We start from the raw sequence: 222,254 nt of genomic DNA, 5'->3' as shown, positions 1-222,254 counted from the left end.
CGAGCGCCGTGTCACCGGATGATACGATGATTGCGACTATAGGAATCGCAGCCATCGATGCGATCAACCGGATGGTCTTGTGAAAGGCCTTGGCCGTGACGGAGGAAGGGTCACGACGTCCCACGCACGATCGGGCGGGCACTTCAGGCCGGCGCAGCTTCATGATCATTCCTCCTTTGTCCAAACTGGATGAGCGCGACCGGTGACGGCGGATCGCGGCAGTGGCCCGAAATACCGCCCGTCCAGCGAGTCCGCCGATCGCGAATTCATCAGGAAGAGCGCGTCCTGGGCGACGACGCGGCAGCCCTGCCAGATGGGTAGAAGGCGGCCTCTTCGATCACGCTCACGCGCCATTCCTGCAGCTACCTTATCGATGGTTATAACGAGACCATCTCGACAAACGGTCTGGCCGGGAAGCGCCAGCACATGCTTCAGCATGGGAACGCCACGCGGCAGGTAGTTGCCAGCTTCGAGGTAACTGGCGAGCGGCTCCGGCGGCAGCACGGCAACCAGTTCGGAAACATACCGCGTGTCGGTGGTCTCGATTAAGTAGACCCCGACAGGAACGCTGGCCGACGCATTCCACAGAAGCATGCGATGCGGCTGCAAGAAGGCCGGCGTCACAAGACTGACCACGCCCAGTGCAATCAGCAGACCGTACACGCGGCGCCTCACGGCTCCAGTCTCTGCCGCAGCAGCCAGGCCTTGTGGCGTGCCATTGTGTAGGGCCTCAGCGCTTCCCCAACCGCCAAGCGACTGTGGACGTGGCGCCAGTAGTCCGGTGCTGCGTCGCAGGGATCCACGCCAAGCGCTTCGACGATGTCGATCATCTGCAACACATGCTTGACCTTCGGCCAGCCGGAAGCGCGCAACAGGATGTCAGCACCTGGCCGCACGTAGGGGATGGTGGCGCAGGCTTCGCTCGAGCGCACGGCACGCAGGATGTCGATGCGGGAGGCGATCGTTCCGTAGTCGTTGGCAGCCCAACGGACAAAGCCGAAGACGCTGCCGGGCCTGAAAGAGAGGACCCGCCGTCGTCGATCGTGGATCTGTTCGTTTGCCGGCCGGCCGAAGCGTATCCATCGCTCGATATGCTTCTCGAGCCACAGCAGTTCGACATGCGTGAGATCGGTCATGCGCGGCCTCGTAGCCGGATCGAACCCACGCCCTTTGGCCTTTCCCTTCCCGGCAAGGCTGCGATCCCCAGCGGTGGACAGATCTGATGCGTTAGACAGATTCTGAAAGAATCTGGGTTAGGAAAGTTAAGGAGGCGCCAAGCCGTTGTAGGCCAAAGGGAATCCAGCGATTCTGGTCCCCGATAGCACGATGTTCCGGTCCCCGATGGCACGAGGGTCGACGTCCCCGTTAGCATGAGGCGAGTCACAGCTTGTCCCCAGACGGGGCTACCGGCCGGTGGACGCACGGATCACGCGGGATTGCCACGAACTCAAGCCGCTCGACGCCGCGGAAGCCGCGTTCGATACAAAGCCGATAGCCCGGAAGGGCCTGTCGGCGGACGATCTCGCGCACATCGTAGGCGAAGTGCTTGAGCGGCGAGAGGCTGCCGGACTTGGCGTGGAGATGCGAAAAATCGAAGCTCCAGCCGCCGGCCTGACGGCCGCCGTGCTTGCGGACGATGCGATAAAGCCAGCGCTCCAGGCCGCCCGTCAGATCGAAATACGCACGGTCGATCGTGAGTACGAGCGCGTCATCCAGAACGCCGGCATAGAACCAGTCCGGGAGGATGAGCTCGAGGCCGAGCGGGCGACCGTGGACGTCGGCCGTTTCCTTCCATTCGTTGATCCAGGAGAAGCGATGGCGCCGCCGCTCTGCAGGTTGGCGGATGGACGTCAGCACGGTCGTTGACTGGAGACGGTCGAACGCCGCCTTCAGCCGATCGTAGTCCCGTGCGCCGGTGCCACGGCCAACGAACGTCAAGATCTCGTACGGTGTGGCCGCCATCAGACGCGAGGTCTTCAAGCCAGCGTCTCTCGCCTCGACGATCTGCGAGGCGGCCCAGATCAGCACATCGGCATCCCAGATGGTCGCCATGCCGTGGTCGGGCACGGCCTCGACCCGTATTGCGACCGTGCGGGTTCGGTAGTCGATCGGCCGCACACGCTTGGATTTGGCCAGAGAGAAAAACGGATAGGCCATGAGGTCCTGGGCGTCACGCGGTGCGAGATCGCCGGGCAACGCCCTGAACAAGTCGAGTTGATCCCGCTCGCTGACGCGCTTGTGCTTGAAGGTCACGTTTGGCCTCCAATCAGCGCCGAGCACGAGGCGCATGGGCGAGCGGGTTCATGTGCGGCTTTGCGGGCAGCACGGTCCCTGCGCCGGGATCGGAGGTCGACGTCTTGGCCCCGCGGTCGGCCCAAGCCTTGAGGTCGTCGACGGCGTAAACGACGCGACCGCCGATCTTCCGGTAGGTGGGGCCCGTGCCGTAGGTCCGGTGTTTCTCAAGGGTCCGTCCGGAGAGACTGAGAAAACGTGCGGCTTCCGGCGTTCGCAAAAAGCGCGGCGGCAGGCCGGCGGCAGGATCGGGCATGCGGATGGCTCCGTGGTTGTGACGAGAGCCGTCGAGAGGCGACGGCGTAACGACGGTCACGGTGGCGGAGATTCGCGGCCCGGGCGGATGACGAACTGGACCCTCCGGTTGGCGACACCCCCTGCCCTGGCAAGCGTCGGGGGAGGCTAGCGGCTGGCGCGCAGCAGCTTTCGATAGCCCCCCTCCATCATGACCACGGCATCGGAGACCAATCGGATCGTCTGGCCCCGGACGGATGAGGTCTTCCAGGGGAATCGCGCAACCGCTTCCGGACCGTAGAGCGCCACCGCCACCTGGCGATAGCTTGCCCCCTCCGCGCGACCGTCCAACGCCCGGATCATGTCGAGAAGGCGCTTGCGGAGACGCGCCGTAATTTGCCAGGCGGACGGAAGCGGGCCTGCCGGGTGACGATCGAGCCGGCGCTTGAGGCGCATCAGACCGGCGAGACGAAGCAGAACGGTCTCATCCAAGGGGACGAGCGCCGCCATCGGCAGTGCCGGGCGCTCACCCTTGAGCCACAGGGACATTGGGCCATCGGCATCATTCACGATGCATTGCCACTCGCCACCGTGCTGTGGATCCATAGACGGACGCAGTCGACCAAGCACTTCAAAGCGATAGGCGCCTTCGAAGTTCTCGGGGGCGGGAACGAGCATCACGGCATGGGGAAGCAGCTCAGGCCGCCATGAGACCTGCGCGGCGGTCGCATCGAGCGAGGGATCGCAGGCGAAAGGAAAGCCCCCAGTTCCCTCCCACCGTCTTCGGGCTCAATGCCGGTTCCTCCGGATCTTCGTCAATCCGGTCGTAGTCATCTCGGTATGCCGGGTTGCGTCGCAGGAACTCCCACGCGAATCCGGCACGATCGAGGTCCTTCAGCGCATCGACATACTCGTGCGACCTCCAATCGGGTCTCTTCGTCATCAAAGACTCCGTTACACGAACTCAGGGCTAACGGACCTGAGCCTTTCATGCGACCAACGGTTGTTGAAGAGCCCGAACGCCGAACGCGCGATGTCATGCGAAGACGCCCCCCAAGGGGCTATCTCAAAGTCTTTTCCTGGAGGCTCGCCCATCAGTTGCGCGATGCGCGCAACAGATCACGGAAGCCCATCTGGGTCATCCACTGCGCCCGGGCCAAATGAGTGTCGTGGACCAAGCGTGCGCGGTCGGCGTTCACCTCCGGATCGAGCCCGAAGACAATGCGCACGACTTCTTGCCAGTCTGCCGCGTCGGCTGTGGCGTCCAGCAAGCGCAGGTAGGTCACGAAGTGCCGCTCGTCATACGGCGTGACCACGTCGCTTTCAGGAGGGCAGTCGTCAAAAGGAGGTATCGTCATCTCAAGGACTGCAGCGAGAGAAGAACATCCGTCGGAACTCCAACCACTGCATAGTCACAGCCCATCGGACCGTGGCGATGCAAGGCACGCATCACATCCATCAATTTCCATGCTCACCAGGCGGACTTGTGAAGGCACTCGAAGCCTGATCTGCATAAAAGCATAGAGACGCCATCGCGCCAGTAGATTGCGCCGCGTATTATAGTACGTAGCGTCAGAATACGCGATTGCCTCCTATCCTGCGGATGGACATTCGCAAGGTGTTCGGCGCCAACGTCCGTGTCTATCGACTGGCAGCGGGCCTCAGCCAGGAGGCGGTCGCCGTTCGCATGGGTGTGGACCGGGCCTACGTCAGTGCGATCGAGCGAGGGCTGCAGAACGTCACTCTCCTGACGATCTGGCAACTGGCAGAGTCCCTGCACGTGCGTCCGGCTGACCTGCTTGCGGAGCCGGTTCAAAAATCACGGTGGTAACCGCAAGGGATCGTAACCGTCAGGCGAAGACGCCCTTCCCTCGCTTCAACCGAAGGGTGGCTTCGTGCGGCCGCCACTCTCCCAATCGGCCGCATAGAGCCCGGTCCGGCGAAGCCGGATGCGCCCAATCCCTTCAGTCCTTGAAATCCGAGCGAATGTACAATCGAAAGCTGGCAAGGGCCAAGGTCATCGCTGGCATTCCATAAAAACACAGCCGCCCAAGCAAAGAAAAAGCCCCGCCCGGCGAACCGGGCGGGGCCTCGGGGGCGTCGGCTTACTCGCCGTTCTTCTTGCGGCTGCGCGACCAGATCAGGGAAGAACCCTCGCCGTCCTCGTCGTCGAACAGGTTGGCGAAGATCGGCGCGTTGAAGCTCGGATCGTCGAGCTTGAGCGAGAGGTAATCTCGGCCCTCGTTGGAGCGCTTCGACCAGGCGGCCCCGATCTCGGCGCGGCCGACGAAGACCCGGTGGCTGGGGGCATTGTCATTCGAGCGGTTGGCCTCGGGGACGATGCGCACGCCCTTGGTCTGGACGCTCAGGGTGACGATCTCGCCCTGGTACTCGTTGCCGGACTTCTTGAAGGAACCGATGTTAGCCATGTCACTTCTCCTTGCTGTTTCGAGCCCCGCGACCATCGCGGCCTCGATGGCGATCGTTTGCCGGAGGCGATCGACGCTGCACCCGCTCGCGGGCCGGAGCACAGCGGAGGACGGCGGCGGGGCGACTTTCTTGCCTCGCGAGGAATGGGCGAAGCCCAGGGGAGGAAAGTCGAACCGACGCCGTTGCGGCTCAGGCGATCGAGGCGCAGCCGTCCTACGGCTAGATCAAGCCAAGGAGAGGCTGTGGGTCGCACGCCGAACAGCATCCTCACGAGAAGTCGTGGCTAACCTGAAGGGTCCTGCACAAGAGGGCTGGCATGCCGGGCGAAGAGACGGCAGCCGTGGCGTAGAAAAAGGACGGCGTCGTCCCCAACCGATCGCCGCTTCCAGCCGCGGACCCATTGAAATGGCTGTCGCCTTGCTTGCCTGATCGATGATGTATGCGGCAAGCGCGCAGCCGATGCCCTGCGCCGGCCGCATTAGGCAGTGCGCACGGCCTGTTGCAGGTCGGCGCGTGCGTGGCCGATGATGGACCACGCCGAATGCAGGAAGAGCGCAGCAATGACGGCAGCGACCACGAGGTCGGGCCACGACGTCCCTGTCCACCAGACAAGTGCTGCCGCGACGACGACGGCCGCATTGCCGATTGCGTCGTTGCGCGAGAACAGCCAGACCGCCCGGACGTTCGCGTCTCCGGTGCGATGGGGAATGAGGACGAGCGCCGCGGCGACATTGATTGCAAGCGCAACCGCGCCAAATATGCCCATCAATTCGGCATTGGGTTGGTTAAGGACCAGCACGCGGTAGCCCGTGAATGCGATCACGCCCATGCCCAGGACAGCAAGAAAGATGCCTTGCAGCAGTGCCGCACTCGCCCTGGCCCTCAGCCCCCATCCAATGGCGATCAGTCCAAGAAACGAAATCAGCCCGTCGCCCAGGAAATCGAGGGCGTCGGCCTTGAGCGATTGCGAGCCGGCAAGGAAGCCGCCGACGATCTCGATCGCGCCGTAGCCGACATTGAGGAGAATGACGATCGAGAGGGCACGCTTGTAGGCCGGCGTCACATGGGAAAGGTCCGGAATCTTGTCGTCGGCGTCATCGGCGCCAAGCTTCGTGAGCTGATAACCCATTTCTGTGATCGTACGTTCAAGCTGCGGTAGGGACGCGACTTTGTCAGCGAGCTTCAACGTCATTTCTTGTGAGGCGATCGAAACCCTGACGTCGTCGATCCCCGGCAACTTGCGCGCCGCGCCTTCGATCTTCGCCGCGCACGAGGAGCAATCCATGCCGGTTACGCGGTATCGCACCGGGCGTTCGAGGGTTGTTGCATCCATATCTCTTGTCCTTTGTCCTGCGTCGCGCAATCATACATCCTGTAGTTACTACAGGAACAAGGGTCATCCGCCATGATGCCTATCGGTACATTGTCCAAGCAAAGCGGCGTGCATATCGAGACGATCCGCTACTACGAGCGTGCCGGCGTGTTGCCTAAGGCCCGCCGTGCCGCCAATGGTCGGCGCGTTTTTGACCAACAGGATGTGAGACGGCTCGCTTTCATCCGTCATGCGCGCGAACTAGGATTCGAGCTCGCGTCGGTGCGGGCTTTGCTCGCCTTGCAGGAAAAGCCTGAATTGTCGTGCAAGTCGGCATCGGACTTGGCGTCTGCCCAGCTTTCGGCTGTCGAAGGCCGGATAAACCGGCTGACCGTGCTGCGCGAAGAACTGAAGCGCATGATTCGCGCGTGCAAGAACAAACGTGTGTTCGATTGTCGAGTGATCGATGCGCTTACCAAGATGCCGTGATCCTTCGGCCGCCTGCCTGCTTCAGTTGTCGTCTGGCGGCGGTGGTAGCTCGATGGAAATTGTCGTGTCTACCGGCGGAGCCGGCGGCCGAGTCACGATCTGCGGCAGGGCAATGAGAAGCCCCACCATCAGCAGCTGAATGACCAGGAAGGGCACCGCTCCCCAGTAAATCTCGGACGTGCGAATCGAGGAAGGCGTCACGCTGCGCAGATTGTAGAGCGCGATGCCGAACGGCGGATGCATGAACGAGGTCTGAAGATTGACGGCGAGCAGCACCGTGAACCAGACCATGTCGATGCCAAGCTGCCGGGCAATGGGGGCAATCAGCGGCAGGACGATGAAGGCGATCTCGAAGAAGTCGAGGAAGAACGCCAGGAGAAATACCGCTAGGTTGATGAATATGATGAAGCCGATCTGTCCGGCGGGCAGATAGCCAAACAGCGATTCGATCCAAAGGTGACCTCCAAGGCCTCGAAACACCAGCATGAAGAACGACGCCCCGAGCAGCAGGAAGATGATGCCGGAGCAGAGTATGCCGGTGACTTCCATTGCTTGCCGGAGATTGCGACCGCCCAACTTTCGCGTCGCCAGCGCCAGCAGCAGAATGGCGCAAACGCCGATGGCGCCGCCCTCAGTGGGCGTCGCCACGCCAAAATAGATCGCGGCCAGAACGGTCGACACGATGACCAAAGGCGCGCCCGCCGAGCGTCCAACCTCGAGGAGGATCTGCCAGTCCGACCCGATATGGTCCTCCTGTGCCGATGGCGCGCGCATCGGCGAGCGGTGTGTGACAATAAAAATGTACAGCAAGTAGAACGCGATGAGGAGCCCGGCCGGCAGGAGCGCGCCTCGATAGATCTCGAGGAGGGACACTTCGAGCTACTCGGCCAGGATGATGAGAACGAGGCTTGGCGGAATGACCTGCGCCAGCGTGCCCGCCGCGGCGATCACGCCGGTGGCGAGTTTTGGATCGTACTTCGCCCGAAGCATCACGGGCAATGAGATGAGCCCGATGGCGACAACCGACGCCGATACGAACCCGGTGATTGCCGAAAGAGCAGCGCCGACGATGATGGTGACATAGGCAAGCCCGCCGGACAGTCTGCCAAACAGGCGATTGAGCGCGACGAACATGTCCTCGGCGATTCCGGTACGCTCGAGCAGCATGCCCATGAAGATTAGAAGCGGCAGCGCCAGCAGATTGTCGTTGTTGAAAGTGCCCTGGATGCGGAAGGGCATGTTGAACAGGAAGGCGGGCTTGAAGTGCTCCGTCGCGACGCCGATGATTCCAAATGCGCCACCGACTGCTGCCAGGGTGAAGGCGACCGGGAAGCCGAGGAAAAGCACCAACACGAGAGGCATAAAAACATCGCCGGCGCGAGAACCTCGCTCATGTCAACGCTTCTCGATCAACTGGTGGCGGTGCGCCCGCCGTGCCTGCTGGTCCTGATTCCCTTTTGCCTGATCCTCATTGTGCATGGCGGCCAGTTCGTACTGAACTCCTTCGCCACGGCGGAGGGCGCGCGCGCGGCGCTCGGCCTGCCGATGCGCTGGATCATCAAGTCGGCGCTGCCGGTGGGCGGCCTCCTTTTGCTGCTGGCTGGCCTCTCGGCCGCCGTCCGCAACGCGATGTTCCTAGCTGGACGAGCGACAGGACCGGCACTGGCCAACGGCGCGGTGCAACGCGGCTAACCGGCGCGCGAGCATCGCGGGGGAAGCGCAGGGGGCGCAATGGATTTCCTGATCGACAATCTTGCCCTGTTCATGATCCTGGCACTGGCGTTGCTGCTGTTCAGCGGCTATCCCGTGGCACTGGTTCTCATCGGAGTCGGATTGAGCTTCGCCCTGATCGGCCACGCGCTCGGCGAGTTCCCGCTCATCGCCTTTTTCAACATTCCGCTGCGCATCTACTCGACGCTGGCCGAGAACCTGATCTATCCCGCTGTGCCGATGCTGCTGTTCATGGGCATAGCATTGGAACGGAGCGGCATCGGGCGCGAACTGTTGCTGTGCCTGCAGGTGCTGTTGCGCCGCGTGCCCGCCAGCCAGGCCGTCGCGGTGACGCTGATCGGCATCGTCCTTGCACCTTCCGCAGGCCTGGTCGGCGCTTCGGTGGCGACGCTCGCCTATCTCGCCCTGCCGACCATGCTCGAGCGCGGCTACAGGACGTCTTTTGCCACTATCTCGATTGCGGCCGCGGGCACGCTGGGCCTGATCCTGCCGCCGGCGATCATGCTGTACTTCCTTGCCGACGAAATCGGCGTGATGATTTCGCAGATGTTCCTGTCGACGATCGTGCCGGCCCTCGTCCTGATAGCGCTGTACCTTGCCTACTATATCAGCGCCGCCCTGCTCGATCCGCGAATCGCGCCGCCGCTCGCGGTATTGCCGACTCGGGGCGCGCTGCAGCTCACAATCTATGTGGTCCGCAGCCTGGCGCTTCCGGTGCCGCTGATCGCCCTGGTGCTGGGCTCGGTCATTGCCGGCCTGGCGACGCCGACGCAGTCGGCGTGCGTCGGCGCAGCCGGTGCGATCCTGCTGATGCTGCTCAACCGCAGCTTCTCGCTGCGCACCCTGCACGAGATCGTCCAGGGTACCGCGCTGATGACCGCGATGGTCTTCTTCATCGCCCTCGCCGCCACTGTGTTCTCCTACGTGTTCCGCTACTTCGGCGGCGACGTGCTGATGCTCGGGCTGCTGCAAGACCTCGGTTTCGGCGACTGGGGCATGTTGCTGACCATGCTCGCCATCATCTTCGTGCTAGGCTTCTTCATCGACTGGATCGAGATTGCGTTGATCACCCTGCCGATCTTCGAGCCGATACTGAAAGCGCTCGATTTTTCGGCCTATGTCGGTTCGTCGGAGTTTGCCTCGCTGTGGATCGCGGCGCTGATCGCGCTCACCCTGCAGACCTCGTTCCTGACGCCGCCCTTTGGTTTCGCGCTGTTCTTCCTCAAGGGCGCGGCACCGCCCACCGTCGCGCTGCGCGACATCTACCGGGGCATCGTGCCGATCGTAGCGCTCCAATTGCTGGGCATCGCGCTGGTTCTGGCCCTGCCCGGACTGGCGACCTGGCTTCCGATCTATGCGGCGGGTCACTAACCCGGCCGCCGCCATGGAGGCACATACATGTCCAAGACCCGGTAACTGGAAGCTGTGCTTTGTCAGCATGGGGAAATCGACGGCGCAGCTTCCGTTCTTTGCACGCTGCTCACTGGCGAATGCCCACCGGACACGATGTCGAGTATTTGCGGGTCTAGGCGACGGATAAGCGGTGCATTCTCGCAAGCAATTCGAAGTTTTGAGGTGAAGCTTTCACCATTGTCGGCGCCACTGCTTCAGGGCGCATGATGGCCAAAGAAAAAGCCCCGCCCGGCGAACCGGGCGGGGCCTCGGGGGCGTCGGCTTACTCGCCGTTCTTCTTGCGGCTGCGCGACCAGATCAGGGAAGAACCCTCGCCGTCCTCGTCGTCGAACAGGTTGGCGAAGATCGGCGCGTTGAAGCTCGGATCGTCGAGCTTGAGCGAGAGGTAATCTCGGCCCTCGTTGGAGCGCTTCGACCAGGCGGCCCCGATCTCGGCGCGGCCGACGAAGACCCGGTGGCTGGGGGCATTGTCATTCGAGCGGTTGGCCTCGGGGACGATGCGCACGCCCTTGGTCTGGACGCTCAGGGTGACGATCTCGCCCTGGTACTCGTTGCCGGACTTCTTGAAGGAACCGATGTTGGCCATGTCACTTCTCCTTGCTGTTTCGAGCCCCGCGACCATCGCGGCCTCGATGGCGATCGTTTGCCGGAGGCGATCGACGCTGCACCCGCTCGCGGGCCGGAGCACAGCGGAGGACGGCGGCGGGGCGACTTTCTTGCCTCGCGAGGAATGGGCGAAGCCCAGGGGAGGAAAGTCGAACCGACGCCGTTGCGGCTCAGGCGATCGAGGCACCGCCGTCCTACGGCTAGATCAAGCCAAGGAGAGGCCGTGGGTCGCACGCCGAACAGCATCCTCGGGAGAAGTCGTGGCTAACCTGAAGGGTCCTGCACAAGAGGTCCGGCAGGCCAGGCGAAGTGAAGGCGGCCGTAGCGTAGAAATGGGATGGCTGCCGTCTGCGGCCAACCCGGCGTAGACGGCGACCACAACCCAGCATCTTGTCGGCTGTGCAGAAAACACGGGCTCATCGAAGCGCTATCCGGTGGCCGCGTTCACGCTCGCGCATCGCAACGAGCGCTCGCCACCCATCTTCACCAATCTCGACGATGAGGACGCAGAAAGCGTCAGCGTCTCTGGTCGTGCGGCTGCCAGCTAACCGGCGAGTGAGTTCTCCCGATGCCCCGCTCGTCCGACGGTGGAAGAAACAGCGTCATGCGCGAGAAGGCCGTGACACCAGCGAGAACGGCGCCGACAACGGCAAATGCCATCTGCCAGTTGCCGGTGGACATGCCGATGCCGGCTAGCGCCAGCGACACCTGATAGCCGGCGACGGTCGCCGGCACGGCGTAGAGCAGGCCGATGATGGCGCGGATCAGCGGCGTACGGGTGGTGGCGAAGCCAATCTGCCCGAGCGCAAGGGTCGCACCGCCGGCAAGAAAGCCGACGATGAGCGCTCCGACGACTCCTCCCCCGCTGTCAAAGGCAGCGAGGCCCGCGGTCAATCCGGCAAGGAAGGGAAGCGCATAGATGGCGAGCGTGAACAGGAGCCAGCAGCAGAAGCCGAGGCCGAAAACGCCGAGAACGATGGCAAGCATGGTGGATCTCCGTGACAAGAGTCGAACGGCTGCGCCTTCCACCACCACCATGGCGCGACCTAGTAACTGTCGACTGTGAAGTTGGCCAAAAGGCGGCGCTTACCAGGCTGTGTGAAACGGCGGGAGCCTCGATAGGCGGGTCAGTCAAGCTGATGCCAATACCTCTAAGAGCGGGCATGTCGGCATTGTGCCATTGGCACAGGCCTTGACCATCGTGGCGAGGATGCCTTCCATCCGTCGCAGATCCCGGATCTTGGCGCGAACTTCCGTCAGGTGCGTGAGGCCGATGTCATGCACTCGCCGGCAGGACCGGAATTTCTGATCGGCAAGGTCGAGCAGATGGCGGATCTCGTCGAGCGAGAAGCCGAGGTCCCTCGCGCGACGGATGAAGGAAAGACGCGTGACATCGACGGTCCGATAGAGCCGATAGCCGCCGGGACTTCGGGCCGGTTTCTGCAGCAGGCCGGCGCGTTCGTAGTAACGGATGGTTTCGATGTTCACGCCTGAGCGCTCGGACAGAACGCCGATCAAGAAGATGTCTGGGGCCGACATGGCATCACATTCCTTTGATGTTTCTTGGGTATTGAGTCTGGAGTTCCTACAGGGTGTACATCATTGCGAATGACCGAGAGCAAGACCACGGGATCGGCGCCGAGAGGACCAACCGTCGCTGACACTGCAAAGACGGTCCTGGCCGCTGGCGGTCTGCTTGCGGCCTTCGGGGTGGCCTCGTGCTGTGCCCTGCCCGTCGCCCTGTCACTCCTGGGAATAAGTGCCGCCTCCCTTGTCGGCGTCGGCTACCTCGCGGCGCAGTATCAGCAGGAGTTGCTCTACGGCGCCGTGATTTGCCTGGGCGCCGCCGGCTTCATCATGTGGCGTCAGGGGCGGGCGCGACTTTGCGCCCCCGGTGCAACGTGCAATCGCCCGACAGTCGACTGGGGTAACAAGATCGCTCTGGTATTGGCCGTCGGCTTGTTGGCCCTTACCTTCTGGATCGAGCCCCCGATATGACCGTCCTTCTCCAATCGACCCTGACCTGCCCGAGCTGCGGCGTCGCGAAGGTCGAGACGATGCCAACCAACGCGTGCCAGTATTTCTACGAGTGCACGGCCTGCAACACGCTACTCAAGCCCAAGCAGGGTGATTGCTGCGTGTTCTGTTCCTATGGGTCGGTGCCTTGCCCGCCAATTCAAGGGGACAAAGGTGACGACTGCTGCGCCAGCTAGCGCGGGAGCCACCGATCATTAAAGCCAGCCCACTTGCACCGAATGACCCTGCGACTGAGACCAGGCTTAGAGTTTTTCTTCCCGATAGGTCTGTCGTCATGACGACGCGGGCCCGCGAGGCACTCACCGGGCGTTGGCGGCACTCGCGCTCAAGGCGGCGCGACCAGCGGGCTTCATTCAGTTAGTCATAGATGTAGGGATTCAGAAGGTCGCGCGGGCATTTCCAGGCCTGCCTGTAGATGCTGGCGCTGCGCGCTCAAATCCGAGCGCGGCAAAGTCGATACCGTCGACGAATTCATCGACGACGCGAACAGGCGCGGCATTGTCGGCATTCTCGTCCAAGACGGGCGGCAACAATGTCGCCTGATGCCGATCATCTCCAGCGACACAGCGCATAACCGCTCCAGTTAGCGACTTCTGTGCGGCGTCCGGACGCCTCAGAACTTGCTACCTTCGGCCCCTCATATAGGGTAGGGCTCTACCCTATGGGGCATACTAAATCCAACAAAGACCACCTTCTCGCGCGGGTCCGGCGCATCTCCGGGCAGATGGCTGCAATCGAGAAGGCGATCGGCCATGAGGCAGGTTGCTCGGCGATTCTGCATCAGGTCGCGGGCGTCCGCGGCGCAATAGGCGGCCTCATGGACGAGCTGATCGAAGATCATGTGCGTGAGCATGTCGCCCGTGCCGATCTCGACAACAAAGCGCGCGCGGCCGGCGCCGAAGAGCTGATCGCGGTCGTGCGCCGCTACGCGAAGTAAGGAACACTCAATGTCGCAGTATCCTCACGGGGACGCACTGAGGCACGACCACGTCTTCTTGGGCCAGCGCCACGACGAGAACGCCCGGCGCACATTGTGGGTTGTGATCCTCACTGCCCTGATGATGGTCGGCGAGATTGTCGCCGGCGCGCTGTTCAACTCAATGGCGTTGCTGGCCGACGGCTTTCACATGGCGACGCATGCCGGCGCACTCGGTGTCACGGCAGGTGCCTACGCTTACGCGAAGCGGCATGCCACAAGCCGACGCTTCAGCTTCGGGACGGGGAAGGTCGGTGATCTCGCCGGCTTCGCTTCCGCTTTAGTGCTTGGTCTCGTGGCGTTCGGCATCGCTATCGAGTCGGTCGGCCGAGTGTTCGACCCACGTCCGGTCGCGTTTGGCGGAGCAACGATTATTGCCATCGTGGGCCTATTTGTAAATATCGCCTGCGCCGCTCTCCTTGGTGGCGGCCATCACCACCGTGGCCACGATCACCCTCACGACCACGGCCACGCCGGCCATCAGCATCACGACAACAATCTGCGCTCGGCCTACGTCCACGTGCTCGCGGATGCGCTCACCTCGGTGCTCGCCATCGTGGCACTCCTCGGCGGTCGCCACCTCGGCTGGGTCTGGCTCGACCCAGTGGTGGGCATCGTCGGCGCGGTCGTCATCGCCACCTGGTCGTGGACGCTGATGCGGGACACGGCCGCCGTGCTCCTCGACGCCTCCGATCCACACCTTGAGGACGAGGTTCGCCAGCAGGTCGAAGGGCCGGGCGACGCACGGATCATCGACCTCCACGTATGGCGGGTCGGACCCAGCGCGCACGCCGCGATCGTAAGCGTCATGGGTGCGGACCTCGAGACGGTGCGTGAGAGGCTCGCCCCAGTCCACGAGATTGCGCACCTCACAGTCGAGACAAGGTAGCGCGTTGGAGACCCACGCACCGACCATGTCGCCGAAGCCCGATCAGCGGCGCGGCGTTTTCGCACAGCCTGTTACGCGCCGCCCGCACCGAAGCGCCAGACCGGGATGCCGAGTTTGCGGGCCTTGTCCGCGAGGTTCTCCTGGATGCCCGAACCCGGGAAGACGATGACGCCGATCGGCAGGACTTCCAGGATCTGGTCGTTGCGCTTGAACGGCGCGGCCTTGGCGTGGCGGGTCCAGTCGGGCTTGAAGGGGATGTGAGCCACCTTGCGGTCGTCGGCCCAGCGGGCGGCGATGCGCTCGGCCCCGGTCGGCGAGCCGCCGTGCAGCAGCACCATGTTGGGATGCTTGACGCGGACCTTGTCGAGCATGCTCCAGATCAGCTGATGGTCGTTGAAGTCCATCCCGCCGGTGAATGCGATCTTGGGGCCCGCAGGCGCCAGCAGCTCGGTCTCGGCCCGACGGCGGGCGGCGAGAAAATCCCGGCTGTCGATCATTGCCGCGGTGAGCGCTCGGTGATTGACCATCGACCCGGTGCGCGGCCGCCAGGACGAGCCGGTGTGAACCTCGAAGCGATCGGCGGCCTGTTCGCGAAAGAGTTCCATGGCATTGCGGCGTTCGATCAGGGTCAGGCCCTCGGCGACGAGACGCTCCAGCTCGACCGAGCGCACCTCCGAGCCGTTCTGCTCCTTCTGGCTGCGGCGTTGCGCCTGCTCGTTGCCGTCGAGTTCACGCTCGATGCGTTGGGTGGCGCGATGGAACAGGTTGACGGTCGACCACAGAAGCTCCTCGAGGTCGGGCTCGAGACGGGTGTCGGTGAGGGTCGCGACAAGCGCATCGAAGATATCGACGACGGCGCCAGTGATGGTCTGGGCTTCCGGCAACGGCCGGGGATCGGGCTCGTCCTGGAAGGGACGATGACCGTAGAGCTGCAGTTCGGTGAGGACGTGATCGGTCGGGGATGAGACGTGTACGGGCTCGAATTCGGGATCGTCGCGGTCGGTCGCCATGATGATGTCCTTTGTCGGATCGGCCGCGCCCATCGCGGCCTTCGTGGGCGTCGACTGACGGCGGGCGGAACGGTCCCGCACCGCGCTTGCGGCCGGAGCAGAGCGGAGGACGGCGGGCCGAGGCTTTCTTGCCTCGCGAGGAATGCCGGCGTCAGCCGGCAGGGGAAGAAAGCCGAAGGACCGCTGTTGCGGGGCTGGGCGGCTTGCCGTCCGATCGCCCTCTTAGAAGGCCGGGGCGCGCCCTGGTCCGATCCGAAGGGCAACAGAGCGACCGGCGACGAAGCGAACCGCCGTGCCCCTGCTCATCCCGTCACGCCGTAGCCAAGGCCAGGAAGCGAACAATGTCCTGCGGAGCGAGTTGGGGGCGCACGGATGCTCGGAGACTTTCCGCTCCCAGGCGGCGGAGATCCTCGTTGAAGTCGTCGAAGCAGGGCAACAGGCTACCCACCTCGATTCCGGCGGCCTCGGCACGGTTGCACAGGCTGGCCATCGCGGCATCTCCGGCCGGATCGGCATCGCGTGCGACATAGAGACGGCGCAAGGTCGGTGGAAGCAGCAGTGCCGCGAGATGGGTGGCCGAGAGCGCGGCGACCATCGGCAGGGTCGGTAGCACGCTGCGCAGCGACAGCATGGTCTCGATCCCCTCCCCGGCGGCCATCACCTCGTCGGCCACACCGAAGCGGACACCATGCCCGAGAAGATGACCCATGGCCCGTCGCGGCGAGTCGATGGGCGCCTTGTCTTGGCCAGACCGGTCGAGCCAGGTGCGGTGCACTCCGGTGATCCTGCCGCCAAGGTCGGTCACTGCGGCGATCATGGCCGGCCAGGTCTCGGTCGGGCTGTGCTCGTCGGGGCGATAGTAGCAGCGCGGATGGAAGCGCAGCGGATCGCGCGCTGAGACGGTTACGATACCCCGGCTGTGCAGGTATCTTTGCACCAGCGTGCCTGCGATCGGCTTGGACATGGCGTAGAGACGCCGTGCGGACTGAGGCGAACCGCGCGGCGCGGGAAAACGATTCTGCCGTGGCGCAAGCGGGTCTGGCGGCAAGGCGAGGAACGCGCGTGCCTCGTCCAGGATATCGCGCAGGCGATCGAGACCGCGATTGAGGGCGATGAGGTCTAAAAGGTCGCCATGTTCGCCGGTGGCGGCGTCGGTCCATTTACCGGCGGCACCCTTGCCGTGGTCGGGTCCGCTCAAGCGGACGAACAGGCTGCGGCCCCGGGTGTTGGCGACATCGCCGACCAGCCAGTAACGACCCTCGCGATGGCCGTTGGAGAGATAGTGACGGCACACCGCCTCGGCATTGCGCGCGAGGCGGCGGGCGAGGTCGGCGGCGGGCAACGACATGACGGCGGCCTCACGCCGCGACCCGATCGGCGATACGCACGATCGGGTGGCGTTCCATCAGCCCGGCGAGTATCGCGGGACCGGCGGCGCCGGTCGGCACGAACAGGCGCAGCTTCCAGGCGATGATTTCGGAGATGAGGCCCATCGCCTTCAGGCGATCGACCATCCCGTCGGTGAAGCCGCAGAGTTCGACCCGGAACAGGCCCATCACCCTGGCGCGGCGCAGGCTGAGCCCGTCCTGCAGCTCGAGGATGGTTCGACCGTCGAGGACGGCGGTCCAGGCATCCGCCGGTGCAATGCTCACGCCATCGCCGCTGACGGCCTGCGCCACCCAGGCCGGCGAAACCAGCCGGCCGATCACGCGCTCTCCGGCATCCGTCTGCAGGCGGTAAACCCGCATGGAATCATCCGGCAGGCGCTTCCAGATCGGCAGCAGCAATCCCGTGACGACGTGGAGATCGCTGTCGGTAAAGGCAGGAATCTCGACGAGTTCCCGCTTCCAGGCTTCGGTGAACGCGACGCGATCGGCCTGCTCCCAGTGCGTCTGCGCCAGCGCTGCCGACGGCATCGCCGTCCGCTCCATTGGCCGCAGCAGGCGGACACGGCGTTCGACCTCGCCATCGTCGAGCATGACGCTGGCTGCCGGGACTTGCACGGCTGCGCGGCCGGACTGCGCATTGACCAGCAACATGGCGCGCGGATCGTCCGCGCGATCCAACGCTTCGGTGAGCGAGAACGGCCGATTGCGCTCCCGCCGACGGATGGTGGACACTTGGGTCTCCGCGCCGGTCTGCGGATGGACATAGAGCGAGCGCCGGTCGGTCACGACCAGGCTCTCGGCGGTCAGCGTCTCGACGCCGACGTCGTAGGTGCCGGAGGCCTGCGCCCCTTCGATCTTCGCCTGCAGCAAACCCTCAAAGACGCCGAACAGCGTGTTCTGCAACTGGATAGTGAGCGCCAGCAGCCGGTTGAGGAAGGTCGTGATCGGCGGCAACTCCTCGCGCAGGCTGCCGTCCTGGTCGGTCAGATGCAGGCCGGTGACCTCCTCGAAGGCCATGAGCGAACAGCCCTCGACCTGGCCGGCGAACAGCAGGAGGTAGAGCTGCCGCAAGGCGGCACGGCCATAGGGCGATTCGAGATTGTCGTCTGCCCGGAACAGTCCCTGGCCGCCGGTCTGGCGCTGGCCCTTGGTGATGGCGCCGAGCGTGTCGAGCCGGCGGGCGATGGTCGACAGGAACCGCTTCTCCGCCTTAACGTCGGTGGCGATTGGCCGGAACAGCGGCGGCTGTGCCTGGTTCGTCCGATTGCTGCGGCCCAGGCCCTGGATGGCGGTGTCGGCCTTCCAGCCCGCCTCCAGCAGGTAGTGGACGCGCAGCCGCTGGTTCCGGGCTGAAAGGTCGGCGTGATAGGAGCGGCCGGTGCCTCCGGCGTCGGAGAACACCAGGATCCGCTTGCAGTCGTCCATGAACGCCTGCGCTTCGGCCAAGTTGGCAGACCCAGGACGGTTCTCGACGCAGAGCCGGTCCCCCTTGCGCACGATCCGCCGAGACCGGCCGGTGACCTCGGCGACCAGGTCGGTGCCGAAACGCTGCACGATCTGGTCGAGCGCGCCTTGCACGGGGGCCAGCGCGGCCAGCCGCTCGATCAGTCTGTCGCGGCGCTCGACGGCATCCCGGCACTGCACGGGCTGGCCATCGCGGTAGACCGGTCGCGAGGAGAGATTGCCCTCGCTGTCCGTGAAGGGCTCGAAGAGCTGGGTCGGGAAGCTATGCGCCAGGTAGTCGAGCACATACTCGCGCGGCGTGATGTCGACCTGGACATCGCCCCAGTCCTCGGTCGGGATGTCGGCCAGCCGGCGTTCCATCAAGGCCTCGCCGGTGGAGACGATCTGGATGACGGCGGCATGGCCGGCTAAAAGGTCGCGCTCGATCGCCCCGATCAGCGTCGGCGTCTTCATCGAGGTGATGAGGTGCGAGAAGAACCGCTGCTTGGCAGACTCGAAGGCCGAGCGCGCCGCCGACTTCGCCTGCGCATTGAGGGTGCCGCGCTCGCCGGTGACGTTGGCAGCCTGCAGGGCGGCGTCGAGGTTGTTGTGAATGATCTGGAAACCGCCGGCATAGGCGTCGTAGATGCGGACCTGCTCGGGCGTGAGCGCGTGCTCGACCAACTCGTATTCGACGCCCTCGTATGACAGCGACCGGGCGGCATAGAGACCGAGCGCCTTGAGATCGCGGGCCAGCACCTCCATGGCGGCGACGCCGCCGGCCTCGATCGCCTGGACGAACTCGGCGCGCGTGGCGAAGGGGAAGTCCTCGCCGCCCCAGAGACCGAGCCGCTGGGCATAAGCGAGATTGTGCACCGTGGTGGCGCCCGTGGCCGAGACGTAGACCACGCGGGCATTCGGCAGCGCATGCTGCAGGCGCAGTCCGGCACGGCCCTGCTGCGATGGCGCCTGGTCGCCGCGCTCGCCTTTGCCGCCGGCGGCATTGGCCATGGCATGGCTCTCGTCGAACACGATCACTCCGTCGAAGTCCGCCCCCAGCCAATCGACGATCTGGCGGACCCGCGAAACCCTTTCCTCGCGCGCGTCGGTCCGTAGCGTGGCGTAGGTGGCAAAAAGGATGCCCTGCTCGAGCCGGATCGGCGTTCCCTGTCGGAAGCGGGCGAGTGGCGTCACCAGCAGCCGCTCCATACCGAGCGCCGACCAGTCGCGCTGGGCATCCTCGATCAGCTTGTCGGACTTCGAGATCCACACCGCACGACGGCGGCCTTTTAGCCAGTTGTCCAAAAGGATGCCGGCGACCTGGCGGCCTTTGCCGGCGCCGGTGCCGTCGCCCAGCATCCAGCCGCGCCGGAAGCGGACGGCGCTCTCGGCATCGTCGGGCGCAGCCGAGACGAGGTCGAAGGTCTCGTCCACCACCCACGATCCGGCGAGGTGGCCGCTGTGCGCCTCGCCGGCATAGATGACACTCTCGAGCTGGGCATCGGACAGCAGTCCGACGCTGACGGCGTCGGCCGGCAGGTGCGGCCCGTAAGAGGGCTTGGGCGGCGCGACCGAGGCCATTGCCGCGGATTGCACGAGCCGGGTCGGATGCGGACGGGCGCCGGCGATCCGGATCGACTGCAGGTCGTAGCCTTCATACAGCGCCTCGGTGAGGCCGCCGCGCTCAGCCGGCTTCCAGTCGACGGTCTCGTACGCGAGTTCGGTGCCCGCTCGTGCGAGTGAACTGCTCGCAACGGCGAGCGGCTTTCGTGCGGGCCTGCGGCTCGGTCCGACCGCGACGGGATGGATGAGTGCCGGAAGCACGACCGCGCCGTCAACATGCAAGCGCGCCGGTACGCAGGTGGTCACCCACTCAAGCAGCGTGGCAGCGTCGGGCGCCATGCCTGGCGATGCCGGAAAACAACTCGGATCGTAGGCGGGCACACGATCGATGACCGTCAGCCGAGTCTCGACCATGGTGCCGTGACGGGCATAGACGCGCCCATCGACGGCGGCGGTAAACACAACGCGTCCGCGCTCCTGGAGACGGATGAAGGCATCGCGCCATGACGGATGGTCCGGCGAAAGACTGGCACCGGTGATCGCGACCAGCCGCCCGCCCTCAGCGAGGCGGGCAAGTGCGGAGGCTACATGGCGCAGCGCGGCGTCCGCGACAGTACCGTCGACATGCGCCGCGGCCGAGAACGGCGGATTCATCAGCACGACGCTCGGGCGCACGGCATCGTCGAGATGATCGTGGATGTGCGCCGCGTCGTGGTGAGTCGTCGCAGCGCTGGGGAAGAGCCGCCCGAGCAACGCCGCGCGGGTTTCGGCCAGCTCATTCAGGGCCAGCCGGCTGCCCGCGAGTTCAGCAAAGATAGCGAGCAAGCCCGTACCGGCCGAGGGCTCGAGCACGACATCGGCCGGGGTGATCGCAGCCGCGGTGGCGGCGGCGAATGCGAGCTCGATCGGCGTCGAGAACTGCTGCAGCGCCTGGCTCTCCTCGGAGCGCCTCGTATGGGTGGGCAGAAGCGCCGCGATCTTGCCGAGCAATGACAGTTCGGCAGCCGGCGACCCAGCCCGCGTCCGAATGACCAGGCCGAACTTGCGGAGGAACAGCACGGTCGCCGCTTCACAGGCGTCGTAGGCGGTCTTCCAGTCCCAGGCGCCGGCCGCATCGGAGCCGCCGAAGGCCTGCTCCATGGCGGCACGCAGGATGACCGCATCGATGTGACGGCCGCGTTCGACGTGAGGGAGAAGAAGGTGCGCCGCCGCGCCAATACCGGCGGGCAGATCGGCAGAAGCGCAGGCGAGTGAGTGCAGCGGCACCTGCGTGGCCGCTGAGATGGAAAGATTCGACATGAGGAGACCTCGAGAGAGCGGGAACGGTCCGAACCAAGGGGCGCTCTCTCGACCCCGCCGGCTCAAACCCGTCCCGGCCGTCCTCTCCCTCTCCCCTTGGGCATCGGAAGTGACGAAGCTCTCAACGAAAAAAGCCCGGCACAGCGGCCGGGCTTCTCCAACGATTGGCGGCGAGAACGCGGGCGGCCGAAGCCGCCCCGCGGGTCGCGGCTATTCGGCGGCGATGGGATGCGGCTCCGATTCGTCCGTGGCGGCATCCTGGCCATCGCAGTCGGCGAGGAAAGCGGGAAGCTCCTCCACCGTGTCGGTGGGCGTGTTGGACACGTCCTCGCTGTCGGAGGGCCGCAGCGGTTCGGGCAGCCAGCCCGTGCCGTCCAGCAGCCGCTCGGCCTCCTTCGCCATCTCGGTCTTCTTCAGGTGGTCGATGAGCTGCGCGGCCTGCTCACCCTTGGCCTCCCGCACCGCGTCGAGAATACGGGGCTTGGTGACGCGGCCGAGGTAGTTGTCGACGCTGGGCCGCCAGCCGGCTTCCACCATGTCGAGGCCGACGGCGCGGGCGAGCCGGTCGGCCTGGGCGGTACGCTGCTGGACACCGTGCGCCGAGACGCCCGGACCGCCATGGCGGTCGCCCTTCTCGTAGAGGGCGTTCACCCCGAACGAGACGCAATGCGCGAGCAATGCGACGCGACGGGTGTCGTCGAGGGCAGCGAGCCAGTCCCAAAGTGCGTCGTCATCCTTGGGCAACTCGGCCTTCCAGGTCTCGTGCCGCGCGGCGACCGCCTTGGCGGAGGGGCTGTCCTTCAGGTCGGCCGCCTGGACGGGGAAAAACACATGCCGCACCGAGGCTTCCAGGCATGCGCCGGGCGCGCTGTGCTGGAAGGTGTCGAGGCAGAGCTTGTGCAGCAGCGCAGTCAGGGCGACGCGCGGGTTGTTCGCCACCGCATCGCGCAGGGCCAGCGTGCGGTGGGCCGTCAGTTCACCCACGAGCCGCTCGGGCAGCGGCCTGATGGCGTCGTCGCTGCCGTCGTCGTCATCATCGGGCTCGCCGCCGCCAATGGTGATGACGGTGCGTTGCACGTCGGAAGCGGCAGCAACTGTCCCGCCGGCCTCATGGGTCTCCCCTTCCATCGGCCCTTCGCCGCCGGTTTGCATCGACGGCTCATCCTCCGGCCGGACAAAGCCTCGATCGACTGTAAGCTTTCCGTCGGCGTCGATGCTGACAAACGCGCCGGCGCGCGCGATCTCGGCCGGCTCATAGCGCACGGGCCGGTTCTCGAGGGCCGTAAGCGCTGTCTCGATCTCGCCGAGCCGGGCGTCGACCTCGTCCGGCAGCTCGTCGGCACCTTCGTATTCGCCTTCGAGCTTGGCGTACTCAGCGGTCAGCGCATCGAAGGTCATCTGCTCCTCTGGCGTGAGCTCGAGTGTCACGCCGTCGAGTTGCCGAAGATGGCTCGTGTGGCCATAGCGGAAATCGACGGCCACCTCGATCCACTTCCAGCCTTCGGTGGCGATCGCCTGGGCCTCCGCTGCCAGCTTCTCGGTCGCCAACCGGTCGAGCAAGGCGATATCCTCAAGCCAGCCACCGTTGTCGTCCTCGAACAGGTCCCGCAGGATCACGCCACCAGCAGCTTCGTAAGCCTCGGCACCGACGAACCGCGCCCGCCGATCCGAGCCGCGGACGGTGCTCTCGGTGAGCCGGCGCCGGATCAGGTACGGCTCCTTGTCGTAGGATTGCTGAAGCGCCTCCCAGACCTGCTCCTGGCGGGCATGATCGGTGGTGACGGTGAACGCCATGAGTTGCTCCAGGGTCATGCCGTCCTCGGCGTAAACGTCAAGGAGCTTCTCCGACACGGCGGCCAGACGCAGCCGCTGCTTGACCACGACCGGTGCGACGAAGAAGCGGGCGGCGATCTCCTCCTGGCTGGCACCCTTGGCGTACAAAGCCTTGAAGGCACGGAACTGATCCAGCGGATGCAGGGCAACGCGCTGGACATTCTCCGCCAGCGAGTCCTCCTCCGCCGACACCTCGACGTTGGGATCGCGCACGATGCAGGGGATGAGCGCCGTCTTCGACAGGCGCTTCTGCCTGACCAGGCGTTCGAGGGCCCGGTAGCGGCGGCCACCGGCCGGGATCTCGAACTGGCCGGTCTCGGCGCCTTCGGCGTCGACCACCGGCCGGACGTTGAGACTCTGCAGGAGCCCGCGCCGGGCGATGTCCTCGACCAGGTCCTCGACCGAGATGCCCGCCTTCAGACGCCGGACGTTCGACTGGCTGAGCACCAACTTGTTGAAGGGAATGTCGCGCGAGGCGCTGAGGATGATCTTCTGAACGGCTTTTGCCATGTCGGGATACTCCGCGACGGACGGCCGGGAGACTCTCTCTCGACCTGAAAATCCGTCACGGAGGCCGGCGCAGCCCCCTCCCTCTCGATTGCCGGCAGTGCGGGAACGGAAGGCGTGCCAGCCCGATTTCTCTTTGCGAGGGGCCGTCACCGAAGCGATGACCCCCTTCCCTCCGGCAACCGAAGGGCGGCTTCGGGAGGCATCTAACCCCCGTAAGGGGCCGACTAGGGAGTCGTTGCGGCAAAGCCGGATGCGCCCATAGCAACCACTGCTCTTTGCTTTCAGTGTGGCACCGTGTTTCAGCGTTTGTTGAAATAAGGGAAATCACTGAAATCCGATTGACAGGATTTCACCACACCATGTATTTTCAGCGAATGCTGAAAGTGTCCAATTCAGTGAAAGTCCTGGAGCAGCAGGCCGTAAGAGCGCTGACCTCGCTTCTGGAGGAAGTGCCCGCGATCAAAATTCGCGACGTGAGCATCGAGCCAGACGGGCCGGATCGCGGCATCGACATTCTCGCGAGGATCAACGTCTCCGGCCAGCGCTACTCCATCGTTTGCGAACTTAAATCGAGCGGGCAGCCTCGACATGTCCGCACGGGTCTGCTGCAGTTGCGCAACTACGTGGCCCATCACGAGCCGGGCTCTTTGCCGATCTTCATCGCGCCCTACCTCTCGGCCGAAGCGCAAGCCCTCTGCCGGAACGAGAAGGTGGGATTTCTCGATCTCGAGGGCAATGCCCGGCTGGTGTTCGATGGCGTGTTCATCGAACGGCTGGTGCCCAACAAGCCGGTGGCGGCGCATCGCGAACTCAAATCCCTCTTCAAGCCGAAATCAGCTCGCATCCTGCGCGTGCTGTTGCGCAAGCCGGCTCGGCCATGGCGCGTCGCCGAACTTGCCGGCGCAGCCCAGGTCAGCCTCGGCCATGTGAGCAATGTGCGGTCGGCACTGATCGACAATGAATGGGCGAAGCTTTCTGAGGGAGGACTTGTTCTCAGTAAGCCCGACGCCCTGCTCGACGCGTGGCGAGAGGACTACGAATCACCAGTCGCGAGGCGCGAGGGATTCTATACGACGCTGCATGGCCGGCCGTTCGACGAGGCAGCACGCCAGGCGTTAGGCAGCAACTCCGGGAGCGGGCAGATCGCGCTCGCATCGTTTTCAGCCGCGCAGTGGCTGGCGCCTTATGGCCGGACCTCTACGCACTATTTCTACGCCGAGACGGATGCGATAGACCGATTGAAGAGGGACCTGAAGCTGGCTTCCGCTCAAAAGGGCGAGAATGTCGTGGTCATGGTGCCGAAGGACAGTGGCCTCTTCCTCGACGTTGTCGAACCGGCGCCGGGCGCAGTGTGCACCAGTCCTGTCCAGACCTACCTCGACCTCGCGCAGGCGGGAGAGCGGGGCCGGGAAGCGGCCGATCATTTGAGACAAGAGAAACTGTCATGGAAATGACGCCCGGCGAACCGCAATCGGCGACAGACTATGACGATCGGACCACGGCTGCGGTGAAGTCCGTCCTGGTGGAGATCGGCCAGATCCTCGGCGCCTTCAAAGGCAGGTTCGCCGTGATCGGCGGCGCCGTCCCGTGGCTGCTGCTCGAGAATGACGACATGCCCCATGTCGGTACACTCGACGTTGATCTCGGCCTCGATGCGGAAGCTTTGGGTGACGGGGAGTACGCGACGCTTGTGGGGGCCCTCCAGGAACACGGCTACCGGCAACGCGAGGGCCTGCGCCGATTCCAGCTTGCGCGTACCGTTCAGCCCCCCGACGGTGGGCCCGCCATTGAGATCATTGTCGACTTCCTGATGCCGCGTGACGCAGAGATCGTGAAGAACAAGCCGCCCTTGATCAGCAACTTCGCGGTACAGCGCGCAGACGGCGCTGATCTGGTGACGACCTTCTACAAGATGGTGGCGATCGAAGGCCCGATGCCCGAAGGCGGCACCAATCGCGTGGAGGTGGCCGTCTGCTCCATCCCGGCGTTACTCGCCATGAAAGGCCATGCTCTGAACGGCCGGTACAAGCAAAAGGACGCCTACGACATCTACTTCTGCATCCGGAACTACCCGGGAGGTCCCGAGGTGCTGGCTGAGGAATGCAGGGTGATTCTCGCCGAGGGCAGCGGCGAGGCTGGATATCGCTTCATTGACGCAAAGTTCACGACCGTGGATGACTTCGGTCCTACCTGCGTAAAGCAATTCGTTCAGGCGAGTCAGATCCTGGGAGATCGAACGCCGGAACAGTGGCAGCAGGATGCGTTTGGCCAGGTCGACGCTTGGCTGCGCCGCCTCGGGCTTCGTGGCTAGATAGCCTCGATACTACCCTCGTTGCCAACAGCAATCGCTGTCGGGCGATTTCGCTCTATGGCGACAACTCCCGCGGCGCCCTAGGATCAAGCTCTTCCTGTTCAAGCGCCTTTGCCTCATCTGTACAAAGCCAGCGAGCGAGCTCGCCGACATCACCGGTTCTAGTGGCAAGTCGTTGTAGGCCTTGGCGCGATTGCAACGACGCCCCCAACTCCATGGCAAGTAGTGGCTGCATTTGATGCAATAACACTGGAATGCTGAACGCGTCCTCGAGATGTGCGGCAATCCGAACACCACCCGCATCAATGTCGCCCCAATGATAGATGGGCGCATCGGTGATGCTCCGCGCCGCTTTTACCAAATGCATCATGCTGGAAAGAACGTCTCGTGCTGGAAAGCCGTCACTCAGAAGGGCGAGGTAGCATCCTCCAATCTCCGTGCAGTAGCGCCAGAAGCTGGTCGGGTTCTCGATGGTGATGATGTAGTCGACCGGTTTCATCAACGTCGCTTGCTGGGCCGCGGCCCAGGGCAAGCCAATGAACATCTCACCTGTCCCCTCGATCGTAAGGGCGTCGGACGACAAGCGCAGAGGGCCCTTCACCTGAAGGAGGTGCGCCCGCCGGACAATGCCGGAGGCCTCCAGAATTTCCCTCGACTCGTCACCAGCCAGTCCCGCGTTCCGCCGCTTGAGCAGTTGAGCGATACGGCCTTCGAAGCGCTCCAAAGCCTTGCTGTCTTTCACGGTACGACGCGAAAACGTTCGATGATCGACGTCTCGGCCCGCGAGATGGACGATCCCATGCGCCAACCGCATCACTATGATGAAAGTATCCGCTTGGGTAGGCGAAAGGCCAAGATAGTTCTTATTGCTTCGCCAGGCTGCAATTGCGTCGCGCACGACCTCTGCAAAGAACGGCTCATTCAGAATATCGGGAATCGCCGCGTCGATCTTCTGGCGTGCCGCGTCGGCAATCGTTCCGGCCGGTGAACGCACAAGGAATTGGTACAACTTGTCTGCATCGAGAAGCTGACCTGCCCTGATTTTTCGGACCACGGCTATGTTGGAAGAACCGGCGTCTCCTGGTCGTTCGATTGTCCCTTCAAGGACGGTGATGCAACGGGCCGGGGCGCGAAGTCCCCATGTCGCGCAGCGTCCCGGCCCGTTGCGGAAGCGGGAGCTGCGTTGGTCTGTTGAAGCTTTGCGGCGAACTCGGCCGGCGTCAAATATCCGAGACTCGAATGTGGACGCACCTCATTGAAGTGCTTGCGCCAGGCTTCGATGACGACCTTGGCTTCGCCACGAGACCGGAACCACTCCATGCTCAGGCACTCGTCGCGGAACTTGCCATTGAAGCTTTCCAGCGCGCCGTTCTGCCACGGCTTGCCGGGATCGATCAGGGCGGTCTCGATGCCCTGCTCGACGATCCACTTCAGCAGCGCCCGCGACACGAACTCCGGGCCGTTGTCCGAGCGCAGGTGAAGCGGCGTGCCTCGCTCGCTGATCAATCGCGACAGCACTTCGATCACACGGCCCGAGCGGATGCGGCCGTCGACCTCGATCGCCAGGCCCTCTCTGGTCCACTCGTCGGTGACGGTCAGGCACTTGAGCTGCTGGCCGTTGGCGCACCAGTCGAACACGAAGTCGTACGACCATACCTGGTTCGCCCCAGTCGGGGCCTGCGGACGCGGCCGTCCGGTAGCGATCCGCTTGCGCGGGCGCCGACGCGGCACCTGCAGCTTCGCGCGCCGCCACAGACGATGTGCCCGGCCGGGACTCATCGGGTGGCCATCACGGCCAAGGAAGATCCGGATGCGTCGGTAGCCGTAGCGCGGATACTGTGCCGAGAGCACAGACATCCGCGCCACTACCGGCTCATCCTCGATCGCCTTGGTCGATTGGTAACCGAGCGCCGAACGGGCAACCTTCAGCAGCGTGCAAGACCGTCGTTGCGACAGGCCGCGGCGTTGTGCATCCGCCACCTGCTCGCGACGGGCCGGCACGCCTACCATTTTTTTGCAGCGATCTCCTTCATCACCTCGATCTCGAGGTCACGTTCCGCCACCAGCTTCTTCAGCCGCGCGTTCTCCTGCTCGAGCTGCTTCAGACGCCGAACGTCATCCGGCTGGAAAGAACCGAACCGCTTCTTCCAGGTGTAGATCGCCTGCTCGCTCACACCGTGGCGCTTGGCCACCGTCGCGACAGGATCGCGATCCGTCTCCCGCAAGATCCCCACGATCTGCTCTTCCGTGAACTTCGACTTCTTCATCCTGCCTCCTCGTGGAGGCCAGTCTCTCAACTAACCGATGGCACGAAAACCCTGGGGCAGGTCATGCCCGGCGGTCGAAGTCGAACTCATACGCGTGCGGTTGCGGCACGAATCCACGCGAGGAACTCGTGCCCACCTAAACATCGGCCGCTATGGCACTTCATCTTGCAGGGTTTTGAGGTTGGCACCGATCCGGCGTCCAACCTCGGCGGCTCCCAAACCATGCAGGCTCGCCAAGCCTTCGACCGCTTGCCAGACATCAATGGGCTCAGAAGGGCGACCAGCGGTTCGGGTGAATGGGCCATCGGTCTCTGTCAGGACACGACCTAACGGGAAAGTGCGGTTCGCGACGGCCCGATTTTCATTCGTGAGCATTTCGGCGTTGACCGAAAAGTAGCAACCGAGGTCGACGGCGCGTCGGATTTCGGCCGCCGTCCCGGTGAACCAATGCAACACCACCCGGCCGCGAGGCGGCGGCAAATACTTCTCGATCATGTCGAGCACGATCTTCGTCGCGCGAACGCTGTGCACGGTCAGGATCTTGTCGGACGCCGCGGCGCAGGAGGTAAGTACCTCTGCGAAAACCTCCTTCTGCCGGTCGAACGAGCGGTAAAATCTGGGCCCTGCGTCGAGCCCGACCTCTCCGACGTAGCGTGTCCGCGGCAGCAGCTCCCTCCAGAGCGCAATCTCGTGGCCACGCTCGGCGACGAGCTGCGGATGAAGGCCCAAAGCAGCGCGGACGTGGCGCGTCGCTGCGGCGAGTTCCTGATTGCGGGGCCAAGCCTTCGGCGTCGTTGTCACGGCGAGCGTGAAGACACCTTCGCGCTCGCACCGTGCCACCGCTTCGGCATGGTCGGGATAAAGGTCGAGGTGGCAATGGAAGTCTACGAGTGGGCACACTTTATCCGAAGTCACGTTGGAGCCGTCTGAACACCGGTCAAAAGCCGGGCGACCTCCTCGAGCCCCCGACGATACACACCGGCCAGACCGTCGTGTCGGTCCGCATCGTCGTAGAGTGGCCCGGGCTTATGGATCAGCACCTTGGCAAGATCAGGACGGGCGGCGAGACGCGCGATCGCTATCTGAAACGAGCGGACCTGCTGACCTGCCGCCTGCTTCGTGTCGAGGGTACCGGCGCGGAGATTCGGAAGCGTATACGCCGTCGAGTCGTTCGGCTGGAGAGCGGCGCGCCGGATCAAACAGGGCAGACAGAAGCCACAATGGCCTTGCGGTTGCTTTGTCCAGCGTCCCTTGCTCGGCGACGAACACGACAAGGACGACGGCGCGAGCTTCGACAGCACGGCCGGGTTCGCACAGGCGGCCACCATTTCACCCTTGGTCTTGTCCCAGTACGGATTGTCGATGCGACCACCGATCCCGAGTGCAGTCAGCATGTCGTTCCAGCGCGCGATATAAAAGGGGTGCGTCGTCCGCGTGCTGAGCGCCCCGAGCCTCAGGCGGTCGAGCGGCACATTGAGCGCGATCAAACCATTCTCCGGCACCTTCAGCACGAACGGACTCGCCAAGGATGTTCCGGCCGTCACCCCAAGAGAGAAAAACAGGAAGGATCGGCCGCGTGTCGTATCCTCGGACGCCACATCACCAAACAGACCAGCGTCGAAGCTCATCCAGACCCGGAGCCGATTGAAGGCGGACCCGGGGTATGCGGCCTTGAGGCCGTCGAAGCAGCGCTCTTGCGATTTGCTCACCAACCCTTCGCCTGCATGGCTCACGAGTAGCGGCGTTCCCTTACCTTCAAGGGTATCGATCGCTCCGATCAGGCTGTCGAGACCGCCTGAAAACAGGCTGACACCGTCAAACGGGGGCGGCAGCAGAGTTGGCGCGACGGCTGGCACGATCGTCTTAAATGCCTTCGGTCGTTTCCGGAACCCAACCTCCCACCGATCACCGGTGAGAAAGTTCAGCGCCCGCACGAGTATCGGGGCCACGGCCGTCCATCGGCCGATATCGCTGACCGGGATGACCAATCGAATCTCACGTGTCCAGGCGTCCTGCGACTCGCTGGAACGGGATAGCCGGGTGTCCGCCGCGTGGACATGTGCAGCGACGACAAGCAGGTCCGCGCCCATCTCGCTCGGCGACAGAGACAGCGCCTTTAGGTCGTCCAAGGCCCGCCCAATCCCATGGTCTAAGCGCTTGCCGGTGATCAGCTGAAGGGCCGAAGCGACCTCATCACGCGCTTTGGGCACGCGGGCTTTATCGTCGGCGCCGAAGCGCCCGATCAAGACGTGCCGCCTCATTCACCCGCCTCCGTATCGCCCATCGTCTGAAGGACCTCGAACGCGGACTGGTAGACTGTCGTGACGAAGCCCGTGACCGCATCGGGCGACAGTGCCTGGATGTTGACGCCGGCCGCGTTGATGGCGTCGCTGACACCGCGTTGGATGAAGTCCCGAAGCTGCGCTTCGACGCGCGCCGCCGCACTGGGGTCCGCCGGCAAGGTGACGACCTTGGTCCCTATGTCGTTACACAGACGAGCTTCGATCGCATGGGTCGCGTAGAGCTCGAACACCGTCTGGATCTGCGCCGGAGTCAGGGCATCGATGTCGGTGATACCTGCGCCAGCGAGGTCGGCGATCGTCTCGATGAACGCGTCACGGGCGATACCTTCATCAATCGACCCGCCTTCTGGACAGATATAATCCGCGAGCCCGGCGAACACCTCTTCGATCGGCCGTCCGGCCAGGCTTTCAAGGTTCAACGCCCTCAGGGCCTCGCGGGCACCGTTGACGCTCGCGTCGTTCAGGAAGCGGACCAATCCAGCCCCTGCGCCTCGCGACGAACCCATGCGCTGGGCGGCGCGACGGGATCCGCCCGCCGAGGTCGACACATAGCGCGAGACTGCGCGCCCCAGGCTACGGCGATCGGTCGCCCCCGAACTGGCGAACCGCGAGAAACTGGTGCGCGCACTAGTGAAACGGTCAGACGCCCCAGCTACCGGGATGACAGGTCGCGGCACCGGCGCCAGCGGGACCGCGGGCGGCGCACCGATCGCGGGAGTCGGCGTGACCGCAGGTAGCGCACTCGCGGGAGTCGACGTCGACCCATCGCTGGGCGGCGTGGCGCCGCCTCCCGCACCGCCGCCGTCGTCCCGCAACCAACTCGGGATCAAGGGCGTCCCACCGGCGGCACCGCCATATGCATTCGAGGTTCCCATCAGCGGCGATTCCCGCGCGTGCGCAGCGCCGCCGCCGCCGTTGTCTTCAGGAACGAGCCCTTGGATGTGGACCAGGTCTTCAGAAGCCGCTCGAAGCGGGCCACCGATTCCCCCTCCTTGATCACGCCCTCCCAGCCGGACGCCGGCCACGGACCGCAGCGGTCTGCCGGGAGAGCCTCCAGGAGATCGAGGAGATTCGGCTGCAAGGTCGGATGGGCGCGCACCAGAACGGCGACACCATCCACGCCCGGCGGCGCCGTCTCGAAGGCGTCGCTGCCCATGACACGGCCGCGGAGTTCTTCGAACACCTGCGCCGCTTCCGCGGGCACGAGCTGCTTCAGCTCCCCTTCGAAGGCCTGCACGGCAAGCTTCGACCCGAGCAGCTTTTCGACCACAGCGGCCAGGCGACCCAGCACCGACGCCGCCCCGAAATAGTCCTTCCGGTCCTTGGTCACGAAGAGGTACGGGCGGAGATCGACCTCGGCCAAGGAAGGCGTGAGGCGCGCCCAGGCCCGGATAGCTTCTGCCGCCTTCCATTCCGCCAATACGGCGCTGTCCTTCGCCACGGCGTCCGATTCGGCGGCGTCGTCGTCGACCGCCACCTTCGAACCGCTGCGCTTGCGCTTCGACGTATCGGCCCCGTCGGCGGCTGCCGTCTCAAGCGCCGTGAGGTCCGCGCATCGTCCATCGGAGCTGCGAGCGGCGGAGCTCGCGATCTGGTCGAACAACCGCGACATGAAACGCTCGGCCAACATGAGCTTCGCCAGGACCGGGAGCTTGACCTCGTCGCCGAACCCACGTGCCAGCGCCGTCTGGTGCCGCAGCATGAGCGTGTTCAAAAACCTCTTTATCTGCCGCGGATTGCCCTGGGTGCCGCTGGCGAGGATGGGGCCGATCTGATCGCTCAGCGTGAGCGCGTTCTGAACGTCGCTGGCCTTGTCGCCGAGGGCGGTCCTGACGGTCTGCGCATCGAGGCCCGCCGTCGTCCACGGCCTCTTGAGCAAACTGCGCGCCGCATCGATCAGTTTCGCATAGTCGACGTCATCGTCGGCGAGTTCCGCCCCGATCAGGAGGAGCGTGACGTAGATACGTGTCTCGGTCTCCCCGAGCGCCGGGATGCGGAACGGTATCTGGATCAACTTCTCAAGGTAGTTCCGCGCGTAGTCGCGGGGTCCGGTCGTGTCCGGCAGCTCGGGGAAATGCTTGCGAACCGAATATTCGATCATCGCCTCGTCGGCGGCCACGACGAAAGCGGTGCGGTCGGTGAATACGAACAGGCGGACCGCTTCGAGCGTTTCGATGGCGGTGTCGGGAAGGCAGCGATCGAGATCGTCGATCAACACGATCAGTTGGTCGATACCGGCCGCCTTCAGCAGGCCTGTGAAAGCCTTTCGGAAGGCCTCGATCTCTTCCGGAACGTTCTTCGACTCGGCGGGTTTCAACAGCCCCTGCACGCCGTCAACGGCCTTGTCGTAGTTCTCCTTGGTCGCGAGCTTGGCGGGATCGGCGAAGACCCCCTTAACGGTGTCGACGACGGCGCCGATTTGGTCGGCCGTTGGAATGCCCGTCATGGCGGTGAACGCCAGACCCCCGCCGTGGCGTGCGATCTTGAGCCAATCGATCCGGCGGAAGATATCTGTAACCGCCGCCCCCGCCTTCGACAGCAGCGGACGCTTCTCAAGCAAGCCGGTGACGATGCCCTCGATCAACGCGATCTTGGCGTCCTCGAAACCCTGGAACCGCCATCCGTTGAACTTGAGGCAGAGGACGCCGTTCTGGTCCGCGAGGCCACTCTCGATCATCTCAAGGATGCTGGACTTCCCCGCGCCCCAATCGCCGTGAACGCCAATCGTCACCGGGCGCTCCGGTTTCTCCCGCAGCAACGCGATGATGGTCTTGGCGATCGCTTCGTTGTTAAGGAGATCGACCTTCGTTTCGTTGTCGGTCAGTATCACTCTGTTTCCCCCAGCCGACGCTCACGCAGTCTCGCGACGACTAATATTTCTTTACAACTGACGCTGCCGTAACGCAGGGCTTTTCGCCAGGCATGCTCTCGCAATGCTACCTGTTCCGAATAGACTCCGCGCCTTATCAGACCTTGAGGTCGAGCCCACAATCTCCAACCTATGAAAGCGCGCTGCGGAGCGATTGCAACAACGCTTCCGCTTCGGCGATCTTCTTCAGGATATCCGCATCCCCTTTGAGTTCCTGCAGGGCCGAGAAAGGGACCTTTTTCATCGCGTCGACTGCAGCTTCAAGATCGCCGGAAAGTCCGCCCTTGACTGGCTTGGGCGCGGGTCCAAGGCGCAACATTGCCGACTCCAAATCTCCGGCATCGCTCAGAAACTGCGAACGCGCGACGGGGTCGGGCAAGATCGTGCGGAGCTTCCGAAGGTCTTTGGAATTGGTAATGCGCTTCTGGTTGACCTTCTTGACCACCGCCTCAATGACACTCGGCGTCAGTAGTTTCTTGCTCACCCCCATCAACTCACGTGACCAGGTGATTGCGGCGCTGGGGTCACGGAGACTAGTAAATTTTTCCGAGAGTTCGAACACGTCGACTAACTTGTCGAGCTCACGCACTGTGATGCCGAGGATGTTGGCCGCGCTCGACCGGCCCATCAAGTCGACCAGGCGATAGGCCACCATTTCCTTTTCCTTGGCGTCCCATTCTTTCCGCTGGCGATGGATGTAAATCCAGACCCGAAGTCGGTCCTCGTCGCTCAATGTCCGGTCGGTAACCTCGATTGGGATCTGCCGATAATCTTCCTTCCCTTGATCCACTAGCACCCGTGAGTTGGTCCACCGGCGATCGCCGTCGATGATCCGGAACTTTCCGGGTAGGTCAGGATGGGGCTCGACAAGTAGGGGTTCGAAGAGGCCGCCATTCGCTTCGATCTGCCGCTGCAGCTCTTCATCGATCTTCGGACCCATGCGGGGCTGCTTTTCGTTCGGCACGATGTCCCCTATATCGGCCTTGGTCCGGTATGTGCGCAGGACGGTACGGTCGAGCCGACGCTCCTGAAGATTGATGACATTGTTGCGGTCGGGAATGACCTGCGGGTTCGTCATTGAGGGCTCTCCGGCGAGGTCGCCGTACCGATGATCGAGTCGATCTGATTGCGCAATTCAGCCTGCACTTTCATGGCCGCGCGTATGGCAACACCTTGCTGTTTCCAGACGTTTTCGTGGGCTTTAACCTCCTTCGTCTGAATATCCAGCAGCGACTCCGCCAATTCGTCGAGCCGCGCAAACGAGTCGGCGCACTGCTGAGAATTGATGAAGCTGTACAGGGCTGCGGTCTTCTGGGTCCGTTCGGCGTTGCTCATGCGCAGGGTGTGAGATTGAACCAGATGGGCGCGAATCAGTTGGATGAGGGCGACAACCCGCGCCGGGCTAGCGATCACGACGCCGTCCTGTATATGCAATTGCCGGGCGCCGGCCGGGAACTTGCTGGACGACAACACGGCATGGTCGGCCTGGGCACTCAACTGGTCTGACCGCAATTTGGTCACGAAATCTTTCCGCCATGCGTTGTGGTTCTTCGAATCGTAGATGATCGTGCCGCACTCCTGTCCGTTGTGCATGACGGTGTGCAGGATGTCTGCGCCTTGCTGCCCCTTGGTCACGCGCACGATGCGATCACCGTCGAACTCAGCCTTCAGCGCTTCAAAAAGATTGATTTCGGCGCCTTCGCCGAGCTCCTCAGCGGTCTTCTTCTCAAGCGCGCGCTGCAGTTCTTCGACCTTGTTGGCCAACTTCTGGCGCTCTTCAAACGTGGCCGACTTCTCGGCGTTGATAGCGGCTGTCTTGTCGGCCTCCAGGGCCTCGCGCTGTTCTTGCAGTCGCTCATTGAGCTGGGCTTCGTGAGATTCCTGGAGGCTTTTCGCTATCGCCTCCGCAGCGACCGCCTTGGCTTCGGCGTCGGCTTTGGCCTGTTCGGCGGCGCCAATCTGCACCTTGGCCGCGGCCTCGGCGGCCGCGCTGACTTCGGCACGAATCTCCACTTCACGGGCGGTCGCCTTTGCCTGGGCCTCTGCCAGGGCCTGTTCGCTGGTCAGTCTGGTTTGCGCCAGTTCCGCTTTCAGCGCCTCGCCAGCGTTTTCGGCCGTCACTTTCTGGGCCTCGACTTCCGCCAGCAGGCTCGCGGCCGCTTCCGTGGCGATGCGCGCCGCCTCTGAGCGGATCATGTCTTCCTGCGCCGCCGCGTCCGCCTTTAGTTTCTCGATCGCGTCGGTCGATTCGCGCTGAACCTGTTCGAGTTGGCCCTGAAGCGCAGCCTTCGCCGCCTCAGCGTTTGCCTTCTCGGTAGTGACCTCTTCGGTCTTGGTCTGGAGCGCCTCTTGGGCTGCGATACGGGCCGCTTCCGCCGCCTCGACTTGTGCCTTCGACTGGAGTTCAGCAGCCAGACGGGCCTGTTCTCGGGCCTCAGCGATTTTTTGGTCGGCCTCTAGCCGTGCACGCTCGAGGGCCTCTGTCTTTTCGGCGTTGAACTTCTCCTGCAGTTGCGCGGTGATCGTGGCAGACTGCGCCTGCTCTCGCGCCTGCAACCGTTCGGCGATCTCGTCGGCACGGTCGTGCGGGATAGGCTGCTCGCAAACCGGACAGGCGTCGTCGACAGGATGAAGGTGATGGATGGGATTGGAACGCACGGTCGACGCTGTTGAGGTTTGCGGACTCGCCATGATGGCCTCCATATTTTTCTAGGTCCCATTTTATCCTAATTGAACCTGAAGTCAACTTCCGCATTGGTCCCATGGTCGGGCGGGATGATCCGCGAGCCGACATTGGAGGTGTAAAAGTGAGCAAGACCTACAAGCCGGGGGAGCAGGCCCCGATCTCGGGCGAGTTCGGTATCGTTGGGCCTCGCGGCGGCGAGACCGGTCAGGAACGGACCGCCATTCGAGGGCGCCCTCTCCCGCCAAAGCCCAAGCCCGGCCAGCGCTACGTCATTGATCGCCCTGCTCACAACGGGGCGGGCAAGCCGAAGTGAACGAGGAACGGAGCCGGCGCCAATGCCCTAGGTACCGGCTCCAATCACCTTACGGAATTGCCCAAGGGCTCTAACCGCTGCGAAGGATGGTCTGGGCAGGAGTCGCCGCATGAAGGTGTTCCGCTGGAAGAACTGCTATGCCGATGTGGCGGCATCGAAGCACGGGGTCACCGTGCGATCATTTTTTGACGATGTGATCGCCCCCGCGATCCGGGCCCTTGAGGAAAAGATCGCCGCGCTGGGCCGCAGTGACAGTCCAGGCGACGCCTTCGCCCAGGCCGACACGGGGGATGTGCTCAAAGAGACGAAAATGGCTTTCGGCCTTGCAATCCAGTCCATCTGGGAGCGGCAGCTCCGCAGCTATCTGCGCGGATGCGTGGAGGAGTTGGCGCCCGGCGAGGGCATGGTCGCGCAGGTGACGAAGGGGCACTGGGCAAGGCTCTACGAACTCTTCTTGGAACTGCGCGGCATCCGTCTAGACGCCTTTCCAAGCTTCGCCGAGTTGGACACGTTCCAACTCCTCGGCAACGCCTGCCGGCATGGCGACGGGCCGTCGGCGGTTGCGCTGGCCGCGCGCTGTCCCGAGCTGTGGCGGGTTTACCCGCCAGGACCGTTCGAGGATCAGCCGCCCGATCCCGAGCCGCCACCCGTCGCGCTGATGGACGTGCCCGTCGAACGGCTCCGGGCGTTCGTCGAGGCGATCGCCACCTTCTGGGACGATGCGGAGTACATCTACAACGAGAGCATTGAGCGAAAGCATCCGAGCCTCGAAACCAAGCTCGCGCGAGAACGTACAGAGCGGAGCTGGCGGCCACAGGCGACCCCCAATGGCTGCGCGTAACGATGGCGGCGGATCAGCAGCTCCTCGACGCCTTGGCCGCCCTATGGCGCATTCCGCGGCCGGGCCCGACCAACCTGCTGTCGGCGCCGGCCTTCGTCGCACTAAGCGAGCTCTGCGACCGCCGCTATAGTCGGGGCAAGGCCACGTTCGCGCTGAGCAGCGCGCTCAGGTCACTCGGCCTGCCATGCGGCCTGCCGCTCGACCAAGCGGGGCTCGCGCTCGATTTGCCGACGGCCGCGGCGGCACTCGACGCAGCCTACTCACGCAGGATTACGGTGCGCCGGCACATCTGTCCGCTCGATCTAGCCGACGATCTGCCACCAATGAGCTTTGGCAATACGCGAGTCGCTCAATTCACAGCCGAGGAATTGGGGAAGCTATTCGATGCGCCGAGGCTCGCGCGCAACTTCCCGGCGTTGCCGTTGGAAGCCAAGCGCCTCGCACAGTTTCATTGGCTGGTGGTCGAGGAGGAAATCGAGGTCGATCCGAGGCCGGAGTCACGTGCCGCCCCGTTTATGTTCACGGATATGCGCCAGGACTTCGGCGAGATCGAACCCCATCATGGCCGATTCCCGCCGGCGGTCGAAGGCGCACTCTTTTTCCTACTATTGGCCCGGTGGGAGGAGTGGTCGACAATGCTGGAGGTCGATTGGCGCGGCTTCCTCGTACCGTGGATCTACACGCTAGACGAAGACCTTTTCGTCCGGCCGGCGCGGCCACCCAGCCCCGACGACCTCACGCTCGAGCCCAGGATCGTCGAGGACCGTTGGGGTGAAGAGATCGAGCTGGAGCGGCCGAGCGCGTTGCCGCTCGACGACAGTGCCAAAACGGAGTTGCAGCTTTTTACTGACGCAGCCTGGACCGAGCTACAGGCGGCGCGCGCGACGCCACTCTTTGAGGCACCGGTGGTGCATTTCCTTGTCCGGGCTTTCCTTGCCGACGGCATCGACGAGGTGATGGCTCACATGACCGCGATCGAGGCGGCGCTCGGCCTGGAAATCGATCACATGCGTAAGCTGCGGCCCAAGCCTGACCCGCATCCGAAACTATCGGCGACCGAACGGGTCTCCGCCCGGATCGGCGCGGCGCTCACAGATGCCAAGGCAGCAGAGAACTATAAGGACCTGTTCGAGCTGCGTAGCGCGTTCGTCCACGGCCGGGCCGGACTACCGAAGATCTCGACGACGCAACGTGTCCTAGCCCGCAACCTCGCGCGGCGTGTGGCGCGTGCGTTGGTCGCGCTGGCTGTGCATCGGACGCGCTCGCGGGCCGATGTGTTGGACGACCTTCTTCGTCAAGGCATCGCGTATCTGTAGAAAACACTACCCTGTACCTGACCTTTCAATAGGACTTTCTCGTGTCTGGATCCGCCGCTCCAAATGCCCTCGAAGCGTTTGCTCGCACCATCAGCCGCGAACCACTTGGTCTTGCGCTTCATCAACCAGAAGCTTGGGCGACACCGACCCGATGTTTTGAAAATGCTATCCATCAAGCGGTGCAGCAGGGCGGCCGAGTTCTGTTCGGCTGGATGTTCCATTATCGCGTGGTGGGAGATATTCCCGGGCCTGGCTACCTCATCGCGGTGCACCATGCAGTCTGGCACGCGCCGACGGGTCAATTGGTCGACGTTACCCCACTGCATGATGACCCGAAGCACCGGCCGATTTCACCAGGCGGCGACGTTCTGTTCCTTGTAGATTCGAACGCGCAGCCGATTGCGGTGAACTCGACGGTCGGGCCCAGGCCCTCAAGATTCTATCCGCTCGACGCCGACGAGCGCCTCGTCGCCTACGTCCAGCGGCTGCAGGAGGCCGAAAACGAGGCTTGCCGCAGGCTTTACGCGAGCGGCCGCTAAGCTTACCCGAGGGCACGTCCACATTGCGCCGCGCCGCCAGTCATCCCTCCAGGGTGATGAACCATTCAACGAAGCAATTCGTTGGGGATGGTGCGGGCGGTCGGAATCGAACCGACACTCTGTCACCAGAACAGGATTTTGAATCCAGCGCGTCTACCAGTTCCGCCACGCCCGCCGATCGCCGCCGCGAGTTCCCTCGCGCTCTGCACCCATTTTGCACCTAGCGCGGTTGTCACCGCCACGATGTGCCTTGCCGTACCCGCTCAACCCTCGAAAATCAAACGTCTTTTCGGACCACCGCGCTAAACGTCGCAGGGTAAACAAACCACTTTTTGAGTCAGGCGCGTCTACCAATTCCGCCACGGGGGCACGTTTCGGTGCGGCCGGAATAAAGCCGACTGGCGCGCGGGGGTCAATGACGGCCGGGGCCCATCGTCGCTTCGCCGCGAATGGCCGGCAGAACCTTCCTGCACGCGGAACGGCGCGCCCTTGCGACGGCGCGGTGCGTCCGGTCATATGCCGGCGCCATGCACCCCTGCCACCACGCCCAGACCATGCCCGACAAGCCAGCCTACATCATGGCCGGGTCGGGCGAGACCGTGACCTACCACCAGCTCGACGAGCGGTCGAACCGCGCGGCGCGGCTCTTCCGCGCGGCCGGACTCGCGCCCGGCGACCACATCGCGCTGTTCATGGAGAACAATGCGCGGTTCTTCGAGATCTGCTGGGGCGCCCAGCGGTCGGGCCTCATCTATACCGCGATCAGCTCGCGGCTGACCGCCGAGGAGGTCGAGTACATCGTCCGCGATTGCGGCGCCAGGCTGTTCGTCACCTCGGCCGCGCTCGGCGAGCGCGCCGCCGAGCTCGCGCCGCGCCTGCAGGGCCTCGCGCGCCTCTACATGGTGGACGGCACGATCCCGAGCTACGCGTCGTGGGAGGAGGCGGTCGCGCGCCAGCCGGCGACGCCGATCGCCGACCAGGCGGCGGGCCACGACATGCTCTATTCGTCGGGCACGACCGGGCGGCCCAAGGGCGTGCTGCCGGTCGTCGAGCCGCAACCCATCGACGCGATGAATCCGCTGCTGGCGATCACGTCCAAGCTCTACGGCATGGACACCGACACGATCTATCTCTCGCCGGCGCCGCTCTATCATGCCGCGCCGCTGCGCTTCAACATGAGCGTGATGCGGCTCGGCGGCACCTCCGTGATCATGGAGCATTTCGACGCCGAGGAGTTCCTGAAGCTCGTACCGAAGTTCCGAATCACGCACAGCCAGCTCGTGCCGACCATGTTCGTGCGCTTCCTCAAGCTGCCCGACGAGGTGCGCCTCGCGTACGACATGTCGACCCTGCGCTGCGCCATCCACGCCGCCGCGCCCTGTCCCATTCCGGTCAAGGAGAAGATGATCGAGTGGTGGGGCCCGATCGTGTGGGAGTACTACGGCGGCACGGAAGGCAACGGCCTCACCATGTGCGATTCGGCCGAATGGCTCGCCCACAAGGGCACCGTCGGCAAGGCCGTGGTCGGCAAGCTCAAGATCTGCGACGAGGAGGGCAACGAGCTGCCGGCCGGCGAGTCGGGCACCGTCTATTTCGCCGAGGGACGGCCGTTCGAGTATCACAACGACCCGAGGAAGACCGCCGAATCGCGCCATCCCAGGGGTTGGACGACGCTGGGCGACGTCGGCTACGTCGACGCCGACGGCTTCCTGCATCTCACCGACCGCAAGGCCTTCATGATCATCTCGGGCGGCGTGAACATCTATCCGCAGGAGGCCGAGAACCTGCTTATCAACCATCCCAGGGTGATGGATTGCGCCGTCTTCGGCGTGCCCAACGAGGAGTTCGGCGAGGAGGTGAAGGCGGTCGTGCAGCCGCGCGACATGGCCGACGCCGGCCCCGCCTTCGCCGAGGAGCTGATCGCCTATTGCAGGAAGCATCTGTCGCCCATCAAGTGCCCGCGCAGCATCGACTTCGAGGCCGAGCTGCCGCGCCACCCGACGGGCAAGCTCTACAAGCGCCTGCTGCGCGATCGCTATTGGCCAACCCAGGTTCCTCTCCCTCGATAGGGGGAGAGGAGGAAGAACGGAGGAAGCGATGAAAGCCTGCGTGGTCGGAGAAACAGGTGTCGAGGTGCGCGACGCGCCCAAGCCCGTACCCAAGTCCAACGAGATATTGATCAAGGTGCGGGCGGCGTCGCTCAACCGCGCCGACCTCGCCGTCGCCGCCGGCAACCGTCACGGCACGGTCGGCGGTCCGGGCACCGTCGTCGGGCTGGAATGCGCCGGCGAGGTCGAGGCGGTCGGCGCCGAGGTCAAGGACTTCAAGCCGGGCGACCGCGTGATGAGCTCGGCGGCCGGCGGCTTCGCCGAGTATGCCGTCGCCGATTCCGGCCGGGCCCACAGGATTCCGGCCAACAACATGACCTGGGAGCAGGCCGCCTGCATGCCGGTCGCCGTTCAGACCATGCACAATGCACTGGTCGGGGCGGGCCGCCTCGCGAAGGGCGAGACGGTGCTGATCCAGGGCGCCAGCTCGGGCGTCGGCCTGCTCGGCATGCAGATCGCCAGGCACATGGGGGCCGCGATCGTGATGGGCACGTCGACCAACGACGGCCGCCGCGCGCGATTGAAGGAATTCGGCTGCGACATCGCCCTCGACACGGGCGACGCCAAGTGGCCGGACAAGGTCAAGGAGGCGACGGGCGGCAAGGGCGTCGACCTGATCGTCGATCAGGTGTCGGGCGGCGTGATGAACCAGAACATGCAGGCCGCCGCCATTCTCGGCCGCATCGTCAACGTCGGCCGGTTGGGCGGCATGAAGGGCGAATTCGACTTCGACCTGCATGCGCTGAAGCGCATCGACTATATCGGCGTCACATTCCGCACGCGTTCCCCGCAAGAGGTGCGCGACATCGTCAAGGCGGCGCGCGCCGACCTGTGGCCGGCGATCGAAGCGGGCAAGCTCCACCTGCCGATCGACAGAACCTTCCCGCTGGCCGAAGCCGCCGCCGCGCTTGCGCACATGCGGGCCAATGCCCATTTTGGCAAGATCGTCCTCGTGATGTAGCGAGAAGGACTCCTCCCCTTGCCGGAGCCCGGCAAGGGGAGGTGCCCTCATCTTACGAGGGCGGAGGGATCATGAGGCGCGTGCGCCATGACCCCTCCGTCGCCGTAAGACGGCGACACCTCCCCCGAGACGGGGGAGGGAATGACTCTCAGTGAAAGGCGTTCTTGATGCCCAAAGCCATCAACCATCTCGCGACCGCGGACGGCCTCTTTTTCGGCAAAGGTGCGCTCGACCAGAAGCGCACGTCCAAGATGGTCGACGAAGCCCTGGCCGGCTGCGACGACGGCGAGCTGTTCCTTGAATACGTGCAGAGCGAGTCGCTCTCCTTCGACGACGGTAAGCTGAAGAGCGCCGCCTACGACACCACGCAGGGCTTCGGGTTGCGCTCGGTCGCGGGCGAGGCGACCGGCTTTGCGCACGCCTCGGCGCTCGACGAGCAGGCGTTGAAGCGCGCGGTTTCGACCGTGAAGGCGGTGCGCGCCGGCCATTCGGGCAAGCTCGACGAGGCGCCGCGCGGCACCAACCGGCTGCTCTATGCCGACGACAACCCGATCGACGGCGAGGGCTTCGCGAGGAAGGTGAAGCTCCTGCAGGACATCGATTCCTATGTCCGCGGCAAGGAGCCGAAGGCACGGCAGGTGTCGATCTCCCTCGCCGCCTCGTGGCAGGTCGTGGAGATCATCAAGGCGGGCGGCTGGCGCGCCGCCGACGTGCGGCCGCTGGTGCGGCTGAACGTCAGCGTGGTCTGCGCCGACGGTCAGCGCATGGAGACGGGTGGCACCGGCAGCGGACGGCGCGCCGCCTACGGCGACATCTTCAGGCCGGAGTACTGGCAGAGGGAAGCCGACGAGGCGATCCGCCAGGCGCTGGTCAATCTCGACTCGATCGACGCGCCGGCCGGCGAGATGCCGGTGGTTCTGGGTTCGGGCTGGTCGGGCGTGCTGTGGCACGAGGCGGTCGGCCACGGCCTGGAAGGCGACTTCCACCGCAAGAAGACCTCGATGTTCACCCACCTGATGGGCCAGATGGTGGCTTCGCCCGGCGTCACCGTGATCGACGACGGCACGCTCAGCGACCGGCGCGGCTCGCTCACCATCGACGACGAGGGCACGCCGACGCAGCGCAACGTGCTGATCGAGAACGGCAAGCTCGTCGGGCTGATGCAGGACCGCATGAACGCGCGCCTGATGGGGGTGCGGCCGACCGGCAACGGCCGGCGCCAGAGCCACGCCCATGCGCCGATGCCGCGCATGACCAACACCCTCATGCTGGGCGGCGACAAGGCTCCCGAGGAGATCCTCGCCTCGGTGAAGAAGGGCCTCTACGCCAAGAATTTCGGCGGCGGCCAGGTCGACATCGTCTCGGGCAAGTTCGTGTTCAGCGTGACCGAGGGCTACCTGATCGAGAACGGCAGGCTCACGCGGCCGGTGAAGGGCGCTACCCTGATCGGCTCGGGCTCCGAGGCGCTCACCAGGGTCGGCATGGTCGGCAACGACATGTCGCTCGATCCGGGCATCGGCACCTGCGGCAAGGACGGCCAGGGCGTGCCGGTCGGGGTAGGCCAGCCCACCCTGCGCATCGACGCCCTCACCGTGGGCGGCACCGCGACCTGAGGCCGGCTAGTCCCCTGCCGGCGGTTTCCCATAGTCGGCGTCGCTGACCGGCTCGAACCAACTCGTCGCCTCACCCTTGTCGTTGGTTTCCGACATCGCGAGATGCACCATCAGCGTGTCCGGGGCGGCGCCGTGCCAGTGCCGCGAATTGGGCGGGATCACCACGGTGTCGCCCGGCCTGATCTCCTGCACCGGCTGGCCCTCGAGCTGGTAGCGGCCGACCCCCGACAGCACGTAGAGGATCTGGCCGACGGCGTGCTTGTGCCAGTTGGTGCGCGCGCCCGGCGTGAAGGAGACACGTGAGGCGCGCAGTCGCGACGGCTGCTCCGGCGCGTAGACCGGATCGTTCAGCACCGTGCCGACGAAGTTCTCGGCCGCTCCCCTGCCCGTCGGGCGGGATGCGGCGCGCATGATCCTGGGCTTCATGCCGTGTTCCTCCTCATGACCCGTAGAGACCTTTGGACTCGGCCATACTGACGCACAACGATTCAAGCGCGTCGAGGGTCGGCGTGTCGAGGCCCGCCTTGCGCGCGAAAGCGAGCGGCGCGCGCACGATCGCCTCGACCTCCATCGGACGGCCGAGCTCGTAGTCCTGCAGGATCGACGGCCGGTGGTCGGGATAGACACGGTCCGGCCCGTAACGCTTGTCCGGGCTGTCATCGAGCACGACGCCGTGCGCGGCGGCGACCGCCAGCGCCTCGGCGTGGGCGCGGCGTACCAGGCGATTCACCATCGGCGTCCTTTGGATGGTGTTGGGCTGGGCGAGGATCAGGCAGACCGTCGAGCCGGTCAGGTTGGCCATCAGCTTGTGCCAGATGTCGTAGCGGATGTCGGTGCCGGCGGGCGAGGCGATGCCGGCGGCGACCAGGGTCGCGCGCAACGCCTGGACGCGCGGCGTCTGTCGGTCGTCGATCTCGCCAATCCACAGCACGTTGCGCTCGGGCGAAATGTTGCGCACCACGCCCGGCTCGATCACATGGTTCGAGGTCGTGATGACGCCACCCAGCGTACGCTGGAAGCCGACGGCCTTGGCGAGCGCGCCGCCCGGATCGAGGCGCGACAGGTCGGGCGCCGGCGGCCGCTTGCCGAGACCATGGCCATACCACCACGGGATGCCGTTCTGGGCGAAGACGACGGACGTCTCGGCGCCGAGCAGCGGCGTGACGCTCGCCGCAAGATCGCCGAGACTGCAGGCCTTGAGCGTCGAGATCACCACGTCCTGCGGCCCGAGATCGGCCGGCCTGTCGCTCGCCTTTACCCGGGCGACGATCTTCCTGTCGCCGCTCAGCAGCGTCAGCCCCTTGGCGCGAATCGCCTCGAGATGCGCACCGCGCGCCACCACCGAGACTTCGTTGCCGGCGTCGGCGAGGCGCGCTGCGAAATTGCCGCCGATGGCCCCCGCCCCGAATACGCAAATACGCATGAACCGATCTCCCCTCCTCCGCTATCGTAAGACAAAGACTGGGAGGAAGCACAATGACCACTGGCGAGTATCGCGGGTTGATGCACCGCAACACCTCCGACCTCGCGACCTGGCTCGCCAAGCGGCCGCCCGAGCCGGCACTCGAACCAGATCTGCCGATCGTCGACCCGCATCACCACTTCTGGCACACCGAGGCGCGCGGGCTGTACTTTCTCCCCGAGTTGCTGACCGACACCAATTCCGGCCACAACATCGTCTCGACCGTCTTTCTCGAGTGCCAGGCGATGTTCCGCGCCTCCGGATCGGAGGAGATGAAGCCGGTCGGCGAGATCGAGTTCGTGCGCGGGCTCGCCGCGCAGGCGGCATCGGGCCAGTACGGCAAGACGCGCGTCGCCGAAGCCATCATCGGCTGGGCCGACCTGATGCTGGGCGCGCGGGTGCGCGAAGTGCTGGAGGCCGAGATCGCCGCAGGCGGAGGACGCTTCCGCGGCATCCGCTACGGCGTGTCATGGGACGGCAGCGAGATCGGCCGCTTCGTGTCGCGGGCCATGACGGCGCACCGTGCGCGCGATCCCAAGTTCCGCGAGGGCTTCGCCGAGCTCGGCAAGCTCGACCTCAGCTTCGAATCCTGGCAGTACCATCCGCAGCTGCCCGACGCGATCGACCTCGCCCGCGCCTTCCCCGGCACCACCATCATCGTCAACCACGTCGGCGGCGTGCTGGGCGTCGGCCCCTACGCCGGCAAGCGGGCCGAGATCCTGGTATCCTGGAAGAAGGACATCGCCGAGCTGGCGAAGTGCCCGAACGTCAACATGAAGCTCGGCGGGCTCGGCATGACCTCGTTCGGGTTCGGCTTCCACTTCCGCGACGCGCCGCCCTCCTCGCAGGAACTGGCCGATGCCTGGCGGCCCTACATCGAGGCCTGCATCGAGGCATTCGGGCCGGAGCGCTGCATGTTCGAGAGCAACTTCCCGCCCGACAAGCAGAGCTGCGGCTACGCCGAGCTGTGGAACGCCTTCAAGATCATCACCAGGGGCGCATCGGCGGCCGAGAAGAAGGCGCTGTATGCCGGCACGGCGGCACGGGTCTACAGGCTGACGCCGCCTTAACCGATTCGCCTACGGCCGCGTCTCCGCGAGCCGCAGCGACGACAGGAACCGGTTGGCGTCGGCGCGGCTCTCGACGTCGCCCCTCGCGGTGACAAGCATGCGGTAGAGCCGATCGCGCACGATGTAGGTGCGCATCATGACCAATGCGCCGCTGCCGTCCTCGATGTCGAGCGCATAGCCGTCCCAGCCCTGCAGCACGATCGGCTCGTCGCGCACGTACTTGTACTTCGCGGGCGGGAAGGCCTTCTCGGCGTCGCCTCGGCCGAGCTGCCGCGCCATCTCTTTCGTGTCGCGCGTGCTGAACCATTCCGGATCGTAGTCGACGAAGTCGAAGTCGAACATGTCGCCGCCGCGCTTGGCCGACCAGGCCTGCCGCGCGCCGACGTGACCCTTCTCCTTCTCGTCGGCAGTGGTGCGCGCGACCGGCGTCGGCATATCGAGCCGGAACCGGAGATTCGGCGCGACGACGATCTGCCAGTCGTTGCCCTGCGCGGCAGCGCGCGACGGCGCGAGCGCCGCCAGGCCGAGCAGCAGTGGACGACGCCTCATGCCGGCGGCACCAGATCCTCGCGCCCGGACCACTCCCAGGCGAGTCCGGTACGCGAGATGCCGAGCAGCAGTCCGTGCAGCTCCCTGGGGTGTACCCAGCCACCGTCGGGGTCGGTCACGGGGTCGGCGCCGCGCGGTGTGTAGCGCGCATTGGCCTCGAGCAGGCGACGGCGCACATCGGGCCAGTCGTGCACCTCGACGTAGCACATATAGAGCGAATCGCCGTGCTTCCTGGTGAAGCGGCCCATCGCATGCACATCGTCGGTGGTCTGGCTGAGTTCGATGCGATCGAGCCGGTTGGGTGGATCGAACAACGTGAGCGTGCCGACATAGCCGAAACGCTCGCTGCCGATCTCGCTGAAGCGCGACGGATCGAGGCCGAACAGGCCGGCATAGACGGCGGCGACGCGGCGCCAGTCGCTGACCAGCGTGTTGGTCGTCTCGTAGAGGAACGACACGGGGCCGACACGCCGCCGGTAGGTGCTCTGCGAGATCACCATGGGCAGACCGTAGGTGACGTCGGCGCCCAGGTAGAGCTGCTCGCCGTCGCGCTCATAGGGCACGCCGAGCCCCTCCCAGCGCCTGACCATGCCGTCGAGATCGCGCGTGCAGTAGCCGGCGGTCATCAGTCCCTCGCCCCTTCCGGCGAGGAAGTCCTGGGTCGATCCCGCGCCGTCCGGCTCGCAAAGCTCGAATTCACTTTCGCCGACCGCCAGGATCGTGCGCCGGGCCGCGAGGCGCCGGCTATGATCGTGGTGCGAAACCTCGCTGCCGAGAAGCTGGTGGAAGCGCTGCGCCGCCTTGGCGGCGTCACGCACGGCGATCTGGACACGGTCGCAACGGTCGAGCATGGCCCGACCGTATAGCTCAGTAGGCGAGGTCGTGGAACAGGTGGGCGAAGGAGCCCTTCCATTCACCCTGCCATTTGGCGAGCAGTTCGTCGGCTGGCGCCAGCCCGCTCGCCACGGCACGGTCGAGCGGCGCGAGATAGACGGTCTCATCCTCTCCGGCGGCATTCAAGCGGCGGCGCGCGCGCAGACCGGCATGCGCTATCTCGACCACCTCGCGGGCGAGATCCGACAACGGCAGGCCCTGGAACTTGGTCGCGAGACCGGTGCGCGGCGTGTGGCTGCGCAGGTAGTCGTGGTCCTCGACGCTCCAGTCCTTCACCAGGTCCCAGGCGGCATCGAGCGTGCTTTGCTCGTAGAGCAATCCGACCCACAGCGCCGGCAGCGCGGTGAGCGCCGGCAGCGGTCCCGAATCGGCCCCGCGCATCTCGAGGTAGCGTTTGAGCCGCACCTCGGGGAAGGCCGTGGTGACGTGATCGGTCCAGTCGTTGACGGTCGGCAGCTCTCCCGGACGGGCGGGCAGCCGGCCCTTCATGAAATCACGGAAACTCTGGCCCGAGGCGTCGATGTACTTGCCGTCGCGATAGACGAAGTACATGGGCACATCGAGCATGTAGTCGACATAGCGCTCGAAGCCGAAGCCCGGCTCGAACACGAACGGCAACATGCCGCAACGGTCCGGATCGGTGTCGGTCCAGATGTGACTGCGGTAACTCTTGAAGCCCGACGGCTTGCCTTCGACGAACGGCGAATTGGCGAACAGCGCCGTCGCCAGCGGCTGCAACGCCAGCGAGACGCGGAATTTCTTCACCATGTCGGCTTCGGCGGCAAAGTCGAGATTGGTTTGCACCGTGCAGGTGCGCAGCATCATGTCGAGGCCGAGCCTGCCCTTCTTGGGCATGTAGTCGCGCATGATCTTGTAGCGGCCCTTGGGCATCCAGTGCATGTCCTCGCGCCGCCACTCCGGCGCGAAGCCCAGGCCGACGAAACCGGCGCCGATCTCTCCGGACACCGCCTTGACCTCGTCGATGTGCTGGGCGTTTTCCGCCGCCGTCTCGTGCAGGGTGGCGAGCGGTGCGCCGGAGAGCTCGAACTGGCCTCCCGGCTCGAGGGTGATGTTGGCCATGCCGCGCTTGAGCGCGATGATGTTGTTGCCCTCGGTCATCGGTTCCCAGCCGAAACGGGTCATGCCGTCGAGCACGGCACGGATGCCGTTCGGCCCGTCATAGCCAAGTGGCTTCAACGTCGATCTGTCGAATCCGAACTTCTCGTGCTCGGTGCCCATGCGCCACTCGGCGGGTGGCTTGTTGCCGGCGGCGAAATACTCGATCAGCTGCTGCCGACTTTCGATCAGCGCGCCGCCACCAGACGGAGGTGCGGACATCCAAAGAGCTCCCTGTGCGCCCGCACCCTCTTAAGGCCGCGAGTGGCACGCGCTGCATGAGCATTTCTCACGCGAACGCGCGGCTGGTTCATGTTGTTCAGGTTCCCTGTTCCCACATCGCCGGGGCCGCGCGCAAGCACTCAAGCGGACATGTGGGATGTGCGATAATCGACATTGAGACGCGGTGTCGCCTGCCGCCAGTCGCCGACCAACGCCTGCCAGCAGGCGAGCGCCGCCAGCGCCGCGGTGTCGGCCCGGAGGATGCGCGGACCGAGGCCTACCGACGTCACTTCTCTTATGCGACGCACGGCGGCCAGTTCGGTCGCCGCGAAACCGCCCTCGGGGCCGATCAGGATGGCCCAAGGCGCCGTACGCGCCGCATCGTCGAGCCGCGACAGAGCGTCTGCAATGGGCGGGCCGCCGCCGGTCTCGTCACACATCAGCAGGTGCCGGCCGACGGGCCATGCGGCCAAGAGCTGCATCAGGTCGATCGGCGCGCGCACCTCGGGCACGCTCAACCGCTCGGTTTGTTCCGCCGCCTCGACGGCGTTGGCGCGCAGGCGCTCGACATTCACGCGCTCCACGGCCGTGTGCTGCGTCAGCGCGGGTTGCAACACGGACACGCCGAGCTCGGTGGCCTTCTCGGCCACGAGGTCGATACGGGACCGCTTGATGGGCGCGAAGCAGAGCCAGACGTCGGGCTCGGGCCGCTGCTCGCGCGTGCGTGCCTCGAGGCGCGCCGTAGCGCCTTTCTTGCCCGACGTCGCGAGGCGCGCCCGCCATTCGCCGTCGCGGCCGTTGAACAGACGCAGCTCCGCCCCGTCACTCCGTCGCAGCACATGGCGCAGGTAGTGCGCCTGCGCTTCGGCCAAGGGCAGATCGGTGTCCGGCGCAAGAGCGTGGTCCACGAATAGACGCGTCACCTTCATGTCTCCATGATGCCGACATGGCCGCGGCTCGAACAGGGTTTACCGACATCAACCTGCAGCACTGGTCGCTGCGCTATTTGCCGCCGTGGGCCCGCCCCTATGCCCGGCTCGCACGCTGGGACCGCCCGATCGGCATCTGGTTGCTCATGCTGCCCTGCTGGTGGGGTGCTGCCCTCGCGGCGGCACCCGACTGGTTCCGGCTCGCCGGCTGGATGGCGCTGTTCACCCTGGGTGCGCTCGCCATGCGCGGTGCCGGCTGCACCTGGAACGACATCGTCGACCGCAAGATCGATGCCCAGGTCGAGCGCACGCGCGGCCGCCCCCTGCCCTCGGGCGAGCTCAAGCTCAAGGACGCGCTGATCTGGATGACGCTTCAGTGCCTGGTCGGCGTGGCCATCCTGTTCAAGCTCAATAAATTCGCCGGCGCCGTCGCCCTCGCCTCGCTGCTGCTGGTGGCGATCTATCCGACCATGAAGCGCCTCACCTCGTGGCCGCAGTTCGTGCTGGGGCTTGCCTTCAACTGGGGGGCGCTGGTGGGCTATGCCGCGCTCACCGGCACATTGTCGTGGGCCGCCATCGCACTCTATGCCGGCGGTGTCGCCTGGACACTGGTCTACGACACGATCTACGCCATGCAGGACCAGCGCGACGACGCCGTGATCGGCGTGCGCTCGACGGCACGGCGGTTCGCCGACGCGCCGCGCCGCTGGCTGACGCTATTTGCCCTCCTGGCGCTCGCCGCGTGGACGCTCGCGGGCCATCTCGCGGCCCTCGGTCCGCTCTATTTTGCATTGCTCCTCGCGGTTGCCCTGCACCTGGTCTGGCAGATCGCCTGCCTCAAGCCGCACGATCCGGCCGACTGCCTCGGCAAGTTCAAGGCCAACGCGCATCTCGGCTTGTTGCTGACGCTTGCCATCGCGCTCGGCCGCATCGGCTGATGGCACGTCTGCCGGCCGACCCTGAAGGTTTCATCCGCGCCAACACCGCGCTGGAGCGTCCGGCCATGGTGCCGGAGTTCCGGCTCTGGCTGGCGACGGAATACGTGCCGATCTGGCAGGCCACCGAGGCGTGGATGGACGAGCAGAACATCGATCCGCCGTACTGGGCCTTCTGCTGGCCCGGCGGACAGGCCATCGCACGCTACCTGCTCGACCATCCGCACGCAGTGCACGGCAAGAGCGTCATCGACTTCGCGGCCGGTTCGGGCGTGTCGGCGATGGCAGCAGCACGAGCGGGGGCGAAATCGGTGGTTGCCAACGACATCGATGCGCTGTCGCTCGTCGCGGCGCGACTCAATGCACAGGCCAACGGCCTCGCCATCCGGGCCGACGGCTCCGACTGGCTGGCGGGCGACGGCGGTAACCCCGCGGCCGACGTGGTGATCGCGGGAGACGTCTGCTACGAGCGCGAGATGTCGGTGCGCGCGCTGGCATGGCTGCGCAGCCATGCAATTCTGGGGCGGCTGGTGCTGCTCGGAGATCCCGGTCGCAACTACTTCCAGGCACAGGGCCTCGAGGAGCTGGCCCGTTACGACATTCCGACCTCTCTGCAGCTCGAGAATCGCGGCATGCGGGAAACCGTCGTGTGGCGTGTCCTGCCGCATCCCTGAAGCGTAAGATTTCCTTCACTGTTCTTTCATATGCGGATCGGCTACACGGGCGACCGCATGGCAAAGCCCACGATCAAAGCCTCCGACTTCGAGACCCTCTACGAAGGCTTCACTGCGCCCGTGTCCCGCTTCGATTGCGGTCGCAAGTGTGCGCCGCTGAACGGCGGCGAGCCGGTCTGCTGCTCCACCCAGAACGCCGTGCCGGTGGTGCACAAGGTCGAGTTCGAATTGCTCAAGAGCCGAACCGAGCTGTGGTCGAGGTTCAAGCCCTACGACTACGCCACGCGTCAGATCGTCGAGGAGCTGACGCCGGACTGCATGGCGATCCATTGCAAGGGGGCCCGCTTCTGCGAGCGCGACAATCGCACCATCGCCTGTCGCGGTTTTCCCTTCTATCCCTACATCACGCGTGAGCAGCAGTTCGTCGGCATCGGAACATACTGGGTCTTCGAGGACCGCTGCTGGATGATGTCCAACCTCGAAATCGTCGATCGCAAATTCGTCGAGCAGTTCATCGCGACCTACGAGGCGCTTTTCGTCAAGGACCGCAGCGAATTCACGACCTACGTCGACTTCTCGGCCTCGGCGCGTCGCGTCTACTCACGCTGGAAGCGCGAGATTCCATTGCTGGGCCGCCACGGCGAATTGCTGGTGGTCGCGCCGTCGACCGGCGAGATCCGCCCCGGCCGCCGGAAGGATTTCCCCAAGGTCGCGCCCTTCCGCTCGGGAAAGGAGTACCGTGCAGCGGTGAAGGAAGCCGGCGGCGAAGTCCCCAGGGAAGGACTGCACGCCGCCTGAAAGAGTGCCGCGTTGCCCGTCGATCGTCGCCGTCTCGCCTGGATACTGCTGTTCCTGTCGCCGGCCTTCTTCGGCGTGAACATTCTGATGGCGCGATATGCCGTCTTCGTGCCGCCGAATGCGCTGGCGCTCGGGCGCTGGCTCCTGGTTGCCCTCATCCTGCTGCCGCTGGTCTGGCCGAACCTGCGTCGCCACCCCGACGCCATCGCCCGCGAATGGCCCGATCTCCTGCTGTTCGGCGCGCTCGGCATGTGGGTGTGCGGTGCCTTCGTCTATATCGGCGGCCACACGACCCAGGCGCTCAACATCGGGCTGATTTACGCGACGGCGCCCATCCTCGTCGTCGTGTTGGGCCGCGTCATCGACCAGGAGAAGCTGACCGCGACCCGCATCACGGGCATCGCCCTCTGCCTCGCCGGCACGCTGACGGTGATCGTCAAGGGCGATGTCGGCAATCTTCTCGCCGTGCGCTTCACCGTCGGCGATCTCTGGGCGGCCATCGCCGCTGCCTGCTGGGGACTTTACTCGATCCTGCTCAAGCACCGGCCCAGCCGGCTCGATCCCCTCCCGCGCCTCTGCCTCATCGCCTTCGCCGGCTCGTTGGTGCTGATCCCGTTCACGATCGGCGAGGCCCTGCTGTGGGGCGGTCCCGACCTCGGAGACTGGAACACATGGGCCGCATGGCTGCTGCTCGCGCTGGTGCCCGGCGTGCTCGCCTACGGCAGCTATTCCTTCTGCGTGAAGGAGCTCGGCCCTTCGGCCACCAGCATCTCGCTCTATCTCGGCCCGCTCTATGTCGGGCTGATGGCCTGGGCAACCCTCGGCGAAGCGCCCCACTGGTATCATCTCCTCGGCCTGTTGCTGGTACTGCCCGGCCTGTTCCTCGCCACACGCCTGCCGCCCTAGGGATGTAGGGAGGGTCCTCGGCGAAGCCCAGCGCGCCCGTGAGGCCACCGCGCCCAGGTGGTCCGCTTCCGGGATGCCAAGCGCCCGGCGCTGGTTATCTCAGCCACACCGATCGCATCATCGAAGGCAGCCCGCAGAATTCGATCAGCGTCGTCCCGGTCGGTGCCCGCTGAACAGGAAAGTCCCGAGCAGGACCCAGCGCGCGGCCGTGCGGCCGCCGACGAGCGGCGTGGTGTAGTGCCAGAACGGCAGGCGATAGGCCGTGACGGTCGCCGCTCCCGCCACCGAGACGATCTCGCTGAAATGTCCGGCCCGCCCGTAGACCAGCCATTGGTGCTCGACTCCGGGCGAGCAGAGGCTGACATGCAGATCGATGTAACCCTGCCGCGCGCGTTCGTTCTCGGGGTGATGGTCGTTGTGCGGGCCGGCATAGTCGCCCGGCCCGTAGCGCAATACCTGCAGGCCCCGGCCGGACGCGAGCGGACGGCCGGCCAGGGCCACGGCAAAGGCTCGAAAGGATTCCGAGCGCATCATCCGCGCCAGGCCGAGGAGCTCCGCCGCCTTTGCGCCAGCCTCGCGCTGGCTCTCGAAGTAGACGGTCTTGGCCCGCATTGTCTTGGGCAGCAGTTCGCCGTAGTCCCGGCGCATCCGCCAGATGGTTTCGGGCGGAATGGGCCGCTCGATCGGCTCGAGCGTGTCGGCCAACTCGGCCTCGAGCACACGGCAAAGTCTCGCCGCCTTGGCGCGGTCGATCAGCCCGTCGCTCGACACGAAACGTCGCCGCGGATCGGCCAGAGCGCCGCACAGCGGATGCGTTCCCGCCAGCACCCTGCGACCGGTGGCGCTCAGCAGATCCTCGAATTCCGACGGCACGCCGTTTGATCTCATGGGCGGGCCACTCTAAAGGACATCCTCAGAATGCCCTACGCCTCGCTGCGCGATTTCATGGCACGTCTCGAGAAGGCCGGACGCCTGGTGCGTGTGAGCGCGCCGGTATCGCCGGTGCTGGAGATGACGGAAATCCAGACGCGCCTGCTCGCCGAGCAGGGACCGGCGGTGTTGTTCGAGAACGTCACCGGCTTCGACGTGCCCGTGCTGGCGAACCTGTTCGGCACGGTGGAACGCGTGGCCTGGGGCATGGACCGTGAGCCACACGAATTGCGCCAGGTCGGCGAAACGCTCGCCTTCCTGCGTCAGCCGGAGCCTCCGGGCGGCTGGCGCGAGGCGCTCGACATGCTGCCGATGCTGCGCACCGTCATGGCCATGAAGCCGCGCACGATCGGCGGATTGGGCGGCGGCGCCGCGCCATGTCAGGAAGTTGTGCTGACCGGCAACGACATCGACCTCGCACGCCTGCCGATCCAGACCTGCTGGCCGGGCGAGCCCGCGCCGCTGATCACCTGGCCACTGATCGTGACCCAGGGTCCCGACCCGAAGGGGGAACGGCAAGACAGCTTCAATCTCGGCATCTACCGACTGCAGGTGACCGGCAGGAACACCACGCTGATGCGCTGGCTCAAGCATCGTGGCGGCGCCCAGCATCATCAGCGCTGGAAGGGTGCGGGCAGGCGCGAGCCGCTGCCGGCAGCGGCGGTGATCGGGGCCGACCCCGGCACGATCCTCGCGGCAGTGACGCCGGTGCCCGACACGCTTTCCGAATACCAGTTCGCGGGCCTGCTGCGCGGCAAGAAGGTCGAGTTGGTCGACTGCAGGACCGTGCCGCTCAAGGTGCCAGCCGAGGCCGAGATCGTGCTCGAGGGCCATGTCAGTCTCGATGATCAGGGCGACGAGGGTCCCTATGGCGACCACACCGGCTACTACAACAGCGTGGAGAAATTCCCGGTGTTCACGTTGAGCGCCATTACCATGCGACGCCAGCCGATCTATCTCTCCACCTTCACCGGCCGGCCACCCGACGAGCCGTCGGTGCTGGGCGAGGCGTTGAACGAGGTGTTCATTCCCCTGTTCCGACAGCAGTTCCCCGAGATCGTGGATTTCTGGTTGCCGCCCGAAGGTTGTTCCTACCGTATCGCCGTCGTTTCGATGAAGAAGGCCTATGCCGGCCATGCCAAGCGCGTCATGATGGGTGTCTGGAGCTATCTGCGCCAGTTCATGTACACCAAATGGGTGATCGTGGTGGACGACGACATCGATGCGCGCGACTGGAAGGACGTGATGTGGGCGGTATCGACCCGCATGGATCCCGCGCGCGACATCACGGTGATCGAGAACACGCCGATCGACTACCTCGATTTCGCCAGCCCCGTATCGGGCCTCGGTTCGAAGATCGGGCTCGACGCCACGACCAAGCTGCCCGGCGAGACGAACCGCGATTGGGGTCGCAAGATCCGCATGGACCAGGCGGTGATCGACAGGGTCGATGCGATGTGGGTCGACCTCGGATTGCCGGGGAGCGGCAGGAGCATCTGGAGATGACCGGTTCGGCGGATTCGACGTCCGAACGCAAGTGGTGGATGCCGCTGGTCGTGATCTTCGTCACGGCGGTCGGCCTGTGGGTGTTTCAGCGGGTGATGTTCCCGGGCAGCTTCGGCTGGATCGGGCTGATCGTCGGCTATTTTCTCGGCGTCGGCCTCACCGTCCTGCTCGAGGACTACGTCGATCACCATCGAAGCTGATCAGGCGCGCATCGCCGGCAGCACCTCGGCGTTGACGAGCTTGCGACCGAGATCGATGTCCCTGGGCTCCGCGCCGCGCGAAGCGCCGCTGATCGCTACCTTGTCGAGGCCGAGCGCGGCCAGGGATCGCAGTCGTTCGATGCAGCGCTGCGGGGTGCCGACGATGGCGAAGCGATCGATGAAATCGTCGGTGAGCGTGCCGGCCTGGCGCGAGTCGCTGCGCGTATGGGCCTTCATGTCGTAGTTGCTGCGCAATGCCTCGAGCACCGCACGATCGCCCGCCGCGACTGGCCCGTTGGCCTTGCCATGCATCACCGAGAAACGGGCGAAGGTGGTGAGACCGCCACGCACCAGGCTTCGCGCCGCCTCGGCGTCGACATGGCAGCCCATGTTGACGTAGGCGCCGAAGGCGACGCCGTCGGGATCGAGGCCGGCCTCGCGGCGCGTCTTGCGGGCGAGATCGATGCCCCACTTCAGCCGCTCGACATCGGCACCGAGCGTGAACATCACGCGATCGCCATGGAGCGCCGATATCGCGATCACTTTCGGGCCGCTCGCGGCGATCTCGACGGGGACCTTCGTTCCGTCGCGCTTCAGGCCCTCCGCGATCCAGCCGATGCGGCTCGACGGCGGCGCGTCGTGAAGGTGCAGCTCCGACAGAGGCGGCGCCGCTTCGTGTGGAATGTCGATGTCATCGAAGCCCACCGCCTCGCCCTTCAGGTAGGTCTGCAATTGTCGCAAATAGCGCTCGAACTGGGCCAGGCGCGCCGGGGCGCGGCCGAGATGGGCGAGCGCCGAATCGCCCCGCCCGATCCCCAGCACGGCGCGGCCGTTGGACACGCGGTGGACGCTGGTGATCGCCGCGGCCGTCGCTGCGGCGTGGCGGGTCACGGAATTGGTGACGCCGGTGCCGAGGCCGAGCCGGCGCGTCGCGGTGGCGGCAAGCGCCAGCGATACGTAGGGATCGCCCGACAGGTTCTGCGAATCCACGACCAGCATGCCGTGCCAGCCTGCCGCTTCGATCTCCTGCGCCTGGCGCGCCGCGCCGCGCGCCGCCGCGACGGTCGTCGTCCAGAGCTGCACGCTTCTTCTCCCGCGCTCAATAGCGCATCGTCACCCTGTTACCGGTCGTGGTCACAGGCTTGAAGCCAAGCCGCTCGCACAGCTTGCGCGCCGGGTTGTTGGTCGTAACCTCGAGCGTGAGATCCTTGCGCTTGCGGTCCGCGCGCTCCTTCATCCAGTTCAGGAAGGCGGTGCCGAGGCCGCGATTGCGCATCTCGGGCAGCACATGAAGCTCTCGAAGCTGGATGGCATGGCGTGTCTCTTCCACCAGCAGCCAGCCCGAGTCGACGCCTTCCCGGCGCAGGATCGAGGAGCCCGCGTCGGCGAGCGCGCGCTCGACGTTGCGGCGCTGTTCGGGCTCGCGCCATTCGGCGAGCGGCTCCAGCAGGGGCTGCATGGCCTCGCGATAGGTGTTCCAGCAGAAGGGGAGGTCGGCGGCGCCAGCGGACCGCAGGTCGAAGGAAATAGGCATGCCCCATCCGGCCACAAGCTCAGGCGACAAGCAATGCGGCGCCCGATCGCCTGTCCCCCACGGGCGCTTTAATGTAAACTCCCTTAACATGAGCTGGAAAAAGCATGATCGCGAGGAGCGCGGTTACCATCACGGCAATCTGCGCGAGGCGTTGATCAAGGCGGCCCGCGAATTGATCAAGGAGAAAGGGCCGGCGGGCTTCACGTTCGCGGAGGCGGCGCGCTCGGCCGGCGTGAGCGCGGCGGCGCCCTACCGTCATTTCCGCGACCGCGAGGCGTTGTTGGCCGATGTCGCGCGCGAAGGCTTCCAGCGCTTCGAGGCCATGCTCGCGACCGGCTGGGCCAACGGCAAGCCGGACGCCATCGCCGCCTTCCACAATGTCGGCCTTGCCTACCTCACCTTCGCCCGCACCGAGCCCGCCTACTACGCCGCGATGTTCGAGTCAGGCCTGCCGCCCGATCTCAATCCGGAGCTGCGCGCCGCCGCCGATCGGGCCTTCGCCGTTCTGCGCACGGCCGCAGAGGCCTTGGTCGCGCAGCTACCGGCCGGCCAACGCCCTCCAGCCCTGATGATGAGCCTGCACATCTGGTCGATGGCACACGGCATTGCCTCCCTGTTCGGGCGTGGCGATTCCGGCCGCCGGACCTTGCCGATGACCGCCGAGGAGCTTCTCGAGTCGGAAATGCTGATCTACTTGCAGGGGTTGGGCCTTCCACAAAAAGCCTGAGCCAGCCCTTGACTCCCTACCGGGGAATGCCCAATGTAAATGTCGTTAACATTTACATAGTTAACGCTGGCAAACTGAGGAGGCCGGAGATGAACGCCGTCTTGGAAAGACTGGAGGAGCTGCCAAAGCCCGCCCTGATCGCGCTGGTGGTCATCGGCTTCGTGGTGTTCTGGCCGGTTGGCCTCGCCCTTCTGATCTACCTGATATGGAGTGGACGCATGTTTTGCGGAAAGCACGGCCGCCACGGCCGCTGGTACGGTGCCGATGGCCGGGAAATGCGCGAGGAGTTTCGCTCCTGGAAGCGCCGCCACCGTTGGGGCCGCCCGTCGAGTGGAAACGTCGCCTTCGACGAGTACCGCGAGGAGACGCTGCGCAAGCTCGACGAGGAGCAGCGCGAGTTCCGCGACTACCTCGACAGGCTGCGGTCCGCCAAGGATCGTGCCGAGTTCGACCAGTTCATGAACGAGCGCCGCAACCGCCCGCCCTCGAGCGAGCCGCAACCGCCGGTCGTACAGTAGCAACATCCAGGTCGACGGGCCGACCTGCAGACGCCCCCTCCGTCCCGGAGGGGGCGTCGTCGTTTTCAGAAGTCGAGCTTCATCACAAGACGATGCGTGGCTGCCTGGCGCACGAGGTCGACGAGTACGGCGAAGGCGTAGCGTGCCCGCCGCTCGAGCGAGGCGTCGGAGGTCGGCACGATGTGCGCCCAGCCAGCCGACTCGTGCGCACCAGCCTTCCAGGTGGCCCCGTTGAGATCCGCGAGCTGGCGGTCGAGCGTCGAGGAAGAGCCTATGACGATACGCCGGCCATCGACATCCTGTCCCTCCAAGATGAAGTCGAAAGGTGACGGCAGCCAGAGCTCAACGTTGCGGACGAGATGGGAAAAACGCGATCGCATGCCTTCGGCATTACACCGCATCAATGCAGGGTCGTCGTCCCATTCCTCGGGTAGCACAACTGGCCGCGGCAGTCCGGGATGCTCCGCATAGGCGGCCCACAGGACCAGCGAGCCGAAGCCGTCCCATCCGGGCCGGCCCACAAAAAAGGGCGCATCTGCCGACTCGTCCCAGTCGAGCGACATGGTCGCGTTCGCCCCGAGCGACGCACCGAGGGTCTCTCGCCAGTGCAGGACGGCAGTGCGGATGCGCTCGACCGCCGCGCGGTCCTCAACCGCCCGGACTGGTCCCGGCGGTCGGTTCATGCTGCGCTCGCGGGCCTTTCTCTCGGCGACATTTTCCCAATCGCCGGCGTAGTAGCGCGTAAGCGACCCAACATACACGTCGAGAGCCATGCTCTACGGGCTTCCCCATCGATGGACGGCGCGGCGCGAGCCGCGTAGCGAGTTGCACTTGAATTACACCATCAACCAGCCCGTGCAAAGCCACTCCTCGCAAATACCTTAAGTACGCAAACGCACAGCTGCGGCCGGCATCGTCGCCGGCCGCAGTCTGGCGCCTGCGCTCATTGCGGCTCGAGGTTCAGATCCTTCACCAGCTTGAGCCACACCGGACCCTGATCGGCCACGAACTTCTCGAAAAAGACGTGGTCTCGGGCGGCGTTGTCGATGCCGAACGTGTCGAGGATCTTCTGGATGCGCTCGGTTTTGCCGGCCTCGACCATCAGATCGCTGAGCTTCTTGACGACGTCCTTGGGCATGGCTGCCGGGCCGACCAGACAGATGAAGCCCTGCACCTGGAAGGCGATGTCCTCGACGCCCTGCTCGTAGAAGGTCGCCACATCGGGCAGCTTCCTCATGCGCTGCTTGGTCGGCACGGCGATCGCCCTGCCGTTGCCCGACTGCAACATGCCGGCCGACGCGGCGTAGCTGCCGCTGCCGCCCTGCACAGCGCCCGATCCGACGTCGATCCACATCGGCGCCTCGCCGCGGTAGTGCACGGGCTGGATGGTGAGATTGTAGTGGCGGTTGAGCGCCTCCACCGCAACGTGGCTGTAGGAGCCGGCGCCATAGGTGCCAAGGCTCGTCTTGTTGGCGCGCGCATAGGCCGCCAGCTCGGCCAGGTTCCGGATCGGCAGCTTGGCGTTGACGACGAGCGGCAGATGCCCTGCATCCATCCACGAGATCAGGGCGAAGTCCTTGTCGGGATCATAGGGCAGCTTCTTGAACAGCACCTTGTTCATGATCATCGTGGTCGAAATCGTCCACATCAGGTGGTGGCCGTCCGGCGGCGCGTTCTTCACTTGCTCCGCGGCGATGGCACCGGAGGCGCCGGCCTTGTTTTCGACCACCACGGGCTGCCCGGTCTTCTGCGAGATGTACTCGCCATAGGCGCGGGCGAAAGTATCGGTCAGGCCGCCGGCAGGATAGCCGACGGTGATCTTGATCGGCTTGCTCGGCCAAACCTGAGCGATGGACGGAGATGGTAAGGCCGCAACGGCTGCAGCAACGGTACCATAACGCAACAACTCACGACGCGACGCGCGGATGATCATCAAGTCCTCCCACGGGCGCAGACAGAAGTTGGTTGAAGGCGACTATGTCGCCTTGGTCGCGCCCGATTTCAGCATGGCGTCGATCTCCGCAGCGGTAAAGCCGGCTTCGCGCAGCACTTCGACGCTGTGCTCGCCGAGCCGCGGCTGCAGCCGTGTAATCTCCGGTTTGGTCTTGCTGAATCGCGGCGGTATGTCCGGCATCCTGAGCCTGCCTTCAGTCGGATGGTCGACCTCTTTCCAAAAGCCGGTCGCCTGCAGCTGCGGATCGACGAACAGGTCCTCGAGCGTGTTGACCGGGCCGTGCGGGACGTTCGACTTCTTCAGGAGCTCGACCCATTCGGCATTGGTGCGCTCCGCGCACAGCGTGGCGAGCGTGCCATAGTAGGCCTCCACGTTCTTCAGGCGGTTGGCGAGCGAGGTGAAGCGGGGATCCTTGGCCAAGTCCTCGCGGCCGACCAACATGCAGAACTCCTTCCAGTGGCTGTCGGTATAGGGCAGCAGGGCGAAGAACCCGTCCTTCGACGGATAAGGCCGACGTTCCTTGTTGAGGACGCGCTTGTAGCCCGCGGTCTCGAGCGCCGGCCGGAAGCTTTCGCCGTAAAGGTGCTCGACCATGACGAAGGAGACGAGCGTTTCGTACATCGGTACTTCGACGGCTTGTCCCTTGCCCGTGCGCTCGCGCGCGAACAGCGCCGCCAGCAGAGCCGACACCACTCCGTTGGAACTGGTCTTGTCGGCCACGATCGTCGGCAGGAACCGCGGCTGCCCGGCCACCACGGTTTGCAGGGCGGCAAGGCCCGAGCCGGCCTGGATGATGTCGTCATAGGCTGCCTTGGCGCCCATCGGGCCTGCGGCGCGGTAGCCATAGGTCGCCAGGTAGACCAGGCGCGGATTGATCCTCTCGAAAGCTTCGTATTCCACGCCCAGCCGCTTGGCGGGATCCGGCCGATAGTTGTGCATCAGCACGTCGGCCGTTTCGGCGAGTTTGAAGAGGGCCTTGCGGCCGGCCTCCTGTTTGAGATCGAGCACGATCGAACGCTTGGAGCGGTTGCAGCCCAGGTAGAAGGCGGCCATGCCGGGATGCCGCGCCGGACCGAGCTGTCGGGTGGTGTCGCCTTCCGGCGGCTCGATCTTGATGACGTCGGCGCCAAGATCGCCGAGTTGCTGGGCCGCCCAGGGTCCGAGCACGACCGTGGTGCAGTCGAGAATCCTCACGCCGGCCAAAGGACCCGCCATCGCGTCTCTCCCTCCCATTCATTTCCGGCGCGCATCATAGCCCGCAAGGACGGGAAACTGAGCGGCAAATGCCGGCGCCATTCCGCATCCACTCATCGTCGCGCCCGCCGTTGTGGTCAAATTGTGCCCGGCACACCGCCGCCATAATCCCCGCTGAATCTCCGATAAGCAGGCGGTCCCTGCGAGCCGCCCGAAGGAGAGAGCGATGCGACAGGACCTTGGATCGAACACGTCGAAAGGACGCAGCTGGTGGACGGCCGTCGTCGCCGGTGTCGCGGTTCTGGGTGCCGCAGGCGCCGCGGAAGCCGGCGAGGGCCATTGGAAGAAGAAGCATGGGCGGCACTTCGTGCCGCCGGGCCACGTCTACTACGTGACGCCAATGCAGATGTACCCCTACTACATGAAACCCGCACCGGTCGTGGTCTATCCCGAGCCGGTCTATGTCCGGCCGCCGCCGCGCTACTACTATTACCGCCAACCGAGCATCAACGTAACTATCCCTCTGCGCTGAGCGGATGGCGCTCGCTTCACTCGCCGGCGGTCGCCGCAAGCGCCGCGCGACACGCCTCGGCTAGCGGGCGCATCGACAACCGCTCGGCGTGCTCGAGGCCGTGGCGGAACCACGCCTGCGCTTCCTCGCGCCGGCCTCGCACGAGGGCCACTTTGGCCTTCACCGCGAAGCAGTGCGCGAGCACGCCTTCCTCGCGCCGCAGGCCGACATCCCGCCGGATCGCATCGAGAATGCCATCCGCCTCCTCCTCCCGGCCGACCGCCGCGAGCGCCTCGGCCAGCCACACCTTGGTCAGGCCGTGTGCATCGGACGGCTGAAGTTTCGTGTCGTCCTGCCGGCCCATGAGCAACGCGATCGCGCCTTCGGCATCACCGGCGACGAACTTGGCGCGACCGAGCAGGCTTTGGACGAACAGCGAGACGGCAAGTGCGCCGCCCGCGCGCGCCTGGGTCAGGAGCGCCTCGAGCAACGGTACCGCCGTCGCGACGTCGGCGCGCGCTATAGCGAGCGTCGAGCGGGCGACCTGCGCGGCGGCGATCGAGTAGAGGTCGCGCGTTTCCGCCGACAGCGCGAGCAGATCCTGCAGCCGGCGGGCGGCCTCGTCCAACCGACCGAGCTCGCAGAGCGTGGCAACGAGATATCCGCCGCCCAGCACCGACGTGGTCGCCACGGTGCCGATGCGCTCGAAGCGCAGATCGCCGTCGAGCAGTTCGCAACTCGAGGCGAGCGACGTCGCCGCACCGACATAGTCGCCGATGGCATAGAGGCCAAGGCCGAGGCGAAACATCGCCAGCGCGCGCAGCCGCACGTCGCCAGATCGTTCGGCGATGTCGAGACTGCGCCGCGCCGTCGCGATCGCCCCGGCGTTGTCGCCTTCTACCCAGCATTGGGCGGACTGCTCGGCCCAAACCCAGGCAAGCCGCGTTCGATCATCGATGGACCGCGCCAGTTCCTCGGCACGAGACAACGCAGCGCGTGTTTCGCTTGCCTCGCCACCCGTCGCGAACAGCAACGCCCGCAGAGCACGCAAGCCGTCGATGGCCCGCTCGGTCGCCTCCTTGGATCGAGTGCCGCGATCGTAGGACGCCAGCGCGGCACGCGTGCCCGCGATCGCCTCGTGATAGGAGCCGCGCGCCAACGCCCGCTCCGCCGCCGTTGCCTGGTACAATGCCGCCTTGTCCCATAACTCCGCGGCCTCGGCATGCAGCGCGAGCCACTCCGTCTGCTCGACGGCACGCTGGCCGAAATGACTTTCCAAAGCGTCGAAGATGCGTCGATGTGCCTCGATCCGGCGCGTCCTGGTCAGGGAATCGTGCGCCACCTCGCGCACCAGGGCGTGCGCGAAGACGTACTCGACGTCGGGGTAAAGGCTTTCTTGCACCAGAATCTCGGCGGCCACGGCCTCGCGCAACGCGCCCTCGGTCGCGGCGTGCGATTGCCCCGACACTGCCGTCGCCAGCCACAGCGGAATTCCGCGCGCCACCATCGACAAGGTCCGCAGCAGTTCGACGCATTCAGGCGAGCGGCGGTCGATACGCGACGCGATGACGTCGTGCACCGACGGCGGAACGCTGATCGATTCCGGCGCCTCCCAGCAGGCGTAACGACGCCGCGGACCTGTCTCCTGCTCGACCAGTCCTGTGAGGACTCCGTGCTGCGCCATCGAGCGCACGCACTCCTCGACGAACAGGGGATTGCCGCCGACACGCGCCGTCAACCGCTCGATCAGCCGCTCCGTTTCGGCGCCTTCGACGAACCAGGCGCGTAGCGCGCGGCGTACGTCGTCGTCGGAGAGCGGCGCCATGCGCAGCCGTGCGCCGCCGAGCGAAGCCAGCCAGGAATCGTCGTAGTCGGCGCGATAGGTCAGGACGACCAGCAGCGGGACCTCCCGCGTGAGCGCCGCGATCGCCCGCAGGACCTCCTCGCTCTCGCGATCGATCCAGTGCAGATCCTCGAACGCCAGCACGCGCGGCGCGCGGGCGGTCATGACACGCGTCAGCCGCAGGCAGGCGTCGCGTGCCGCCACCTGCTTGCGGCGCGGGTCCATGGCGAGCCATTGCGGCGTCGCTGCCGCCAGAGACAGCAGCGAGGCGAAAAACGGCGCGTCGATTCTCAGGGACGGATCGAGCTCGCCGAGGATCGCAGCGACCTGGTCGGGCACCGCACGAGGATCGTCGCCGTCGATGGTCGCAAACATCGTGCGCAGCGCCGATGCCAGCGCATGGTAGGGGATGTTGCGCCCCATCGCCGTGGTGCCGGCGAAGGTGGTGCGCCGCGACGCGCCGAGCTTGCGCTCGGCCAGGGCGCTGTAGACGAGGCGCGACTTGCCGAGCCCGGCCTCGCCGCAGATGCCGATCAATCCGCCGCGCCCGCGCTCGAGCGCGGCCAGGGCCGCATCCAGCGTCGCACGCTCGGTCTCGCGATCGACGAACGGCGCGCGATCGCGCGTCGCCGCGGCCTGCCAGCGGGAGCGATAGAGCGAGGCGCCGATCGCCTCGTAGGTCTCTACCGGCAGCTCGGTGCTCCTGGTCTCGCGCCGGCCGAGGTTGCGAGTCTCGACGAGGCCCTGTGTCAGGGCCTGTGTCTCGCCGGTCAGATAGACCGAACCCGGCGGCGCCATCTGCTCCATGCGGGCGGCGAGGTGGACGACTGGCCCCACGACATCGACCTCGAGGCCGATGTCGGACGTGACCGTTCGATACAGCACGTCGCCCGAATTCAGGCCGACGCGCACCGTCTCGCCCAAACCCGCGTCGCGCAGCTCGCGTTGCATGCCGAGTGCAGCGAAGCAGGCCCGAACGGCGTGATCCTCGTGCGCGACAGGCGCACCGAACAGCGCCAGGATGCCGTCGCCCATGCGACGGCACACCACGCCCTCATAACGATGGACCAGCCGCACCATGATCTGCACCGCGGGCTCCAGCCGGGTCAGGGCCGTCTCCGGATCGAGGCCCTGGATCGCCGCCGTCGAACCCTTGAGATCGGCGAACAGCACGGTCACACGCTTGCGCTCGCCGTCACCGAGGCGGCGCTGCACGGCGGCTGTGCGCATGACGTGTTGCGGGCGCACCGACAACGGATGTACCACGAGGGCGCTGCCGCAGCCGGCGCAGAACCGGTCATCCGGCGTGTTGGCGAACCCGCAACTACCACACTGCAGCACGAGTTGGGCGCCGCAGGCCGTGCAGAAGCGGCCTCCGGGCTTGGTCTCGGTTCTGCAGGTCGGGCACAGCATCGATGCCCCCCTTGCTTCCCCCGTCATCTCGTCGCCGCGCTTGCCGGAATGCCGATCATCTGGTTAACCGCCCGCCGAGGGGAGGCACGCCTTCGATGATCGCCGAGACTTTCCTGTGGCTGGTCAACCGCACGCCCGCGCTGCGGCGCGCCTTCTGGCGCGGCTTTTTCGACCTGGTGGCGGCGCGGACCGGCGACGCCCACTGGTGGACGCTGATGAACTACGGCTTTGCCGACCCCGCCGGGGACGACGCACCTTTCGCGCTGCAACCACGCGACGAGGTCGAGCGCTATCCGATCGCACTCTATCGCCACGTGTCCGGACTGGCGCCGATCGCCGGCCGCGAGGTGCTCGAAGTCGGCAGCGGGCGCGGTGGCGGTGCGTCGTATGTCGCGCGCTACGCCAGGCCGCGGCGCATGGTGGGCATAGACATCAGCGGCAAGGCGGTGGCGTTCTGCAACAGGCAACATGAGGTCGACAACTTACACTTTCGCGTCGGCGACGCCGAGACTCTTCCGTTCGCCGATGCGAGTTTCGATTCCGTCATCAACGTTGAATCTTCCTTCTGCTACCCCTCGCTCGACCGCTTTCTCGCCGAAGTGAAGCGCGTGCTGCGACCGGGCGGCCACCTGCACTACGCCGACCTGCGCCTGATCGGCGAAGTCGACGACTGGCAGGCCACGATCGAGCGCAGCGGCCTCGAGCGGATCGTCGAGCGCGACATCACGGCCAATGTCGTCGAGGCCTTGCGTCGCGACAGCGCCCGCCGCCGCCTCGGTGGCCGCCGTCTGCTGGGCAGCCGGCTCGCACCCTTGGCCGACCTCTTCACCGGCGTCGACGGCACGCGAATTCCGGCCCTGCTGGCGAATGGCGGCATGGTCTATCGCAGCTTCCTGCTCAGGAAGGCAGCCGAACCGGCGGCTCCGGCGGCCTACGCGGCGGGTTGACGGCGGACGGCAAATCGGGGAATGTCGCGTCCGACATGCTGCGACTGACGACGCTTCGACTTATTGGCTGATCCGCCGCCCCGTTTCGCCGGGGCCCTGCGGATCGCTCGTCGTTGCCGTCTCGTTCACCACCACCAGTCGCCGCCATCTTTCCAGTCCATCGCAGTGTTCGCTTAGAGCCATTCCGGCCGTGCGCGGCGCGAGGAGCCTTTCGATGTCAGCCCAGAAACCCATGATGCCCGCCGCCACCGGGAAATACGTGCCGTTCAAGCCGATCGACCTGAAGGATCGACGATGGCCCAATGCCGTCATCACCAAGCCGCCGATCTGGTGCGCGGTCGATCTGCGCGACGGCAACCAGGCGCTGATCGAGCCCATGGACTCCGACCGCAAGACCCGGATGTTCAAGCTGCTCTGCACGATGGGCTTCAAGGAGATCGAGGTCGGCTTCCCCGCGGCGTCCGAGACCGATTTCGACTTCGTGCGCGAACTCATCGAGAGGCGGATGATCCCGGACGACGTCACCATCCAGGTTCTGACGCAAAGCCGGCCCGAGTTGATCGAGCGCACCTTCGAGGCCTGCCGCGGCGCCAGGCGCGCCATCGTCCACCTCTACAACTCGACCTCGACCCTGCAGCGCCGCGTCGTGTTCGGCATGGACTATGGCGGCATCATCGACATCGCCGTGTCCGGCGCCAAGCTCGTCAAGCAGCTGGCGGACGCCGATAGCAGGACCGAATGGGTCTACGAGTACTCGCCCGAAAGCTTCACGGGCACGGAACTCGAGTTCGCGCGCGACATCTGTGCCGCAGTCGGCGACGTCTACCGTCCGACGCCGCAGAAGAAGATGATCGTCAATCTGCCGGCCACGGTCGAGATGTCGTCGGCCAACATCTACGCCGACCAGATCGAATGGTGCCATCGCAACTTCAAGTATCGCGATTCCATCATTCTCAGCCTGCATCCTCACAACGACCGTGGCACCGGCGTGGCCGCCGCCGAGCTCGGCTACATGGCGGGTGCCGAGCGCATCGAAGGCTGCCTGTTCGGCAACGGCGAGCGCACCGGCAACGTCGACCTGGTGACCTTGGGCCTCAACATGTTCACTCAGGGCGTCGATCCCGAGATCGACTACTCCAATATCAACGAAATCCGCCAGACCGTGGAGTACTGCAACCAGCTGCCCGTCCACCCCCGCCATCCCTACGGCGGCGATCTGGTGTTCACCGCCTTCTCGGGGTCGCATCAGGACGCCATCAACAAGGGCTTCAAGGCGCTGCAGAGTTCCAACAGCAAGATCTGGGAGGTGCCCTACCTGCCGATCGATCCGGCCGATCTCGGGCGCACCTACGAGGCGATCATCAGGATCAACAGCCAATCGGGCAAGGGCGGCGTCGCCTACATCCTGAAGACCGACTACGGCATCGACATGCCGCGGCTCCTGCAGGTCGAGTTCTCCAGGATCATCCAGCAGATCGCCGACGAAACGGGCAAGGAAATCCTGCCGTCGCTGATCTGGGACACCTTCCGCAAGGAGTATCTCGACAATCGCGCGCCGGTCGACTTCGTCAGCCACACCACGGTGCCGGAGCCCGGCCATCCCGACGTGCGCCTGATCGATGCCGAGGTCACCTTCCGGGGCAAGAAGCAGAAGGTGAGCGGTCGCGGCAACGGCCCGATCGCGGGATATGTCGACGCCCTCGCCAGGGGCTGCGGCATCCAGATCAGGGTGCGCGACTACCATCAGCACGCCACCGGGGCCGGTTCCGACGCCCAGGCGGTGAGCTTCATCGAGGCGGAGACCGGCGATGGGCGCGTGCTGTGGGGCGTCGGCATGGACACCAATATCGTCGCGGCGTCGCTCAAGGCAGTGACCTGCGCGGCCAACCGCTCGACGAAGGCTGGCCAGACCGCGTAGAAGGTGCGCATGGCCACACGCGGGAAGTCGACGACCAGGACAAAGGGCGGGCAGCGGAGCAAGCCCGCGGGCAGGAGCGCACCCGACGCGAACCTGCTCGCCGACCTGATGAAGTGGGCGACGGCCGCCGGCGCGGACGCGGCCGACGCGCTCTATGTCAACGGCGAGGCGATTTCCGTCGGACAACGGCTCGGCAGGCGCGAGAAGCTCGAGAGCAGCGAAGGCCGCGATCTCGGCCTGCGCGTCTTCGTCGGCAAACGGCAAGCCTTCGTCTCGTCGACCGACTTCGACCCCAAAGCGCTCAGGGCGTTGGCCGGGCGCGCCGTCGACATGGCGCGCGCGGTGCCGGAGGACCCGGTGTGCGGCATCGCTCCGGAGGAGTTGGTCGTCGACGACTGGCCCGACCTCGATCTCGACGACCGACGTCGCCCGTCGGCCAAGGCCCTGATGGCGTTGGCGGAAGAGGCCGAGGACACGGCCCGCGCCGTCAAGGGAGTCACCAACTCCGAGGGCGCCGAGGCGAGTTGGGGGCGCACGTCGATCAGGCTCGCCGCCAGCAATGGCTTCTCGGGTAGCTACAAGCGGAGCGGCTATTCGCTGTCCTGCGCCGTGCTGGCCGGCGAGGGCACCGGCATGGAGCGCGACTACGAATGGTCGAGCGCCGTGCATTTCGACGACCTGATGCCGGCCGCCAGGGTCGGCCGCAATGCCGGCCGCTTCGCCGTGGAGCGGCTCAACCCGCGCAAGGCCGTCAGCGCACGACTGCCGGTGGTCTACGACCGTCGTGTCGCCGGCAGCCTGATCGGGCACCTCGCCGGCGCCATCAACGGCCGGGCGGTGGCGCGCGGCACCTCGTTTCTCAAGGACAGGATGGGCGAACGGATCTTCGCCGCGGGAATCCGCATCGTCGACAATCCGCGCCGCAAGCGCGGCCTCGGCAGCCGGCCGTTCGACGCCGAGGGCTTGGCCACCAGGCGTTTTGCCGTGATCGACGACGGCGTGCTGACGACGTGGTTGCTCGACCTTGCCGCCGCCCGCCAGCTCAAGCTCGAGCCGACCGGCCATGCAACGCGCGGCACCTCCGGACCACCCGCGCCGTCGACCTCGAACTTCTATCTCGAGAAGGGCAAGGTCTCAGTCGACGACCTGATCGCCGACATCAAGAGCGGACTCTACATCACCGACCTGATCGGCTTCGGCGTCAACGCCGTCACCGGCGACTACAGCCGCGGCGCCTCGGGCTTCTGGATCGAGAACGGCAAGCGCGCCTGGCCGGTGAGCGGCATCACCGTCGCCGGCAACCTCCGGGACATGTTCCTGAACCTCACCCCGGCGAGCGATCTTCAGTTCAGGAGCTCGACCAATGCGCCGACCGTGAGAATCGAGGGCATGACCATCGCCAGCGCGTGATAGACTGGCGCCATGCCCTCCCTCCTTCGATTGAAGCTGATCGCCGCAACGACGGCCCTACTCGCAACGCCTTCATTCGCCCAGAGTGAATTCCGCGATTGCCTGCAAAGCATCAGGACCGACGCCATCCGCCAGGGCGTGCCGTCGGCAGTGGCCGACCGCGCCTTCCAGGGACTGACGCCCGACCAAAAGGTGGTCGATCTCGATTCGCGGCAGCCGGAATTCTCGCTCACCTATGCCCGCTACATCGGCAACTCGGTGACGCCGGAGCGTATCGCCCGCGGCCAGCAGAAGATGGCGCAGCATCGCGGCCTGCTCGACCAGCTCGAGCGCGAGTACGGCGTGCCGCCGCAGTATCTCATGGCCTTCTGGGGACTCGAAACCAACTACGGCTCGTTCATGGGCGACTTCCAGGTCGTCCGCTCGGTGGCGACGCTCGCCTGCATGACGCGGCGTGCCGCCTTTTTCGCCAACGAAACCGTGCAGGCGCTGCGCATCCTCGCGATGAACCACATGACGAGTCAGCAGATGCGCGGCTCGTGGGCGGGCGCGATGGGCAACATGCAGTTCATGCCCTCGACCTTCACCAAGTGGGCGGTCGACCGCGACGGCAATGGCAAGGTCGACATCTGGAACAGCGTGCCTGATGCCATGGCGTCGGCCGCCAACTTCCTGCGCGGCATCGGCTTCAAGCCGGGCCTGCCTTCGAGCGACGAAGTCACGTTGCCGCAAAATTTTCCGCTCGACGAGGCCGACGCCTCGGTCGAGAAGCCAGTGCGCACCTGGGCGGCGATGGGCGTCAGGCTGTCGGGCGGGCGCCCGCTGCCGGCGGTCGACACGCCTTCCTCGATCATCCTGCCGGCGGGATGGCGCGGCCCGGCGTTCATCATCTATCCCAACTTCAAGGCGGTGATGAACTGGAACCGCTCCACGCTCTACGCGCTCGCGGTGGGCGTCCTGGCACGGCAGATCGCCGGCGGCCCGGCCGTCATGCAGGCACCGCCGTCCGACGACGAACCGATCGCGCGCGACACCGTCATCGACATGCAGACGCGCCTGGCTCGCCTCGGCTTCTATTCCGACGAGGTCGACGGGCTGCTCGGCCCGAAGACCCGCTCGGGCCTGCGGCTCTTTCAAAAGCAGATCGGTCTGCCGGCCGACGGCCATCCCACCCAGGACGTCATCCGCCGCCTGCAGCAGGCCGTGCGATAGGCGACGGTTTCGAGGGCTGCCCCCCGGTGTCGTCGCCCGGCCGGGGATGCAGCAACCGCACCGTTGCCGGCGCCAGGCCGATCGAAAGCGGCAGGCCGAGCGCATCGTCGCCGTCGATCTGGACCGGTTCTCGTCCGGGCTCGACGATGGCGCGAATCTCGACACGGCGGCCGGTCACGACGCGATAGCCTGCCATGTGCTGCAGCCGGCCGGTGAGCAACGCCGCGCCGAAACGCAGCACCTGCAGCCGGCCCCAGCGCTCGAACAGACAGACATGGAGCATCGGCTCGCCCAGAGAAGCCCCGCGCGCGACCACGTAGGGGCCGGCGTAGTGTCGGCTGCGCGTGACAATGGCCGACGCCGCCTCGCTGGCCACGCCGTCCACCTCGACCGAATAGCGGATCGGCCGATAGCGCAACATCTCGACCAGTGAGCGCCAGACATAGGCGCCGCGGCCCAGTCTCCGCTTCAGTCGGGCACCGACGCCGGCCACCACCTTGGCATCGAAGCCGACGCCCGCCATCAGCGTGAAGCAACGCGATGTCTCGATGTCGCGGGCCAGGCCCGGCGCGACGTCGATCGCCTCGCCCGCCACGATGGCGCGCACGATCGTCCGCGCCGAAGGGCTCAGCCCCAGCTCATGGGCCAGGACGTTGGCAGTGCCGAGCGGCACGATGGCGAGCGACGGTCCGCGAGCCGTCCGGGATGCCAGGCCGTTGACGGCTTCGTTGATGGTGCCGTCGCCACCGGCGACCGCCAGCACGCCATAGCGTGAGGCATCGCAGGCCGCCGCCAGCCGCGCGGCATCGCCGCGCGCTTCGGTGTCGACGAGATCGACCGTCCAGCCCTCGGCACGCAGCCGCCGCACCACGTCGTCGACCAATCCCCGACGGCAGCGGCCGGCGGTCGGATTGCGGATCATCAGGACCGCCTTGGGCATCGCGAATGTCATCGAACCGTCACAACCGATTCACCGGCGCGCAACGGCCCACATACACAATTGGCTGCGTCGGATGCAATCGCACCCGACAGATTTTGTGGCGGTCCCGTAGTTGTCCACATGACCGTGATCGAACGTCCCCAGCCCGCACGCCACCGCGCGATCTTCATCTCCGATATCCATCTCGGAACGCGCGGCTGCCAGGCCGAGCTGTTGCTCGACTTCCTCAAGAAGAACGAGTGCGAGCAGCTCTATCTGGTCGGCGACATCGTCGACGGCTGGCGCCTGAAACGCTGGTGGTACTGGCCACAGGCCCACAACGACGTGGTGCAGAAAATCCTGCGCAAGGCGCGCAAGGGCACACAGGTCACCTACATTCCCGGCAACCACGACGAAGCGGCACGGCAATACTGCCAGCTCACCTTCGGCGACGTGCGTGTCGAGGAAGAGACGATCCACGTCACGCCGGACGGCCGCCGCCTGCTGGTGATCCACGGCGACCAGTTCGACGGCATCGTGCGCTACGCACGCTGGCTCGCGATCCTCGGCGACTGGGCCTACAACGCGGTCCTCCGACTCAACACGCTGTTCAACTGGGCGCGCCGGCAGCTCGGCCTGCCCTACTGGTCGCTCTCGGCCTATCTCAAGCACCGGGTCAAGAACGCCGTTCAGTTCATCTCCAACTATGAACGCGCCGTCGCGACCGAGGCGCGTCGACGCGGCGTCGACGGGGTGGTCTGCGGCCACATCCATCACGCCGAGATCCGTACCATCGAGGGCGTGCTCTACTGCAACGACGGCGACTGGGTCGAGAGCTGCACGGCGCTGGTCGAGGACTTCCAGGGGCGTATGCGCATCGTGCGCTGGGCCGAGGAGCGCTCCGGTCAGCTCTCCCTGCTGCCGCGCTACGTGCCGGTGCCGCGCGCTCCGGTGCCGGTGGCGGCGGAGTAGCGGCGGTTGCGCATCGCCATCGTCTCCGACGCCTGGCGACCGCAGATCAACGGCGTCGTGCGTACCATCGAAACCGTCGTGCGTCTCCTGCAGGCCGCCGGCCACGACATCGAAGTGTTCGGGCCCGACCGCTTCCGGACGCTGCCCTGCCCGACCTATCCCGAGATCCGCCTGTCGCTGTTTCCGCGCGCGCGGCTCGATCACATGCTGAAGCTGTTCGCCCCCGATGCGATCCATCTGGTGACCGAGGGGCCGCTCGGCTGGGCGGCGCGCGCCTTCTGCCTCAAGCGCGACATTCCTTTCACCACCGCCTATCACACGCGTTTCCCCGAATACGTCCGCGCCCGCGTCCTCATCCCGATGTCGTGGAGCTATGCGCTCGTACGCCGATTTCACGCTCCTTCATCCGCCGTGCTGGTCGTCGCTCAGTCGATTCGCGATGAGCTCGCCCAGCGTGGCTTCAAGAACCTCGTGCCATGGTCGCGCGGCGTCGACATCGCGGCCTTCCGCCCACGGCCGCGCGGCGACGTCGGCGATCTGCGCCCGATCTGGCTCTATGCCGGGCGGCTGGCGATCGAGAAGAACATCAAGGCCTTCCTCGATCTCGACCTGCCGGGCAGCAAGTGGGTGGTCGGCGGCGGTCCGCAGTACAGGGAATTGAAGCGCCGCTACAAGGACGCGCGCTTCTTCGGCTCGGTCGACACCGAGGAACTTGCGCTGCGCTACAGCCAGGCCGATTGCTTCGTCTTTCCAAGCCGCACCGACACGTTCGGCCTGGTGATGGTCGAGGCGCTGGCCTCGGGCGTGCCGGTGGCGGGCTATCCGGTGCCCGGCCCGTTCGACGTCGTCACCACGCCGAAGGTCGGCGCACTGCACGAGGATCTGCGCGTGGCTTGTCTCCAGGCGGTAACCTGCTCACCCGACGACTGCCGGCGCCACGCCGAATCGTTCACCTGGGGCGGCTGCGCCCAGCAGTTCCTCGACACGTTGCAGCCCATCCCGCGCGCCGCCTGGCGGCCGCTCAAGCGACGCGTCGTGCCAAACGCGGCGTCCTAGCCGCTCGCCGGTTCACCCGCCTTCACCCACGCCTGATAGGCCTCCTTGGTCTCGTCGTTGGGCGGATAAGTGCCGGGAATCGGCCGGCCCTGGCCGATGCGGATGGCGACGAACTTCTCCAGGCGCTCCTGCTCGAAGGAATCGCGCGCCACCTCGTCGGCGAGCGCCCGCGGCACGACGATGGCACCGTCCTCGTCGGCCACGATCACGTCGCCCGGATAGACCGGCACGGCGCAGATGCCGACCGGCGTCTGCACCTCGACGGGATGGAGGTTGGCCATGCTGGGCGGCGCGGCGGCGGCGGCGCAGTAGACCGGCCAGTCGAACTTGCCGATCACCGGCGTGTCGCGCATGGCGCCGTCGCTCAGCACACCGGCCACGCCGCGCACCTTGAGCCGCAGCGCCAGGATGTCGCCCAGGGTACCGGAGCGCGTGTTGCCTTCGGTACCGATCACCAGCACGTGGCCCGCCGGGGTTTCCTCGATGGCCGTGCGCTGGGCGCTCGGCGGATCGTTGGGTGTCGGCGGCTTGTCGATATCCTCGCGGCCGGGAATGTAGCGCAGCGTGTAGGCCGGGCCGACCAGCCGCGTGGCGTTCGGATTGAGCGGCCGCACGCCGTTGATCGCGCAGTTGCGAAAGCCGCGTTTCAGCATCTGCATCGAAACCGTGGCGGTGCTGGCATACAAGAAATTCTTCGTCGTCTCGGCCGACAGCGACGCGGTGGTCATGGTATTTCCCCCTATAGAAGCGAACCCTGATTTCCCCCGCCGTCGCCGCGGCGACGCGAGACGGCCGGCCGAGGCGCGGCGCGGGGGCTATCGGTGACTCGTGCGCCGACGCGGCCGTCGGCGAACTCGATGCTGATCGTGTTGCCGGGTTGCGCGCCGGCCGCGGCGAGCAGTGGCCTGTCGTCCTGGTCGCGCACCAGCGCGAAGCCGCGGTTCAGCACCGAATGAAAGGAATAGCTCTCGAGCAGCTTGCCGAGCTGGTCGATGCGGACACCGTTGCGCTCGACCAGCTCGCGTCCGCAGCGCCGAAGACGCTCGACATACTGCTCGAGCCGATCGCCCGTCCGTTCGATCTTCTGGCGTGTGTCGCTCCTGTAGCGTTCGGCCGCCGAGCGCAACGCACGCGCCTCTCCAGCAAGCAGCTGCTGCTTCACCTCGATGACGCGACGCGGGCCGCTGCGAAGCCGCTCGTCGGCGACATCGAGGCGCTGCTGGTATTCCTCGATCAGGCGACGAGGATCGCCGAGGCCGCGCGCCAGGCCGGCGAGCTCGGTGCCGGCCTCGCGCAGCGAGCGGTTCATGCACGACATGATGCGCTTGCCGAAGTCGAGCACCTCGGCGAGCAGGTCGACGCGCACCGGCACCGCCATCTCGGCTGCCGCCGTCGGCGTCGGCGCGCGACGGTCGGCGGCGAAGTCGATCAGGGTGGTGTCGGTCTCGTGGCCGACCGCGGAGATCAGCGGGATCGTCGAGGCCGCGGCGGCCCGCACCACGACCTCCTCGTTGAACGCCCAGAGATCCTCCAGGCTGCCCCCGCCGCGCGCCACGATGAGCACGTCGGGACGCGGCACCGAGCCCCCTTCGGACAGGCGGTTGAAGCCCGCGATCGCCGCCGCCACCTCGCCCGCCGCCTTTTCGCCCTGCACGGCCACGGGCCACACCAGCACGCGGCGCGGGAAGCGGTCGGCGAGCCGGTGGAGGATGTCGCGGACCACCGCACCGGTCGGCGACGTGACGACGCCCACCACCTCCGGCAGGAACGGCAGCTCGCGCTTGCGGTCGGCATCGAACAAGCCCTCGGCCGCCAGCTTCCTGCGCCGATCCTCCAGGAGCTTCAGCAGCGCGCCCTCGCCCGCGAGTTCCAGCCGGTCGATGATGATCTGGTAGCGCGACGAACCCGGGTAGGTGGTGATCTTGCCGGTGGCGATCACCTCCATGCCCTCCTCGATCTTGATGCCGAGGCGCGGCAGCGTGCCTTTCCAGCAGACGCCGTCGAGCACGGCATTCTCGTCCTTCAAGCGGAAATAGCAGTGTCCGGAGCGCGGAAACGACGGCTGGCTGATCTCGCCACGCACGCGCACGCGCGGAAACGCGCCCTCGAGCTGGCGCTTGAGCGCAAAGCTCAGCTCGGACACCGAGAATTCCGGGACGTTGCTGGGGGCGTTGGCGGTTTCGGGGTTATCCATCGTTCCGGCCACCCTAGCGGCTTGTGCGGTGAGCGGGAACTATGGTCAAAGCCTCGCCATGCGAATCCTGGTGGTAGGCGGCGGGGGCCGCGAACATGCGCTGTGTTGGGCGATTTCGGCCTCGCCTCTGTGCACGAAGCTGTTCTGCGCTCCGGGCAATGCCGGCATCGCACGGATTGCCGAGTGCTTCGATGTCGGCGCCGAGGACATCCCAGGCCAAGTCGCCCTGGCGCGGCGCGAAAGGATCGACTTCGTCGTGATCGGCCCCGATGCGCCGCTGGTCGCCGGCATGGCCGACGGCTTTGCAGCCGCTGGCATCAAGGTGTTCGGTCCCTCCCGGAAGGCCGCCCGGCTCGAAGGCTCCAAGAGCTTCACCAAGGAGCTTTGCCGCAAGTACGGCGTCCCGACCGCTGCCCACGAACACTTCACCGATCTGGCGAAGGCCGAAGCCTGCATCGAGGCTCGGGGCGCGCCGATCGTGGTCAAGGCCGACGGCCTCGCCGCGGGCAAGGGCGTGATCGTCGCCGAGACGGTCGACCAGGCCATCACTGCCGTGCGCGACATGCTGTCGGGCAACCGCTTCGGCGCCGCGGGCTCGTCGGTGGTGATCGAGGAATTCATGCAGGGAGAGGAAGTGAGCTTCTTCGCGCTGTGCGATGGCGAAGACGTCCTGCCGCTGATCGCCGCCCAGGACCACAAGCGCGCCTTCGACGGCGACAAGGGTCCCAACACCGGTGGCATGGGCGCCTACACGCCGGTGCCGATCTTCGATGCGACGCTGCAGAAGCGCACGATGGACGAAATCATCCTGCCCACCGTGCGCGGCATGAAGGCGATGGGCGCACCGTTCAAGGGGGTGCTCTATGCCGGCCTGATGGTCGACGAGGGTCGGCCTCGGCTGGTCGAGTACAATTGCCGCTTCGGCGATCCCGAAACCCAGCCGATGATGATGCGACTCAAGTCCGACCTTCTGCCGGCCCTCATCGCCTGCGCCGACGGCGGCCTGAAGCATCTCGACCTGCGCTGGTCGGACCAGGCCGCGCTCACCGTCATCATGGCGACAAGAGGCTATCCCGATTCCTATCCGAAGGGCAGCGAGATCCGCGGCCTCGACGCGGCCACCGAGGTCGAGGGCGTGCAGATTTTTCACGCCGGAACCAGAGCCGACGGCAGGCGCGTGTTGGCCAACGGCGGGCGCGTGCTCAACGTTACGGCAATGGCGCCGACGGTCAAGGAGGCTCGCGCCCGGGCCTATCGTGCCGTCGATCTGATCGACTGGCCGGAGGGATACTGTCGGCGCGATATCGCGTGGCGGGCGGTCGAGCGGGAGTGACGAGCCGACGGTCCATTTGTACATAAGAACGGATTTATTTGACGACGGACCGTACGGGCGGTATGGTGGCCGCGGATCCCACCGGAGCCGACCATGTCTTGCGACCAAGCGCCGACCACGCGAGCAACTCGCCACCCCCGTCCGCACTTTCCGCCAGTGCGCTACCCCTCGAGAAAGTCTCGCATCGGCCCTATCCGGTCTCCGCGAGAGGTTTCTGCGGTTTCTGCGGCGGCTTTCGCCATGCGCCAGATGCGGACATGCAGCCCGGGCTATGCGACAGACGCAGGGCAAGGTAATCGGTTGGATCGCGCGAACGGTATTAAGCTTTAGGTTCAGACATGCCCGATTCACCCGACCTGTCGCAGCGCCTGCTGGCGCAACTGCGCTTTCCCTGCGGCGACGTGCCCGAGCCCGGCGAGATCAAGAACGTCGCGCCCGGCATCTGGTGGCTGCGCATGCCGCTGCCCTTCCAGCTCAACCACATCAATCTGTGGCTGATCGAGGAGAAGGACGGCTGGACGATCGTCGACACCGGCATCAACTCGCAGCCGACGCGCGATCTCTGGGACAAGATCTTCGCCGACAAGCTCGCCGGCAAGCCGGTGAAGCGCGTCATCGCCACTCACCTCCATCCCGATCACGTCGGACTGGCAGGCTGGTTGTGCGAACGATGGGGTGCCCAGCTCTGGATGACGCTCGGCGAATACATGAGCGCCATCGCCGCGCGCAACGACTTCATCGAGAACGAGGCCGTGCGCGGCCGTCATCTGGCGCGCAACGGCGTGCCGGCCGACAAGATCGCGTTGTTCCACAGGCACAAGGGTGGCTACGCCAAGGGCGTCGTGCCGCTGCCGCCGTCGTTCCAGCGGCTGATCCACGCCCATCCGATCACGCTGGGCGGCCATCGCTGGGACGTCATCGTCGGCCGCGGTCACGCACCCGAGCACGCCTCGCTGTGGTGCCCCGAGCTCAACGTGCTGATCGCCGGTGACCAGGTGCTGCCGAAGATCAGCACCAATGTCGGCGTCTGGCCGAACGAACCGCAGGCCGATGCGCTGACCTGGTTCCTCGACGGCTTCTCGCGATTCCGCCGGTTGCCAGCCGACGCGCTCGTTCTGCCGAGCCACGGCTTCCCCTTCATCGGACTGCATACGCGGCTCGACCAGCTGGTCGCCCACCACGATGCGCGCCTCAACGACATGACCGCCGCCATCTCGCGGCGTGGCGGCGAGGGCGCGACCGGCTGGGACATGGTGCCCGTCCTCTTCCCGCGCCATCTCGACAACAACCAGGTCGTGTTCGCGTTCGGCGAGACGCTGGCGCATCTGCACTGCCTCGAGACTCGCGCGCGCGTGAAGCGTGTCGATGTCGGCGGCGTCCACCGCTTCGTCGCGCTGGTCGATCCGGCCACCGAGCCGCCCGCCGACGATTCGGACGCCGAGGTCATGGACATCGGCCAGACCTGACGGGCGGATGCGCGTCGATCTCTTCGACTTCGACCTGCCGGACGAACTGATCGCCCAGAGACCCGCGTCGCCGCGCGATTCGGCGCACCTGCTCGACGTGACACCTGACGGCTTCCATGACCGGGCGGTCCGCGACCTTCCGCGGATCCTCGAGCGCGGCGATCTGCTGGTCTTCAACGACACCCGGGTGATCCCGGCGCGCCTTCTCGGGACACGGGGCGGCGGCGGCAAGGTCGAGGCCCTGCTGGTGCGCCAGCTCGCAGCGGACCGCTGGCGTGCCTTCGCCCGGCCCGGCAAGCGCCTGCGCGCGGGCGACAGGCTCACCTTCGGCGGCCTCGTTGCGCAGCTCACGGCCAAGCTCGGCAATGGCACGATCGAGCTGACCTTCGACCGCGCCGGCGCCGACCTTCAGCACGCAATCGAGGCGGCGGGAAACGTGCCGCTGCCGCCCTATATTCGCGGCGGCGTCGCCGATGGGCGAGACCGGGCGGACTATCAGACGTTATTCGCCCGCAACGACGGCTCCGTCGCCGCGCCGACGGCGGGGCTGCATTTCACGCCATCGTTGATGGAGGCGCTGGCCCGTGCCGGCATCGGGACTGCCGGCGTGACGCTGCACGTCGGCGCCGGAACCTTCCAGCCGGTGCGCGTGGAAGACACGGAGCAACACCGCATGCACGCCGAATGGGGCGAGGTTCCCGCCGAAACCGCGGCGGCGATCGGCACGACTCGCGCCATCGGCGGCAGGATCGTTTCCATCGGCACGACGTCGCTTCGCTTGCTGGAGACTCTGGGGCGGGATCAACCAGGGCCGATGAGGGCCTGGAGCGGCGAAACCGACATCTTCATCGCACCGGGCTTCGAATTTCGCGTCGTCGACCTCCTGCTGACCAACTTCCATCTGCCGCGATCGACGCTGTTCATGCTGGTTGCCGCCTTCGCGGGGCTGGACCGCATGAAGTCGGCCTACCGGCACGCCATCTCGCGCAGTTACCGCTTCTATTCCTACGGCGATTGTTGTTTGTTGCGACGATGAGTCCGTCGTTTGCGATACTCGGCAGGGACGGCGCGGCGCGCAGAGGCAGGTTGACGACTGCGCACGGCATGGTCGACACGCCCGCCTTCATGCCCGTCGGCACCGCCGGAACCGTGAAGGCCATGCTGCCGCAGTCGATCGCCGAGACCGGCGCCCAGATCGTGCTCGGCAACACATTTCATCTCATGCTGCGCCCCGGCGCCGAGCGCGTGGCGTCGTTGGGCGGACTGCACAAGTTCATGAACTGGCCCGGACCGATCCTCACCGACTCTGGCGGCTTCCAGGTGATGTCGCTGGCCGGGCTGCGGAAAGTCGACCCGGACGGCGTGACGTTCCGCTCGCCGGTCGACGGCACCGAACATCGCCTGACGCCGGCGCGCGCCATCGAGATCCAGCGGCTGCTCGACGCCGACATCACCATGTCTTTCGACGAGTGCACGAGCTGGCCGGTCGAGGAGAAGCAGGCCGCCGTCTCGATGCGGCTTTCCATGAAATGGGCGCTCGAGGGCAGGCGGGCGTTCGTCGAGCGGGCGGGCTACGGTCTCTTCGGCATCGTCCAGGGCAGCGTCTACCCCGACCTGCGGCTGGAAAGTGTCGAAGCGCTGCTCGCCATCGGCTTCGATGGCTACGCCATCGGTGGCCTCGCCGTCGGCGAAGGGCAGGCCACGATGTTCCGAATGCTGGACACGACGGTACCGGCGCTGCCTGCCGACAAGCCGCGCTACCTGATGGGGGTCGGGCGGCCGCGTGACATCGTGGGTGCCGTGCGATACGGCGTCGACATGTTCGACTGCGTGATGCCGACGCGTGCCGGCCGAACGGCGCAGGCCTTTACCCGGCGCGGAGAGCTCAACCTGCGCAATGCGCGGCATCGCGACGACCCGCGCCCCATCGACGAGGCGTGCGCCTGTCCGGCGTGCCGCCATCACAGCCGCGCCTATCTGCATCATCTGATCCGCAGCGAGGAAATGCTCGGGCCGATGCTGCTGACGTGGCACAATCTTCACTACTATCAGGACATCATGCGCGGTTTGCGCGGCGCCATCGAGGCCGGCGCACTCGGTCACTGGATCGCCGCATTCGAGAGAGAACAAGAGCAAGGTGACATCCCCCAACCATGAAGGAGCAGATCAGGATGCCGAACGAGGCCTTGATCGTGGTCGACATGCAGAACGACTTCTGCGAGGGCGGCGCGCTCGCCGTTCCGGGAGCGAACGCCATCGTGCCCCTTGTCAATCGTCTGATCGGCCGCCACGACCATGTCGTCCTGACGCAGGACTGGCATCCGCCGAGCCACGCCTCCTTCGCCAGCGCCTGGCAGGACGCCACGCCTTTCAGCACTGCCCGGTTTTCCTACGGCCCGCAGACCCTGTGGCCCGATCACTGCGTGCAGCAGACCAAGGGCGCCGAGTTTCATCCCGATCTCGACGTCGGCAAGGCGCAGGCCATCGTGCGCAAGGGGTTCCATCCGGGGATCGATTCCTATTCGGCGTTCCGCGAGAACGACCGCATGACCCGCACCGGCCTCGACGGCTACCTCAAGGCACGCGGCTTCACGCGCCTCACGTTGTGTGGTCTGGCCCTCGACTACTGCGTCGCCTGGTCGGCGATCGATGCCCGGCAGGCGGGCTTCGACGTTGCGGTCGTGCTGGAAGCCACCGCCGCCATCGATCTCGATGGCAGCCGAAATCGCATGCTGAGTGAAATGCGCAAGGCCGGAATCAATTTGAGTGCGTCAGCCTAGCGGGAATGCACATTGACTCTGCATATTCAACCCGTGAGCGTGGACACCGTGGCATAGACCGGCGCCGGGGGGCGTCCGCCACGGAGGGGAAATATGCATCAGATGCGAATCGGCGCTGCCTTGCAGCGCCTGTCGGTGTGTCTTGTCATGATCGCACCAATCAACTTGGGCGCGTGTGCCTGGCTCGAAGATCAGTATACGACCGATGCGGTCGTCACTCAGGATGCGAGCGGCCGACCGGCGAATATTCCGGATGATGGTCCCTTCGTCCTGTGGCGCGACTGCATACCGGCCGACCGTGCCAGCAACGGCACATGTCCTGAGGCAACGCTCGCCAAGATTCAACGAACTCGCGATCCAGTGCTTCGAGACAGGCTTCAAGATCACCTGCTCGCACTGTCCGAAAAGAAATGCGAACAGCACCAAGCCGGCATCGTCTCAACTCAGGCCGGCACAAACCTGGCGTTGAACACGGTGACGACAGGACTCTCGGCAACAGCGGCCATCGTGGTTGCGCCTGCCACGAACATACTGGCTGCACTGGGTGCAATAGCGTCCGGGACGAGGTCCCACTTCAACGCCGACATCTACCAAAAGTTCGTCGCGCCCGCGGTAGTAAGGAAGATCAACGACACGCGCCCGGAGAAACTCAAAGAAATCACGGCGAAACGGATGAAACAGCCAACGGACATCACCAAGCCGCGCGAAATCGTCGGCCTCAGCGAGTATACCGCCGAAGCCGCGGTCGGTGACGTAGAGCGCTACAATCACTATTGCTCGTTCACTTGGGCGCTGGCTTCGCTCACGGATACGACGGTCAGGTTCAGCGATACCGCCGCCGGAATTGAGCAACGCATCAACTTGCTACGAAAAATGCAGGCCGACAATGTAGCGCAAATAGAAAAGCTGAAAGGTGATCCGAACGACATCACCAAGGGGCCCGACGCCGCCAGACGTCTCCACGACACCAATGCAGACATCTCGCGGCAGATCATGATTCTGCAACACCAGCTTCTAACCGCTCCGCAGTCCGTCGATCCCAAGTCAACGACTGGCAGCCCTGGGTAGAGCGAAGCCGCGGCTATGCCGTGCGGCTAAACCCGCTCCAGCGCGAGCGCGATGCCCTGGCCGACGCCGATGCACATGGTGCAGAGCGCGCGCTTGCCGCCAGTGGCCTCGAGCTGGTTGAGGGCCGTGATCATCAGGCGGCCACCCGACGCACCGAGCGGGTGGCCGAGGGCGATGGCGCCGCCGTTCGGGTTCACCTGCTCGGCGTCGTCGGGCAGACCGAGCTGACGCAGCACGGCGAGGGCCTGCGCGGCGAACGCCTCGTTGAGCTCGACGACGTCGAAGTCCCCGATCGACAGGCCGAGCTTGGCGAGAAGCTTCTGCGTCGCCGGAACCGGCCCGATGCCCATGACGCGCGGCGGCACGCCAGCCGACACGGCACCGAGAATGCGCGCGCGCGGCGTCAGGCCGTTGGCTCTGGCTGCCGCCTCGGACGCGATGATCATGGCGCAGGCGCCGTCGTTGATGCCCGATGAGTTGCCGGCGGTGACCGAGCCGCCGTCGCGAAAGGCCGCCGGCAGCTTGGACAGGATCTCCATCGTGGTGTCGCCGCGCGGATGCTCGTCCTTGTCGACGACGATCTCCGCCTTGCCCTTCTTGACGCAGACCTTGACGATCTCCTTGTCGAAGAACCCGCGATCCTGCGCGGCCTTGCAGCGGCGCTGGCTGCGGTAGGCGAAGTGATCCTGATCGGTCCGACTGATCTGGTGTTCGGTGGCGACGTTCTCGGCCGTTTGGCCCATCGGATCGATCCCGTAGGCCGCCTTCATCTTGGGATTGACGAACCGCCAGCCCAGCACGGTGTCTTCGAGCTTCATGCCTCGATCGAACGGCCCTTCCGGTTTGCCCATGACATAGGGAGACCGGGTCATGCCCTCGACGCCGCCGGCGATCATCATGTCGGCCTCGCCGAGCTTGACGGCGCGCGCCGCGTGGCCCGCAGCCTCGAGGCCGGAACCGCACAGGCGATTGACGGTGGCACCGGCCACCTCCACGGGCAGGCCGGCGAGCAGGCCCGCCATCCGCGCGACGTTGCGATTGTCCTCTCCGGCCTGGTTGACGCAACCATAGATGACGTCGTCGACGGAGCCCCAGTCGACGGAACCGTTCCGCTGCATCAGCGCCTTGATCGGATGCGCGGCCAAATCGTCGACACGAACCGCGGCGAGGCCGCCATTGTAGCGCCCGACGGGCGTACGGATGGCATCGCAGATATAGGCTTCGGTCATCGTTGGAGCTCCCGGGTCACGGCCGTCGGCGACCGGTAGCACCGGTCGCCTGCATTGCCAATGCCCCTGCGGCAGGCCTGCCTTGCTCAATGGCGACGGCAGACTGCCAGCTGGGCGTAGCCCCGGAACGGATGGTCGACGACGAACCGAACTGCAAGTGCTGAAAGGCGAGCTTCCAGTCCGTCTCTCGGCACGACACCGAACAAACCGAGCCAGTTCCGCAGGTTTCTCCGGAGCGAAACCGGCAGTCGCTCCAGGCGACCGAAATCGACGATGTGCAACTCGCCTTCTGGCGACAGCAAGGCACTCGCTCGTTCCAGCGCTACTGTCTAGTCCGGGATCATGGAGAGGCTGTAGGAGAAGAAAATCCGAGAAAAGTCCGAACGCCCGAATGTCGCGCCCGGATCGAATGTCGTGGCGTCCGCCCACGCCAGTTCGACGCGTCGGGCGAGACCCGATCGCTCGACTCGCCGACTGGCAGTCACGAGCATCTCACGCGAGACGTCGATGCCGTAACAGACGGCCTCGGGATAGAGACGGGCGGCCCACAGCAGGTTGCGGGCCGTGCCGCAGCCGATCTCCAGCACCGCCCCGCCAGGCGGCGGGGCGAGGCCCTCGATCAATCGGTCGCGCCCCAGGAGATAGTATTTGCGGGTCGGATCGTAGATGTGACGCTGAAAACGATAAAGCCGGTCCATCGTCGTTGCAGGGCCGGCGATGTTCACGACTTCAATACGTAGAGGTGGAAGCCGCCATAAATGGCCGAACGGTCACGCGCCGACAGCGCTGCTGACAACTCCGCCTCATAGTGCCAGCGCGACAGCAAATCCGGCGCCAGTCGGCCGGGCAGCAGCGACGGTTCGGCGGCAGTGCGGAAGATCACCCGCGCCTCAGGTCGCGCCGTGCGACCGATCTCCCTCCACAGGGCGTCGAGCTGATCGTCGGTCATCCAGTCCTGAGCATCGAGGAGAACATACCGATCGCACGACGAATCGGGGCAGGATGCGAGATACTCCGTGAAGGAGCGATTGAGGACCTCGACCCTGTCGACCCTGGAACGGATGGTGTCGAAGTGCTCGGGACGAAGATAGGGAGGCAGGGGTCCGCGGGGGCCGCTCGGGTAGCCTCTGCCGAAGGCCTGCCAGGCGAAGTAGTTCTGCTCGAGACTGAAGCCACAGGCGAGGCGCTCCACGCGTGCGCGCAGTACGCGGTGCATGTCGCGCCCCTGCGCGAGCTCGTCATATTGCGCGGGCGGAATACCCAATCCGTACAGTGAAAGCCGGCTGGAAGTCACCCAACGTATCGACGGCTTGTCGAACAAGGGAGCCAACATCACCTCGAAGAAGCGGCGTTGCTCTTCGAGAGTCTGCGCGCTCAACAGAAGTCGCGGATCGACGCCGTGCAACCGGGCGGCGAGGTGCCCGAGGCCAATGAAGCGGCCCAACACCCCATGCCGATGGGCGCATCTGGCAAAGATCGAGATACGCCGACGACCAAGCTGGAACAGGCTGCGGCCTTCCCAATAGCGACGGCTGGCCCGATCGAGATGCGGCGCGATCAGCCGATCGTAGGCGACGACGTTGGCATCGGAGTCGGCCGCGCCGAAAAAGCGATGGAACGCCTCCCAGGACGGCAGTCGGCTCGCCGCTGCCAGTTTCAGCCGATTGAGTGCGACGTGCGCCGGACTGAGGTCGAGCGCCGTGATTCGGCCCGGAGCAGCCGTCAGGTAGGACAGGACATTGCAGCCGCCCGAGGCGATGGCGATCACTCGGCAATTTGGCGTCAGCGCGAGAGCGTCGAGATCGACCGCCGGGTCTTTCCAGATCTGCGCGTAGACCAGGCCGCGGAAAAGCCTCTCGAAAAGCCACTCGAGCAACCCCTCAGGGGACAGCATCCGGCTGCGGCGAACGGATTCCTTCAGACGGAGACGGACCTGTGCCTGCGGACTGGCCAATCCAGGGCCCCCGGAACGATGCGACGCACCCAAGGTATCAAGGCTCGATGCTGCTTTTGTGACAGGTCAGATCGAACCCACTTGACCACATTACAGGTTATATGGACCATCGCGCCATGACCCTGCATTTCTTTGCCCTCTTCGACACGCCAATCGGCGCTTGCGCCGTTCGCTGGACCGGGCAGCGCATCGCCGGCCTGCAGTTGCCCGAGTCCACGCCCGCAAGCACCCGTCGCCGGGCCCTCAAGCGCTGGCCCGGAGCGCGAGAGTCGATGCCGGCGCCCGACATCCAGCGGGCGATCGACCGTGTCGTGGCTCTCCTGCGCGGCGAGCGGATCGACCTGGGCGACATCGAACTCGACCTTTCGTCGGTGCCCGACTTCCACCGCGAGGTCTATGACGTGGCACGCAGCGTTCCGGCCGGCCAGACAATCACCTACGGCGAGATCGCAAGGCGCCTCGGCGTGCCGCACGAAGCGCGCGAAGTCGGTCAGGCGCTCGGCCGAAATCCCGTTGCCATCATCGTGCCGTGCCACCGGGTGCTTGGCGCCGACGGCAAGATGGGCGGCTTCTCGGCCGCCGGCGGCGTAGTCACCAAGCGACGTATCCTGGAAATCGAGGCCGCTGCTGCCCTGAGTGCCGGCCCATTGTTCGTCGGCCGAGCGCCGCACAATGGCTGAGTTCGGCTTCGAACCGGCGGTGGCGGTAGCGCATCTCAATGCGGCCGATCCTGCCCTGGCCACACTCATCGCAGCTTCCGGACCGTTCGCGATGGAGCTCAAGGCCCGACGGAGCGTGTTCGTCGCCCTTGCCGAGGCCATCGTGTACCAGCAGCTCTCCAACAAGGCAGCGGCCACGATCTTTGGACGGCTGTGCGGCCACTTCCCGCGTGGCGCCCGCGGCATGTCGGCGGAACGGCTGCTCGCCCTCAGCGACGCCAGCATCCGCAGCTGCGGGATCTCCCGCCCCAAACTCAAGTCCCTGCGCGATCTCGCCCGGCGCGCCGCGTCGGGTGAAATCCCGAGCCTCGCCGCGGCCCGCAGGCTGGACGACGAGGAGATCATCGACCGGCTGACGGCGGTGCACGGCATCGGACGCTGGAGCGCCGAAATGTTCCTGATGTTCAACCTGGGACGCCCCGATGTGCTGCCGCTCGGCGACTACAGCCTGCGCAAGGCCTTCGCAGCGACTTTCCGCAAGCGCAGCCTGCCCTCGCCCGAGACGCTGCGGCGAGCCGCCGAGCGCTGGCGCCCCTACCGCACCGTGGCCTGTTGGTATTTGTGGAACAGCCTGAGCAAGGCCTGAAGGCACGTTCATGCGCCGCCACTGGAGCGACACGATTGCCGTGACATAATCGGTGCATGGCCCTCCCGTTCTCCGACACCCTCGATCGCACCCTCGACCGATTGCGCAGTGCCTTCGTCGAGACCGCGCGTGGCGCGCGCGAAGTGGTGGGTGCGCCACTGCGTCCCGACCTGCCGGACGACGATGTGCCGCGCCTCAAGAGCCGCATCGAAGCCTGCCTCGAGGGCAAGGGCGGCGAGACGGCGCGGCGCGCCCGGGCGGCGGAACTCGGCCAGGCCTATCTGTCGCTTACGACGACCGGACGGCGCAGGTTCCTGCTGACCTTGGCGCGCGACTATGGTCTCGACCGCGACGCCGCCTTGGCCGAGGTCGATCGTTGGCGCGGGTCGAAGGCGTCGCCACGGTCTCTGATCGAAGCGCTCGAGCCGCCGGCGGTGCGTCTGCTCCACGAATTCGTGGGCGTGCCCCAGGGCGTGAAGTTCGTGGTCGATCTGCGCGCCGAGTTGATGACGCTGGGCAGGAGCGAACCTGCGGCCCGCACGTTGGCCGATGACCTCCGTCCTCTGCTCGCGGCCTGGTTCGACGTGGGCTTCCTCGACCTGGTGCGCATCGATTGGCGCGCCTCGGCGGCGTTGCTAGAGAAGCTCGTCGCCTACGAGGCCGTCCACGCCATCCGCTCCTGGCGCGACCTGAAGAACCGTCTCGATTCGGACCGCCGCTGCTTTGCCTTCTTTCACCCGCGCATGCCGGATGAGCCCTTGATCTTCGTCGAAGTCGCCCTGGTCGACGGCATGGCGGGCAACGTCCAGCGCCTGCTCGACGCCAAGGCCGAGACCGTCGACCCCCGACACGCCGACACGGCGATCTTCTACTCGATCTCCAATTGCCAGCAGGGCCTTGCGGGGATCAGCTTCGGCAACTTCCTGATCAAGCGCGTCGCCGAGCAGTTGGCGTCCGATCTGCCCAACATCAAGGACTTCGCGACCCTGTCGCCTATCCCCGGTTTACGCCACCATATCGACGCGCGGCTCAAGAACGAAGGCGACGCGGCGCTCACCCAGGCCGAGATTGCGTCGCTGGTGCCTGTCACCAACGAGGCCTCCGGCGCCGCCGCCGTGCGATCGCTGCTCGACCGGCCGGTATGGTGGGAAGTGCCCGCCATCAACAAGGCGCTGCGCCCGATCCTGACGCGGCTGGCCGCGCGCTACCTCGCCGGTACCGACGACAAGGGTCGCGCGCTCGATCGGGTGGCCCACTTCCATCTCGGCAACGGCGCCATCGTCGAGCGCCTCAACTGGCTCGCCGACGTCAGTGCCAACGGGCTCAGGCAGTCCTACGCCATGATGGTCAACTACCGCTACAAGCTCGCCGACGTCGACGCCAACCACGAGGCCTACGCGACCGGCCGGGTCGTCGCCAGCCGCGAGGTCCGCGCCCTCGCCCGGGCGTGACCCTCTACTTGTTCAGATAGTTGAGCTTCAGCCCCGGCCGTGGCCATTCGAAGCTCACCAGCTTGCCGGTCATGGAAAGCGTGGCGTAGGCCGTGCGCAGGTCCACGCCGCCGAAGCAGACGTTGGTGACCATGGGATCGGGCAGCTTGTACTGCGTCACCGACTTGCCGTCCGGCGAGATGTCGGACACCGCGCCGGTGATGAGCGTGGCGACGCAGACGTGGCCCGCCGAATCGACCGCCAGCGAATCGAACATCTGGTAGCCGCCGAGACCCGCGACGACCCGGCCCTTCTCGCCGCGATAGGGGCCGTTGGCGTCCTTGATGGTGCCCGGAGCGCTCAGTTCGAACGACCACAGGCGCGCGGTCGGCGTCTCGACCACGTAGAGCGTCTTCTCGTCAGGCGACAGGCCGCAACCGTTCGGCCGCTCGAGTGGAAACACCTTCTGCTCGATCTTCGAACCGTCGGCCTTGGCATAGTAGACGGCGCCGCGATCGCTGTCGTATTCGCGCGTCTTGCCAAGGTCGGTGAACCAGAAGCCGCCATCCTTGTCGAAGACGAGGTCGTTCGGTCCGTTCAGCCGGCGACCGTTGCATGACTCGTAGAGCGTCTCGAACTTGCCGGTCTCGGGATCGACCACCTGGATCGAGCCGCCCTTGTAGGTGTCGGGCGCCGTGCCGGGGAACAGCCGCCCGTCCGGGCGCTTGATCCAGTTGAAGCCGCCGTTGTTGGTCACGTAGATCTTGCCGTTGGGGCCCATGGCCGCGCCGTTCGGACCGCCGCCCAGCTTGGCGACGACATGGTGCTTGCCGTCGGGCGTGATGCGCGTGAGCGTCTCGCGGGCGATCTCGACCAGGATCACCGAACCGTCGGGCATCGCGATCGGACCTTCCGGAAAGAGCAGGCCGGAGGTGATCTCCTTGTGCGGCGTCGTCATGGCGTCCTCTATTTCCCCTTGAAGTTGGCCTTGCGCTTGGCGAGGAAGGCGGCGACGCCTTCCTTGAAGTCTTCGCTGCGGCCGAGCTGGCTCTGGTAGTCGCGCTCGACGTCGAGCTGGCGCGACAGATCGTTGCCGCTCGCCTGGCCGAGAGCCGACTTGATCTTCGCCAGGGCCAGGGTCGGGCCGTCGGCGAGCTTGCGCGCCAGTTCGGTCGCCGTCGGCATCAAGGCGGTATCGTCGACGACGTCCCAGATCAGGCCCCATTCCCTGGCCGTCTCGGCCGGGATCTGCGGTGCCAGCATGGCGAGCGCCCTCGCCCGCTGGTCGCCCACGAGGCGCGGCAGGAACCATGTGCTGCCGCCGTCGGGCAAGAGCCCGATGCGGGCGAAAGCCTGCAGGAACGACGCCGACTTTGCCGCAATGGCGATGTCCGAGGCGAGCGCGAAGCTCATGCCGACGCCCGCCGCGACGCCGTTCACCGCCGACACGACGGGCTTGGGGATGGTGCGCATCAGCCGGATGACCGGATTGAAGTACTTCTCCAGGGCCGCGCCCGAATCGGCGGTGGCGCCCGCATCGCGATCGGGGTCGGCCAGGTCGGCGCCGGCGCAGAAGCCGCGGCCGGCGCCGGTCAGCAACACGGCACGCACGGCCTGGTCGGCCGCCAATTCCTCCCAGCATTGCTTGAGCTCGGCGATCATCCGGCGCGACACGGCGTTGAGCTTGTCGGGCGCGTTCAGCGTGATGGTCGCAAGGCTGTCGGTCCTGGCAACGAGAATGGTGTTGTAGGTCATCGTCTCATCGCCCCGTGAAGTTGGCCGGCCGCTTGGCGAGGAAGGCGGCGACGCCCTCCTTGAAGTCGGCGCTGCGGCCGAGCTCGCGCTGAAAATCGCGCTCGAGATCGAGCTGACGATCGAGCGTGTTCGTGCCCGCGGCGTTCATGGCCCGCTTGATCGCGGCGTAGGACAGCGTCGGACCCGAGGCGAGTCGGCGTGCGAGCTTGCCCGCCTCGTCCATCAGCCTGTCGTCGTCCAGCACCTGCCAGACCATGCCCATCCTCTCGGCCTGCTCGGCCGGAACGGACGTGCCCAGCATCGCCAGCGCCCGCGCCCGCGCGTCGCCCACCGTGTGCGGCAGGAACCAGGTGCCGCCCAGATCGGGGATCAGCGAGATGCGCACGAAGGCCTGGTCGAAGCGCGCCGAACGGCCCGCCAGGACGATGTCGCAGGCCAGCGCAAGGTTGGCGCCGCCGCCCGCCGCCACGCCGTTGACCGCCGCGACCACCGGCTTGGGCAGGTCGCGGATCGAGCGGATCAGCGGATTGTAGAGCTTCTCCATGACGGCGCCGACATCGGGCTTGCCGTCCGGGCCGATGGAGCCCGTGCCGGCCGCGGCGAGATCGGCACCGGCGCAGAAGCCACGGCCCGTGCCGGTCAGCAGTACGGCACGGATCGCGGCATCGCCGCGGGCGCGCTCGATCTGCTCCCGTAGCGAGCCGATCAGGGCCTGGCTCATGGCATTGAGCCGTTGCGGCCGATTGAGGGTCAAGGTGAGCACGCCGCCGTCGAGGGCGGCGAGAACGGGCGTCTCTTCCATGATGGCCGTCAGACTGGCACGCGGGCTGCCCCCGCGCCAACCGGTCGCGTCGCATCGCGGCACGTCGCCCCGTATGTCGAAGAACGATGTCGCGACTCCTGATCCTGGTCGGCACCGAGTCGGGCAACGCCCAGATGGTGGCCGACGCGCTGAAGCCCGTGCTCGAGGCAGCGGGCCATACGGTCGACGTGATCGACAGGGCGGCCGGCGTCGCCGACCTGAAGACGCACGAGATCTTCCTTGTGGTCTGCGCCACGCACGGCTCGGGCGACATCCCGACCAACATCCTGCCGCTCGCCGAGACGCTGGAGCGCGAGCGTCCCGATCTGTCGGGCCATCGCTACGGCGTGATCGCGCTCGGCGACATGACCTACCAGGACACGTTCTGCGGCGGTGGCAAGAAGGTCGACAAGGTCTTCGAGCTGTGCGGCGCCAGGAAGCTCGGCGACCGGCTCGAGGTCGACGCCTCGAGCCAGCCTCTTCCCGACGAAGAGGCGCTGACCTGGATCGAGGACTGGAAGGCGCTCGTCTAGGTCGCATCCGTCTAGCTAGGATGGCAGAGTGAAGACCTCCACCGGCTCGGGCACGCCGCGCAGCCGGTGCTTGCCGAGCGATTTCAGGGGAACCTCGCAGACGTCGTTGAACTGGGCAGATGCCAGCACCGGCGCGCCAAGCGCCTTGGTCAGCCCCTCGAGCCGCGCCGCCCGATTGACGGCGGGCCCGATCACCGTGAAGTCGAGCCGATCCTCCGTGCCGATATTGCCGAACATGACGTGGCCGACATGGAGGCCGATGCCGAAGCGCAGCGGCTCGCGGCCGCCCGCGGCGCGCGCCTCGTTGGCCGCCTCGACGTCGCCGATCAGTCGCCGCGCCGCGGCAACCGCGTTGGCCGTGACCATCGGCAGGAACAAGGCATCGTCGACCGGGAAGTAGGCCATCACGCCGTCGCCGATGAACTTCAGGATCTCGCCGCCATGCGCGCGCAGGGCGTCGCCGACGAGCTGCAGGTAGTTGTTGAGCAGCTCGAGCATCTCCGCCCCGGGCAGGCGCTCGTTCAGCCCGGTGAAGTCGCGCAGGTCGGAGAACCACAGCACGGCATTGATCTCCTGCCCGTCGCCGCGCCGGATCGCGCCGTTCAGGATGCGCTCGCCGACCACTGGGCCGAGATAGGTGTTGACCACGGTGTCGGCGATGCTGTGCTCGATGTGCATCTCGACGACGGCGCCCATCATGTCGACCAGCCGCGTCAGGTCGCCGATGTCGGCGTCGGAGAATCCCGGCGCGGCGTCCGTGGCGAAGGTGACGACCGGCAAGGGCCCCGCGCGGGCGAGGCGCAGCGGCAGCGCAAGATAGTCGGTGCCGCCATCGGCCCTGACCTCGTGCAGCACGACGTGATGGCTCTCGCCGATCCCGGCGAGGTGGTGACGCACGACCCGCCCCAGCTCGCGCGCCTCCTGCATCGGGCTGCCGATGTAGGCCGACGTGAACTGGATGCCAAAGGCGCGGGCGATCGACTGGACGGGCTCGCCGCGCCGCCACATGAAACCGATGGCCTGCAGCTGCGGATGGATGAGCTGCAGGCCGATATAGGCGCGCCACACCGGAAGCCCGGCCGCGGTTACCCGTTCCATCAAGCGCTCGAGGAAGATGCCCGGACGGGTCAACAGCCGGCCCTCGCGCGCCAGCCATTCGGCGATAGGCGCGAGCCGGTCTTCGGTGTGGGCCGCGTCCCTCAGGCGCCCACCACCGCCGCCACCTCCTCCGACGAGGTCCGATAGACCTTGTTGGCCGAGAGATCGGCGATCTTCTCGATGTTGGCCTCGACGTCCTCGAGAGTCGGCGCGCGGCCGGCGATGCGCACGCCGGATGCCTCGCGATACTCGATGCGCGCGAAGTAACCCGCGCCTGCGCTCCAGATCTCGCCGGTGCGCTGGCATTGCTCGCTGCACAGCCAGGCCACCATGGGCGAGACATATTCGGGTTTCAGCTTCTCGACCACCTCGGGCGGCATCAGGCTCTCGGTCATGCGCGTGCCGGCGACCGGCGCCAGCGCATTGACCATGATGTTGTACTTCTGGCCCTCCAGGCGCAGCGCGTTCATGAAACCCACCACGGCAAGCTTGGCGCCGGCGTAGTTGGCCTGGCCGAAATTGCCGTAGATGCCCGAGTTCGACGAGGTGACGACGACCCGCCCATAGGCCTTGGCACGCAGGATCGGCCAGGCGGCGTGCGTCACGTAGGCGGTGCCGAGGAAGTGCACCTTCACCACGAAGTCGAAATCCTCGATCGTCATGTTGTGGAAGGTCTTGTCGCGCAGCACGCCCGCGTTGTTCACCACGATGTCCACGGTGCCGAACGCACCGACCGCGGTCTCGACGATGCTGGCGGCGCTCTTGGGATCGGCGACCGAAGCGTAGTTCGGCACCGCCTGGCCGCCCGCCGCCTTGATTTCCGCCACCACCTTGTCGGCCGCCGCGTGATCGCCGCCCTTTCCGTCGACCGCGCCACCCGGATCGTTCACCACCACCCTGGCGCCGCGGCTCGCCAGCAACAGCGCGTGCGCGCGGCCGAGCCCGTTGCCGGCGCCGGTGACGATGGCGACGCGATTGTCGAAGCGGATGGCCATGAATCTTCTCCCTGATCGTCCTGCGCAGTCCGGGAGAGCTTATAGGACCATCGCCGGCACGGAGCACCATGTTGGTGCGATCGCGCCGAATTCAACGCCAGCGAGAATCAGGTCATTGGCGCTGCAGGATCACCACAGACGCCACGGCCTCCTCCATGCCGATCACGCCGCCGCCGTTCTCGGCGAGCGCGATCTCCGCGCCCTCGACCTGGCGCTGCCCGGTCTCGCCGCGCAACTGGCTTGCAAGTTCGGCAAGCATCGACAGCCCCGTCGCGCCGACCGGATGGCCCTTCGAGACGAGGCCGCCCGACGTGTTCACCGGCAGCTTGCCGCCCGGCCCGGTCGCGCCCGAGGCGACGAACCTGCCGCCCTCGCCCTCGGGGCAGAAGCGCAGCATTTCGCACTGGTAAATCTCGCAGAAGCTGGTGGCGTCGTGCACCTCGGCGACGTCGATGTCCTCGGGTCCCAGCCCCGCCATTCTGTAGGCCTTGTCGGCGGCGGCGCGCGTCAGGCCGGGCTTGTCGAGCTCGCGGTACATGCCGCCGGAGAAGCCGACGCCCGCGATCCTGACCGCGCGTTCCTGTACCGCCCTGGGCTGCTTCTCGAGATATTCCTTCGAGCAGAGCAGCGCCGCCGCCGCGCCGTCGCCGATCGGCGCGCACATGGCGCGGGTCAGGGGATAGGATACCGGCCGGTCCTGCAGCACCGCCTCGGGGGTCATCTGGAAGCGATACTGCGCCTTCTCGTTCAGCGCGCCGTAATTGTGATTCTTGGCGGCGCCGACCGCGATCTGCTCCTGCGTCGTGCCGTACTTCCACATGTGCCACTTGGCCTGCATGGCGTAGGTGTCCATGAAGATGGTGCGGTCGTCGCCCGGCTTGAACTCCGAGCCGACCATCCTGCCGACCCTGTTCATCTCCGAGACCAGCCGGTCGTGCTGGCTGGTGATGTAGCCCTGGTTGAACAGGTTCGCCGTGCGCTCCGGCGCGTCGGGGCTGAACAGCTTCTCGATGCCGATGCAGAACGAGAGCTCGTGCGTGCCCGCCAGCACGTCCTTCCACGCGCCGGCAAAGGCGGTCGAGGCGGTGGCGCAGGCGTTCTCGACGTTGAACATCGGCACGCGCTCGGGGAACAGGCCCTCCTCGACCAGCGGCTGGAACAGCGCCTGGCCGCGGATCGAATTCTGGCCCCAGAAGACCATGCCGCAATTGCCCAGCCAGCCCGCTTCGATGTCGGCGCCGTTCTTCAGGCCGGCGTCCTCGAGCGTGCCGAGATAGGCCTCGCGGGCGAGGTCGGCGAAGCTCATGCCGGGGTGCTTCTTGAACGCCGTGGTGTAGGCGCCGATCACATAGACGTCACGCATCTGGAGCGTTCCCCTCGGGTTGGCTTCGGCGGCATTTGAGCGTATCCAAATGCCGTACGCTAGGAGAACCGACATGGCCGTCACGGCCCAGGCACGCCCCCCGCAGATAGACGCCACCATTGCCGAGCTGAAGCAGATCTTCGGCGACCGCGTCAGCACCGCTCACGCCGTGCGCGAGCAGCACGGCAAGGACATCTCCTTCCACGAGGCGCACCTGCCGGATGCCGTGGTCTTCGCCGAGACGGCCGAAGAAGTGCAGCGGATCGTCCAGCTCTGCGCCCGCCACAAGACACCCGTGATTCCGTTCGGCACCGGCACGTCCCTGGAGGGCCACATCAGCGCCCCCAACGGCGGCATCTCGGTCGACGTCAGCCGCATGAACAAGGTGCTGGCGGTCAACGAGGCCGACCTCGACGTGGTGGTGCAGCCCGGCGTTACACGCAAGCAGCTCAACGAATACATCCGCGCCACCGGCCTCTTCTTTCCGATCGATCCCGGCGCCGATGCCTCGATCGGCGGCATGACCAGCACGCGCGCGTCGGGCACCAACGCGGTGCGCTACGGCACGATGCGCGAGAACGTGCTGGCGCTGCAGGTCGTCACCGCCGACGGCCGGCTGATGCGGCTCGGCCGCCGCGCGCGCAAGTCGAGCGCGGGCTACGACCTGGTGAAGCTGTTCGTCGGCTCCGAAGGCACGCTCGGCATCATCACCGAGATCACGCTGCGGCTCTACGGCATCCCCGAATCGATGGCGTCGGCGACCTGCGCCTTCGATTCCCTCGAGGGCGCGGTGAACACCGTGATCCAGACCATCCAGTCCGGCATCCCGGTGGCGCGCATCGAACTGATGGACACCTACACGGTCGACACGGTGAACAAGTATTCCAAGCTCGCGTTGCCCGAGAAGAACCTGCTGCTGCTCGAGTTCCACGGCACCGAGACCGGCACGAGGGAGCAAGCGGAGATGGTGCAGGCGATCGCCGCCGAGAACGGCGGCGGCGATTTCGCCTGGACGGGACAGGCCGAGGAACGGACCCGGATGTGGCAGGCGCGCCACGACGCGGCCTGGGCCGCCAAGGCCGCCAAGCCCGGCTGGGGCATGTGGGCGACCGACGTGTGCGTGCCGATCTCGCGGCTCGCCGAGTGCATCCTCGAGACCCAGAAGGACGTGCAGGCCAACGGCCTCTATGCGCCCATCGTCGGCCATGTCGGCGACGGCAACTTCCATCTCACCATGATGATCGACCAGGCCGACCCGACCTATCTGAGGCGCGCCGAGGAACTGAACGACCGCATGGTGGCGCGCGCGCTGGCGCTCGGCGGCACCTGCACAGGCGAGCATGGCGTCGGCATCGGCAAGATCAAGTTCCTCTACGAGGAGCATGGCGAAGCGATGTCGCTGATGCGTTCCATCAAGAAGGCGCTCGATCCCGACAACATCATGAACCCGGGCAAGATCCTGGGGCCGATCAACTAGGATCGACTGTCGCTGGAAAGCGAGTTGCAATTGTCACCCCGAGCGAAGCGAGGGGCCTTCGACGCGGCAGGAAGGGCTCCTCGCTTCGCTCGGGGTGATAGTGGCCCTATCTCTCTCCGACCTCGTCGCGGAAATCGCGGAAATCGCGGAAACCTCCGGCGGGGTGTCGCCGGACAATCGACGTCGCGGGCACCCGCCCGAGATGCCCTCAGGGTGGTGTGCCTGCTCTCTGCCGGAATGCGTTGCGCAAACTGCGGGAACTGCGCAAACCTCCGGTCACGTGTCGGGAGGACGGGTCGGCGGACGATTGGCGAAGCAGAACGTCGATACGGGAAATCCCGCGCGGCCCTCGCGGCCGGAAGTGGTCATGGTGCTCATGGGCGCATTTTACCTCGACGCGCCCTTGAGGACCTAATCGGGTCGATGGATTCCGTCCGATGCCGATGGCGTCTGCATCGGAAGGCGATTCGACCCCCCGATTCCGGCGTCTCGCGCGAATCTGACTCTCCCGCGCGCTCGTCGCGACCCGGCGGTCAAGACGAAAAGAACGCACGGAAGCGCCGCGCCCGATACTCCCATCACCCCACGCGCACGGCCATCTTGCCGCGATTGCGGCCCTCGAACAGGCCGATCAACGCCCGCGGGGCCTTGTCGAGCCCGTCGACGACATCGACGATCGCCTTGATCCTGCCCTCCTCGACCCAGTCGGCGAGCCGCGCCTCGGCCTCGGCGCGGCGGTCGTAGAAATCCATGACGATGAAGCCTTCCATCCGGAGCCGCTTGGTGACGACCAGGCCGGGCACCGCCATCGGACCGGGCGCGGGCTTCTCGACGTCGTATTGGGAGACGTTGCCGCAGCACACGATGCGGCCGCGCAAATTCATCAGCGACAGTGCGGCTTCGAGCACAGGCCCGCCGGTGTTGTCGAAATAGACGTCGATGCCGTGCGGCGCCGCCGCGGCGATGGCGCGGCGCACGCCGCCCGCCTTGTAGTCGATTGCCGCGTCGAAGCCGAGCTCGCCCACCAGCCAGTCGCACTTGTCCCGGCCACCCGCCGTGCCGACGACACGGCAGCCGGCGAGTCTGGCGATCTGGCCGACCATGGTGCCGACCGCGCCGGCCGCGGCCGAGACCAGCACCGTGTCGCCGGGCTTGGGCCGGCCGACCTCGAGCAGGCCGAAATAGGCGGTGAGGCCGGTGACGCTGAGCGGCCCGATCAGCAGCTCGAGCGGCGCCTCGGTCGTCCGTTTCGTCAGCCGCCGCGCCGGCAGGGCGGCATAGTCCTGCCAGCCCCAGTCGCCCTCGACGATGTCGCCCTTGGCGAGGCCGGCCGTCCTGCTCTCGACCACCTCGCCGATGGCGAAGCCGCTCATCACCTGCCCAGGCTCGAGCGCGTCGCGATAGGTCTTGCCCATCATCCAGGCGCGGTTGGCCGGGTCGAGCGACAGCATGCGCGTCCGCACCAGCGCCTCGCCGTCGCGCGGCACCGGGATCGCCGTCTCCGCCCATTGGAACGTGTCGGGACCGATCTTGCCGGCGGGCTGCCTGGCGTAGAGCCACTGGCGGTTCATGTCCTTGCTCCTACGAATCCCGGTAGTTCGGCGCGCGCTTCTGCAGGTTCGACAGTACCGCCTCGAGCTGGTTGGGCGAGCCGATCAGCTTCTGCTGCTCGACCGATTCGGTCATCAGGCCGGCCGCCGCATCGACCGCGACGGCATCGTTGAGGAGGCGCTTGGCGGCGCGGATCGCATCGGGACTCTTGCCGGCGATCTCTCGGGCCGTCTCCAGGGCGGCCGCCCGCGGATCGTCGACGACGCGGGTGACGAAGCCGAGCTCCCGGGCCTCCGCGCCGTCGAAGACGCGGCCGGTGTAGGTGAGCTCGCGCACCAAGTCCTCGCGCGCCAGATGGCGCATGAGCTGGGTGCCGGCGAGATCGGGCACCAGGCCCCACTTGATCTCCATCACCGAGAAGCGCGTGTCGACGGTGGCATAGCGCATGTCGGCGCCGAGCGCGATCTGGAAGCCGCCGCCGAAGGCCACGCCATGCACCGCGGCGATCACCGGCACGGGCAGGGTGCGCCATTGCCAGGCGCATTGCTGCGGACGGTTGGCGATGCCGTGCGTGCGCCGGGCCAGGTCGCGCGCGCCCGGCACGCCGCTGTCGTCGGCCCCCATCGCGGCGAAGCTCGCCATGTCGAGGCCGGCGCAGAAGGCCTTGCCCTCGCCCGACAACACGACGCAGCGCAGGCCGTGCATCGCCGAGAGCTGCGCGCCCGCCGCGAGGATGCCTTCGAACATCGCCGGGTCGAGGGCGTTCATCTTGTCGGCGCGGATCAGGCGGACGTCGGCGACGCCGTCCCTGAACTCGATCGAGACGCGGTCCTTCATTTATCGTTCTCCGATTTGAGCCATTCGCGCAGGCGGCGCTTCACTTCCTCGGCGGGCAGGCGCTCGGGCGGCGCGAGCGACCCGTCTCCCCGCTTCGGCCACATCAGCACGGCGATGCCGCGCTGCACGTCGGCGAAGCTGCAATCGTCGGGCAGGCGGTCGAGCAGCGCCCGCACCTCGGCCTTCACGTCGCTCATCGCGTCACCATCAGCCAGATTCCCTGCGCCGTGTACACCGCGCCCAGCGCCAGGATGATCCAGCGCGTCCAGCGGTAGAACTGCGTGTCCGACATACGGTCGAGGAAGCGCCGCGACAAGGTCGTTCCCACCACGGCGAAGGCGCAGGCATAGGCCATGACCAGCCATTGCTCGAGGTCGCGGCCGGCGGGATCGGCGATCAGCGCGCCGAAATAGACCACCTTGGTCAGGTGTCCCAGCACCTGCGCGGCCGCCTTGGTGGCGACGTTGACCTGCCGCGTCATGCCGGTGCGGACGTAGAAGATGTCGAGCAGCGGCCCGGTCACGCCCGACACGAGCTGGATGGCGCCGCCGATCGCGCCCGCAAGGAAGGCCTGGCCGGGTGCCTCGATATTGGGTGCGATGCGCCGCGGCACGGCGAGCGCGATGAACGGAGTCAGCCCGACCGCCATGAGCACCAGCGCCTTGTCGGGCACGAAATCGAGGAAGGAGAAGACGGCCAGCGCGGCCGCCGCGCCCGATCCGAACCGCAGCACGACGCTCCACTTCACGTGACGGCGCCACAGCCAGGCGCGCCAGCCGTTGGCCGCGATCTGGATCACGCCATGGAACACCATGGCGACCGGCACCGGCAGGAAGACCAGCAGGAAGCCGATCAGCAGCATGCCGCCCGCCATGCCGAAGATCCCGGACACGAAGGATGTGACGGCGGCGACCGCGGCCAGCGCCGCCAGGACCGGGACGGTGAACATGGGCCCCGATCTCATACACCTGCCGCGTCGGACGGGGGAGGTGTATGAGGAGACATGATCGACCTTCTCTTCATGCCGGCGACGAAGGCCGCGGCCCTCGTCCGCGCGCGCGAGCTTTCGCCCGTCGAGTACGTCGACGCCGTGCTGGCGGCGATCGACCGGGCCAATCCGACGCTCAACTGCTTCCGCGCCGTCATGCACGAGGCGGCGCGACGCGATGCCCGCAGGGCCGAGGAAGCGGCGTCGCGCGCCGAGTCGCTGGGCCCGCTGCACGGCGTGCCGGTGAGCGTCAAGGACCTGATCGACGTGCAGGGCGTGCCGACGCGGCACGGCTCGGCGATCTTCGACGACAATCCGCCGGCGGCGGCCGACGATGTGCTGGTGCAGCGCCTGCGCGCGGCGGGCGCCATCGTGATCGGCAAGAGCACGAGCCCCGAGTTCGGCGTGAAGGGCCTGACCGACGGGCCGTCCTTCGGCATCACGCGCAATCCGTGGAACCTCGACCGCACGCCGGGCGGCTCGAGCGGCGGCGGCGCCGCGGCCGTCGCCGCGGGCCTCGGCCCGATCGCCCTCGGCACCGACGGCGCAGGCTCGATCCGCGGGCCGGCCTCATGCTCGGGCCTGGTCGGATTGAAACCGACCCTGGGAGCGGTCCCGACCGACACCACGCGCGACGCTTTCGGCAACAACGTCTATGCCGGCCCGCTCGCACGCACGATCACCGACGCGGCGGTGATGCATTCGGTGCTGGTGGGGCCGAGCGACAGAGACCCCTGGACCCTGGGCGGCGCAGCCCAGAAACCTCTCTCCCTCGCGCTCGCCAGCGAAGACCTCTCCGGCGTGCGCGTCGCCTACTACGAGCTGACGGCAAATCCGCGCGTCGCGGCGGACGTGCGCGCCAACACGCACGCCGCGCTCGACGCCTGGCAGGCGATGGGAGCGACGATCGACGAATCGCCCCGGCCGATCGACTGGATCGAGTACGAGGGCCGCGTGCTCTATCAGGCCAACTTCGCCGTATTCTGCGCGCAGTACCTGCCGAGGTGGCAGAACCGGATGGATCCCGTCACCCTCGCCTTCATGGAGCGCGGCTGCAAGTTCACCCTGGCCGACTTCCGCAACGCCCAGTATGCCCGCACCAACCTGTTCCGCGCGATCCAGGGCCTGTTCGGGCGCTACGACTTCATCGTCACGCCGACCAACTCGCGCACCGCGCTCGACGTCGGGCACGACGCGGCCAACGACGAGGTCGTGGTCGACGGCGTGAAGTGCGGCATCACTCGGCAGGGTTGGACGTCGTACCAGTACCCGTTCAACCTCACAGGCCATCCGGCGCTCGCGGTGCCCTCGGGCTTCGGCGCCGACGGCCTGCCGACCTCGGTGCAGATCGTCGGCAAATGGGGCGCCGAGGCCGACGTGCTGCGGCTCGGTGCCCTGCTCGAACGGGCGCGGCCGTGGGCGCAGCACCGACCGCCGCCGCTTGCCTCGCCGTGACCGGTGCACGCACCCGGCATACTTGCGACGCGGCCGCTGCCGCGGTCTTCCCCGGCGCCTCCCGCTCGGACATGATGTCGCCAGACATCGAGGCCGCGCCCGATGCCGAGGCGGTAGCGGCCGCTTCTCCTGGCGCGCACTCGGCGGAGTTGAACCGAGCATGAGTTGGCTGCCCCCGGCCGTCGCCCCCATCGTCCTGCTGCTGATCTCCAACGTCTTCATGACCTTCGCCTGGTACGGGCACCTGAAGTTCACCGACCGGCCACTCTGGCTGGTGGTGGTGGCGAGCTGGGGGATCGCCTTCGTCGAGTATTGCTTCGCCGTCCCCGCCAATCGCTGGGGCCATGCCGCCTACAGCGCCGCCGAGCTCAAGACCATGCAGGAGGTGATCACGCTCACCGTGTTCGCCGTCTTCTCGGTGCTCTATCTCGGCGAGCGCGTCACGCTCAATCATCTGGTAGGGTTCGCGCTGATCTGCGCGGGCGCCTTCTTCGTGTTCAAGGGGCCTCTGCCGGGCTGAAACGATCAACGAGGGAGACGGGCGAATGGCAACGATCGTTCTGGCGCACGGCGCCTGGTCGTCGGCGTGGGCGTGGAAGAAGATGCGGCCGCTGATGCAGGCCGCCGGCCACACCTTCTTCTCGCCGAGCTACACCGGCCTCGGCGAGCGGGCGCATCTGGCGCGGCCCGACATCGACCTCTCGACCCACATCCAGGACGTGACGAACGTGCTCGAGTTCGAGGACCTGAACGATGTCGTCCTGCTCGGCCATTCCTATGGCGGGATGGTGGCGACGGGAGTGGCCGACAAGGCGCGCGGCCGCATCGCGCGCATCGTCTATATCGACGCCTTCGCGCCCAAGCACGGGCAGAGCCTGTTCGATCTGGTCGGCCCCAAGGCGGAGGCCAACATGCGCGCCGGCGCGCTGAAGGACGGCGAGGGCTGGAGGCTTCCGATCAACCCGATGCCGCCCGACACCGCGCCCGAGGACGTCGCCTGGGCGAGTCCGCGCCGCCGGCCGCAGCCCATCAAGACGTTCGAGCAGAAGATCAGCCTCGGTTCGGACGTCGCCGCGCCGCGCCACTACATCTATGCCAAGAAGAACGGGCCGGGCGACGTGTTCCGCCAGTTCGGCGAGCGCGCCCGGAGCGAAGCCGGCTGGAAGTACTACGAGATCGACGCCAGCCACAATCCGCACATCACCTGCCCCGACGTGCTGATGAAGCTGCTGACCGACATCATGGCGGGCAAGTGAGCGACGGGCTCGCTCACGACATTCTCGCCCTGCTGGGTCGGCCGAGGCGCGCCGACGATTTGCTCGCGATCGGCGGCACCGACGATCCGGTGTTCGGCACCCCCTGGCGGATCGCCCATGCCGGGTCCGCCGCGCTGGGCGCCGTCGGCCTCGCGCTCTCGGACCTGTGGCGGCTGCGCACAGGACGTCCGCAATCCGTCACCGTCGATCGTCGTGCCGCCGCCGCGTCGCTGCGCTCCAACACCTATGTACTGCAGGATGGCAAGCGGCCGGTGTCATGGGACCCGCTGAGCGGTCACTACCCGACGCGCGACGGCCGGCACATGTTCATCCACACCAACCATCCGCACCATCGCGAGGGCGCGCTGCGCATCGCCGGCGCGAGCGAGGCCACGCGCGAGGCGCTGGCCGCCGCCGTCGCCGGGTGGAACGCGACGGACATCGAGGAGGCGATCGCAGCGGGCGGCTGCGTCGGCGGCGTCACGCGCAGCCGCGAGGAGTGGAACGCCCATCCGCACGGCGTCGCCGTCGCCCGGTTGCCGCTGATCGACATCGTGAAGATCGGCGAGGCGCCGGCGCGGCCATTGCCGAGGGGCGACCGCCCGTTGAGCGGCGTGCGCGTCTTCGACCTGACGCGCGTTCTGGCCGGCCCGACCAGCGGTCGCGTGCTGGCGGAGAACGGCGCCGACGTGCTGCATGTGGCGGCACCCCACCTGCCCTACCAGGGCGAGCTGCTGATGGACACCGGCCACGGCAAGCGCTGCGCCTGGATCGACCTGCGCACGCCCGCCGGCGCGGAAGCGATGGCGGCGTTGCTGCGCGAAGCCGACATCTTCACGCAGGGCTACCGGCCGGGCGCGCTCGCGGCGCGCGGCTTCTCGCCCGAGGCGGTGGCGGCGCTGCGGCCCGGCATCGTCTGTGTCGCGCTGTGTGCCTACGGCCATGCCGGACCGTGGTCCGGCCGGCGCGGCTTCGATTCGATCGTGCAGAACGTGACGGGTCTCGCCGCCGTCAACAGTTCGCTTGCCCGACCCCGCAACATGCCGGTGCAGGCGCTCGACTACATCGCGGGCTACCTCGGCGCGCTCGGCGCCATGGTGGCGCTGGCTCGGCGGGTCGAACAGGGTGGCTCGTGGCTGGTGCGCGTCTCGCTCGTCCAGGTCGCCCAATGGCTGGCCGGCCTCGGCACGGTCGACGCGGCGGGCGGCGCGGCCGACCTGCCGGAAGCCGAGATCGCCCACCTGACCCAGGAGAGCAACGGCCCGCTCGGCCGCCTGCGCCATCTCAGGCCGGTCGTTCACTTGAGCGAAACGCCGGCCTTTTACGCCCGGCCGGCCGAACCGCTCGGCGCCTCGCCGGCGCGCTGGGCAGACTGAGGAACGAATGACCGACACCATCGCCACGATCGCCGAGCTCGAGGCGCTTTACGGCAGGCCGGCCGAAGCCGCGACCGTGAAGGAAGTCTCGCACCTCACGCCGCACTATCGCGCCTATGTCGAGGCCGCGCCCTTCGCCGTGCTGGCGACGGTCGGGCCGGAGGGCCTCGATTGCTCGCCGCGCGGCGACAGGCCGGGCTTCGTACGCATCCACGACGAGCGGACGCTGATGCTGCCCGACCGGCGCGGCAACAATCGCGTCGATTCGCTGCGCAACATCGTGCGCGATCCGCGCGCGGCCCTGCTGTTCCTGATCCCCGGCGTCGGCAACACGCTGCGCGTCAACGGCCGCGCCCGACTCAGCATCGCACCCGACCTGCTCGCCTCCTTCGCCGTCGAGGACAAGCCGCCGCGCTCGGTGATGGTGCTGACGGTCGACGCCGTCTACTTCCAGTGCGCCCGCGCCCTGGTGCGCTCCGGATTGTGGAACCCGGCGCTGCATCGCGACCCGAAGAGCCTGCCCAGCGCCGGCCAGATCCTGGCCGCGCTCAGCCAAGACCGAGTGGGCGGCGAGACCTACGACAGGGAATGGCCCGAGCGCGCGGCCCGGACCATGTGGTGAGCGCTACGCCGCGACGCGGGCGAGCGCGCGCGCCGTCAGGGCCTCCATGAAGCGCTGGCAGTAGGCTTGAGCGGTGGTCCGCATGACCCTCTCCTTCAGTGTCACATGGCGCTCCCGCCGCTCGGACAGGGGCATGGTGAGGGCGGCATGCATGGCATCGGCAATGGCGTCGGGGTCGAACGGGTTGACGATCAGTGCCTCGGTGAGCTCCTGGGCCGCGCCGGCGAAGCGCGACAGCACGAGGACGCCCGGATCGTCGTCGGACTGGGCGGCGATGAACTCCTTGGCGACGAGGTTCATGCCGTCGCGCAACGGGGTGACGACGCCGATGCGGGCGATGCGGTAGAGCCCGGCGAGCGTGGTGCGCGGCGTCGCACGGGTGCTGTAGCGCAGCGGCGTCCAATCGAACTCCGAGTAGCGGCCGTTGATGCGGCCGGTCAACCGGTCGAGCTCGGCGCGCAGCTTGCGGTACTCGTCGACCTCCTCGCGCGAACGCGGGCAGATCTGCATGAAGTGGATCTTGCGGCGATGCTCCGGATGCTTCTCGAGCAGGCGGGCGAAGGCCTCGAAGCGGTTGGGCAGACCCTTCGAATAGTCCATGCGGTCGACGCCGATCGCCAAACCGCGGCCGTCGAGGACGCCGACCAGGCGCTGCACCTGCATGTCCGTCGCGGCGCGCTCGGCCTCCTGGGCGAAGGCCTGGGCGTCGATGCCGATCGGATCGGCGAAGACGCGCACCAGCCGGCCGTCGTGGCGCACCCATTCGCCGTCCACGTCGGCGCCCAGCAGACGGCGGGCGCAGTCGCGGAAGTCCTGGGCGTGCTCCTCGGTCTGGAAGCCGACCAGATCGTAGGCGCAGAGATCGGCCATCAGCTCGTGAGCGACCGGCATGGCCTCGAGCATCGACGGCGGCACGAAGGGCACGTGCAGAAAGAAGCCCAGCGGCCCGCGAAATCCCGCCTCGCGCAGCATGCGGGCGAGCGGGATCAGATGGTAGTCGTGGGCCCACACCGTGTCGTCCGGCTGCAGCATCTGGACGAGCGATTCGGCGAAGGTCCGGTTGACCGCCAGATAGCCTTGGTAGTCCTCGCGGCGGAAGTGCATCAGCCCGAGCCTGAAATGCAGCAGCGGCCACAACGCGCCGTTGGCGAAGCCGACATAAAAGGCCCGATAGGCATCGCCGGTCAGGTCGATCGTGGCATAGGTGACGCCGCGCGCCTCGACGAGCGCGGGCTGCAGCGACGGGTCGGCCGACAGCCGGCCGCTCCAGCCGAACCAGATCGAGCCCGGAGTCATGAGGTCCTTCAGCGCCACGGCGAGGCCGCCGGCCTGCGCGCCACGCGCCTTCGGGATCGGCACGCGATTGGAGACGATCACAAGGCGTGCCATAGGCCCTCCTCCCAGCTTCGAGACAGCCGCATGGCCGACAGGATGAGCCCGACCTGCGAGTAGGTTTGCGGAAAGTTGCCCCACAGCTCGCCGGTCTGCGGGTCGAGATCCTCCGACAGCAGGCCGACGTGATTGCGGCGCGCCAGGAGGTTGTTGAAAAGTTCGAGCGCCTCCGCACGGCGGCCCACCGAGACCAGCGCATCGATGTACCAGAAGGTGCAGAGCAGGAAGGCGTTCGACGGCTTGCCGAAATCGTCGGCCTCGATGTAGCGCATCAGGAAGCCGTTGCGCATCAGGCGCTTGCCGACGACGTCGAGCGTGGCGTGGAATCGTGGATCGTCCGAGCGCAGCAGGCCGATCTCGGGCAGCACCAGGCTCGAGGCGTCGAGCATGTCGCGGTCGAGCACGCCGGAGAGCCAGCCTTCCTTCGTCGTCGCGCGCTGCAGGATCTCCTGGCGCAGCACGCCGGCGCCGGCCAGCCATTCGCGGGCCTCGGCGTCGACGCCGACCCTGCGGGCGATCATGCCGAGCCGGTGCTGGGCCGCCCAGCACATCGCGGCCGAGAAGGTATGAACCTCTTCGCGCTCGCGATACTCCCAAAGCCCCGCGTCGGGCGTCAACGCCGCGCGCTTGGCCTCGTTCCCCACGACGCACAGCTTGCGGTACAGCTCCATGTCGCCCTGGCGCGGCAGCCGTTCGTCCCAGAACATCTGCGCCGCGGTCAGGACCATCGATCCGTAGGTGTCGTTCTGGCGCTGCGACACCGCGGCGTTGCCGATGCGAACCGGGCCGAAGCCGCGGTAGCCCGGCAGGTTGTCGATCAGGCGCTCGGCCGTATCGATGCCGGGCGCGATCGGAAACAGCGGCGCGATCATGTCGGGCTGTCCACGTGAGCTGCCGGCCTCGACGATGTCGACGATGAAGCGCACGAATCCCTCCATCGTGCGCGTCGCCGACAGTCGGTTGAGCGCCGTCACGGTGAAGAAGGAATCGCGCAGCCACGAGAAGCGATAGTCCCAGGTACGCGGCGTATTCGCCGCCTCGGGCACCGATGTCGTCAGGGCCGCCAGAACCGCGCCGGTGTCCTCGAAGCTGCACAGCTTCAGGGTGATCGCGGCACGGATCACCGCGACCTGCCAGTCGAACGGGATATTCAGGTCGCGCACCCAAGTATGCCAGTAGCCTTCCGTCTCGGAAAGAAAGCCGCGGGCGAGCGAGTCGGGATTGTCCGGAACGCTCTCGTCGACGCCGACGAACAGGTTGACGGGGCGGTCGAGCGAAAACTCGGTCTCGTGGAGGATGTAGCTGATCGACGCGTCGGTGGTCAGCCGCAGCACGGCGGTGTCGCCGATGAAGCGGACATGGTTGCTCCCGCTGGTCACCTGCGGCTTGAACGAGCCGTAGTTGAAGGTCGGTCGCACACGCAACGTCACCCGCGGGCGCCCGGCGACCGGCTCGATGCGTCGCACCAGGGTCGGCGGCCGGAAGACGCGGCCGAACCGCCTGAAGCGCGGCGCGAAGTCGACGATGCGCGCCGCGCCGCCCGCGCCTTCGATGGTGGTTTCGAGGATCGCCGTGTTGGGCAGGTAGCGCTGACGTCCGGGTCCGTTGGCGCCCGCGATCGCGGCTTCCATGAAGCCGGTGGACGGCTCGTTGCCCCCGAGCAGGGCGTTGAAGACGGGGTCGCCGTCGAGCCGGCCGAGACCGTGCCAGACGTGGCGGCCGTGTCGGTCGATCAGGCTGGCGACCGCGCAGTTGCCGACGACGCCGAGGTCGAGTGTGTTCATGGCGAGGCACCGTCCGAATGCGTTGCCGGCCGCATGCTCGCCAGCCGCTCGGCGCCGCGCATCAGCCAGGCGCGCACCTGGGCGGGATCGCCGTCGAAGTCATCGGCGACGCGCAGGCCGATGCCGCCCAGTTCGCGCGCCGCGCTCATGCCGGCCTCGTCGGTGAAGTCGTCGCCGATGAAGATCGGCTTGCGACCGCGGAACGCCGGCTGCCGCATCAGGCGCTGGACCGCGCTGCCCTTGCTGGAGCCACGCAAGCCGATCTCGACGGCCTCGCGCGCCGGCAACAGCCGAAACCAGGGATCGTTCTCCGGCACCAGCGAGCGCGCCACTTGCCAGACCTCGTTGCCCCGATCCGGCGCCAGACGATAGTGGATCGTCACGCCGTGCGGCTTGGGCTCCAGGCGCACGCCGGGCCAGCGGTCGGCCGCCGCCGCGAGCGCGACCCGCCACGAATCGGGCACCGAGGCCACGGCCGGCATTTCCTCGCGTGTCCCATCGTCGAATCGCAATGCGGCGCCGTGCTCGCCGGCCGCACTCGAGCAGAACGGATCGAAGAGGCGATCGATTTGCGCGATCGGTCGGCCGCTGACGATGGCCAAGGCGCCGCCGAGATGATCGCGCAGTTGGGTCAGCAGTTCAGGCAGGTCGGCGGGAACCACCACGTTCTCGGGAGTCTCGGCAATCTCGAGCAGGGTTCCGTCGACATCCAAGAATAGTGCAGACGTCCGGTCGAAATCCGGCGGTGCCATCCTGCCCCCTGCGCCCTACGTGACTTGTTGTGGCGCGACGGGCATTCGACAATGAATACGCCGCCTCGCGGCCGCCCTGAGGCGACCGCGCGCGCGCCTGTTCTCAACGCCAAATTTTGGCCTCGGTTCCGCAGTGACAACCGGATGTGGCGACAATAAGGCAATTAACCATATCCGTGAAAAGGATAAATGTCAGCGCAGCGAGCCCATCCGCCGCCAGAATGGCTGGCCGGATTCGAAGGCCGCGGCTGCGGGAGAGATGCCGACATCGCGCAAGGCGCGGGCGTCCATCTCGCCCAGGCGGCGACGTTGCTCGCTGCGCTCGCGCCATACCGCCAGCACGATGGCGATGCGATCCGCCAGCGAAGGGCGCGGCACGGTCGGGCTGACGTAGAAGTCGGGCGGACTGAGGAAGCGATTGCGGGAGTAGAGGCTCATCTTTCCCTCCTTGGATGCGCCTCAACGTGGTCCCGCGCGCGCGGCCTCTCAACGATGCGCGAGGTAATCACCACGAGACATGCTCATGGCGAGCGATGAAAAACTTGCCCTCGGGTGGTGCATGCTAGGGTCGGTCGCCGCCGAGGAGTTTCCGCCAATGCTGCCCAGCCAACGTGCCCAGTTCGACATTCCACGCGATGTCTGCTTCCTCAATGCCGCGGCCTGGAGCCCGCTGCCGATCGCCTCCCAGGAGGCCGGTCGCGCTGCGGTGGCCCGCAAGGGCCAGCCCTGGAAGCTCCCGGCCGACTTCCAGTCGAGCCAGTACGAGCGGGCGCGCAAGGCCGCCGCGGCGCTGATCGGTGCCGATCCGAACGATGTGGCCCTGATCCCCTCGGTCGGCTACGGCGTGTCGACGGCCGGCAAAGTCCTGCCGATCGCGCGCGGCAGCCGGGTCGTCGTGCTCGAGAACGACCACACCTCGCCGGTGCTCGAATGGGTCAGCCGCTCGGAGACGGGCGGCTTTACCGTGCACACGGTGCCCCAGCCGAGCGACGGCGACTGGACTTCGGCGGTTCTCGAGGCGATCGACCGGCCGGGCGCCGCGCCGTTGGCGCTGGTCTCCATTTCGTCGGTGCACTGGTCCGATGGCGGCGCCGTCGACATGACGCGCATCGCCGAGCTGGCGAAGAGGACGGGCGCCGCTTTGTTGGTCGACGCCACGCACGATGCGGGCGTACGGCGCATCGACGTGAAGACCCTCGATCCGGACTTCCTCATCTTCCCGACCTACAAATGGGTGCTCGGTCCTTACGGCAGGGCCTTCATGTACGTCGCCAAACGCTGGCAGAACGGCGTACCGCTGGAGCAGACCGCGCCTGCCCGCAAGGCGGTCTCGGCCGAGGACACGGTCTATTTCCGGGACATCTCCTATCGCGACGACGCCCGGCGCTACGACATGGGCGAGCGCGATCATTTCATTTCGCTCGAGATGGCATCCATCGGCATGGAGATGATGGCGGCCTGGGGAAACGATCCGATCGTCGCCCGCCTCGCCATGCTGACCGACCGGCTGGCCGAGGGACTCGGCAATCTCGGCGTGCGCACGCTCGACAAGCGCGTCCGCGCTCCGCACGTTCTCTGCCTCGCCTTCCCCAAGGGCATGCCCGAGGATCTGCCCAAGCGCCTCGCCGCGGAGCAGGTCTATGCCGCACCGCGGCTCGGTCGCCTGCGCATCAGCCCGCACGTGTATAATGACGAAGAGGATGTCGAGCGGTTCATCGAAGTGTTCCGCAAAGTGACCGCCTCCTGACAAGAACGAGAACCCGAGGAAACCGAGATGTGGCAACCGAATGAGCGCTACCCCGATCCGGCGGTGCGCGTGCTCGATCCCGCCTTCAACAAGTACCGGCTGCCGCTGGCGTCGGTCGAGCGGCTCCATACCGGCTGCCGCTGGTCGGAGGGGCCGGTCTATTTCGGCGACGGCCGCTACGTGCTGTGGAGCGACATTCCCAACAACCGCATCCTGCGCTGGGACGAGGAGACCGGCGTTGTTTCGGTGTTCCGCAAGCCGTCGAACAACGCCAATGGCCATACGCGCGACCGACACGGCCGCTTGATTGGCTGCGAGCACGACGCGCGCCGGGTGGTGCGCACCGAGTATGACGGTTCCATCACCGTGCTCGCCGACTCCTACAATGGCAGGCCGCTCAATTCGCCCAACGACGTCGTCGTGAAGTCCGATCACTCGATATGGTTCAGCGATCCGCTGTTCGGCATCCTGGGCTTCTACGAGGGCCACAAGGCGGAGAGCGAGAACAAGCCCGCCGTCTATCGGCTCGATCCGCAGACCGGCAAGCTCGCTGTCATGACGGACGACATTCCCGGTCCCAACGGACTGGCCTTCTCGCCCGACGAGAAGAAACTCTACGTCGTGGCCTCGCGCGCCGAGCCGCATCGCCAGATCCTGTCCTACGACGTGCTCGATGGCGGCACGAAACTCGGCAAGGGCAAGGTGCTGATCGATGCCGGGCCGGGCGGCTCGCCCGATGGCTTCCGCGTCGATGTCGACGGCAACCTGTGGTGCGGCTGGGGCATGGGTTCCGACGAACTCGACGGAGTGAGGGTGTTCGATCCGGAAGGCAAGCCCATCGGCCACGTCAGCCTGCCCGAGCGCTGCGCCAACGTCTGCTTCGGCGGGCGCTACCGCAACCGGCTGTTCATGGCCGCCAGCCACTCGCTCTACGCCCTCTACGTCAACACTCAAGGCGTCGCCGGCGGCTGATCCATGCTCGGAGTCGAGTCGCGGTACGCCTGGTGGCGCCTGGCCGCCAGCGCGGTGCTTGGCACGTTGGGCGGCGTCGGCATGTGGAGCATCTCGGTGGTGCTGCCTGCCGTCGAGGTCGAGTTCGGCGCCACGCGCGCCGACGTTTCCCTCTCCTACACCACAACCATGCTGGGCTTCGGCGTCGGCACCATGCTGGTCGGGCGACTGATCGACACGCGCGGCGCCTTCGTCACAGTCCTGCTGGCCTCGCTGCTGCTGGTCGTGGGCTATGTCGCGGCGGCGCTGAGCACGAGCCTCTGGCTGTTTGCCGCCATGCAGGGCGCGCTGATCGGCGTCGGCGCCGCGGCGAGCTTCATTCCGCTGGTCGCCGACATTTCGCACTGGTTCGACAAGAGGCGGGGGCTCGCCATGGCGATCTGCGCCTCGGGCAACTATCTCGCCGGCACGCTATGGCCCAAGGTGATCGACGTGATCATGCGCGAGCACGACTGGCGCACGGCCTATCTCGCGGTGGCTGTCATTTGCCTGGTCGGCATGGTCCCGTGCTGCGTCGTCCTGCGGCCGCGGGCGCCGGTTCATGCCGGCGGGGGCGGACCGCCGCCAGCGCCCTACTCCGCCCGCTCGCTCGGCCTGTCGCCGAACGGCCTGCAGATCTGGCTGGCGATCGCCGGGGTCGGCTGCTGCGTCGCCATGGCCCTGCCGCAGGCGCACATCGTCGCCTACTGCGCCGATCTCGGCTACGGCACGGCGCGCGGCGCCGAGCTGCTGTCGCTGATGACCGCCGGCGGCATCGTCAGTCGCGTCGCCTCGGGCTGGCTCGCCGACCGTCTCGGCGGCATCAGGACCTTGCTGCTCGGATCGACCCTGCAGGCGATTGCACTGCTCGCCTACCTCGTCTCCGACACGCTGCTCGCGCTCTATCTGGTGTCGGCCCTGTTCGGCCTCGTCCAGGGCGGCATCATCCCGTCCTACGGCGTGATCGTGCGCGAATACTTCCCGCCGCAGGAAGCCGGTGCGCGCATGGGCATCGCCGTGTCCGCTACCATCGTCGGCATGGCGCTCGGCGGCTGGATGGGCGGCGCGCTGGTCGACCTCACCGGCTCCTACCGCGCCTCCTTCGTCAACGCCTTCGCCTGGAACGTGCTCAACGGCGTCATGATCTGGATGCTGCTGTTCCGTCAGATGCGGCGCAGGGTTTTCGTCTGATCCGGCATGGCAACGCTCATCGACTCCCCCTATGCTTGGCGGCGGCTCGCCGCCAGCGTCTCGCTCAGCACCATGGGCGGCATCGGCATGTGGTGCTTGCCCGTGGCGCTTCCATCCGTGCAAGCCGACCTCGGCGTGAGCCGCGCCGACATCTCGCTCGCCTATTCGATGAACATGCTGGGCTTCTTCGCCGGCGGCGTGGCCATCGGCCCGCTGGTCGATCGCCGCGGCATCGTGCCGGTGTCGATCCTGAGCGCCATCGGCATCGCGACGGGCTTCGCGCTGGCGCCCACGACATCGATGCTGATGCTGTTCGCGGCCGCCCAGGTACTGATCGGCTTCAGCGCGGCGGCGACCTTCGCCCCCCTCGTCGCCGACATCTCCCACTGGTTCGAGAAGCGCCGCGGCGTCGCCGTCGCCATCGCCGCCTCCGGCAACTACATCGCCGGCGCGGTCTGGCCGCCGATCGTCGAGCTGCTGGTCCGCGATCACGGCTGGCGTGCGACCTATCTCGCCATTGCCGCCTTCTGCCTGGTGACGATGGTGCCGCTCGCCCTGATGCTGAAGCGCCGCGCGCCCGACCATGCCGAGGCCGGCGCGAGCGCCGTGGCGCGCCAGTCGCTCGCCAGTCTCGGCCTGTCTCCCAACGCCCTGCAGGCGCTGCTGATCGTGGCCGGCATCTCCTGCTGCGTCGCCATGTCGATGCCGCAGGTCCACATCGTCGCCTACTGCGCCGATCTCGGCTATGGCGTGGCGCGTGGCGCGGAGATGCTGTCATTGATGCTGGGCTTCGGCATCGTGAGCCGCATCGCTTCGGGTTGGCTCGCCGACCGGGTGGGCGGCGTCATGACCCTGCTGATCGGCTCGACCTTGCAGTGCCTGGCGCTGGTCTTCTACCTCGTCGACGATTCACTCGCGTCGCTCTACGTCGCCTCGGCGCTGTTCGGCCTGTTCCAGGGCGGCATCGTGCCGTCCTATGCCATCATCGTGCGCGAATACTTCCCGCCGCGCGAAGCGGCAAGCCGGGTCGGGCTCGCCATCTCCTCGACCATCGTCGGCATGGCGCTCGGCGGCTGGATGGGCGGCGTGCTGTTCGACATGACCGGCTCGTACCGTGCCGCCTTCATCAATGGTATTGCCTGGAACGTGCTGAACGCCGCCATCGCCTGGTGGCTGCTCAGCCGCCAGTCGCGCCGGCCCGCCGCGGCCTGAGGGAGTTCGTCCATGCGCATCGTCGAAATCCGCGACACCGTCTCGCCCATAAAGTCCAACATCGCCAACGCCTACATCGATTTCAGCCAGATGACCGCCTCGGTCGTGGCGGTCGTGACCGACGTCGAGGTCGAGGGCAAGCCGGTGATCGGCTACGGCTTCAACTCGAACGGCCGCTACGCCCAGCACGGCCTGCTGGGCGAGCGCTTTATCCCGCGGCTTCGCAAGGCCAAGGCCGATTCGGTGGTCGACGCCGAAGGCCTGCTCGATCCGGCGAAATGCTGGTCGGCGATGATGGCCAACGAGAAGCCGGGCGGACACGGCGAGCGGTCGGTCGCCGTCGGCGTGCTCGACATGGCGCTGTGGGATGCCGTCGCCAAGGCGAGGCGCGTGCCGCTCTGGAAACTGCTGGCCGACCGCTACAATGGCGGCAAGCACGACGATGCGGCCTGGGTCTATGCCGCCGGCGGCTACTACTATCCCGGCAAGGATCTCGACGAGCTGCAGGACGAGATGCGTCACTATCTCGACCTCGGCTATTCATGCGTGAAGATCAAGGTCGGCGGCGTACCGCTCGCCGATGATCTGCGCCGCATCGAGGCGGTGCTGAAGATCGTCGGATCGGGCGAACGACTGGCGGTCGACGTCAACGGCAAGTTCGACCTGCCGACCGCCATCGCTTTCGGCAAGGCGATCGAGGCCATGGGGTTGCGCTGGTACGAGGAGCCACTCGACCCGCTCGACTATCTCGCGCACGCCGCGCTCGCGACGCAATACGCCCCGCCGCTCGCTACCGGCGAGAACCTGTTCTCCATGCAGGATGCGCGCAACCTGATCCGCCATGGCGGGCTGCGTCCCGACCGCGACATCCTGCAGTTCGATCCCGCGCTGTCCTACGGTCTGGTCGAGTATCTGCGCACGCTCGACATGCTCCGGGCCAACGGCTGGTCGCCGCGACGCTGCGTGCCGCACGGCGGCCACCAGTTCGCCCTCAACATCGCCGTCGGCCTGCAATGCGGCGGCAACGAATCCTACCCGCAGGTGTTCGCGCCATTCGGCGGCTTCGCCGACGACTGCCCGGTGGTCGACAGCCGCGTGCAGATGCCCGATGCGCCGGGCATCGGCTTCGAACGCAAGTCCGAACTGTGGGCGGTGATGAAGGAGCTGGCCTGACGGCCTTTGGCGGATGGCCGCGAGCGGGCGGGATGTCGGAATGACGTGAATATGTCTCTTCAACTCCCTCGTTGACCGCGTAAAAGGGGATGGAAATGCTGCCGCACCATACCCCGCTCATCGCCACCATCGCCGTCGGCCTGATGCTCGCCTACGTCTTTGGGCTCGTCGCCCATCGGCTGCGGCTGCAGCCGCTGGTCGGCTATCTGCTGGCCGGCGTCCTCGTAGGGCCGCACACGCCGGGGTTCGTGGCGGACCAGAGCCTGGCCACCGAACTGGCCGAGATCGGCATCATCCTGCTGATGTTCGGCGTCGGCCTGCATTTTTCGCTCAAGGACCTGATGAGCGTGGCGCGCATCGCCATACCGGGCGCGATCGGACAGATCGCCGTGGCGACGGGGATGGGCGTCCTGCTGGCGCTGGCCATGGGTTGGAGCCTGGCCGCCGGCATGGTGCTCGGCCTCGCGCTTTCGGTCGCCAGCACGGTCGTGATGGTTCGAACCCTGCAAGACCGGCACATTCTCGACACCGATCGCGGCCGTATTGCCGTCGGATGGCTGGTGGTCGAGGATCTCGTCATGGTGCTGGCGCTGGTCCTGCTGCCGGCGCTGGCGACATCGGGCGCCGGCTCGGACGTACCCGCCACCCGCATCCTGTTCTCCGTGCTGATCACAGTGGCGAAGGTGTCGATCTTCGTCGCCGTCATGCTCCTGGTGGGGCGGCGACTGATCCCTTGGCTGATGCACTACACCGCGCACACCGGATCGCGCGAGCTCTTCCGCCTCGCCGTCTATGCGATCGCGCTGGGCGTGGCCTTCGGCGCCGCCAAGATGTTCGACGTATCGTTCGCCCTCGGGGCGTTCTTCGCCGGCATGGTGATGCGCGAAAGCGACCTCAGCCACCAGGCCACCGAGGAATCGCTGCCGCTGCGCGACGCGTTCGCCGTGCTCTTCTTCGTCTCGGTCGGCATGCTGCTCAACCCCTCGGTCTTCCTCGACGAGCCGTTGGCGGTGCTGGCGACGGTGGCCATCATCGTGATCGGCAAGTCCGCCGCCGCCTTCCTGATCGTGCGCGCCTTCGGCCATCCCAACCGGACGGCACTGACCATCTCGGCCAGCCTGGCGCAGATCGGCGAGTTCTCCTTCATCCTGATCGGCCTCGGCTTTGGACTGAAGCTCGTCTCGCCCCAGGCGCAGGACCTCGTCGTCGCCGGCGCCATCGTCTCCATGATGATCAACCCGCTCCTGTTCACCCTGATCGAGGACAGGGCGGCGAAGAAGGAAGCACCCGTTCCGAGCGCCAAGACGGGCCACGACGTGCTGATCGGCTATGGACGGGTCGGCTCACTGGTCGGTGCGGCGCTCGCGGGCGGAGACGGCAAGCTGATCGTGGTCGAGAGCAACGAGCAGGCCATCGAGCAGGCACGGAGCGACGGCGCCGAGGTCATCTCCGGCAATGCCGCCGATCCGGCGGTGCTGGCGGCCACCAACCTGACCGCTGCGCGGCGCCTGATCATCACCATTCCCGAGGCGTTCGAGGCCGGACAGGTGGTCGCGCAGGCGCGCGCCGCCAACCCCAGCCTCGAAATCCTGGCGCGCGCGCATTCGCGGCCCACCGCAGAGCATTTGAGCTCGCTCGGCGCCAGGCTGGTCATCCAGGGCGAGCGCGAAATCGCCCACCGCATGATCGAGCATCTGACGTCGAATGCCGGTCGCGGCGGCTGAGCACGCTCCCCGGCGGCCCCTTAGAGGTAGACGGCCTTCATCAGCGGCTCGGCGTAGCGCGTGCCGGCGGCGGCGCCCGGCGGCAGTGCTGCGGACAGCTGTCCGACCTCCGGCGCCGACAGCCGGATCCGCAGCGCGCCGAGATTCTCGTCGATCCGCTCGGCCCGCTTGGTGCCAGGAATGGGCACGATGTCGTCGCCCTGTGCCAGCAGCCAGGCCAGCGCGATCTGTCCCGGCGTGCAGCCCTTGGTTCGCGCCATCGCCTCGACCGCGGCGACGAGGCCGAGATTGTGGGCGAGATTGTCGGGCGAGAAGCGTGGATGCCGCCCGCGGCCGTCGCCCTCGGGGATATCCGCCGTCTGGCGGACCGCGCCGGTCAACAGGCTGCGGCCGAGCGGCGAGTAGGCGACGAACGCGATGCCGAGCTCGCGCGTGGTGCGCAGCGTCTCCTCGGCGTGCGACCGGTACAGCAGCGAATATTCGCTCTGCACGGCCGCGATCGGATGGACCTTGTGGGCCCGACGGATGGTTTCGGGCTTCGCCTCGCTGAGGCCGATCGCCCGGACCTTGCCCGCCGCGATCAAACCCGCCATGGCTCCGACCGTCTCCTCGATCGGCACCTTGGGGTCGACGCGATGCTGGTAGTAGAGGTCGATGACGTCGACTCCCAGCCGCTTCAGGCTGGCATCGCAGGCCGACCGGACATGGGTCGGACTGCCATCGACGCCGTTGCCGCCGCCGGGCAGCTGCGTCTGGCCGAACTTGGTGGCGAGCACCACGCGATCGCGCCGCCCGCCGGCCAAAGCCTTGCCGAGCAGGGTTTCGTTGTGACCCCAGCCGTACATGTCGGAGCTGTCGAGGAAATCGATGCCACGGTCGAGCGCGTGGTGGATGACGCGTATCGCCTCCGCATCGTCGCTCTTGCCGTAGGCTCCCGAGAGCGACATGCAGCCGAGGCCGAGCGGGAACACGCTCAGCGGGCTCGCGCCAAGCCGGCGAGGGGCAGCCACGGCAACACTCATCGAAGGTCTCCTTCGGCCGAACGCTATCACACATCGGACGGCCGGCGTCGCGGCCCAATGAAAAGGCGCTTCGAACCGTCGCTCGAAGCGCCCAGGAACGACGTCCCTTTCGGGCAGGCTAGCCCGATACGCGCACGAACTGGACGTGATCGCGGCTGCGCAGGGTCGGCGCGGCGCGCTCGCGCGCGGGCTTCATCGGCTCCGTCGCGGCCTCGATGACGAACGGCTCGGCCGACTTGTTGGCGTGCGCGATGGCGTTGAACTGCAGCACGCTCGCGGCACCGAAGGTCACCATGAGCGCGAAGACCAGCATCGTCGTCCCGACCAGAATGTGTCGCATCGCCCACCTTCCCAACCCAATCTCGCCGTGCCGGACCCCCAAAGTCCCTGCACTAACGACGCGGATATACGCCAGACGCCGGGGTTTTAGAACCTGATTTTGGTATCAACAGTACCCGGGTCGAACCGGCGGACAGACGTCAAGTCTCTGAAGTATAACGACTATTAGAGCAACTGCCGTCGGTTCGAGCGGTCTCTGGCGGAGAGGGTGGGATTCGAACCCACGGTACGCTTGCACGCACAACGGTTTTCGAGACCGTCCCAATCGACCACTCTGGCACCTCTCCGGGGGCCGCCCTTATAGGGGGGCGGCCAAAGCCGGGCAACCCGCCTGGCGCGCGGCCACCCTGTCGACCTATCGGACGCGGCAAGGCCTTGTTTGCGTTGACTCGAACGGGGCCGTGCGTATATTCCGCGCTCTTCCGGCGGGACCCTTTGGCCCGCCGTGCTATTTCGCGCTTTGGGTGCATCATGATCGCCGTAATCCGCACGGGTGGAAAGCAGTACACCGTCGCCGCCGAGGACACCCTCACGATCGAGCGGATCGAGGGCGAGGCCGGCGCGAAGGTCGAGTTCACCGACGTGTTGATGGCCGGCGACAAGGTCGGAACCCCGACGGTCGCGGGCGCCAGGGTGGTGGGCTCGATCGTCGAGCAGGCGCGCGGCCCGCACCTGATCGTCTTCAAGAAGCGTCGTCGTCAGAATTCACGGCGCAAGAACGGCCATCGTCAGGATCTGACGGTGGTCAAGATCGAACAGATCGTCGCCTGAACGCGCGGCGGGAGCAGACAGATGGCACACAAGAAAGCAGGCGGCTCGTCACGTAACGGCCGCGATTCGGAGAGCAAGCGACTCGGCGTCAAGCGCTTCGGCGGCCAGAAGGTGCTCGCCGGCAACATCCTGGTCCGTCAGCGCGGCACCAAGATGGACGCGGGCACCAATGTCGGCATTGGCCGCGACCACACGCTGTTCGCGACGGCCGACGGCGTGGTGTCGTTCCGGACCCGCTCGGGCGGCAAGGTCGAGGTGAACGTGCGGCCGGCGCCGGCGCAGAACCCGTCCAAGATGGCTGCCGAATAGCCGTTCCCATCCGACTAGATTGACGAAGGGGAGCGGCTCGCCGTTCCCCTTTTTCGTTTCTGGACCCCGACCATGAAGTTCCTCGACCAGGCCAAAGTCTTCATCCGCTCCGGCAACGGCGGCGCCGGATGCGTGGGCTTTCGCCGCGAGAAGTTCATCGAGTTCGGCGGCCCCGACGGCGGCGACGGCGGCAAGGGCGGCGACGTGGTCGCCGAGTGCGTCGACGGCCTGAACACGCTGATCGACTATCGCTACGCCCAGCACTTCAAGGCCGAGACCGGCCACCACGGCATGGGCAGCCAGCGCACCGGCGCCAGCGGCAAGGACATCGTGCTGCGCCTGCCGCGCGGCACCCAGATCTTCGCCGAGGACAACGAGACGCTGCTGGTCGACCTGACCGCGGTCGGCCAGCGCGTCGTGCTCGCAAAGGGCGGCGACGGCGGCTACGGCAACCTGCACTACAAGAGTTCGACCAACCGCGCCCCCCGGCGCGCCGACAAGGGCTGGCCGGGCGAGGAGCGCTGGATCTGGCTCCGGCTCAAGCTGATCGCCGATATCGGACTGGTCGGGTTGCCCAATGCCGGCAAGTCGACGTTCCTGTCGGCCACCTCGAACGCGCGCCCCAAGATCGCCGACTATCCCTTCACCACCCTCCATCCCGGCCTCGGCGTCGTGAAGGTGGGCAACCGGGAGTTCGTGATGGCCGATATTCCCGGCCTGATCGAGGGCGCGCACGAAGGCGCCGGCCTCGGCACGCGCTTCCTCGGCCATGTCGAGCGCTGCCGCGCCCTCCTGCACCTGGTCGACGGCACGCAAGACGACGTCGCCGCCGCCTACCGGACGGTCCGGGCGGAGCTGAAGGCCTACAGCCCCACCCTGGCGCGCAAGAAGGAGATCGTGGCGCTCAACAAGACCGATGCCATGACCGACGCCGACATCGAGACCCGTCACGCCCAGCTCGCCCGGGCGAGCCGCAAGACGGTGCACGTCATTTCCGGCGTGTCGGGCCGTGGCGTTCAACCCCTGCTGCACGAGCTGATGAAGCTCGTCGACAGGCAACTCGAGAAAGCGGCATGAGCCCGCTCGCCGGCTCCCGCCGCCTGGTCGTCAAGATCGGCTCCTCGATCCTGGTCGACGAAGGCAGAGGCGAGATCCGGCGCGACTGGCTCGAGGCGCTGGCGCGCGACGCGGCACGCCTGCACCGACAAGGCTGCGAGATCGTGCTGGTCTCGTCGGGAGCCATCCGGCTCGGCCGCACTCTGCTCGGGCTCGCACCGGGCGTGCTCAAGCTCGAGGAAAGCCAGGCCGCCGCGGCCACCGGCCAGATCCAGCTCGCGCACGCCTACCGCGACGCGCTCGCCGCCCACGGCATCACGGTGGCGCAGGTGCTGCTGACGCTCGACGATTCCGAGGAGCGCCGCCGCTACCTCAATGCGCGCCAGACCATGAATACCTTGCTGGGGCTCAAGGCCGTCCCGGTGATCAACGAGAACGACACGGTCGCGACCGACGAGATCCGCTTCGGCGACAACGATCGGCTGGGCGCGCGCGTCGCCGAGATGATCTCGGCCGACACGCTGGTGCTGCTGTCCGACATCGACGGCCTCTACACCGGCGACCCGCGCAGCGACGCATCGGCGAAATTCATTCCCGAGATTCGCGAAATCACGCCGGAGATCGAGGCGATGGCCGGCGCCGCCGCCTCGAACCTCAGCAACGGCGGCATGGTCACCAAGATGATGGCCGGCCGCATCGCCATGGCCGCCGGCTGCCGCATGGCGATCGCCGACGGCCGGAGTGTCGGGGCGCTGGGCGCCCTGATCGACGGCAAGGCCAGGTGCAGCTGGTTCCTGCCAGACTACGAGAATGGGGCCTCGCCGCTGTCGGCGCGTAAGAAATGGATCAAGGGTTCGCTCAAGGCCGCCGGCGCATTGACCGTCGACGACGGCGCCGGCCGCGCGCTGGCCGCCGGCAAGAGCCTCCTGCCGGCGGGAGTCACCGCCATCGAGGGTGACTTCCGGCGTGGCGACGTCGTCGACGTCAAGGACCGTGCCGGCCGACTGCTGGCACGCGGCCTGGTCGCCTATGCCGCCGAGGACGCCCGCCGCATTGCCGGCCGCAAGAGCGCAGAGATCGAGAAGTTGCTGGGTTTCCGGGGCCGGGACGAGATGGTCCACCGCGACGACCTCGTCGTCGAATGACTATAATGGTGCCGGCATGAACGCGCAGACCAAGCCGGCGGAGGACACCGCCGCGATCGTGGCCGAACTGGGCCGCCGCGCCAAGGCGGCGGCTGCGGCGCTGCGCATCGCCCCGACCGCAATCAAGAATGCCGCGCTCGCCGAGGCCGCCGGCCTGATCCGGCGCGACAGGGAAGCGATCCTCGCCGCCAATGCGCGCGACATCGCGGCGGCGAAAGTCGCCGGCATGAGCGGCGCCCTGCAGGATCGCCTGCTGCTGAACGATGCGCGGGTCGAGGCCATGGCCAAGGGGCTCGACGACATCGTCGCCCTGCCCGACCCCGTCGGCGCCACGATCGAGGAGTGGCAGCGCCCCAACGGCCTGGCGATCAGCCGCGTGCGCGTGCCGATCGGCATCATCGGGGTGATCTACGAGGCGCGCCCCAACGTCACGGCCGACGCGGGCTCACTCTGCATCAAGTCGGGAAACGTGGTCGTGCTGCGCGGCGGCTCCGACAGCTTCCACTCCTCCCGAGCGATCGTCGAGCTGCTGCGCCGGGCGCTGGCCGGCAACGGCCTGCCCGAGGACTGCGTGCAGCTCGTGCCGACGACCGACCGCGCCGCGGTCGGCGAAATGCTGCGCGCCACCGACTGGCTCGACCTCATCGTGCCGCGCGGGGGACGCTCGCTGATCGACCGCGTCACCGAGGAAAGCCGCGTGCCGGTGCTGCGACACTACGACGGCATCTGCCATGTCTATGTCGACCGCGACGCCGATGTGGGGATGGCCCGCGACATCGTGGCCAACGCCAAGATGCGCCGCGTCAGCGTCTGCGGCGCGGCCGAGACGCTGCTGATCGACCGCGCCGCGCTCGACACGCACCTCGGGCCGGTGCTCGACCGGCTGCACGAGCTGGGCTGCGAGGTGCGCGGCGACGCCGAGGTGCGGAAGCGCGATCCGAGGGCCAAGCCCGCCACGGACAAGGACTGGCGCACGGAGTACCTCGAACCGATCATCTCCGTCGCGACGGTCGACGGCGTCGAAGGCGCCATCCGGCACATCGCCACCTACGGCAGCCAGCACACCGAATCGATCGTGACCGGCAACCAGGCGACCGCCGACCGCTTCCTCGGCGAAGTCGACAGCGCCATCGTCATGCACAACGCCAGCACGCAGTTCGCCGATGGGGGCGAGTTCGGATTGGGGGCGGAGATCGGCATCTCGACCAACCGCATGCACGCGCGCGGTCCGGTCGGCCTGGTCGAACTCACCACCTACAAGAACATCGTGCGCGGCAAGGGCACCCTGCGTCCATGAGCCCCGCGGCGTGATCTCGGCACGGCATCCGATGCCCGGCGTGCCGAGCGGTGTGCGGCGGCGCATCGGGCTGTTGGGCGGCTCCTTCAACCCGGCGCACGAAGGGCATCGCCATATCAGCCTGGAAGCGCTGCGACACCTCGGGCTCGACGAGGTGTGGTGGCTCGTTTCGCCGCAGAACCCGCTCAAGGGCGATTCGGACATGGAGCCGCTGGCCGCCAGGCTGGCCCGCGCCAAGCAACTCGCCCGTCATCCGCGCATTCGGGTCGAGGCGCCCGAGCTCGTGCTAGACACGCGCTTCACGCTCGATACGGTGCGCGCCCTGCAACACGCCTATCCCGATGCCCGGTTCGTCTGGCTGATGGGTGCCGACATCCTGCCGCAACTCGAGCGGTGGGAAGGCTGGCGCGAGCTGTTCGCCGCCATTCCCCTGGCCGCCTTCGCGCGGCCCGGCTGGAGCCATGCCGCCCTGAACGCCGCAGCCCCGCGTACCTTCGCGCGTTATCGCCTGAAGGCGTCGGACGCGCGCCGGCTGCCGGCTTGCGGACCGCCCGCCTGGTGCTTTATTCCCAGTCGACTCGACCGTCGTTCGGCGACGGACATCCGCGCCGTGCGCCCGCGTTCCCAACGACCTTCAACCAGAGGACAGACCATCCCCGACCGCAGCCCGCCGCTTCGCGACAGAAGCAAGCCTGCCGAAAGCCAGCTCGACCTGGTGCGGCGCTCCCTGGAAGACGACAAGGCCGAGGACATCATCGTCATCGACCTCAAGGGCAAGTCGAGCTTTGCCGACTACATGGTCGTCGCGTCGGGACGCTCGAACCGGCAGGTCGTCGCTATTGCCGATCATCTGGCCGAGCGGCTGAAGCAGGCCGGCCACGGATACGTCCCAGTGGAGGGAAGGCAGGGCGGCGACTGGGTGCTGGTCGATGGCGGCGATGTCATCGTGCATGTGTTCCGGCCCGAGCCACGCGCCTTCTACGCGCTCGAGAAGATGTGGGCGATGGAGACCGAAGCGGCCGCGAAGCCGAAGGCGCGGGCACGTCGCAAACGAGCGCAGTGAAGCTCACCATCGCCACGATCGGGCGCGCCGGCCGCGGCCCCGAGCGCGCCCTCTACGAGCACTACGCCAATCGCATCCGCTGGCCGCTCGCCCTGCGCGAACTGGAGGAGAAGAGGAAGCTTCCGCCGCCGGCCCTGATCGAACGGGAAGGCGAGCTTCTGCTGGCGACCGGGCCCGCCAAGGCGACGCGGGTGGCGCTGGATCGTCGCGGCAAGACGCTCGACAGCCAGGCCTTCGCCGAGCGGCTCGGCCGTTGGCAGGATGACGCGATCGCCGACATCGTCTTTCTCATCGGCGGCGCCGATGGCCACGGCGAGGCCTTGCTGAAACAGGCCGACCTGGTGCTGTCGTTCGGGGCAATGACGTGGCCCCATCTGCTGGCCCGTGCGATGCTGGCCGAGCAGATCTACCGGGCCCAGCAACTGCTGGCCGGCCACCCCTACCACCGGGCCTGAAATGCTGGGAAAAGCGCGCTTTTTTGCCCCTGTTCTGACCCAAAAGCGGGACTACATTGACGCCATGCGCCTGCCTGTCTCGCGGCTTTTGGCCGTCCTGTTCGTCCTCGCCTTTGCCGCCGCGACGGCCACGGCCCAGACCGTGTCCGGCGACAAGCCGGCGCCCAAGCGGATGCGGTCCATTCCCTATGTGTCGATCACCGGAGACGATGGCCGCCAGCGCCACTACGAGACGAACGCCATTCCCCTGCTGTTCAATCGTGCCTGCTTCGGCTGGCGCATGTATCTCGGCGGGCCCGACCGCATCGTTTCCCTGGTCGAGGTGCTGACGACCTCCCAGCCGGCGGAGCAGGTCATCGCCGGCCCCGAGACCGAGGTGAACGCCGACAAGACGCGCGCGACCACGCGCATGCGCGAAGTGGTGCAGAACGGCATCCTGCAGCGGTCCTGGTGCATCATCCCCGGCGACCCGCCGGGCACCTATACCTACGACATCACCATCGACGGCGAGCCGCGCGGCGAGTTCGTGTTCTGCGCCATCGAGGTGCCCGACCAGGATCCAAACACCGACCCGCGCGACCTGAGTTGCCCGAACAAGTTCAACTCGGTGGAACGTCCCACCGGGCCCCGCCCGCCCGTGCCGTCCTGATGGCCGCCGCTCGTCCACGCCCCGCCGTTCTCTGCATCCTCGACGGCTGGGGACACCGCCCCGAGCCGCGCTACAACGCGATCCAGCAGGCGCACACGCCGAACTACGACCGCCTGGTCGCGACCTGCCCACAAGGCCTGATCGACGCTTCGGAGACGTTCGTCGGCCTGCCCAAGGGCCAAATGGGCAATTCCGAGGTCGGTCACATGAATCTCGGCGCCGGGCGCGTCGCGGTGCCCGACCTGCCCCGGATCGACAATGCCATTGCCGACGGCTCTCTCGCCACGAACCGGCACTTGCAGGAGCTCGTCACCGCCCTGAAGAAGAGCGGCGGCGCCTGCCATCTCATGGGCCTCGCCTCACCGGGCGGCGTGCACGCCCATCAGGATCATCTGGTGGTGCTGGCGAACCTGATCGCCGGTGCCGGCGTGCCGGTCTGGATTCACGCCTTCCTCGACGGGCGCGACATGCCGCCCCGCAGCGCCCTCGAATGCCTCGACCAGGTATCGGCTGGCCTGACCCAGGGACTGCCGATCCGGTTCGCCACCGTCGCCGGTCGCTTTTACCCCATGGACCGCGACAAGCGATGGGAACGCGTCACCCTCGCTTACGAGGCGATGGTCGATGCCAAGGGACCGGTCGTCGACACCGCGAAGGCGGCCGTGGAGGCCGGCTATGCCGCTGGTCAGGACGACGAGTTCGTTCTGCCGACGGTGATCCAGGGGTACGCCGGAATGACGGACGGCGACGGCATCCTGATGTTCAACTATCGCGCAGACCGCGCCCGGCAGATCCTGACGGCGCTGCTCGACCCGATGTTCGACGGTTTCAAGCGTTCGCGGCTCGTCAGGTTCGCCGCTGCCGTCGGCATGGCCGAGTATTCGGCCGCTCTGAACGGCTTCCTCGAGACGCTGTTTCCGCCGGAAGCCATCAGGATGGGCCTCGGCGAAACCGTCTCCAAGGCGGGGTTGAAGCAATTGCGCATTGCCGAGACCGAGAAGTATGCGCACGTGACGTTCTTCTTCAATGGCGGCGAGGAGCGGCAGTTCGACGGCGAGGATCGCATCCTCGTGCCCTCGCCCAAGGTCAAGACCTACGATCTCCAGCCGGAAATGAGCGCCGGCGAAGTGACGGACAAGCTGGTCGAGGCGATCGGCTCGGATCGATACGACCTCATCGTCGTCAACTACGCCAACACCGACCAGGTCGGGCATTCGGGTGAATTTGCCGCCGCGGTCAAAGCCGCCGAAGCCGTCGATGCCTGTCTGGGCCGTATCATGGAAGCGGTGGAAAAGGCCGGCGGCGCGATGCTGGTCACCGCCGACCACGGCAATGCCGAGCAGATGTTCGACGACACCACGCACCAGAAGCACACCCAGCACACCCTCAACCGCGTGCCGGCCCTGCTCTTCAATGCGCCGGCGACCGTACGGTCGCTGGGCGATGGCAAGCTCGCGGACGTGGCGCCCACCCTGCTGGCCCTGATCGGCGTGCCCCAGCCTCCTGAAATGACGGGGCATTCGCTGCTGTCGCAGGCGCAAAGGCCGCCAATTCTTGCAGTTCCCAGGGTGGCCGCGGCGGCTTCGGCATGAAATGTGAGAGCGCGTGAGCCGGCACTGCCTTGATCCCGCCAAATACGCCCTAGTATTCTCGTTCCGACACCCTGTTGCCGGCCCCAGTCGCGGCCCGGCGGCTTTCCGCAAAGGCCTTCCCATGATTTGTCAGCGCCTCCTTTCGACCGTCGCCCTCGTGGCATTCCTGGCCATGCCTGCCGTCGCGCAGGACAAGGACAGGGGCAAGGACGCCAAGGCGGCTGGCGACAAGAGCGAGCTCTACAATCAGCTCAATCTGTTCGGTGACGTCCTGGAGCGCATCCGGCGCGACTATGTCGAACCAGTCGACGAGAAGACGCTGATGGAGAACGCCATCAACGGCATGCTGACATCGCTCGATCCGCACTCGAGCTACATGAACCCGAAGACGTACCGGGACATGCAGGTCCAGACCAAGGGCGAGTTCGGCGGCCTCGGCATCGAAGTCACGATGGAGAACGGCCTCATCAAGGTGGTCTCGCCGATCGACGACACTCCGGCCGCCAAGGCCGGCATCCAGTCAGGCGATCTGATCTTCGCGCTCGACGGACAGCCGGTGCAGGGCCTGACCCTGCAGGAGGCCGTCGAGAAGATGCGCGGCAAGGTCGGCACGCCGATCAAGATTTCGGTCCGCCGTGCATCCCAGAAGGAGCCGTTCGACGTCACCATCACCCGCGAGACGATCAAGGTCCGCTCGGTCCGCTTCCGCCTCGAGGGCGACGTCGGTTACATCCGCGTCACCTCCTTCACCGAGCAGAGCACGTCGGGCGTGCTCGACGCCGTGGAGAAGATCAAGAAGGAAGCCGGCAACAAGCTGAAGGGCTTCGTCCTCGACCTGCGCAACAATCCGGGCGGACTGCTCGATCAGTCGATCGCCATGTCCGACGCCTTCCTCGACAAGGGCGAGATCGTTTCGGTGAAGGCGCGCAAGAGCGAAGACGTGCAGCGCTGGAACGCCAAGCCAGGCGACGTGACCAATGGTCTGCCGATCGTGGTGCTGATCAACGGTGGCTCGGCCTCGGCGTCCGAGATCGTCGCCGGCGCCCTGCAAGACCACCGCCGCGCCATCGTCCTGGGGACCCGTTCGTTCGGCAAGGGCTCGGTGCAGACGATCATGCAGGTCACGGGAGGTGGTGCGATCCGGCTGACCACCGCGCTCTATTTCACACCGTCCGGCCGCTCGATCCAGAAGGAGGGAATCAAACCCGACATCGAGGTCGAGCAGGCGAAACTCGAGACGATCCAGCAGCGCATGAATTTCCGTGAGGAGAATTTGCGCCGGTCGATCACCAATCCGAACGAGAAGCCGCCGGCAACCGAGAACAAGCCGACCGAGAACAAGCCGGGTGAGAAGAAGGATGGCCCGCCTGGTGCCAGCCAGCAGGCTCCGCAGGCCGGCGATCCGGATGAGCCGCCGAAGGAATCGGTGGCGGACTACCAGCTCCTGCGCGCGCTCGATCTGATCCGCGGCATCTCGCTCTATTCGAGCCGCGCCAACTGAGCTTCGATCCCGTACCGAAGGGCTATCGGCCCAACGTCGGGTTGATGCTGATCGCGGCCGACCGACGGATCTTCGTCGGACGGCGCGTTGGCGTCGCGGATGGCTGGCAGATGCCACAAGGCGGCGTCGACAAGGGAGAAAGCCCGATCGAGGCCGCCTGCCGCGAGTTGCTCGAAGAAGTGGGCACGACGAAGGCCCTGCTGCTGCGCGAGACACGACGTTGGATCACCTACGACGTGCCCCCGCAGATGCAGCCCCGTCACTGGGGCGGCCGCTGGCGCGGCCAGGCCCAGAAGTGGTTCGCGCTCGCCTTCACCGGTCGCGATTCAGACATCGATATCGAGGCGCACGACCGCGAGTTCGATACCTGGCGATGGGCAACGTCGCACGAAGCCATCGAGCTGATCGTACCGTTCAAGCGCGCGGTCTATGATGCGATGCTGAAGGAGTTCGCCGATCTGGTGGCGTAGGGAGGAACGATGAACCTGCCCGACAAGGGCCTCGCCTGGAGCGAGATCGAAGCGCGCCTCGAGGAGGCGAAGAAGGGCGACTTTTCCTGGCGCGACGGTCGGATGGCCGTCTACTACTACTATCTCGACGACGAGCTGGCGGACGTCCAGAAGCGCGCCTACCAGATGTTCTGGACCGAGAACAACCTCGGCAAACGGGCCTTTCCTTCCCTCGCCAGGCTCGAGGGCGAGGTCGTCGATTTCGGCCTGTCGCTGATGCAGGCTCCGGAAGGCGCCGCCGGCACGTTCACGTCGGGCGGCTCGGAGAGCATCTTTCTCGCAATACAGGCGGCGCGCGATTGGGCGCGTGCGACCAAGGGCATCGACACGCCGAATCTCGTGGTGCCCCGCACCGCGCATCCGGCCTTCAACCGCGCGGGACATGCACTCGGCATCGAAGTACGTCGCGTGCCGACCGCGCGCAACGACTTCAAGGCCGATGTCGGCGCCATGACCGGCAGGATAGACGGCAACACGATCGGCCTGGTCGGATCGGCGCCGTGCTACCCCTACGGCGTCTTCGACCCGATCCGCGAGCTCGGCGCGCTCGCCGAATCGCGCGGTCTGTGGCTGCATGTCGATGCCTGCGTCGGCGGCTTCCTCTCGCCCTATGTGAAACGGCTGGGCCACGCCGTGCCCGACTGGGACTTTTCGGTTCCCGGCGTGACCAGCATCTCGGCCGACCTGCACAAGCACGGCATGGCCGCCAAGGGTGCATCGCTGATGATGCTGCGCTCGAAAGAGCTGAAGGAGAAGCACCAGCTCTTCGACTTCAACGAATGGGAACGCGGCCCCTATGTCGCCTACACGATGCAGGGCACACGGCCCGGCGGCGCGGTCGCCTCGGCCTGGGCGGTGCTGCATCATCTCGGCGACGAAGGCTACCTGCGCTGCGCCCGCCTGATCATGGACAACAAGAAGGCGCTGGTCGGCGGCATCGGCCGCATTCCAGGCCTCGCCGTCCTGGAGCCGAACGAGCTCTCGATCTTCGTCACGCGGTCGGCGGATCCTGCGCTCGATGTCGGTGCCGTGTCGGACGCAATGGGCACGCGCGGCTGGCTGATCGGACGACAGGTCGAGCCGCCGGGCATCCACATGCATCTCAACCCGAGCCACGAGAGCATGGTCGGCGACTACCTCGCCGACCTAACCTGGGCCGTCGACCATGCGCGCACGACCCGAGGCAGGTCCAAGATGTCGGGTTCGACCTACTGAAAGCTCACATCTAGGCGGCGGTGAGGGCGAGCCGGGCGGCGCGACGACGCAGGAACCACAGCCCAAGCCGTGTCATCCAGGCATTGAGCCGGCCCTGCGGCTCCAGCCCTACCGCCTTCAGCACCATGGCCATGGCGCGCTGGACATGGGGCTCGCTATAGATCGCATAGGCGCGGCGGGCATAGGAATTGCCGCTGCTGCGCCGATCGTAGATCGCGCCTTCCGGTTCGTTGGCGGCAAAGTAGGCATAGGCCAACTCGTCGTCTTCGCTCTCGGCGAGCCTCGACCAGCCGATCCTGAGGCGCTGCCACCGGCTCAGCCGGTCGCGCGCCAGGCAGCGGCGCATGTGATCGTAGAAGAGCTTGTAGTGGCGGAACTCATCGGCCGCTATCTTGGCGCAGATCTGCTTGAGGACCGGCTCCTCGGTCGCGTCCTTGAGCGCACTGTAATAGGAGCTTGTGCCCGTCTCGACGATGCAGCGGGCCATCATCTCCCCGGCCTGGCTGCCGCGAACGGAACTTTGGGCATCGAGCGGAAGCTGGTAGCCGGCACGAAAGCGCGCGAACGCCGCGTCGAAATCCCAGCCCGGGTCGGCGAGTTGCGCCCAGCGTCCGAGGGCGAGGCCGTGCTGAACCTCTTCGGTCACCCAGCGGTCGACCGATTGCACGAACTCGGGATCGTCGGCAAACACCCGGCCGAGATAGATGCCGTAGTCGCCGCCGTTGCGTTCCACCATGGCCGCCGCCTTGATGTTGCGCAGAATCTCGGGATCCACTTTCGACGCATCGAAGCGATCCCAGGCGATCGTCTCGAGTGTCCAGTTCGCCATGGTGCGTACCCTTGGGGCCGTCGCGTGCCTGTAATAAAGCGAGCCCGAGCGCGGCTTTCAATGGCCGCGCGGGGGACAGTCGCCCAAATTTGCGTTGAGACTGTGGTTATCGCCCGGCGTAGTAGGCCTGCGCCCGCCGCAGATCCTTCGCCACAGCCAAGTCCTTCTGGGCCGCCGCTTTTTCGGCATCCGTGGCGGCATCCGACAGGTCGCGCTCGGCGGCGCGCTCGCGGTCGGCGAGCTGCTCGGCTGTGACCTCCTCGAACGGCAGCGCTTCGTCGGCAAGGACGGTGCAGCGCTCCGGCGTCACCTCGGCGAAGCCACCGACGATGATGAAGCGCCGTTCGACCTTGTTGTCCTGGATGACCTCGAGCACTCCCGGCCGGATGGTCGAGATGAGAGGGGCGTGGCCGCGCAGGACGCCGAAATCGCCTTCGCTGCCCGGCACCACGACCATGTCCGCCTCGGTGTCGAGCAACTCGCGCTCCGGCATGACCAGGCGAAAAGCGACCTTGGCCATGTTCTCAGGCCGCCTCGGCCGCGAGCTTCTTGGCCTTGCCGATCGCCTCGTCGATCGTGCCGACCATGTAGAAAGCCGGCTCGGGCAGGTCGTCGTATTCGCCGGCGACGATACCCTTGAACGCCTTGATCGTGTCCTCAAGCTTCACGAAGACGCCCGGCGTGCCGGTGAAGACCTCGGCGACGTGGAACGGCTGGCTGAGGAAGCGCTGGATCTTGCGGGCGCGGGCCACCACCAGCTTGTCCTCTTCCGACAGCTCGTCCATGCCCAGGATGGCGATAATGTCCTGCAGCGACTTGTACTGCTGCAGCACGCGCTGGACCGAGCGGGCGACGTCATAGTGCTCCTGGCCGACGACGCGCGGATCGAGCATGCGCGAGGTCGAGTCGAGCGGGTCGACCGCCGGGAAAATCGCCATCTCGGCGATCGAGCGGCTCAACACCGTGGTCGCATCCAGATGCGCGAACGAGGTGGCAGGCGCCGGATCGGTCAAGTCGTCGGCCGGCACGTAGATCGCCTGCACCGAGGTGATCGAGCCCTTCTTGGTCGAGGTGATGCGCTCCTGCAGGGCGCCCATGTCGGTCGACAGCGTCGGCTGATAGCCCACCGCCGACGGGATGCGGCCGAGCAGCGCCGACACTTCCGAGCCGGCCTGGGTGAAGCGGAAGATATTGTCGACGAAGAACAGCACGTCCTGGCCCTCGGCGTCGCGGAAGTATTCCGCTACCGTCAGGCCCGACAGCGCGACGCGCGAGCGGGCGCCCGGCGGCTCGTTCATCTGGCCGTACACCAGGGCCACCTTCGAGCCCGGGCCGTCGAGCTTGATGACGTTGCCTTCGATCATCTCGTGATAGAGGTCGTTGCCCTCGCGGGTGCGCTCGCCAACGCCGGCGAACACCGAGACGCCGCCGTGCGCCTTCGCGACGTTGTTGATCAGCTCCATGATCGTCACGGTCTTGCCGACGCCGGCGCCGCCGAACAAGCCGATCTTGCCGCCCTTGGCGTAGGGCGCCAGCAGGTCGATGACCTTGATGCCCGTCACCAGGATCTGCGCTTCCGTCGACTGCTCGACGAACTCCGGTGCGGAGCGGTGGATCGGCAGGGTGCTCTTGGCGTTGACCGGACCGCGCTCGTCCACCGGTTCGCCGATGACGTTGAGGATGCGGCCGAGCGTCTCGGGGCCGACCGGCATGGCGATCGGGCCGCCCGTGTCGACGGCCTTGGTGCCTCGGACCAGGCCGTCGGTCGTGTCCATCGCGATCGTGCGAACCTCCGACTCGCCCAGGTGCTGGGCGACTTCGAGCACCAGCTTGCGGCCGTCGGCATCGACGTTCAGCGCGTTCAGGATGTTCGGCAATTCACCCTCGAAACGAACGTCGACGACCGCGCCCGTGATCTGGGTGATCGTGCCGGTGTTGTTGGAAGCCATGGTGGTGTCCCTTTCGTAACTCTAGACGGCTTCGGCGCCGGAGATGATCTCGATGAGTTCCTTCGTGATCGAGGCCTGACGCGAGCGGTTCATCTGCAGGGTCAGTTTCTTGATCACGTCGCCGGCGTTGCGCGAGGCGTTGTCCATCGCCGTCATCTGCGAGCCGTAGAAGCTCGCGGCATTCTCCAGCAGCGCGCGGAAGATCTGGACCGTCAGGTTGCGCGGCAGCAGGTCGGCGAGGATCTCGCCCTCGTCGGGCTCGAATTCGTAGACCGCCCCGCCCGACGTGGCGGGCGCCGCCGCGGCGTCGGGCGCCGGCGGTGGGATGAGCTGCTGCACGGTGACGATCTGGGTCATCGCCGACTTGAAGCGATTGAAGACCACCGTGGCGACGTCGAACTCGCCCTTCTCGAACATCTCGGTGACGCGGCCCGCCACCTTCTGGGCGTCGGCGAAGGAAAGCCTGGGCCGGCCGAGATCGGTGATGGTCTCGACGATCAGGCCGCCATAGTCGCGGCGCAGCTGGTCGCGCGCCTTGCGGCCGACTGCGAGCACCTTCACCGTCTTGCCCTGGTCGAGCAGCATGCGGATGGTGCGGCGCGCCTCGCGCACGATAGAGCTGTTGAAGGCACCGCACAGGCCGCGGTCGGCGGTGGCGACGATCAGGAGTTGAACCTTGTCGGACCCGGTGCCGGCGAGCAACCTGGGCCCGGTGCCACCCTTGAAGCTCGAGGCGAGCGTGGCCATGACCTTGTCCATGGCCTCCGCATAGGGGCGGGCTGCCATGGCCTGCTCCTGGGCGCGGCGCAGCTTGGCCGCTGCCACCATCTTCATGGCCTTGGTGATCTTCTGCGTCGACTGGACGCTTCGGATCCGCAGCCGGTAGGACTTGAGGCTGGGCATCGGCGGTCAGGCGAACTTCTTGGTGAAGTCGGCGAGGAACGCCTTCAGCTTGTCGTCGGTCTCCTTGACGATCTCGCGCTTGTCGCGGATCGCGGCCAGGATCGAACCCTCGGCGCGCAGCGCATCGAGCATCGTACGCTCGTATTCGCCGACGCGACCGACCGGCAGGCCGTCGAGGTAGCCACGGGTGCCGGCGTAGATCGAGGCGACCTGCTCCTCGACCGGCATCGGCTGGTACTGACCCTGCTTCAGGAGCTCGGTCAGGCGCTGGCCGCGCGCCAGCAGGCGCTGCGTCGCGGCATCGAGGTCGGAGGCGAACTGCGCGAAGGCCGCCATCTCGCGATACTGCGCGAGCTCCAGCTTCATCGTGCCGGCGACCTGCTTCATCGCCTTGATCTGGGCGGCTGACCCGACGCGGCTCACCGACAGGCCGACGTTAATCGCCGGGCGGATACCCTGATAGAACAGCTCGGTCTCGAGGAAGATCTGACCGTCGGTGATCGAGATCACGTTGGTCGGGATGTAGGCCGACACGTCGCCGGCCTGCGTCTCGATGACCGGCAGCGCCGTCAGCGAGCCCGAGCCGTTCTTCTCGTTCAGCTTGGCGGCGCGCTCGAGCAGGCGCGAGTGCAGATAGAAGACGTCGCCGGGATACGCTTCGCGGCCGGGCGGACGGCGCAGCAGCAGCGACATCTGGCGGTAGGCGACGGCCTGCTTGGAAAGGTCGTCGTACACGATCACGGCGTGCATGCCGTTGTCGCGGAAATACTCGCCCATCGCGCAGCCGGCATAGGGCGCGAGGAACTGCATGGGAGCCGGATCCGAGGCGGTAGCGGCGACGACGATGGAATATTCCATCGCGCCGTTGTCCTCGAGGGTCTTGACGATCTGCGCCACGGTCGAGCGCTTCTGGCCGATGGCGACGTAGACGCAGTAGAGCTTGCGGCTCTCGTCGGTGCCCGTGTTGATCGGCTTCTGGTTGATGAAGGTGTCGATGGCAACGGCGGTCTTGCCGGTCTGGCGATCACCGATGATCAGCTCGCGCTGGCCGCGGCCGACGGGGACCAGCGAGTCGAGCGCCTTGAGGCCGGTCTGCATCGGCTCGTTCACCGACTTGCGCGGAATGATGCCCGGGGCCTTCAGCTCGACGAGGCGGCGCTCGGTCGCCGCGATCGGGCCCTTGCCGTCGATCGGATTGCCGAGACCGTCGACCACGCGGCCCAGCAGACCCTTGCCGACCGGCACATCGACGATGGCGCCGGTGCGCTTGACGGTGTCGCCTTCCTTGATGGTGCGGTCGTCGCCGAAGATGACGACGCCGACATTGTCGCGCTCGAGGTTCAGCGCCATGCCCTTGATGCCGCCGGGAAACTCGACCATCTCGCCGGCCTTGACGCTGTCGAGGCCGTAGACGCGGGCGATGCCGTCACCCACCGAGAGGACCTGGCCGACTTCGGCGACTTCGGCTTCGGTGCCGAAATTGGCGATCTGCTGCTTGAGGATGGCAGAGATTTCGGCGGCACGGATATCCATTTAGGCAACTCCCTTCATGGCAAGCTGCAGGCGGGCGAGCTTGCTGCGGATGGACGAATCGAACAGGCGCGAGCCGACCTTGACGACGAGGCCGCCGAGAATGTCGGGCTCGACGCGCGCGTCGATGGAAACCTTGGCGCCGCCCAGAACGCCGCGCAGCGTGTCGGTGAGCTGCTGCACCTGGGCCGGCGTGAGCGGAACGGCGGACGTGACCTGCGCCGTCGTCTCGCCGCGCCGGCGCGCCAGCTCGGCGAGGAAGGCTGCGGCCATCGCCGGCAGATCGCGGGAGCGGCCGTTGGCGGCGACGGTGCCGATGAAGCTGCGCGTGAGGCCGGCGATACCCGCCGCGTCGAGCACGGCGAGCAGCGCCTTGCCTTGCTGATCGCGCGCAATGACGGGGCTCGCGATCAGGCGGGCGAGGTCGGCGCTCTCGACGACGAGACGGCGGAAAGTGGTGAGGTCGTTGGCGACCTGGTCGAGCGACTTGGCTTCATCCGCCAGCTCGAAGAGGGCACTGGCATAGCGTCCGGCGACGCCTGATGTGGCGGAAGTTGACACGTCGAAAGCCTCTCCCATACCGCGTCGCGGGCTGGCAAGCCGTTGAATCCCCGAATCTTTTTCCGGAAGATGCTGGTGCCCCACTCCGGAAAAAGGCGCGCGTTGCTACCATGCGCCCTTCCACCGCGCAAGGATGCCAAGGGCCTGTATTACCGCGGTTTTTCAGCGCGGATCGTCACATGAAGGAATAGGGATCGACGTCCACTTGCAGGCGCACTGAGCCGGGCAATGCGACCTCCGAAAGCCAGCGCCGGAGCACCGGCTGGACCGCGATATCGCGCGTGGTCTTGAGGAGAAAGCGCCGGCGATGTCGGCCGCGCAACAGGGCGAGCGGCGCAGTCGACGGCCCCAGCACCGTGACCCCGGATTCATGCGGCGCGCGGCGCGCGATCGCCCGGCAGACGTTGTCGACCGCGGCGGCTTCCGGCCCCGAGACGATCAGGGAGGCGAGGCGGCCGTAGGGAGGCATTCCGGCCGCCTGGCGATCCGCCAGCTCGGTGGCAACGAAGCGGTCGCGATCGCCGGAGACCAACGCCTGCATCACGGCGTGCTCGGGTTGATGGGTTTGCACCAGGGCACGGCCCGGCCGTTCCTCGCGACCGGCACGGCCCGCGACCTGATAGAGGAGCTGGAAGGTTCGCTCGGCGGCGCGCAGATCGCCGCCATTGAGGCCGAGATCGGCGTCGACGACCACGACCAGCGTGAGACTCGGGAAGTGATGCCCTTTCGCCGCCATCTGCGTCCCGATGAGGATGTCGATCTCGCCCCGCTCCATGCGCTCGATCGCCTCGGTCGCCGCGTTGCGACTGGCGAGCGTGTCCGAGGTGAAGAGTTCGATGCGCGCTTCGGGGAAGAGTTGCAGGGCTTCCTCCGCCAGCCGCTCCACGCCCGGTCCGCAGGCGACGAACTGGTCGACCGCGCCGCAATGCTTGCAGGCATGGGCCGGCGGTTCGCTGTAACCGCAGTGATGGCAGACCAGCGTGCGCCGGAAGCGATGTTCGACCAGCCAAGCGGAGCATTGCGGACACTCGATGCCGTGTCCGCAGCCGCGACACAGGGTGATCGGCGCGTAGCCGCGGCGATTGAGGAACAACAACACCTGTTCCTTCGCCGCGAGCGTCTGACGCATCACCTCGACGACTGGCGGCGACAGCCAATGTCCGCGCGCCGGTTGATGCCGCCGCAAGTCGATGGCGGACAACGCCGCGAGCCTTCGGCCGCCGTGCCGGTCGGGCAGGTGGAGCGCGCCATAGCGGCCCGACGCGACATTGACGATGCTCTCGAGCGAAGGAGTCGCCGAGGCGAGCACGATCGGTGCCGCAACGAGGCGGGCGCGCACCACCGCCATGTCGCGCGCGTTGTAGGTGACGCCGTCCTCCTGCTTGAAGGAACCGTCGTGCTCCTCATCGACGACGATGAGACCGAGCTCGGCAAAGGGCAGGAACAGCGCCGACCGCGCACCGACCACGACCGGCACCCTGCCCTCGGCAATGGCACGCCACGTCTCGCGCCGCTCGAGGCCGGTCAATCCCGAATGCCACGACGCCGGCGCGCAGCCGAAGCGATCCTCGAAGCGCTTGAGCCATTGCGCCGTGAGCGCGATCTCCGGCAGCAGCACCAGGACCTGCCGCCCGGCCTTCACGGCTGCAGCGATCGCCTCGAAATAAACCTCCGTCTTGCCCGATCCGGGCACGCCATCGAGCAGGGTGGCGGAGAAGGCCCGTGCAGAGACTTTCCCGACCAGCGCCGCGGCGGCGACCGACTGTTCCGGCGAAAGCGCGTGACCGTCGCGCTCACCGTCGGGTAGTGGAAAAGAACGCCGCACCGTGCGCTCGACGGCATCGAGCAGGCCGACCGTGGCCATCGTCTTGATCACAGACGAGCCGACGCCAGCGACATGGGCGAGCTCGGCCGCCGGCATGGCAGGGCCGTCCCTCAGCGCAGCGAGCACCCGGCTGCGTGCCGCCGTGATCGTCAGCGCGTCGTCTCCCGCCCCGGCAGCAGCGCGGTACACCAGTTCAGTCCGAGGTGCCTCGAGGGCAGCCGGCGCGCTCATCGCCATGCGCAGCACCGCGCCGGGAGGCGTGAGCGTATAGGCCGCGACCCAGTCGATGAAGCGGCGCAACGGCTCGGCCATCGCCGGCGCCGGCAGGAGATCGGCGATGTCGCGCAGCTTGGCGCGCGGCACCTCGCCCGACCCCTGCCCCCACACCACCCCGACCGTTTCGCGCTTGCCAAGGGGCACGACGACGAAATCGCCGGGCGCAACTGCGATGCCTTCCGGGACACTGTAGTCGTAGGCGTCGGCCAGCGGCAGCGGCAGCAGCACCCGCACCGTGGGGACGGCTTCGCCCGTCGCGACGTTTTCCACCGATTCAGGCCCCACGACCCGGGCTCGGTCTGCTAGAAATTGCGGTGGCGCGTCCCTCAGAACCACTGGGCATTGGGGTAGTTTATATGAAGTTCTTCGTCGATACCGCCGACGTCGCCGAGATCAAGGATCTCGCGGCTTCCGGGTTGCTCGACGGGGTGACGACCAACCCCTCCCTGATCATGAAAGCGGGCCGCCCGATGTTCGACGTGATCAAGGAGATCTGCGCCATCGTGCCCGGCCCGGTCAGCGCCGAGACTGTCGCGACCGACCACAAGACCATGCTGGAGGAAGGCCGCAAGCTCGCCAAGCTCGCCCGCAACGTGGCGGTCAAGGTGCCGCTCACGCCCGACGGCCTCAAGACCTGCAAGACTCTCGCCGCCGAGGGCACGATGGTCAATGTCACGCTCTGCTTCTCGGCGGCGCAGGCGCTCCTCGCCGCCAAGGCGGGCGCCAGCTTCATCTCGCCCTTCGTCGGCCGTCTCGACGACATCGGCCAGGACGGCATGCATCTCATCGCCGAGATCATGACCATCTATCGCCAGTATCCGAACTTCCGGACGGAGGTGCTGGTCGCCTCGGTGCGCCACAGCCAGCATGTCATCCAGGCTGCCAAGCTCGGCGCTCACGTCGCCACCGTGCCGCCCGGCGTGCTGCGTCAGCTCTTCAAGCACGCTCTGACGGACAACGGGCTGAAGGCCTTCCTCGACGACTGGGCCAAGACAGGGCAGTCGATCCTATGAGCGGCGACGGCACGGTCACGGCGCCCGATGGCTCGGGCCGGCAGGTCAAGTTGATCACCGCCGAGGACGTCGTCGCCTATCTCAAAGCCCATCCCGACTTCTTCGAGAAACACGCCGACCTCGCATCGGGACTTGCGGCACCGATCCAGAGCCGCGGCCCCGGCGTGATCGACATGCAGCAGGCGATCCTCAAGCGTCTGCGCAGCGAGATCGACCGGCTGAAGAGCGAGCGCACCGAGATCATCGCCAATTCCAAGCAGAACCAGATCGTCCAGAATCGCATCCAGGCGGCCGTCATCAGCATCATCCAGGCGACGACTTTCGAGAAGATGATCCATGTCGTCACGCACGAGCTGCCGGAGTTGCTGGATGTCGACTTCATCACGCTGGCCATCGAGGCCAATGCCGACGCCCCCAAGCGCGTGCCGGTGCGCGGCGTCTATGTGCTGGCCCCGGGAGCGATCGACGCCGCAATCGGCCCGGAGAAGCACGCCCGGCTGCGTTCCAGCATCGTCGGCGAGGACGCGTTCTTCGGCGAAGTCTCGCGCTTCGTGCAGTCCGACGTGCTGATGCGGTTGCGTGTCTCCTCGGGCTCGCCCGACGGCGTGATGTGCTTCGGCTCGCGCGATCCGACCGCTTTCGGGCCGGAGCAATCGACCGAACTCCTGTTCTTTCTGGCCAAGGTGCTGGAAAACACCATCCGCGCCTGGCTCGACTTGCCGGAATAGTCATGACCCTCGACGCCGCCCGCGCGGCGTGGCGCGACTGGTTGAAAAGCGAGCGGCGGTTGTCGGTGCACACGCTCGTCGCCTACGAGCATGACGTCGACTCGTTCCTGTCCTTCATGACGACCTATCTCGGCGAGAAGCCGACGCTTCAGGCGCTCGCCGGGCTGAAACCCGCGGAGTTCCGCGCTTGGTTGGCCGAGCGAGCCAGCCAGGGGTTGGCGCGCACCTCGACGGCGCGTTCCTTTTCCTCGGTTCGCTCGTTCTTTCGATTCCTGGACAAGCGCGGGCTGGCGCACAATGCCAGCATCACCGCGATCAAGACGCCGAAACTGCCGCGTTCGGTGCCCAAGGCGCTCAGCGAGCGTGACGCCGAGGATCTGCTCGATGCCGGCTCCGAACAGGAACGCCCCGCCTGGATCGACTTGCGCGACGGCGCCGTGTTGATGCTGCTCTACGGTGCGGGCCTGCGTATCGGCGAAGCCCTGGGGCTCACCAGGGGCGCTGTCGATGGCTTGCTGGCGAGCCGCCAGGACGTCCTCGGCATCACCGGCAAAGGCAACAAGACGCGATTGGTGCCACTACTGCCGCAGGCCCTCGAGGCGCTCCATGCCTATCGCGACGCCTGCCCCTTCATGGGTGCGCTCGGGCCACGCGATGCCTTCTTCCTCGGCGCGCGCGGCGGTCCTCTCGATCCCGCCATTGTGCAGAAGCGCGTGCGCGATCTACGGCGCGCTCTCGGCCTGCCGGAGACAGTGACACCGCACGCCCTGCGTCACTCCTTCGCCACGCACCTGCTGGGCGCGGGCGGCGATCTCAGAACGATCCAGGAACTCCTCGGCCACGCCTCGCTGTCGACGACGCAACGCTACACGGACGTCGATGCGGCCCGCCTGAGCGCCGTCTACCGCACCGCCCACCCGAGAGCCAAGGTGCGATAGCGCGAAACGCTCAGGTCGTGCGTCGTCGCCGCTGCACCAGCCACTCGACGGCGAGGCTGCCGAGAACGGCGAGCACCGTGAAGGCGATCGCCGAGGGCTGTGTGGACCACAGGCTGACGGCAAAAGCGGCCAACACGACGGTCATCAGCGCCGTGCCCACCACGATAACGAGGCGTGAGCCGCCGACTTCCGAATGAAGTCGCCAATGCGCCGCGAACACGCCGAGGTATGAAATGAGGAAGGTCGCGCCGGCAACCTGAGCGATCGAACCCAGATCGAATACATTCACCATGACCAGAATGGCCCCAGCCACCCACAGCAGGCCCCGCGTCCCGTGCCGCCACGACGGCTGCTCGAAGACGGCGGGCAACTGTCCCTTGGCAGCCAGGCCTCTCGAGATCTCGAGCACGCAAAAAAGGGCGGCCGTGATTGCCGACGACGTCGCGAACAAGGCGCCAATCGACACGAGAACGAATCCCACGTTGCCCAGCACCGGCTGAGCCGCCTGCGCAACGGCCGTACTGGCGAACCGCGCGAGATCCGCCTGCGAGATGTTGCCGAGCACGACGACCGACAGGCCGATATAGAGCACGATCACCGTGCCGATCGCGAGAAAGATGGCGCGCGGAATGGTCACCTCGGGCCGAGCGACGTGCCCTGCCGCGTTGGTCATCATCCCGTAGCCTGCATAGGCGAAGAACGTCAGGCCCACACTGGCGAACAACGTGGCAGGACTGACGGTCGGACCGGCCGTCACCATCGCGGGATCGATGCTCGGCACGCCGGCCAGCAGCAGGATCGCCAGGATGATCAGCTTGGCGGCAACGAGGAGCTCCTCGATTCGCCCGACCGTGCCGGAGCCGATCATGTTGACCACAACCAGAAAAATGACAATGCCTGAAGCGAATGCATTGGCGACATGCGGCTCCGACGCGTCGCCGATCAACAGCCGGTCAGTATAGGCCCCGAAGGTCTTGGCGATCATCGCGATCGAGACGATCTGGGTCACCAGATAGAGAATGGACAGACCGCCAGCCGTCACCTTCGACGAAAAGGCACGATCGAAATAGTCCAGGATGCCGCCCGAACTCGGATAGCGCGCGGCGAGGCGGGAGTAGGAGTATCCCGACAGCAACGCGATGACGCCACCGATCGCAAAGGAAAGATAGACGTCGCTGCCGGTCATCAGGGCAGCTTGGCCGAGCAGTGCGAAGATGCCGGCACCCACCATCGAACCGATGCCGAGCGCCGCGACGCTGAGCATCCGCATCGCTCCACGTCCGTGTACCGAGGTCGCGTCGGCCATCGTCTCTCCCCCTGCCGCCGATACTATACGCGCACGGCTAGAACAGCGCCGCCACCCGAATCGAGAATACCGCCGCGAGCTGCTGAGCGGGCGTCAATGCCGGCTGAAAGTAGAGCTGCACGTCGGGCGTGATCTGCAGGCGCCGGAAGACCGTCCAGGCCCAGTAGAGTTCGATCATGGTCTCGCTGGGGCGCGCGAAGGTTCCGCCATAGAGTGCCTGGTTTGTGCGATTCCAGGCAAAGCCCAGGCCGATCTGGTCGAGCGGATCCCGGCCGAGCGGATCGTTGTAGACTGCGCCGCCGGCGATGGACGACTGGATGTACCAGCTGGAGTTCCACGCCGTGTTGGCCCGCACGAAAACGCCCCAGTGCGGGCCGATCGGCTGGGACGCGCTGAACGACAGGCCGGAACCGGCTTGAGGTTGAGCCGTGACGCTCGGCAGATTGTAGTACAGCAGCGAATACTCCCCCTGACCGAACGCGGGAACAGTCGGCGACCAGGCGAGATAGCCGAACCAGGCGTACTGGCCTCGTCCGACCGTATCGAACAGGATGTAATTGGCAGCAACGTTGTTGGCGTCCTGGAAACCCGCGGCAAAAGTCACGTGGGCGACCGGGCCGACCTGCACGTAGGCGCCGAGGCTGCCTGTCGAGTAGTTCTGGCTGCCGTTCTGCGCCAGCGAGTAGCCGAGGAAATTGACCTGCTGATCGTTGGCGTAGGCATTGCCATCGAAGTTGGCAAAGGGAAACTGCCCGATGGTCAGGGCGAACCAATTGCCCGGCAGTGCATGCGTGTAGCTGAGCTGGCTATAGGACGGTGCACTTGTCGGGAAGTCGTTGATCGCGCTGTTGAGGTTGAGGCGACCCTGCAGGCTGGCGCCGGTGGCACCCGACCAGTATTGGGGCGCGTTGTAGGCGAACTGGAACGATCCCGTGCCGATCCGGCCCTCGTGGACCTTCCAGTGGATCGACGGGGTGAACAGGCCCTGGACGGCACCGTAGCCGCCATCCGGCGTCCCCCACTGGCCGGTGCCCGACGCAGTCATGGTGAAGGAAAGGCCCATCACGTCCTCGATCTGCTTCTTCGCGCGCTCGTACCGCGTGACCGCGTTGTCGACCTGCTGCTCGAGTGTCTGTCCCGCGCGCGCCTTGCTCGCGCGCAGCCTGTCATGGACCCTGCCGACGTGGCGCATGTCCGACGATGGCGAAGCCTGGCCCGGAATCGCGGGCGATGTGGGGATCTGCGCGCCATCCTGCGCCAAGCCATCGAACGCGACAAGCAACGGGACGGCGATCAACCCGCCGAGTGAATACCTGGCTCGCATGCGGCCCCCAACCGCGGCCCGCGCTATGGCTTGAACGCCTCGGTCAGGAACGCTTGCACGTCGACCACGAACCGCCTCCAGGAGGGCTCGTGGGCACCGTAGTGCGCACCACAGCAACCACCGGGCTTGCTGCGGTTGCCTGCCCCCGACAAATAGCGCACCGGAAGTCCAAGCGCATCGAAACTGTGATGCGCGCCTTCGTAAATCTTGACCTCGATCAAGCCGCGATCTGCGGTCACGCGGCCCAACACGGCCTGGCACTGCCCGATCGGCGTCCAGTCGTCGAGCTCGGCCAGGGCGAACAGGGTCGGCTGACGCGGCCAAAGGTGCGATCCCAGTGCATCCGCCAGTGCGCAATCGGGATAGACCAGGATGGAGGCGCGCCAGGCCGGGAGATCGCGCACCGGTGGCCCGGCGGCGAAGGCCCGCAACATCGCGACACCTCCGCCATAGGAGTAGCCCATGACGGCGAGCCGCGTGGCATCGGCGAAGGATTGGTCCTCGAGCCATTGCCGCGTGGCATCGATGTCGAGGGCACGCTTCTCCGCGTCCGCCTGCGACGGCCAGTTCCGACCGCAGGCATCCTTGATGCCTCGGGAAGAGAAGCTGTCGACCACCAGCGCGCCGTAACCCCAGTCGCGCAGAAGCCCGGCCATCCGCGCATTGTTCATGCCCGGTCCACCACAGCCGTGAAAGATCGCCACGACGGGTACTCGCTCCTGTCCCGCAGGCCGATACAATTGAGCGGGAATGTCGATCCTTCGCTCGGCCAGGTCGGCGCGGACGCGAACGTTCTGCTGGGCCACTGCCGGCGACAGGCAGGCCAGCAGCAGAACAATACCAACGATCGTCCGCGTCACTTCCATGGATCGGTCAGGTCCTCGAACTCCTTGAGGTGACTCGGCGCCCAACGATGGTCGCGTGCCCGCATGATCCAGCGATTGACGAACGGCCAGCGCCGCCGCGCGCCCTTGACCCACAGCCGGCCCGTTCGGAACTCGGTCGCGAACAGATAGAGCGCGATGATGAAGAAGATCCAGCCCTGCAGGAAGGGCAGCAATCCGCCGATCACCGACATCGCCAGGCAACCGGCGATCGCCAACGCCATCAGCGGCTTGCGCATTGGCTACCGCCTCCGGCGGCTCACAGATGGATCGGCCTTTCCCACGCCGCCAGCGCCGCCTCCTTCAGCGCCTCACTGACGGTGGGATGGGCATGGCAGACACGGCCGATGTCCTCGGCCGACGCCCTGAACTCCATGGCGAGAACCGCTTCGGCTATCATGGTGCCGGCTTCCGCACCGATGATGTGCACGCCCAGAACCTCGTCCGTCGCCTTGTCTGCCAGCACCTTCACGAAGCCCTCGGTGCGGCCGTTGGCGCGACTGCGCGGATCGGCGGTAAAGGGGTACTTGCCGATCTTGTAGGCAACGCCTGCGGCCTTGAGCTGTTCCTCGGTTTTGCCGGTCCACGCCACCTCCGGCTGAGTATAGACGACCGATGGAACGAGATCCCAGTTCACGTGTCCCTTCTGGCCGGCAATGGTCTCCACGCAGGCGACTCCATCCTCACTCGCCTTGTGGGCCAGCATGGGACCGTCGATGACGTCGCCGATGGCATGGATGCCGGGCACCGAGGTCCGGAACTGGTGGTCCACCTCGATGCGGCCGCGCGCCGAGAGCTTCACGCCAACCTTGTCGAGGCCGAGGCCTTCGACATGCGGCCGTCGCCCGATGCAGACGAGAACGACGTCGCTGTCGACGGTCTCGGCGGCACCACCTTTCGCGGGCTCGATCGTCAAGGTCACGCCGGAATCGCCCGACTCGGCCCCGGTGACCTTCGAGCCCATCTTGAACTTCAGCCCCTGCTTCTGCAGGGCGCGCTGGAAGTGCCTCGTCACTTCGTCATCAATGCCCGGCGCGATGCGGTCGAGGAACTCGACGACCGTGACATCCGACCCGAGCCGACGCCAGACCGAGCCCAGCTCCAGGCCGATGATACCGGCGCCGACCACGACCAGTCGCTTGGGCACCTCCGCGAGCTCGAGCGCACCGGTAGAAGACACGATCCGCTTCTCGTCGATCGCCACTCCCGGCAGCGGCGTCACTTCCGAGCCTGACGCGATCAGGACGTTCTTCGCCGACAACATTTCCGTGACGGCACCGTCGTCGCTGACGACCGCGACGGAATCGACCGCCTCGATGCGGCCGATGCCGCGATAGGAGGCGATCTTGTTCTTCTTGAACAGGAACTCGATGCCCTTGGTCGTGGCACCGACCACCTCGGTCTTGCGCTTCATCATCTGCGCGAAGTCGAGTGATGGTGTCCCGACCTTGATGCCGTGCTGCATCAGGTCGTGTGCCGCCTCCTCGAACAAGTGAGAGGACTGCAGCAGCGCTTTCGACGGGATGCAGCCGACATTGAGGCAGGTGCCGCCGAGCGTGGCACGCTTCTCCACGACGGCCACCTTCATGCCGAGCTGGGCGGCGCGGATCGCCGCGACGTAGCCGCCCGGTCCGGCGCCGATCACGACGAGATCGAATGCATCGGCCATCGTCAGATCCCCAGCAGCAGACGCTCGGGATCCTCGATACACTCCTTGACCCGCACCAGGAAGGTGACGGCCTCACGACCGTCGATGATGCGATGATCGTACGACAGAGCGAGGTACATCATCGGTCGCAGCTTGATGTCGCCGCCCATCGCCATGGGCCTTTGCTGGATCTTGTGCATACCGAGAATGCCCGATTGCGGCGGGTTGAGAATCGGCGTCGACATCAGCGAGCCGTAGACGCCGCCGTTGGAGATGGTGAAGGTCCCGCCCGTCAGGTCGGCGATGGTGAGCTTGCCGTCGCGCGCCTTACGCCCGAGCTCGCCGATCGTCTTCTCGATATCGCCGAACGACAGCGCGTTCGCGTCGCGCACGACGGGCACCACGAGACCCTGCGGCGTGCCGACGGCAACGCCGATGTCGTAGTAGTTCTTGTAGACGAGATCGTCGTCCTCGATCTCGGCGTTGACCGACGGCAGCTCCTTCAACGCCACGATACAGGCCTTGACGAAAAAGGACATGAACCCGAGGCGGGCACCATGCTTCTTCTCGAAATCGTCCTTCAGCCGCTCGCGCAGCGCCATGACGTTCGTCATGTCCACCTCGTTGAAGGTGGTGAGCATGGCAGCGGTGTTCTGCGCCTCCTTCAGACGGTTGGCGATGGTGCGCCGCAGGCGCGTCATCTTCACCCGTTCCTCACGGTCCGCGCGGGGGCGCGGGCCGGTCGGCACCGGCTTGGCGATCGGTGGCGGTGCGGATTGCGCCGCAATGGACGAGATCGCGGCCATCACGTCCGCCTTGGTGGCACGGCCGTCCTTGCCCGAAGGCTGGATCGCCGCTGCAGGCACCGTCTTCTCTTCGGCCAGCTTGCGTACGGCAGGACCCGATGAGGCGAGATTGGAGGCGCTGGCCGGTTGCGCTGGCGTTGCGGCCTTCGGCGGTGACGCCGCCGCAGGGGGTGGCGGCGCCGCAGGCCGCACGGCTCCGGAAGCGCCTGCCTCGATGTGGCACAGCACGCCTCCGACCTGGACCGAAGCCCCCTCCGCAACCGCCAGCTCGACGATGGTTCCGGCGACGGTCGCATTGACCTCGACGGTCACCTTGTCGGTCTCGAGTTCGCACAGCGGCTGGTCGACGCTCACCTGATCGCCCGCCTTGACCAGCCATTTGGCAACAGTTGCCTCGGTGACCGATTCACCGAGCGCGGGAACCTTGATCTCGACAGCCATGGCCTGCTTCCTTCAGAGCGTCAGCGCACGATCGACCAGATCGGCCTGTTCCTTCAAATGCGTCCGCGCCGAGCCGGTTGCCGGCGAGGCGGCCTCCGCCCGACCGATATAGACCGGTCGCCTGGCCTTGACGTCGAGGCTCGCGAGGGCGCGCTCGATGCGCCGGTCGACGAAATGCCAGGCGCCCATGTTCTCGGGTTCCTCCTGGCACCACACGACCTCTGCATTGGGATACTGCGAGAGCCGCACGCCGAGCCGCGTGAAGGGAAAAGGATAGAGCTGCTCGATACGGATGATGGCGATGTCGTCGATCTTGCGCTTGCGCCGCTCCGCCACCAGGTCGAAATAGACCTTGCCGCTGCACAGCACGACGCGGCGGATCGCACCGTCGTCGGCCAACGCGTCGGTCTCGGCGAGGATGCGGCGGAACGACGAGCCCGGCCCGAAGTCCGCCGCCGTCGACACGCAATCCTTGTGACGCAACAGGGACTTCGGCGTCATGACAATCAGAGGCTTGCGGAAGGTACGGCGCATTTGCCGGCGCAGGGCGTGAAAGTAGTTCGCCGGCGTCGTCGGCGCGATCACCTGCCAATTGTCTTCGCCGGAAAGCTGCAGGTAACGCTCGAGGCGTGCCGAGCTGTGCTCCGGTCCCTGCCCCTCGTAGCCATGCGGCAGCAGCATCACCAGACCCGACATGCGCAGCCACTTGCTTTCGGCGGAGCTGATGAACTGGTCGATGATGACCTGCGCGCCATTGGCGAAGTCGCCGAACTGCGCTTCCCAGAGCACCAGGGCATTGGGCTCGGCGAGCGAATAGCCGTACTCGAAGCCGAGCACACCGGCTTCCGAGAGCGGACTGTCGATCACCTCGAGATGGGCCTGGCCCTCGCCGATATTGTTCAACGGGACGTACTTGGCTTCGTTGCTCTGGTCGACCAGCACGGAATGGCGCTGCGAGAAGGTGCCGCGACCGGAATCCTGTCCCGAGAGGCGCACCGGCGTCCCCTCGACCAGCAGCGAACCGAAGGCCAGTGCCTCCCCGGTCGCCCAGTCGATGTCGCGGCCCGTATCGATGGTCTTGCGCTTCTCCTGCTGGAGACGAACGATCTTGCGGTTGAGATCGAAGTTCTTCGGCGGCTCGGAGATCGCCATGCCGACCTTCCTGAACAGGTCCAGATCGATGGCGGTCTGGCCCTTGCGGTCCTCCTCGCCCGGCGCGACCGTGAAGCCCGCCCACTTGCCTTCGAGCCAATCGGCCTTGTTGGGCTTGAAGTTGGTCGCCGCTTCCAGTGCGGTGTCGAGTTTCTCGCGCAGCTCCGCGTCCATCCCGGCGACTTCGCCGACGTCGACGACGCCTTCCTGCTGCAACCGCCCGGCATAGACTTCCTTCACCGTCTTGTGGCCGCCGATCTCCTTGTACATCAGGGGCTGGGTGAACATCGGCTCGTCCGACTCGTTGTGGCCGTGCCGCCGATAGCAGAACATGTCGATGACGATGTCGCGCTTGAAGTGCTGGCGAAACTCCGTCGCGATTCGCGCGCAGTGCACGACGGACTCGGGGTCGTCGCCGTTGACGTGCAGGATCGGTGCCTGAACGATCTTGGCGACCTCCGTACAATAGGGCCCCGAGCGCGAGTAGGTCGGCAGCGTGGTGAAGCCGATCTGGTTGTTGACCACGAAGTGGATGGTGCCGCCGATGCGATAGCCGCCGAGATCGCTGAGATCGAGCGATTCGGCGACCAAGCCCTGGCCGGCAAAGGCGGCATCGCCATGCATCAGGATCGCCATCACCTGGCTGCGATCGGCGTCGCGCCGCTGGTCCTGCTTGGCGCGCGCCTTGCCGAGCACCACCGGATTGACCGCCTCGAGATGCGACGGGTTCGGCGACAGCGACAGATGGACGGTGTTGCCGTCGAATTCGCGATCCGCGGAAGCGCCCAAATGGTACTTTACGTCGCCCGATCCGCGCATCTCCTCAGGCTGGGAAGAGCGACCCTGGAATTCCGAAAAGAGTGCCGTGTAGCTCTTGTGCATGACATGAACGAGGGTGTTGAGGCGGCCGCGATGGGGCATGCCGATCATCACTTCCTTCACGCCGAGCTGACCGCCTCGCTTGAGGATCTGCTCGATGGCCGGGATCAGCGATTCGCCGCCGTCGAGGCCAAAGCGCTTGGTGCCGACGAACTTGACGTGCAGATAGCGCTCCAGCCCCTCGGCCTCGACCACGCGCCGCAGGATCGCCTTGCGACCCTCGACGGTGAATTCGGTGTGATTCTCGATGTGCTCGATGCGTTCCTGGATCCACGCCTTCTGGTCGGGATCGGAGATGTGCATGAACTCGACGCCGATCTTGCCGCAATAGGTCTTGCGCAGCCGCTCCATGATCTGGCGCAGGGTTGCCGAATCGCCCAGCGCCAGCGAGCCGAAGATGAGAATCGGCCGATCCCAGTCGGCCTCGCCGAATCCGTAGGCGGCCGGATCGAGCTCCCGATGCGGCGCCTGACGCACCAAGCCCAGCGGGTCGAGGTCCGCCTCGAGATGACCGCGAATGCGATAGGCGCGAATGAGCATCAGGGCGCGCGCCGTGTCGTGCGCTGCCGCGCGGATCGTCTCTTCGCCGGCACCGGCCATTGGCATGGCAGGCGCGGCGGCACCGTTGCCGGCCTTCAAGTTGCGATTGGCGGCAGCGCGCGGCAGCTCCGCGTCGGGCACGTCGATGACGCGCGCGCCGCGCGGCGCCCAGGAGGCACCGCGGGCCTCCGCCAGCACATCGCCCCGCTCCTCGGCCAGCGCCTCGAAGAAGGTGCGCCAGTCGGCGTCGACCCGGCTCGGATCCTCGAGGAAGCGCGCGTAGAGCTCTTCGATGAACGGCGCGTTCGCGCCGAACAGGAACGATGTCTGCTCTGCCTTCATGGCTCCAAACTCCTCGGCCATCCTCCTCGGTCGCGAGGAGGAATCGGGTCGATCAGCCCTTCATCGCCTTAAGCATCTCCTCGCCCAGGGCGGCCGGCGAGTCGGCGACCCTGATGCCCGCCGATCGCATGGCCTGGACCTTGAACTCCGCCGTGTCCTGGCCGCCCGAAATGACGGCGCCGGCATGGCCCATGCGACGTCCCGGCGGTGCGGTGCGACCGGCGATGAATCCCACCACCGGCTTCCTGGTCTTCGACGCCTTGACGAACTCGGCGCCCTTGACCTCGGCGTCACCGCCGATCTCGCCGATCATCACAATCCCCTGTGTCTCCGGATCGGCGATCAGCATTTCCAGGCACTCGACGAAGTTGGTGCCGTTCACCGGATCGCCGCCGATGCCGATGCAGGTGGTCTGGCCGAGGCCGGCGGCCGTCGTCTGAGCGACGGCCTCGTAGGTCAGCGTCCCCGAACGCGAGATGATGCCGATCCTGCCGCGCTTGTGGATGTGCCCCGGCATGATGCCGATCTTGCATTCACCGGGCGTGATGACGCCGGGGCAGTTGGGTCCGATCAGCCGCGACTTCGAGCCGGTCAGGGCGCGCTTGACCTTCACCATGTCGAGCACGGGGATGCCTTCGGTGATGCAGACAACCAGTGGCAACCCTGCGTCGACCGCTTCGAGGATCGAATCGGCCGCGTAGGGGGCCGGCACGTAGATCACGCTCGCCGTTGCACCGGTCTCGGCAACCGCCTGGGCCACCGTGTCGAATACTGGCAGGTCGAGATGCTTGGTGCCGCCCTTTCCCGGGGTGACGCCACCCACCATCCTGGTGCCGTAGGCGATCGCCTGCTCGGAATGGAACGTGCCCTGGCTGCCGGTGAAGCCCTGGCAGATGACCTTGGTGTTCTTGTCGACCAGAACGGCCATCAGTTGCTCTCCTTGACCGCCTTGACGATCTTCTCGGCGGCATCGGCGAGATGGTCGGCCGACGTTATCTTGAGACCGGACTCCTTCAGGATCTTCTTGCCGAGCTCGACGTTGGTGCCTTCCAGGCGGACGACCAGCGGCACGTGCAGATTGACCTCGCGCGCCGCCGCGACCACGCCTTCGGCTATGACATCGCAGCGCATGATGCCGCCGAAGATGTTGACCAGGATGCCCTCGACGTTGGGATCCTTGAGGATGATCTTGAAGGCCGCCGTCACGCGCTCCTTCGTGGCGCCGCCGCCGACGTCGAGGAAATTCGCCGGCTCGGCGCCGTAGAGCTTGATGATGTCCATGGTCGCCATGGCAAGCCCGGCGCCGTTCACCATGCAGCCGATCTGACCATCGAGCTTGACGTAGTTCAGCGCGTACCTGGCGGCCTCGGTCTCGGCGGGATCCTCCTCGTCGACGTCCCTCAGCGCCTCGAGATCCTTGTGGCGATAGAGTGCGTTGTCGTCGAAATTCATCTTGGCATCGAGCGCGATGACCTCGCCGGCGCCGGTCACCACCAGCGGATTGATCTCGATCAGCGAGCTGTCGAGTTCCGTGAAGGCCTTGTAGAGGCTCTCGAGCAGGTGGACGAAGTCGCCGACCTGCTTGCCGCCGAGGCCAAGCGCGAACGCGATCTTGCGGCCGTGGAAGGCCTGAAGGCCGCTCGCCGGATCGATCGACTGCTTGACGATCTTCTCCGGCGTCTCATGCGCCACCGTCTCGATGTCCATGCCGCCCTCGGTCGAGGCGACGACGGAGACGCGGCCGGCCGCCCGGTCGACCAGCAGCGAGAGGTACAGTTCGCGCTCGATGTCGCAGCCTTCCTCGACATAGAGGCGTTTGACGGTCTTTCCGGCAGGGCCGGTCTGCTTGGTGACCAGGTCGTGGCCGAGCATGGCTGCCGCATGCGCGCCCGCTTCTTCGATCGACTTGGCGATGCGCACACCGCCTTTGCCATTGGGGTCGTTCTTGAATCGACCCTTGCCCCGGCCGCCGGCATGGATCTGGGCTTTGACGACGGTGACGGGGGCGCCGAGCTTGCGGGCCACGTCGATTGTTTCGTCCCGGGTATAGGCGACGCCGCCCTTGAGCAGGGGGACGGCGAACTTGGCCAGCAATGCCTTGGCCTGATACTCGTGGATGTTCATGAAGCCCTATCGCTCGGAGGCTCGGGGACGGTGAGCGAAAATCACACGCTCACCATTAGTTTTTATTTGCAACTAACTGATGGTTGCGGCACTTTATGGGTGCCGCACGCCCTTGGCAACGCCGGACTCGGTCATTCAACGGTCATTCGACGAAGGTCGAACTCACCCCCCGGCGACGATCTTCCTGGTTGCCTCCACGAGGGATTTCACAGCGGCCACCGACTTGTCGAACATCGCCTTTTCCTCGGCGTTGAACGACACCTCGACGATCTTTTCCACGCCGCCTTTGCCGATCACCACGGGCACGCCGATATAGAGGCCCTTCACGCCATACTGGCCGGTCAGCAAGGCGGCGCATGGCAGCACCCGCTTCTTGTCGCGCAGATAGGACTCCGCCATCTGGATGGCCGACGCCGCCGGCGCATAGAAGGCCGAACCCGTCTTGAGCAGGCCGACGATCTCGGCGCCGCCGTCGCGCGTGCGCTGGACGATCTTGTCGAGCTTCTCCTGCGTGGTCCAACCCATCTGCACGAGGTCGGGCAGCGGGACGCCGGCGACGGTCGAATAGCGGACCAGCGGCACCATCGTGTCGCCGTGGCCGCCCAGGACGAAGGCGGTCACATCCTCGACCGACACACCGAACTCCTCGGCGAGGAACAGGCGGAAGCGCGCGCTGTCGAGCACGCCGGCCATGCCGACGACACGATTGGCCGGCAGGCCCGTGACCTCCTGCATGAGGCCGACCATGGCGTCGAGCGGATTGGTGATGACGATGACGAAGGCGTTGGGTGCGTTCTCCTTGATGCCCTTGCCGACGGCGCTGATGACCTTGGCGTTGATGCCAACCAGATCGTCGCGGGTCATGCCCGGCTTACGCGGCACGCCCGCGGTCACGATCACGACGTCGGCGCCGGCGATGTCCTTGTAGTTGGCGGAGCCCGAGTAGCCCGCGTCGAAGCCCGCGACCGGCGACAGCTGCGCGATGTCCAAGGCCTTGCCCTTGGCGATGCCTTCGGCGTCGGGAATGTCGAACAGGACGATGTCGCCCAATTCCTTCTGACCTGCCAGCAAAGCCAGCGTGCCGCCGATCTGTCCCGCGCCGATCAGCGCGATCTTCTTGCGAGCCATGCGAAATTCTCCGTTATCCCAAGGGCGGCGCGTGGTAGCGCGATTCCCCCCATGCGGCAAGAAGTGGCGGTCGATTGATCTCGTCGATGCGGACTGGCCTGCCTGAACCCATCTCAGATGGGATGCCGTCCGAGGTGCGCGAGCAGCAGATCGGTCGCACGCTCGGCCGCCTGGTCCATGACGAAATGACCGACGCCCCCGAGCACTTCCATGGTGAAGGAACCGCCGATGAACTCCTTCGTGCCATATGCCGCTTCGGGACCGACGGTGGCGTCGACGTCGCCCCAAATGTAGAGCGTCGGCACCTGAATTTGCCCGATGTCGGCGGCGAGGCCTTTGTTGGCGCGGTACCAGGCGAGCGACGCTTCGATGGCCTCGGGCGTGCCCAGCACCGAGAGATGCGCATCGAGCGCCGCCTCCGGCACGCCCTGGCCAAACAGACCCTCGCGCAGCCGACGTGCGTCGTCCGCCAACAGCAGCTTGCCGGTCTCCGGGGCGAGGAAGGCACGGTGATGCTTGGAGCGATCCTTCTGCTTGCCGTCGGGGTTCTCGAGCGCTCGTCGAAACGCTTGCGGATGCGGCCGAGACATCACCGTAAGCGACGCAAGCCGCAGGGCATGCGCGGCGGCGACGCCCCACGAGACCTGGCCGCCCCAATCGTGGCCGACGAGATGGAAGCGCCTGTCGTCGTGACCTGCCGCAGCGGCGATGTCGATCGCATCGGCGACCAGCCTGTCGAATGCGTAGTTCGCAAGATCCGCCGGATCGGGGCGTGCACCCGCCGAATAGCCGCGTTGGTCCGGCGCCACAGCACGATACCCGGCGCCTGCCAGCACCGGCAGTGCCGCGCGCCAGCTATGCCGCGATTCCGGAAAGCCGTGGAGCAGAAGAATGAGCGGACCGTCGGCCGGGCCCGCTACGTCCACCGTGAACGTCAGGCCCGACCGAGTCGTCAAGCGGGTGGTATCGACCATCCCCTCAGGATACGCCGTGCTCTTTGAACCAGGCCAGCGCACGCTTCCAGCCGTCTTCCGCCGCTTCCTTGCGGTAGGACGGACGGTAGTCGGCGTTGAAGGCGTGCGGCATGTCGGGATAGGTGTGAATCTCCGACTTCTTCGCGGCAGCGCTGCCTTCCTTGAGCGCCGCGCGCATCTTGTCGACCGTGTCGTTCGGAATGCCGGTGTCGGCGCCGCCGTAGAGGCCCAGCACCGGGGCCTTGAGATCCTTCGCCAGGTCGACCGGGTGCTTGGGCGTCAGTTCAGACGCCGCACCGACGACGCGCCCATACCAGGCGACCCCCGCCTTCAGGCCGGGATTGTGCGCGGCATAGAGCCAGGTGATGCGGCCGCCCCAGCAGAAGCCGGTGACACCGAGCTTGGCGGTATCGGCCTTGCTTTCTCCCTTGGCGAAGGCGACGCAGGAATCGAGATCGCCCATCACCTGAGCGTCCGGCACCTTTGAGACGATCTCGCTCAGCAGCTTCGGAATCTCGGGGATCTTCATCGGGTCGCCTTGACGGAAGTAGAGCTCCGGCGCGAGGGCGTAGTAGCCCGCCTTGGCGAAGCGGCGGCACAAGTCGGCGATGTGCGCATGCACACCCCAGATCTCCTGGATGACCAGGATCGTGCCAAAGCCCGTGCCTGAAGCCGGATAGGCCCGGTACGCGGCCATCTCCTTGCCGTCCTTGGTCTTGACCTTGACCTCGCCCGCGGTCAGACCGTCGGCCGGCGTGACGATCATGGTCTGCGCTTGTACCGGCTGGACCGACAACGCGAACGCGCTGCCGAGCGCCGCGCCGGTCGCAGTCGCCTTCATTGCGCCGCGTCGCGACAGACCGTGGTCGTCGGGGAAAATCGTGCGATCGCCGTCCATCAAGGCCTCCCTGAATTGTTGACGAGGCGGAGCCTAGGCTGGCCCTTCTTGGGGCCACAATCACAATTAGGCGATGTGCTCCAACGCCAAGTACTCGGGACTCTGCATTTCCATCAGGCGCGACACGGTGCGCTGGAACTCGAAAGCGCCGTCGCCTTCGACATAGAGGCCGGCCGGCGCCGCCGCCGCCGAGCAGATGAACTTCACTTTCTTTTCGTAGAATGTGTCGATCATGGTGACGAAACGGGACGCCTTGTCCTGGCTGTCCGGTCCCATCCTGGGGATTTCCGCCACGATGACCGTATGGAAATGATCGGCGATGCAGAGGAAGTCGGCGGCCCCCATCGGCCTGGCGCACCAGTCGAGATAGTGCGCCATGGCGACACCGGGTGCGGCACGCGGAATGTGCACGTCTCGGCCCTGCGTGCGCAGAACGCGCGGCTCGCCATCCGCGCCGTCGCTCAAAGCGCGGAATGCTTCGTCGAGCTTGGCCTCCGCCCATCGCCCGAGCGGCGTGAGAAACATGTCGAGGTTGCGCAACCGGTCCATGCGGTAGTCCTTGCCACCGCCCAACTCGAGGATCTCGAGGCGCTGCTTGAGCAATTCGATGAACGGCAGGAAGCGGTCGCGCTGCAAGCCGTTCTTGTAGAGGTCGTCGGGCGCGCGGTTCGACGTCGAGATCACCGTGACGCCCTCGTCGAACAGCACCTCGAAGAAGCGGCCGAGGATCATCGCGTCGGCGATGTTGGTGACCTGGAACTCGTCGAAGCAGAGCAGCCGGGTCTCTTGCGCGATCATCTTGGCAATCGGCACGATCGTATCGGCTTCCGGCGGCGCGCCCTTGGCAGCGAGCTCTTCGCGCCGTCGATGCAGGCGGTCGTGCACCTCGAGCATGAACTCGTGGAAGTGCACGCGCCGCTTCCGGGTGATCGGAGCGTCGGCGTAGAACAGGTCCATGAGCATCGACTTGCCCCGGCCGACAGGCCCCCAGATATAGAGGCCGTGCGGGCCGGTCGACGGCTTGTCCGCGCCTCCAAGGCCGAGCCATCCCAGCAGACCACGCCGCGCGGGTCGGACGTTCAGTGCGACCAGCTGATCGTAGGTGGTCTGCAGGCGCCGGACGATCCTCTCCTGCACGGGGTCGGCATGGAGCTGGCCAGCGGCACGGCGCGCGGCGAGGTTGGCGGCAGGTCCCTTGCCGGTGGAAGGGGTGTCGGAATCCATTGCGGGCGCATACCTAGCTCAGCGCGCCGCCGCTGCCTATAAGAGGCCGCGATGAAGCTCGCGTTTCTCGGCACGTCCGATTTCGCCGTACCGGCACTCAAGGCCCTGGCCGACGCCGGCCACGAGGTCGTGGCCGTCTATACGCGCGCACCCAAGCCGGCGGGCCGCGGCCAGCGCGAGCAGAGGACTCCTGTGCACGAGCTGGCGCTTGCGCTCGGCCTGGCCGTCCGCACTCCTCGAACCCTCAGGGGCGAGGAAGAAGCGGCCGCTTTTCGCGCGCTCGATCTGGACGCCGCGGTGGTCGTCTCCTACGGGCACATCCTGCCGCGCGGCTTCCTCGAGGCGCCGGTGCTCGGCTGCATCAACATCCATGGCTCCCTTTTGCCGCGCTGGCGCGGCGCCGCCCCCATTCATCGCGCCATCCTGGCGGGCGACGAGGAAACCGGCGTCACCATCATGCGCATGGACGAGGGACTGGATACCGGCCCGATGCTGCTGGCGGAGCGCACGCCGATCTCTTCGGCCGACACGGCCGAAACGGTGCATGATCGGCTGTCGGCGCTCGGTGCACGCCTTGTCGTGTCGGCACTCGACGGCCTCGTGCAGCGCACCATCGAGGCGGTGCCCCAGCCGGAGGAGGGCGTGACCTACGCCCACAAGATCGGCAAGGAAGAAGGGGCCCTGGATTGGCACCGGCCTGCGGCGGAGTTGGAGCGCAAGGTGCGCGCGTTCCATCCTTGGCCGGGCACGTGGTTCGAGTACGACGGCGAACGCATCAAGGTTCATCGCGCGGCCCTGGCTTTGGCCGGTGGCAAGGCCGGCACCGTCACCGTCGCACGCGACGGCTTGCCGGTCGTCGCTTGCGGCGTTGGCGGTTTGAAGTTGCTGAGGCTGCAACGTCCCGGCAAGACAGCCCAGGCGGCCGATGCATTCCTGCGCGGATTTCCCCTGCCCGATGGCGCCATGCTGCCTTCGCCCACCGTCGTGCCCCTTCCGCAAACTCGGCCGTGATCCGTGCCGCGCTATCGAATCACGATCGAGTATGACGGCGGCCCTTTCATCGGATGGCAGCGGCAGGACTCGGGGCCGTCCATCCAGGCGGCGCTCGAGGACGCAGTGCGCGCCTTTTCCGGCGAGCGCGTCCATGTGCAGGGCGCGGGCCGCACCGATGCCGGAGTCCATGCGCGCGGTCAGGTGGCGCACTTCGACCTCGAAGGCCAGCACACGACGGAAAGCGTCCGGGGGGCGCTGAGCTTCCACCTGAGACCCAACCCCATCGTCGTGACGTCGGCGGAGCTCGCGCCATTCGATTTCCATGCCCGCTTCTCCGCAACCTGGCGGCGCTATCTCTACCGCATCCTCAATCGCCGCACGCCGGCGGCGCTCGACCGCGGCCAGGTCTGGCACGTGCCGGTGCCGCTCGACGAGGCGGCGATGGCCGATGCGACCGCCGCTCTGCTCGGACGCCATGATTTCAACAGCTTTCGTTCGGCGTCCTGCCAGGCGAAGTCCTCGCTGAAGACGCTCGATCTTCTCGAAGTGCACCGCGTGGGCGAGGAGATTCGCATCGACGTCGGTGCCCGCTCCTTCCTCCACAACCAGGTGCGCATCCTGGTCGGCACGCTGCAGCTCGTCGGCCGCGGTCAGTGGACGCGGCGCGACGTCGAGGAAGCTCTCGCGGCACGCGACCGTACGCGCGCCGGGCCGACGGCGCCACCCGAGGGTCTCTGCCTCATGGAGGTACGCTACGGTTCAGCCGCCGGGGATCGGCGCGAGGCCGAGGAGGCGGGTGACGAGGAGTGACAGCAGCAGGGATGGCACCCAATTGACCACCAGCAGCAGAACGGACATCCCCCAGCCGACGCCGAGCACGACGCGGGTCGCCATCAGGAACCAATAGAAGAACAAGGCACGCAGGCCCATCTCCACCAAACCGGGAATGGGCATCGGCATGATGGCCGAGACAACCACCGCGGCCACGAGCACGATCACGCCGGGCAGATTGATCCAGTTGAGCGCGCTGATGTAGCGCGGATAGAGGTCGAGCCAGCCGCGCCGCCGTGCGATTTCGTAGAAGATCACCGGGAAGAAGAGCCAGTCGACGACGTATCGCAGGATCTCGACGAAGACGATCTCGATTTCATCAGCCTCGACCGTGACCTCGCTGTAGAAGAACAGGAGATAGATCGCATAGGGCGGTGCCACGAACGCCATGACGCGGAACGACCGCAGACAGGCCTCCAGGGTGTTGTCGAAATGCAGCGGTGCGGTCGGGTCGCGTTGCAGCAGCTTCAACGCGCCCTGCGTGCCGCGGACGATCTCAGCGACGCTCAGCACGCCGGACCCTCAGGAGAAATAGCGGTCGAGAACGGTCTCGTAGACGCGGGCGAGCATCTGGAGGTCGGCGATCGCGCTCTTTTCGTCGACCTTGTGCATGCTTTCGCCGATCAGGCCGAACTCGAGAACCGGACAGTAGGCCGAGATGAAGCGTGCATCCGACGTACCGCCCGTCGTCGACAGCTCGGGTTCGATGCCCGCCACGTCGCGGATAGCGCCAGCGACGAGATCGACCAGCGCGCCGGGTGCGGTATAGAACGACTCTCCCGACACCTCGACCTTCTCGTACTCGACCGCGCCATTGCCGCCCGATGCGGCGTTCGCTCGTTCGATGCGCTCCTTGAGGTGCGCCAGCAAAGTCTTGGAGGTCCACAAATCGTTGAAGCGCGTGTTGAACCGGGCCCGCACGACGCCCGGCGCGATGTTGGTCGCCTTGTTGCCGACGTCGACGGTCGTGAATTGCAGCGACGTCGGCTGGAAGTGCGTGCTGCCCTGGTCGATCGGCTGTCGCACCAGCGCCTCGACAATGGCCGAGAAGCGATGGACGGCATTGTCGAGTCGCTCCGGATAGCCGACATGGCCCTGGATGCCGCGCACGAGGAGATCGACGGTCATGCTGCCGCGCCGGCCGATCTTGATCATGTCGCCGAGGCGCTTCGAGCTCGTGGGCTCGCCGACCACACAGGCATCGATCGCCTCGCCGCGCTCGGCCAGGCGCTTGAGCATCTTGACCGTCCCATTGACCGCCGGTCCCTCCTCGTCGCCCGTGATCAGGAGACTGATCGAGCCGCCGAAGTCCCGGCCGCGGCGTGTCAGGAAGCGCTGGCAAGCCTCGGCGAAGGCCGCAATGGCGCCCTTCATGTCGGCGGCACCCCGCCCGAAGAGGTAGCCGGCCGACAGTTCGGCCGAGAACGGCCCGATGCTCCACGAGGACAGATCGCCGACCGGCACGACGTCGGAATGGCCGGCGAAACAGAAGTGCCGACCGTTGCCGTTGCGATCCTGGCCGACGCGGGCATAGAGATTGGCGACATCGTCCGTGCCCGCCTGGCTGAAATCCATGCGCTCGCAACGAAAGCCGAGCGGCGTCAGAACCTGCTCTAGCAACTGCAGCGCCCCGGCTTCGCGCGGCGTCACGCTTTCGCACCGCACCAGCGCGCGCGTTAATTCGACCACATCGGTAGCGGTGGGAGCGAGGGCGTCGGGCATCACCGGACACTACAACCGCGATCCCGCAAAGAGAAGAGCGCCGGCCCGGGCAAGGACCGACGCTCGAGGCGATATGAGAGGAAGAAACAGTCTTGTTGTTGATTGAACCTATGCCACCAGGCGATCTGCCTCCTGCAGGTTCACCGAGACGAGCTGGCTGACGCCCTGCTCGGCCATGGTGACTCCATAGAGGCGGTCCATGCGCGCCATCGTGACCCGATGGTGGGTTATGATCAGGAAGCGCGTGTCGGTCCGGCCAGAAATTTCCTGCACCAGACTGCAGAAGCGCTCCACGTTCAGGTCGTCGAGCGGTGCGTCCACCTCGTCCAGCACGCAGATCGGCGCCGGATTGGTCATGAACACCGCGAACAGCAACGACAGCGCCGTCAGTGCCTGCTCGCCGCCGGACAGCAGCGACATGACCTGCAGTTTCTTGCCCGGCGGGCTGGCATGGATCTCGAGGCCGGCCTCGAGCGGGTCCTCCGACTCGGTGAGGCGAAGCTCGGCCTTGCCGCCACCGAACAGCTTGGTGAACAGCTGCTGGAAGTGCTCGCTCACCTGCTCGAAGGCGACAAGGAAGCGCTCGCGGCCCTCGCGATTGAGACTCTGGATGCCCTGGCGCAGTCGGCCGATCGCAGCGATCAGATCGTCACGCTCGGTTGTCATGCCGACGATCTGCTGCTCGAGTTCGGCCGCCTCCTCGTCGGCGCGCAGATTGACGGCCCCCATCGTCTCGCGTTCGTGCACCAGCCGTTCCAGCCGGTGCTCGGCCTTGTCGATTTCGGGCAGCTCCTCGAGCGACTGCACCTCGGCAAGGGCCAGCACGCCGTCGGGCTCGCAGCGCAGGCGCTCGGCGATGCGCTCGACCACGGCCTCGCGATCCTTGGTCGCCTGCTCGACCTGACCCTCGCGCCGCACCCGCGCCTCGCGCGCTGCGGCGAGTTCGGCCTCGACCTGCTTCAACGCCTTGTCGGCCTCGGCAAGGCGCGTTTCGCCGACGGCCAGCCGGTCGGCTGCTTGCCGGCGATTCTCCTCGGCCTTGGCGATCTCGTCGCCGAGCGCGACCTTCTTCGCCCCGATCTCCGCCGGCTTGGCGGCAAGCTCAGCGAGTGTCTGAACGATTTGCTCGCGCCGCGCTTCCAGCTCGCCGATCTGGCCGTCGGCATCGGTCAGCCGGCTGCTCCAGCTGGCATGGTCGTGCGCGATGCGGCCGAGCTGCTCGACCCGCATCTCCGATTCACGCGCCAACCGCTCGCAATGACCCTCGGCCTCGACCAGCGCCGCGCGCATCTCCGAGATCCTGGCCCGCAGGACGCCGGCCGCCACACGATCGGCCTGCGTATCGGAAATCGCCGACAGCCGTGCCTGGCGAAATGTCCGGCGCATTTCGACGTCGGCGACCTCGGCCGCGAGGGTGGCCGTCGATTGCTCGACCGCGGCCAGGCGCGTGTGCAACTGATCGGTTTGCCGCGCCACCTCGCTGTGACGGTCGCGTGCCTCGGCGGCGATCCTCTCGGCGGCGGCGACCGCGTCGCGGGCGATCCGCTCGGCCGCACGCGTCGCCTCGCCGGCATCTTGCGTCTTGCGGCGCGCCGCCTCGGTGACGGTGCGCTCGTGCTGGCGCGCCTGCTCGACACAGGTGCGCTCGGCATCGCGGGCGGCGGCCAGCCAGCCCGTCTCGGCCTCGAACCGCGCCTGCCGGGCGGCCTGCTCGATGGCGATCTCCTCAATCTGGCGGCGGATCTCCGCAAGGCGATTGCGCTGGCTGAGCCGGACGGCCGCCGGGAGCGGCGCGCCCGCCTTCATGGTGAAGCCATCCCAACGCCAAACCGCGCCGTCGCGGCTGACCAGCTGTTGCCCCGGGCGCAGGCTGGCCTGCAATTCGGCGCCGACGGCCTCGTCCTCGACGATGCCGATGAAGGCCATCCGCCGCTCGAGCTCGGCAGGAACCTGCACATGGGCGGCCAGCGGCGTGGCGCCCTCGGGCAGGACGGGCGCATCGGCCGGCACGCCGAGCGGCAGCCAGTGGATCGGTGCGCCGCGATCCGACGAGGCTTCGAGGTCCTCGCCGAACGCCGCGCCCAGCGCCTTCTCGAAGCCGGGCTCGACGGTCAGCGCATCGAGCAGCGGCGGCCACAATGAAGCGGCAGACGATTTCAGGGCGGCGGCGACGCCGGCTTCCTCCGCACGCAGCTTGGTCAGTCGCGCGGTGGTCTTCTGCAGCGCATCGGCAGCGGCGGCATGGCTGGCCGCGGCAGCTTCCCGTTCGGCGGCGCGCGCACGCTCCATGTCGACGCGCTCGGCTTCCGCCTTGGCCACCGCGGCGCGCGCGGCCTCCGATTCGTAGCGCTCGGACTCGCGCGCCGCATCGACGCTCTCCTGGCCGCGGCGACGGGCATCGCCCAGTGCGGCGCGGGCCTTCTCGAGCGCCGCCTCGACCTCCGGCAGGGCCGGCAGCGCGGCGAGCTCGCTCTCGATCTGGCGCTGTTGTGCCGCCACATCCTCGCGCCGCGCGGTGAGCCGGCGCAGGCGGTCCAGCAGGTCGGCGATCTCGCGGCCGACGCTGTCGCGCAACGCCTCGTCGTCGGCGATCTGGCGCGTCAGGCGATCGAGCTCGGCTTCGGCCGCAGCGGTGGCCTCATGCGCCTCGTCGCGCGTCCGTTGCGCGGCAGCGGCGCGGTCTTCCTCGCCCACCCGCTCCCGCTCGAGCCGCGCGCGCTGCCCATCGAGATCGGCGATCGCGGTCTCGGCGTCGCCCTTGCGGCCGCGTTCGCGGCCGAGGTCGGAATCGGTCTGCCGCAGGCGGGTCTCGGCGTCGGCCTGGGCCATCGCGACCCGCTCGGCTTCGGCGGTCAGCGCGTCGTGCGCCACGCGCAGCCGCTGCAGGGCGGCGGCGGCGGCGGCCTCGTCATTGCGCAACGGCGGAAGTGTTGTCGCCGCCTCGGCCTGGGCGGTCGTGGCGAGGCCGACCAGCCTGGTCAGATCGGCGACCTGTGCCTCGGCTTCCTTGAGGCGCTCGCCCGCATCGGCCAGTTCGCGCTCCGCGGTGGCGAGCCTGAGCGCGAGCACGGCGGCCTCGGCGCGCCGAATGTGGTCGGAGAGGTTGCGGTAGCGGCTGGCCTGGCGTGCCTGCCGCTTCAAGCCCTTGTGCTGCTCCTCGAGCGCCACCAGCACGTCCTGCACGCGGGCCAGGTTCTGCTCGGCGGCACGCAGCCTCAACTCGGCTTCGTGCCGGCGGGCATAGAGGCCGGTGATGCCGGCGGCCTCGTCGATGATGGACCGCCGGTCGGCCGGCTTGGCGTTGATCAGCGCGCCGATGCGGCCCTGGCTAACCAGCGCCGTCGAGCGCGAACCGGTCGCCGCGTCGGCGAACAGCGTCTGCACGTCGCGGGCGCGGATCTCGCGGCCGTTCACCGAATAGGCCGAGCCATGGCCGCGCTCGATGCGGCGCACGACGTCGAGTTGGTCGGTGTCGTTGACCATCGCCGGCGCGGTGCGCGTCTTGTTGTCGAGCGACAGCATCACCTCGGCGATGTTGCGTGCCGGCCGCGTGCCGGTGCCGGAGAAGATGACGTCCTCCATCTCCGAGCCGCGCATCTGCTTGGCCGAGCTCTCGCCCATCACCCACTTGAGCGCCTCGACGAGGTTCGACTTGCCGCACCCGTTCGGGCCGACGATGCCGGTCAGGCCCGCCTCGATCGCGAGTTCCGTCGGATCGACGAAGGACTTGAAACCGGAGAGCCGGAGTTTGTCGAACTGGACCATCTACACCACGCTTGTCTGGTTAACTTGCTGGGCCTGGCTCATTTGGCGAGCTTGGCGAATTCGGCGTCGAGCTCCGCCACCGAGCGCGAGCCGCGAAAGATCTGGCCGTTGATCAGCAGGGTCGGCGTCGAGCTGACGCCCAATGTCTCGCCGCCGCGAAAGTCGTTGACCACGGCGGTCGCGACCGAATCGTTGGCCAGGCACGCCTTGACCTCGTTGTCGCCCATGCCGGCGATGCGCAGGGAGCGCGCCAGCTCGCCGATCGGGTCGGCGGCGGCGGCCCATGTGCTCTGGCCGCGGAAGATCAGGTCGACGACGGCGAAGTAGCGATCCTTGCCGGCACACTCGGCGAGCTGCGCGGCCTTGGCGGCCACCTGGTCGAGCGGGAAATCGCGGTACACCAGCTTCACCTTGCCGGTGTCGATCCACTTCTTCTTGAGGTCGGGCAGCACCTGGGTGTGGAAATGGGCGCAGTGCGGGCAGGTGAAGGAGGCATACTCGATCAGGGTGATCGGCGCCTTGGGGTCACCCAGCACATGGTCGGTGGCCTGGACGCCGAGCAGCGCCGCCTTGTCCGGCGCGGCAGCGACGGCCGCCGGAGCCGGTCCCGGGGTGCTGGGACGGGTCCCGGAATAGACGCCGAACGCGATCGCGGCCACCGCCACGACGCCGCCGGCGACAATCAAGATATTCCGCATTACCAGCCTTCCTCTCCACTACATCTTGGGAATTGACCCTGTGGGGAGTCAAACGTTTACCGCCCCACCTGGCGTAGAATTCCGGCGATCCCCTCCAGCCCGCCGCCGGGACTGCCGTAATTGTGGTCGTTGATGAACAGGGTGGGCGTGAAGCGCACCCCGAGGGCGTGGCCCGACTGCACATCGGCGACGATCTTGTCCAAAAGCCGGCTGTCGTCGAAGGCGGCTCTCGCGGCCTCGCGCGACACGCCGAGCGTGGCCATGACCTTGACCATCTCGGCCGCCGGATCGGCCGCGGTGAGCCAGTCGAACTGGGTGCGCAGCAGGGCATCGACGGTGTCGTAGAAGTGCTCGGGGGCCCGGCTTTCGGCGAGCAGTGCCGCCTGCGTGGCCACCGCTTCCGAGGGAAAGTGGCGCATGACGAGCTTGAGCCTGCCGGGATCGATCCACTCGCGCTTGAGCGCCGGCAGCACCGCGGCGTTGAAGTTGGCGCAGTGCGGGCAGGTCATGGAGAAATAGTCGATCAGCACGTTGGGCGCCGCGCGGTCGCCCAGCACATGGTCGCTCGGCAGCACGTCGAGCAACTTGGCGGCATCGCCCCCCTGCGCCTCGGCCTCGCGACCGACGGCGACCGCGCCGAGCAGGCCGACGAACACGCCGCGCCGGGTCAGCGTCACCCGGGCACCGAGCCGGGCCAGCGCCGCGCGCAGGTCGGGGTCCTTCACGGTGCTGACGCGATCGGCCAGCCGCGCCGCGAGCTGCGGATCGACCGGTCGCGGACGACCGGGCGCCGGCGGCCGCGGAATGGCGCCCTGGACCAGGCGGATGTCGTCGACCTGGCGATGGCCGAAATGGGCGTTGACGCGTTCGACGATCAACGCGGCGGAATGCTGGACCTCGAGGGCCGCCGCACCCGCCACGCGAAGCTTGAGGACCTTGCCACTCCCCTGCTTGCCGCCGCCCTGCCGGGCGCCGCGGCCGGCCAGCAAGGCGTCGGGCAGGGTGACGCGCGCCAGTTCCGGGCCGACGATCGAGGCCCAGTCGGCGCGCAGGCGGGCGATCGACGCCCCGCGGCCGCGGGCGATGCCCGAGGTCAGGCGCTGCGCCAACCCGCCGACGCTGCGAAAGCCACTGTCGCGCATGGCGCCATGGTAAGACACGGTCCGGCGCATGACCACGATGCACGCCTCACGTTTGCTTGCCTGGTACGACCGTCATCGTCGCACCCTGCCGTGGCGCGCCCTGCCCGGTACGCGCCTGGATCCCTACCGCGTGTGGCTGTCGGAGATCATGTTGCAGCAGACCACGGTGGCGACGGTCGGCGACTACTACCGCCGCTTCGTCGAGCGCTGGCCGACGGTCGGGGCGCTCGCCGCCGCGCCGCTCGACGAGGTGCTCTCGGCGTGGGCCGGGCTCGGCTACTATGCCCGCGCGCGCAACCTGCACGCCTGCGCGCGCGCCGTGTGCGACGACCATGGTGGGCGCTTTCCCGAGGACGAGGCGGCGCTGCTCGCGCTGCCCGGCATCGGCCCCTATACCGCCGCCGCGCTTCGCGCCATCGCCTTCGACCACCCGGCGTCGGCCGTCGACGGCAATGTCGAGCGGGTGATCGCGCGGCTCTTCGCCATCGACACGCCGCTGCCCGATGCCAAGCCCGAAATCCGGGCACGCGCCGGCCGGCTGGTGCCGCAGGCCCGCGCCGGCGACTACGCCCAGGCGATGATGGATCTCGGCGCCACGGTCTGCACGCCGCGCGGCCCGCGCTGCGTCATCTGCCCGCTGATGAAGAACTGCCAGGCGCGCGCCCTGAACATCGCCGACGAGCTGCCGCGCCGCGCGCCCAAGGCCGACAAGCCGACGCGCCGCGGCCTCGCCTTCGTGCTGTCTCGGCCGGACGGCGCCATCCTGCTGCGCAAGCGCCCGCCCCGGGGATTGCTGGGCGGCATGGACGAGGTGCCGTCGAGCGCCTGGCGCGAGGGCAGGCTTCTGATCGCGGAGGCGCTCGAGGAGGCGCCCGTGCCGGCCAACTGGAAGGTGCTCGAGGGCGGCGTGCGCCACACCTTCACGCACTTCCATCTCGAGCTCGCCGTCGCCCGGGCCACCGCCACGACCGCGCGGCTCGCCCGCCTCGCGCCGGGCAGCGCCTGGTGCATGCTCGACCGCATGACCGAGCGGGCGCTGCCCACAGTGATGCGCAAGGTCATCGCCCACGCCCTGAAATAGCCACCGTCCGGCCGGCGTCCATTCCCGGCCGGACGGGTTCGATGCCGATGGCGCAAGGATCTTGGCTGGATCGTCCGGATGTCCGCGCCGTCCGGCTCAGTCCGCCGGGCTACAGCCCCGCCCGCACCTGGCGGCGCAGATGGTCGATCGGCAGGCGCGCGCCGCCGGTCTCGAAGTGCCAGAACGTCCAGCCGTTGCAGGCCGGCGCGCCCTGCACCGCGGCGCCGACCTGATGGATCGAGCCGCGATGCTCGCCGAGCCGGTTCGAGGAGGACAGCGTGCCGTCGGCGCGCACCCGGGCGCGATGCTGCCCGGTCGGGTCGATCAGGATGGTGCCCGGCTCCAGCAACCCCGCCTCGATCAGCACGCCGAACGGCACGCGCGGCTCGGCGCGCTTGCTCGGCTTGGGCAACACATCCTCGGCCGCCAGCGGCTCCACCTCGGCGATCCGCCGACGGGCGAGCGCGGCGTACGTCGGATCGCGCTCCAGCCCGACGAAGCGGCGACCGAGACGGCGCGCCACGGCGCCGGTCGTGCCGGTGCCGAAAAAGGGATCGAGGACCACGTCACCCGGGTTGGACGCCGCCATGAGGCAGCGGAAGAGCAGCGACTCGGGCTTCTGCGTCGGATGCGCCTTCTTGCCGTCCTCGCCCTTCAGCCGCTCTCCGCCGGTGCAGAGCGGCAGCAGCCAGTCGGAGCGCATCTGCAGGCCCTCGTTCAGCTCCTTCATCGCATCGTAGTTGAAGGTGTAGCGCCTGGCCTTGCGCTCGCGCGCCGCCCAGATCAGCGTCTCGTGCGCGTTGGTGAATCGCTTGCCCTTGAAATTCGGCATCGGGTTCGACTTGCGCCACACGATGTCGTTCAACAGCCAGTAGCCCTCGTCCTGCAGCGCCGTGCCGATGCGGAAGATGTTGTGGTAGCTGCCGATCACCCACAGCGTGCCCTCGGGCTTGAGCACGCGCCGCGCCGCCTTCAGCCAGGCGCGGGTGAAGGAATCGTAGCGGGAAAAATCGGCGAACTTGTCCCAGTCGTCGTCGACGGCGTCGACCCGGCTGTTGTCGGGCCGCAGCAATTCGCCGCCGAGCTGGAGGTTATAGGGCGGGTCGGCGAAGACCATGTCGATGGAGGCGGCGGGCAGGGAGTGCATCAGATCGATGCAATCGCCGACGAGGACGCGGTCGAGATGGTCGACGGACATCGGCGGAAGATGAGTCATCCACCGACTCGACGTCAAGAAATTACAATTGATTCAATTGTTTAGAAGATCGATCCACAAGATCGAGTGGTAGTGACGCAGTTTGAAACTAGGGGTGCGAACGGCGTTCGCGAGGCGCGAGACGCAAAGATAGTCCCAACTCCGGATTATCCCCCCTTCCCAAAAAAATGCACGGACCTTGCTTTTTATCGGAAAACGGTAAAAAATGTCAGGAACCATCACCGAGAGTTGTCGTCCATGACCGCAAATCTCGTAATGAAGAAATGGCATTTGGGTGGACGCTCTATCATATCTAGCAGGCTTCAGGCGGAGCCTGGAGAAGCATGGCGCGCCAGCGCTTCTGGCTTTGGCCCTGTTCGGCGGTTACGTAGGTGCCGTCGGCCGCTTCGGCTTAGACCCGTTTGCGACCAGCATCGTGACGTGCGTAATCTATGGTGGTTTTCTTTATCGGGACGTCCGGATGGACCGTCATCGAGAGCGTATGGCTGAGATTGAAATTGCGCGCATTGAGCAGGAGGGGAAGCTGCTCAAAGACGCGAAACGGCGACCGAAACCGAAACCGTCAAGGCCGGCTTCAAGGGGTAGCCGGAGGTAGGCGGGATTGGAGAGAGCTATGTTCGCGCATATCAGCTGGTCAGAATTCATGCTCGCAGCGGTCGCTCTGATTGCGGTCTACTGCATTATGGTGGACCTGCGCAGGCGCCAGGCGAAGCGCACGCGCGATATGGAGACGGCCGCCCATTTCCTTGCGCTTCACTATGAGCACTTGGAAGCCTTCCTTAAATGCGGGACAGGCTTTGAGGAGTTTGAGCAGAAGCTCATAGATTTCAGCGACGCACTATCGAACGAGAAGACATGTGCTCGTTTGGCCGCGCGCTGGAATATTGAGGCACCTCCGGAGGCGAAAGAAGATGCCAAGGCTTTGGCCCGTGAGTTGTCTGATCTCGAGCGTCAGCGTCCTGATCTGTACAGGTCGTTTCTGATGTCCGTGACCTCCGGAACAGTGGCCATGCTTTACCGCTGGCCTGCAACTGCTTCGATGCGCGAGCGGCTGATTTCAGAGGTCGCGGTCGATCCCGCGAAGGAAGTGGCAATTGCCGCGAGTACATTAAAGCACAAACGAGACGACAACGACGCTCATATGGATGGTGGCTTGGTCCCCGCGTAGACTTCAAGCGGTGCCCGCCTCTCGCGTTTTCCTATATGCGCCGCGCTTTGTCGGTGCGACCGGCTGGCTAAGAGCCGCGATCTCCTCCAGCGACCAAACATGATCGGTCACGCCCGCAGCCATGGCCGGCGTGATGCGCAGCGTCTTGTGAATGCGGGCGAAGTTGTAATGCATCAGGTGCAGCGACACGGCCCAAGTGTGGTTCTCGACTTTCTTTGAGAAGGCGTTGGTCAGGCGGGTGAAGCGACGGCAGCCCATACGCAGCGTGAGGTTGGCCCGCTCGACGTAGGACGTATTGACGTGCCCGTACTCGGGTGCGCCCTGGATCGTCTCTACCGACGTGCCCACGCATTCGGCCGGGCTGTAGCGGCGCTCGCCCTTATCGGGGGCTGGGCCGTAGTGCTTGATCAGCATGGCGTAGTCGACCTCCAGATCAGCCGAGAGGCTCTTGATGGCCGACAGGTAAGCGCGGTTGCCGTCCGTCGTGATCTGGACGCGGCCCTGCAGGCGACGGCCAAGATCACGAACGAAGATGCCGGCGGATCGATAGCTATGGTCACCGACGAACCATGACGGGATCAGCTTCGTTTCGGCGCAGATCGCCGTCCACGTCCACGCGTCGCCCAGCCCCTTGTCGGTGTCCTCGCCCTTGATGTTCTTCGCCTTCTTGCCGACGAAGGACCAAATCTCGTCGAGCTGGAGGCGGGTGCACGGCAGGTTCACAAGCGCCCGGTCCTGATAGTCGGAGCAGGCCATACCAGCCTCAACCAACATCTTCATGACGGTGTTGTGGGACACGTCGGCCAGTCGGGACGCGGCGCGGATCGACATGCCCTCGCAGAGCATTCCGAGGATTTGAGCGCGCTTGGCGGCGGAGAGGCTGTTCATGGGAGACATCGTAGTCTCTCCTCGGACTCTGTCAAGCATTTTGTTCAGTTAACTAAGCATGTCTCCACGATGCCGAAACCTGCCTGGAAATCGAATCTTGACGTTTTATCAGTGGGTTGATAGAAAATGGCCGAAGGGGCCGATAAGCGTTGCAGCGCCTACCGACCCCCGCGACCGGGGAAGTTTAGGCCCTCATGGGGCACCTAGCCTTTCTCACCACCCGTCTCACCGGGGGTTAGCCTTGCTCCTCGCAAGGGTCGTCTGAGATCGCCCGCTCTAGGCGGGAATACTGTCCGGCCGCGCCCTCACAAGAGGGACGCGGCCGTCTTATTTTCGATCAGCGTCCATTTGCCATCGACGTTGACCACGTCCCTGTCTTTCATCCTGCTCAACTGCGGCGACATCGACGTGCGAAGCAGGCCGGGGTATCCGCTCTGGCGCAGTGCTGTCAGTAGATCGCCAGACAGCAGCCCTTCTGGATGGTTTGCCAGAATGGCCTTAATCGCCTTTTTGAGGGTGGATTGCTGCTCAAACTGAGCGCGGCTGCGGGCGAGTTGCTCGATCTGGCGCTTCTCGTGCGCCGCTCCAAAGAACTCAGCGTCGGCGGGATCTGGCTTTGCCGCGGCGACGGCAGAACGATAGAACGCTTCAAAACGATCACATTCAGCCAACTCAGCATTGCCACGTTCGACAATGGCTTTGCCGCGTTCAATCCGAAGTTGCGCCTTGCGGCGGCGCTCCAAAAGCTGGACCAAGACTGGGTCGCTAACCATGGAGACGGAGATACACGCCTCTGTCTCTCATTGCAAGAGAACAGATTCACCGCCCAGTGAATCTCGTCTCTATTTCTCCCAGCGAGCCCTTGCAGCCTTCTCAGCGATGGCCTTCCTTCGGGCCGGGGTTAGCTTTGCGGCCCGAGCCGGCCCCCCCGCCTTACCCGCTTTCCGGGCGCTCTCCGACCGGACGGGCTCCTCAGCCTCGCCACTGGCGATCTGGACAATGGCGAAGGCTCGTTTGCTCAGGTCGGCGGGCCTGCGCTCGCCTTTGGGTCCTTTGGCCATGTCAGCACCATAGCGCACCACGCGTCGCGCGTGCAGGCCCCGAGCTAGGGCTGGATTTCAAACTGCGCCACTACCGATCGAGTGGTAGTGACGCAGTTGCGTCACTACCGATCGAGTCGTCGATGGCGAGGTGACTACCAGAGCTTGAGGCAAGGCCGGTCGTCCCCCCTCACCTGACCGGCGTCCTCGCGCGGTCCTCTCACCGAGGACCGCCTGGATGCCGATGACATCGGCATCGGACACCATTCGTCCTCGAATCCTCACAGTCCTCGGTAGTCCTCGGAGTCCTCGCCGTCCACTCATCCACAGGGCGCGGCGCGGCAACGCTCAGGGCCACAGCGCCCAGACGCAGGCGGCAACCCACAGCAGCACGGTGGCGATGAGCGGCAAGTCGGTGAGCAGCACGTCGGTCGGCGATTCGCCGTCCTTCTGCTGGTCGACGACGTACCAGTAGCGGAACAGGCCAAAGATCACCAAGGGGATGGTGACGACCAGGTTCTGGTTCGAGGAGATGACGAACAGGCTGTAGAAGACCAGCGCGCCGGTCGCCGAGATCTCGGCGTAGCGCTCGATCAGCGGCACCGAGTAGCGCGCCAGCACGCGGCGGGTGTCGGCGCCGCCGCCCTCGAGCTCCTGCCGCCGCTTGATGGCGGCGAGGTAGAGCGCGAGGCAGAGCGTGGTGATCGCCATCCAGCTCGACAGCGGCACGGCGAGCGCGACAGCGCCGGCATAGACGCGCAGCACGAAACCGATGGCGATGCAGAAGAGGTCGAGCACCGGCTGGTCCTTGAGGACAAAGGTGTAGGCGAGGTTCAGCGCGATGTAGCCCACGATCACCAGGCCGGTGCGCGGGTCGGCCCAGATTCCGGCCGCGACGATGGCGTAGAGCAGGCCGAGCAGCACCAGTGCCGACCGGGGTTCGATCTCGCCCGCGGCGAGCGGACGGCTCCGCCGCTTGGTGGCGTGGAGCCGGTCGCGCTCGACGTCGCGCAGGTCATTGACGATGTAGCTGGCGGAGGAAGCGAGGCAGAACAGCACGAAGGCGAAAATCGCCGACGCGACCGAGGAGGGATCGAGGTATTCTCGCGCGAACACCAGCGGCGCCAACACGAAGACGTTCTTCACCCATTGCCGGGGCCGCATGAGGCGCAGCAGCGCGGTGACCTGAGCGAGAGCCGACGGTGCCTGCATCTGTTATTTCACCCATACTGCGGACTTTGGGATCGGCCAAGGGATTTGGATGCGGCTCACCGTCACCTACGCCTTGATCGCGCTGGTCGCGACGGCGGCCAACATCGGCGCCCAGGAACTCAGCCTGCGCGCCTATGACGGGCGCTGGCACGTCGAATCGTCGGTCCTCGTCGGCACCGCCGTCGGCCTCGTGCTGAAGTACGTGCTCGACAAGGCCTACATCTTCCGCTTCCGCGCGCGCGACGCGGCGCACGATGCGCGCGTATTTGCGCTCTACACCGCGATGGGCGTGGTCACGACCCTGGTGTTCTGGGGCTTTGAGCTCGGCTTCCACTACCTCTTCCACACCAAGGCGATGCGCTACCTCGGCGGGCTGATCGGCCTCGCGATCGGCTATTGGGCCAAGTACCACCTCGACAAGCGCTTCGTGTTCCGCGAGGCCGCGCCGTGATCGAGATCTCGTCCTGGGGCCGGCTGAGCCGCGAGCGCCACGAGGCGGTGGACCTCGCCGACCGCACGGCGCTGGCCGAGACCTTGGCGCGTGGCGGCACGGGGATTCCCTTCGGTCTCGGCCGCAGCTACGGCGACGTCTGCCTCAATCCCGGCGGCAGGCTGTGGCGCACCGCCGGGCTCGACCGATACATCGCGTTCGATCCCGAAACCGGCGTGCTGGACTGCGAGGCGGGCGTGGTGCTGCGCGACATCCAGCTCCGGGCGGCGCGGTCGGGCTGGCGCCTGCCGGTGCTGCCGGGAACCCAGTTCGTCACGGTGGGCGGCGCCATCGCCAACGACGTGCACGGCAAGAACCATCACGTGCACGGCACCTTCGGCGATGCCGTCGAATCGCTGCACCTTGTGCGGACCGACGGCGCGACCGTCGAGTGCGGGCCCGGCCTCGACGAAGATCTGTTCCGCGCCACCGTGGGCGGGCTCGGCCTGACCGGGCTGATCGCCAGCGCGAGGATCAGGCTGGCGCGCGGCGCCGCCGGCTGGCTCGACGCCGAGACGCTGCCCTTCGAGGGCGTGGCGCCGTTCCTCCTGCTGGCCGACGGCTCGGAGGCCGACTGGGAGCACACCGTGGCCTGGATCGACTGCACCAGCGCGGTGCTGCGCGGTCTCTTCATGCGCGCGCGGCCCGCCGCCTCGGGCGAGCGGCCCGTGCCGCACCGGCGCGAGTTCGCCGTGCCGGTCACGCCGCCCGTGTCGCTGGTCAACCGACTGACCTTGCGGCCCTTCAACGAGCTCTACTTCCGGCTGGGCAGGCGCCACGCCGATCGCCGCCGAGTGCCGCACGATTCCTTCCTGTTCCCGCTCGATACTGTGCGCGATTGGAACCGGCTCTACGGCCCCGCCGGCTTCTACCAGTATCAATGCATCGTCCCGCGACCGGTCGCGGCCGACGCCCTCGGCGACATGCTCTCGGCCATCCGGGGTGCCGGTGCGGGATCGACGCTGGCGGTACTCAAGACCTTCGCCGACCGGCCGTCGTGCGGGCTGCTGAGCTTCGCGCAGCCCGGTGTCACGCTGGCACTCGATTTCCCCAACCGCGGCACCTCGACGCTCGGCCTGTTCGACCGGCTCGACGCGATCCTGTCGGCGGCCGGCGGGCGCCTCTATCCGGCCAAGGACGCACGCATGCCGCGCGCGCTCTTCGAACGCGGCTACGGCGCCGCGCTCGACGCCTTCGCGCGCCATCGCGACCCGGGCATGAGCTCGGCCCTGTCACGCCGGTTGCTGGGAAGCTAGGGCGAGCCATGACCACCCAGCGACGGCCGCACATGCGCGCGCGACAATTCTAGGATTCGTTCGCCAATTCCCGGGCGAGGTCGCCCAGTCCGATCGCCTCGACGCTGGTGCCGAGGGAGAAGCGGTCGGTGCCGGGATAGACCACCACACGACGCCGAGGCTTCAGGTCCTCGCAAGCGATATGGAACCCCTTCTCCACCTTCGGCGCAGAGCTGCGTTTGACTTCGACGGCCCACAGCCGCTGCCGGGGCAGCGTCAGCACGAGGTCAATCTCCGCACCGGCGGACGTGCGATAGAAGTGCGCTTCCGTCCCTTTCGGGGCGGCCGAGATCAAGGTTTCCACCGCCAGCGTTTCCCAAGTCTGCCCGGCGACAGGGTGGCCGAGAACGTCCTCCTTGTTGCGAAGACCAAGCAGCGCGTGCGCGATCCCGGCGTCCCGCACATAGATCTTCGGGGACTTCACGAGCCGTTTCCCGTCATTGCGATGCCATGCCGCCAGGCGACGCACGAGCAGCAAGTCGACGAGCAGATCGAGATAGCTGGCGACCGTCACCCCGCTCACGCCGAGGCCGCGCGCCAACCTGGCCGCGTTCAGCAGCTCCGCCTGGCCGTGCGCCAGCATGGTCCAGAAGCGGCGTAGCGTCTCGGCCGGGACGCGCGGCCCGAGCTGGGGAATGTCTCGTTCGAGATACGTGCGGATGAAGTCCTGACGCCACCTGAAGCTCAGTTCGTCGTTCGGAGCCAGGAAACTGGGGGGAAAGCCGCCGCGCACCCAAAGCTCGTCGAGGTCGTTTTCAGGCACTTCCAGAACGTCGAACGGCGGCAGCTCGAGGAATGAAATGCGTCCGGCAAGGGATTCGCCGGATTGCTTCAACAGATCGATGGCCGCCGAACCGAGCAGAAGGAAGCGCCCGGTCTTCTTGCCGCTCCTCCGGCCGCGGTCGATGACTCCGCGGAGCGCGCGAAAAAGTTCCGGGGCGCGATGGACCTCGTCGAGCACGATCAACTCGTTCGCGTGATCGGCAAAGTAGGGCTCGGGGTCGGCGAGACGCGCGCGATCCGTCGGAGATTCCAGGTCCAGATAGACCGAAGGACGATCGCCCGCGATCTCGAGAGCGAGGGTCGTCTTGCCGGCCTGACGCGGGCCGAGCAGGCCGACCGCTGGATATTACTGCTTTACAATTACAAGGATAGGATGAGATCGCGTTCTCTCACCCGGCGCCGGCAAGCTCGGCCGCGATCGCCTTCTTCGTCGCGGCGCGCTCGCCGACGCGGCGCCGGTGGTCGAGCACGCGCGGCAGCTTCGCGAGGTCGACGCCGTCGGCCTCCAGCCACTGCGCCAGCGTGAAGAGGTAGGGATCGCAGATCGTGAAGCGCTCGCCCATCACCCAGGGACCGCGAAGCATGTCGCGCTCGATCAGCTCGAAGCAAGCGCCGACCGATTCGGGGACCTTGCGCTTCATGGCAGCGAGCGACGGCGCGTCGGCGGCGTCGACCCAGCGATAGCCGCGCATGCGATGGGCGTGCGCGACGTGCACGGTCGAGCCGAGGTAGGCGTTGAAGGCCTGGATCTCGGCCAGTGCGAAGGCGTCGTCCATCGGTGCGAGGCGGGCGGCCGGGAAGCTCTGCGCGACATAGACCAGCATGGCCGGCGTCTCGGTCAGGATGCCGCGGCCGGTGGCCAGCGCCGGCACGCGGCCCTTGGGATTGATCTTCAGGTAGGCGGGCGAGCGCTGCTCATCCCTCGAGAAATCGATGCGCTTCGCCCGGTAGTCCGCGCCGGCTTCCTCGAGGGCGATATGGGTGGCGAGCGCGCAGGTGTGCGGCGCGTAGTAGAGCGTGAGCATGGGCGAGCGTAGGACGGCGAACCGATACCGTCATGCCGTGCCCGCCCGAGAAGTTCTCGGCCTGCGACGCTACGGCAGCAGGCTCGACAGCCGCGCCATGAAGGGCGCCAGCGCGGCGACGTCGGCCTCGGCCTCCTCGACCAGCGCCTTCACGTGATCGGAGAACGACGCCGTCGCGGCGGCGTTCTCCATCTCGTCGAGGCGCGCCAGCAAACGCTCGCGCGTCTCGCCCGACGTGTTGGCCGTGATCGAGGCGCGCAGCTCGGCGACGAGCGCGGCATGATCGGCCGCCGATCCCTTGTGCGGTTCCACCATGGACGGATGATGGCGCGGCCTCACGCCATCGTCGAGTCCGCCGGCGGCCGGCCGGCCGGCTCCAGCAGGCGCAGGACGGGTGCGAAGCTCCTGCGGTGATGCGGCGTCGGTCCGAGCCTTTCGAGCGCCAGCAGGTGCCGCTCGCTGCCGTAGCCGACATTGGTCTCCCAGCCGTAGCCGGGGAAAGTCGCGGCGAGTGCCCGCATGTGGCGATCGCGCGTCACCTTGGCGACGATCGAGGCGGCGGCGATCGAATAGGAGACGGCATCGCCGCCGACGATCGCTTCGGCCGTGCAGTGCAGCCCGGGCGGCACCCGATTGCCGTCGATCAGCAGCAGGTCGGGCGGCTCGGCCATCGCCTGCAGGGCGCGGCGCATGGCGAGGTAGGTCGCCTGCAGGATGTTGATCCGGTCGATCTCCTCGACGCTCGCCTCGCCCAGCGCGAAGCGCACCGCGCCCGACGCGACGATGGCGTCGAAGGCCGCCTCGCGCTCCTGCGGCGCCAGCTTCTTGGAATCGTCGATCAGGCGCAGCAGCTTGCGCCCGGCGAGCGCGCGGTCGATAGCCGCGACCGCGGCCACGACCGGGCCGGCGAGCGGGCCGCGCCCGACCTCGTCGACGCCGGCGACGCGCAGCGCCCCCGACTCCGCACCCCTGAGCTCATGGCGAAAGCTCGGCATTTTCCCCAGACCGATCGAATAGAGTGCGGCGCATGCCGCCCGTTCAGGACATCATCGCGCAGGACCCTGTGGGTATGGAACAGCTGCGCGCCGCCCGCGCGCTCGGCCTGCCCGACTGGTGCATCGCCGCGGGCTTCGTGCGCAATCGCGTGTGGGACCACCTGCACGGCATCCATCCGCCGCGGCCGGTCGCCGACATCGACGTGATCTATTTCGACGCCGCCGACGTCTCGCGCGAGACCGAGGCGCGGCACGAGGCGCGGCTCGCCGCCCTGATGCCCGGCCAGCCCTGGCAGGCGCGCAATCAGGCGCGCATGCACGTCTGGAAGGGCCTGCCGCCGCACCGCAGCACCGCCGATTCGATGCTCTACTGGCTGGAGACCGTGACGCCCGTCGGCGTGCGGCTCGAGGCCGACGACACGCTCACCCTGGTGGCGCCGCTCGGCATAGACGACCTGCTCAACCTGGTCTGCCGCCCCACCGCCTTCGGCCGCACCCGCCGCGACGAGTACGAAGCGCGCATCGCGAGCAAGCGCTGGGGCGAACTGTGGCCCAAGGTACGGTTTCTGGACTGAGTCAGGCCGAGAGCTTCGCCGCCTTCTCACCGGCGCGCCTGGCGGCGGGGCGGCCGATGTGGGGGGCGGCGTAGGCCTCGAAGGCCGGGCGCTTGTCGACCGTGCCGAAGGTCATGCCCCAGTGCAGCATCGAGGCCATGTAGAGATCGGCGGCGGTGAAATGGTCGGCGGCGATGTAGCGCCTGCCCTGCACCGCCTTTTCCACGGTGTCGAGGGTGCGCTCGTAGGAACCGTAGCCGAAGCGGCCCTGCATGTCGGGCGCCGGCTCCCAGCCGACCGACTTGTTGCCGATCGCGGCCTCGGCGGGGCCGGCGACGAAGAACAACCAGCGATAGTAGGCGCCGCGGTCGGCGAGCGGCGGGGCGAGCCGCGTCTCGGGAAAGAGATCGGCGAGATAGCAGAGGATGGCGCCGGTCTCGGTCACGATCGTGTCGCCGTGCTTCAAGGTCGGCACCTTGCCCATGGGATTGAGCGCGAGGTATCCGGGCGTCTTCATGGCCGGCCCGAAGTCCAGCAGCTCGATCCGGTAGGGACAGCCGACCTCCTCCAGCATCCAGTGGCTCATCGCGCCGCGCGATTGCGGGTTGGTGTAGAGCACGAGTTCGTCGGCCATTGCTTCTCTCCCTGGCGGCGTCTAGAACAGCTTCATCTGGCGTCCGTCGCGCCGCGCATCGACCAGCGCGGTGCGGGCGTGCTCGGGCACGCGGAACTTCTCGAGATCGAGCCGGTAGCGGATACGATTCAGGCCGAGCCGCTTCACGGCGGCGGCGAAGCGCGCGCCCAGCAGGTCGGCGATCGGCCCCTCGCCGCGCATGCGCGTGCCGAACTCGGCCCGGTAGAGCGCGCCGCCCCTGAGCTGGCGAATGAGCGACAGCACCTTCTCGGCGCGGTCGGGCCGGTGTGTGCGCAGCCATTCCTCGAACAACTCCTTGATCTCGAGCGGCAGGCGCAGCACGACGAAGCCGGCGCGCGTCGCGCCGGCCCGCGTCGCCGCCTCGAGAATCGCCTCCATCTCGTGGTCGTTCAGGCCGGGGATCATCGGCGCCGTCATGACTCCGGTCGGAATGCCGGCATCCGCCAGCGCCTTGATGGCGTCGAGCCGGCGATGCGGCGCCGAGGCGCGCGGCTCCATGGCGCGCGCGAGATCCCTGTCGAGCGTGGTCACCGAGACGAAGCATTCGGCGAGGTTGCGCCGCGCCATGTCGGCAAGGATGTCGATGTCGCGCGTGATCAGGTGGTTCTTGGTGACGATGCCGACCGGGTTGTTGAAGTCCGACAGCACGCGCAGGATCTGGCGGGTGATCTTGAGCTCGCGCTCGACTGGCTGGTAAGGATCGGTGTTGGTGCCCATGGCGACCACGTCGCAACGATACTTGGGCGCAGCCAGTTCCGCGCTGAGCAGCCGGGCGGCCTCGGGCTTGTAGAGCAGCCTGGTCTCGAAATCGAGGCCGGGCGACAGGCCGAGATAGGCGTGCGTGGGGCGCGCGAAGCAGTAGACGCAGCCGTGCTCGCAGCCGCGATAGGGATTGATCGAGCGGTCGAACGGCACGTCGGGCGAGGTGTTGCGCGCCAGGATGGTGCGGGTGGCGTCCTTCGTCAGCGTGGTGCGCGGCGGCGGCAGGTCCTCCTCGATGTCCCAGCCGTCGGTGGTGCGGATGCGCTTCTCCTCGTCGTAGCGGCTCGAGTCGTTGCTGAGCGCGCCGCGGCCGTTGTGCTGCGGCTCGGCGATCCGGTCGTCGGGATAAAGCGGCGGCGCGGTCGGCTTCATGGCGGCATCGACTGTGAGAACAAATAGCGAACGAGTCAAGCCACTGCCCATTGTGGCCCGATGGCGTAGAAGACGCCATGACTGCGAGCATAACCATCGCCACGGCGGACGATCTGCCGTTCATGCACAGCCTGTCGCGCCGCCTGTCGCGCGTGCCCGGTCCGCCCTGGCACGACGAGGCCGCCATGGATGGCTTCCAGGATCGCCACATGGCCGCGTCGCTCGCGCCAGCCGAGGGCATGTCGACCCTGGTCGCCCGCGGCCCGGACGGAAGCCGCCTCGGCTACATCCATCTGCGTCCGGGAAGGGACGGCGTGACCGACGAGCCGTGCGGCTACGTCTCGCTGCTGGCGGTCGCGGCGGAAGCCGAGGGCACGGGCGCCGCGCGGCTGCTCATGGCAGCGGCCGAGGAGTGGGCGCGCGGGCGCGGCTATCGGCTGCTGAGCCTCGACGTGTTCGCCGACAACCGGCGCGCCGTCGAGTTCTACGAGCGCGGCGGGTTCAGGTCGGAAACCTATCGGATGGTGAAGCCGCTATAGACCACGCCATTCGGCACACACCGAGCGGACGAAGTCGCGGCCGAAACAGCGATCGATGGTGGCGTCGACATGCGCCTTCATGTCGGGCGAGAGGCCGGCGTCGCTCCATTGCGCGGGATCAGACGGATCGCGCGGGCTGCGCGTCTGCACCCGCCAGCGCGCCATGAACAAGGTGGTGCGCAGCCAGGTGAGGCGGCGCATCGGCATCAGCCACGGCCGCAGTGCGGCGGCGGCGGCGACGCCGATGGCGGCGAGATAGGCTTCGTTGAAGCAGCCCACGTCTTCCGGGGAGAGAACCACGCCGATCTTCGGATCCCACAAGGTCGAGGTCGGCAAGGTGGCGTGCGCAAGATCGATGGCGGGTGAGCCGACATGCACCTTCTCGAGGTCGACGAACCAGGCGACACCTGCGCGATCGACGAGGAAGTTGCCGGGATGCGTGTCGGCAAGCGCCACGGCGAGTGGCTGGGGACGCGCGGCGAGCGCGGCCGCCGCCGCGCGGGCGAGCCGCACCTCGCCGGCCACGATCTCGCGGGCCTCGGGATCGGTGACGGCCCTGTCGAGGAAGCGCGCGGCATTGGCCTCGATCGGCTCCAGCGTGGCGAGGAAAGGGTTGACCTGGCGCGGAATCGGCGAGGCCGCGTCCGGCAGCGGCAAGGCGTGGATGCGCGCCAGTGTCGCCGCCAATGCCGGCAGCTCGTGCGGCAGGCGCGGTGCGCGGCCGTCGATGAAATCGACGATCAAGGCGCCGCCGGGCAAACCCGGTCCCGGTTCGACGATCTCGTGCAGGCGCGGCGAGTGGCCCGCCGGCTCGAGATGGCGGAACGCCGCGGCCTGAGCCAACAGACGCGCCGCCGCCGTCGGATCGCCTTCGTGCGCATAGGCGACGCGCGCCAGCCGCCCATCACGCAGCAGGACATGACCGTGCGCCGTGCCGACCGCGGGCAAGGCGCGGCCGGCGCGCAGCTCGGCGAGGAAGGCGTCAGCCACCGAGCCTATCCGCTCCTCGGCATCTTGCCTTCGTTGAGGCGCGGCATCAGCTCGGCGAAGTTGCAGGGCCGGAAGCGGATGTCGAGCTGCTGGCGCAGGATGTCGTCCCAGCCGTCCTTGCAGGCGCCAGTCGAGCCGGGCAGCGCGAAGATATAGGTGGCATTGGCGACGCCGGCGGTCGCCCGGCTCTGCATGGTCGAGGTGCCGATCTTCTGGAAGCTGATCCAGCGGAAGGTCTCGCCGAAGCCCTCGATCTTCTTCTCGAACAGGCCTTCCAGCGCCTCCGGCGTGACGTCGCGGCCGGTGACGCCGGTGCCGCCGGTGGTGATCACCGCCTCGACCCCGGGATCGTCGATCCACTTCCTCACCTGGGCGCGAATTCTGTCGACGTCGTCGGTGACGATGGCGCGGTCGACCAGCACGTGGCCGTCGCGCGCGATGCGCTCGACGAGCGTATCGCCCGACTTGTCGGTCTCCAGCGTGCGGGTGTCCGATACCGTCAGCACGGCGATGTTCACCGGCTTGAACGGCCTGGTTTCGTCGATGCGATTCATGGCGCCATCCTAGCGCGATAGAGGGCGGCGTGTTCCAGCGTGTATTCGCCGAGCGGCCCCAGCCGCAGGTCGGCGCCGGCGAGTTGCCCCGGATCCTTGAGATAGGCGAAGACCTCGAGCGAAGCGCCCGTCGCGCCGGCCGGCACGACCCGCAGCCGGCGCCGCCGGTAGCCGTCGGGCGCGCCGACCCGCTCGAGCGCGTCCATGGCGGCGAGGGCGGCTTCGTCGACCTCGTAGACCTCGCCTCGCACCGTTTCGCCGTCGCCCGGCCGGTCGACCAGCCAGGCCGAATGGCGCTCGCCCACCAGATAGAGCGGCAGACGCTCCACGGTGGTGAAGACGCCGGGCAGTCGCCGGCCGGCGTTCCTCGCGAAATTGGGAAAGCCTTCCTTCAGGGTGCCGAAGACGAAGATCAGTTCTCGCATGAGTTTCCGTCGTGCCGGGCGCCGACGATCCTCCCTTGCGCCGGTGAAGTCACGGCCCTAGATCGTGCGGCATGACCGACTGGAAACACGATGGCGTGCGCGTCATCCCCGCCGCCTCGCTCGACGCCAACACCGCCCAGACGCCCGGCATGAACCGCGCCGCGGCGATCAACTTCGCCCGCGTCGGCGCGCAGAAGCTGTGGGCCGGCACCGTGACCATCCACGCCCACGCCAGGACGGGCGCCCATCATCACGGCCACCTCGAGAGCGTGATCTACGTCGTGAAGGGTCGCGCCCGCATGCGCTGGGGCGACAAGCTGCAATTCACCGCCGAGGCCGGGCCGGGCGACTTCATCTACGTGCCGCCCTACGTGCCGCACCAGGAGATCAACGCTTCCGACACCGAGCCGCTGGAATGCGTGCTGGTGCGCTCCGACAACGAGGCGATCGCCATCAACATCGACATCGAGCCGGTCGAGAAGCCGGAGACGGTCTATTGGGTGGATCCGACCCACCCACACCCCCATGAACACTAGGATGCGGTAGCGCGCGCCTCGGCCGAACGGTCCCAGATGTTCGGCACGAGCTGGTTGGTGTAGCCCGAGACGAAGAGCTTGGGCTCGCCCGTCTTCGCGTCGAAGGTATGCCGGCGCACCGCGCCGATGTTGCCGCCATAGACGTGGATGCTGATCGACGGTGCATCGGGCAGGGTGTTGGTCACCTGATGGATGTCGCCCTCCTGCGGGCGCAGCACCTCGACGTCGCCGGGCGCCAGCTTGGCGAGCCCGCCCGGCTTCAGCGCGCCGGTCGCGGGATCGGGCACGAAGCGCAGCGACGTCTCCGAGCCGCGCAGCATGCCGACCAGGCCCCACATCTGATGATCGTGCACCGGCGTCACCGCGCCCGGCGCCCACACGAAGCTGACCACGCAGAAGCGCTCGAAGGGATCGCACCACAGCAGGTTCTGCGCATAGCCGTGCGGCGGGCCCTTGGCCGCCGCCTCGGGCAGCCAGTCGTCATGACTGACCAGCTCGCCCAGCAGCTTGCGCCCGACCTCGACCACCGCCGCCTCGTCCTTGTCCTGCCACGCGCCTCCCACCAACGAGGTCATGTCCCCGATGAAGCGGCGCAGGCGGGCGGTGTTCATGGCGTCCTCCGTTAGCGATGCGCATCCCGACGCGACAGTCTTCCGGGCCAATCGAGAATGCCCTGATCCGCTGTGAGCAATGTCGCTTCCTCGATCAGAGCAGTGGCCACGATAAGACGGTCGAAAGGATCGCCGGGCAGATTTTCGAGGCCCGTAGCCCGCAGCGCAACATCGGCTGACAGCGGAATTTCACGAACGCCGAGTGCCAGAATGCGAGCACGCCAGTCCCGGATGATCGAGGTATCGCCAATGCGGCGACGTCTCAACAACCGGTCGAGCTCGTAGTAGGCGATCGTCGGGATCGCGACTTCGTCAGCCGCCAGAGCGGCGTCGCACGCGCGTCTTGCCGCCCTTCCGAGCCTTGGCGAGTCCTGTGCGACCCACAGAACTGTGTGCGTATCGAGCAGGAGGGTCATTGAATCCCTTCAGGTAGTTCCGCCATTCGCGATCCTCATCCCATTCCTTGGGATCGATGATCGGCCCGACGACATCATCGACGATCTCGAACATACCCTTGGCAAAGCCGATCAACGTCTTCGGCTTCTCGCGCACGGCGACGATCTGCACCTTCGCCTTGCCGCGCTTGGTGACCGTGATGGGCTCGCCGGTCTCCGCGACCTCGTCGATCAGTTTCAGGCAGCGCGCCTTGAAGGCGGCGGCGTTGATCTTCCTGTCCATGGCGGACCCGCAATTCCTATGTGACCATATCATATGGTCACATGGCCGGCCGGATCAACGCCTTCCGTCCTGCGGGGCGTAGCGCGGCCAGTCGTGCGCCGCGATCTGGTCGAGTGACGGCGTCGGCTGGCCGAAGCGGATCTGGTACATCCAGTAATTGGCCAGCACGCGTTGCACGAAGTCGCGCGTCTCGTGGAGCGGGATCGAGGCGATGTAGAGCAGCGGATCGGCGGAGGCGTTCAGCGAATTGTCCCAGCGGTTGACGTTGCCGGGACCGCCGTTGTAGCCGGCCGCCGTGCGCACCAGGTTGTTGTCGACGTCGCCCAGCAGCGAGACGATGTAGGCCTGTCCGAGCGACATGTTGACCGCCGGATCGTAGGGATTGCCGCCGCCGGTCTCGGGCGCCCACCTGTTGGTGACGATTCGCGCGGTCGCCGGCATGAGCTGCATCAGCCCCATGGCGCCGACCCGCGAGCGCGCCTTGGGATTGAACGCCGATTCCTGGCGCATGAAGCCGTAGACCAGCGCGCGGTCGACGCTGAAGCCCTGCAACGGCTGCCACGGCGGGACGGGATACATGGCACCGTCGTAGCCCTTGATGTTGTGGCGCTGGTCCCAGGCGGCATTGGCGATGCGCATCGACAGGGCGGGCAGGGCCGCCTTCTCGGCGAGGGAGAGCACCGCCTCGATGTACTGCGGTTCGGCGTCGATCGAGCGCGCGAACAGCTCGCGCTCGGCGGCAGTCGCCGCGCCGAGCTGCAGCAGGGCGAGCGCGCGCCGACCGACGCGATCCTCGCCGAGCAGGGCGGCGCGCCGGCGATCGAGCGGCGGCAGATCCCAGCTCGGCTCGATGCGCATGCCGAGCGCACGCTGGGCGATCAGGCCGTGGAAGGTGCGGCCGTGCAGCGCCGCGCGCTTGAGATAGGGTGCGAACCGCTGCGGGTTGCCGGCCAGCAGGTTGGCACGCGCCGCCCAGAAGGCGCCGGCCGACAGTGTCCACGACGTGGCGCGGTCGGGCGGCGCGTCGGCCACCGCCTCGAAACGGCGCGCCGCTTCGCCCGGACGGCCGGCGACGAAAGCCGACAGTGCGGCCGTCCAGTTGGCGTCGGGCGGCAGCGCCGCCTCGATCGGCACCTGCAGGCCGCGCTGCGAATCGGCCTCGAGCGCGCGCGTGCGGATGCGGCCGCGCCACAGCTCGACCTCCTGCGGGCCGAGCGTGTCGATGGTCGACTGGCGGTCGAGCAGCACGAAGGCGGCGTTGAAGCCGCCGTCGTCGGCCATCTGCTGCAGGCGGGCACGCAGTTCGGCGGCGCGCTGGGCATCGGCGCCGGTCACGGTGCGCGCCGCGGCGAAGGTCGGCGACAGCTGGGCGAAGCCGACGAAGCTCGCCGGCGTCAGCTCGCCCGCGCCGCGCGTGCGCCGCGCCACCGCCAGGCGGTAGATCGCCGGTGCATCGGGATGGTCGTTGTACTCCTGCAGCCACTCGGCGAGCTCGTCGTAGCGCGCCGTGTAGTTGCGGCCGAGGAAGCGCTGGGCGCCGACATAGCCCATCAGCACCTTGTCGCCGACGCGCGCGATCTCGGCGTTGGCCTCGGCCCAGCGGCCGGCAGCCTGGGCCTGGAAGATGCGGCGGTAGCGCTCGCGATCGTCGCCGTCGAGCACCGTCGGCAGGCCGGCCGGCACCTGGACTTCGTCGAGCTCGATGACGGGCGCCGGCGGAACCCACACCGGCCGGCGCACCGCGGGGCGCACTGGCGGTCGCACCGCTTGGCGGACGGCCGGCGTCTTGGCCGCCACCGTCTTGGAGGCGGCGGCGGGCTTGGGCGGGGGTTTGGTCGCGGTCTGCGCCAGCGCGGGAGCCACCGCCGCTGTCGCCATCCCCAACAGGACGACAGAAACGATGAGGTTCATGGGCCGCAGGGTAGTTTGACTTGGCATGGGGCGACAAGCGCCGACTGGCTATACTCGGGGCCACGGAGGAGCCCATGAACCTGCACCAAGAACGCGCCGCGGCGGTCCGCCAACTCGTCGCCCAGGCCCGCGACATCGAGAAGGAGGGCGTGACGACCGCCAGCCTGGAGAAGATCGGCGGCCTGCTGGCGGCGCTGGCACGGCGGACCGAGCTCTTCCCCCAGGCCGACTTCCCGCTCGGCGCGGACGGCGGCATCTATCGGCTGAGCGAGGATCCCGACCATCGCTTCGCGCTCTACGCCTCGGCGGGCGGCGCCGGCAAGAAGGTGCCGCCGCACAATCACACGACCTGGGCGATCATCGCCGGCGTGCACGGCGCCGAGCGCAACGTCGTCTACGAGCGCCTCGACAATCGCGCCCGCCCTGACTTCGTGCAGCTGCGCGAGGCGCCGGCCAGGGAGAAGACGCTGCGCACCGGCGACGTCATCGCCTACCTGCCCGACGACTTCCACCACATCGAGACGCCGGCCGGCTCGGGCGACGCCCTGCACCTGCACTTCTACGGGTTGAGCCTCGAGCGTCTGCCCGAGCGCGTCTATGTCGACATGGCGACCGGCGCGGCCAGGCGCTTCATGGCGCGGGCCAGGATCCTCACGCCGCTTCTGTCGGTACAACAGGTCAAGGCGATGCTCGGCTCGGGCGAGGTGTTCGCCTTCTTCGACGTGCGGGAGGAAGGCGAGTTCTCGACCGAGGGCCATCCGCTGTTCGCCACGCCGCTGCCGCTGTCGCGGCTCGAGCCGCGGGCGCTTGCCCTGCTGCCCGACCCGAACACGCGCATCGTGCTGATGGACGGCGGCGAGGACGCCACCGATCCGCAATGGGCCGGCCGCGCCAACCGCGCGGCCGCCGTGCTGTCGCGGCTGGGCTACACCGACCTCGCGGTGATGAAGGGCGGGCTGAAGGCCTGGCGCGAGGCGGGCTACGAGGTCTTCACCGGCGTCAACGTGCCCAGCAAGGCGTTCGGCGAGGTCGTCGAGCACGACAACGACACGCCGCGCATCGACGCCGCCGACCTGCAGAAACTGGTCGATGGCGGGACCGACCTGGTGATCCTCGATTCGCGGCCGTTGCCGGAGTTCACCAACATGTCCATCCCCGGCGGCGTTGACTGTCCCGGCGCCGAACTCGTCTACCGCGTGAAGGATTTCGCGCCCGCCCCCAAGACCCTGGTCGTCGTCAATTGCGCCGGCCGCACGCGCTCGATCATCGGCGCGCAGTCGCTGATCAACGCCGGCCTGCCCAACAAGGTGATGGCGCTGAAGAACGGCACCATGGGCTGGCACCTCGCCGGCCTGAAGGTGGCGCGCGGCGAAACCCGCAGCTTCGGGCCGCAGGGCGCCGAAGCGGCAAGGTTCGCGCGCGATGCCGCCGCCAACGTCGCCCGCAGGCTGGGCATCCGGACGATCGACCTTGCCGGCCTGCGCGCGCTGCAGGCCCGGGGTGGGCCGCTCTACCGTCTCGACGTGCGCGATCCGGCCGAGTACGCGCAGGGCCATCTCGCGGGCTTCCGCCACGCCGCCGGCGGCCAGCTCGTGCAGGCGACCGACCAGTATGTCGGCGCGCGCAACGCTGCGATCGTGCTGCACGACAACGACGGGGTGCGCGCCACGATGACGGCGCACTGGCTGCTGCAGATGGGCTGGAAGGAGACCTATGTTCTCGCCCACACGCCTGATGCGGGCGAGCTCACGACCGCGGCCGAGCCGCGCTTCCCCGCGGGCTTCGTCGTTCCGGCGGCGCCGAGCGTCGAGGCCGCGGAACTGGAGGCCATGCGCGCCTCGACCCTCGTCGTCGATCTCGACACCAGCCTGCGCTATCGCGACGGCCACATCCCGGGCGCGTGGTTCGCCGTGCGCGCCAATCTCGGCCGCACGTTGCCGGCGATGCTGAACCGGCAGGCCGGCACGACGCGCATCGTGCTCGTTTCGCCCGATGGCGAGATCGCCGCCCTCGCCGCGCCGGAAGTCGGCGAGGAAGCAGGCGGACGGGCGGTGGCGGTCCTGAAGGGCGGCATGAAGGCCTGGCGCGAGGCGGGCCTCGCGATCGAGCCGGGTCACACCCGTATGGCCGATCCTCCCACCGACGTCTGGTATCGCCCTTATGACTTCAAAGAGAATATCGAGGCGGCGATGCGCCAGTATCTCGACTGGGAAGTCGATCTGGTGCCTCAGGTGGCGCGGGACGGCGATGCACGGTTCTCCGTGATGAAAAGGTAACCAATTGACGGACAAGGAAAATCCCGACCCGTTCTACGATCCACAGGCCGAGCGCAAGCGCGCCGACGAGATCGACGCGCGGCTGCGCGAGGCACGCCGCAACGTCGAGAAATCCGCGCCGGGAAAGGGCGAGGGAAGCGGAATGTCGCACCGTCAAACGGCCGTTGCCTATCGCGTCTTGGTGGATATGATCGCGGGCCTTTTGGTCGGGGGGTTCCTCGGCTATTGGCTCGACCGCTGGTTGGGCTGGGCGCCGTGGGGTTTGGTGACGATGCTCTTGGTCGGGTTCGTCGCCGGCGCCAACAACGCCTGGCGGGCGATCCGCTCGCTGCAGGCCGACGCGAACAAGGACCGGAAGCTGCCCTGAAGGGCTGCGGCCGTCGGAGTGGGGACGACGAATGCATAGTCCGATGGAGCAGTTCCAGATCAAGCGACTGCTCAATTTCCAGATCGGCGGCCTCGACGCGTCCTACACCAATTCCGCGCTCTGGATGACCATCGCGGTCATTTGCGCCACCTTTCTCTTCGTCTACGGCATGCGCCGTCGCTCCTTGGTGCCGGGCCGGCTGCAGTCGGTGGCCGAGCTCGGGTACGAGTTCGTGGCGGGCATGGTGCGCGACAACGTCGGAGACGCCGGAAAGAAGTACTTCCCGTTCATCTTCACCCTGTTCGTCTTCATCCTGCTCTGCAACCTGCTGGGCATGATCCCCTACTCCTTCACGGTGACCAGCCACATCGTCGTCACTTTCGCGATGGCCGCGGTGGTGTTCATCGGCGTCACGATCATCGGCTTTGCCCGCCACGGCGCGCATTTCCTGTCGCTGTTCGTGCCCAAGGGGGTGCCCTTCGTGCTGCTGCTGCTGCTGGTGCCGATCGAGATCATTTCGTACTTCATCCGCCCCTTCAGCCTGTCGATCCGGCTGTTCGCCAACATGCTGGCGGGCCACACCATGCTGAAGGTGTTCGGCGGCTTCGTCGTGATGCTGGGCATTCTCGGCGGCTGGGCGCCGCTCGCCTTCATCGTGGTCTTCACCGGCCTGGAATTCCTGATCGCCTTCCTGCAGGCCTATGTCTTCGCGATCCTGACCTGCCTCTATCTCAACGACTCCATCCATCTCAGCCACTAGGAAAGGATACTCAAATGGACGCCTCTGCAGCCAAGCTCATCGGTGCGGGCCTCGCCACCATCGCCCTCGCGGGCGTCGGCGTCGGCATCGGCAACATCTTCGGCAGCTTCGTGTCGGGCGCGCTGCGCAATCCGGAAGCGGCCCCCCGCGTGTTCGGCAACGTGCTCCTGGGCTTCGCGCTCACCGAGGCGGTCGCGCTGTTCGCGCTGGTCATCGCCTTCATGATCCTGTTCGTGTTCTAAGCCCTCAAGGCTTGGCTCCCAGGACCATGCACAAACTGACCTACAGCGCCGTCGCCGCCGGTCTCGCGACCCTGGCGGCGATCAGCCCGACCCATGCGGCGAGCGGTGGCATGCCCCAGCTGGACTTCGGCGATTACGCGCCGCAGCTCGTCTGGCTCGCGATCACCTTCGCGGTGCTGTACTTCATCATGTCGAGGATGGCGGTCCCCGCCATCTCCGACACGCTCGAGCGCCGGCAGGCGATGATCCAGGCCGACCTCGATGCGGCCGAGAAGGCCAACGAGGATACGCGCACCCTCGTCGCGCTCTACGAGAAGCGCCTCGCGGAAGCCCGCGAGGAATCGCGTCGCCTGCAGCGCGAGCGCGCCGAGGCCGACAGCGCCCACGCGACTGCGCAGCTCGCGGCGCTCGGCGAGCGGCTCGGCGGCCGGATCGGCGAGGCCGAGAAGCGCATCGCCGATCAGCGCGCGCAGGTTCTCAGCGGGCTCGAACAGATGGCCGGCGAGATCGCGCAGAGCGTCTACCACAAGCTGGCCGGCCAGCCGGCCGACGCGGCGGCGCTCGACGTCAAGGTCGCCGCGGCGGTCAAGGGAGGCAGCCGATGATCAGCACGGCCTACGCCGCCTCCGACGGCGGCGTCTTCTCCGACTCGACATTCTGGGTCGCCGTCGCCTTCGTCCTGTTCTTCGTGCTGGTCGGCAAGGCGCTGTGGTCGCGCGTCTCGGGCATGCTCGACAAGCGCGCCGAGGCGATCTCCAGGGCGCTGGCCGACGCCGAGCGGCTGCGGCTCGACGCCCAGAAGGCCAAGGCCGATGCCGAGGGCACGCTGGCACAGGCCGCGGCCGAGGCAGAGGCCATCGTCAAGCAGGCTCGCGAGGAGGTCGAGCGCATGCAGGCGCGGGCCAAGACCAGCCTCGAGAATGCCATTGCCCTGCGCGAGCAGCAGGCGAAGGACCGCATTTCCCAGGCCGAGGCGGCCGCCACCAAGCAGGTGCGCGACGCAGCCGTCGATGTGGCGCTGAGCGCCACCCGCTCGCTGCTGCGCGAGCAGGTCGGCAGCGGCAATACCCAGGCGCTGGTCGACCAGGCGATCGCCGAACTGCCACACCGCCTGCACTGACCTTCCGGCACACGGATCGCCCGCACACAACAATCGCGGGCTACCTATGGCCCTCGCTGCGAAGCGAGGGCTTTTCTTTTTGCCGCTACGCCGCCGCGCGATAGCGTGTCGGAATCCTCTTCAGGTCCTGGATCAGGCCAGGCGGCAGATCGGCCGGCCTGGACGAATTGGCGCTGGCGCCGATCGCATCGACCAGCCCGCCGAAGCGCGCCTCGATCGCCCCGGCGATCTGGTCGTGGCGGCCGACGGCGGCGAAGAGATGAACGACGTCGTCAGACACCTCGCCCGCGATCTTGTCCCACTGGCCGGCCTTGGTCATGGCGTTGAGCTTGCGACCGAGATCGCCCAGCCCATGCGCGTCGAAGACCGGCCAGTAGGCCGGAGTCGAGCCGTAGAAGGCCACCCGGTAGCGCACCCAGTCGAAGAGTTTCGCCACTGCCGCGTCGTCCTTGCCGGTGACGACGAAGCCGCCGCCGGTGATCTCGAAATCCTCGCGCTTGCGGCCAGCCGTGGTGAGGCCCGCCTCGATGATCGGCAGGATGCTCTCCTCGAGATACTTGCGCGTGCAGAAGACGTGGAGCTTCACGCTGTCGCATTCCTCGGCCGCCACCTTCATCGTGGCCGGGCCGACGGCGGCGATGCCGATGCGCGGCGCCGGCGCGTCGTAGGGCTCGGGCGTGAAGTTGGGCGTCATCAGCGTGAAGCGATAGTGCTTGCCCTCGTATCGGAGCTTGCCGTCGCCCTTCCAGGCGGCCCAGATCGCCCGCACTGCCTGCACGTACTCGCGCATGCGCGGCGCCGGCGCCGACCACGGCACCGAGAAGCGCTTCTCGTTGTGGGCCCGCACCTGGCTGCCCAGACCGAGGGTGAAGCGTCCGCCGGTGCTGGCGGCGAGATCCCAGCCGACATTGGCGCAGACCATGGGCGAGCGCGCGAAGGCGATGGCGACGCTGGTGTGCAACTCGATGCGCTCGGTCGCCGCCCCGGCCACGGCGAGCGACAGGAACGGGTCGTGGCGATTTTCCTGCGTGGCGACGCCGGTGTAGCCGTCCGCCTCGATTTGGCGGGCGGCCGGGCCGACCTTGCGCAGGTCTTCCTGCGGGAGTGTGGTGAAAATACGCATTTCCTGCAAATACTTAGATAGTCTTCATCAGGCAAGGGACTTGACCATGTCGTACGTAAATACGACATTGTAATATAGTATATACAAAGATGCCCAGATGCCTCTGACGATTCGCAGCGAAGAGGTCAACCGCCTCGCCGAGGCGCTGGCGTCGCGCAAACGCGTGAACAAGACCGAAGCGGTGAAGCTCGCACTGGAGAACGAGCTTCGGCGTCTCGATCAGGCCATTCCCCTGCGGGAGCGGCTCCGACCGATCCAGGATCGAATCGGGAAACGTCCCGCCACGGGACTGGCGGCGGACAAGAAGTTCTACGACGACTTGAGCGACGACGGCTGATGTTCGTCGACGCATCGGCCATCGTCGCCATCCTCGATCGCGAACCCGAAGCGGAGCTTCTCGCCGACGCCATCGAGCGCAACGGATCGGCGCTGACTTCCGCCATTGCGGTGTTCGAGGCGACGCTCGGGCTTTGCCGCACGCGACACGCGACGATCGAGGAAGCGTCGGCCGACGTTCTGGAGTTCCTGCGCATCGCCAGTATCCAATGCATGCCGCTCACGGCAGAGGAGGCGCAAACGGCGCTCGTTGCGTTTGCGCGATACGGCAAGGGCCGAGGCCATCCGGCCCAGCTCAATCTCGCCGATTGCTTCGCCTACGCCATGGCCCGAAATCGCGGCATTTCCCTGTTGTTCAAGGGAGACGACTTCACCAAGACCGATATCGAGCCGGCAGTCTGACCCTACGGCGTGACCGGGTTTCGCGCGTCGGCAATGACCCGACCGCCGATCAGCACGAAGGACGCGCCCGCCACCCGCTCGATCCAGTGCCTGGCATGGCGGAAACGGCGCATCACCGGTGCCGACGACATGAAGAGCGACACGATCGAGTACCAGACGAGCGAGCTTGCCATCACCAGGGCGATCATCAGCGCCATCAACCAGACCGGCGTGCTGGCGGTGACGGCGGTGGCAAACACACTGGCGAACAGCACGATCGCCTTGGGGTTGGTGAGGGTGACGAGAAAGCCGAAGAGGAGCGCATTGCCGCGCACTGGTCCCCGCACCTCCGTCTCGTCGAGGGTCGCGGGCCTGGCGCGCAGCAGCTTGATGCCGAGCCAGATCAGGTAGGCGCCGCCCAGAACGCGCACCGCCCAGGTGAGCCACTGGTATTCGATGAGCACCGCCGAGAGGCCGAGCAGGCTCAGGGCCACGTACATGCCGAGCCCGACCGACACGCCGATCGTGGTCATGAGGCCCGCCGCCGTGCCGCGCGTCATCGAGGAACGCACGACGCCGACGAAATCCGGCCCCGGCAGGAGGAGCGCCGGGATGAAAACCGCGAACACCGGCAAGAGAACGCTCAACGCTTCCACGATCTGCACCTCGACCCGCTTCCAATGTCCCTGGGCGCCAGCCTAGCACGGCTACGGCCGGGTCGCGCCCTGTTGCCGGAGCGCAACAGCCGCACGGGTTGCATGTCATCGGCGTGTTATCGGCACTCCTGGCGGCCGGGGCCCGCGCCACCTGCCCGACCTGCCCGCGTTCTCGTCGACGGCGCCTCACGGCGCAGGTCAAGCAACGAAGGAGTTTGCCATGCCGCTCTTCTTTTTGATCGCCATCGGCGCTGGTGCGTTCACTCTCGGCGCCACGACCGTGGACGTCCTGTCCGAGGACAAGGGCAACCACGCGGCGCAGACCGTGCAGTCGGCGCCCGCGCAGGCCAACGCATTCACGAGCATGGAGGAATGCGTGAAGGCGGCGACGGAACGCGGCCTGCCCGCGTCGTCGTGCAAGCAGTCGTAGCGCCCGCTCGAGCAGACATGGGGGACCCTCACGGGTCCCCCATTCCCTATTCCGCCGCCTGCTTGAAATTGCTGCCAGGCCGCCAACGCAGCACGGGCTTGCGCGCCGCCAGGGTCTCGTCGAGTCGCCGCCGGGGCGAAAAGCGCGGCGCCGCCTTGAAGTCGTCGGCCGCCGTGCCGCTCCGCGCACGCTCGGCGAGCGAGCGCAGGGCGCCGATGAACTGGTCGACGTCTTCCTTGGCCTGGCTTTCGGTCGGCTCGATCAGCATCGCGCCATGCACCACCAGCGGGAAGTACATCGTCATCGGATGGTAGCCCTCGTCGATCATCGCCTTGGCGAAGTCGAGCGTGCTCACGCCGGTGTCCTTGAGGAAGCCGTCGTCGAACAGGCACTCGTGCATGCACGGTCCCTCGAAGGCGGGCGTCATGATGTCCTTGAGCGAGGCCATCACATAGTTGGCGGAGAGGACCGCGTCCTCGGCCGCCTGCTTCAGCCCGTCGGCGCCGTGGCTCAGGATGTAGGCGAGCGCACGGGTGAACATGCCCATCTGGCCGTGGAAGGCCTTCAGCCGTCCGAGCGGCCTGCCGCCGACCGCCGCACCGTCCTCGGCGATGGTCCATTTGTCGCCCTGCTTCACGATCCAGGGATAGGGCGCGTAGGGCGCGAGAGCCGCCGACAGCACCACCGGCCCCGCCCCCGGGCCGCCGCCGCCGTGCGGCGTCGAGAAGGTCTTGTGCAGGTTGATGTGCATGCAGTCGATGCCGAGATCGCCCGGGCGCACGCGGCCGACGATGGCGTTGAAGTTGGCGCCGTCGCAGTAGAAGTAGGCGCCGGCGTCATGCACCGCCTTGGCGATGTCGACGATCTCGCTCTCGAACAGACCGCAGGTGTTGGGATTGGTCAGCATGATCGCCGCCACATCGGGCCCGAGTGCCGCCTTGAGCGCCGCCAGATCGACGCGGCCGCGCTCGTTCGCAGGGATCGGCTTGACGGTGAAGCCGAGCGCCGCCGCCGTCGCCGGGTTGGTGCCGTGCGCCGATTCGGGCGCCAGCACGACACGCCGCTTGCCGCGCTCGCCCTTGGCGTCGAGCGCGGCGGCGATTGCCATCATGCCGCACATCTCGCCATGCGCGCCGGCGGCGGGCGACATGGCCACGGCCGGCATGCCGGTCAGCGTCTTCAGCCAATGCGCCAGCGCGTCGATCAGCTCGAGCGCACCCTGCACCGTCGACACCGGCTGCAGGGGGTGCAAGTCGCCGATGCCGGGCAGGCGGGCCACCTTCTCGTTGATCCGGGGATTGTGCTTCATGGTGCACGAGCCCAGCGGATAGACGCCCATGTCGATGGCGTAGTTCTTCTGGCTGAGCCGCGTGTAGTGCTGCACGACCTGCGGCTCGCTGAGGCCCGGCAGGCCGATCTCGCCGGTGCGGCGCAGGCCGTTCAGGCGATCCTTCACCTTGGGCGGTTCCGGCAGGTCGACGCCGCAACGGCCGGGCTGACCCATCTCGAAGATCAACGGCTCCTCGATCTGCAGACCGCGATTGCCGGTGAAGGTGGCGGGCGCCGCGGCGCCACCCGATACGATGCCGCCGGCGCGGCCCTGGGAGCGATCCTGGGACGCCGACATCACAGCACCTCCTTCAGGCCGGCGAGGAGCGGCGCCATGCCCGCCTCCGTCGCCGTCTCGGTGACGGCGACCAGCAGCAGGTTCTCGACCGATTTGTCGCCGGGCAGCAGCCGCGAGACCGGCAGGCCGCCGAGGATGCGCTTCGCCGCCAACGCCTCGACCACCGGGGCCGCGGGTTTCGGCAGGGCGACGGTGAATTCGTTGAAGAAGCTGTCGTTCAGCACCTTCACGCCGGGCAACGCGCCAATGCGGTCGGCGAGCTCGCTGGCCTTGGCATGGTTGAGCTCGGCAAGGCGCCGGAAACCCGCCTCGCCGAGCAGCGTGAGATGCACGGTGAAGGCGAGCGCGCACAGGCCGGCGTTGGTGCAGATGTTCGACGTCGCCTTCTCACGGCGGATGTGCTGCTCGCGCGTCGAGAGCGTCAGCACGAAACCGCGCCGGCCATCGGCGTCGACGGTCTCGCCGACGAGGCGTCCGGGCATCTGGCGCACGTACTTGTCGCGCGTGGCGAACAGGCCGACATAGGGGCCGCCGAAGCCGAGACCGTTGCCGATCGACTGGCCCTCGCAGACCACGATGTCGGCGCCCATCTCGCCCGGCGGCTTGAGCAGGCCGAGAGAGACGACTTCCGTGACGACCACGATCAGGAGCGCGCCAGCGGCATGGCAGGCCTCGGCAAGCCGGGAGAAGTCGCGCACATGGCCGAAGAAGCTCGGATTCTGCACGACGACGCAGGAGGTCTCCTTGTCGACCCGGGCGATCAGATCCTCAAGCCCCTCGGCGTCGGGCTTGCCGACCACCGATTCGAAGCCCTCCCACTTGCCGGTGGTCTCGATGATGCTGCGGTACTGCGGATGCAACCCGCCAGAGATCAGCGCCTTGTGGCGCCGGGTGACCCGGTTGGCCATCAGCACGGCCTCGGTCGTGCCGGTCGAGCCGTCGTACATCGAGGCGTTCGCCACATCCATGCCGGTGAGCAAGGTCACCTGCGTCTGGAACTCGAAGAGATACTGCAGAGTGCCCTGCGTGATCTCGGGCTGGTAGGGCGTGTAGGAGGTGAGGAATTCGCCGCGCTGAATCATGTAGTCGACGGTCGACGGCACATGATGGCGATAGGCGCCGGCGCCGATGAAGAACGGCGCGGCGGCCGGCGACACGTTCTTCGCGGCATAGGCCTGGAAGGCGCGCTCGACCTCGAGCTCGCCCTGGTGGTCGGGCAGGCCACCGACCTTGGCGCCGAGGCGGGCCGAGGCCGGCACGTCCCTGAACAACTCGTCGACCGACCTGGCGCCGATCGCCTGGAGCATCTCGCGGCGGTCGGAATCCGTGAGGGGGAGATAGCGCATCAGGAAAGGCCCTTCACGAATGCGGCGTAGGCCTTGTCGTCCATCAGGCCGTCGAGCTCGGACTTGTCGGACAGCCTGAGCTTGAAGAACCAGCCCTTGCCCATCGGCTCGGCGTTGACGTCGCCCGGCGAATCGGCGAGCGCGGCGTTCGATTCCGTTACCTCGCCCGACACCGGCGCGTAGATGTCGGATGCCGCCTTGACAGATTCGACCACCGCCACCGATTCGCCCTTGGCGACCTTGCGGCCGGCCTGCGGCACGTCGACGAACACCACGTCGCCCAGCTGCTCCTGCGCATAGTCGCTGATGCCCACGGTGCCGACGTCGCCTTCGACCCGGATCCATTCGTGTTCATTGGTGTATCTGACGTCGGCCATCGAAGACTCCTATCCGCGGTAGTAGGCGTGTTTGACGAAAGGCATCGGCACGATCTCGGCCGGCACCGGCTTGCCGCGCACCAGCAGCCCGACCTTGGTGCCGTTGACCGCATGGGCGCGCGCGACATAGCCCATGGCGACGGCGCGGCCGAGGGTCGGCGAGAAGCCGCCCGAGGTCACCTTGCCGACGACCTTGCCGTCGATGGCGATCTCGGCGCCCTCGCGCGCGATGGCCTTGCCCTCGGGCAGCAGGCCGACCCGCTTGCGCGGCGGACCGTCGGCGATCTGCTTCAGGACGATGGCGGCGCCGGGAAAGCCGCCGGCCCGCGCACCGCCGGCGCGGCGGTCCTTGCCGATGCTCCACAGCAGCCCCGCCTCGACCGGCGTCGTCGTCGTGTCGATGTCATGGCCGTAGAGGCAGAGGCCGGCCTCGAGGCGCAGCGAATCGCGCGCGCCGAGGCCGATCGGCTTGACCTCCGGCTGGGCGAGCAGCTTGCGCGCGATGGCGTCGGTCCGATCGCCCGGCGTCGAGATCTCGAAGCCGTCGCCGCCGGTGTAGCCCGAGCGCGTGACGTAGCATTGCGCGCCGTCGATGGTGACGAAGGTGCCGGTCATGAAGACGAGTCCGGCGGCGGCGGGCGCCAGGCGCGCCAGGGCATCGACCGCTTTCGGCCCCTGCAGCGCGAGCAGGCCGCGGGCGAAGTTCGCTTCGACCTCGACCTCGTCGCCCAGGTGCTTCTGCATGTGCGCGAGGTCGGCGTCCTTGCACGAGGCGTTGCAGACGACGAACAGATGGTCGCCGGTCGACGTCACCATCAGGTCGTCGAGGATGTTGCCCTCGGCGTCGGTGAACTGGGTGTAGCGCTGCTGGCCGGCCTGCAGGCCCGCGATGTCGCCGGGCACGAGGGTCTCGAGTGCCCGCGCCGCATCGTGGCCCGGCCGGGCGGTCAAGCGCACGCGGCCCATGTGCGAGACGTCGAAGAGGCCGGCGGCGGTGCGCGTGTGGGCGTGCTCGGCCAGGATGCCGGTCGGGTACTGCACCGGCATCTCGTAGCCGGCGAAGGGCACGATGCGCGCCCCGAGTTCGCGGTGAAGCTCGTAGAGCGGCGTGCGCTTGAGGGGGCCGTCGGCTGGATCGCTCAAGACAGTCTCCGTAAGAGTCGCGTTCGCCGACGCAAGGACTGCGCCGTTCGCGACCCCCTCTGTCCGGAGACCTGAAAGATTCGGCCGCATGCGGCCTTACTTCGTCGGTGGGCACCCCCACGGGGCGGCGCCGCTTTCCAGAGACCCATCCGCCTGCGGTCCGTTTGCCTGAGAGTTTCCGGGGCCGGTTGCTCCTTCGGCGCCGCCCCTTGCGAAGCGGACTCTCCCACAGGTTTCGACTGGGTTGGCCCGACCATAGGTGGCCGGTCCGCCGCCGTCCACCCGAGAAAGCCGGGAAAACCGCGACGTGCGGCCTTCAGGCGAACGCAAGGACGGCACTTGCGACCAGGACGGCCGCCAAGCCGACGTTGGCGATGCGCGACGTCACGGGATCGTAGAGCAGGCGCGCGAACGCTGTTCCGACCAGCAGCCAAAGCGCATGGATCAGAACGACCATGGCCGCGAGCAACGCGGTCTTGAGCACCGGCCCGACACCCGGCGCCACCGCCACGACGGCGGAAATGGCGAGATAGGCCTTGGGATTGACGACCGCCAGCGCGAGGCCCGCCGCGAGCCCGGGAACGGCGGTCGCCCGATCCTGTCGCGACAGCGGCGGCGCGGTGGCGATGCGCACGGCGAGATAGAGGATGTAGGCCGCGGACACGACGGCCAGAACCGGTCCCGCGGCGGGCACGGACGCCAGCAGGCCGAGCATGCCGGCTTCGACCACCAGCAGCACGGCGAAGGTGCCGAGCACGAGGCCCGCGACATAGGGCAATGCACGGCGCAAGCCGAAGGTCGCACCCACTGCGGTCGCGCTCACCGTCGACGGACCGGGGCTTCCCATCACGACGGCGGCGGCCGCGAGCAGCGAGAGGATCGCGACGGTGTCGACCATCGGTCGAGGTTGGGACGGGAGAGGCCCGGTCGTCTTGAACGTTCGTGCGATCGGGCCGGAGTCAGCTCGGCTGGCGCGCCAATGCCGTGAAGGCCTCGGCGAAGGCCTCGCGCGATCCGGCGAGGCCGGTCTCGTTGAAGATGTCGGCGGTGAGCGACTTCACCGAGTTCTCGTCGAGCCGCACGCCGTTGCCCTGCAGGAACTGCGCCGCCGCCGCGACGGCCTCGTCCATCGCCCCGCCCTTCTTGTAGAGCCGGTAGTAGTCGGGATGGCCGCCGCGGCCCAGCGCCTCGGCGACGACGTCGGTGAAGTTCACCACCTTCAGCGGATAGACCGCCTCGGCGCCGGACAGCGCGCGATGGCACGAGTGATACATGGTGACGACGGTGTCGGCGCCGAGCGCCACGGCGCCCTCGGCCAGCGCCCGGTGGATCGCCTGCTCGCGCTGCTTGAACTTCGCCGCCTGGCCGCCGCAGGCATAGGAGAAACCCGAATCCTGCGGCAGCTTGAGCACCTCGAGGTTGGGCACCGCCGACAGCAGGTTGCGGATGCTGCCGACGGTGGCGCCGATGCCGAGATGCTCGTGGATGACGACGCGACGCCTCGGCTGATCGGGCCGGAATCGCGCCTTCAGGGCGTCGAGGTTGGCGGCGAGGAACTCGCTGACATGGCCGAGATCGAACGAGCCCGGCTCGACCGCCTCCTCCAGCTCGTCGAAATTCTTGGTGCAGGTCGGGCACCAGGTCAGCACTTTCGAGGCGCCCGACTGTCCGAAGCGATGGAACGTGCGATGTCCCATGCGCTCGTAGGTCGGCAGATCGGCTTCCTGGAACTGGTAGACGCCGCAGCAGTGGGCCGTGCCGCCGACGACGTCGAAATCGACGCCGAGCGCGTCGAGGATGTCCATGACGTTGAGCACGATGTGCGGCGTGCGCAACACGTTGCAGCCCGTATAGAAGAGCACGTCCGCGGTCCGCCGCTCGGCCGGCTGCAGGATGCGCTTCAGCGTCTCCGAGGGCAGCTGCATGCTGGCCAGCAGCCGCACCGCCTGCGCCATGTGCCTGAAGCGGTTGGCGGCGTTGGCCGCGCCTTCCTCGCGCGGACGGCCGGCCTTCAACGCCTTCAACTTGGCGATGGTGACCCATTGGCGGACGTTGATCTCCTCGGGGCAGGCGGCGGTGCAGCGCGCGCTGCCGTCGCAGGCACCGAGCCATTGCGACAGGCCGTCGGCCGCGCCGCCGCCGTGCCGGGTCAGCGCCACCAGCTCGCCGACGCGCGCCGCCGCCTGGCCCGGATCGAGCCCGATCTCGCGCGCCGTCGGGCAGGCCTCGAAGCACTTGCCGCAACCGGTGCAGCGATCGGCGGCCTCGGCCGCCAGCGCCTCCAGCCGGTCGGCATAGGCAGTCATGGCCGGGACGCGGAGCGCCGGTTGTACTCCAGCTCCTCGTGCGTCGGCTTGAGCCCGACGGCGATCCGGTAACCGCCGATGTCGCTCAGCTGGCTGAACGGCAGCTCGACATAGAACTGCTCGCGCGAGGCGCCGCGCGGGCTGGCCGCGCTCAGCTTGTAGTCGGCGAGTTCGTCGCGGCCCTGGACGACGTTGCCCCGGCCGTCGAGGATGCGCACGAAGAACGGCACTTGCGTGACGGTCTGGCCGACCGACGGGCCGGCGTTGACGGCGATCTGCATCGCCACGTCGACCTCCATCCGGTTGCGCGCCATCTTGCAGCTCGTTCCCGCGCCGACGACCTGGGCCTCGAACATCACGTCGCGCGGATCGCGGCCCGGGCCGGGCTTGAAGCGGATCAGGCGCTGCGCGTCCTGCACGGTCAGCGTCGTCGGACAATAGGCCGCCGCCATGCTGTTGCGCTCGGAACTGCCGCCGCACCCGGCAAGCGCCGCGGCCATCGCGAGGCAGGCGGCGAGACCGGCGGGCTTCGAAGGGGTCATGCGAGCGATTTGTGAGTGCCGTCGCACAACGGCTTCTTGCTGGAATGCTTGCACTGACACAACCAATAATCTCCCGACTTGGGCGCCGTGTACTTGATCGGCGCGAAACCGCTGCCCTTGTGGCTGCCGTCGCAGAACGGCTGGTTCGCGCTCCGGCCGCAGGCGCACCACCAGTAGTCCTTGCCCGCTTCCAGCGCCACCTTGGCGGGCGCCCTGGCGGCGACGACCGGTCCCGTCATAGTGCTTTCCTCGTTGCTTTGTCGCGCGACTCTAGGCAATGGTCCGCGAGCCTGCAAGCAAGCGCGGCCATCGGCCGATCCGCCGTTTTCTCATGACCGACCCGAAGAAGAAGCTCACGATCCTGCTCGCCAGCCCGCGCGGCTTCTGCGCCGGCGTCGATCGTGCCATCCAGATCGTCGAACGCGCCATCGAGCGGTACGGCCGCCCGGTCTATGTCCGCCATGAGATCGTGCACAATCGCTTCGTCGTCGAGAGTCTCGAGGCCAAGGGCGCGGTGTTCGTCGACGAGCTCGACGAGGTCCCCGACGACCGGCCGGTGGTCTTCTCCGCACACGGCGTGCCCAAATCGGTGCCGGCCGAGGCCGGTCGCCGCAAGCTGCTCTATGTCGACGCGACCTGCCCGCTGGTCTCCAAGGTCCATCGCGAAGCCGAGCGCCATCACGACGCCGGTCGCACGGTCGTGCTGATCGGCCATGCCGGCCATCCCGAGGTGATCGGCACGATGGGCCAGCTGCCGCAGGGCTCGGTGCTGCTGGTCGAGGACGTGGCGCAGGCCGAAACGCTGCGGGTCGACGACGCCGAGAAGCTCGCCTACGCCACCCAGACCACGCTCTCGGTCGACGACACGATCGAGATCGTGGCGGCGCTGCGCCGCCGCTTCCCGGCGATCCAGGGCCCCAAGATGGAGGACATCTGCTACGCCACGACCAATCGCCAGGCCGCCGTGAAGGCGATCGCCGGGCAATGCGACGCGCTGGTCGTGATCGGCGCGCCGAATTCGTCCAACTCCATGCGTCTGGTCGAGGTCGCCGCCAACTACGGCTGCCCGCGGGCGCGACTGGTGCAGCGGGCGGCCGACATGGACTGGCAGTGGCTGGGTGACGCGCAGCGGCTCGGCGTCACTGCGGGCGCCTCGGCGCCGGAACTGCTGGTCGACGAACTGATAGAGGCCTGCCGCGCGCGCTACGACGTCTCGGTCGAGGAGCTCCGCACGACCGAGGAGAGCGTGGTGTTCAAGCTGCCGCGCGTGCTGGTGGCCTGATGGCGGTCTACACGGAGGTCAGCGACGGGGAACTCGAGGCGTTTCTCGGCGAATACGACATCGGCGAGGCCGAATCGTTCAAGGGCATCGCCGAGGGCGTGGAGAACACCAACTACGTGCTGGCGACGAGCCGGGGCCGGTACATGGTCACGCTCTACGAGAAGCGCGTCGAGCCGCGCGACCTGCCGTTCTTCCTCGGCCTGATGGACCATCTCGCGGGACGCGGCATCGACTGCCCGCGGCCGATCCACGGCCGGGACGGCAACGCGCTGCGCCAGCTGGCCGGCAGGCCGGCCGCCATCACGACGTTCCTGCAGGGCATGTGGCCACGCCGCATGACGGTGCGGCATTGCGCGCAGGTGGGCGAGGCGCTGGCCGCGCTTCACCTCGCTGGCCGCGACTTCGCTCTCAAGCGGCCCAACGCTTTGTCGGTCGCGGGCTGGCGCCCGCTCTACGACGGCTGTCGCGGCCACATCGACCGCGGATTGGACGCGGAACTCGCCGCCGAGATCGACCTGTTCGAGAAGCGCTGGCCGACCGACCTGCCGGCCGGCGTGATCCACGCCGATCTCTTCAACGACAACGTCTTCTTCCTGCACGACAAGCTGTCGGGGATCATCGACTTCTACTTCGCCTGCAACGACTTCCTCGCCTACGACGTGGCGATCTGCGTCAACGCCTGGTGCTTCGAGAGCGACAATTCCTTCAACGCGACCAAGGCCCGCGCCCTGCTGCAGGCCTACGACCGGGTGCGGCCCCTGAACGACGACGAGCGCCGCACGCTGCCGCTGCTTGCCCGCGGCTCGGCGCTGCGCTTCCTGCTGACACGCCTCTACGACTGGACGCACACACCGGCCGACGCCCTGGTCAAGCGCAAGGACCCCAACGAGTACCTCGTCAAGCTCCGGTTCCATCGCGGGGCGGCTTCACTGGCCGACTACGGGCTGTGACCGGCCATCCCGAGGTCGAGATCTTCACCGACGGCGCCTGCAGCGGCAATCCCGGTCCCGGCGGCTGGGCGGCGATCCTGCGCATCGGCGAACGCGAGCGCGCAATCTCGGGCGGCGATCCGGCGACGACCAACAACCGCATGGAGCTGATGGGCGCCATCTCGGGGCTCGAGGCGCTGAAACGACCGTGCCGGGTGAGGCTCTTCACCGACAGTACCTACGTGAAGGACGGCGTCACCAAGTGGATCCACGGCTGGAAGAAGAACGGCTGGCGCACCGCCGACAGGAAGCCGGTGAAGAACGTCGAACTGTGGCAGCGCCTCGATGCCGCCCGCGCCTCGCATCGCATCGATTGGATATGGGTGCGCGGGCACGCCGGTCATCCCGAGAACGAGCGTGCCGACCAGCTCGCGCGCCGCGAGATCGAGAAGCTGCGGGCCTAGCCGCGACGCGGCTGGGTGGAGGCCTGCTTCTTTTCCGCGGGCTTTGCCTGGACGAGATCGACCTTCTCCTGGGTGCCGTCGCAGGGATTGTCGCCCTCGACCAGGCGCCACGCCTGCGACTTGCCCGACCGCTTGAAATGAAGCGTGCCGGAGATCCTGCACGGATTGCCCTTCTCGACACCGGCTACCCGAAAGGCGACCTCGCCCTTGACCTGGAGGCTTTTCGCCGCGATGCGCTCGACCACCCCGTCGATGCTCAGCCAATCGTCGCCCGCAGCGATGCGGCCCGTCATGGTCCACAGGCCACCCTGCCGCACGAAGGCGATGTCGGCCGGCTTCGCACCCTTGGCATGGCGGCCCCACTTCAGCTTGAGACCGCCACCCAGCAATTGCACCTCGGCCTCGGAATCGACGGTCGTGCGCTTCGGCGTGGACTGCCCATCGGCCAGGGGCGACTTGAGATCGCCGATCGGCACGCCCTGCTCCACGGTCGGGGCCCGCGCGGTCGGCGGCGACGGATAGAAGTTCGAAGGCGGCGAGGCGGGTTGGGTCTGAGCGGCGGCCGGCAGGGCGCCGACGGCGAATACGAGAGTAGCGAGGAGGCGGTACATCGAGGGACGCGTTGTTTCTGTTGGTGAACTCTATCGCTTTCCGCCGCCCTTGGCATCGGCCGGCACGGACGGCAATTCGCCGCGCAACCCGGCCTGTGCGCGGAGTGCGGCGTCGGACCCGGTGGGCACCAGACGCAGGACCTTGTTGAAGTCGTTCGCCGCAGCCATCCGGTCGCCGCGCGCCAGCTCCGCGAAGCCCCGCTCGAGCAATGCCTCCGAATGATCCCTGGCGAGACCCAGCGCCCTGTCGGCATCGGCCCGTGCCTTGATCGGATCCCCCGCATTGCGCCAGGCCGCGGCGCGCAGGATGAGAATCTCGACGCCGCCGGGATTGAGCGCCAGCGCGCGGTCGAAGTCGGAAATGGCCCTCGGCCACGCGCGCAGGGCGGCGAGGCTGATGCCGCGGTCGACCCAGAGTTCGACATCGCCGGGCTTGAGTTCCAGGGCGCGGCTTTGCGCGGCCACTGCATTCTCCGCCTGGCCGGCCTCCATCCAGGCTTGCCCCGCCTGCGCCCACAGCTCGGCGCGCAGGCCGGGGCGATCCTGGCCCATGTCGCGAGCCATCGCCTCGAATTGCAGCGCCGCCTGGACGTGCCTCCCCGACCCGAACATGGCGAGCGCCACGCAATGGCGGGCGCCCATGCCGCCGCCATCGGCCATCCACTTCTCGGCCATCGGCAGCGCGCGCAGCGGATCGCGACGTGCCTGCGCCATGCAGTCGGTGTAGCGGCGCAGATGATCAGGCGACGAGCCGAACACGTCGGGCGTCTGCGCTCCCGCGGGGACGGACAGACAGATCATCGCCAGTACGCCGTACCGGATCGGCATGTCAGGCCACAAGCTCCTCGACCGTGGCGACAAGCCGGGCGATATCGGCCGGCGTGCTCAGCCGATGGTCGCCGCCCTTGACGAGCGTGGTCACGACCTCCGGCGCCTCGACGTGGCGGGCGATCTGCAGCGAATACTCCCAGGGCACGTCGGGGTCGTCCTGGCCGTGCAGCAGCCGCACCGGACACGGCAGCGCAAGCCTCCTGTCAAGCACCAGATGGTTGCGGCCTTCCTCGATCAGCTTCCAGGTGAACACCGACGGCTCCGGCGAATATTGCGAGGGCCGCTCCAGTCGACCGTCGCGCTCCAGCACGGCGCGATCCTCCGCCGACAATCCCTTCAGAAGCATGCGCTCGGTGAAGTCGGGCGCCGCGGCAATGAGCACGACGCCGGCCAGCCGATCGGGCCGCTGGCGCGCGACCAGCAACGACAGCCACCCGCCCATGCTGGAACCGACCAGCACGAGCTTGCCCGTGGTGAGCGCGTCGATGGCGGCCAGGGAATCGTCGAGCCAGCGCCCGATCGTGCCGTCCTCGAAACGGCCCGAGGATCGGCCGTGGCCGAGATAGTCGAAGCGCAGATAGGCGTGGCCCTTCTTCCGCGCCCACGACTCGAGCGCCACCGCCTTGGTGCCGGTCATGTCGGATCTGAAGCCGCCCAGGAACACGACCGTCGGCGTACGGCCCTCGCTCCTGGCATATGCCACATGGTTGCCGTCCGGCCGCTCGAGGCGGCAAACCCTACCGTCGTCCGTCATGCCGTGTTACCTGCCACAGCGAGGAAGCAGCTGCCAACGTGTCTTCGACGACTCTCGTCCAACTCGCCCCGTCGCTCGCGCGCGGCGGAAGGTCCCGCGCCGTGCTCGATACGGTGCAGGCCGTGGTCTCGGCCGGCGGGCGCGCCATCGTCGTTTCTTCCGGCGGACCGATGCTGCCCGACCTGCTGCGCCTGCACGCCGAACATTTCTTGCTGCCGAACGGCGGCAATCCCGTATGGGCACGGCTCACACTGACGGCAAGGCTCGCCAACGTCCTGCGGGAAACGCCCGTCGACCTGATCCAGGCACGATCGCCCCGCCTCGCCTGGATCGCCCAGGCGCTCGCCCGCAGGCTACGGGCGAAATGGATCGCCACCCTGCACGATCCCCTGACCTTCGCCGGCGCCATGACCCGGTTCGTCGAACGCCGCCAGGCGCACGCCGACGCACTCGTCGCCGTCTCCGAGCATGTCGCGCGCGAGGTGCGCCGCCTGCTTCCCGCCGCAGCCGATCGGGTCGAGGCCATTCCGCCCGGGATCAACCTCGATCGGTTCGATCCGGCGATCGTGCGCGCCGACCGCTTGATGCGGCTGGCCGCCGAGCTTCGCATCCCCGATGGCGCGCATGTCATCCTCTGCCCCACCACCTTCGCCGAGGATCGCGGTCAGAAACTCCTGATCGAGGCCGTCGGCAGGCTCGGTCGGGACGATGTCTTCTGCTTGCTGCTCGGCTCGCTCGGCGACACCGCGCCCTTCGAGCGCGAGATCGAGCGGACGATAGAACGCGCCGGGCTGCAAGGCCGCGTGCAGATCGGTCCGTTCGTCGAGGACATGCCGGCGGCCTACATGCTGGCGGATGTCGTGGTCGCGCCCGGCGGATCGCGCCTCGGCGGCAGCCGCCCGCTCATCGAGGCGCAAGCCATGGGACGGCCGGTGGTCGCCGAGGAGGGCGGCGGCGCCGCCGAGTGCATGCGGCCCGGTGTCACCGGCTGGCTCGCCGGCGAGGGCGATAGCGCGGCGATGGCGAGTGCCCTCGACCGGGCCTTGTCGCTCGACGCGGATCGGCGCGCCGAACTTGCCCGCGCCGCGCAGGAGCATGTGCGCGCCGGCTACGGTCTGGCACAGTCCAACCGTCGGCTGCTCGAACTCTTCGGAAGACTCATCGCATGACCATCCAGGGAAGATGCCGGGCGCTTCTGGTGCTCGCGATCGCCGCCCTCCTGCCGCCGGCGGCGCACGGCCAGTTGTCGGGTCCGCCCGCAGGCGGACCGACGGGCCAGTTTCTCGGTCCGCCGAGCGGCAACGCCAACGACTTCCTCGGCGTGTGGGACCTGTCCTGGAACGGCCCGCCGGAGTTCAACTGCCCCTGCCGCGGCACGCTCACCGTTCATGTCGACGTCGACGACAACTTCATCGGCTATTGGAAGGGGCCCGGTCCGCAGTCGATGCTCAAGGGCGCCGTGAGCTACAATCAGGATGTGTGGACCGGCCGGTTCCAGCAGATGGACCAGGACGTCGACTTCCCCCTGAAGGGCTTCTTCAGGCTCGAGGCACGCGACCGGGGCCGTGAACTGACGGGTTCGTATCACCCCGACGGCACGGCGATCCCCTTTCAGTGGTCCGCAACGCGCCGGCAGTGAGACTTGACGGGGCGCCGCCCCGCCTCTATTTCCGGCGCATGGACCGCGTGAATTTCACCGCTCCGACGATCACCATCACCGTTCGAACTTGATTCGGCCGGGCGCGCACACTCGTGCCGCTTCCCGGCCTCCTGCGACCGACGCTCCGTTGCGTCGGCCGATGAGGGCTGTTCGGATTCTTTCGTGGTGGTTGCAATGATCAACATTTCCTTGCCGGACGGTTCGGTCCGGTCTTTCGACAAACCGGTGAGCGGCGCCGATATCGCGAAGTCGATCGGGCCAGGCCTCGCCAAGGCCGCGCTCGCGCTCAGGGTCGACGGCAGGATGCGCGACCTTTCCCACGTCGTCGATCGCGACGCTAAGATCGGCATCGTCACGTCGCGCGACCCCGAGGCACTCGAGCTGTTACGCCATGACGCCGCGCACGTGCTCGCCCAGGCCGTGCAGGAGCTCTATCCCGGCACGCAGATCACGTTCGGCCCGGCGACGGAGGACGGCTTCTACTACGACTTCGTGCGCAGCGAACCGTTCTCTTCCGAAGACTTCACCAGGATCGAGCAGCGCATGGCCGAGATCGTCGATCGCGACCTGCCGATCGAGCGCGAGGTGTGGGATCGCGCCAGGATCAAGAAGTACTTCCAGGACCATGGCGAGAGCTTCAAGGCCGAATGGGCCGACGAGCTGCCGAGGGACGAGGAGATCTCGGTCTACAGGCAGGGCGACTGGCTCGACATGTGCCTCGGCCCGCACCTCCCTTCGACGGGCAAGCTCGGCAAGGCCTTCAAGCTCACCAAGGTGTCGGGTGCCTATTGGCGCGGCGACGCGAGGAACGCGCAGCTCCAGCGCGTCTACGGCACGGTCTTCTTCTCCGACAAGGACCTGAAGGCCTACCTGCACCGGATCGAGGAGGCCGAAAAGCGCGACCATCGCCGTCTCGGCCGCGAGATGGGCCTCTTCCATCAGCAGGAAGAGGCCGCCGGCATGGTGTTCTGGCACCCCAAGGGCTGGACGTTCTGGCGCACGCTCGAGAGCTACCTGAGGCGCAAGCTGGAGGCCGGCGGCTACGTCGAGGTGAAGACGCCGCAGCTCGTCGACCGCAAGCTGTGGGAGGCCTCGGGCCACTGGGAGAAGTTCCGCGAGAACATGTATCTCAGCGAGAACGAGGAAGGGCTGAAGGAGTTCATCGCCGACGAGCATCAGCGCATCTTCGCCCTCAAGCCGATGAACTGCCCCTGCCATGTGCAGATATTCAACCAGGGCCTGCGTAGCTACCGCGAGCTGCCGTTGCGCATGGCCGAGTTCGGCTCGTGCCATCGCTTCGAGCCGTCGGGCGCGTTGCACGGCATCATGCGCGTGCGCAACTTCACGCAGGACGACGCGCACATCTTTTGCTCGGAAGAGGACATCGAGCGCGAGACGATCCGCTTCTGCGAGCTGCTCGGGTCGATCTACAAGGACCTGGGCTTCCCCGACTACTTCGTGAAGTTCTCCGACCGCCCGCCGGTGCGCGCCGGCACGGATGCGGTGTGGGACCAGGCCGAAGGCGCGCTCAAGTCGGCGTCGAAAGCCGCCGGGCTCGATCTCATCCTCAATCCCGGCGAAGGCGCCTTCTACGGGCCCAAGCTCGAGTTCGTGCTGCGCGACGCGATCGGCCGGGACTGGCAATGCGGCACGCTGCAGGTCGACTTCGTCCTGCCCGAGCGACTCGACGCCAGCTACGTCGCCGAGGACGGGATGCGCAAGCGGCCGGTCATGCTGCACCGCGCCATCTTCGGTAGCTTCGAGCGCATGATCGGGATTCTCATCGAGCATTTCGCCGGCCGTTTCCCGCTTTGGCTCGCGCCGACGCAAGCGGTGGTGGCGACGATCGTCAACGATGCCGATGCCTATGCCAGCGAGCTGGCGGACAGGCTGCGCGCGGCGGGGATGCGGGTCGAAACGGACCTGCGCAATGAAAAGATCAACTACAAGGTCCGCGAGCATTCGCTGGCCCATGTGCCGCTGATCCTGGCCGTCGGGCGCCGCGACATGGAAAACCGCACGGTGGCGGTCCGCAGGCTCGGGTCCGAGAAGCAGGACGTCCTTGAACTCGGGGCCGCCGTCACTACACTTTCAAACGAGGCCCGCCCGCCCTTCTGAGGGCGGTCGCGGCCTCGGTTTTTCCCGCCCCCGAAGTCGCACGGAACAAGGGGCATCAACGAAGGAGAAGGAAGCCATAGCTCGACCTGCTCAGCAAAGCGCGCCCACCCGCGAGGGTCCGCGCGTCAACGGCGAGATCAGAGCGCCGCAAGTCCGACTGATCGACGAGAACGGCGATATGGTCGGCGTCGTCAGTGCCCGCGAGGCATTGGAAATGGCCGAGGAGGCCAATCTCGACCTGATCGAGATCTCACCCAATGCAGTCCCGCCGGTCTGCAAGATTTCCGACTACGGCAAGTACAAGTACGAGGCCCAGAAGAAGGCCCACGAGGCGCGCAAGCACCAGAAGGTCATCGAGGTCAAAGAGATCAAGATGCGCCCCAACATCGACGACCACGACTACGAAGTGAAGATGCGCGCCATGAAGCGGTTCATCGAGGAAGGAGACAAGGTGAAGGTCACCCTGCGCTTCCGCGGCCGCGAAATGGTCCATGCCGAACTCGGCCTGCAAGTGTTGAACCGAGTACGCTCCGAGATGGATCCGGTGACCAAGATCGAGTCGATGCCGCGCATGGAAGGCCGGCAGATGATCATGGTGCTGGCGCCGAAGTGAGCCTGCTCGAATGAGCGTCCGGGTGTCGCGGCTGACGGCATTGATGGCCGTCATGGCCGCGACGCCCGCCGCCGCGCAGCTCCCCGCCCAAGCCCAGCGCGCCTTCAACGACTATCGGAACTTCTCGCCGCAACCAGGATCGACGCCCTGGTGCTCGCCGAGCCGGAGGACTTCAAGGGCCACGGCGCCGGCAACGAGTTCTCCTTTGCGCGGAAGTACGGCGCCTGCATCGCGCGGTTCATCGAGTCGGGAGCGCCAGCCGCCCTGCGCGTAAGCCCCGCGCCTACCCCATGTAGGAGCCGCCGTTGACGTGGATCACCTGGCCGGTGATGGCCGACGCATCGTCGCTCGCCAGGAACACCGCGGTCGTGGCGATCTGCTCGGGCGCGAGCAGCCTGCCGCCCAGCGGGATGTTGGCCTTCGCCATCTCGATCAGTTCGGCGTCGGTGTTGCCGTAGCGCGGCTGGGCGGTGTCGGTCGTGCCGGGCGCGATGGCATTGACCCTGATGTCGTGCGGCGCGAGTTCGAGCGCCATGGCGCGCGTCATCGAAACGACGCCGCCCTTGCTCGCGCTGTAGTGCACGCCGCGCACCGTGCCGCGCAGCGCCTGGGAGGAGAGATTGACGATCGAACCGCCCTTCCTGCCGGCGGCGATGATCCCCCTGGCCACGGCGATGGCGGCGAAGCAGCCCGCCTTCAGGTTGATGTCGAGCACGTGGTCCCAGTCGCTCTCGCGCATCTCCAGCAGCTTCACGCGCGGGAACACCCCGGCGTTGTTCACCAGTATGTCGGCCGGCCCGAGTTGCCGGCCGGTCTCCGCGACCATCGCCTCGACGTCGGCAAGCCGCGAGACGTCGGCGCGGATCAGCGCGGCGCGGCGACCGGCGTTGCGGACACGGGCGGCGACCGACGCGGCGCCCGGCTCGTCGTCCAGCCAGGTGACGGCGACGTCGGCCCCGGCCTCGGCGAGCGCCACCGCGATCGCCGCCCCGATGCCCTGCTGCGCGCCCGTGACCAGGGCGACTTTTCCGGCCAATTTCATGCGATTACCCCTCGTGAGGGGGCGAACTGTGCCGCTTGCACGGCCCCGGTGCCATCGTTATAAGCGCGCTTCTCTCGGCGGCCTGGCCATTAGGGCATTGCCTCGGTCGCCAATCGTAACCCTTTGAAAAGGAACGAAAATGCCCAAGATGAAGACCAAGAGCGGGGCCAAGAAGCGTTTTCGCTTCACGGCGTCCGGCAAAGTGAAGCATGGGGTCGTCGGCAAGCGCCATGGCATGACCAAGCGCAACAACCGCTTCCTGCGCCAGGCGACCGGCATGGCGATCGTCTCCGAGCCCGACACGCGCATCATCAAGCGCAACTTCTTCCCGTACGAGAGGTAGGCCATGGCACGCGTCAAGCGGGGCGTGACCGCACACGCTCGTCATAAAAAGGTACTCAAGCTCGCCAAGGGCTATCGCGGCCGCGCCAAGGTGGCGTTCCGCGTCGGCATCGAGAAGGTCGAGAAGGGCCTGCAATACGCCTACCGCGACCGGCGCAACAAGAAGCGCGCCTTCCGCGGTCTCTGGATCCAGCGCATCAACGCCGCCGTGCGCGAGCATGGCATGACCTATTCAAAGTTCATGAACGGCATCCTCAAGGCCGGCATCGAAGTCGATCGCAAGGTCATGGCCGACCTCGCGGCGCGCGAGCCCGCGGCCTTCAAGGCTTTGGTCGACCAGGCACAAGCGGCTCTGAAGTAGGGCGCGCCCTCACGCAGTCCGCGCGCGCCGCACGGTGCGCCGGAAATGAAATCCAGAGGGAGCCTGTGCCGCAGGCTCCCTCTTTTCGTCTGGAGTTGGCGATGGACGATCTCGCGACGATCCGCAACGAGGCGCTGGGCGCCGTCGAGCAGGCGGCCGATCTCGGCGCGCTCGACGCCGTGCGCGTCGCCGCCCTCGGCAAGAAGGGCAGCGTCACCGGGCTGATGAAGACGCTGGGCGCGCTCGCCCCCGACCAGCGCAAGGAATTCGGCGCGCGCGTGAACCGGCTCAAGGGCGAGATCGAGGCCGCGCTCGAAGCGCGCAAGTCGACGCTCGGCAGCGCGGCGCTGGCGGCGAGGCTCGAATCCGAGAAGGTCGACGTCACCCTGCCGACGCGCCCGGAATCGCAGGGCACGCTGCATCCGATCGGCCAGGTGATGGACGAACTCGCCGCCATCTTCGGCGAGATGGGATTCACCTGGGCGGAAGGCCCCGACATCGAGGACGACTGGCACAACTTCACGGCACTCAACATCCCGCCCGACCATCCGGCGCGGCAGATGCAGGACACCTTCTATCTGCCGCCGCGCGCCGACGGCACGCCGATCGTGCTGCGCACCCACACCTCGCCGGTGCAGGCCCGCACCATGCTCCACAAGAACGTGCAGAAGAGGCTGGCCGACGGCGGCTCGCTGCGCATCATCGTGCCGGGCCGCACCTTCCGCATCGACAGCGACGCCACCCACACGCCGATGTTCCATCAGGTCGAGGGGCTGGTGATCGACCGCACGACGCACATGGGTCATCTCAAGGGCTGCCTGGTCGATTTCTGCCGCGCCTTCTTCGAGATCGACGACCTACCGCTGCGCTTCCGTCCCTCGTACTTCCCCTTCACCGAGCCGTCCGCCGAAGTCGACATCGGCTGCTCGTGGAAGGGCGGCGAGCTGAGGATCGGCACCGGCGATTCGTGGCTGGAGATCCTGGGATCGGGCATGGTGCACCCCAACGTCATCGCCAATTGCGGACTCGATCCGGCGATCTACCAGGGCTTCGCCTTCGGCATGGGCATCGACCGCATCGCCATGCTGAAGTACGGCATCCCCGACCTGCGCAGCTTCTTCGACGCCGACCTGCGCTGGTTGCGGCACTACGGCTTCTCGGCGCTGGAGGCCGCGCGATGAAGTTCACGCTCGGCTGGCTCCAGGAGCATCTCGACACCACCGCGTCGCTCGACCGGATCCGCGACGCGCTCACCATGCTCGGCCTCGAGGTCGAGGGCATCGCCAATCCGGCGGAGGCGCTGAAGGGCTTCGTCGTCGGTCACGTGGTCGAGGCGGTGCAGCATCCCAACGCCGACCGGCTGCGCGTCTGCAGGGTCGACACCGGCTCGGGCGTGGTCCAGGTCGTGTGCGGTGCGCCCAACGCGCGCACCGGCATGAAGGGCATCTTCGCGCCCTCCGGCAGCTACATTCCGGGAACCGATCTCCACCTCAAGGCGAGCAGGATCCGCGGCGAAGAGAGCAACGGCATGCTGTGCTCGAGCCGCGAGCTGCAGCTCGGCGACGATCACAGCGGCATCATCGACCTGCCAGCCGATGCCCGCACCGGAGCGCCCGCCGCCGAGGCGCTCGGGCTCGACGATCCGGTGATCGAGATCAAGGTCACGCCGAACCGGGGCGATTGCCTCGGCGTGCGCGGCATCGCGCGCGATCTTGCCGCCGCCGGGCTTGGCACGCTGAAGCCGATGAAGGCCGAGCCGGTCAAGGGCAGCTACCGGAGCCCGATCAAGTGGACGCACGGCTACGAGGCGCGGCCCGACAGCCCCTGTCCCATCGTGGTCGGCCGTCACTTCCGCGGACTGAGGAACGGACCCTCGCCGGACTGGCTGCAGCGGCGGCTGAAGGCGATCGGGTTGCGGCCGATCTCCGCCCTGGTCGACATCACCAACCTGGTGACCTTCGACCTCAACCGGCCACTGCACGTGTTCGACGCCCGAAAGCTCGCCGGCGACCTGGTCATGCGCCAGGCGCGCGAGGGCGAGACGGTGCTGGCGCTCGACGGCAAGACCTACACGCTCGATTCGGCGGTGGCGGTGATCGCCGACTCCAGGGGCGTGCACGGCATCGGTGGCATCATGGGCGGCGAGGATACCGGCGTGCGCGACGACACGACGGATGTGTTCCTCGAGGTCGCCTATTTCGATCCCATCCGCACCGCCGCCTCGGGACGCAAGCTCGGCATCCAGAGCGACGCGCGCTACCGCTTCGAACGCGGCATCGATCCCGAATCGGTCCACTGGGGCGCCGAGGTCGCCGCGCGCCTGATCCTGGAGCTGTGCGGCGGCGAGACCAGCGAGATCGTCGCAAGCGGCGTCATGCCGACATGGCAGCGCGACTACACGCTGCGCGCCGACCGCGTGAAGACGCTCACCGGCATCGACGTGCCGGCAGCGGCGACCGCCGCGATCCTGGGCAAGCTCGGCTTCACGGTGTCCGGCACCGGCCCGTGGAGGGCGGCGGTGCCGTCGTGGCGCCCCGACGTCATCGGCGAGGCCGATCTCGTCGAGGAAGTGGCGCGCGTGCACGGCTTCGACAGCATCCCGACCACCTCCCTGCCGATGCTCTCGGCCACCTCGCGTCCGGTGCGCACGCCGATGCAGCGGCGCGTGCCGCAGGCGCGCCGCGCGCTCGCCGCGCGCGGCATGAACGAGGCCGTCACCTGGTCGTTCCTGCCGCGCGCCAAGGCCGAGCGTTTCGGCGGCGGCGGCCCGGACCTGCGGCTGCTCAACTCGATCGACGCCACGCTCGACACCATGCGGCCGTCGATCCTGCCCAACCTGATCGATGCGGCCGCCCGCAACGAGGCGCGCGGTCTCGCCGACCCGGCGCTGTTCGAGGTCGGCCCGGTCTACAGGGATGCGTCGCCGCACGGCCAGCAGGCGGTGGCCGCCGGCCTGCGTCACGGCCTGGCGGTGCCGCGCAATTGGGCGGGGCCGGCCCGCGCCGCCGACGCCTTCGACGCCAAGGCCGATGCGCTGGCCGTGCTGGCCGCCATCGGCGCGCCCGACAATCTCTCGGCTCAGCCGGGCGCGCCCGACTGGTACCATCCCGGGCGCTCGGGGACGATCAAGCTCGGCGACCGCACGATGGCCCATTTCGGCGAGCTGCATCCCGAGCTGGTGGCTGCCGCCGACCTCAAAGGGCCGGTCGCGGCCTTCGAGGTGTTCCTCGATGCGCCACCGCCGCCCAAGGCGCGGGCCAGCAAGACGCGGCCGAAGCTGGCGCTGTCGCCCTTCCAGCCGGTCGAGCGCGACTTCGCCTTCCTGGTCGGCGCGGCCGTCGAGGCCGACAAGATCGTGCGTGCCGCGCGCAATGCCGACAAGGCGCTGATCTCGTCGTGCCGCGTCTTCGACGTCTATGCCGGCAAGGGCGTGCCCGAGGGCAGCAAGTCGGTCGCCGTGGCCGTCACCCTGCAGCCGGTCGAGCGCACGCTCACGGATGCGGAGATCGAGGCGGTGTGCGACAAGGTCGTCGCCGCCGTCGCCAAGGCAACGGGCGCCAGTCTGCGTGGTTAAGGTGCAATGACCGACCTGTCGTCGATCCGCAACTTCTCGATCATCGCCCACATCGACCACGGCAAGAGCACGCTGGCCGACCGGCTGCTGCTGCGCTGCGGCGCGGTGACGGAGCGCGAGTTCCACGACCAGATGCTCGATTCGATGGACATCGAGCGCGAGCGCGGCATCACGATCAAGGCACAGACGGTGCGCCTCAACTACCAGGCGCAGGACGGCCGGACCTACGTCCTGAACCTGATGGACACGCCGGGCCATGTCGACTTCGCCTACGAGGTCAGCCGCTCGCTCGCCGCCTGCGAGGGCTCGCTGCTGGTGGTCGACGCCAGCCAGGGCGTCGAGGCGCAGACCTTGGCCAACGCCTACCACGCCATCGACGCCAACCACGAGATCATCCCGGTCCTCAACAAGATCGACCTGCCGGCCGCCGACGCCGAGCGCGTCAGCCGCGAGATCGAGGACGTGGTCGGCATCGACACCTCCGAGGCGATCAAGGTCTCGGCCAAGACCGGCGTCGGCATCGACGATCTGCTCGAGGCGATGGTCAAGCGCCTGCCGCCGCCGCGGGGCGACCGCAACGCGCCCCTCAAGGCGCTGCTGGTCGACAGCTGGTACGACCCCTATCTCGGCGTCGTCACCCTGGTGCGCGTGCAGGACGGCGTGCTGAAGAAGGGCATGCGCATCCGCATGATGGCGGTGGGGGCGGCCTACGACCTCGACAAGGTCGGCGTGTTCACGCCCAAGCCGGCCGACGTGGCCGAGCTCGGGCCGGGCGAGATCGGCTTCATCATCGCCGGCATCAAGACCATCGCCGACTGCAAGGTCGGCGACACCATCACTGACGACCGCAAGCCGGCGGCCGAGATGCTGGCCGGCTTCAAGCCGAGCGTGCCGGTGGTGTTCTGCGGCCTGTTCCCGGCCGATGCCGCGGAGTTCGAGACCCTGCGCGAATCGCTCGCCAAGCTGCGCCTCAACGACGCCTCGTTCCATTTCGAGCCCGAGACCAGCGCCGCCCTGGGCTTCGGCTTCCGCTGCGGCTTTCTCGGCCTGCTGCATCTCGAGATCATCCAGGAGCGGCTCGAGCGCGAGTTCAACCTCGACCTCGTCACGACGGCGCCGAGCGTCGTCTACAAGGTCAGGATGACGGACGGCAGCGAGATCGAGCTGCACAATCCGGCCGACTATCCCGACCCGGTGCACATCGAGAGCATGCAGGAGCCGTGGATCAAGGCGACCATCATCACGCCCGACGAGCACCTCGGCTCGGTGCTGACGCTCTGCCAGGAGCGGCGCGGCCAGCAGGTCGAGCTGACCTATGCCGGCGCGCGCGCCATGGCGATCTACCGGCTGCCGCTCAACGAGGTGGTGTTCGACTTCTACGACCGGCTGAAGTCGGTGACGCGCGGCTATGCGAGCTTCGACTACGAGATGGCGGGCTACGAGGAGAGCGAGCTGGTCAAGCTCTCGATCCTGGTCAACTCCGAGCCGGTCGACGCGCTGTCGATGATCGTCCACAAGAGCGCCGCCGAGAGCCGCGGGCGCGCGCTGTGCGAGCGGCTGAAGGACCTGATCCCGCGCCAGCTCTTCAAGATCGCCATCCAGGCCGCGATCGGCGGCCGGGTGATCGCCCGCGAGACGATCAGCGCGCTGCGCAAGGACGTGCTCGCCAAGTGCTACGGCGGCGACATCAGCCGAAAGAAGAAGCTCCTGGAGAAGCAGAAGAAGGGCAAGAAGCGCATGCGCCAGGTGGGCGACGTGGAGATCCCGCAGTCCGCCTTCATCGCCGCGCTCAAGATGGACGGCCGCTAGGGAGGCTCCATGCGTCTCGAGACATTGCTGCCGCTCGGCAAGGTCGACCCGGGGCTGCGCGCGCCCGAGATCCCGCTCGACCTCGCCACGGTCGGGCGCGACGCGCGGCTGCTCGAGGAGATCGGCTACCACGCCCTGGTCGTCGAGGAGACCAAGGACGATCCCTTCGTGCTGATGGCGCTCGCCGCCCAGGCGACGAGCAGGCTGCGCATCGGCACCTCGGTCGCCATCGCCTTCCCGCGCAGCCCGGCGATCACGGCGATGAGCGCCTGGACCTTGGCCAAGCTGTCGCGCGGGCGCTTCACGCTCGGGCTGGGCACGCAGGTCAAGGCACATATCGAGCGCCGCTACGGCGTGGCCTGGTCGCCGGCCGGGCCGTGGATGCGCGAGTACGTGCAGGCGGTGCGGGCGATCTGGGAATGCTGGCAGACCGGCGCCAGGCTCGACATCGCCGGGCCGCGCTACAACATCAACCTGATGGTGCCGCTGTTCGATCCCGGCCCGATCGAGCACCCGGACATCCCGATCCACGTCGCGGCGGTGAATTCGGTGATGTGCCAGGTCTCGGGTGAGGTCGCCGACGGCATCCGCATCCATCCGGTCTGCACGCCGTCCTACATCGAAGAAGTGATGCTGCCTGCGGTGCGCGCCGGCGCCGCCAAGGCCGGCCGTTCGCTCGGGCGCTTCCAGGTCTGCATGAAGCCGCTGGTCGCCACGGCGGCGACCGAGGCCGAGCTCGCGCCCAAGGTGCGCGACGTGCGCGCCCGCGTCGCCTTCTACGCCTCGACGCCGCAGTACCGCGCCGCCTTCGCCCACATGGGCCTCGGCGATCTCGCCGACCGGCTCAAGCTCCTGTCGCGCGCCCAGCGCTGGGAGGAGATGCCGCAGCACATCGACGACGAAATGCTGCACACCTTCGTCACGGTCGGCACCCACGACACGATCGCGGACAAGCTGCAGGAGCGCTACGGCCGGACCGTCACCGACATCGAGTTCTCAATCCAGGTGAAGAGCGACGCCGACCGCGAGCGCCTGCGCGCCATCGCGATCGACATCCAGGCACGGCCGCTGGCGCGTCTCTGACGCTCAGATCGGGTCGAGCATCACCACCGGGATCTCGCGGTCCGGCACCTTCTTCTGGTAGTCGGCGTAGGACGGCCAGAACTTCACCGCCTCGTCCCACAGCTTCTGCCGCTCGGCGCCGCTCGTCGTGCGGGCGCGGGCCTTCAGATGCTTCGTGCCGACCTGAATCTCGACCTCGGGATGGACCAGCATGTTCTTGTACCAGCCGGGATGGTCGGGCGCGCCGCCCTTGGAGGCGACGACGTAGTAGCCGTTGCCGGCCGTGCCGTAGAACAGCGGGAACAGGTGCTTCTCGCCGCTCTTGCGCCCCTTGGTCACCAGCAGCAGCGACGGCACGGTGAGCGGCTTCATGTTGGGGAAGCTGGCCGTGTACATGTGGCCGTCCTTGCCGTCGCTCTTCAGGTAGCGATCGACATGGTCCTTCATCCATTGCGGCAGGGTCGGCGGAATCTTCACGTCGGCGAGGATCATCGTTGGCTCCGTCTCAGGTGTGGTTGAGCTTCAGCCCGGGCGTCGGCCACGGCAGGGTGCCGAGCTGGCCCTGGTCCGACAAGGTCACGTAGGCCGTGCGCCGGTCGGGCCCGCCGAAGCAGATGTTGGTGGGATAGATATCGGGCATCTTCACCTCGCGCACAATGGCGCCCTGCGGCGAGAATTCCGTGATCATGCCGGTTGTCAGCGTCGCCACCGCGATGTTGCCGTTCTCCAGCACGGCGAGGCTGTCGAAGCGCGCCGGGCCGGCCGCGCCGCCGATCACCCGGCCGGAATGGTGCGCGTGTCCGGTCGGCTTGCGTATCCATCCCGGTCCCTCGATGTCGAAGGCGAGCAGCCGCGCGCTCTCGGTGTCGGCGACATAGAGCACCTTGCCGTCGGGCGACAGGCCGCAGCCGTTGGGGCTGAGGATCGGATAGGCGAGGCAGACGATCTTCGAGCCGTCGGGCAGCGCGTAGTAGAGCCCGCCATGGTCGCGATGCCGCGCGTAGCGCTTGCCGAGATCGGTGAAGTAAAAGCCGCCTTCGCGGTCGAACACCAGGTCGTTGGGCGCCGACAGGCGATGGCCGTCACACTCGGCATAGAGTGTCTTGAAGGCACCGGTCTTCGGATCGAGCCGCTGGATCGAGCCGCCCTTGTAGCCGTCGTGCGCGCCTTGGCTCATCGATACGCCCTGGATGTAGCGCGCGCCGCCGTTGTTGCAGAGATAGAGCGCGCCATCGGGTCCGATCGCCAGCCCGTTCGGCCCGCCACCGCATTCGGAGAAGACGGCGGACTTGCCCTCGGCGGTGACGCGCGAGCAGCGGCCGTTGCGGATCTCGGTCAGGATGACCGCGCCGTCCGGCATGACCACCGGCCCCTCGGGAAAGCCGAAGCCCGCGGCCAGGATCTTCACGTCGGTCAAACTTGCCTCCAGTGCCTGCCTCCCCACGCCATGCGTGGGGAGGAACAAGACTCGCTCATCACGCCGCCTTCGCCGGCTTCTTCGCCGGTCCCCACTTCTTCACCACCGGCAGCACTTCCTTGGCGAAGAGCTTGAGCCCGCGCTCGCAGACCTCGTAGGGCGTGCCGCCGAAGCGGAAGGCGACGTTCATCTCGAAGTCGCCGACGATCTTCCGCCGGGCCTCCAGCCCACGCAGGATCTTGTCGGGCGTGCCCCAGCTCGCCGCCTGCATGAAGCCCGTCACCGCGCCCTCGAGCCCGCCCTTGCGGGCGATCTCGGCCTTCTGCTGGTAGGCGTCGTAGCCCTTCACGCTCTTGAAGTGCTCGCCGAGGAACTCGTAGTGGTGGAAGTTGCTCTCGACGAACTTGCCCTGGTAGCGCCGCGCCTCGTCCTCGAGGGTCGAAGTGTCGGTGCCGCAGACCACGAACTCGGTGAGCATCGGCACCGGCGGCTCGGTGCCATGGTACTTGCGATGCAGCGCGCGGCCCTTGTCGATGCCCGGCGCGCGCATCTCCCACGGCCGGTCGGCGAACATCACCATGTGGGCGCCGATCCTGGCCGCCGACTCGATCGAATCCTCGCTCGATGCCACGGCGTAGATGCGGCCGTCGAAGGAACGGGTCGGCCGCGGCCGGATCTCGATGCGCGGCTGCTTGTAGAACGGGCCGTCGCCCTCGATGAAGCCCGTTTTCAGCGCCCTGACGATCATGGGCGCGGCCTCGTCGAAGCGGCCGCGCGATTCGTCCATGCTCTGGCGGAAGGCGGCGAACTCGCGCCGCGCCAGGCCGCGCCCCAGGCCGAGCCGCAGCCGACCCCGGCTCAGCAGGTCGAGCACGGCGGCGTTCTCGGCGACGCGCAGCGGGTCGTGCCACGGCAGGATGACGGCGGCGGTGCCGACGTCGATGTCCGGATGCCGCGCCGTCAGGTAGCTCATGAGCTGGATGTTGTCGGGAACGAACGAGTAGTCGTTGAAGTGATGCTCGGCCGACCACAGGCAATCGAAGCCCGAATCGGCGGCGATGCCGGCGAGGCGGATCTCCTCGTCCCACACGCGCTCGTCCGGGCAGTTCTCCCAGCCGTAGCTGGCGAACACCATCATCATGCCGACATCCATGGCGCGCTCCTCGGTTTTCTCGTTGTCGGGTGTTCGCCGATGCTTTCACGGCATCAACGTCGCCGCAAGCACGCGCCATGCGAAAGGGAGTTCGTCGTGAGCCTAGGAAAGACCGCCGCCGCGGCGGCGGCGGCGCGGCGGGCGGGCACCCAGCACGAAGCCCACCGGCTTGGGCTCGCGCGTGCGCGGCTGGCCGAGCCGGAGCAGGAGCAGCCCCAGCACGGCAAAGACCGGCAGCGCCGGCAGCGCGAGAACCGGAAGGAGCAGCCAGCGTCCCAGAGACGAGAAAAAACCGCGCGCCGGATCCTTCTCCAGCGCATAGAGGGCGGCGGGATCGAGCTGCCCCCACAGCTCGCCGAGCGGCACCAGCCGGAACGCCCCCGACCACACCCACGTCAAGCCATCGTACACAAGCGCCGCCACGGCCAACGCCAGCAGCAGCCAACCAAAGGCCCGAACCAGGACCATTGCTCCCCCAAAAACGGCCGGCAGACTAGCGAAGCCGACGCTTCGGGGGAAGTCTGTTGACCGCGAGATCCCGCAGCAATGCCCGCCACGCGGCGAGTTCGCGTGCCGGCGCGAACAGGGCGGCGCGCGTGCGCATCGCCTCGGCGAGACGCTCGACGAAGCGCGGCTCGTCCTCGAGGCGGCGCAGCAGCCGCGCGAGGGCGCGTGTGTCGCCGACGGGAAAGTATCCGGGGTAGCGCGTGCCGAGCAGCCCGACATTGCCATCCATGCGCGAGGCGAGGATCGGCACGCCGGCCACCGCCGCCTCCGAGATCACGTTGGCGCCGCCCTCGCTCAGCGAGGAGACGACCATGGCGTGGCTGCGCCGCAGCAGCCGACGCACCTCGGCGCGCGACACGTCGCCCCGCCACAGATAGCGCGGATTGGCCTTCATCTCCGCCCGCGCCCGGTCGGCCCATTCCTCGGTGTAGGCGCGGCCGACCTGCTCGATCCGGACGCGGCTCGCCGCCGGCAGCAGGCGCGCGGCATGGGCGGCGCGCAGCGGATCCTTGACGTCGCGCAGATGCCCGATCGCCGAGACGACGACCGCGCGCCGGTCCGGCCGGCGCGGCGCCACCGGAGGTTCGGCCGATTGCAGGATGACCCGCAGCCGACCGCGCAGCCGCGCCGGCACGACCCGCCAGGCCCGTTCGTTCAGCGCGATCAGCCGGTCGGCTTGCCCCATCGCCCGCAGCGTCGGCCCGCGATCGCGGGCCAGATAGTCGTAGATGTCGGTGCCGCTCAACTGAAGGACCACCGGGCGGTCGGGATGCCGCCTCTTGAAGCGCTCGATCGATCCGGCGCTGCGCCAGGCATGCACCGCCACCATCATGTCGGCCGGCTCGTCGTCATAGCGCGACAGCACGCGGACGCGATGGCCGAGCCGGCGCAGGATGCGCGCCCAGCGCGCCGCGGCGACCCGGTTGCCGGTGCGTGCCGTCGGGCCGTCGGGCGTGATAAGCACGATTCTCATGGACCGACGCCATGCCCATCGGCCGACCAGCGGCGCGACCGCGGCCGAACTCGTTGCGCAACTGCGCGAGGTCCGTCATCGCACCCGGCGCTTGACGGAAGATCTGTCATCGGCGGAATTGTTGGGACCCCGCCTCGACATCGTCAATCCCGTGCTCTGGGAGATCGGCCATGTCGGCTGGTTCCATGAGTACTGGACGCTGCGTCACGCGATGGGACGCGTGCCGCTGATCGAGCGTGCCGACCGGCTGTGGGATTCGAGCAACGTCGCCCACGCCACGCGCTGGCATCTCGACCTGCCCGATCGCGCCGGCACCTTCGGCTACGTCGCCGGCGTGCTGGCGGCACAGGAGGACGCGCTGGCCGGCGGCATCGACGAGGCGACGCGCTATTTCTACGACCTCGCCATCCGTCACGAGGATATGCATGTCGAGGCGCTCACCTACATGCGCCAGACGCTGTCCTTCGCCCCGCCCGCGGATCTCGGCGGCGCGACGCGCCCCTCTGCCGGCGCGCTGGCCGGCGACGCCGCGGTGCCGGGCGGTTCCTGGCAACTGGGCTCGACCGACACCGAGGGCTTCGTGTTCGACAACGAGAAGTGGGCGCACGAGACGACGCTCGAGCCCTTCCGCATCGCCCGCGCGCCGGTCACCAACCACGACTTCGCCGCCTTCGTCGAGGCCGGCGGCTACGGCGCGCGCGAGTTCTGGAGCGACGCCGGCTGGGCGTGGCGCGAACGCCGGCAGGCCGCCATGCCGGTCTACTGGCAGGGCAAGCGCGACGGCGTGTGGACGGCGCGGCGCTATCGCGCGATCGAGCCGCTGGCGCCGCACGCGCCGGTCGTCTTCGTCAACTGGTTCGAGGCCGACGCCTGGTGCCGCTGGGCCGGACGGCGCCTGCCGAGCGAGGCCG

Annotated in this window: 222 protein-coding genes, 2 tRNA genes, 3 pseudogenes and 2 riboswitches (2 of these 229 only partly in view); of the genes and pseudogenes, 102 read left to right on the top strand and 125 right to left on the bottom strand. The window is 67.0% G+C overall.

Features of this window, described 5'->3' with window-relative positions; genetic code table 11:
• From KIT25_02715 to KIT25_02680, 8 genes are all read right to left on the bottom strand, one after another.
• On the bottom strand, positions 1–55 hold the beginning of the coding sequence (locus tag KIT25_02715) for a lytic transglycosylase domain-containing protein (protein UYN97804.1). Its footprint begins 656 nt before the window's first position; only the first 55 of its 711 coding nucleotides appear in the window; the start codon lies at positions 53–55; the stop codon falls past the left edge of the window.
• A gap of 110 nt (positions 56–165) precedes the next feature.
• Complete coding sequence (locus tag KIT25_02710; GenBank protein ID UYN97803.1) at positions 166–594, bottom strand: S26 family signal peptidase; 429 nt, start codon at positions 592–594, stop codon at positions 166–168.
• A 77-nt stretch (positions 595–671) separates the two neighbouring features.
• Complete coding sequence (locus KIT25_02705; protein ID UYN95873.1) at positions 672–1,136, bottom strand: DUF2840 domain-containing protein; 465 nt, start codon at positions 1,134–1,136, stop codon at positions 672–674.
• Positions 1,137–1,380: 244 nt separating this feature from the next.
• Positions 1,381–2,289, bottom strand: coding sequence for a replication initiator protein A (locus KIT25_02700; protein ID UYN95872.1), 909 nt, complete (start codon positions 2,287–2,289; stop codon positions 1,381–1,383).
• A complete protein-coding gene (locus KIT25_02695) occupies positions 2,267–2,548 on the bottom strand; it encodes a helix-turn-helix domain-containing protein (GenBank protein UYN95871.1) in 282 nt (93 codons plus the stop codon). The genes KIT25_02700 and KIT25_02695 overlap by 23 nt, the downstream gene beginning before the upstream one ends.
• Before the next feature lie 146 nt (positions 2,549–2,694).
• Positions 2,695–3,036, bottom strand: a complete 342-nt coding sequence (locus tag KIT25_02690; protein ID UYN97802.1) for a DUF2285 domain-containing protein — start codon at positions 3,034–3,036, stop codon at positions 2,695–2,697.
• 187 nt (positions 3,037–3,223) lie between these two features.
• Positions 3,224–3,469, bottom strand: a complete 246-nt coding sequence (locus tag KIT25_02685) for a hypothetical protein (GenBank protein UYN95870.1) — start codon at positions 3,467–3,469, stop codon at positions 3,224–3,226.
• 151 nt (positions 3,470–3,620) lie between these two features.
• Positions 3,621–3,884 carry a DUF2285 domain-containing protein gene (locus KIT25_02680; GenBank protein UYN95869.1) on the bottom strand — a complete coding sequence of 88 codons (264 nt, stop codon included), beginning with the start codon at positions 3,882–3,884 and terminating at the stop codon, positions 3,621–3,623.
• 245 nt (positions 3,885–4,129) lie between these two features.
• Between KIT25_02680 and KIT25_02675 the strand changes: the two genes are divergently transcribed.
• Entirely contained in the window at positions 4,130–4,357 is a 228-nt protein-coding gene (locus tag KIT25_02675) for a helix-turn-helix transcriptional regulator (protein ID UYN95868.1), read from the top strand.
• A gap of 274 nt (positions 4,358–4,631) precedes the next feature.
• On the opposite strand, the gene KIT25_02670 is transcribed toward KIT25_02675, so the two are convergent.
• On the bottom strand, positions 4,632–4,955 hold the full coding sequence (locus tag KIT25_02670; GenBank protein ID UYN95867.1) for a DUF736 domain-containing protein: 324 nt from the start codon (positions 4,953–4,955) through the stop codon (positions 4,632–4,634).
• Positions 4,956–5,434: 479 nt separating this feature from the next.
• The gene (locus KIT25_02665) at positions 5,435–6,241 is read right to left on the bottom strand and encodes a cation transporter (GenBank protein UYN97801.1); all 807 of its coding nucleotides are present in this window, start codon (positions 6,239–6,241) and stop codon (positions 5,435–5,437) included.
• Positions 6,242–6,361: 120 nt separating this feature from the next.
• Between KIT25_02665 and KIT25_02660 the strand changes: the two genes are divergently transcribed.
• Positions 6,362–6,757, top strand: coding sequence for a helix-turn-helix domain-containing protein (locus KIT25_02660; protein ID UYN95866.1), 396 nt, complete (start codon positions 6,362–6,364; stop codon positions 6,755–6,757).
• Between the two features lie 21 nt (positions 6,758–6,778).
• Here the strand turns inward: KIT25_02660 and KIT25_02655 are convergent.
• Positions 6,779–8,119: pseudogene (locus KIT25_02655) on the bottom strand (TRAP transporter large permease subunit).
• A 30-nt stretch (positions 8,120–8,149) separates the two neighbouring features.
• Here KIT25_02655 and KIT25_02650 point away from each other — a divergent pair.
• Both KIT25_02650 and KIT25_02645 read left to right on the top strand, forming a co-directional pair.
• Positions 8,150–8,449 (top strand): hypothetical protein, encoded by a 300-nt coding sequence (locus tag KIT25_02650; GenBank protein ID UYN95865.1) that lies wholly within the window; start codon positions 8,150–8,152, stop codon positions 8,447–8,449.
• 39 nt (positions 8,450–8,488) lie between these two features.
• Positions 8,489–9,859 carry a TRAP transporter large permease subunit gene (locus tag KIT25_02645; GenBank protein UYN95864.1) on the top strand — a complete coding sequence of 457 codons (1,371 nt, stop codon included), beginning with the start codon at positions 8,489–8,491 and terminating at the stop codon, positions 9,857–9,859.
• A gap of 304 nt (positions 9,860–10,163) precedes the next feature.
• Here KIT25_02645 and KIT25_02640 read toward each other — a convergent pair whose 3' ends face one another.
• The 3 genes from KIT25_02640 to KIT25_02630 form a co-directional block, all read right to left on the bottom strand.
• The gene (locus KIT25_02640) at positions 10,164–10,487 is read right to left on the bottom strand and encodes a DUF736 domain-containing protein (GenBank protein UYN95863.1); all 324 of its coding nucleotides are present in this window, start codon (positions 10,485–10,487) and stop codon (positions 10,164–10,166) included.
• 536 nt (positions 10,488–11,023) lie between these two features.
• Positions 11,024–11,494 carry a hypothetical protein gene (locus KIT25_02635; protein UYN95862.1) on the bottom strand — a complete coding sequence of 157 codons (471 nt, stop codon included), beginning with the start codon at positions 11,492–11,494 and terminating at the stop codon, positions 11,024–11,026.
• A 144-nt stretch (positions 11,495–11,638) separates the two neighbouring features.
• Positions 11,639–12,031 carry a helix-turn-helix domain-containing protein gene (locus KIT25_02630; GenBank protein UYN97800.1) on the bottom strand — a complete coding sequence of 131 codons (393 nt, stop codon included), beginning with the start codon at positions 12,029–12,031 and terminating at the stop codon, positions 11,639–11,641.
• Between the two features lie 84 nt (positions 12,032–12,115).
• Between KIT25_02630 and KIT25_02625 the strand changes: the two genes are divergently transcribed.
• Positions 12,116–12,505 (top strand): mercuric reductase, encoded by a 390-nt coding sequence (locus KIT25_02625; protein ID UYN95861.1) that lies wholly within the window; start codon positions 12,116–12,118, stop codon positions 12,503–12,505.
• 416 nt (positions 12,506–12,921) lie between these two features.
• On the opposite strand, the gene KIT25_02620 is transcribed toward KIT25_02625, so the two are convergent.
• A complete protein-coding gene (locus KIT25_02620) occupies positions 12,922–13,062 on the bottom strand; it encodes a hypothetical protein (GenBank protein UYN95860.1) in 141 nt (46 codons plus the stop codon).
• A gap of 143 nt (positions 13,063–13,205) precedes the next feature.
• Between KIT25_02620 and KIT25_02615 the strand changes: the two genes are divergently transcribed.
• Positions 13,206–13,481 (top strand): metal/formaldehyde-sensitive transcriptional repressor, encoded by a 276-nt coding sequence (locus KIT25_02615; protein UYN95859.1) that lies wholly within the window; start codon positions 13,206–13,208, stop codon positions 13,479–13,481.
• A gap of 10 nt (positions 13,482–13,491) precedes the next feature.
• Positions 13,492–14,409 (top strand): CDF family Co(II)/Ni(II) efflux transporter DmeF, encoded by a 918-nt coding sequence (gene dmeF, locus KIT25_02610; GenBank protein UYN95858.1) that lies wholly within the window; start codon positions 13,492–13,494, stop codon positions 14,407–14,409.
• A 71-nt stretch (positions 14,410–14,480) separates the two neighbouring features.
• Here dmeF and KIT25_02605 read toward each other — a convergent pair whose 3' ends face one another.
• From KIT25_02605 to KIT25_02590, 4 genes are all read right to left on the bottom strand, one after another.
• Positions 14,481–15,419, bottom strand: coding sequence for a DUF2493 domain-containing protein (locus KIT25_02605; protein UYN95857.1), 939 nt, complete (start codon positions 15,417–15,419; stop codon positions 14,481–14,483).
• Between the two features lie 310 nt (positions 15,420–15,729).
• Complete coding sequence (locus KIT25_02600; GenBank protein ID UYN95856.1) at positions 15,730–16,767, bottom strand: toprim domain-containing protein; 1,038 nt, start codon at positions 16,765–16,767, stop codon at positions 15,730–15,732.
• 10 nt (positions 16,768–16,777) lie between these two features.
• On the bottom strand, positions 16,778–21,112 hold the full coding sequence (locus tag KIT25_02595) for a strawberry notch family protein (GenBank protein ID UYN95855.1): 4,335 nt from the start codon (positions 21,110–21,112) through the stop codon (positions 16,778–16,780).
• Positions 21,113–21,322: 210 nt separating this feature from the next.
• Positions 21,323–23,455 (bottom strand): ParB N-terminal domain-containing protein, encoded by a 2,133-nt coding sequence (locus KIT25_02590; GenBank protein ID UYN95854.1) that lies wholly within the window; start codon positions 23,453–23,455, stop codon positions 21,323–21,325.
• Between the two features lie 374 nt (positions 23,456–23,829).
• On the opposite strand from KIT25_02590, the gene KIT25_02585 reads away from it, so the two are divergent.
• Positions 23,830–24,909, top strand: coding sequence for a hypothetical protein (locus KIT25_02585; GenBank protein ID UYN95853.1), 1,080 nt, complete (start codon positions 23,830–23,832; stop codon positions 24,907–24,909).
• Positions 24,906–25,766 (top strand): nucleotidyl transferase AbiEii/AbiGii toxin family protein, encoded by an 861-nt coding sequence (locus KIT25_02580; protein ID UYN97799.1) that lies wholly within the window; start codon positions 24,906–24,908, stop codon positions 25,764–25,766. The genes KIT25_02585 and KIT25_02580 overlap by 4 nt, the downstream gene beginning before the upstream one ends.
• 55 nt (positions 25,767–25,821) lie before the next feature.
• Here KIT25_02580 and KIT25_02575 read toward each other — a convergent pair whose 3' ends face one another.
• The 8 genes and pseudogenes from KIT25_02575 to KIT25_02540 form a co-directional block, all read right to left on the bottom strand.
• Entirely contained in the window at positions 25,822–26,820 is a 999-nt protein-coding gene (locus KIT25_02575) for a hypothetical protein (protein UYN95852.1), read from the bottom strand.
• Between the two features lie 152 nt (positions 26,821–26,972).
• Positions 26,973–28,033: pseudogene (locus tag KIT25_02570) on the bottom strand (IS3 family transposase).
• Positions 28,034–28,183: 150 nt separating this feature from the next.
• Complete coding sequence (locus tag KIT25_02565; protein UYN97798.1) at positions 28,184–28,933, bottom strand: TatD family hydrolase; 750 nt, start codon at positions 28,931–28,933, stop codon at positions 28,184–28,186.
• Between the two features lie 11 nt (positions 28,934–28,944).
• Complete coding sequence (locus KIT25_02560) at positions 28,945–30,294, bottom strand: hypothetical protein (GenBank protein ID UYN95851.1); 1,350 nt, start codon at positions 30,292–30,294, stop codon at positions 28,945–28,947.
• Complete coding sequence (locus KIT25_02555; GenBank protein UYN95850.1) at positions 30,291–31,211, bottom strand: hypothetical protein; 921 nt, start codon at positions 31,209–31,211, stop codon at positions 30,291–30,293. Before KIT25_02555 ends, KIT25_02560 begins: the two co-directional genes overlap by 4 nt.
• On the bottom strand, positions 31,211–33,166 hold the full coding sequence (locus tag KIT25_02550) for an NTPase KAP (GenBank protein UYN95849.1): 1,956 nt from the start codon (positions 33,164–33,166) through the stop codon (positions 31,211–31,213). Before KIT25_02550 ends, KIT25_02555 begins: the two co-directional genes overlap by 1 nt.
• A 169-nt stretch (positions 33,167–33,335) precedes the next feature.
• Entirely contained in the window at positions 33,336–34,283 is a 948-nt protein-coding gene (locus KIT25_02545; GenBank protein UYN95848.1) for a ParB N-terminal domain-containing protein, read from the bottom strand.
• Positions 34,280–35,908, bottom strand: a complete 1,629-nt coding sequence (locus tag KIT25_02540; protein ID UYN95847.1) for a DUF2130 domain-containing protein — start codon at positions 35,906–35,908, stop codon at positions 34,280–34,282. Before KIT25_02540 ends, KIT25_02545 begins: the two co-directional genes overlap by 4 nt.
• A 104-nt stretch (positions 35,909–36,012) precedes the next feature.
• Here KIT25_02540 and KIT25_02535 point away from each other — a divergent pair, with 104 nt between their 5' ends.
• From KIT25_02535 to KIT25_02520, 4 genes are all read left to right on the top strand, one after another.
• Positions 36,013–36,204, top strand: coding sequence for a hypothetical protein (locus tag KIT25_02535; GenBank protein ID UYN95846.1), 192 nt, complete (start codon positions 36,013–36,015; stop codon positions 36,202–36,204).
• Between the two features lie 109 nt (positions 36,205–36,313).
• Entirely contained in the window at positions 36,314–37,045 is a 732-nt protein-coding gene (locus KIT25_02530) for a hypothetical protein (GenBank protein ID UYN95845.1), read from the top strand.
• 2 nt (positions 37,046–37,047) lie between these two features.
• On the top strand, positions 37,048–38,361 hold the full coding sequence (locus KIT25_02525; protein ID UYN95844.1) for a hypothetical protein: 1,314 nt from the start codon (positions 37,048–37,050) through the stop codon (positions 38,359–38,361).
• Between the two features lie 41 nt (positions 38,362–38,402).
• Entirely contained in the window at positions 38,403–38,900 is a 498-nt protein-coding gene (locus KIT25_02520) for a hypothetical protein (protein UYN95843.1), read from the top strand.
• Between the two features lie 88 nt (positions 38,901–38,988).
• Here KIT25_02520 and KIT25_02515 read toward each other — a convergent pair.
• Positions 38,989–39,075, bottom strand: a tRNA-Leu gene (locus KIT25_02515).
• 352 nt (positions 39,076–39,427) lie between these two features.
• Here KIT25_02515 and KIT25_02510 point away from each other — a divergent pair.
• From KIT25_02510 to tldD, 3 genes are all read left to right on the top strand, one after another.
• Positions 39,428–40,969 (top strand): AMP-binding protein, encoded by a 1,542-nt coding sequence (locus KIT25_02510; GenBank protein UYN95842.1) that lies wholly within the window; start codon positions 39,428–39,430, stop codon positions 40,967–40,969.
• Between the two features lie 28 nt (positions 40,970–40,997).
• A complete protein-coding gene (locus KIT25_02505; protein UYN95841.1) occupies positions 40,998–41,969 on the top strand; it encodes a zinc-binding dehydrogenase in 972 nt (323 codons plus the stop codon).
• Positions 41,970–42,148: 179 nt separating this feature from the next.
• Positions 42,149–43,582 carry a metalloprotease TldD gene (tldD, locus tag KIT25_02500; protein UYN97797.1) on the top strand — a complete coding sequence of 478 codons (1,434 nt, stop codon included), beginning with the start codon at positions 42,149–42,151 and terminating at the stop codon, positions 43,580–43,582.
• A 6-nt stretch (positions 43,583–43,588) separates the two neighbouring features.
• On the opposite strand, the gene KIT25_02495 is transcribed toward tldD, so the two are convergent.
• Together KIT25_02495 and KIT25_02490 are read right to left on the bottom strand one after the other, a co-directional pair.
• Entirely contained in the window at positions 43,589–44,008 is a 420-nt protein-coding gene (locus KIT25_02495) for a cupin domain-containing protein (protein UYN95840.1), read from the bottom strand.
• Between the two features lie 13 nt (positions 44,009–44,021).
• Positions 44,022–45,005, bottom strand: a complete 984-nt coding sequence (locus KIT25_02490; GenBank protein ID UYN95839.1) for a 2-dehydropantoate 2-reductase — start codon at positions 45,003–45,005, stop codon at positions 44,022–44,024.
• 53 nt (positions 45,006–45,058) lie between these two features.
• On the opposite strand from KIT25_02490, the gene KIT25_02485 reads away from it, so the two are divergent.
• Positions 45,059–46,114, top strand: a complete 1,056-nt coding sequence (locus KIT25_02485; protein UYN95838.1) for an amidohydrolase family protein — start codon at positions 45,059–45,061, stop codon at positions 46,112–46,114.
• Between the two features lie 9 nt (positions 46,115–46,123).
• Here KIT25_02485 and KIT25_02480 read toward each other — a convergent pair whose 3' ends face one another.
• From KIT25_02480 to KIT25_02465, 4 genes are all read right to left on the bottom strand, one after another.
• Positions 46,124–46,663, bottom strand: coding sequence for a hypothetical protein (locus KIT25_02480; protein UYN95837.1), 540 nt, complete (start codon positions 46,661–46,663; stop codon positions 46,124–46,126).
• Positions 46,660–47,514 carry a VOC family protein gene (locus tag KIT25_02475; protein ID UYN95836.1) on the bottom strand — a complete coding sequence of 285 codons (855 nt, stop codon included), beginning with the start codon at positions 47,512–47,514 and terminating at the stop codon, positions 46,660–46,662. Before KIT25_02475 ends, KIT25_02480 begins: the two co-directional genes overlap by 4 nt.
• 16 nt (positions 47,515–47,530) lie before the next feature.
• Positions 47,531–48,895 (bottom strand): glutamate--cysteine ligase, encoded by a 1,365-nt coding sequence (locus tag KIT25_02470; GenBank protein UYN95835.1) that lies wholly within the window; start codon positions 48,893–48,895, stop codon positions 47,531–47,533.
• Positions 48,896–49,035: 140 nt separating this feature from the next.
• Entirely contained in the window at positions 49,036–49,824 is a 789-nt protein-coding gene (locus KIT25_02465) for a 16S rRNA (uracil(1498)-N(3))-methyltransferase (GenBank protein ID UYN95834.1), read from the bottom strand.
• 17 nt (positions 49,825–49,841) lie between these two features.
• Between KIT25_02465 and ubiA the strand changes: the two genes are divergently transcribed.
• Genes ubiA through KIT25_02445 form a run of 4 tightly spaced genes read left to right on the top strand, consistent with a single transcriptional unit; the run spans position 49,842 to position 53,137 of the window.
• A complete protein-coding gene (gene ubiA, locus KIT25_02460) occupies positions 49,842–50,762 on the top strand; it encodes a 4-hydroxybenzoate octaprenyltransferase (GenBank protein ID UYN95833.1) in 921 nt (306 codons plus the stop codon).
• Positions 50,762–51,433, top strand: coding sequence for a methyltransferase (locus KIT25_02455; GenBank protein UYN95832.1), 672 nt, complete (start codon positions 50,762–50,764; stop codon positions 51,431–51,433). Before ubiA ends, KIT25_02455 begins: the two co-directional genes overlap by 1 nt.
• A gap of 57 nt (positions 51,434–51,490) precedes the next feature.
• Positions 51,491–52,231 (top strand): hypothetical protein, encoded by a 741-nt coding sequence (locus tag KIT25_02450; protein UYN95831.1) that lies wholly within the window; start codon positions 51,491–51,493, stop codon positions 52,229–52,231.
• A 12-nt stretch (positions 52,232–52,243) separates the two neighbouring features.
• Positions 52,244–53,137 (top strand): DMT family transporter, encoded by an 894-nt coding sequence (locus KIT25_02445; protein UYN95830.1) that lies wholly within the window; start codon positions 52,244–52,246, stop codon positions 53,135–53,137.
• 144 nt (positions 53,138–53,281) lie between these two features.
• On the opposite strand, the gene KIT25_02440 is transcribed toward KIT25_02445, so the two are convergent.
• Positions 53,282–54,025 (bottom strand): hypothetical protein, encoded by a 744-nt coding sequence (locus KIT25_02440; protein UYN95829.1) that lies wholly within the window; start codon positions 54,023–54,025, stop codon positions 53,282–53,284.
• A gap of 30 nt (positions 54,026–54,055) precedes the next feature.
• Between KIT25_02440 and KIT25_02435 the strand changes: the two genes are divergently transcribed.
• Together KIT25_02435 and KIT25_02430 are read left to right on the top strand one after the other, a co-directional pair.
• A complete protein-coding gene (locus KIT25_02435; GenBank protein UYN95828.1) occupies positions 54,056–55,573 on the top strand; it encodes a UbiD family decarboxylase in 1,518 nt (505 codons plus the stop codon).
• Positions 55,570–55,773 carry a hypothetical protein gene (locus KIT25_02430; GenBank protein ID UYN95827.1) on the top strand — a complete coding sequence of 68 codons (204 nt, stop codon included), beginning with the start codon at positions 55,570–55,572 and terminating at the stop codon, positions 55,771–55,773. Before KIT25_02435 ends, KIT25_02430 begins: the two co-directional genes overlap by 4 nt.
• Here KIT25_02430 and KIT25_02425 read toward each other — a convergent pair whose 3' ends face one another.
• Both KIT25_02425 and KIT25_02420 read right to left on the bottom strand, forming a co-directional pair.
• A complete protein-coding gene (locus KIT25_02425) occupies positions 55,774–56,856 on the bottom strand; it encodes an LLM class flavin-dependent oxidoreductase (protein UYN95826.1) in 1,083 nt (360 codons plus the stop codon).
• A 16-nt stretch (positions 56,857–56,872) separates the two neighbouring features.
• Positions 56,873–57,307: a GNAT family N-acetyltransferase gene (locus KIT25_02420; GenBank protein ID UYN95825.1), complete on the bottom strand. Its 435-nt coding sequence runs from the start codon at positions 57,305–57,307 to the stop codon at positions 56,873–56,875.
• 88 nt (positions 57,308–57,395) lie between these two features.
• Between KIT25_02420 and KIT25_02415 the strand changes: the two genes are divergently transcribed.
• A complete protein-coding gene (locus KIT25_02415; protein ID UYN95824.1) occupies positions 57,396–58,034 on the top strand; it encodes a TetR/AcrR family transcriptional regulator in 639 nt (212 codons plus the stop codon).
• Positions 58,035–58,123: 89 nt separating this feature from the next.
• Positions 58,124–58,552, top strand: coding sequence for a DUF2852 domain-containing protein (locus KIT25_02410; GenBank protein UYN95823.1), 429 nt, complete (start codon positions 58,124–58,126; stop codon positions 58,550–58,552).
• 65 nt (positions 58,553–58,617) lie between these two features.
• Here the strand turns inward: KIT25_02410 and KIT25_02405 are convergent, their stop codons facing one another.
• The 3 genes from KIT25_02405 to KIT25_02395 form a co-directional block, all read right to left on the bottom strand.
• Positions 58,618–59,325, bottom strand: a complete 708-nt coding sequence (locus KIT25_02405; protein ID UYN95822.1) for a hypothetical protein — start codon at positions 59,323–59,325, stop codon at positions 58,618–58,620.
• A 170-nt stretch (positions 59,326–59,495) separates the two neighbouring features.
• The gene (locus KIT25_02400) at positions 59,496–60,485 is read right to left on the bottom strand and encodes a tripartite tricarboxylate transporter substrate binding protein (GenBank protein ID UYN95821.1); all 990 of its coding nucleotides are present in this window, start codon (positions 60,483–60,485) and stop codon (positions 59,496–59,498) included.
• 42 nt (positions 60,486–60,527) lie between these two features.
• Entirely contained in the window at positions 60,528–61,721 is a 1,194-nt protein-coding gene (locus tag KIT25_02395) for a CoA transferase (GenBank protein UYN95820.1), read from the bottom strand.
• Between the two features lie 205 nt (positions 61,722–61,926).
• Between KIT25_02395 and KIT25_02390 the strand changes: the two genes are divergently transcribed.
• Positions 61,927–62,232, top strand: coding sequence for a hypothetical protein (locus tag KIT25_02390; GenBank protein UYN95819.1), 306 nt, complete (start codon positions 61,927–61,929; stop codon positions 62,230–62,232).
• 16 nt (positions 62,233–62,248) lie between these two features.
• Here the strand turns inward: KIT25_02390 and KIT25_02385 are convergent, their stop codons facing one another.
• Positions 62,249–65,467, bottom strand: coding sequence for an AAA family ATPase (locus KIT25_02385; protein UYN95818.1), 3,219 nt, complete (start codon positions 65,465–65,467; stop codon positions 62,249–62,251).
• Positions 65,468–65,562: 95 nt separating this feature from the next.
• On the opposite strand from KIT25_02385, the gene KIT25_02380 reads away from it, so the two are divergent.
• The 4 genes from KIT25_02380 to KIT25_02365 all read left to right on the top strand — a co-directional run bounded on the left by KIT25_02380 (position 65,563) and on the right by KIT25_02365 (position 70,954).
• Positions 65,563–66,414 carry a class I SAM-dependent methyltransferase gene (locus KIT25_02380; protein UYN95817.1) on the top strand — a complete coding sequence of 284 codons (852 nt, stop codon included), beginning with the start codon at positions 65,563–65,565 and terminating at the stop codon, positions 66,412–66,414.
• Between the two features lie 232 nt (positions 66,415–66,646).
• Entirely contained in the window at positions 66,647–68,332 is a 1,686-nt protein-coding gene (gene leuA, locus KIT25_02375; protein UYN97796.1) for a 2-isopropylmalate synthase, read from the top strand.
• A 9-nt stretch (positions 68,333–68,341) separates the two neighbouring features.
• Entirely contained in the window at positions 68,342–69,742 is a 1,401-nt protein-coding gene (locus tag KIT25_02370; GenBank protein ID UYN95816.1) for a TldD/PmbA family protein, read from the top strand.
• 12 nt (positions 69,743–69,754) lie between these two features.
• Positions 69,755–70,954, top strand: a complete 1,200-nt coding sequence (locus KIT25_02365) for a lytic murein transglycosylase (GenBank protein ID UYN95815.1) — start codon at positions 69,755–69,757, stop codon at positions 70,952–70,954.
• Here KIT25_02365 and KIT25_02360 read toward each other — a convergent pair.
• Positions 70,923–71,894 (bottom strand): diacylglycerol kinase family lipid kinase, encoded by a 972-nt coding sequence (locus KIT25_02360; GenBank protein UYN95814.1) that lies wholly within the window; start codon positions 71,892–71,894, stop codon positions 70,923–70,925. The two genes, KIT25_02365 and KIT25_02360, sit on opposite strands and share 32 nt — an antisense overlap.
• Before the next feature lie 120 nt (positions 71,895–72,014).
• Here KIT25_02360 and KIT25_02355 point away from each other — a divergent pair, with 120 nt between their 5' ends.
• Together KIT25_02355 and KIT25_02350 are read left to right on the top strand one after the other, a co-directional pair.
• Complete coding sequence (locus tag KIT25_02355) at positions 72,015–72,845, top strand: UDP-2,3-diacylglucosamine diphosphatase (protein ID UYN95813.1); 831 nt, start codon at positions 72,015–72,017, stop codon at positions 72,843–72,845.
• Positions 72,846–72,851: 6 nt separating this feature from the next.
• Complete coding sequence (locus KIT25_02350) at positions 72,852–73,901, top strand: glycosyltransferase family 1 protein (GenBank protein UYN95812.1); 1,050 nt, start codon at positions 72,852–72,854, stop codon at positions 73,899–73,901.
• Here KIT25_02350 and KIT25_02345 read toward each other — a convergent pair.
• Both KIT25_02345 and KIT25_02340 read right to left on the bottom strand, forming a co-directional pair.
• A complete protein-coding gene (locus KIT25_02345; GenBank protein UYN95811.1) occupies positions 73,898–74,629 on the bottom strand; it encodes a ribonuclease activity regulator RraA in 732 nt (243 codons plus the stop codon). The two genes, KIT25_02350 and KIT25_02345, sit on opposite strands and share 4 nt — an antisense overlap.
• Before the next feature lie 11 nt (positions 74,630–74,640).
• Complete coding sequence (locus KIT25_02340) at positions 74,641–76,095, bottom strand: exodeoxyribonuclease VII large subunit (protein UYN95810.1); 1,455 nt, start codon at positions 76,093–76,095, stop codon at positions 74,641–74,643.
• Positions 76,096–76,153: 58 nt separating this feature from the next.
• Between KIT25_02340 and purD the strand changes: the two genes are divergently transcribed.
• The 6 genes from purD to KIT25_02310 all read left to right on the top strand — a co-directional run bounded on the left by purD (position 76,154) and on the right by KIT25_02310 (position 82,742).
• Complete coding sequence (purD, locus tag KIT25_02335) at positions 76,154–77,428, top strand: phosphoribosylamine--glycine ligase (protein UYN95809.1); 1,275 nt, start codon at positions 76,154–76,156, stop codon at positions 77,426–77,428.
• A gap of 338 nt (positions 77,429–77,766) precedes the next feature.
• Positions 77,767–78,894: an MBL fold metallo-hydrolase gene (locus tag KIT25_02330; protein UYN95808.1), complete on the top strand. Its 1,128-nt coding sequence runs from the start codon at positions 77,767–77,769 to the stop codon at positions 78,892–78,894.
• 7 nt (positions 78,895–78,901) lie between these two features.
• Positions 78,902–79,930 carry a tRNA preQ1(34) S-adenosylmethionine ribosyltransferase-isomerase QueA gene (gene queA / locus KIT25_02325; GenBank protein ID UYN95807.1) on the top strand — a complete coding sequence of 343 codons (1,029 nt, stop codon included), beginning with the start codon at positions 78,902–78,904 and terminating at the stop codon, positions 79,928–79,930.
• Entirely contained in the window at positions 79,927–81,051 is a 1,125-nt protein-coding gene (gene tgt, locus KIT25_02320; protein ID UYN95806.1) for a tRNA guanosine(34) transglycosylase Tgt, read from the top strand. The genes queA and tgt overlap by 4 nt, the downstream gene beginning before the upstream one ends.
• Before the next feature lie 14 nt (positions 81,052–81,065).
• Positions 81,066–81,674: a bifunctional nicotinamidase/pyrazinamidase gene (gene pncA / locus KIT25_02315; protein UYN97795.1), complete on the top strand. Its 609-nt coding sequence runs from the start codon at positions 81,066–81,068 to the stop codon at positions 81,672–81,674.
• A gap of 93 nt (positions 81,675–81,767) precedes the next feature.
• The gene (locus KIT25_02310; GenBank protein ID UYN95805.1) at positions 81,768–82,742 is read left to right on the top strand and encodes a hypothetical protein; all 975 of its coding nucleotides are present in this window, start codon (positions 81,768–81,770) and stop codon (positions 82,740–82,742) included.
• A 26-nt stretch (positions 82,743–82,768) separates the two neighbouring features.
• Here KIT25_02310 and pcaF read toward each other — a convergent pair whose 3' ends face one another.
• The 3 genes from pcaF to KIT25_02295 all read right to left on the bottom strand — a co-directional run bounded on the left by pcaF (position 82,769) and on the right by KIT25_02295 (position 85,847).
• A complete protein-coding gene (gene pcaF / locus KIT25_02305; GenBank protein ID UYN95804.1) occupies positions 82,769–83,971 on the bottom strand; it encodes a 3-oxoadipyl-CoA thiolase in 1,203 nt (400 codons plus the stop codon).
• 329 nt (positions 83,972–84,300) lie between these two features.
• A complete protein-coding gene (locus KIT25_02300; protein UYN95803.1) occupies positions 84,301–84,696 on the bottom strand; it encodes a class I SAM-dependent methyltransferase in 396 nt (131 codons plus the stop codon).
• Positions 84,693–85,847 carry a DUF3419 family protein gene (locus KIT25_02295; protein UYN95802.1) on the bottom strand — a complete coding sequence of 385 codons (1,155 nt, stop codon included), beginning with the start codon at positions 85,845–85,847 and terminating at the stop codon, positions 84,693–84,695. Before KIT25_02295 ends, KIT25_02300 begins: the two co-directional genes overlap by 4 nt.
• Before the next feature lie 194 nt (positions 85,848–86,041).
• Here KIT25_02295 and KIT25_02290 point away from each other — a divergent pair, with 194 nt between their 5' ends.
• The 3 genes from KIT25_02290 to KIT25_02280 are packed head-to-tail and all read left to right on the top strand — an operon-like array spanning position 86,042 to position 88,681.
• On the top strand, positions 86,042–86,605 hold the full coding sequence (locus KIT25_02290; GenBank protein UYN95801.1) for a methylated-DNA--[protein]-cysteine S-methyltransferase: 564 nt from the start codon (positions 86,042–86,044) through the stop codon (positions 86,603–86,605).
• The gene (locus KIT25_02285) at positions 86,598–87,230 is read left to right on the top strand and encodes a DNA-3-methyladenine glycosylase 2 family protein (protein ID UYN95800.1); all 633 of its coding nucleotides are present in this window, start codon (positions 86,598–86,600) and stop codon (positions 87,228–87,230) included. Before KIT25_02290 ends, KIT25_02285 begins: the two co-directional genes overlap by 8 nt.
• A 56-nt stretch (positions 87,231–87,286) precedes the next feature.
• Complete coding sequence (locus KIT25_02280) at positions 87,287–88,681, top strand: malonyl-CoA decarboxylase family protein (protein ID UYN95799.1); 1,395 nt, start codon at positions 87,287–87,289, stop codon at positions 88,679–88,681.
• Between the two features lie 4 nt (positions 88,682–88,685).
• On the opposite strand, the gene KIT25_02275 is transcribed toward KIT25_02280, so the two are convergent.
• Genes KIT25_02275 through paaG (KIT25_02265) form a run of 3 tightly spaced genes read right to left on the bottom strand, consistent with a single transcriptional unit; the run spans position 88,686 to position 91,217 of the window.
• Positions 88,686–89,618 (bottom strand): SMP-30/gluconolactonase/LRE family protein, encoded by a 933-nt coding sequence (locus tag KIT25_02275; protein ID UYN95798.1) that lies wholly within the window; start codon positions 89,616–89,618, stop codon positions 88,686–88,688.
• Between the two features lie 8 nt (positions 89,619–89,626).
• Positions 89,627–90,415, bottom strand: coding sequence for a 2-(1,2-epoxy-1,2-dihydrophenyl)acetyl-CoA isomerase PaaG (paaG, locus tag KIT25_02270; GenBank protein ID UYN95797.1), 789 nt, complete (start codon positions 90,413–90,415; stop codon positions 89,627–89,629).
• Between the two features lie 4 nt (positions 90,416–90,419).
• On the bottom strand, positions 90,420–91,217 hold the full coding sequence (gene paaG / locus KIT25_02265; protein ID UYN95796.1) for a 2-(1,2-epoxy-1,2-dihydrophenyl)acetyl-CoA isomerase PaaG: 798 nt from the start codon (positions 91,215–91,217) through the stop codon (positions 90,420–90,422).
• Positions 91,218–91,303: 86 nt separating this feature from the next.
• Between paaG (KIT25_02265) and KIT25_02260 the strand changes: the two genes are divergently transcribed.
• Entirely contained in the window at positions 91,304–91,750 is a 447-nt protein-coding gene (locus KIT25_02260) for a flavodoxin domain-containing protein (protein UYN95795.1), read from the top strand.
• A gap of 15 nt (positions 91,751–91,765) precedes the next feature.
• Here the strand turns inward: KIT25_02260 and KIT25_02255 are convergent, their stop codons facing one another.
• The 3 genes from KIT25_02255 to KIT25_02245 all read right to left on the bottom strand — a co-directional run bounded on the left by KIT25_02255 (position 91,766) and on the right by KIT25_02245 (position 95,206).
• Positions 91,766–92,881 carry an adenylate/guanylate cyclase domain-containing protein gene (locus KIT25_02255; GenBank protein ID UYN95794.1) on the bottom strand — a complete coding sequence of 372 codons (1,116 nt, stop codon included), beginning with the start codon at positions 92,879–92,881 and terminating at the stop codon, positions 91,766–91,768.
• Between the two features lie 68 nt (positions 92,882–92,949).
• Complete coding sequence (locus tag KIT25_02250; protein ID UYN95793.1) at positions 92,950–93,843, bottom strand: SDR family oxidoreductase; 894 nt, start codon at positions 93,841–93,843, stop codon at positions 92,950–92,952.
• Between the two features lie 112 nt (positions 93,844–93,955).
• On the bottom strand, positions 93,956–95,206 hold the full coding sequence (locus KIT25_02245; protein UYN95792.1) for a thiolase family protein: 1,251 nt from the start codon (positions 95,204–95,206) through the stop codon (positions 93,956–93,958).
• 73 nt (positions 95,207–95,279) lie between these two features.
• Here KIT25_02245 and KIT25_02240 point away from each other — a divergent pair, with 73 nt between their 5' ends.
• Positions 95,280–96,683, top strand: coding sequence for an FAD-binding protein (locus KIT25_02240; protein ID UYN95791.1), 1,404 nt, complete (start codon positions 95,280–95,282; stop codon positions 96,681–96,683).
• Between the two features lie 578 nt (positions 96,684–97,261).
• On the opposite strand, the gene KIT25_02235 is transcribed toward KIT25_02240, so the two are convergent.
• From KIT25_02235 to KIT25_02220, 4 genes are read right to left on the bottom strand one after another with little or no spacing between them, the layout of a single operon-like run.
• Positions 97,262–98,254, bottom strand: coding sequence for an NADP-dependent oxidoreductase (locus KIT25_02235; protein ID UYN95790.1), 993 nt, complete (start codon positions 98,252–98,254; stop codon positions 97,262–97,264).
• 10 nt (positions 98,255–98,264) lie between these two features.
• The gene (locus KIT25_02230; GenBank protein UYN95789.1) at positions 98,265–99,071 is read right to left on the bottom strand and encodes a crotonase/enoyl-CoA hydratase family protein; all 807 of its coding nucleotides are present in this window, start codon (positions 99,069–99,071) and stop codon (positions 98,265–98,267) included.
• Positions 99,068–99,268 (bottom strand): hypothetical protein, encoded by a 201-nt coding sequence (locus tag KIT25_02225; GenBank protein UYN95788.1) that lies wholly within the window; start codon positions 99,266–99,268, stop codon positions 99,068–99,070. The genes KIT25_02230 and KIT25_02225 overlap by 4 nt, the downstream gene beginning before the upstream one ends.
• A complete protein-coding gene (locus tag KIT25_02220; GenBank protein ID UYN95787.1) occupies positions 99,265–100,020 on the bottom strand; it encodes a sulfite exporter TauE/SafE family protein in 756 nt (251 codons plus the stop codon). The genes KIT25_02225 and KIT25_02220 overlap by 4 nt, the downstream gene beginning before the upstream one ends.
• Before the next feature lie 54 nt (positions 100,021–100,074).
• Here KIT25_02220 and KIT25_02215 point away from each other — a divergent pair, with 54 nt between their 5' ends.
• The 5 genes from KIT25_02215 to KIT25_02195 all read left to right on the top strand — a co-directional run bounded on the left by KIT25_02215 (position 100,075) and on the right by KIT25_02195 (position 104,768).
• Complete coding sequence (locus KIT25_02215; GenBank protein UYN95786.1) at positions 100,075–101,514, top strand: amidase; 1,440 nt, start codon at positions 100,075–100,077, stop codon at positions 101,512–101,514.
• A 160-nt stretch (positions 101,515–101,674) separates the two neighbouring features.
• On the top strand, positions 101,675–102,034 hold the full coding sequence (locus KIT25_02210; protein UYN95785.1) for a DMT family protein: 360 nt from the start codon (positions 101,675–101,677) through the stop codon (positions 102,032–102,034).
• A 25-nt stretch (positions 102,035–102,059) separates the two neighbouring features.
• Entirely contained in the window at positions 102,060–102,770 is a 711-nt protein-coding gene (locus tag KIT25_02205) for an alpha/beta hydrolase (GenBank protein ID UYN95784.1), read from the top strand.
• A complete protein-coding gene (locus tag KIT25_02200) occupies positions 102,767–104,146 on the top strand; it encodes a CoA transferase (GenBank protein UYN95783.1) in 1,380 nt (459 codons plus the stop codon). The genes KIT25_02205 and KIT25_02200 overlap by 4 nt, the downstream gene beginning before the upstream one ends.
• Positions 104,147–104,153: 7 nt before the next feature.
• On the top strand, positions 104,154–104,768 hold the full coding sequence (locus KIT25_02195) for a pyridoxamine 5'-phosphate oxidase family protein (GenBank protein ID UYN95782.1): 615 nt from the start codon (positions 104,154–104,156) through the stop codon (positions 104,766–104,768).
• Positions 104,769–104,771: 3 nt separating this feature from the next.
• On the opposite strand, the gene KIT25_02190 is transcribed toward KIT25_02195, so the two are convergent.
• The 4 genes from KIT25_02190 to KIT25_02175 all read right to left on the bottom strand — a co-directional run bounded on the left by KIT25_02190 (position 104,772) and on the right by KIT25_02175 (position 109,134).
• Entirely contained in the window at positions 104,772–106,157 is a 1,386-nt protein-coding gene (locus tag KIT25_02190) for a trehalose-6-phosphate synthase (protein UYN95781.1), read from the bottom strand.
• Complete coding sequence (locus KIT25_02185) at positions 106,142–107,944, bottom strand: glycoside hydrolase family 15 protein (GenBank protein ID UYN95780.1); 1,803 nt, start codon at positions 107,942–107,944, stop codon at positions 106,142–106,144. The genes KIT25_02190 and KIT25_02185 overlap by 16 nt, the downstream gene beginning before the upstream one ends.
• Entirely contained in the window at positions 107,941–108,696 is a 756-nt protein-coding gene (gene otsB / locus KIT25_02180; GenBank protein ID UYN95779.1) for a trehalose-phosphatase, read from the bottom strand. The genes KIT25_02185 and otsB overlap by 4 nt, the downstream gene beginning before the upstream one ends.
• 192 nt (positions 108,697–108,888) lie before the next feature.
• Positions 108,889–109,134: a DUF1127 domain-containing protein gene (locus KIT25_02175; protein ID UYN95778.1), complete on the bottom strand. Its 246-nt coding sequence runs from the start codon at positions 109,132–109,134 to the stop codon at positions 108,889–108,891.
• A 157-nt stretch (positions 109,135–109,291) separates the two neighbouring features.
• On the opposite strand from KIT25_02175, the gene KIT25_02170 reads away from it, so the two are divergent.
• From KIT25_02170 to KIT25_02145, 6 genes are all read left to right on the top strand, one after another.
• On the top strand, positions 109,292–110,443 hold the full coding sequence (locus tag KIT25_02170; protein UYN95777.1) for an aminotransferase class V-fold PLP-dependent enzyme: 1,152 nt from the start codon (positions 109,292–109,294) through the stop codon (positions 110,441–110,443).
• A 27-nt stretch (positions 110,444–110,470) separates the two neighbouring features.
• The gene (locus KIT25_02165; GenBank protein ID UYN95776.1) at positions 110,471–111,415 is read left to right on the top strand and encodes an SMP-30/gluconolactonase/LRE family protein; all 945 of its coding nucleotides are present in this window, start codon (positions 110,471–110,473) and stop codon (positions 111,413–111,415) included.
• Positions 111,416–111,418: 3 nt separating this feature from the next.
• Entirely contained in the window at positions 111,419–112,624 is a 1,206-nt protein-coding gene (locus tag KIT25_02160; GenBank protein ID UYN95775.1) for an MFS transporter, read from the top strand.
• Positions 112,625–112,630: 6 nt separating this feature from the next.
• Positions 112,631–113,836: an MFS transporter gene (locus KIT25_02155; GenBank protein UYN95774.1), complete on the top strand. Its 1,206-nt coding sequence runs from the start codon at positions 112,631–112,633 to the stop codon at positions 113,834–113,836.
• Between the two features lie 12 nt (positions 113,837–113,848).
• On the top strand, positions 113,849–115,009 hold the full coding sequence (locus KIT25_02150; GenBank protein ID UYN95773.1) for a mandelate racemase/muconate lactonizing enzyme family protein: 1,161 nt from the start codon (positions 113,849–113,851) through the stop codon (positions 115,007–115,009).
• Positions 115,010–115,107: 98 nt separating this feature from the next.
• A complete protein-coding gene (locus tag KIT25_02145) occupies positions 115,108–116,733 on the top strand; it encodes a Kef family K(+) transporter (GenBank protein UYN97794.1) in 1,626 nt (541 codons plus the stop codon).
• A gap of 20 nt (positions 116,734–116,753) precedes the next feature.
• Here KIT25_02145 and KIT25_02140 read toward each other — a convergent pair whose 3' ends face one another.
• From KIT25_02140 to KIT25_02130, 3 genes are all read right to left on the bottom strand, one after another.
• On the bottom strand, positions 116,754–117,755 hold the full coding sequence (locus tag KIT25_02140) for an aldo/keto reductase (GenBank protein UYN95772.1): 1,002 nt from the start codon (positions 117,753–117,755) through the stop codon (positions 116,754–116,756).
• 118 nt (positions 117,756–117,873) lie between these two features.
• Positions 117,874–118,095, bottom strand: coding sequence for a hypothetical protein (locus KIT25_02135; protein ID UYN95771.1), 222 nt, complete (start codon positions 118,093–118,095; stop codon positions 117,874–117,876).
• Positions 118,096–118,291: 196 nt separating this feature from the next.
• Positions 118,292–118,381: transfer RNA gene (locus KIT25_02130), tRNA-Ser, on the bottom strand.
• 184 nt (positions 118,382–118,565) lie between these two features.
• Between KIT25_02130 and rplU the strand changes: the two genes are divergently transcribed.
• The 13 genes and pseudogenes from rplU (at position 118,566) to KIT25_02065 (ending at position 129,656) form a co-directional block, all read left to right on the top strand.
• A complete protein-coding gene (gene rplU, locus KIT25_02125; GenBank protein UYN95770.1) occupies positions 118,566–118,865 on the top strand; it encodes a 50S ribosomal protein L21 in 300 nt (99 codons plus the stop codon).
• Between the two features lie 21 nt (positions 118,866–118,886).
• Positions 118,887–119,174, top strand: a complete 288-nt coding sequence (rpmA, locus tag KIT25_02120) for a 50S ribosomal protein L27 (protein UYN95769.1) — start codon at positions 118,887–118,889, stop codon at positions 119,172–119,174.
• A gap of 72 nt (positions 119,175–119,246) precedes the next feature.
• Complete coding sequence (gene obgE, locus KIT25_02115; protein UYN95768.1) at positions 119,247–120,251, top strand: GTPase ObgE; 1,005 nt, start codon at positions 119,247–119,249, stop codon at positions 120,249–120,251.
• Positions 120,248–121,375 (top strand): glutamate 5-kinase, encoded by a 1,128-nt coding sequence (locus tag KIT25_02110; protein UYN95767.1) that lies wholly within the window; start codon positions 120,248–120,250, stop codon positions 121,373–121,375. The genes obgE and KIT25_02110 overlap by 4 nt, the downstream gene beginning before the upstream one ends.
• 16 nt (positions 121,376–121,391) lie before the next feature.
• Positions 121,392–122,672, top strand: coding sequence for a glutamate-5-semialdehyde dehydrogenase (locus tag KIT25_02105; protein ID UYN95766.1), 1,281 nt, complete (start codon positions 121,392–121,394; stop codon positions 122,670–122,672).
• 31 nt (positions 122,673–122,703) lie between these two features.
• Positions 122,704–123,279 (top strand): annotated as a pseudogene (locus tag KIT25_02100) (nicotinate-nucleotide adenylyltransferase).
• Between the two features lie 45 nt (positions 123,280–123,324).
• Positions 123,325–123,735, top strand: a complete 411-nt coding sequence (gene rsfS / locus KIT25_02095; GenBank protein UYN97793.1) for a ribosome silencing factor — start codon at positions 123,325–123,327, stop codon at positions 123,733–123,735.
• Complete coding sequence (gene rlmH / locus KIT25_02090) at positions 123,732–124,190, top strand: 23S rRNA (pseudouridine(1915)-N(3))-methyltransferase RlmH (GenBank protein UYN95765.1); 459 nt, start codon at positions 123,732–123,734, stop codon at positions 124,188–124,190. The genes rsfS and rlmH overlap by 4 nt, the downstream gene beginning before the upstream one ends.
• 64 nt (positions 124,191–124,254) lie before the next feature.
• Positions 124,255–124,839, top strand: coding sequence for a hypothetical protein (locus KIT25_02085; protein UYN95764.1), 585 nt, complete (start codon positions 124,255–124,257; stop codon positions 124,837–124,839).
• Positions 124,839–126,431: a 2,3-bisphosphoglycerate-independent phosphoglycerate mutase gene (gene gpmI, locus KIT25_02080; GenBank protein ID UYN95763.1), complete on the top strand. Its 1,593-nt coding sequence runs from the start codon at positions 124,839–124,841 to the stop codon at positions 126,429–126,431. Before KIT25_02085 ends, gpmI begins: the two co-directional genes overlap by 1 nt.
• 121 nt (positions 126,432–126,552) lie before the next feature.
• Positions 126,553–127,932 (top strand): S41 family peptidase, encoded by a 1,380-nt coding sequence (locus tag KIT25_02075; protein UYN95762.1) that lies wholly within the window; start codon positions 126,553–126,555, stop codon positions 127,930–127,932.
• A 44-nt stretch (positions 127,933–127,976) separates the two neighbouring features.
• On the top strand, positions 127,977–128,402 hold the full coding sequence (locus KIT25_02070) for an RNA pyrophosphohydrolase (protein ID UYN95761.1): 426 nt from the start codon (positions 127,977–127,979) through the stop codon (positions 128,400–128,402).
• Between the two features lie 9 nt (positions 128,403–128,411).
• Complete coding sequence (locus KIT25_02065) at positions 128,412–129,656, top strand: aspartate aminotransferase family protein (GenBank protein ID UYN95760.1); 1,245 nt, start codon at positions 128,412–128,414, stop codon at positions 129,654–129,656.
• A gap of 10 nt (positions 129,657–129,666) precedes the next feature.
• Here the strand turns inward: KIT25_02065 and KIT25_02060 are convergent, their stop codons facing one another.
• The 7 genes from KIT25_02060 to KIT25_02030 all read right to left on the bottom strand — a co-directional run bounded on the left by KIT25_02060 (position 129,667) and on the right by KIT25_02030 (position 137,763).
• The gene (locus tag KIT25_02060) at positions 129,667–130,485 is read right to left on the bottom strand and encodes a ferritin-like domain-containing protein (GenBank protein ID UYN95759.1); all 819 of its coding nucleotides are present in this window, start codon (positions 130,483–130,485) and stop codon (positions 129,667–129,669) included.
• A gap of 106 nt (positions 130,486–130,591) precedes the next feature.
• Positions 130,592–131,005, bottom strand: a complete 414-nt coding sequence (gene atpC / locus KIT25_02055) for an ATP synthase F1 subunit epsilon (protein UYN95758.1) — start codon at positions 131,003–131,005, stop codon at positions 130,592–130,594.
• Positions 131,006–131,009: 4 nt separating this feature from the next.
• Complete coding sequence (gene atpD, locus KIT25_02050) at positions 131,010–132,434, bottom strand: F0F1 ATP synthase subunit beta (GenBank protein ID UYN95757.1); 1,425 nt, start codon at positions 132,432–132,434, stop codon at positions 131,010–131,012.
• A gap of 21 nt (positions 132,435–132,455) precedes the next feature.
• Positions 132,456–133,337, bottom strand: a complete 882-nt coding sequence (locus tag KIT25_02045) for a F0F1 ATP synthase subunit gamma (protein UYN95756.1) — start codon at positions 133,335–133,337, stop codon at positions 132,456–132,458.
• A gap of 6 nt (positions 133,338–133,343) precedes the next feature.
• On the bottom strand, positions 133,344–134,870 hold the full coding sequence (gene atpA, locus KIT25_02040; GenBank protein UYN95755.1) for a F0F1 ATP synthase subunit alpha: 1,527 nt from the start codon (positions 134,868–134,870) through the stop codon (positions 133,344–133,346).
• A complete protein-coding gene (locus tag KIT25_02035) occupies positions 134,871–135,446 on the bottom strand; it encodes a F0F1 ATP synthase subunit delta (GenBank protein UYN95754.1) in 576 nt (191 codons plus the stop codon). It lies immediately after the preceding gene.
• Between the two features lie 157 nt (positions 135,447–135,603).
• The gene (locus tag KIT25_02030; protein ID UYN97792.1) at positions 135,604–137,763 is read right to left on the bottom strand and encodes a primosomal protein N'; all 2,160 of its coding nucleotides are present in this window, start codon (positions 137,761–137,763) and stop codon (positions 135,604–135,606) included.
• A gap of 122 nt (positions 137,764–137,885) precedes the next feature.
• On the opposite strand from KIT25_02030, the gene fsa reads away from it, so the two are divergent.
• Genes fsa through KIT25_02015 form a run of 3 tightly spaced genes read left to right on the top strand, consistent with a single transcriptional unit; the run spans position 137,886 to position 140,208 of the window.
• On the top strand, positions 137,886–138,542 hold the full coding sequence (fsa, locus tag KIT25_02025) for a fructose-6-phosphate aldolase (protein ID UYN95753.1): 657 nt from the start codon (positions 137,886–137,888) through the stop codon (positions 138,540–138,542).
• Entirely contained in the window at positions 138,539–139,270 is a 732-nt protein-coding gene (locus KIT25_02020; GenBank protein ID UYN95752.1) for a DUF484 family protein, read from the top strand. Before fsa ends, KIT25_02020 begins: the two co-directional genes overlap by 4 nt.
• Before the next feature lie 2 nt (positions 139,271–139,272).
• A complete protein-coding gene (locus tag KIT25_02015; GenBank protein UYN95751.1) occupies positions 139,273–140,208 on the top strand; it encodes a tyrosine recombinase XerC in 936 nt (311 codons plus the stop codon).
• 10 nt (positions 140,209–140,218) lie between these two features.
• Here the strand turns inward: KIT25_02015 and KIT25_02010 are convergent, their stop codons facing one another.
• From KIT25_02010 to KIT25_01950, 13 genes are all read right to left on the bottom strand, one after another.
• On the bottom strand, positions 140,219–141,514 hold the full coding sequence (locus KIT25_02010; protein ID UYN95750.1) for an amino acid permease: 1,296 nt from the start codon (positions 141,512–141,514) through the stop codon (positions 140,219–140,221).
• A 37-nt stretch (positions 141,515–141,551) separates the two neighbouring features.
• Positions 141,552–142,706 carry a carbohydrate porin gene (locus tag KIT25_02005; protein UYN95749.1) on the bottom strand — a complete coding sequence of 385 codons (1,155 nt, stop codon included), beginning with the start codon at positions 142,704–142,706 and terminating at the stop codon, positions 141,552–141,554.
• 155 nt (positions 142,707–142,861) lie between these two features.
• Positions 142,862–143,704, bottom strand: a complete 843-nt coding sequence (locus KIT25_02000) for a dienelactone hydrolase family protein (GenBank protein ID UYN95748.1) — start codon at positions 143,702–143,704, stop codon at positions 142,862–142,864.
• Positions 143,695–143,961, bottom strand: a complete 267-nt coding sequence (locus KIT25_01995; protein UYN95747.1) for a hypothetical protein — start codon at positions 143,959–143,961, stop codon at positions 143,695–143,697. Before KIT25_01995 ends, KIT25_02000 begins: the two co-directional genes overlap by 10 nt.
• 20 nt (positions 143,962–143,981) lie before the next feature.
• Complete coding sequence (locus tag KIT25_01990; protein ID UYN95746.1) at positions 143,982–145,391, bottom strand: dihydrolipoyl dehydrogenase; 1,410 nt, start codon at positions 145,389–145,391, stop codon at positions 143,982–143,984.
• A gap of 2 nt (positions 145,392–145,393) precedes the next feature.
• Positions 145,394–146,617 (bottom strand): 2-oxoglutarate dehydrogenase complex dihydrolipoyllysine-residue succinyltransferase, encoded by a 1,224-nt coding sequence (odhB, locus tag KIT25_01985; protein ID UYN95745.1) that lies wholly within the window; start codon positions 146,615–146,617, stop codon positions 145,394–145,396.
• A 12-nt stretch (positions 146,618–146,629) separates the two neighbouring features.
• The gene (locus KIT25_01980) at positions 146,630–149,530 is read right to left on the bottom strand and encodes a 2-oxoglutarate dehydrogenase E1 component (protein UYN95744.1); all 2,901 of its coding nucleotides are present in this window, start codon (positions 149,528–149,530) and stop codon (positions 146,630–146,632) included.
• A gap of 52 nt (positions 149,531–149,582) precedes the next feature.
• Complete coding sequence (sucD, locus tag KIT25_01975; GenBank protein ID UYN95743.1) at positions 149,583–150,458, bottom strand: succinate--CoA ligase subunit alpha; 876 nt, start codon at positions 150,456–150,458, stop codon at positions 149,583–149,585.
• Entirely contained in the window at positions 150,458–151,654 is a 1,197-nt protein-coding gene (gene sucC, locus KIT25_01970; protein UYN95742.1) for an ADP-forming succinate--CoA ligase subunit beta, read from the bottom strand. The genes sucD and sucC overlap by 1 nt, the downstream gene beginning before the upstream one ends.
• 162 nt (positions 151,655–151,816) lie before the next feature.
• Positions 151,817–152,782, bottom strand: coding sequence for a malate dehydrogenase (mdh, locus tag KIT25_01965; GenBank protein UYN95741.1), 966 nt, complete (start codon positions 152,780–152,782; stop codon positions 151,817–151,819).
• Positions 152,783–152,895: 113 nt separating this feature from the next.
• Positions 152,896–153,756 carry an alpha/beta hydrolase gene (locus KIT25_01960; GenBank protein ID UYN95740.1) on the bottom strand — a complete coding sequence of 287 codons (861 nt, stop codon included), beginning with the start codon at positions 153,754–153,756 and terminating at the stop codon, positions 152,896–152,898.
• Between the two features lie 4 nt (positions 153,757–153,760).
• Positions 153,761–154,654 (bottom strand): dienelactone hydrolase family protein, encoded by an 894-nt coding sequence (locus KIT25_01955; GenBank protein ID UYN95739.1) that lies wholly within the window; start codon positions 154,652–154,654, stop codon positions 153,761–153,763.
• 66 nt (positions 154,655–154,720) lie between these two features.
• The gene (locus tag KIT25_01950) at positions 154,721–155,878 is read right to left on the bottom strand and encodes an AFG1 family ATPase (protein ID UYN95738.1); all 1,158 of its coding nucleotides are present in this window, start codon (positions 155,876–155,878) and stop codon (positions 154,721–154,723) included.
• Positions 155,879–155,929: 51 nt separating this feature from the next.
• On the opposite strand from KIT25_01950, the gene fmt reads away from it, so the two are divergent.
• Both fmt and truA read left to right on the top strand, forming a co-directional pair.
• Entirely contained in the window at positions 155,930–156,889 is a 960-nt protein-coding gene (gene fmt / locus KIT25_01945) for a methionyl-tRNA formyltransferase (protein UYN95737.1), read from the top strand.
• 3 nt (positions 156,890–156,892) lie between these two features.
• On the top strand, positions 156,893–157,681 hold the full coding sequence (gene truA, locus KIT25_01940; GenBank protein ID UYN95736.1) for a tRNA pseudouridine(38-40) synthase TruA: 789 nt from the start codon (positions 156,893–156,895) through the stop codon (positions 157,679–157,681).
• Here truA and KIT25_01935 read toward each other — a convergent pair.
• From KIT25_01935 to KIT25_01915, 5 genes are all read right to left on the bottom strand, one after another.
• Positions 157,631–158,215 carry a hypothetical protein gene (locus tag KIT25_01935; GenBank protein UYN95735.1) on the bottom strand — a complete coding sequence of 195 codons (585 nt, stop codon included), beginning with the start codon at positions 158,213–158,215 and terminating at the stop codon, positions 157,631–157,633. The genes truA and KIT25_01935 overlap by 51 nt on opposite strands.
• A gap of 9 nt (positions 158,216–158,224) precedes the next feature.
• On the bottom strand, positions 158,225–159,424 hold the full coding sequence (dapE, locus tag KIT25_01930; protein ID UYN95734.1) for a succinyl-diaminopimelate desuccinylase: 1,200 nt from the start codon (positions 159,422–159,424) through the stop codon (positions 158,225–158,227).
• Positions 159,425–159,532: 108 nt separating this feature from the next.
• A complete protein-coding gene (locus KIT25_01925; protein ID UYN95733.1) occupies positions 159,533–163,189 on the bottom strand; it encodes an AAA family ATPase in 3,657 nt (1,218 codons plus the stop codon).
• Between the two features lie 38 nt (positions 163,190–163,227).
• Positions 163,228–163,887 carry a DsbA family protein gene (locus KIT25_01920; protein UYN95732.1) on the bottom strand — a complete coding sequence of 220 codons (660 nt, stop codon included), beginning with the start codon at positions 163,885–163,887 and terminating at the stop codon, positions 163,228–163,230.
• Positions 163,888–163,943: 56 nt separating this feature from the next.
• The gene (locus KIT25_01915) at positions 163,944–165,029 is read right to left on the bottom strand and encodes a DUF721 domain-containing protein (GenBank protein UYN95731.1); all 1,086 of its coding nucleotides are present in this window, start codon (positions 165,027–165,029) and stop codon (positions 163,944–163,946) included.
• A 28-nt stretch (positions 165,030–165,057) separates the two neighbouring features.
• Here KIT25_01915 and mutY point away from each other — a divergent pair, with 28 nt between their 5' ends.
• Positions 165,058–166,110: an A/G-specific adenine glycosylase gene (mutY, locus tag KIT25_01910; protein ID UYN95730.1), complete on the top strand. Its 1,053-nt coding sequence runs from the start codon at positions 165,058–165,060 to the stop codon at positions 166,108–166,110.
• Positions 166,111–166,219: 109 nt separating this feature from the next.
• Here the strand turns inward: mutY and KIT25_01905 are convergent, their stop codons facing one another.
• Positions 166,220–167,308: a site-specific DNA-methyltransferase gene (locus tag KIT25_01905; protein UYN95729.1), complete on the bottom strand. Its 1,089-nt coding sequence runs from the start codon at positions 167,306–167,308 to the stop codon at positions 166,220–166,222.
• A 631-nt stretch (positions 167,309–167,939) separates the two neighbouring features.
• Between KIT25_01905 and KIT25_01900 the strand changes: the two genes are divergently transcribed.
• Positions 167,940–168,494 (top strand): hypothetical protein, encoded by a 555-nt coding sequence (locus KIT25_01900; protein ID UYN95728.1) that lies wholly within the window; start codon positions 167,940–167,942, stop codon positions 168,492–168,494.
• A 3-nt stretch (positions 168,495–168,497) separates the two neighbouring features.
• Here the strand turns inward: KIT25_01900 and KIT25_01895 are convergent, their stop codons facing one another.
• From KIT25_01895 to KIT25_01885, 3 genes are all read right to left on the bottom strand, one after another.
• Positions 168,498–169,382 carry a helix-turn-helix domain-containing protein gene (locus KIT25_01895; GenBank protein UYN95727.1) on the bottom strand — a complete coding sequence of 295 codons (885 nt, stop codon included), beginning with the start codon at positions 169,380–169,382 and terminating at the stop codon, positions 168,498–168,500.
• A 305-nt stretch (positions 169,383–169,687) separates the two neighbouring features.
• Positions 169,688–170,137, bottom strand: coding sequence for a hypothetical protein (locus tag KIT25_01890; protein ID UYN95726.1), 450 nt, complete (start codon positions 170,135–170,137; stop codon positions 169,688–169,690).
• A gap of 633 nt (positions 170,138–170,770) precedes the next feature.
• Positions 170,771–171,634 carry a decaprenyl-phosphate phosphoribosyltransferase gene (locus KIT25_01885; protein UYN95725.1) on the bottom strand — a complete coding sequence of 288 codons (864 nt, stop codon included), beginning with the start codon at positions 171,632–171,634 and terminating at the stop codon, positions 170,771–170,773.
• A 49-nt stretch (positions 171,635–171,683) separates the two neighbouring features.
• Here KIT25_01885 and KIT25_01880 point away from each other — a divergent pair, with 49 nt between their 5' ends.
• Positions 171,684–172,085 (top strand): GtrA family protein, encoded by a 402-nt coding sequence (locus KIT25_01880; protein ID UYN95724.1) that lies wholly within the window; start codon positions 171,684–171,686, stop codon positions 172,083–172,085.
• Complete coding sequence (locus KIT25_01875; GenBank protein ID UYN95723.1) at positions 172,082–173,380, top strand: FAD-binding oxidoreductase; 1,299 nt, start codon at positions 172,082–172,084, stop codon at positions 173,378–173,380. Before KIT25_01880 ends, KIT25_01875 begins: the two co-directional genes overlap by 4 nt.
• Before the next feature lie 49 nt (positions 173,381–173,429).
• On the opposite strand, the gene KIT25_01870 is transcribed toward KIT25_01875, so the two are convergent.
• From KIT25_01870 to KIT25_01855, 4 genes are all read right to left on the bottom strand, one after another.
• Complete coding sequence (locus KIT25_01870; GenBank protein UYN95722.1) at positions 173,430–174,380, bottom strand: ATP-binding protein; 951 nt, start codon at positions 174,378–174,380, stop codon at positions 173,430–173,432.
• 211 nt (positions 174,381–174,591) lie between these two features.
• Positions 174,592–175,227: a glutathione S-transferase family protein gene (locus KIT25_01865; GenBank protein UYN95721.1), complete on the bottom strand. Its 636-nt coding sequence runs from the start codon at positions 175,225–175,227 to the stop codon at positions 174,592–174,594.
• Between the two features lie 69 nt (positions 175,228–175,296).
• Positions 175,297–175,542, bottom strand: coding sequence for a hypothetical protein (locus tag KIT25_01860; protein ID UYN95720.1), 246 nt, complete (start codon positions 175,540–175,542; stop codon positions 175,297–175,299).
• 20 nt (positions 175,543–175,562) lie between these two features.
• Positions 175,563–176,222 carry a ribonuclease HII gene (locus KIT25_01855; protein UYN95719.1) on the bottom strand — a complete coding sequence of 220 codons (660 nt, stop codon included), beginning with the start codon at positions 176,220–176,222 and terminating at the stop codon, positions 175,563–175,565.
• A gap of 32 nt (positions 176,223–176,254) precedes the next feature.
• Between KIT25_01855 and KIT25_01850 the strand changes: the two genes are divergently transcribed.
• Complete coding sequence (locus KIT25_01850; GenBank protein ID UYN95718.1) at positions 176,255–176,797, top strand: nucleotidyltransferase family protein; 543 nt, start codon at positions 176,255–176,257, stop codon at positions 176,795–176,797.
• A gap of 1 nt (position 176,798) precedes the next feature.
• On the opposite strand, the gene KIT25_01845 is transcribed toward KIT25_01850, so the two are convergent.
• Positions 176,799–177,410: a glutathione S-transferase family protein gene (locus tag KIT25_01845; protein UYN95717.1), complete on the bottom strand. Its 612-nt coding sequence runs from the start codon at positions 177,408–177,410 to the stop codon at positions 176,799–176,801.
• Between the two features lie 21 nt (positions 177,411–177,431).
• Positions 177,432–178,565 carry a PA0069 family radical SAM protein gene (locus KIT25_01840; protein UYN95716.1) on the bottom strand — a complete coding sequence of 378 codons (1,134 nt, stop codon included), beginning with the start codon at positions 178,563–178,565 and terminating at the stop codon, positions 177,432–177,434.
• Between the two features lie 77 nt (positions 178,566–178,642).
• Here KIT25_01840 and KIT25_01835 point away from each other — a divergent pair, with 77 nt between their 5' ends.
• Entirely contained in the window at positions 178,643–179,104 is a 462-nt protein-coding gene (locus KIT25_01835; protein ID UYN95715.1) for a GNAT family N-acetyltransferase, read from the top strand.
• Here the strand turns inward: KIT25_01835 and KIT25_01830 are convergent.
• Genes KIT25_01830 through KIT25_01820 form a run of 3 tightly spaced genes read right to left on the bottom strand, consistent with a single transcriptional unit; the run spans position 179,099 to position 181,073 of the window.
• The gene (locus tag KIT25_01830; GenBank protein UYN95714.1) at positions 179,099–180,094 is read right to left on the bottom strand and encodes an aminoglycoside phosphotransferase family protein; all 996 of its coding nucleotides are present in this window, start codon (positions 180,092–180,094) and stop codon (positions 179,099–179,101) included. The two genes, KIT25_01835 and KIT25_01830, sit on opposite strands and share 6 nt — an antisense overlap.
• Positions 180,095–180,099: 5 nt before the next feature.
• Positions 180,100–180,648: a molybdenum cofactor biosynthesis protein B gene (gene moaB, locus KIT25_01825; protein UYN95713.1), complete on the bottom strand. Its 549-nt coding sequence runs from the start codon at positions 180,646–180,648 to the stop codon at positions 180,100–180,102.
• On the bottom strand, positions 180,645–181,073 hold the full coding sequence (locus tag KIT25_01820; GenBank protein ID UYN95712.1) for a gamma-glutamylcyclotransferase: 429 nt from the start codon (positions 181,071–181,073) through the stop codon (positions 180,645–180,647). The genes moaB and KIT25_01820 overlap by 4 nt, the downstream gene beginning before the upstream one ends.
• A gap of 71 nt (positions 181,074–181,144) precedes the next feature.
• Between KIT25_01820 and KIT25_01815 the strand changes: the two genes are divergently transcribed.
• Positions 181,145–181,609, top strand: coding sequence for a cupin domain-containing protein (locus KIT25_01815; protein ID UYN95711.1), 465 nt, complete (start codon positions 181,145–181,147; stop codon positions 181,607–181,609).
• Here the strand turns inward: KIT25_01815 and KIT25_01810 are convergent.
• Genes KIT25_01810 through KIT25_01795 form a run of 4 tightly spaced genes read right to left on the bottom strand, consistent with a single transcriptional unit; the run spans position 181,606 to position 184,809 of the window.
• On the bottom strand, positions 181,606–182,220 hold the full coding sequence (locus KIT25_01810; protein UYN95710.1) for a cysteine dioxygenase: 615 nt from the start codon (positions 182,218–182,220) through the stop codon (positions 181,606–181,608). The genes KIT25_01815 and KIT25_01810 overlap by 4 nt on opposite strands.
• 11 nt (positions 182,221–182,231) lie before the next feature.
• Positions 182,232–182,636: a PIN domain-containing protein gene (locus KIT25_01805; protein ID UYN95709.1), complete on the bottom strand. Its 405-nt coding sequence runs from the start codon at positions 182,634–182,636 to the stop codon at positions 182,232–182,234.
• On the bottom strand, positions 182,533–182,898 hold the full coding sequence (locus KIT25_01800; protein ID UYN95708.1) for a type II toxin-antitoxin system prevent-host-death family antitoxin: 366 nt from the start codon (positions 182,896–182,898) through the stop codon (positions 182,533–182,535). Before KIT25_01800 ends, KIT25_01805 begins: the two co-directional genes overlap by 104 nt.
• A 54-nt stretch (positions 182,899–182,952) precedes the next feature.
• Positions 182,953–184,809, bottom strand: a complete 1,857-nt coding sequence (locus KIT25_01795; GenBank protein UYN95707.1) for a lytic transglycosylase domain-containing protein — start codon at positions 184,807–184,809, stop codon at positions 182,953–182,955.
• A 74-nt stretch (positions 184,810–184,883) separates the two neighbouring features.
• Between KIT25_01795 and KIT25_01790 the strand changes: the two genes are divergently transcribed.
• From KIT25_01790 to KIT25_01765, 6 genes are read left to right on the top strand one after another with little or no spacing between them, the layout of a single operon-like run.
• Positions 184,884–187,085, top strand: coding sequence for a hypothetical protein (locus KIT25_01790; GenBank protein ID UYN95706.1), 2,202 nt, complete (start codon positions 184,884–184,886; stop codon positions 187,083–187,085).
• Between the two features lie 4 nt (positions 187,086–187,089).
• Positions 187,090–187,452: an AtpZ/AtpI family protein gene (locus KIT25_01785; GenBank protein ID UYN95705.1), complete on the top strand. Its 363-nt coding sequence runs from the start codon at positions 187,090–187,092 to the stop codon at positions 187,450–187,452.
• A gap of 31 nt (positions 187,453–187,483) precedes the next feature.
• Positions 187,484–188,212, top strand: coding sequence for a F0F1 ATP synthase subunit A (locus KIT25_01780; protein ID UYN95704.1), 729 nt, complete (start codon positions 187,484–187,486; stop codon positions 188,210–188,212).
• A 14-nt stretch (positions 188,213–188,226) separates the two neighbouring features.
• On the top strand, positions 188,227–188,454 hold the full coding sequence (locus KIT25_01775) for a F0F1 ATP synthase subunit C (protein ID UYN95703.1): 228 nt from the start codon (positions 188,227–188,229) through the stop codon (positions 188,452–188,454).
• 26 nt (positions 188,455–188,480) lie between these two features.
• Positions 188,481–189,059 (top strand): F0F1 ATP synthase subunit B', encoded by a 579-nt coding sequence (locus tag KIT25_01770; GenBank protein ID UYN95702.1) that lies wholly within the window; start codon positions 188,481–188,483, stop codon positions 189,057–189,059.
• A complete protein-coding gene (locus KIT25_01765; GenBank protein ID UYN95701.1) occupies positions 189,056–189,574 on the top strand; it encodes a F0F1 ATP synthase subunit B in 519 nt (172 codons plus the stop codon). Before KIT25_01770 ends, KIT25_01765 begins: the two co-directional genes overlap by 4 nt.
• A gap of 85 nt (positions 189,575–189,659) precedes the next feature.
• Here KIT25_01765 and KIT25_01760 read toward each other — a convergent pair whose 3' ends face one another.
• The gene (locus tag KIT25_01760) at positions 189,660–190,697 is read right to left on the bottom strand and encodes a TIGR03617 family F420-dependent LLM class oxidoreductase (GenBank protein UYN95700.1); all 1,038 of its coding nucleotides are present in this window, start codon (positions 190,695–190,697) and stop codon (positions 189,660–189,662) included.
• 97 nt (positions 190,698–190,794) lie between these two features.
• Between KIT25_01760 and KIT25_01755 the strand changes: the two genes are divergently transcribed.
• Both KIT25_01755 and KIT25_01750 read left to right on the top strand, forming a co-directional pair.
• Complete coding sequence (locus tag KIT25_01755) at positions 190,795–191,034, top strand: type II toxin-antitoxin system VapB family antitoxin (GenBank protein ID UYN95699.1); 240 nt, start codon at positions 190,795–190,797, stop codon at positions 191,032–191,034.
• Positions 191,034–191,435, top strand: a complete 402-nt coding sequence (locus tag KIT25_01750) for a type II toxin-antitoxin system VapC family toxin (protein ID UYN95698.1) — start codon at positions 191,034–191,036, stop codon at positions 191,433–191,435. The genes KIT25_01755 and KIT25_01750 overlap by 1 nt, the downstream gene beginning before the upstream one ends.
• A 2-nt stretch (positions 191,436–191,437) precedes the next feature.
• On the opposite strand, the gene KIT25_01745 is transcribed toward KIT25_01750, so the two are convergent.
• Entirely contained in the window at positions 191,438–191,974 is a 537-nt protein-coding gene (locus tag KIT25_01745; protein UYN97791.1) for a LysE family transporter, read from the bottom strand.
• A 316-nt stretch (positions 191,975–192,290) separates the two neighbouring features.
• On the opposite strand from KIT25_01745, the gene KIT25_01740 reads away from it, so the two are divergent.
• Entirely contained in the window at positions 192,291–192,500 is a 210-nt protein-coding gene (locus tag KIT25_01740; protein ID UYN95697.1) for a hypothetical protein, read from the top strand.
• Positions 192,501–192,546: 46 nt separating this feature from the next.
• Here KIT25_01740 and gcvPB read toward each other — a convergent pair whose 3' ends face one another.
• The 8 genes from gcvPB to KIT25_01700 form a co-directional block, all read right to left on the bottom strand.
• Positions 192,547–194,127, bottom strand: coding sequence for an aminomethyl-transferring glycine dehydrogenase subunit GcvPB (gcvPB, locus tag KIT25_01735; GenBank protein ID UYN95696.1), 1,581 nt, complete (start codon positions 194,125–194,127; stop codon positions 192,547–192,549).
• On the bottom strand, positions 194,127–195,473 hold the full coding sequence (gene gcvPA, locus KIT25_01730; GenBank protein UYN95695.1) for an aminomethyl-transferring glycine dehydrogenase subunit GcvPA: 1,347 nt from the start codon (positions 195,471–195,473) through the stop codon (positions 194,127–194,129). The genes gcvPB and gcvPA overlap by 1 nt, the downstream gene beginning before the upstream one ends.
• Positions 195,473–195,850, bottom strand: a complete 378-nt coding sequence (gene gcvH, locus KIT25_01725) for a glycine cleavage system protein GcvH (protein UYN95694.1) — start codon at positions 195,848–195,850, stop codon at positions 195,473–195,475. Before gcvH ends, gcvPA begins: the two co-directional genes overlap by 1 nt.
• A gap of 9 nt (positions 195,851–195,859) precedes the next feature.
• Entirely contained in the window at positions 195,860–197,083 is a 1,224-nt protein-coding gene (gene gcvT, locus KIT25_01720) for a glycine cleavage system aminomethyltransferase GcvT (protein ID UYN95693.1), read from the bottom strand.
• A riboswitch (glycine riboswitch) is annotated at positions 197,051–197,136 on the bottom strand. Its footprint overlaps the gene before it by 33 nt.
• A gap of 3 nt (positions 197,137–197,139) precedes the next feature.
• A riboswitch (glycine riboswitch) is annotated at positions 197,140–197,232 on the bottom strand.
• A 77-nt stretch (positions 197,233–197,309) separates the two neighbouring features.
• Positions 197,310–197,891, bottom strand: a complete 582-nt coding sequence (locus KIT25_01715; protein UYN95692.1) for a LysE family transporter — start codon at positions 197,889–197,891, stop codon at positions 197,310–197,312.
• 61 nt (positions 197,892–197,952) lie between these two features.
• Positions 197,953–199,299, bottom strand: a complete 1,347-nt coding sequence (locus KIT25_01710; GenBank protein ID UYN95691.1) for a (Fe-S)-binding protein — start codon at positions 199,297–199,299, stop codon at positions 197,953–197,955.
• Positions 199,296–199,841: a hypothetical protein gene (locus KIT25_01705; GenBank protein UYN95690.1), complete on the bottom strand. Its 546-nt coding sequence runs from the start codon at positions 199,839–199,841 to the stop codon at positions 199,296–199,298. The genes KIT25_01710 and KIT25_01705 overlap by 4 nt, the downstream gene beginning before the upstream one ends.
• Positions 199,838–200,080 carry a CDGSH iron-sulfur domain-containing protein gene (locus KIT25_01700; protein ID UYN95689.1) on the bottom strand — a complete coding sequence of 81 codons (243 nt, stop codon included), beginning with the start codon at positions 200,078–200,080 and terminating at the stop codon, positions 199,838–199,840. The genes KIT25_01705 and KIT25_01700 overlap by 4 nt, the downstream gene beginning before the upstream one ends.
• A 92-nt stretch (positions 200,081–200,172) precedes the next feature.
• On the opposite strand from KIT25_01700, the gene ispH reads away from it, so the two are divergent.
• Genes ispH through rnhA form a run of 3 tightly spaced genes read left to right on the top strand, consistent with a single transcriptional unit; the run spans position 200,173 to position 202,516 of the window.
• The gene (gene ispH / locus KIT25_01695) at positions 200,173–201,123 is read left to right on the top strand and encodes a 4-hydroxy-3-methylbut-2-enyl diphosphate reductase (protein UYN95688.1); all 951 of its coding nucleotides are present in this window, start codon (positions 200,173–200,175) and stop codon (positions 201,121–201,123) included.
• Positions 201,123–202,073, top strand: coding sequence for a homoserine kinase (locus KIT25_01690; GenBank protein UYN95687.1), 951 nt, complete (start codon positions 201,123–201,125; stop codon positions 202,071–202,073). Before ispH ends, KIT25_01690 begins: the two co-directional genes overlap by 1 nt.
• Positions 202,070–202,516, top strand: coding sequence for a ribonuclease HI (gene rnhA, locus KIT25_01685; GenBank protein ID UYN95686.1), 447 nt, complete (start codon positions 202,070–202,072; stop codon positions 202,514–202,516). The genes KIT25_01690 and rnhA overlap by 4 nt, the downstream gene beginning before the upstream one ends.
• Here the strand turns inward: rnhA and KIT25_01680 are convergent.
• The 3 genes from KIT25_01680 to KIT25_01670 are packed head-to-tail and all read right to left on the bottom strand — an operon-like array spanning position 202,513 to position 204,712.
• Positions 202,513–203,127 carry a hypothetical protein gene (locus KIT25_01680; GenBank protein ID UYN95685.1) on the bottom strand — a complete coding sequence of 205 codons (615 nt, stop codon included), beginning with the start codon at positions 203,125–203,127 and terminating at the stop codon, positions 202,513–202,515. The two genes, rnhA and KIT25_01680, sit on opposite strands and share 4 nt — an antisense overlap.
• 30 nt (positions 203,128–203,157) lie before the next feature.
• Complete coding sequence (locus KIT25_01675; protein UYN95684.1) at positions 203,158–203,955, bottom strand: tetratricopeptide repeat protein; 798 nt, start codon at positions 203,953–203,955, stop codon at positions 203,158–203,160.
• A gap of 1 nt (position 203,956) precedes the next feature.
• Positions 203,957–204,712 (bottom strand): alpha/beta hydrolase, encoded by a 756-nt coding sequence (locus tag KIT25_01670; protein ID UYN95683.1) that lies wholly within the window; start codon positions 204,710–204,712, stop codon positions 203,957–203,959.
• 38 nt (positions 204,713–204,750) lie between these two features.
• Here KIT25_01670 and KIT25_01665 point away from each other — a divergent pair, with 38 nt between their 5' ends.
• The 4 genes from KIT25_01665 to infC all read left to right on the top strand — a co-directional run bounded on the left by KIT25_01665 (position 204,751) and on the right by infC (position 209,103).
• Positions 204,751–205,881, top strand: coding sequence for a glycosyltransferase (locus KIT25_01665; protein UYN95682.1), 1,131 nt, complete (start codon positions 204,751–204,753; stop codon positions 205,879–205,881).
• A complete protein-coding gene (locus tag KIT25_01660) occupies positions 205,878–206,351 on the top strand; it encodes a hypothetical protein (protein ID UYN95681.1) in 474 nt (157 codons plus the stop codon). The genes KIT25_01665 and KIT25_01660 overlap by 4 nt, the downstream gene beginning before the upstream one ends.
• Positions 206,352–206,546: 195 nt before the next feature.
• The gene (gene thrS, locus KIT25_01655; protein UYN95680.1) at positions 206,547–208,490 is read left to right on the top strand and encodes a threonine--tRNA ligase; all 1,944 of its coding nucleotides are present in this window, start codon (positions 206,547–206,549) and stop codon (positions 208,488–208,490) included.
• 76 nt (positions 208,491–208,566) lie between these two features.
• The gene (gene infC, locus KIT25_01650; GenBank protein ID UYN97790.1) at positions 208,567–209,103 is read left to right on the top strand and encodes a translation initiation factor IF-3; all 537 of its coding nucleotides are present in this window, start codon (positions 208,567–208,569) and stop codon (positions 209,101–209,103) included.
• Between the two features lie 283 nt (positions 209,104–209,386).
• On the opposite strand, the gene KIT25_01645 is transcribed toward infC, so the two are convergent.
• Positions 209,387–210,145, bottom strand: a complete 759-nt coding sequence (locus KIT25_01645) for an SDR family oxidoreductase (protein ID UYN95679.1) — start codon at positions 210,143–210,145, stop codon at positions 209,387–209,389.
• Between the two features lie 139 nt (positions 210,146–210,284).
• Between KIT25_01645 and rpmI the strand changes: the two genes are divergently transcribed.
• From rpmI to KIT25_01615, 6 genes are all read left to right on the top strand, one after another.
• Positions 210,285–210,488, top strand: a complete 204-nt coding sequence (gene rpmI, locus KIT25_01640; protein ID UYN95678.1) for a 50S ribosomal protein L35 — start codon at positions 210,285–210,287, stop codon at positions 210,486–210,488.
• Between the two features lie 3 nt (positions 210,489–210,491).
• Complete coding sequence (rplT, locus tag KIT25_01635; protein ID UYN95677.1) at positions 210,492–210,848, top strand: 50S ribosomal protein L20; 357 nt, start codon at positions 210,492–210,494, stop codon at positions 210,846–210,848.
• A gap of 101 nt (positions 210,849–210,949) precedes the next feature.
• A complete protein-coding gene (gene pheS / locus KIT25_01630; protein ID UYN95676.1) occupies positions 210,950–212,029 on the top strand; it encodes a phenylalanine--tRNA ligase subunit alpha in 1,080 nt (359 codons plus the stop codon).
• Positions 212,026–214,422, top strand: a complete 2,397-nt coding sequence (gene pheT, locus KIT25_01625; protein ID UYN95675.1) for a phenylalanine--tRNA ligase subunit beta — start codon at positions 212,026–212,028, stop codon at positions 214,420–214,422. Before pheS ends, pheT begins: the two co-directional genes overlap by 4 nt.
• A gap of 6 nt (positions 214,423–214,428) precedes the next feature.
• Positions 214,429–216,231 carry a translation elongation factor 4 gene (lepA, locus tag KIT25_01620; protein UYN95674.1) on the top strand — a complete coding sequence of 601 codons (1,803 nt, stop codon included), beginning with the start codon at positions 214,429–214,431 and terminating at the stop codon, positions 216,229–216,231.
• Between the two features lie 9 nt (positions 216,232–216,240).
• Positions 216,241–217,314 carry a TIGR03617 family F420-dependent LLM class oxidoreductase gene (locus KIT25_01615; protein UYN95673.1) on the top strand — a complete coding sequence of 358 codons (1,074 nt, stop codon included), beginning with the start codon at positions 216,241–216,243 and terminating at the stop codon, positions 217,312–217,314.
• Positions 217,315–217,317: 3 nt separating this feature from the next.
• On the opposite strand, the gene KIT25_01610 is transcribed toward KIT25_01615, so the two are convergent.
• The 5 genes from KIT25_01610 to KIT25_01590 form a co-directional block, all read right to left on the bottom strand.
• Positions 217,318–217,785 carry a nitroreductase family deazaflavin-dependent oxidoreductase gene (locus KIT25_01610; GenBank protein ID UYN95672.1) on the bottom strand — a complete coding sequence of 156 codons (468 nt, stop codon included), beginning with the start codon at positions 217,783–217,785 and terminating at the stop codon, positions 217,318–217,320.
• A 13-nt stretch (positions 217,786–217,798) separates the two neighbouring features.
• Positions 217,799–218,710, bottom strand: coding sequence for an SMP-30/gluconolactonase/LRE family protein (locus KIT25_01605; protein UYN95671.1), 912 nt, complete (start codon positions 218,708–218,710; stop codon positions 217,799–217,801).
• A 58-nt stretch (positions 218,711–218,768) separates the two neighbouring features.
• A complete protein-coding gene (locus KIT25_01600; GenBank protein UYN95670.1) occupies positions 218,769–219,863 on the bottom strand; it encodes an LLM class flavin-dependent oxidoreductase in 1,095 nt (364 codons plus the stop codon).
• A 102-nt stretch (positions 219,864–219,965) separates the two neighbouring features.
• Entirely contained in the window at positions 219,966–220,331 is a 366-nt protein-coding gene (locus KIT25_01595; protein UYN95669.1) for a hypothetical protein, read from the bottom strand.
• A 25-nt stretch (positions 220,332–220,356) separates the two neighbouring features.
• On the bottom strand, positions 220,357–221,343 hold the full coding sequence (locus KIT25_01590; protein UYN95668.1) for a TIGR04348 family glycosyltransferase: 987 nt from the start codon (positions 221,341–221,343) through the stop codon (positions 220,357–220,359).
• Between KIT25_01590 and KIT25_01585 the strand changes: the two genes are divergently transcribed.
• Positions 221,342–222,254: the 5' portion of an SUMF1/EgtB/PvdO family nonheme iron enzyme gene (locus KIT25_01585; protein ID UYN95667.1), read on the top strand. Its footprint extends 419 nt past the window's final position; 913 of the gene's 1,332 nt are visible here — the first part of the coding sequence; its start codon is at positions 221,342–221,344; its stop codon lies beyond the right edge, outside the window. The two genes, KIT25_01590 and KIT25_01585, sit on opposite strands and share 2 nt — an antisense overlap.

This window comes from Enhydrobacter sp. (genome assembly GCA_025808875.1).
Lineage (GTDB): Bacteria > Pseudomonadota > Alphaproteobacteria > Reyranellales > Reyranellaceae > Reyranella.
Note: the sequence above shows the minus strand (reverse complement) of the source record. Positions and strands in the feature narration are given on the sequence as shown.

Excerpts from the sequence above, each read along its gene's own strand:
- KIT25_02020 (UYN95752.1), top strand. The coding sequence starts at position 138,539 with ATGAGCGGCGACGGCACGGTCACGGCGCCCGATGGCTCGGGCCGGCAG.
- KIT25_02420 (UYN95825.1), bottom strand. The coding sequence starts at position 57,307 with ATGCCTATTTCCTTCGACCTGCGGTCCGCTGGCGCCGCCGACCTCCCC.
- KIT25_01820 (UYN95712.1), bottom strand. The coding sequence starts at position 181,073 with ATGCGAGAACTGATCTTCGTCTTCGGCACCCTGAAGGAAGGCTTTCCC.
- sucD (UYN95743.1), bottom strand. The coding sequence starts at position 150,458 with ATGGCCGTTCTGGTCGACAAGAACACCAAGGTCATCTGCCAGGGCTTC.
- KIT25_01755 (UYN95699.1), top strand. The coding sequence starts at position 190,795 with ATGCCTCTGACGATTCGCAGCGAAGAGGTCAACCGCCTCGCCGAGGCG.
- KIT25_01995 (UYN95747.1), bottom strand. The coding sequence starts at position 143,961 with ATGCGCAAGCCGCTGATGGCGTTGGCGATCGCCGGTTGCCTGGCGATG.
- KIT25_01915 (UYN95731.1), bottom strand. The coding sequence starts at position 165,029 with ATGCGCGACAGTGGCTTTCGCAGCGTCGGCGGGTTGGCGCAGCGCCTG.
- odhB (UYN95745.1), bottom strand. The coding sequence starts at position 146,617 with ATGGCTGTCGAGATCAAGGTTCCCGCGCTCGGTGAATCGGTCACCGAG.
- KIT25_02695 (UYN95871.1), bottom strand. The coding sequence starts at position 2,548 with ATGCCCGATCCTGCCGCCGGCCTGCCGCCGCGCTTTTTGCGAACGCCG.
- KIT25_02670 (UYN95867.1), bottom strand. The coding sequence starts at position 4,955 with ATGGCTAACATCGGTTCCTTCAAGAAGTCCGGCAACGAGTACCAGGGC.
- KIT25_01675 (UYN95684.1), bottom strand. The coding sequence starts at position 203,955 with ATGCCGATCCGGTACGGCGTACTGGCGATGATCTGTCTGTCCGTCCCC.
- pncA (UYN97795.1), top strand. The coding sequence starts at position 81,066 with ATGCCGAACGAGGCCTTGATCGTGGTCGACATGCAGAACGACTTCTGC.
- KIT25_02430 (UYN95827.1), top strand. The coding sequence starts at position 55,570 with ATGACCGGTTCGGCGGATTCGACGTCCGAACGCAAGTGGTGGATGCCG.
- KIT25_02585 (UYN95853.1), top strand. The coding sequence starts at position 23,830 with ATGCTGAAAGTGTCCAATTCAGTGAAAGTCCTGGAGCAGCAGGCCGTA.
- KIT25_02395 (UYN95820.1), bottom strand. The coding sequence starts at position 61,721 with ATGGCGGGTCCTTTGGCCGGCGTGAGGATTCTCGACTGCACCACGGTC.
- KIT25_02370 (UYN95816.1), top strand. The coding sequence starts at position 68,342 with ATGGCCACACGCGGGAAGTCGACGACCAGGACAAAGGGCGGGCAGCGG.
- KIT25_02105 (UYN95766.1), top strand. The coding sequence starts at position 121,392 with ATGAACGCGCAGACCAAGCCGGCGGAGGACACCGCCGCGATCGTGGCC.
- moaB (UYN95713.1), bottom strand. The coding sequence starts at position 180,648 with ATGAATCGCATCGACGAAACCAGGCCGTTCAAGCCGGTGAACATCGCC.
- mdh (UYN95741.1), bottom strand. The coding sequence starts at position 152,782 with ATGGCTCGCAAGAAGATCGCGCTGATCGGCGCGGGACAGATCGGCGGC.
- gcvH (UYN95694.1), bottom strand. The coding sequence starts at position 195,850 with ATGGCCGACGTCAGATACACCAATGAACACGAATGGATCCGGGTCGAA.
- KIT25_02485 (UYN95838.1), top strand. The coding sequence starts at position 45,059 with ATGACCACTGGCGAGTATCGCGGGTTGATGCACCGCAACACCTCCGAC.
- KIT25_02220 (UYN95787.1), bottom strand. The coding sequence starts at position 100,020 with ATGTTCACCGTCCCGGTCCTGGCGGCGCTGGCCGCGGTCGCCGCCGTC.
- KIT25_02475 (UYN95836.1), bottom strand. The coding sequence starts at position 47,514 with ATGCTCGACCGTTGCGACCGTGTCCAGATCGCCGTGCGTGACGCCGCC.
- KIT25_01610 (UYN95672.1), bottom strand. The coding sequence starts at position 217,785 with ATGATCCTCGCCGACGTGAAGATTCCGCCGACCCTGCCGCAATGGATG.
- KIT25_01815 (UYN95711.1), top strand. The coding sequence starts at position 181,145 with ATGACCGACTGGAAACACGATGGCGTGCGCGTCATCCCCGCCGCCTCG.
- KIT25_01880 (UYN95724.1), top strand. The coding sequence starts at position 171,684 with ATGCGGCTCACCGTCACCTACGCCTTGATCGCGCTGGTCGCGACGGCG.
- KIT25_02290 (UYN95801.1), top strand. The coding sequence starts at position 86,042 with ATGACCCTGCATTTCTTTGCCCTCTTCGACACGCCAATCGGCGCTTGC.
- KIT25_02650 (UYN95865.1), top strand. The coding sequence starts at position 8,150 with ATGTCAACGCTTCTCGATCAACTGGTGGCGGTGCGCCCGCCGTGCCTG.
- KIT25_01835 (UYN95715.1), top strand. The coding sequence starts at position 178,643 with ATGACTGCGAGCATAACCATCGCCACGGCGGACGATCTGCCGTTCATG.
- KIT25_02700 (UYN95872.1), bottom strand. The coding sequence starts at position 2,289 with ATGCGCCTCGTGCTCGGCGCTGATTGGAGGCCAAACGTGACCTTCAAG.
- KIT25_02365 (UYN95815.1), top strand. The coding sequence starts at position 69,755 with ATGCCCTCCCTCCTTCGATTGAAGCTGATCGCCGCAACGACGGCCCTA.
- KIT25_02615 (UYN95859.1), top strand. The coding sequence starts at position 13,206 with ATGGGGCATACTAAATCCAACAAAGACCACCTTCTCGCGCGGGTCCGG.
- KIT25_02310 (UYN95805.1), top strand. The coding sequence starts at position 81,768 with ATGCATCAGATGCGAATCGGCGCTGCCTTGCAGCGCCTGTCGGTGTGT.
- KIT25_02555 (UYN95850.1), bottom strand. The coding sequence starts at position 31,211 with ATGGGAACCTCGAATGCATATGGCGGTGCCGCCGGTGGGACGCCCTTG.
- tgt (UYN95806.1), top strand. The coding sequence starts at position 79,927 with ATGAGTCCGTCGTTTGCGATACTCGGCAGGGACGGCGCGGCGCGCAGA.
- KIT25_01990 (UYN95746.1), bottom strand. The coding sequence starts at position 145,391 with ATGGCCGATGCATTCGATCTCGTCGTGATCGGCGCCGGACCGGGCGGC.
- KIT25_02390 (UYN95819.1), top strand. The coding sequence starts at position 61,927 with ATGCGACAGGACCTTGGATCGAACACGTCGAAAGGACGCAGCTGGTGG.
- KIT25_02160 (UYN95775.1), top strand. The coding sequence starts at position 111,419 with ATGCTCGGAGTCGAGTCGCGGTACGCCTGGTGGCGCCTGGCCGCCAGC.
- KIT25_01590 (UYN95668.1), bottom strand. The coding sequence starts at position 221,343 with ATGAGAATCGTGCTTATCACGCCCGACGGCCCGACGGCACGCACCGGC.
- KIT25_02510 (UYN95842.1), top strand. The coding sequence starts at position 39,428 with ATGCACCCCTGCCACCACGCCCAGACCATGCCCGACAAGCCAGCCTAC.
- obgE (UYN95768.1), top strand. The coding sequence starts at position 119,247 with ATGAAGTTCCTCGACCAGGCCAAAGTCTTCATCCGCTCCGGCAACGGC.
- KIT25_01960 (UYN95740.1), bottom strand. The coding sequence starts at position 153,756 with ATGGTCGATACCACCCGCTTGACGACTCGGTCGGGCCTGACGTTCACG.
- KIT25_02345 (UYN95811.1), bottom strand. The coding sequence starts at position 74,629 with ATGACCACCGCGTCGCTGTCGGCCGAGACGACGAAGAATTTCTTGTAT.
- KIT25_02355 (UYN95813.1), top strand. The coding sequence starts at position 72,015 with ATGACCGTGATCGAACGTCCCCAGCCCGCACGCCACCGCGCGATCTTC.
- KIT25_01615 (UYN95673.1), top strand. The coding sequence starts at position 216,241 with ATGCGTCTCGAGACATTGCTGCCGCTCGGCAAGGTCGACCCGGGGCTG.
- KIT25_02380 (UYN95817.1), top strand. The coding sequence starts at position 65,563 with ATGATCGCCGAGACTTTCCTGTGGCTGGTCAACCGCACGCCCGCGCTG.
- KIT25_01855 (UYN95719.1), bottom strand. The coding sequence starts at position 176,222 with ATGCCGAGCTTTCGCCATGAGCTCAGGGGTGCGGAGTCGGGGGCGCTG.
- KIT25_02400 (UYN95821.1), bottom strand. The coding sequence starts at position 60,485 with ATGATCATCCGCGCGTCGCGTCGTGAGTTGTTGCGTTATGGTACCGTT.
- KIT25_02245 (UYN95792.1), bottom strand. The coding sequence starts at position 95,206 with ATGCGTGACGTCTATGTGATCGGCGCCTACACCACGGCGTTCAAGAAG.
- KIT25_02505 (UYN95841.1), top strand. The coding sequence starts at position 40,998 with ATGAAAGCCTGCGTGGTCGGAGAAACAGGTGTCGAGGTGCGCGACGCG.
- KIT25_01700 (UYN95689.1), bottom strand. The coding sequence starts at position 200,080 with ATGACGGGACCGGTCGTCGCCGCCAGGGCGCCCGCCAAGGTGGCGCTG.
- dmeF (UYN95858.1), top strand. The coding sequence starts at position 13,492 with ATGTCGCAGTATCCTCACGGGGACGCACTGAGGCACGACCACGTCTTC.
- leuA (UYN97796.1), top strand. The coding sequence starts at position 66,647 with ATGATGCCCGCCGCCACCGGGAAATACGTGCCGTTCAAGCCGATCGAC.
- pcaF (UYN95804.1), bottom strand. The coding sequence starts at position 83,971 with ATGACCGAAGCCTATATCTGCGATGCCATCCGTACGCCCGTCGGGCGC.
- KIT25_02450 (UYN95831.1), top strand. The coding sequence starts at position 51,491 with ATGGCAAAGCCCACGATCAAAGCCTCCGACTTCGAGACCCTCTACGAA.
- otsB (UYN95779.1), bottom strand. The coding sequence starts at position 108,696 with ATGGCACCGCCGGATTTCGACCGGACGTCTGCACTATTCTTGGATGTC.
- KIT25_02340 (UYN95810.1), bottom strand. The coding sequence starts at position 76,095 with ATGGATAACCCCGAAACCGCCAACGCCCCCAGCAACGTCCCGGAATTC.
- KIT25_01885 (UYN95725.1), bottom strand. The coding sequence starts at position 171,634 with ATGCAGGCACCGTCGGCTCTCGCTCAGGTCACCGCGCTGCTGCGCCTC.
- KIT25_01905 (UYN95729.1), bottom strand. The coding sequence starts at position 167,308 with ATGTCCGTCGACCATCTCGACCGCGTCCTCGTCGGCGATTGCATCGAT.
- KIT25_01800 (UYN95708.1), bottom strand. The coding sequence starts at position 182,898 with ATGGACAGGAAGATCAACGCCGCCGCCTTCAAGGCGCGCTGCCTGAAA.
- KIT25_01750 (UYN95698.1), top strand. The coding sequence starts at position 191,034 with ATGTTCGTCGACGCATCGGCCATCGTCGCCATCCTCGATCGCGAACCC.
- KIT25_02435 (UYN95828.1), top strand. The coding sequence starts at position 54,056 with ATGCCCTACGCCTCGCTGCGCGATTTCATGGCACGTCTCGAGAAGGCC.
- queA (UYN95807.1), top strand. The coding sequence starts at position 78,902 with ATGCGCGTCGATCTCTTCGACTTCGACCTGCCGGACGAACTGATCGCC.
- KIT25_02625 (UYN95861.1), top strand. The coding sequence starts at position 12,116 with ATGACCGAGAGCAAGACCACGGGATCGGCGCCGAGAGGACCAACCGTC.
- KIT25_02645 (UYN95864.1), top strand. The coding sequence starts at position 8,489 with ATGGATTTCCTGATCGACAATCTTGCCCTGTTCATGATCCTGGCACTG.
- KIT25_01710 (UYN95691.1), bottom strand. The coding sequence starts at position 199,299 with ATGACTGCCTATGCCGACCGGCTGGAGGCGCTGGCGGCCGAGGCCGCC.
- rplT (UYN95677.1), top strand. The coding sequence starts at position 210,492 with ATGGCACGCGTCAAGCGGGGCGTGACCGCACACGCTCGTCATAAAAAG.
- KIT25_02190 (UYN95781.1), bottom strand. The coding sequence starts at position 106,157 with ATGGCACGCCTTGTGATCGTCTCCAATCGCGTGCCGATCCCGAAGGCG.
- KIT25_02225 (UYN95788.1), bottom strand. The coding sequence starts at position 99,268 with ATGAGCGACGTGAAGGCCGAGGTGCGGGCGCTGCTCGACCGCCTGCCC.
- KIT25_02165 (UYN95776.1), top strand. The coding sequence starts at position 110,471 with ATGTGGCAACCGAATGAGCGCTACCCCGATCCGGCGGTGCGCGTGCTC.
- KIT25_02470 (UYN95835.1), bottom strand. The coding sequence starts at position 48,895 with ATGTCCGCACCTCCGTCTGGTGGCGGCGCGCTGATCGAAAGTCGGCAG.
- paaG (UYN95796.1), bottom strand. The coding sequence starts at position 91,217 with ATGGAAGAGACGCCCGTTCTCGCCGCCCTCGACGGCGGCGTGCTCACC.
- KIT25_02045 (UYN95756.1), bottom strand. The coding sequence starts at position 133,337 with ATGCCCAGCCTCAAGTCCTACCGGCTGCGGATCCGAAGCGTCCAGTCG.
- KIT25_02240 (UYN95791.1), top strand. The coding sequence starts at position 95,280 with ATGGCCGTCACGGCCCAGGCACGCCCCCCGCAGATAGACGCCACCATT.
- KIT25_02085 (UYN95764.1), top strand. The coding sequence starts at position 124,255 with ATGCGCCTGCCTGTCTCGCGGCTTTTGGCCGTCCTGTTCGTCCTCGCC.
- sucC (UYN95742.1), bottom strand. The coding sequence starts at position 151,654 with ATGAACATCCACGAGTATCAGGCCAAGGCATTGCTGGCCAAGTTCGCC.
- KIT25_02635 (UYN95862.1), bottom strand. The coding sequence starts at position 11,494 with ATGCTTGCCATCGTTCTCGGCGTTTTCGGCCTCGGCTTCTGCTGCTGG.
- KIT25_01645 (UYN95679.1), bottom strand. The coding sequence starts at position 210,145 with ATGAAATTGGCCGGAAAAGTCGCCCTGGTCACGGGCGCGCAGCAGGGC.
- KIT25_01680 (UYN95685.1), bottom strand. The coding sequence starts at position 203,127 with ATGTACCGCCTCCTCGCTACTCTCGTATTCGCCGTCGGCGCCCTGCCG.
- fsa (UYN95753.1), top strand. The coding sequence starts at position 137,886 with ATGAAGTTCTTCGTCGATACCGCCGACGTCGCCGAGATCAAGGATCTC.
- KIT25_02480 (UYN95837.1), bottom strand. The coding sequence starts at position 46,663 with ATGAGGCGTCGTCCACTGCTGCTCGGCCTGGCGGCGCTCGCGCCGTCG.
- KIT25_01705 (UYN95690.1), bottom strand. The coding sequence starts at position 199,841 with ATGACCCCTTCGAAGCCCGCCGGTCTCGCCGCCTGCCTCGCGATGGCC.
- KIT25_01715 (UYN95692.1), bottom strand. The coding sequence starts at position 197,891 with ATGGTCGACACCGTCGCGATCCTCTCGCTGCTCGCGGCCGCCGCCGTC.
- KIT25_02540 (UYN95847.1), bottom strand. The coding sequence starts at position 35,908 with ATGGAGGCCATCATGGCGAGTCCGCAAACCTCAACAGCGTCGACCGTG.
- pheT (UYN95675.1), top strand. The coding sequence starts at position 212,026 with ATGAAGTTCACGCTCGGCTGGCTCCAGGAGCATCTCGACACCACCGCG.
- KIT25_01770 (UYN95702.1), top strand. The coding sequence starts at position 188,481 with ATGCACAAACTGACCTACAGCGCCGTCGCCGCCGGTCTCGCGACCCTG.
- KIT25_02285 (UYN95800.1), top strand. The coding sequence starts at position 86,598 with ATGGCTGAGTTCGGCTTCGAACCGGCGGTGGCGGTAGCGCATCTCAAT.
- KIT25_02250 (UYN95793.1), bottom strand. The coding sequence starts at position 93,843 with ATGGCCATCCGCTTCGACAATCGCGTCGCCATCGTCACCGGCGCCGGC.
- KIT25_02010 (UYN95750.1), bottom strand. The coding sequence starts at position 141,514 with ATGGCCGACGCGACCTCGGTACACGGACGTGGAGCGATGCGGATGCTC.
- KIT25_01810 (UYN95710.1), bottom strand. The coding sequence starts at position 182,220 with ATGAACACCGCCCGCCTGCGCCGCTTCATCGGGGACATGACCTCGTTG.
- KIT25_02185 (UYN95780.1), bottom strand. The coding sequence starts at position 107,944 with ATGAACACACTCGACCTCGGCGTCGTCGGCAACTGCGCGGTCGCCAGC.
- KIT25_02260 (UYN95795.1), top strand. The coding sequence starts at position 91,304 with ATGTCGCGACTCCTGATCCTGGTCGGCACCGAGTCGGGCAACGCCCAG.
- KIT25_01845 (UYN95717.1), bottom strand. The coding sequence starts at position 177,410 with ATGGCCGACGAACTCGTGCTCTACACCAACCCGCAATCGCGCGGCGCG.
- KIT25_02405 (UYN95822.1), bottom strand. The coding sequence starts at position 59,325 with ATGGCTCTCGACGTGTATGTTGGGTCGCTTACGCGCTACTACGCCGGC.
- KIT25_02360 (UYN95814.1), bottom strand. The coding sequence starts at position 71,894 with ATGCCCAAGGCGGTCCTGATGATCCGCAATCCGACCGCCGGCCGCTGC.
- KIT25_02060 (UYN95759.1), bottom strand. The coding sequence starts at position 130,485 with ATGGCGAACTGGACACTCGAGACGATCGCCTGGGATCGCTTCGATGCG.
- KIT25_01955 (UYN95739.1), bottom strand. The coding sequence starts at position 154,654 with ATGGACGGCGATCGCACGATTTTCCCCGACGACCACGGTCTGTCGCGA.
- KIT25_02590 (UYN95854.1), bottom strand. The coding sequence starts at position 23,455 with ATGGCAAAAGCCGTTCAGAAGATCATCCTCAGCGCCTCGCGCGACATT.
- KIT25_02600 (UYN95856.1), bottom strand. The coding sequence starts at position 16,767 with ATGTCGTTGCCCGCCGCCGACCTCGCCCGCCGCCTCGCGCGCAATGCC.
- KIT25_01860 (UYN95720.1), bottom strand. The coding sequence starts at position 175,542 with ATGGTGGAACCGCACAAGGGATCGGCGGCCGATCATGCCGCGCTCGTC.
- KIT25_02215 (UYN95786.1), top strand. The coding sequence starts at position 100,075 with ATGATCGACCTTCTCTTCATGCCGGCGACGAAGGCCGCGGCCCTCGTC.
- KIT25_02705 (UYN95873.1), bottom strand. The coding sequence starts at position 1,136 with ATGACCGATCTCACGCATGTCGAACTGCTGTGGCTCGAGAAGCATATC.
- gcvPB (UYN95696.1), bottom strand. The coding sequence starts at position 194,127 with ATGTCGGCGTCCCAGGATCGCTCCCAGGGCCGCGCCGGCGGCATCGTA.
- gcvT (UYN95693.1), bottom strand. The coding sequence starts at position 197,083 with ATGCGGCCGAATCTTTCAGGTCTCCGGACAGAGGGGGTCGCGAACGGC.
- KIT25_01745 (UYN97791.1), bottom strand. The coding sequence starts at position 191,974 with ATGACGCGCGGCACGGCGGCGGGCCTCATGACCACGATCGGCGTGTCG.
- KIT25_02230 (UYN95789.1), bottom strand. The coding sequence starts at position 99,071 with ATGAAGGACCGCGTCTCGATCGAGTTCAGGGACGGCGTCGCCGACGTC.
- KIT25_01920 (UYN95732.1), bottom strand. The coding sequence starts at position 163,887 with ATGCGGAATATCTTGATTGTCGCCGGCGGCGTCGTGGCGGTGGCCGCG.
- KIT25_02465 (UYN95834.1), bottom strand. The coding sequence starts at position 49,824 with ATGAAGGTGACGCGTCTATTCGTGGACCACGCTCTTGCGCCGGACACC.
- KIT25_01865 (UYN95721.1), bottom strand. The coding sequence starts at position 175,227 with ATGCTCACGCTCTACTACGCGCCGCACACCTGCGCGCTCGCCACCCAT.
- KIT25_02605 (UYN95857.1), bottom strand. The coding sequence starts at position 15,419 with ATGGCGACCGACCGCGACGATCCCGAATTCGAGCCCGTACACGTCTCA.
- KIT25_01765 (UYN95701.1), top strand. The coding sequence starts at position 189,056 with ATGATCAGCACGGCCTACGCCGCCTCCGACGGCGGCGTCTTCTCCGAC.
- KIT25_02710 (UYN97803.1), bottom strand. The coding sequence starts at position 594 with ATGCTTCTGTGGAATGCGTCGGCCAGCGTTCCTGTCGGGGTCTACTTA.
- rpmI (UYN95678.1), top strand. The coding sequence starts at position 210,285 with ATGCCCAAGATGAAGACCAAGAGCGGGGCCAAGAAGCGTTTTCGCTTC.
- atpA (UYN95755.1), bottom strand. The coding sequence starts at position 134,870 with ATGGATATCCGTGCCGCCGAAATCTCTGCCATCCTCAAGCAGCAGATC.
- KIT25_02530 (UYN95845.1), top strand. The coding sequence starts at position 36,314 with ATGAAGGTGTTCCGCTGGAAGAACTGCTATGCCGATGTGGCGGCATCG.
- KIT25_02385 (UYN95818.1), bottom strand. The coding sequence starts at position 65,467 with ATGCTGTGCCCGACCTGCAGAACCGAGACCAAGCCCGGAGGCCGCTTC.
- lepA (UYN95674.1), top strand. The coding sequence starts at position 214,429 with ATGACCGACCTGTCGTCGATCCGCAACTTCTCGATCATCGCCCACATC.
- KIT25_02580 (UYN97799.1), top strand. The coding sequence starts at position 24,906 with ATGACGCCCGGCGAACCGCAATCGGCGACAGACTATGACGATCGGACC.
- KIT25_02640 (UYN95863.1), bottom strand. The coding sequence starts at position 10,487 with ATGGCCAACATCGGTTCCTTCAAGAAGTCCGGCAACGAGTACCAGGGC.
- KIT25_02455 (UYN95832.1), top strand. The coding sequence starts at position 50,762 with ATGGCACGTCTGCCGGCCGACCCTGAAGGTTTCATCCGCGCCAACACC.
- KIT25_02495 (UYN95840.1), bottom strand. The coding sequence starts at position 44,008 with ATGAAGCCCAGGATCATGCGCGCCGCATCCCGCCCGACGGGCAGGGGA.
- KIT25_02660 (UYN95866.1), top strand. The coding sequence starts at position 6,362 with ATGATGCCTATCGGTACATTGTCCAAGCAAAGCGGCGTGCATATCGAG.
- KIT25_02195 (UYN95782.1), top strand. The coding sequence starts at position 104,154 with ATGACCGACACCATCGCCACGATCGCCGAGCTCGAGGCGCTTTACGGC.
- KIT25_02525 (UYN95844.1), top strand. The coding sequence starts at position 37,048 with ATGGCGGCGGATCAGCAGCTCCTCGACGCCTTGGCCGCCCTATGGCGC.
- rplU (UYN95770.1), top strand. The coding sequence starts at position 118,566 with ATGATCGCCGTAATCCGCACGGGTGGAAAGCAGTACACCGTCGCCGCC.
- rpmA (UYN95769.1), top strand. The coding sequence starts at position 118,887 with ATGGCACACAAGAAAGCAGGCGGCTCGTCACGTAACGGCCGCGATTCG.
- KIT25_01740 (UYN95697.1), top strand. The coding sequence starts at position 192,291 with ATGCCGCTCTTCTTTTTGATCGCCATCGGCGCTGGTGCGTTCACTCTC.
- KIT25_02205 (UYN95784.1), top strand. The coding sequence starts at position 102,060 with ATGGCAACGATCGTTCTGGCGCACGGCGCCTGGTCGTCGGCGTGGGCG.
- KIT25_01980 (UYN95744.1), bottom strand. The coding sequence starts at position 149,530 with ATGAAGGCAGAGCAGACATCGTTCCTGTTCGGCGCGAACGCGCCGTTC.
- KIT25_01850 (UYN95718.1), top strand. The coding sequence starts at position 176,255 with ATGCCGCCCGTTCAGGACATCATCGCGCAGGACCCTGTGGGTATGGAA.
- KIT25_02280 (UYN95799.1), top strand. The coding sequence starts at position 87,287 with ATGGCCCTCCCGTTCTCCGACACCCTCGATCGCACCCTCGACCGATTG.
- KIT25_02110 (UYN95767.1), top strand. The coding sequence starts at position 120,248 with ATGAGCCCGCTCGCCGGCTCCCGCCGCCTGGTCGTCAAGATCGGCTCC.
- paaG (UYN95797.1), bottom strand. The coding sequence starts at position 90,415 with ATGACCTACAACACCATTCTCGTTGCCAGGACCGACAGCCTTGCGACC.
- KIT25_02065 (UYN95760.1), top strand. The coding sequence starts at position 128,412 with ATGAACCTGCCCGACAAGGGCCTCGCCTGGAGCGAGATCGAAGCGCGC.
- ubiA (UYN95833.1), top strand. The coding sequence starts at position 49,842 with ATGGCCGCGGCTCGAACAGGGTTTACCGACATCAACCTGCAGCACTGG.
- thrS (UYN95680.1), top strand. The coding sequence starts at position 206,547 with ATGATCAACATTTCCTTGCCGGACGGTTCGGTCCGGTCTTTCGACAAA.
- ispH (UYN95688.1), top strand. The coding sequence starts at position 200,173 with ATGACCGACCCGAAGAAGAAGCTCACGATCCTGCTCGCCAGCCCGCGC.
- KIT25_02685 (UYN95870.1), bottom strand. The coding sequence starts at position 3,469 with ATGACGAAGAGACCCGATTGGAGGTCGCACGAGTATGTCGATGCGCTG.
- KIT25_02275 (UYN95798.1), bottom strand. The coding sequence starts at position 89,618 with ATGACGACGCCGCACAAGGAGATCACCTCCGGCCTGCTCTTTCCGGAA.
- KIT25_01840 (UYN95716.1), bottom strand. The coding sequence starts at position 178,565 with ATGAAGCCGACCGCGCCGCCGCTTTATCCCGACGACCGGATCGCCGAG.
- KIT25_02140 (UYN95772.1), bottom strand. The coding sequence starts at position 117,755 with ATGAGTGTTGCCGTGGCTGCCCCTCGCCGGCTTGGCGCGAGCCCGCTG.
- KIT25_02155 (UYN95774.1), top strand. The coding sequence starts at position 112,631 with ATGGCAACGCTCATCGACTCCCCCTATGCTTGGCGGCGGCTCGCCGCC.
- KIT25_01690 (UYN95687.1), top strand. The coding sequence starts at position 201,123 with ATGGCGGTCTACACGGAGGTCAGCGACGGGGAACTCGAGGCGTTTCTC.
- fmt (UYN95737.1), top strand. The coding sequence starts at position 155,930 with ATGAAGCTCGCGTTTCTCGGCACGTCCGATTTCGCCGTACCGGCACTC.
- KIT25_02150 (UYN95773.1), top strand. The coding sequence starts at position 113,849 with ATGCGCATCGTCGAAATCCGCGACACCGTCTCGCCCATAAAGTCCAAC.
- KIT25_02330 (UYN95808.1), top strand. The coding sequence starts at position 77,767 with ATGCCCGATTCACCCGACCTGTCGCAGCGCCTGCTGGCGCAACTGCGC.
- KIT25_01775 (UYN95703.1), top strand. The coding sequence starts at position 188,227 with ATGGACGCCTCTGCAGCCAAGCTCATCGGTGCGGGCCTCGCCACCATC.
- KIT25_01900 (UYN95728.1), top strand. The coding sequence starts at position 167,940 with ATGTTCGCGCATATCAGCTGGTCAGAATTCATGCTCGCAGCGGTCGCT.
- KIT25_01795 (UYN95707.1), bottom strand. The coding sequence starts at position 184,809 with ATGAACCTCATCGTTTCTGTCGTCCTGTTGGGGATGGCGACAGCGGCG.
- KIT25_01595 (UYN95669.1), bottom strand. The coding sequence starts at position 220,331 with ATGGTCCTGGTTCGGGCCTTTGGTTGGCTGCTGCTGGCGTTGGCCGTG.
- dapE (UYN95734.1), bottom strand. The coding sequence starts at position 159,424 with ATGCCCGACGCCCTCGCTCCCACCGCTACCGATGTGGTCGAATTAACG.
- atpD (UYN95757.1), bottom strand. The coding sequence starts at position 132,434 with ATGGCTTCCAACAACACCGGCACGATCACCCAGATCACGGGCGCGGTC.
- KIT25_02210 (UYN95785.1), top strand. The coding sequence starts at position 101,675 with ATGAGTTGGCTGCCCCCGGCCGTCGCCCCCATCGTCCTGCTGCTGATC.
- gpmI (UYN95763.1), top strand. The coding sequence starts at position 124,839 with ATGGCCGCCGCTCGTCCACGCCCCGCCGTTCTCTGCATCCTCGACGGC.
- KIT25_01805 (UYN95709.1), bottom strand. The coding sequence starts at position 182,636 with ATGACCCTCCTGCTCGATACGCACACAGTTCTGTGGGTCGCACAGGAC.
- atpC (UYN95758.1), bottom strand. The coding sequence starts at position 131,005 with ATGGCCAAGGTCGCTTTTCGCCTGGTCATGCCGGAGCGCGAGTTGCTC.
- KIT25_02490 (UYN95839.1), bottom strand. The coding sequence starts at position 45,005 with ATGCGTATTTGCGTATTCGGGGCGGGGGCCATCGGCGGCAATTTCGCA.
- KIT25_01760 (UYN95700.1), bottom strand. The coding sequence starts at position 190,697 with ATGCGTATTTTCACCACACTCCCGCAGGAAGACCTGCGCAAGGTCGGC.
- KIT25_02675 (UYN95868.1), top strand. The coding sequence starts at position 4,130 with ATGGACATTCGCAAGGTGTTCGGCGCCAACGTCCGTGTCTATCGACTG.
- KIT25_01780 (UYN95704.1), top strand. The coding sequence starts at position 187,484 with ATGCATAGTCCGATGGAGCAGTTCCAGATCAAGCGACTGCTCAATTTC.
- KIT25_02560 (UYN95851.1), bottom strand. The coding sequence starts at position 30,294 with ATGAGGCGGCACGTCTTGATCGGGCGCTTCGGCGCCGACGATAAAGCC.
- KIT25_02235 (UYN95790.1), bottom strand. The coding sequence starts at position 98,254 with ATGAACCGCCAGTGGCTCTACGCCAGGCAGCCCGCCGGCAAGATCGGT.
- KIT25_01790 (UYN95706.1), top strand. The coding sequence starts at position 184,884 with ATGAACCTGCACCAAGAACGCGCCGCGGCGGTCCGCCAACTCGTCGCC.
- mutY (UYN95730.1), top strand. The coding sequence starts at position 165,058 with ATGACCACGATGCACGCCTCACGTTTGCTTGCCTGGTACGACCGTCAT.
- KIT25_02415 (UYN95824.1), top strand. The coding sequence starts at position 57,396 with ATGAGCTGGAAAAAGCATGATCGCGAGGAGCGCGGTTACCATCACGGC.
- KIT25_02170 (UYN95777.1), top strand. The coding sequence starts at position 109,292 with ATGCTGCCCAGCCAACGTGCCCAGTTCGACATTCCACGCGATGTCTGC.
- KIT25_02545 (UYN95848.1), bottom strand. The coding sequence starts at position 34,283 with ATGACGAACCCGCAGGTCATTCCCGACCGCAACAATGTCATCAATCTT.
- KIT25_02440 (UYN95829.1), bottom strand. The coding sequence starts at position 54,025 with ATGAGATCAAACGGCGTGCCGTCGGAATTCGAGGATCTGCTGAGCGCC.
- KIT25_02070 (UYN95761.1), top strand. The coding sequence starts at position 127,977 with ATGCTGATCGCGGCCGACCGACGGATCTTCGTCGGACGGCGCGTTGGC.
- KIT25_01660 (UYN95681.1), top strand. The coding sequence starts at position 205,878 with ATGACCATCCAGGGAAGATGCCGGGCGCTTCTGGTGCTCGCGATCGCC.
- KIT25_02075 (UYN95762.1), top strand. The coding sequence starts at position 126,553 with ATGATTTGTCAGCGCCTCCTTTCGACCGTCGCCCTCGTGGCATTCCTG.
- KIT25_01895 (UYN95727.1), bottom strand. The coding sequence starts at position 169,382 with ATGAACAGCCTCTCCGCCGCCAAGCGCGCTCAAATCCTCGGAATGCTC.
- KIT25_02000 (UYN95748.1), bottom strand. The coding sequence starts at position 143,704 with ATGGAAGTGACGCGGACGATCGTTGGTATTGTTCTGCTGCTGGCCTGC.
- KIT25_01670 (UYN95683.1), bottom strand. The coding sequence starts at position 204,712 with ATGACGGACGACGGTAGGGTTTGCCGCCTCGAGCGGCCGGACGGCAAC.
- purD (UYN95809.1), top strand. The coding sequence starts at position 76,154 with ATGCGAATCCTGGTGGTAGGCGGCGGGGGCCGCGAACATGCGCTGTGT.
- KIT25_02135 (UYN95771.1), bottom strand. The coding sequence starts at position 118,095 with ATGCGACACATTCTGGTCGGGACGACGATGCTGGTCTTCGCGCTCATG.
- KIT25_02680 (UYN95869.1), bottom strand. The coding sequence starts at position 3,884 with ATGACGATACCTCCTTTTGACGACTGCCCTCCTGAAAGCGACGTGGTC.
- KIT25_01600 (UYN95670.1), bottom strand. The coding sequence starts at position 219,863 with ATGGATGTCGGCATGATGATGGTGTTCGCCAGCTACGGCTGGGAGAAC.
- KIT25_02005 (UYN95749.1), bottom strand. The coding sequence starts at position 142,706 with ATGCGCCACGTCGGCAGGGTCCATGACAGGCTGCGCGCGAGCAAGGCG.
- KIT25_02015 (UYN95751.1), top strand. The coding sequence starts at position 139,273 with ATGACCCTCGACGCCGCCCGCGCGGCGTGGCGCGACTGGTTGAAAAGC.
- KIT25_02595 (UYN95855.1), bottom strand. The coding sequence starts at position 21,112 with ATGTCGAATCTTTCCATCTCAGCGGCCACGCAGGTGCCGCTGCACTCA.
- KIT25_02665 (UYN97801.1), bottom strand. The coding sequence starts at position 6,241 with ATGGATTGCTCCTCGTGCGCGGCGAAGATCGAAGGCGCGGCGCGCAAG.
- KIT25_02035 (UYN95754.1), bottom strand. The coding sequence starts at position 135,446 with ATGGGAGAGGCTTTCGACGTGTCAACTTCCGCCACATCAGGCGTCGCC.
- KIT25_01925 (UYN95733.1), bottom strand. The coding sequence starts at position 163,189 with ATGGTCCAGTTCGACAAACTCCGGCTCTCCGGTTTCAAGTCCTTCGTC.
- gcvPA (UYN95695.1), bottom strand. The coding sequence starts at position 195,473 with ATGCGCTATCTCCCCCTCACGGATTCCGACCGCCGCGAGATGCTCCAG.
- KIT25_02410 (UYN95823.1), top strand. The coding sequence starts at position 58,124 with ATGAACGCCGTCTTGGAAAGACTGGAGGAGCTGCCAAAGCCCGCCCTG.
- pheS (UYN95676.1), top strand. The coding sequence starts at position 210,950 with ATGGACGATCTCGCGACGATCCGCAACGAGGCGCTGGGCGCCGTCGAG.
- KIT25_02690 (UYN97802.1), bottom strand. The coding sequence starts at position 3,036 with ATGGCGGCGCTCGTCCCCTTGGATGAGACCGTTCTGCTTCGTCTCGCC.
- KIT25_01950 (UYN95738.1), bottom strand. The coding sequence starts at position 155,878 with ATGGATTCCGACACCCCTTCCACCGGCAAGGGACCTGCCGCCAACCTC.
- KIT25_02175 (UYN95778.1), bottom strand. The coding sequence starts at position 109,134 with ATGAGCCTCTACTCCCGCAATCGCTTCCTCAGTCCGCCCGACTTCTAC.